This window comes from Brevibacillus sp. 1238 (assembly GCF_029892995.1).
GTDB classification, from domain to species: Bacteria; Bacillota; Bacilli; order Brevibacillales; family Brevibacillaceae; genus Brevibacillus; species Brevibacillus parabrevis.
In genome coordinates, this window is sequence record NZ_JARXWC010000003.1 from 226,267 (window position 1) to 456,952 (window position 230,686).

At 51.9% G+C, this 230,686-nt stretch carries 234 protein-coding genes, 1 pseudogene and 1 riboswitch (2 of these 236 running past the window's edge); of the genes and pseudogenes, 206 read left to right on the forward strand and 29 right to left on the reverse strand.

What is annotated here, in order from left to right; translation table 11 throughout:
• Both rsgA and rpe read left to right on the forward strand, forming a co-directional pair.
• A protein-coding gene (gene rsgA / locus M2298_RS08665) for a ribosome small subunit-dependent GTPase A (protein WP_122965083.1) crosses the window boundary here: on the forward strand, positions 1–438 show its end. It extends 453 nt beyond the left edge of the window; only the last 438 of its 891 coding nucleotides appear in the window; its start codon lies off the left edge, out of view; its stop codon occupies positions 436–438.
• Entirely contained in the window at positions 432–1,079 is a 648-nt protein-coding gene (gene rpe / locus M2298_RS08670) for a ribulose-phosphate 3-epimerase (protein WP_063229871.1), read from the forward strand. The genes rsgA and rpe overlap by 7 nt, the downstream gene beginning before the upstream one ends.
• Before the next feature lie 64 nt (positions 1,080–1,143).
• Here rpe and M2298_RS08675 read toward each other — a convergent pair whose 3' ends face one another.
• On the reverse strand, positions 1,144–1,569 hold the full coding sequence (locus tag M2298_RS08675; protein ID WP_122965084.1) for an RDD family protein: 426 nt from the start codon (positions 1,567–1,569) through the stop codon (positions 1,144–1,146).
• A gap of 113 nt (positions 1,570–1,682) precedes the next feature.
• Positions 1,683–2,813 carry a M20 family metallopeptidase gene (locus M2298_RS08680; protein ID WP_173599657.1) on the reverse strand — a complete coding sequence of 377 codons (1,131 nt, stop codon included), beginning with the start codon at positions 2,811–2,813 and terminating at the stop codon, positions 1,683–1,685.
• Between the two features lie 329 nt (positions 2,814–3,142).
• Between M2298_RS08680 and M2298_RS08685 the strand changes: the two genes are divergently transcribed.
• The 6 genes from M2298_RS08685 to spoVM all read left to right on the forward strand — a co-directional run bounded on the left by M2298_RS08685 (position 3,143) and on the right by spoVM (position 6,562).
• Positions 3,143–3,964 carry a transporter substrate-binding domain-containing protein gene (locus M2298_RS08685; RefSeq protein ID WP_122965086.1) on the forward strand — a complete coding sequence of 274 codons (822 nt, stop codon included), beginning with the start codon at positions 3,143–3,145 and terminating at the stop codon, positions 3,962–3,964.
• 55 nt (positions 3,965–4,019) lie between these two features.
• On the forward strand, positions 4,020–4,679 hold the full coding sequence (locus tag M2298_RS08690; protein ID WP_122965087.1) for an amino acid ABC transporter permease: 660 nt from the start codon (positions 4,020–4,022) through the stop codon (positions 4,677–4,679).
• Positions 4,672–5,394 (forward strand): amino acid ABC transporter ATP-binding protein, encoded by a 723-nt coding sequence (locus M2298_RS08695; RefSeq protein ID WP_173598040.1) that lies wholly within the window; start codon positions 4,672–4,674, stop codon positions 5,392–5,394. Before M2298_RS08690 ends, M2298_RS08695 begins: the two co-directional genes overlap by 8 nt.
• Positions 5,395–5,513: 119 nt before the next feature.
• A complete protein-coding gene (thiT, locus tag M2298_RS08700) occupies positions 5,514–6,074 on the forward strand; it encodes an energy-coupled thiamine transporter ThiT (protein WP_122965089.1) in 561 nt (186 codons plus the stop codon).
• A gap of 246 nt (positions 6,075–6,320) precedes the next feature.
• Positions 6,321–6,458, forward strand: coding sequence for a hypothetical protein (locus tag M2298_RS08705; RefSeq protein ID WP_173598027.1), 138 nt, complete (start codon positions 6,321–6,323; stop codon positions 6,456–6,458).
• A gap of 20 nt (positions 6,459–6,478) precedes the next feature.
• Positions 6,479–6,562, forward strand: a complete 84-nt coding sequence (spoVM, locus tag M2298_RS08710) for a stage V sporulation protein SpoVM (RefSeq protein WP_005831022.1) — start codon at positions 6,479–6,481, stop codon at positions 6,560–6,562.
• Positions 6,563–6,657: 95 nt separating this feature from the next.
• Here spoVM and rpmB read toward each other — a convergent pair whose 3' ends face one another.
• Positions 6,658–6,846, reverse strand: coding sequence for a 50S ribosomal protein L28 (rpmB, locus tag M2298_RS08715; RefSeq protein WP_005831020.1), 189 nt, complete (start codon positions 6,844–6,846; stop codon positions 6,658–6,660).
• 245 nt (positions 6,847–7,091) lie between these two features.
• Here rpmB and M2298_RS08720 point away from each other — a divergent pair, with 245 nt between their 5' ends.
• The 7 genes from M2298_RS08720 to M2298_RS08750 all read left to right on the forward strand — a co-directional run bounded on the left by M2298_RS08720 (position 7,092) and on the right by M2298_RS08750 (position 15,613).
• Positions 7,092–7,457, forward strand: coding sequence for an Asp23/Gls24 family envelope stress response protein (locus M2298_RS08720; protein WP_005831018.1), 366 nt, complete (start codon positions 7,092–7,094; stop codon positions 7,455–7,457).
• Between the two features lie 13 nt (positions 7,458–7,470).
• A complete protein-coding gene (locus M2298_RS08725; protein WP_122965090.1) occupies positions 7,471–9,180 on the forward strand; it encodes a DAK2 domain-containing protein in 1,710 nt (569 codons plus the stop codon).
• Between the two features lie 21 nt (positions 9,181–9,201).
• Positions 9,202–10,056, forward strand: coding sequence for a DegV family protein (locus M2298_RS08730; protein ID WP_122965091.1), 855 nt, complete (start codon positions 9,202–9,204; stop codon positions 10,054–10,056).
• 180 nt (positions 10,057–10,236) lie between these two features.
• A complete protein-coding gene (gene sdaAB / locus M2298_RS08735; RefSeq protein ID WP_122965092.1) occupies positions 10,237–10,899 on the forward strand; it encodes an L-serine ammonia-lyase, iron-sulfur-dependent subunit beta in 663 nt (220 codons plus the stop codon).
• A gap of 54 nt (positions 10,900–10,953) precedes the next feature.
• A complete protein-coding gene (sdaAA, locus tag M2298_RS08740) occupies positions 10,954–11,838 on the forward strand; it encodes an L-serine ammonia-lyase, iron-sulfur-dependent, subunit alpha (RefSeq protein WP_122965093.1) in 885 nt (294 codons plus the stop codon).
• 1 nt (position 11,839) lies between these two features.
• Entirely contained in the window at positions 11,840–13,894 is a 2,055-nt protein-coding gene (recG, locus tag M2298_RS08745) for an ATP-dependent DNA helicase RecG (protein ID WP_122965094.1), read from the forward strand.
• A gap of 159 nt (positions 13,895–14,053) precedes the next feature.
• Complete coding sequence (locus tag M2298_RS08750; RefSeq protein WP_229049702.1) at positions 14,054–15,613, forward strand: hypothetical protein; 1,560 nt, start codon at positions 14,054–14,056, stop codon at positions 15,611–15,613.
• Positions 15,614–15,623: 10 nt separating this feature from the next.
• Here the strand turns inward: M2298_RS08750 and M2298_RS08755 are convergent, their stop codons facing one another.
• Together M2298_RS08755 and M2298_RS08760 are read right to left on the reverse strand one after the other, a co-directional pair.
• Positions 15,624–16,109 carry a GNAT family N-acetyltransferase gene (locus tag M2298_RS08755; RefSeq protein ID WP_173598044.1) on the reverse strand — a complete coding sequence of 162 codons (486 nt, stop codon included), beginning with the start codon at positions 16,107–16,109 and terminating at the stop codon, positions 15,624–15,626.
• Positions 16,110–16,130: 21 nt separating this feature from the next.
• Complete coding sequence (locus tag M2298_RS08760; protein WP_370641080.1) at positions 16,131–16,502, reverse strand: VOC family protein; 372 nt, start codon at positions 16,500–16,502, stop codon at positions 16,131–16,133.
• A 135-nt stretch (positions 16,503–16,637) separates the two neighbouring features.
• Between M2298_RS08760 and M2298_RS08765 the strand changes: the two genes are divergently transcribed.
• From M2298_RS08765 to M2298_RS08815, 11 genes are all read left to right on the forward strand, one after another.
• Positions 16,638–17,516, forward strand: a complete 879-nt coding sequence (locus M2298_RS08765) for an AraC family transcriptional regulator (protein ID WP_280648438.1) — start codon at positions 16,638–16,640, stop codon at positions 17,514–17,516.
• Between the two features lie 162 nt (positions 17,517–17,678).
• Positions 17,679–18,920 (forward strand): DNA polymerase IV, encoded by a 1,242-nt coding sequence (locus tag M2298_RS08770; protein WP_122965096.1) that lies wholly within the window; start codon positions 17,679–17,681, stop codon positions 18,918–18,920.
• Positions 18,917–19,303, forward strand: coding sequence for a YhjD family protein (locus M2298_RS08775; RefSeq protein WP_122965097.1), 387 nt, complete (start codon positions 18,917–18,919; stop codon positions 19,301–19,303). The genes M2298_RS08770 and M2298_RS08775 overlap by 4 nt, the downstream gene beginning before the upstream one ends.
• Positions 19,300–19,650, forward strand: coding sequence for a YolD-like family protein (locus M2298_RS08780; protein ID WP_122965098.1), 351 nt, complete (start codon positions 19,300–19,302; stop codon positions 19,648–19,650). The genes M2298_RS08775 and M2298_RS08780 overlap by 4 nt, the downstream gene beginning before the upstream one ends.
• Before the next feature lie 272 nt (positions 19,651–19,922).
• Positions 19,923–20,204, forward strand: a complete 282-nt coding sequence (locus M2298_RS08785) for a hypothetical protein (protein ID WP_063229853.1) — start codon at positions 19,923–19,925, stop codon at positions 20,202–20,204.
• A gap of 172 nt (positions 20,205–20,376) precedes the next feature.
• Entirely contained in the window at positions 20,377–21,348 is a 972-nt protein-coding gene (locus M2298_RS08790; protein WP_167470323.1) for a helix-turn-helix transcriptional regulator, read from the forward strand.
• 244 nt (positions 21,349–21,592) lie between these two features.
• The gene (locus M2298_RS08795) at positions 21,593–22,192 is read left to right on the forward strand and encodes an ECF transporter S component (RefSeq protein ID WP_122965101.1); all 600 of its coding nucleotides are present in this window, start codon (positions 21,593–21,595) and stop codon (positions 22,190–22,192) included.
• Between the two features lie 3 nt (positions 22,193–22,195).
• Entirely contained in the window at positions 22,196–23,998 is a 1,803-nt protein-coding gene (locus tag M2298_RS08800; protein ID WP_280648439.1) for an ABC transporter ATP-binding protein, read from the forward strand.
• A gap of 3 nt (positions 23,999–24,001) precedes the next feature.
• Positions 24,002–24,811: an energy-coupling factor transporter transmembrane component T family protein gene (locus M2298_RS08805; RefSeq protein ID WP_122965103.1), complete on the forward strand. Its 810-nt coding sequence runs from the start codon at positions 24,002–24,004 to the stop codon at positions 24,809–24,811.
• 41 nt (positions 24,812–24,852) lie between these two features.
• Positions 24,853–26,721, forward strand: a complete 1,869-nt coding sequence (locus M2298_RS08810) for an ABC transporter ATP-binding protein (RefSeq protein ID WP_280648440.1) — start codon at positions 24,853–24,855, stop codon at positions 26,719–26,721.
• Positions 26,690–28,426 carry an ABC transporter ATP-binding protein gene (locus M2298_RS08815; RefSeq protein ID WP_122965105.1) on the forward strand — a complete coding sequence of 579 codons (1,737 nt, stop codon included), beginning with the start codon at positions 26,690–26,692 and terminating at the stop codon, positions 28,424–28,426. Before M2298_RS08810 ends, M2298_RS08815 begins: the two co-directional genes overlap by 32 nt.
• Before the next feature lie 51 nt (positions 28,427–28,477).
• Here M2298_RS08815 and M2298_RS08820 read toward each other — a convergent pair whose 3' ends face one another.
• Entirely contained in the window at positions 28,478–28,924 is a 447-nt protein-coding gene (locus M2298_RS08820; protein ID WP_217021429.1) for a NucA/NucB deoxyribonuclease domain-containing protein, read from the reverse strand.
• Between the two features lie 202 nt (positions 28,925–29,126).
• Positions 29,127–30,443: an MFS transporter gene (locus M2298_RS08825; RefSeq protein WP_122965107.1), complete on the reverse strand. Its 1,317-nt coding sequence runs from the start codon at positions 30,441–30,443 to the stop codon at positions 29,127–29,129.
• 215 nt (positions 30,444–30,658) lie between these two features.
• Here M2298_RS08825 and M2298_RS08830 point away from each other — a divergent pair, with 215 nt between their 5' ends.
• A complete protein-coding gene (locus tag M2298_RS08830; RefSeq protein ID WP_173599669.1) occupies positions 30,659–32,257 on the forward strand; it encodes an amidohydrolase in 1,599 nt (532 codons plus the stop codon).
• Between the two features lie 151 nt (positions 32,258–32,408).
• Here M2298_RS08830 and M2298_RS08835 read toward each other — a convergent pair whose 3' ends face one another.
• Positions 32,409–33,296: a DMT family transporter gene (locus tag M2298_RS08835; protein ID WP_173599670.1), complete on the reverse strand. Its 888-nt coding sequence runs from the start codon at positions 33,294–33,296 to the stop codon at positions 32,409–32,411.
• Between the two features lie 147 nt (positions 33,297–33,443).
• Here M2298_RS08835 and M2298_RS08840 point away from each other — a divergent pair, with 147 nt between their 5' ends.
• The gene (locus M2298_RS08840; protein ID WP_122965110.1) at positions 33,444–34,319 is read left to right on the forward strand and encodes a LysR family transcriptional regulator; all 876 of its coding nucleotides are present in this window, start codon (positions 33,444–33,446) and stop codon (positions 34,317–34,319) included.
• Positions 34,320–34,326: 7 nt separating this feature from the next.
• On the opposite strand, the gene M2298_RS08845 is transcribed toward M2298_RS08840, so the two are convergent.
• Positions 34,327–35,073, reverse strand: a complete 747-nt coding sequence (locus tag M2298_RS08845; protein WP_280648441.1) for a YwaF family protein — start codon at positions 35,071–35,073, stop codon at positions 34,327–34,329.
• Between the two features lie 198 nt (positions 35,074–35,271).
• Here M2298_RS08845 and M2298_RS08850 point away from each other — a divergent pair, with 198 nt between their 5' ends.
• Positions 35,272–35,397, forward strand: coding sequence for a hypothetical protein (locus M2298_RS08850; protein WP_255679085.1), 126 nt, complete (start codon positions 35,272–35,274; stop codon positions 35,395–35,397).
• 199 nt (positions 35,398–35,596) lie between these two features.
• Here the strand turns inward: M2298_RS08850 and M2298_RS08855 are convergent, their stop codons facing one another.
• Positions 35,597–36,037, reverse strand: coding sequence for an isochorismatase family protein (locus M2298_RS08855; protein WP_280648442.1), 441 nt, complete (start codon positions 36,035–36,037; stop codon positions 35,597–35,599).
• A 181-nt stretch (positions 36,038–36,218) separates the two neighbouring features.
• Positions 36,219–36,716 (reverse strand): Gmad2 immunoglobulin-like domain-containing protein, encoded by a 498-nt coding sequence (locus M2298_RS08860; RefSeq protein WP_280648443.1) that lies wholly within the window; start codon positions 36,714–36,716, stop codon positions 36,219–36,221.
• A 161-nt stretch (positions 36,717–36,877) separates the two neighbouring features.
• Between M2298_RS08860 and aspA the strand changes: the two genes are divergently transcribed.
• Positions 36,878–38,302: an aspartate ammonia-lyase gene (aspA, locus tag M2298_RS08865; RefSeq protein ID WP_217365361.1), complete on the forward strand. Its 1,425-nt coding sequence runs from the start codon at positions 36,878–36,880 to the stop codon at positions 38,300–38,302.
• A 128-nt stretch (positions 38,303–38,430) separates the two neighbouring features.
• Here the strand turns inward: aspA and pdaA are convergent, their stop codons facing one another.
• Positions 38,431–39,237, reverse strand: coding sequence for a delta-lactam-biosynthetic de-N-acetylase (gene pdaA / locus M2298_RS08870; protein ID WP_122965115.1), 807 nt, complete (start codon positions 39,235–39,237; stop codon positions 38,431–38,433).
• A gap of 274 nt (positions 39,238–39,511) precedes the next feature.
• On the opposite strand from pdaA, the gene M2298_RS08875 reads away from it, so the two are divergent.
• From M2298_RS08875 to M2298_RS08890, 4 genes are all read left to right on the forward strand, one after another.
• Complete coding sequence (locus M2298_RS08875; protein ID WP_167470324.1) at positions 39,512–39,682, forward strand: hypothetical protein; 171 nt, start codon at positions 39,512–39,514, stop codon at positions 39,680–39,682.
• Positions 39,683–39,781: 99 nt separating this feature from the next.
• Positions 39,782–43,060, forward strand: coding sequence for a DEAD/DEAH box helicase (locus M2298_RS08880; protein WP_280648444.1), 3,279 nt, complete (start codon positions 39,782–39,784; stop codon positions 43,058–43,060).
• A 159-nt stretch (positions 43,061–43,219) separates the two neighbouring features.
• Positions 43,220–45,172, forward strand: a complete 1,953-nt coding sequence (locus M2298_RS08885; RefSeq protein ID WP_280648445.1) for a CotS family spore coat protein — start codon at positions 43,220–43,222, stop codon at positions 45,170–45,172.
• Between the two features lie 25 nt (positions 45,173–45,197).
• Positions 45,198–46,352, forward strand: a complete 1,155-nt coding sequence (locus tag M2298_RS08890; protein WP_280648446.1) for a glycosyltransferase family 4 protein — start codon at positions 45,198–45,200, stop codon at positions 46,350–46,352.
• Between the two features lie 229 nt (positions 46,353–46,581).
• Here the strand turns inward: M2298_RS08890 and M2298_RS08895 are convergent, their stop codons facing one another.
• On the reverse strand, positions 46,582–47,190 hold the full coding sequence (locus tag M2298_RS08895) for a hypothetical protein (protein WP_280648447.1): 609 nt from the start codon (positions 47,188–47,190) through the stop codon (positions 46,582–46,584).
• A 188-nt stretch (positions 47,191–47,378) separates the two neighbouring features.
• Between M2298_RS08895 and M2298_RS08900 the strand changes: the two genes are divergently transcribed.
• From M2298_RS08900 to M2298_RS08920, 5 genes are read left to right on the forward strand one after another with little or no spacing between them, the layout of a single operon-like run.
• Positions 47,379–48,401 (forward strand): ABC transporter ATP-binding protein, encoded by a 1,023-nt coding sequence (locus tag M2298_RS08900; RefSeq protein ID WP_280648448.1) that lies wholly within the window; start codon positions 47,379–47,381, stop codon positions 48,399–48,401.
• Positions 48,394–49,020, forward strand: a complete 627-nt coding sequence (locus M2298_RS08905; protein WP_122965121.1) for a DUF4129 domain-containing protein — start codon at positions 48,394–48,396, stop codon at positions 49,018–49,020. The genes M2298_RS08900 and M2298_RS08905 overlap by 8 nt, the downstream gene beginning before the upstream one ends.
• Complete coding sequence (locus M2298_RS08910) at positions 49,013–50,137, forward strand: DUF4350 domain-containing protein (protein WP_280648449.1); 1,125 nt, start codon at positions 49,013–49,015, stop codon at positions 50,135–50,137. Before M2298_RS08905 ends, M2298_RS08910 begins: the two co-directional genes overlap by 8 nt.
• Positions 50,138–50,147: 10 nt before the next feature.
• Positions 50,148–51,068, forward strand: a complete 921-nt coding sequence (locus tag M2298_RS08915; protein WP_122965123.1) for an AAA family ATPase — start codon at positions 50,148–50,150, stop codon at positions 51,066–51,068.
• A complete protein-coding gene (locus tag M2298_RS08920) occupies positions 51,019–52,389 on the forward strand; it encodes a DUF58 domain-containing protein (protein WP_217021419.1) in 1,371 nt (456 codons plus the stop codon). Before M2298_RS08915 ends, M2298_RS08920 begins: the two co-directional genes overlap by 50 nt.
• On the opposite strand, the gene M2298_RS08925 is transcribed toward M2298_RS08920, so the two are convergent.
• Positions 52,356–53,336 carry a stage II sporulation protein M gene (locus tag M2298_RS08925; RefSeq protein WP_280648450.1) on the reverse strand — a complete coding sequence of 327 codons (981 nt, stop codon included), beginning with the start codon at positions 53,334–53,336 and terminating at the stop codon, positions 52,356–52,358. The two genes, M2298_RS08920 and M2298_RS08925, sit on opposite strands and share 34 nt — an antisense overlap.
• A gap of 48 nt (positions 53,337–53,384) precedes the next feature.
• Here M2298_RS08925 and M2298_RS08930 point away from each other — a divergent pair, with 48 nt between their 5' ends.
• From M2298_RS08930 to M2298_RS08955, 6 genes are all read left to right on the forward strand, one after another.
• On the forward strand, positions 53,385–54,209 hold the full coding sequence (locus M2298_RS08930; protein WP_122965126.1) for an RDD family protein: 825 nt from the start codon (positions 53,385–53,387) through the stop codon (positions 54,207–54,209).
• A 201-nt stretch (positions 54,210–54,410) separates the two neighbouring features.
• Positions 54,411–54,917: a coiled-coil domain-containing protein gene (locus M2298_RS08935; RefSeq protein WP_122965127.1), complete on the forward strand. Its 507-nt coding sequence runs from the start codon at positions 54,411–54,413 to the stop codon at positions 54,915–54,917.
• Complete coding sequence (locus M2298_RS08940; RefSeq protein WP_122965128.1) at positions 54,907–55,977, forward strand: phosphodiester glycosidase family protein; 1,071 nt, start codon at positions 54,907–54,909, stop codon at positions 55,975–55,977. Before M2298_RS08935 ends, M2298_RS08940 begins: the two co-directional genes overlap by 11 nt.
• 159 nt (positions 55,978–56,136) lie before the next feature.
• Positions 56,137–58,164, forward strand: a complete 2,028-nt coding sequence (gene ggt, locus M2298_RS08945; RefSeq protein WP_122965129.1) for a gamma-glutamyltransferase — start codon at positions 56,137–56,139, stop codon at positions 58,162–58,164.
• 29 nt (positions 58,165–58,193) lie between these two features.
• On the forward strand, positions 58,194–59,084 hold the full coding sequence (locus tag M2298_RS08950) for an NAD-dependent epimerase/dehydratase family protein (protein WP_122965130.1): 891 nt from the start codon (positions 58,194–58,196) through the stop codon (positions 59,082–59,084).
• Between the two features lie 82 nt (positions 59,085–59,166).
• Positions 59,167–60,006: a M15 family metallopeptidase gene (locus tag M2298_RS08955; RefSeq protein ID WP_122965131.1), complete on the forward strand. Its 840-nt coding sequence runs from the start codon at positions 59,167–59,169 to the stop codon at positions 60,004–60,006.
• A gap of 105 nt (positions 60,007–60,111) precedes the next feature.
• On the opposite strand, the gene lepB (M2298_RS08960) is transcribed toward M2298_RS08955, so the two are convergent.
• Entirely contained in the window at positions 60,112–60,672 is a 561-nt protein-coding gene (gene lepB, locus M2298_RS08960) for a signal peptidase I (protein ID WP_122965132.1), read from the reverse strand.
• Positions 60,673–61,064: 392 nt separating this feature from the next.
• Between lepB (M2298_RS08960) and M2298_RS08965 the strand changes: the two genes are divergently transcribed.
• From M2298_RS08965 to M2298_RS08980, 4 genes are all read left to right on the forward strand, one after another.
• On the forward strand, positions 61,065–61,493 hold the full coding sequence (locus M2298_RS08965) for a MarR family winged helix-turn-helix transcriptional regulator (RefSeq protein ID WP_122965133.1): 429 nt from the start codon (positions 61,065–61,067) through the stop codon (positions 61,491–61,493).
• 74 nt (positions 61,494–61,567) lie between these two features.
• Entirely contained in the window at positions 61,568–62,194 is a 627-nt protein-coding gene (locus M2298_RS08970) for a hypothetical protein (protein ID WP_122965134.1), read from the forward strand.
• A gap of 130 nt (positions 62,195–62,324) precedes the next feature.
• Positions 62,325–62,498 (forward strand): hypothetical protein, encoded by a 174-nt coding sequence (locus tag M2298_RS08975; RefSeq protein WP_167470326.1) that lies wholly within the window; start codon positions 62,325–62,327, stop codon positions 62,496–62,498.
• A 156-nt stretch (positions 62,499–62,654) separates the two neighbouring features.
• The gene (locus M2298_RS08980; protein ID WP_063229818.1) at positions 62,655–63,767 is read left to right on the forward strand and encodes an aminopeptidase; all 1,113 of its coding nucleotides are present in this window, start codon (positions 62,655–62,657) and stop codon (positions 63,765–63,767) included.
• A 16-nt stretch (positions 63,768–63,783) separates the two neighbouring features.
• Here M2298_RS08980 and M2298_RS08985 read toward each other — a convergent pair whose 3' ends face one another.
• The 4 genes from M2298_RS08985 to M2298_RS09000 form a co-directional block, all read right to left on the reverse strand.
• Positions 63,784–64,104: a hypothetical protein gene (locus M2298_RS08985; protein ID WP_122965135.1), complete on the reverse strand. Its 321-nt coding sequence runs from the start codon at positions 64,102–64,104 to the stop codon at positions 63,784–63,786.
• 119 nt (positions 64,105–64,223) lie between these two features.
• Positions 64,224–64,742 carry an isoprenylcysteine carboxyl methyltransferase family protein gene (locus M2298_RS08990; RefSeq protein WP_122965136.1) on the reverse strand — a complete coding sequence of 173 codons (519 nt, stop codon included), beginning with the start codon at positions 64,740–64,742 and terminating at the stop codon, positions 64,224–64,226.
• Positions 64,743–64,747: 5 nt separating this feature from the next.
• The gene (locus M2298_RS08995) at positions 64,748–65,818 is read right to left on the reverse strand and encodes a type III polyketide synthase (RefSeq protein ID WP_122965137.1); all 1,071 of its coding nucleotides are present in this window, start codon (positions 65,816–65,818) and stop codon (positions 64,748–64,750) included.
• Between the two features lie 248 nt (positions 65,819–66,066).
• The gene (locus M2298_RS09000) at positions 66,067–67,302 is read right to left on the reverse strand and encodes an MDR family MFS transporter (protein ID WP_122965138.1); all 1,236 of its coding nucleotides are present in this window, start codon (positions 67,300–67,302) and stop codon (positions 66,067–66,069) included.
• A 283-nt stretch (positions 67,303–67,585) separates the two neighbouring features.
• On the opposite strand from M2298_RS09000, the gene M2298_RS09005 reads away from it, so the two are divergent.
• The 3 genes from M2298_RS09005 (at position 67,586) to M2298_RS09015 (ending at position 70,073) form a co-directional block, all read left to right on the forward strand.
• Complete coding sequence (locus tag M2298_RS09005) at positions 67,586–68,230, forward strand: GGDEF domain-containing protein (protein WP_122965139.1); 645 nt, start codon at positions 67,586–67,588, stop codon at positions 68,228–68,230.
• Positions 68,231–68,443: 213 nt separating this feature from the next.
• Complete coding sequence (locus M2298_RS09010; protein ID WP_005836349.1) at positions 68,444–69,061, forward strand: DUF47 domain-containing protein; 618 nt, start codon at positions 68,444–68,446, stop codon at positions 69,059–69,061.
• Positions 69,054–70,073 (forward strand): inorganic phosphate transporter, encoded by a 1,020-nt coding sequence (locus M2298_RS09015; protein ID WP_122965140.1) that lies wholly within the window; start codon positions 69,054–69,056, stop codon positions 70,071–70,073. The genes M2298_RS09010 and M2298_RS09015 overlap by 8 nt, the downstream gene beginning before the upstream one ends.
• A 68-nt stretch (positions 70,074–70,141) precedes the next feature.
• Here the strand turns inward: M2298_RS09015 and M2298_RS09020 are convergent, their stop codons facing one another.
• The 3 genes from M2298_RS09020 to ligD form a co-directional block, all read right to left on the reverse strand.
• On the reverse strand, positions 70,142–70,381 hold the full coding sequence (locus M2298_RS09020) for a hypothetical protein (protein WP_173596468.1): 240 nt from the start codon (positions 70,379–70,381) through the stop codon (positions 70,142–70,144).
• Between the two features lie 117 nt (positions 70,382–70,498).
• The gene (gene lgt, locus M2298_RS09025; RefSeq protein ID WP_122965142.1) at positions 70,499–71,296 is read right to left on the reverse strand and encodes a prolipoprotein diacylglyceryl transferase; all 798 of its coding nucleotides are present in this window, start codon (positions 71,294–71,296) and stop codon (positions 70,499–70,501) included.
• A gap of 73 nt (positions 71,297–71,369) precedes the next feature.
• The gene (ligD, locus tag M2298_RS09030; RefSeq protein WP_173596469.1) at positions 71,370–72,272 is read right to left on the reverse strand and encodes a non-homologous end-joining DNA ligase; all 903 of its coding nucleotides are present in this window, start codon (positions 72,270–72,272) and stop codon (positions 71,370–71,372) included.
• Positions 72,273–72,411: 139 nt separating this feature from the next.
• Here ligD and M2298_RS09035 point away from each other — a divergent pair, with 139 nt between their 5' ends.
• Genes M2298_RS09035 through M2298_RS09050 form a run of 4 tightly spaced genes read left to right on the forward strand, consistent with a single transcriptional unit; the run spans position 72,412 to position 76,779 of the window.
• Positions 72,412–74,016, forward strand: a complete 1,605-nt coding sequence (locus M2298_RS09035; protein ID WP_173596470.1) for a spore germination protein — start codon at positions 72,412–72,414, stop codon at positions 74,014–74,016.
• On the forward strand, positions 74,013–75,179 hold the full coding sequence (locus tag M2298_RS09040) for a Ger(x)C family spore germination protein (RefSeq protein ID WP_122965145.1): 1,167 nt from the start codon (positions 74,013–74,015) through the stop codon (positions 75,177–75,179). The genes M2298_RS09035 and M2298_RS09040 overlap by 4 nt, the downstream gene beginning before the upstream one ends.
• The gene (locus M2298_RS09045; protein WP_173596471.1) at positions 75,172–75,408 is read left to right on the forward strand and encodes a hypothetical protein; all 237 of its coding nucleotides are present in this window, start codon (positions 75,172–75,174) and stop codon (positions 75,406–75,408) included. The genes M2298_RS09040 and M2298_RS09045 overlap by 8 nt, the downstream gene beginning before the upstream one ends.
• A 12-nt stretch (positions 75,409–75,420) precedes the next feature.
• On the forward strand, positions 75,421–76,779 hold the full coding sequence (locus M2298_RS09050; protein ID WP_122965147.1) for a GerAB/ArcD/ProY family transporter: 1,359 nt from the start codon (positions 75,421–75,423) through the stop codon (positions 76,777–76,779).
• An 18-nt stretch (positions 76,780–76,797) separates the two neighbouring features.
• On the opposite strand, the gene M2298_RS09055 is transcribed toward M2298_RS09050, so the two are convergent.
• On the reverse strand, positions 76,798–77,745 hold the full coding sequence (locus tag M2298_RS09055; protein WP_173598901.1) for an ATP-dependent DNA ligase: 948 nt from the start codon (positions 77,743–77,745) through the stop codon (positions 76,798–76,800).
• Positions 77,746–78,178: 433 nt separating this feature from the next.
• On the opposite strand from M2298_RS09055, the gene M2298_RS09060 reads away from it, so the two are divergent.
• Positions 78,179–78,508, forward strand: coding sequence for a DUF1904 family protein (locus M2298_RS09060; RefSeq protein ID WP_122965149.1), 330 nt, complete (start codon positions 78,179–78,181; stop codon positions 78,506–78,508).
• Between the two features lie 69 nt (positions 78,509–78,577).
• On the opposite strand, the gene M2298_RS09065 is transcribed toward M2298_RS09060, so the two are convergent.
• Positions 78,578–78,748 (reverse strand): hypothetical protein, encoded by a 171-nt coding sequence (locus M2298_RS09065; RefSeq protein ID WP_280648451.1) that lies wholly within the window; start codon positions 78,746–78,748, stop codon positions 78,578–78,580.
• 21 nt (positions 78,749–78,769) lie between these two features.
• Positions 78,770–80,521, reverse strand: coding sequence for a phosphomethylpyrimidine synthase ThiC (thiC, locus tag M2298_RS09070; protein ID WP_280648452.1), 1,752 nt, complete (start codon positions 80,519–80,521; stop codon positions 78,770–78,772).
• 151 nt (positions 80,522–80,672) lie between these two features.
• Positions 80,673–80,784: riboswitch (TPP riboswitch) on the reverse strand.
• Between the two features lie 250 nt (positions 80,785–81,034).
• Here thiC and M2298_RS09075 point away from each other — a divergent pair.
• The gene (locus M2298_RS09075; RefSeq protein ID WP_122965151.1) at positions 81,035–81,916 is read left to right on the forward strand and encodes a cation diffusion facilitator family transporter; all 882 of its coding nucleotides are present in this window, start codon (positions 81,035–81,037) and stop codon (positions 81,914–81,916) included.
• A gap of 42 nt (positions 81,917–81,958) precedes the next feature.
• Here M2298_RS09075 and ku read toward each other — a convergent pair whose 3' ends face one another.
• Together ku and M2298_RS09085 are read right to left on the reverse strand one after the other, a co-directional pair.
• Complete coding sequence (gene ku / locus M2298_RS09080) at positions 81,959–82,912, reverse strand: non-homologous end joining protein Ku (protein ID WP_173598898.1); 954 nt, start codon at positions 82,910–82,912, stop codon at positions 81,959–81,961.
• 224 nt (positions 82,913–83,136) lie between these two features.
• Positions 83,137–83,280 carry a hypothetical protein gene (locus tag M2298_RS09085; RefSeq protein ID WP_167470328.1) on the reverse strand — a complete coding sequence of 48 codons (144 nt, stop codon included), beginning with the start codon at positions 83,278–83,280 and terminating at the stop codon, positions 83,137–83,139.
• 431 nt (positions 83,281–83,711) lie between these two features.
• Here M2298_RS09085 and rsmD point away from each other — a divergent pair, with 431 nt between their 5' ends.
• Positions 83,712–84,278 carry a 16S rRNA (guanine(966)-N(2))-methyltransferase RsmD gene (gene rsmD / locus M2298_RS09090; protein WP_122965154.1) on the forward strand — a complete coding sequence of 189 codons (567 nt, stop codon included), beginning with the start codon at positions 83,712–83,714 and terminating at the stop codon, positions 84,276–84,278.
• Positions 84,279–84,358: 80 nt separating this feature from the next.
• Entirely contained in the window at positions 84,359–84,841 is a 483-nt protein-coding gene (gene coaD / locus M2298_RS09095; RefSeq protein WP_063227686.1) for a pantetheine-phosphate adenylyltransferase, read from the forward strand.
• 6 nt (positions 84,842–84,847) lie between these two features.
• Here coaD and ylbJ read toward each other — a convergent pair whose 3' ends face one another.
• On the reverse strand, positions 84,848–86,080 hold the full coding sequence (gene ylbJ, locus M2298_RS09100; protein WP_173598897.1) for a sporulation integral membrane protein YlbJ: 1,233 nt from the start codon (positions 86,078–86,080) through the stop codon (positions 84,848–84,850).
• 137 nt (positions 86,081–86,217) lie between these two features.
• Between ylbJ and M2298_RS09105 the strand changes: the two genes are divergently transcribed.
• From M2298_RS09105 to M2298_RS09290, 38 genes and pseudogenes are all read left to right on the forward strand, one after another.
• Positions 86,218–87,012 (forward strand): patatin-like phospholipase family protein, encoded by a 795-nt coding sequence (locus M2298_RS09105; RefSeq protein ID WP_173598896.1) that lies wholly within the window; start codon positions 86,218–86,220, stop codon positions 87,010–87,012.
• Entirely contained in the window at positions 87,009–88,076 is a 1,068-nt protein-coding gene (locus M2298_RS09110) for a SepM family pheromone-processing serine protease (protein WP_280648453.1), read from the forward strand. Before M2298_RS09105 ends, M2298_RS09110 begins: the two co-directional genes overlap by 4 nt.
• An 84-nt stretch (positions 88,077–88,160) precedes the next feature.
• A complete protein-coding gene (locus tag M2298_RS09115) occupies positions 88,161–88,679 on the forward strand; it encodes a YceD family protein (protein WP_063227682.1) in 519 nt (172 codons plus the stop codon).
• Positions 88,680–88,818: 139 nt separating this feature from the next.
• Positions 88,819–88,989 (forward strand): 50S ribosomal protein L32, encoded by a 171-nt coding sequence (rpmF, locus tag M2298_RS09120; protein WP_005834357.1) that lies wholly within the window; start codon positions 88,819–88,821, stop codon positions 88,987–88,989.
• A 153-nt stretch (positions 88,990–89,142) separates the two neighbouring features.
• Positions 89,143–89,919 (forward strand): DeoR/GlpR family DNA-binding transcription regulator, encoded by a 777-nt coding sequence (locus M2298_RS09125; protein ID WP_173598907.1) that lies wholly within the window; start codon positions 89,143–89,145, stop codon positions 89,917–89,919.
• Positions 89,920–90,088: 169 nt separating this feature from the next.
• A complete protein-coding gene (locus M2298_RS09130; RefSeq protein ID WP_173598894.1) occupies positions 90,089–90,868 on the forward strand; it encodes an ABC transporter permease in 780 nt (259 codons plus the stop codon).
• 10 nt (positions 90,869–90,878) lie between these two features.
• Positions 90,879–91,661, forward strand: coding sequence for an ABC transporter permease (locus M2298_RS09135; protein WP_217365686.1), 783 nt, complete (start codon positions 90,879–90,881; stop codon positions 91,659–91,661).
• A gap of 13 nt (positions 91,662–91,674) precedes the next feature.
• The gene (locus M2298_RS09140; protein WP_280648454.1) at positions 91,675–92,643 is read left to right on the forward strand and encodes an ABC transporter ATP-binding protein; all 969 of its coding nucleotides are present in this window, start codon (positions 91,675–91,677) and stop codon (positions 92,641–92,643) included.
• Positions 92,644–92,768: 125 nt separating this feature from the next.
• Complete coding sequence (gene fapR, locus M2298_RS09145; RefSeq protein ID WP_122965162.1) at positions 92,769–93,353, forward strand: transcription factor FapR; 585 nt, start codon at positions 92,769–92,771, stop codon at positions 93,351–93,353.
• A gap of 20 nt (positions 93,354–93,373) precedes the next feature.
• Positions 93,374–94,381, forward strand: a complete 1,008-nt coding sequence (gene plsX / locus M2298_RS09150; RefSeq protein WP_217021373.1) for a phosphate acyltransferase PlsX — start codon at positions 93,374–93,376, stop codon at positions 94,379–94,381.
• Positions 94,382–94,386: 5 nt separating this feature from the next.
• Entirely contained in the window at positions 94,387–95,406 is a 1,020-nt protein-coding gene (locus M2298_RS09155; RefSeq protein ID WP_122965479.1) for a beta-ketoacyl-ACP synthase III, read from the forward strand.
• Positions 95,406–96,356, forward strand: a complete 951-nt coding sequence (gene fabD, locus M2298_RS09160) for an ACP S-malonyltransferase (RefSeq protein WP_242771082.1) — start codon at positions 95,406–95,408, stop codon at positions 96,354–96,356. Before M2298_RS09155 ends, fabD begins: the two co-directional genes overlap by 1 nt.
• Complete coding sequence (gene fabG / locus M2298_RS09165) at positions 96,350–97,090, forward strand: 3-oxoacyl-[acyl-carrier-protein] reductase (protein WP_122965165.1); 741 nt, start codon at positions 96,350–96,352, stop codon at positions 97,088–97,090. Before fabD ends, fabG begins: the two co-directional genes overlap by 7 nt.
• A gap of 53 nt (positions 97,091–97,143) precedes the next feature.
• Positions 97,144–97,377 (forward strand): acyl carrier protein, encoded by a 234-nt coding sequence (acpP, locus tag M2298_RS09170; RefSeq protein WP_005834336.1) that lies wholly within the window; start codon positions 97,144–97,146, stop codon positions 97,375–97,377.
• Positions 97,378–97,509: 132 nt separating this feature from the next.
• Positions 97,510–98,751 (forward strand): beta-ketoacyl-ACP synthase II, encoded by a 1,242-nt coding sequence (fabF, locus tag M2298_RS09175; protein ID WP_063227674.1) that lies wholly within the window; start codon positions 97,510–97,512, stop codon positions 98,749–98,751.
• A gap of 54 nt (positions 98,752–98,805) precedes the next feature.
• Positions 98,806–99,492: a ribonuclease III gene (gene rnc / locus M2298_RS09180; protein WP_269747568.1), complete on the forward strand. Its 687-nt coding sequence runs from the start codon at positions 98,806–98,808 to the stop codon at positions 99,490–99,492.
• Between the two features lie 278 nt (positions 99,493–99,770).
• Entirely contained in the window at positions 99,771–103,343 is a 3,573-nt protein-coding gene (gene smc / locus M2298_RS09185) for a chromosome segregation protein SMC (protein WP_217021365.1), read from the forward strand.
• Positions 103,344–103,413: 70 nt separating this feature from the next.
• Positions 103,414–104,421, forward strand: coding sequence for a signal recognition particle-docking protein FtsY (ftsY, locus tag M2298_RS09190; protein ID WP_122965167.1), 1,008 nt, complete (start codon positions 103,414–103,416; stop codon positions 104,419–104,421).
• Positions 104,422–104,566: 145 nt separating this feature from the next.
• Complete coding sequence (locus M2298_RS09195; RefSeq protein ID WP_063227670.1) at positions 104,567–104,905, forward strand: putative DNA-binding protein; 339 nt, start codon at positions 104,567–104,569, stop codon at positions 104,903–104,905.
• 10 nt (positions 104,906–104,915) lie between these two features.
• On the forward strand, positions 104,916–106,331 hold the full coding sequence (gene ffh / locus M2298_RS09200) for a signal recognition particle protein (RefSeq protein WP_063227669.1): 1,416 nt from the start codon (positions 104,916–104,918) through the stop codon (positions 106,329–106,331).
• Positions 106,332–106,444: 113 nt separating this feature from the next.
• Positions 106,445–106,717, forward strand: a complete 273-nt coding sequence (gene rpsP / locus M2298_RS09205) for a 30S ribosomal protein S16 (protein WP_005834322.1) — start codon at positions 106,445–106,447, stop codon at positions 106,715–106,717.
• Between the two features lie 23 nt (positions 106,718–106,740).
• Positions 106,741–106,968, forward strand: a complete 228-nt coding sequence (locus M2298_RS09210; RefSeq protein ID WP_005834320.1) for a KH domain-containing protein — start codon at positions 106,741–106,743, stop codon at positions 106,966–106,968.
• A gap of 101 nt (positions 106,969–107,069) precedes the next feature.
• Positions 107,070–107,498, forward strand: coding sequence for a YlqD family protein (locus tag M2298_RS09215; RefSeq protein ID WP_063227668.1), 429 nt, complete (start codon positions 107,070–107,072; stop codon positions 107,496–107,498).
• A 14-nt stretch (positions 107,499–107,512) separates the two neighbouring features.
• Complete coding sequence (gene rimM / locus M2298_RS09220; protein ID WP_063227667.1) at positions 107,513–108,031, forward strand: ribosome maturation factor RimM; 519 nt, start codon at positions 107,513–107,515, stop codon at positions 108,029–108,031.
• 12 nt (positions 108,032–108,043) lie between these two features.
• On the forward strand, positions 108,044–108,802 hold the full coding sequence (gene trmD / locus M2298_RS09225; protein WP_280648455.1) for a tRNA (guanosine(37)-N1)-methyltransferase TrmD: 759 nt from the start codon (positions 108,044–108,046) through the stop codon (positions 108,800–108,802).
• Between the two features lie 159 nt (positions 108,803–108,961).
• The gene (gene rplS / locus M2298_RS09230) at positions 108,962–109,309 is read left to right on the forward strand and encodes a 50S ribosomal protein L19 (protein ID WP_049738740.1); all 348 of its coding nucleotides are present in this window, start codon (positions 108,962–108,964) and stop codon (positions 109,307–109,309) included.
• 91 nt (positions 109,310–109,400) lie between these two features.
• Positions 109,401–109,964: a signal peptidase I gene (lepB, locus tag M2298_RS09235; protein ID WP_217021355.1), complete on the forward strand. Its 564-nt coding sequence runs from the start codon at positions 109,401–109,403 to the stop codon at positions 109,962–109,964.
• 29 nt (positions 109,965–109,993) lie between these two features.
• Positions 109,994–110,893: a ribosome biogenesis GTPase YlqF gene (gene ylqF, locus M2298_RS09240; protein ID WP_063227664.1), complete on the forward strand. Its 900-nt coding sequence runs from the start codon at positions 109,994–109,996 to the stop codon at positions 110,891–110,893.
• Between the two features lie 67 nt (positions 110,894–110,960).
• A complete protein-coding gene (locus M2298_RS09245) occupies positions 110,961–111,737 on the forward strand; it encodes a ribonuclease HII (RefSeq protein WP_280648456.1) in 777 nt (258 codons plus the stop codon).
• A gap of 35 nt (positions 111,738–111,772) precedes the next feature.
• Positions 111,773–113,704: a hypothetical protein gene (locus tag M2298_RS09250; RefSeq protein WP_280648457.1), complete on the forward strand. Its 1,932-nt coding sequence runs from the start codon at positions 111,773–111,775 to the stop codon at positions 113,702–113,704.
• Positions 113,701–113,991 carry an EscU/YscU/HrcU family type III secretion system export apparatus switch protein gene (locus M2298_RS09255; protein ID WP_122965172.1) on the forward strand — a complete coding sequence of 97 codons (291 nt, stop codon included), beginning with the start codon at positions 113,701–113,703 and terminating at the stop codon, positions 113,989–113,991. The genes M2298_RS09250 and M2298_RS09255 overlap by 4 nt, the downstream gene beginning before the upstream one ends.
• Entirely contained in the window at positions 113,988–114,365 is a 378-nt protein-coding gene (locus M2298_RS09260; protein WP_122965173.1) for a YraN family protein, read from the forward strand. The genes M2298_RS09255 and M2298_RS09260 overlap by 4 nt, the downstream gene beginning before the upstream one ends.
• Positions 114,366–114,705: 340 nt before the next feature.
• Positions 114,706–116,061 carry an Ig-like domain-containing protein gene (locus M2298_RS09265; protein ID WP_173598886.1) on the forward strand — a complete coding sequence of 452 codons (1,356 nt, stop codon included), beginning with the start codon at positions 114,706–114,708 and terminating at the stop codon, positions 116,059–116,061.
• Between the two features lie 93 nt (positions 116,062–116,154).
• Complete coding sequence (locus tag M2298_RS09270; RefSeq protein WP_280648458.1) at positions 116,155–116,928, forward strand: nucleotidyltransferase domain-containing protein; 774 nt, start codon at positions 116,155–116,157, stop codon at positions 116,926–116,928.
• A 141-nt stretch (positions 116,929–117,069) separates the two neighbouring features.
• Positions 117,070–117,261 carry a hypothetical protein gene (locus M2298_RS09275; RefSeq protein ID WP_122965176.1) on the forward strand — a complete coding sequence of 64 codons (192 nt, stop codon included), beginning with the start codon at positions 117,070–117,072 and terminating at the stop codon, positions 117,259–117,261.
• Positions 117,262–117,505: 244 nt separating this feature from the next.
• Entirely contained in the window at positions 117,506–119,161 is a 1,656-nt protein-coding gene (locus tag M2298_RS09280) for a fibronectin type III domain-containing protein (RefSeq protein WP_173596483.1), read from the forward strand.
• Positions 119,162–119,374: 213 nt separating this feature from the next.
• A pseudogene (locus tag M2298_RS09285) lies at positions 119,375–119,815 on the forward strand (IS66 family transposase); the annotation flags it as partial.
• A 95-nt stretch (positions 119,816–119,910) separates the two neighbouring features.
• Positions 119,911–121,458: a YifB family Mg chelatase-like AAA ATPase gene (locus tag M2298_RS09290; protein WP_173596484.1), complete on the forward strand. Its 1,548-nt coding sequence runs from the start codon at positions 119,911–119,913 to the stop codon at positions 121,456–121,458.
• Positions 121,459–121,687: 229 nt separating this feature from the next.
• Here the strand turns inward: M2298_RS09290 and M2298_RS09295 are convergent, their stop codons facing one another.
• Positions 121,688–121,996 carry a protease inhibitor I42 family protein gene (locus M2298_RS09295; RefSeq protein ID WP_280648459.1) on the reverse strand — a complete coding sequence of 103 codons (309 nt, stop codon included), beginning with the start codon at positions 121,994–121,996 and terminating at the stop codon, positions 121,688–121,690.
• 449 nt (positions 121,997–122,445) lie between these two features.
• Here M2298_RS09295 and M2298_RS09300 point away from each other — a divergent pair, with 449 nt between their 5' ends.
• From M2298_RS09300 to M2298_RS09835, 108 genes are all read left to right on the forward strand, one after another.
• The gene (locus M2298_RS09300) at positions 122,446–123,168 is read left to right on the forward strand and encodes an EAL domain-containing protein (RefSeq protein ID WP_173598882.1); all 723 of its coding nucleotides are present in this window, start codon (positions 122,446–122,448) and stop codon (positions 123,166–123,168) included.
• Positions 123,169–123,183: 15 nt separating this feature from the next.
• Positions 123,184–123,555, forward strand: a complete 372-nt coding sequence (locus M2298_RS09305) for a hypothetical protein (protein ID WP_229049700.1) — start codon at positions 123,184–123,186, stop codon at positions 123,553–123,555.
• Positions 123,552–124,364, forward strand: a complete 813-nt coding sequence (locus M2298_RS09310) for a GGDEF domain-containing protein (protein ID WP_280648460.1) — start codon at positions 123,552–123,554, stop codon at positions 124,362–124,364. The genes M2298_RS09305 and M2298_RS09310 overlap by 4 nt, the downstream gene beginning before the upstream one ends.
• 116 nt (positions 124,365–124,480) lie before the next feature.
• Positions 124,481–124,795, forward strand: coding sequence for a YbjQ family protein (locus M2298_RS09315; protein WP_063227651.1), 315 nt, complete (start codon positions 124,481–124,483; stop codon positions 124,793–124,795).
• 135 nt (positions 124,796–124,930) lie between these two features.
• Entirely contained in the window at positions 124,931–125,287 is a 357-nt protein-coding gene (locus M2298_RS09320) for an SCP2 sterol-binding domain-containing protein (protein ID WP_173596485.1), read from the forward strand.
• Positions 125,288–125,425: 138 nt separating this feature from the next.
• Entirely contained in the window at positions 125,426–126,319 is an 894-nt protein-coding gene (locus M2298_RS09325; protein WP_122965183.1) for an AlbA family DNA-binding domain-containing protein, read from the forward strand.
• 38 nt (positions 126,320–126,357) lie between these two features.
• A complete protein-coding gene (locus tag M2298_RS09330; RefSeq protein ID WP_280648462.1) occupies positions 126,358–127,413 on the forward strand; it encodes a hypothetical protein in 1,056 nt (351 codons plus the stop codon).
• Positions 127,414–127,601: 188 nt separating this feature from the next.
• Positions 127,602–128,762 (forward strand): ADP-forming succinate--CoA ligase subunit beta, encoded by a 1,161-nt coding sequence (gene sucC, locus M2298_RS09335; protein ID WP_063227647.1) that lies wholly within the window; start codon positions 127,602–127,604, stop codon positions 128,760–128,762.
• A gap of 44 nt (positions 128,763–128,806) precedes the next feature.
• Positions 128,807–129,709, forward strand: a complete 903-nt coding sequence (sucD, locus tag M2298_RS09340) for a succinate--CoA ligase subunit alpha (protein WP_122965185.1) — start codon at positions 128,807–128,809, stop codon at positions 129,707–129,709.
• Between the two features lie 132 nt (positions 129,710–129,841).
• On the forward strand, positions 129,842–130,957 hold the full coding sequence (dprA, locus tag M2298_RS09345) for a DNA-processing protein DprA (protein ID WP_122965186.1): 1,116 nt from the start codon (positions 129,842–129,844) through the stop codon (positions 130,955–130,957).
• Between the two features lie 109 nt (positions 130,958–131,066).
• Complete coding sequence (topA, locus tag M2298_RS09350) at positions 131,067–133,145, forward strand: type I DNA topoisomerase (RefSeq protein WP_122965187.1); 2,079 nt, start codon at positions 131,067–131,069, stop codon at positions 133,143–133,145.
• A 39-nt stretch (positions 133,146–133,184) separates the two neighbouring features.
• Entirely contained in the window at positions 133,185–134,489 is a 1,305-nt protein-coding gene (gene trmFO, locus M2298_RS09355) for an FADH(2)-oxidizing methylenetetrahydrofolate--tRNA-(uracil(54)-C(5))-methyltransferase TrmFO (protein WP_242771101.1), read from the forward strand.
• Between the two features lie 73 nt (positions 134,490–134,562).
• Positions 134,563–135,504, forward strand: coding sequence for a tyrosine recombinase XerC (gene xerC / locus M2298_RS09360; RefSeq protein WP_173598879.1), 942 nt, complete (start codon positions 134,563–134,565; stop codon positions 135,502–135,504).
• Between the two features lie 15 nt (positions 135,505–135,519).
• The gene (gene hslV, locus M2298_RS09365; RefSeq protein WP_122965190.1) at positions 135,520–136,062 is read left to right on the forward strand and encodes an ATP-dependent protease subunit HslV; all 543 of its coding nucleotides are present in this window, start codon (positions 135,520–135,522) and stop codon (positions 136,060–136,062) included.
• Positions 136,063–136,081: 19 nt separating this feature from the next.
• Positions 136,082–137,479, forward strand: coding sequence for an ATP-dependent protease ATPase subunit HslU (gene hslU / locus M2298_RS09370; protein WP_063227640.1), 1,398 nt, complete (start codon positions 136,082–136,084; stop codon positions 137,477–137,479).
• 40 nt (positions 137,480–137,519) lie between these two features.
• The gene (codY, locus tag M2298_RS09375) at positions 137,520–138,299 is read left to right on the forward strand and encodes a GTP-sensing pleiotropic transcriptional regulator CodY (RefSeq protein ID WP_005834266.1); all 780 of its coding nucleotides are present in this window, start codon (positions 137,520–137,522) and stop codon (positions 138,297–138,299) included.
• A gap of 373 nt (positions 138,300–138,672) precedes the next feature.
• Positions 138,673–139,086 (forward strand): flagellar basal body rod protein FlgB, encoded by a 414-nt coding sequence (gene flgB / locus M2298_RS09380; protein ID WP_122965191.1) that lies wholly within the window; start codon positions 138,673–138,675, stop codon positions 139,084–139,086.
• 2 nt (positions 139,087–139,088) lie between these two features.
• Positions 139,089–139,547, forward strand: a complete 459-nt coding sequence (flgC, locus tag M2298_RS09385) for a flagellar basal body rod protein FlgC (protein ID WP_122965192.1) — start codon at positions 139,089–139,091, stop codon at positions 139,545–139,547.
• Between the two features lie 19 nt (positions 139,548–139,566).
• Positions 139,567–139,866, forward strand: a complete 300-nt coding sequence (gene fliE, locus M2298_RS09390) for a flagellar hook-basal body complex protein FliE (RefSeq protein ID WP_063227636.1) — start codon at positions 139,567–139,569, stop codon at positions 139,864–139,866.
• A gap of 29 nt (positions 139,867–139,895) precedes the next feature.
• A complete protein-coding gene (gene fliF, locus M2298_RS09395) occupies positions 139,896–141,482 on the forward strand; it encodes a flagellar basal-body MS-ring/collar protein FliF (RefSeq protein WP_122965193.1) in 1,587 nt (528 codons plus the stop codon).
• Positions 141,483–141,494: 12 nt separating this feature from the next.
• On the forward strand, positions 141,495–142,508 hold the full coding sequence (gene fliG / locus M2298_RS09400) for a flagellar motor switch protein FliG (RefSeq protein WP_122965194.1): 1,014 nt from the start codon (positions 141,495–141,497) through the stop codon (positions 142,506–142,508).
• The gene (locus M2298_RS09405) at positions 142,492–143,310 is read left to right on the forward strand and encodes a FliH/SctL family protein (protein ID WP_122965195.1); all 819 of its coding nucleotides are present in this window, start codon (positions 142,492–142,494) and stop codon (positions 143,308–143,310) included. Before fliG ends, M2298_RS09405 begins: the two co-directional genes overlap by 17 nt.
• Positions 143,307–144,626, forward strand: a complete 1,320-nt coding sequence (gene fliI, locus M2298_RS09410) for a flagellar protein export ATPase FliI (RefSeq protein ID WP_122965196.1) — start codon at positions 143,307–143,309, stop codon at positions 144,624–144,626. Before M2298_RS09405 ends, fliI begins: the two co-directional genes overlap by 4 nt.
• Position 144,627: 1 nt before the next feature.
• Complete coding sequence (gene fliJ, locus M2298_RS09415; RefSeq protein WP_122965197.1) at positions 144,628–145,074, forward strand: flagellar export protein FliJ; 447 nt, start codon at positions 144,628–144,630, stop codon at positions 145,072–145,074.
• Positions 145,075–145,086: 12 nt separating this feature from the next.
• A complete protein-coding gene (locus M2298_RS09420; RefSeq protein WP_063227630.1) occupies positions 145,087–145,995 on the forward strand; it encodes a MotE family protein in 909 nt (302 codons plus the stop codon).
• A 63-nt stretch (positions 145,996–146,058) separates the two neighbouring features.
• Positions 146,059–147,291 (forward strand): flagellar hook-length control protein FliK, encoded by a 1,233-nt coding sequence (locus M2298_RS09425; protein WP_122965199.1) that lies wholly within the window; start codon positions 146,059–146,061, stop codon positions 147,289–147,291.
• Positions 147,292–147,315: 24 nt separating this feature from the next.
• The gene (locus M2298_RS09430; RefSeq protein ID WP_063227628.1) at positions 147,316–147,711 is read left to right on the forward strand and encodes a TIGR02530 family flagellar biosynthesis protein; all 396 of its coding nucleotides are present in this window, start codon (positions 147,316–147,318) and stop codon (positions 147,709–147,711) included.
• Between the two features lie 98 nt (positions 147,712–147,809).
• The gene (gene flgG / locus M2298_RS09435) at positions 147,810–148,628 is read left to right on the forward strand and encodes a flagellar basal body rod protein FlgG (protein WP_122965200.1); all 819 of its coding nucleotides are present in this window, start codon (positions 147,810–147,812) and stop codon (positions 148,626–148,628) included.
• A gap of 70 nt (positions 148,629–148,698) precedes the next feature.
• Complete coding sequence (locus M2298_RS09440) at positions 148,699–148,920, forward strand: flagellar FlbD family protein (RefSeq protein ID WP_122965201.1); 222 nt, start codon at positions 148,699–148,701, stop codon at positions 148,918–148,920.
• A gap of 14 nt (positions 148,921–148,934) precedes the next feature.
• Complete coding sequence (locus M2298_RS09445; protein ID WP_122965202.1) at positions 148,935–149,390, forward strand: flagellar basal body-associated FliL family protein; 456 nt, start codon at positions 148,935–148,937, stop codon at positions 149,388–149,390.
• A 42-nt stretch (positions 149,391–149,432) separates the two neighbouring features.
• Positions 149,433–150,428 carry a flagellar motor switch protein FliM gene (gene fliM / locus M2298_RS09450; RefSeq protein WP_063227624.1) on the forward strand — a complete coding sequence of 332 codons (996 nt, stop codon included), beginning with the start codon at positions 149,433–149,435 and terminating at the stop codon, positions 150,426–150,428.
• Positions 150,421–151,782, forward strand: coding sequence for a flagellar motor switch phosphatase FliY (gene fliY, locus M2298_RS09455; RefSeq protein WP_173596489.1), 1,362 nt, complete (start codon positions 150,421–150,423; stop codon positions 151,780–151,782). The genes fliM and fliY overlap by 8 nt, the downstream gene beginning before the upstream one ends.
• Positions 151,783–151,820: 38 nt before the next feature.
• The gene (locus tag M2298_RS09460; protein WP_005834238.1) at positions 151,821–152,183 is read left to right on the forward strand and encodes a response regulator; all 363 of its coding nucleotides are present in this window, start codon (positions 151,821–151,823) and stop codon (positions 152,181–152,183) included.
• A gap of 23 nt (positions 152,184–152,206) precedes the next feature.
• Entirely contained in the window at positions 152,207–152,863 is a 657-nt protein-coding gene (locus M2298_RS09465; protein WP_229049699.1) for a flagellar biosynthetic protein FliO, read from the forward strand.
• Positions 152,860–153,621, forward strand: coding sequence for a flagellar type III secretion system pore protein FliP (fliP, locus tag M2298_RS09470; protein WP_122965205.1), 762 nt, complete (start codon positions 152,860–152,862; stop codon positions 153,619–153,621). Before M2298_RS09465 ends, fliP begins: the two co-directional genes overlap by 4 nt.
• A gap of 30 nt (positions 153,622–153,651) precedes the next feature.
• The gene (fliQ, locus tag M2298_RS09475; RefSeq protein ID WP_063227620.1) at positions 153,652–153,921 is read left to right on the forward strand and encodes a flagellar biosynthesis protein FliQ; all 270 of its coding nucleotides are present in this window, start codon (positions 153,652–153,654) and stop codon (positions 153,919–153,921) included.
• A gap of 3 nt (positions 153,922–153,924) precedes the next feature.
• Positions 153,925–154,707, forward strand: a complete 783-nt coding sequence (fliR, locus tag M2298_RS09480; protein ID WP_122965206.1) for a flagellar biosynthetic protein FliR — start codon at positions 153,925–153,927, stop codon at positions 154,705–154,707.
• On the forward strand, positions 154,704–155,801 hold the full coding sequence (flhB, locus tag M2298_RS09485) for a flagellar biosynthesis protein FlhB (RefSeq protein ID WP_122965207.1): 1,098 nt from the start codon (positions 154,704–154,706) through the stop codon (positions 155,799–155,801). The genes fliR and flhB overlap by 4 nt, the downstream gene beginning before the upstream one ends.
• 19 nt (positions 155,802–155,820) lie before the next feature.
• Positions 155,821–157,863 carry a flagellar biosynthesis protein FlhA gene (flhA, locus tag M2298_RS09490; protein ID WP_122965208.1) on the forward strand — a complete coding sequence of 681 codons (2,043 nt, stop codon included), beginning with the start codon at positions 155,821–155,823 and terminating at the stop codon, positions 157,861–157,863.
• On the forward strand, positions 157,860–159,209 hold the full coding sequence (flhF, locus tag M2298_RS09495; RefSeq protein WP_173598876.1) for a flagellar biosynthesis GTPase FlhF: 1,350 nt from the start codon (positions 157,860–157,862) through the stop codon (positions 159,207–159,209). Before flhA ends, flhF begins: the two co-directional genes overlap by 4 nt.
• Positions 159,210–159,213: 4 nt before the next feature.
• Positions 159,214–160,080 (forward strand): MinD/ParA family protein, encoded by an 867-nt coding sequence (locus M2298_RS09500; RefSeq protein WP_280648463.1) that lies wholly within the window; start codon positions 159,214–159,216, stop codon positions 160,078–160,080.
• Between the two features lie 31 nt (positions 160,081–160,111).
• On the forward strand, positions 160,112–161,224 hold the full coding sequence (locus tag M2298_RS09505; protein ID WP_122965211.1) for a protein-glutamate methylesterase/protein-glutamine glutaminase: 1,113 nt from the start codon (positions 160,112–160,114) through the stop codon (positions 161,222–161,224).
• Between the two features lie 20 nt (positions 161,225–161,244).
• The gene (locus M2298_RS09510; protein WP_122965212.1) at positions 161,245–163,287 is read left to right on the forward strand and encodes a chemotaxis protein CheA; all 2,043 of its coding nucleotides are present in this window, start codon (positions 161,245–161,247) and stop codon (positions 163,285–163,287) included.
• A gap of 16 nt (positions 163,288–163,303) precedes the next feature.
• Positions 163,304–163,780 carry a chemotaxis protein CheW gene (locus M2298_RS09515; protein ID WP_063227612.1) on the forward strand — a complete coding sequence of 159 codons (477 nt, stop codon included), beginning with the start codon at positions 163,304–163,306 and terminating at the stop codon, positions 163,778–163,780.
• Between the two features lie 5 nt (positions 163,781–163,785).
• Positions 163,786–164,412 carry a chemotaxis protein CheC gene (locus M2298_RS09520; RefSeq protein ID WP_122965213.1) on the forward strand — a complete coding sequence of 209 codons (627 nt, stop codon included), beginning with the start codon at positions 163,786–163,788 and terminating at the stop codon, positions 164,410–164,412.
• Positions 164,399–164,884: a chemotaxis protein CheD gene (locus tag M2298_RS09525; RefSeq protein ID WP_063227610.1), complete on the forward strand. Its 486-nt coding sequence runs from the start codon at positions 164,399–164,401 to the stop codon at positions 164,882–164,884. Before M2298_RS09520 ends, M2298_RS09525 begins: the two co-directional genes overlap by 14 nt.
• A gap of 2 nt (positions 164,885–164,886) precedes the next feature.
• On the forward strand, positions 164,887–165,276 hold the full coding sequence (locus M2298_RS09530) for a hypothetical protein (protein ID WP_122965214.1): 390 nt from the start codon (positions 164,887–164,889) through the stop codon (positions 165,274–165,276).
• A 16-nt stretch (positions 165,277–165,292) separates the two neighbouring features.
• Positions 165,293–166,081 (forward strand): FliA/WhiG family RNA polymerase sigma factor, encoded by a 789-nt coding sequence (locus tag M2298_RS09535; RefSeq protein ID WP_063227608.1) that lies wholly within the window; start codon positions 165,293–165,295, stop codon positions 166,079–166,081.
• Between the two features lie 36 nt (positions 166,082–166,117).
• Entirely contained in the window at positions 166,118–167,533 is a 1,416-nt protein-coding gene (locus M2298_RS09540; RefSeq protein ID WP_122965215.1) for a FapA family protein, read from the forward strand.
• A gap of 43 nt (positions 167,534–167,576) precedes the next feature.
• Positions 167,577–167,918 (forward strand): hypothetical protein, encoded by a 342-nt coding sequence (locus M2298_RS09545; protein ID WP_122965216.1) that lies wholly within the window; start codon positions 167,577–167,579, stop codon positions 167,916–167,918.
• Positions 167,919–167,959: 41 nt separating this feature from the next.
• Positions 167,960–168,481 (forward strand): DUF6115 domain-containing protein, encoded by a 522-nt coding sequence (locus M2298_RS09550; protein WP_122965217.1) that lies wholly within the window; start codon positions 167,960–167,962, stop codon positions 168,479–168,481.
• Complete coding sequence (locus M2298_RS09555; protein WP_173596492.1) at positions 168,474–169,121, forward strand: DNA polymerase III subunit gamma/tau; 648 nt, start codon at positions 168,474–168,476, stop codon at positions 169,119–169,121. The genes M2298_RS09550 and M2298_RS09555 overlap by 8 nt, the downstream gene beginning before the upstream one ends.
• 194 nt (positions 169,122–169,315) lie before the next feature.
• Positions 169,316–170,026 carry a 30S ribosomal protein S2 gene (gene rpsB / locus M2298_RS09560; protein ID WP_063227604.1) on the forward strand — a complete coding sequence of 237 codons (711 nt, stop codon included), beginning with the start codon at positions 169,316–169,318 and terminating at the stop codon, positions 170,024–170,026.
• Between the two features lie 132 nt (positions 170,027–170,158).
• Positions 170,159–171,046 (forward strand): translation elongation factor Ts, encoded by an 888-nt coding sequence (gene tsf, locus M2298_RS09565; protein WP_122965219.1) that lies wholly within the window; start codon positions 170,159–170,161, stop codon positions 171,044–171,046.
• 157 nt (positions 171,047–171,203) lie between these two features.
• Entirely contained in the window at positions 171,204–171,926 is a 723-nt protein-coding gene (pyrH, locus tag M2298_RS09570; protein ID WP_063227712.1) for a UMP kinase, read from the forward strand.
• Positions 171,927–171,929: 3 nt separating this feature from the next.
• Entirely contained in the window at positions 171,930–172,487 is a 558-nt protein-coding gene (frr, locus tag M2298_RS09575; RefSeq protein WP_280648464.1) for a ribosome recycling factor, read from the forward strand.
• A 68-nt stretch (positions 172,488–172,555) separates the two neighbouring features.
• A complete protein-coding gene (locus M2298_RS09580; protein WP_122965221.1) occupies positions 172,556–173,326 on the forward strand; it encodes an isoprenyl transferase in 771 nt (256 codons plus the stop codon).
• A 17-nt stretch (positions 173,327–173,343) separates the two neighbouring features.
• Positions 173,344–174,129 (forward strand): phosphatidate cytidylyltransferase, encoded by a 786-nt coding sequence (locus tag M2298_RS09585; protein ID WP_122965222.1) that lies wholly within the window; start codon positions 173,344–173,346, stop codon positions 174,127–174,129.
• A gap of 39 nt (positions 174,130–174,168) precedes the next feature.
• Positions 174,169–175,317, forward strand: a complete 1,149-nt coding sequence (locus tag M2298_RS09590; protein ID WP_280648500.1) for a 1-deoxy-D-xylulose-5-phosphate reductoisomerase — start codon at positions 174,169–174,171, stop codon at positions 175,315–175,317.
• A gap of 41 nt (positions 175,318–175,358) precedes the next feature.
• Positions 175,359–176,630, forward strand: coding sequence for an RIP metalloprotease RseP (rseP, locus tag M2298_RS09595; protein ID WP_280648465.1), 1,272 nt, complete (start codon positions 175,359–175,361; stop codon positions 176,628–176,630).
• A 50-nt stretch (positions 176,631–176,680) separates the two neighbouring features.
• On the forward strand, positions 176,681–177,763 hold the full coding sequence (ispG, locus tag M2298_RS09600; RefSeq protein WP_280648466.1) for a flavodoxin-dependent (E)-4-hydroxy-3-methylbut-2-enyl-diphosphate synthase: 1,083 nt from the start codon (positions 176,681–176,683) through the stop codon (positions 177,761–177,763).
• 43 nt (positions 177,764–177,806) lie between these two features.
• Positions 177,807–179,555: a proline--tRNA ligase gene (locus M2298_RS09605; protein ID WP_280648501.1), complete on the forward strand. Its 1,749-nt coding sequence runs from the start codon at positions 177,807–177,809 to the stop codon at positions 179,553–179,555.
• 99 nt (positions 179,556–179,654) lie between these two features.
• Positions 179,655–183,959, forward strand: coding sequence for a PolC-type DNA polymerase III (locus tag M2298_RS09610; RefSeq protein ID WP_122965225.1), 4,305 nt, complete (start codon positions 179,655–179,657; stop codon positions 183,957–183,959).
• A 164-nt stretch (positions 183,960–184,123) separates the two neighbouring features.
• A complete protein-coding gene (rimP, locus tag M2298_RS09615; protein ID WP_063227597.1) occupies positions 184,124–184,582 on the forward strand; it encodes a ribosome maturation factor RimP in 459 nt (152 codons plus the stop codon).
• Positions 184,583–184,628: 46 nt separating this feature from the next.
• On the forward strand, positions 184,629–185,720 hold the full coding sequence (gene nusA / locus M2298_RS09620; RefSeq protein WP_063227596.1) for a transcription termination factor NusA: 1,092 nt from the start codon (positions 184,629–184,631) through the stop codon (positions 185,718–185,720).
• A gap of 2 nt (positions 185,721–185,722) precedes the next feature.
• Positions 185,723–186,013, forward strand: coding sequence for an RNase P modulator RnpM (rnpM, locus tag M2298_RS09625; RefSeq protein ID WP_005834172.1), 291 nt, complete (start codon positions 185,723–185,725; stop codon positions 186,011–186,013).
• Positions 186,010–186,309, forward strand: a complete 300-nt coding sequence (locus M2298_RS09630; RefSeq protein WP_122965227.1) for a YlxQ family RNA-binding protein — start codon at positions 186,010–186,012, stop codon at positions 186,307–186,309. The genes rnpM and M2298_RS09630 overlap by 4 nt, the downstream gene beginning before the upstream one ends.
• 21 nt (positions 186,310–186,330) lie before the next feature.
• Positions 186,331–188,910: a translation initiation factor IF-2 gene (gene infB / locus M2298_RS09635; protein ID WP_173598871.1), complete on the forward strand. Its 2,580-nt coding sequence runs from the start codon at positions 186,331–186,333 to the stop codon at positions 188,908–188,910.
• On the forward strand, positions 188,910–189,191 hold the full coding sequence (locus M2298_RS09640) for a DUF503 domain-containing protein (protein ID WP_173596495.1): 282 nt from the start codon (positions 188,910–188,912) through the stop codon (positions 189,189–189,191). Before infB ends, M2298_RS09640 begins: the two co-directional genes overlap by 1 nt.
• A gap of 24 nt (positions 189,192–189,215) precedes the next feature.
• Positions 189,216–189,581, forward strand: a complete 366-nt coding sequence (rbfA, locus tag M2298_RS09645) for a 30S ribosome-binding factor RbfA (protein ID WP_063227592.1) — start codon at positions 189,216–189,218, stop codon at positions 189,579–189,581.
• Positions 189,571–190,566 (forward strand): DHH family phosphoesterase, encoded by a 996-nt coding sequence (locus M2298_RS09650; RefSeq protein WP_173596496.1) that lies wholly within the window; start codon positions 189,571–189,573, stop codon positions 190,564–190,566. The genes rbfA and M2298_RS09650 overlap by 11 nt, the downstream gene beginning before the upstream one ends.
• Entirely contained in the window at positions 190,559–191,485 is a 927-nt protein-coding gene (truB, locus tag M2298_RS09655) for a tRNA pseudouridine(55) synthase TruB (RefSeq protein ID WP_122965231.1), read from the forward strand. Before M2298_RS09650 ends, truB begins: the two co-directional genes overlap by 8 nt.
• A gap of 3 nt (positions 191,486–191,488) precedes the next feature.
• Entirely contained in the window at positions 191,489–192,430 is a 942-nt protein-coding gene (locus M2298_RS09660) for a bifunctional riboflavin kinase/FAD synthetase (RefSeq protein ID WP_063227589.1), read from the forward strand.
• Between the two features lie 134 nt (positions 192,431–192,564).
• Positions 192,565–192,834, forward strand: a complete 270-nt coding sequence (gene rpsO / locus M2298_RS09665) for a 30S ribosomal protein S15 (protein ID WP_063227708.1) — start codon at positions 192,565–192,567, stop codon at positions 192,832–192,834.
• Positions 192,835–193,095: 261 nt separating this feature from the next.
• The gene (gene pnp, locus M2298_RS09670) at positions 193,096–195,240 is read left to right on the forward strand and encodes a polyribonucleotide nucleotidyltransferase (protein WP_122965232.1); all 2,145 of its coding nucleotides are present in this window, start codon (positions 193,096–193,098) and stop codon (positions 195,238–195,240) included.
• A 143-nt stretch (positions 195,241–195,383) separates the two neighbouring features.
• Complete coding sequence (locus M2298_RS09675; protein ID WP_280648467.1) at positions 195,384–196,355, forward strand: polysaccharide deacetylase family protein; 972 nt, start codon at positions 195,384–195,386, stop codon at positions 196,353–196,355.
• A gap of 115 nt (positions 196,356–196,470) precedes the next feature.
• The gene (locus M2298_RS09680) at positions 196,471–197,724 is read left to right on the forward strand and encodes a M16 family metallopeptidase (RefSeq protein ID WP_122965234.1); all 1,254 of its coding nucleotides are present in this window, start codon (positions 196,471–196,473) and stop codon (positions 197,722–197,724) included.
• Positions 197,725–197,813: 89 nt separating this feature from the next.
• Positions 197,814–198,074, forward strand: a complete 261-nt coding sequence (locus tag M2298_RS09685; protein ID WP_122965235.1) for a YlmC/YmxH family sporulation protein — start codon at positions 197,814–197,816, stop codon at positions 198,072–198,074.
• Positions 198,075–198,211: 137 nt separating this feature from the next.
• A complete protein-coding gene (dpsA, locus tag M2298_RS09690; RefSeq protein ID WP_122965236.1) occupies positions 198,212–199,114 on the forward strand; it encodes a dipicolinate synthase subunit DpsA in 903 nt (300 codons plus the stop codon).
• Positions 199,111–199,707, forward strand: a complete 597-nt coding sequence (locus tag M2298_RS09695; protein WP_063227583.1) for a dipicolinate synthase subunit B — start codon at positions 199,111–199,113, stop codon at positions 199,705–199,707. Before dpsA ends, M2298_RS09695 begins: the two co-directional genes overlap by 4 nt.
• Positions 199,708–199,765: 58 nt before the next feature.
• Entirely contained in the window at positions 199,766–200,806 is a 1,041-nt protein-coding gene (locus tag M2298_RS09700) for an aspartate-semialdehyde dehydrogenase (protein ID WP_063227582.1), read from the forward strand.
• An 11-nt stretch (positions 200,807–200,817) separates the two neighbouring features.
• On the forward strand, positions 200,818–202,044 hold the full coding sequence (gene dapG / locus M2298_RS09705) for an aspartate kinase (RefSeq protein ID WP_122965237.1): 1,227 nt from the start codon (positions 200,818–200,820) through the stop codon (positions 202,042–202,044).
• Between the two features lie 58 nt (positions 202,045–202,102).
• Positions 202,103–202,969, forward strand: coding sequence for a 4-hydroxy-tetrahydrodipicolinate synthase (gene dapA / locus M2298_RS09710; RefSeq protein ID WP_122965238.1), 867 nt, complete (start codon positions 202,103–202,105; stop codon positions 202,967–202,969).
• Positions 202,970–203,122: 153 nt separating this feature from the next.
• Positions 203,123–204,799 (forward strand): ribonuclease J, encoded by a 1,677-nt coding sequence (locus M2298_RS09715; protein ID WP_122965239.1) that lies wholly within the window; start codon positions 203,123–203,125, stop codon positions 204,797–204,799.
• A gap of 122 nt (positions 204,800–204,921) precedes the next feature.
• Positions 204,922–205,752 (forward strand): ClpP family protease, encoded by an 831-nt coding sequence (locus tag M2298_RS09720; RefSeq protein WP_122965240.1) that lies wholly within the window; start codon positions 204,922–204,924, stop codon positions 205,750–205,752.
• Complete coding sequence (locus M2298_RS09725) at positions 205,749–205,979, forward strand: YlzJ-like family protein (RefSeq protein ID WP_063227577.1); 231 nt, start codon at positions 205,749–205,751, stop codon at positions 205,977–205,979. The genes M2298_RS09720 and M2298_RS09725 overlap by 4 nt, the downstream gene beginning before the upstream one ends.
• A gap of 121 nt (positions 205,980–206,100) precedes the next feature.
• The gene (locus tag M2298_RS09730; RefSeq protein WP_122965241.1) at positions 206,101–208,473 is read left to right on the forward strand and encodes an FtsK/SpoIIIE family DNA translocase; all 2,373 of its coding nucleotides are present in this window, start codon (positions 206,101–206,103) and stop codon (positions 208,471–208,473) included.
• A 234-nt stretch (positions 208,474–208,707) separates the two neighbouring features.
• Complete coding sequence (locus tag M2298_RS09735; RefSeq protein WP_173596501.1) at positions 208,708–209,433, forward strand: GntR family transcriptional regulator; 726 nt, start codon at positions 208,708–208,710, stop codon at positions 209,431–209,433.
• Between the two features lie 58 nt (positions 209,434–209,491).
• Entirely contained in the window at positions 209,492–210,538 is a 1,047-nt protein-coding gene (locus M2298_RS09740; protein ID WP_122965243.1) for a BMP family lipoprotein, read from the forward strand.
• 118 nt (positions 210,539–210,656) lie between these two features.
• Positions 210,657–212,171: an ABC transporter ATP-binding protein gene (locus M2298_RS09745; RefSeq protein WP_242775286.1), complete on the forward strand. Its 1,515-nt coding sequence runs from the start codon at positions 210,657–210,659 to the stop codon at positions 212,169–212,171.
• Entirely contained in the window at positions 212,164–213,237 is a 1,074-nt protein-coding gene (locus M2298_RS09750; RefSeq protein WP_173596502.1) for an ABC transporter permease, read from the forward strand. The genes M2298_RS09745 and M2298_RS09750 overlap by 8 nt, the downstream gene beginning before the upstream one ends.
• Entirely contained in the window at positions 213,237–214,196 is a 960-nt protein-coding gene (locus tag M2298_RS09755) for an ABC transporter permease (protein WP_122965246.1), read from the forward strand. Before M2298_RS09750 ends, M2298_RS09755 begins: the two co-directional genes overlap by 1 nt.
• Before the next feature lie 87 nt (positions 214,197–214,283).
• Positions 214,284–215,462 carry a stalk domain-containing protein gene (locus M2298_RS09760; protein ID WP_280648468.1) on the forward strand — a complete coding sequence of 393 codons (1,179 nt, stop codon included), beginning with the start codon at positions 214,284–214,286 and terminating at the stop codon, positions 215,460–215,462.
• A 52-nt stretch (positions 215,463–215,514) separates the two neighbouring features.
• Complete coding sequence (locus M2298_RS09765) at positions 215,515–215,670, forward strand: hypothetical protein (RefSeq protein WP_167470329.1); 156 nt, start codon at positions 215,515–215,517, stop codon at positions 215,668–215,670.
• Between the two features lie 218 nt (positions 215,671–215,888).
• The gene (gene yfmF, locus M2298_RS09770; protein ID WP_122965248.1) at positions 215,889–217,184 is read left to right on the forward strand and encodes an EF-P 5-aminopentanol modification-associated protein YfmF; all 1,296 of its coding nucleotides are present in this window, start codon (positions 215,889–215,891) and stop codon (positions 217,182–217,184) included.
• A 2-nt stretch (positions 217,185–217,186) separates the two neighbouring features.
• A complete protein-coding gene (gene yfmH / locus M2298_RS09775) occupies positions 217,187–218,479 on the forward strand; it encodes an EF-P 5-aminopentanol modification-associated protein YfmH (protein ID WP_122965249.1) in 1,293 nt (430 codons plus the stop codon).
• A 9-nt stretch (positions 218,480–218,488) separates the two neighbouring features.
• Positions 218,489–219,223: an elongation factor P 5-aminopentanone reductase gene (gene ymfI, locus M2298_RS09780; protein ID WP_173598866.1), complete on the forward strand. Its 735-nt coding sequence runs from the start codon at positions 218,489–218,491 to the stop codon at positions 219,221–219,223.
• A gap of 100 nt (positions 219,224–219,323) precedes the next feature.
• A complete protein-coding gene (locus M2298_RS09785; RefSeq protein ID WP_122965251.1) occupies positions 219,324–219,593 on the forward strand; it encodes a DUF3243 domain-containing protein in 270 nt (89 codons plus the stop codon).
• Between the two features lie 113 nt (positions 219,594–219,706).
• Positions 219,707–220,486 (forward strand): YmfK family protein, encoded by a 780-nt coding sequence (locus tag M2298_RS09790; protein ID WP_122965252.1) that lies wholly within the window; start codon positions 219,707–219,709, stop codon positions 220,484–220,486.
• Between the two features lie 12 nt (positions 220,487–220,498).
• Positions 220,499–221,404 (forward strand): helix-turn-helix domain-containing protein, encoded by a 906-nt coding sequence (locus M2298_RS09795; protein ID WP_122965253.1) that lies wholly within the window; start codon positions 220,499–220,501, stop codon positions 221,402–221,404.
• Positions 221,405–221,523: 119 nt separating this feature from the next.
• Positions 221,524–222,870 carry a 30S ribosomal protein S12 methylthiotransferase RimO gene (rimO, locus tag M2298_RS09800; RefSeq protein ID WP_173596504.1) on the forward strand — a complete coding sequence of 449 codons (1,347 nt, stop codon included), beginning with the start codon at positions 221,524–221,526 and terminating at the stop codon, positions 222,868–222,870.
• Positions 222,871–223,446 (forward strand): CDP-diacylglycerol--glycerol-3-phosphate 3-phosphatidyltransferase, encoded by a 576-nt coding sequence (pgsA, locus tag M2298_RS09805; protein WP_063227562.1) that lies wholly within the window; start codon positions 222,871–222,873, stop codon positions 223,444–223,446.
• Between the two features lie 108 nt (positions 223,447–223,554).
• Entirely contained in the window at positions 223,555–224,799 is a 1,245-nt protein-coding gene (locus M2298_RS09810; RefSeq protein WP_280648502.1) for a competence/damage-inducible protein A, read from the forward strand.
• A 7-nt stretch (positions 224,800–224,806) separates the two neighbouring features.
• Positions 224,807–226,396 carry a DEAD/DEAH box helicase gene (locus tag M2298_RS09815; RefSeq protein ID WP_122965255.1) on the forward strand — a complete coding sequence of 530 codons (1,590 nt, stop codon included), beginning with the start codon at positions 224,807–224,809 and terminating at the stop codon, positions 226,394–226,396.
• A gap of 166 nt (positions 226,397–226,562) precedes the next feature.
• The gene (gene recA / locus M2298_RS09820) at positions 226,563–227,621 is read left to right on the forward strand and encodes a recombinase RecA (protein ID WP_122965256.1); all 1,059 of its coding nucleotides are present in this window, start codon (positions 226,563–226,565) and stop codon (positions 227,619–227,621) included.
• 117 nt (positions 227,622–227,738) lie between these two features.
• A complete protein-coding gene (locus M2298_RS09825) occupies positions 227,739–228,386 on the forward strand; it encodes a regulatory protein RecX (RefSeq protein ID WP_173598865.1) in 648 nt (215 codons plus the stop codon).
• 277 nt (positions 228,387–228,663) lie between these two features.
• Positions 228,664–230,205: a ribonuclease Y gene (gene rny / locus M2298_RS09830; protein WP_122965258.1), complete on the forward strand. Its 1,542-nt coding sequence runs from the start codon at positions 228,664–228,666 to the stop codon at positions 230,203–230,205.
• Between the two features lie 73 nt (positions 230,206–230,278).
• Positions 230,279–230,686: the 5' portion of a TIGR00282 family metallophosphoesterase gene (locus M2298_RS09835; protein WP_173598864.1), read on the forward strand. The gene runs 387 nt beyond the window's last position; only the first 408 of its 795 coding nucleotides appear in the window; the start codon lies at positions 230,279–230,281; the stop codon falls past the right edge of the window.

Sequence of the window (230,686 nt, forward strand, 5' to 3'; positions counted from 1 at the left end):
GTTCGCGAGATTTTGCACGACCGGATTACCGTTTTCGCCGGGCAGTCAGGGGTAGGCAAATCATCGCTGATCAATACGCTGTTTCCCGGTGTCAGTCTCCAGACTGGAGACGTCAGCGAAAAGCTGGGCCGAGGAAAGCATACGACCCGCCACGTAGAGCTGATTCCGCTGGACGGGGGCGGATATGTAGCCGATACGCCAGGCTTCAGCTCGCTCGAGTTCATCGATTTTACCGAGCTGGATCTGGCAGAGTCGTTCCGCGATTTCGCCGAGCTTAGTGCGGATTGCAAGTTCCGCGGCTGTCTCCACGTGAGCGAGCCGTCTTGCGCCGTACAGGAGGCGCTGGCTGCGGGCGAGCTGTGCGAAGAGCGCTATGCCCACTACAAACAGTTCCGTGAAGAGCTGAAAGAATATCAACGGAGGAACAAACCATGGTAAAAATCGCACCTTCTATCCTGTCAGCGGATTTTGCCCGTCTGGGCGAGGAGATTCTCGATGTCGAGCGCGGGGGAGCAGACTGGATTCACGTCGATGTCATGGACGGACATTTTGTGCCAAACATTACGATCGGGCCATTGATCGTCGAGGCGATTCGCCCTGTGACCAAGCTGCCGCTGGATGTTCATTTGATGATTGAAGAACCGGACCGCTACATCCCGCAGTTTGCCAAAAGCGGTGCAGACTGGATCACGGTTCATCAGGAAGCGTGCCGCCACCTGCACAGATCGCTCTACCTGATCAAAGAGCAGGGCGTAAAAGCGGGTGTAGTCCTGAATCCGGCCACTCCGGTTTCGACGATCGAGCCTGTGCTTGCTGACTTGGACATGGTCTTGCTGATGACAGTCAATCCGGGTTTTGGCGGCCAGAAATTCATTCACAGCGTCGTTCCGAAAATCAAGGAGCTGCGCCAGTTGCTGAATGAACGCGGACTGGGCCATGTCGAGATCGAAATCGACGGCGGGGTCAACGTGGAAACGGCTCGCCTGTGCGAAGAAGCGGGGGCAACTGTGCTCGTCGCCGGAAGTGCCGTATTCAACCAGCAAGACCGGGCGAAAGCGATCTCTGCCATCCGCGGATAAAAAGCATAGCAAAAAGCCGACTGCCATTTTTCGAGCAGTCGGCTTTTTTCGTGGGAAGCGAGCGTCAGGGCTGATCAGAGGTTACGTACGTGCCAGCAACCAAGTCGTGAATGGCTCGCTTGTCTTTTCGCACACAGACCATGACCAGACTGACAAGCGCAGCGATGCCAAATGTGATGCCGTAAATGAGCATCATGCCGACCAGCACGCGCAAAAGCATCGTGCCGATTCCGACGCGTTCCCCGTCTACGCGGGCGATGCGCACGCCGACAATTCTTTTGCCGACCGTGTAGCCGTACCAGAACACCGGAACGAGCAGGCTGTATAAAGTCGAGATCAGATTGGTCACGATGTTGCCTTCTGTATCCCCAGTAATGAGGTAGCTGATGAGAGCAAGAGGCACGCCAATAATCAGGCCGTCCAGCAAGGATGCTCCGAGACGCCGCCAAAAACCGACGGGATTGCTTGGCACTGGTGCAACGTTTTCCATATGTACCCTTCCTTTCATTGTAGGCTAGGGAATATATATGTCTGATCTCTTGAAAGTATTTCACGAAACAAGCCTGCCGATTCTCCGGTGCCTGAGCAGGCAGGGGAGCGGCTTTACAGGGCCGTAAGCAGGCGAAGCAAGACCGCAACCCGTCCCGGAATCGCATCGAGGACGATGTGCTCGTGCGAAGCGTGTGCGCCATCCCCGACAGGACCAAGCCCATCGAGTGTCGGGCATCCGGCGTCTGCGGCAAAATTGCCGTCGCTGGTTCCGCCTACGCCCTGTTCTGTCAGCTCGAAGCCTTCCAGACGCGCTTGCTCCTGAGCCAGTAAAAACAGTTTCTCGGTGCCAGCGTTTCGCTCCATCGGAGGCTTGGCAATCCCGCCTTCGAGTTTCAGCCCCGCGCCGGGCAGAACAGGTGCAAGCTGATTCATCAATCGGGTAATTCGCTCTGCTTCCGCACGGCTCTCGATGCGAACATCGATTTCTGCCATCGCCCAGTCAGGTACGACGTTGGAGACGCTGCCTCCTTTGATCGTGCCGACAGACAACGTAGTGCCAGCCGCATAATCGGTAAACGACTGAATCGCCAGGACGTGATGCGCCAGTTCTTCGATAGCATTTACCCCGATAGCGTGGTCGTTGCCCGAATGAGCGGCTCGTCCTGTTGCCGTCAGGAAAAATTCCCCGCCGCCTTTGCGGCTTGTCTTCAAGGAACCGTCTCCTGCCGCTGGCTCCAGAACCAGCGTGTATTTGCTTCGCTTGGCTTCCGCTCTGATCAACTGTTCGGAGGAGACGCTGCCGATCTCTTCGTCCGTGTTCCAGAAAAAGACGAGCTTTTTGGACAGCGGCAGCCCATGCGAGATAATCGCGCGCAGAGCGAAGTAGGCGAAGACGATCCCCGACTTCATATCGTACGTGCCAGGCCCGTACAGACGCCCGTTTTCCTCGCGCAAAGGCTCTTTTTGCAACGTGCCGATCTCTTTCACAGTATCGAAATGACCGAGTATGAGCACTTGCTCCTCGCCTTCGCCGTATTCGATGCGGAGCTGATCGCCGTACGTTTGTTGCGGCAGGCGCTCGACGCGGCAGCCAAGCTCGCGGAAACGCTCTGCGATATACAGGCCCAGTCGATCAACAGCTTCCTTGTTGTGAGTCGGTGTCTCCATTTCCACGTAGGTGCGCAGCTCGTCGACCATGTCCGGGAGCTGCTCGCGAAAGTAGGACGTCCAATTCGTACTCATCTTATTTCCTCCTTTATGTACGAGCTTTTCATACTGCACTATAAATCTTCTCTCCTGTTTTCGCCAGAGAAAAATCCGCGAAGCCGTCACGATATTTGCCGAGGTTGGGCATACTAGGCGAAGCAGCAAGCACCGTGAGAAAAAGGGGGAGAGTGATTTGTGTGTAAAATTCTGTATTTTGCATAATTAGCAGATGGTGAAAAAATGATTGAAATTGTTTAGTAAATGATTAAAATAGTCATTATCCTGCATAAATATAAGTTGTTGTGCAAAATATTCAAGTCAAGCATGGCTGCTTTTGCAGTAAATCATTTTACCGGGGGTACACAATGAAAAAACGGACTTCAATTCTTTCTCTTGCAGTAACTTCTCTTTTGGCAGCGGCTATGATCGCAGGATGCGGTACGGGAAATCAGCCTCAGACGGGCGCAGGACAGGGGCAACCGGCTGGCCAAGGACAAGCAGGAGAGAAAAAGACGCTGATCATGGCGACGTCTGCTGACTACAAACCGTATGAATACCACGACCTGACAAGCGGAAAAGACGAAATTGTCGGCTTCGACATTGACATTGCCAAATACATCGCAAATGAGCTTGGCTACGAAGTGCAAGTGACAGACATGAACTTCGACGGACTGGTTCCGGCGCTGCAAACCAATCGCGCAGACTTCGTTATGGCAGGCATGACGCCGACACCGGAGCGCCAGAAAAACGCGGAGTTCTCCGATATTTACTACGATGCGAAAAACACGCTTGTCTCCAAAAAAGAAAGCAACATTACAAAGCCGGAGCAATTGGCTGGCAAAAAAATCGCGGTTCAGCTCGGTTCCATCCAGGAAGAAGCAGCCAAAGAGATGAGCAAAACGGTACAAGGCTTGCAAGTCACTTCCCTCAACAAGCTGGGTGAGATCGTGGAAGAAGTGAAAACAGGTCGTGTCGATGCGGCAATCATCGAGGACCATGTGGCAAAAAGCTTCGTCGAGAGCAATCCTGGCCTGCAATTCACGACGCTCGAAACAGACGAAACAAACGGCTCCGCCATCGCTTTTCCAAAAGGCTCTCCGCACGTAGCGAAGTTTAACGAAGTCATCAAGAAAATGAAGGAAAACGGAGAAATGGACAAGCTGATCCAAAAATGGTTCGCTCAATAATCTCTGGTCATAACGAAGTAACTACTACGCAACGTAGCAAGAGGTGAGAACGGGCATGAATTTGGATTTTGCGCAAATCGTGCCCTATATCCCTTTCATTTTGCAGGGGATAAAGGGCACGCTGCTTGTTACATTGATTTCCGTCGTACTGGGTTTCGTCTGGGGTTCGATCCTCGCACTCATCAAAATTTCTAAATTCGGACCGCTGAACTGGCTCGCTATCGCGTATACGTCCGTTTTTCGCGGCACGCCGCTGATTTTGCAGCTGACCTTTGTTTACTTTGCGACCCCGCAGCTTACCGGCTACAATATTTCGCAGCTGGAAGCGGCTGTCCTGACGTTTACGCTGAACTCGGGCGCGTACATATCAGAGACGATTCGCGGCGGAATCATGGCGGTCGACAAAGGCCAGTGGGAAGCGGCCAAAGCGCTCGGCATTCCGTACCGCCGCATGATGCTCGACATCATTTTGCCACAGGGCATCAAGAACATCCTGCCTGCGCTGGTGAATGAGACGATTGCGCTGCTGAAGGAATCGGCGCTGGTCTCCACGATTGGCTTGTCCGACATCATGCAAAATGCAAACGTGGTAAAAGGGGCCATCTTCCGCTACTTTGAGCCATACATTATCGCCGGCACCTTGTACTATGTCATGGTCATGATGTTGACATGGGTGGCGCGCGTTGTGGAACGGAGGATGAGACGCAGTGATTAAGATCGAGAACATTACCAAGTCTTTCGGGCAACTAAACGTACTCAAGGGCATCTCCACCGAGATCGGCAAAGGGGAAGTCGTGGCGATCATCGGGCCGTCCGGCTCGGGAAAATCCACGCTTTTGCGCTGCATGAATTTGCTGGAGGTGCCAACCAGCGGCAAAATCGCGATCAACGGTCAAGACATTACCGATCCAAAAGCGAATGTGATGGCGATTCGCCAGCAGATCGGGATGGTGTTCCAGCATTTTCACCTGTTCCCGCACATGACGGTGCTCAGCAACCTGACGTATGCGCCGATGAAGGTGAAAGGCATGGCAAAAAGCGAAGCAGAGAAGAAGGCAAGAGAGCTTTTGGCGCGTGTCGGTCTGGCTGACAAAGCCGACGTGTTCCCGTCCCGCTTGTCCGGTGGACAAAAGCAGCGGGTGGCGATTGCCCGCTCGCTCGTCATGGAGCCGCAAATCATGCTGTTTGACGAGCCGACTTCCGCGCTCGACCCGGAAATGGTCAAAGAGGTGCTGGAAGTTATGAAAGGGCTGGCTCATACCGGGATGACGATGGCGATTGTGACGCACGAGATGCGTTTTGCCGAAGAAGTTTCTGATCGCATTCTGTTCATCGATGATGGTCGACTCTTGGAAGAGACGCCTCCGAAAGAGTTTTTTCAAAATCCGAAAAGCGAACGGGCCAAGCAGTTTCTGGAGAAAGTTCGCTAGTGGAAAAAAAGTCGCGGTGCCGCTTTGGGGCCGCGGCTTTTCTCTTTGACAGAGGCATGCACTTGGGCTAGAATCAGGTTGATTTGGAATGTTCATTAGGTTATAAGGAGTGAAGATAGTTGGATCGACAACGCTTGATCATCTTGCTGGAAATGGCGATGATGGCTGCGCTCGCTTTCGTGTTTAGCCAGATTAAAGTTTTTGAAATGCCGCAGGGCGGTTCTGTCTCGCTGGTCATGGTGCCGATTGCGCTGATCGCTGTCCGCCGCGGTTTGACCGCAGGCGTCGTGACGGGCACGCTCGTCGGATTGCTGCAGCTCATGCTGGGAAGCACGCTGGTGAACCCTGTGCAGGTGCTGCTGGATTATCCGCTGGCATTCGCCTTCCTGGGGTTGACGGGACTGGTTCGCTTGTCCCGCTATGAAAAGAAACAGCAACGGGTTGCCGTGCTCTGGGGCGGCTTGCTCATCGGCGTGCTCGGCCGCCTGGCTTGCCATTTTACTTCCGGCGTCATCTGGTTTGGGCAGTACGCGCCTGAAGGCATGAATGTGGCGCTGTACTCGTTTGTTTACAACATCACTTACCTCATTCCCGAAATGATCATCGCGGGAGTGGTCTTGTCAGTCGTGCTGGGCAGCGCTTCCCAACTGTTGTTCCCTGCGCGAGACAGAGTAGCTTAGTTGGACCTGCATAAATGGCACAGCGGATTCATAATGTAATCAGGCAGCAATCATGTTGCCTGATTTTTCATTTTGTCGTGGCGCGATTCCACGGGAGTTTTTGGTGGACATCGACATTTTCGCGTGGCAGGATACATGTTTATCCGACAGCAGAATATGATGTAATATGCACGTTTGGGAGAACACCTAAAGGAGGTGCACAATGAAATGGGATTGCGCTCCTATCGCCTGCGACAGGGGGGCGCCTTGCGACGTGTTCTCGGGGTTGCGTTGGCTGTCGGGGGAATCACCATTTTCCTGTACATGGCACCTCCGTGGGTTTGGTATAGCCTGTTGGCGGCGGCACTCATGGGGGCAGGCTGGTTTTTGTATCGTGGGAAGTAATTTCGGTGAGGAGGGGTAGCATGCGGTTTTACACCATCAAGTTGCCGAAGTTCCTGGGTGGCATGATTCGCGGCATCATCGAGGCATTCAACAAGAAAAAATGAAGACGCGGCCTCCTTCATGAAAAGATGGAAAAGGAACGTCGGAGAAATGCAAAAAAGCACCTCGAGGGTGCTTTTTTTCGCGTTGTTTAGAAAAACTATACGCGAGTTACGAGACCGGATTTCAGTGCTCGAGTGCTTACATAAACGCGCTTCGGTTTACCGTTAACGAGAATGCGCACTTTTTGTACGTTGACACCCCAAGTGCGGCGAGTTGCGCGCATGGAGTGGGAGCGAGCGTTTCCAGCTTTTGCAGATTTACCTGTTACAAAACAACGACGTGCCATTACAATCCACCTCCCTTGTTGCATCTAAACGGGATTTCCTTGATGGGAAATACAAATACTCGATTATATTAGCACATGATTGCTGTCAATTGCAATACTTGACAAGATGATTTGCCAGCTCTTTCTCATAGGGTTGGTAGGATCGACAAAACGCTTCATTTCTCACATCCGTTAGTGTAGAATTGAGGGAAGCATGGGTACGCTTACCTATGAGGCAAGCTGTTTAACAGAGGAGGAGTCCTTCAATGACAGTGGAAATGAGCACATCATTAGGAAAAATTGATGTTACAGAGGACGTAATTGCACGAATTGCCGGAGGCGCAGCCATGGAAGTTTTCGGGCTGGTGGGCATGGCTTCCCGCAAGGCGTTGAAAGATGGAATTGCCGAGCTTCTTGGCCGCGACAACTTGAGCAAAGGTGTCGTCGTGCACAATACGAACGGCGAAGTGGTTTTGGACATGCATATTATCGTCAGCTATGGCGTGAAAATTTCCGAGGTGGCAGGCAACGTGCAACGCCGAGTGAGATATACCTTGGAGCAAACGGTAGGCATCGACGTCACTGCCGTAAACATCTTTGTGCAGGGAGTTCGTACAGACAGAGATTCGTAAGGAGGAACATCAGTTGGTACATACGCATCTAGATGGCGTGCTGTTTAGCCGGATGGTTTACCTGGGGGCGAACCTATTATCCGACAACGTCAGAGTAGTAGATGGCTTGAACGTTTTTCCGGTGCCGGATGGCGATACGGGGACAAACATGAATTTGACTTTCACATCCGGTGTGGATGAGCTGAGACGCAAGGAATCTCCCCGCATCTCGGACAGTGCTGCTGCTCTGGCAAAAGGTCTTTTGATGGGAGCGCGGGGGAACTCCGGTGTCATTTTATCGCAGCTTTTCCGTGGCCTGAGCAAATCAGTCAATGGAAAAGACGAGGTGAACGCCCGTCAATTTGCCGATGCCTTGAAAGCAGGTGTGGACGCTGCGTACCAAGCAGTGATGAAGCCTGTGGAAGGCACGATTTTGACTGTTGCCCGCGAAGCGGCGGAGATGGCTGTGCGTGCAGCGCGCACGTCAGATGATATTGTCTCTGTAATGGAAAAAACGTACGAGCAGGCGCAAGCTACGCTCTTGCGCACGCCAGAAATGCTGCCTGTACTCAAAGAAGTGGGCGTCGTCGATTCAGGCGGACAGGGCCTTCTGTTTATTTATGAAGGGTTCTTGCGCGCCTTGCGCGGCGAGGAATTTGCCGAGCGCGGAGAACAAGCCAAGCCGTCCGTGCGCCCGGAAGAGCTGGACAAGCTGATTTCCGAACAGCACAATGCACAAGTCCATCTGAAAACGGAGGACATCAAGCACGGTTACTGCACGGAATTTATGGTTCATGTCACACATAGCACAGAGCCGAACAAAAAGCCGTTTTCCGAGCTGTTGTTCCGCGGTCATCTGGATACGATGGGCGACTCGCTCCTGGTAGTTTCCGACGACGAAATCGTCAAAGTACATATTCATGCAGAGCATCCGGGCCAAGTGTTGCAATACGCGCAACAGTTCGGAAGCCTGCACCGGATCAAAATCGAAAACATGCGCGAGCAGCATGCGAACATACTCAAAGCGGAAGAGGGCAAAAGCGAGGCGAAGGCGGCAGAGCCAACTGTCCAGCCTGCGAGTGAACAGCTCCCTTACGGATTGATTGCAGTCGCTGCGGGCGAAGGCATCGCCAAAATTTTGCGCAGCATGGGTGTGCATGTCGTGGTCGAGGGCGGCCAGACGATGAACCCGAGCACAGAAGATTTCATGAAAGCTGTCGCAGGACTGTCTGCCCAGCACATCATCATATTGCCAAACAACAGCAACATTATTATGGCGGCACAACAGGCTGCTGCACTCGCAGAGGTTCCGGTTACTGTCGTGCCGACGAAGAGCGTTCCGCAAGGTTTGGCGGCGGCGCTCGCTTTCCACGCAGACGCCGAGCCGTCTGTGAACGCATCCGCGATGGAAAAAGCCATCTCCCAGGTAAAGACGGGAATGGTGACACATGCGGTTCGCGATACGCAAATGGGTGAAGTCACGATCAAGGAAGGCGACTTCATCGGCTTGGAAGAAAAAGAAATCGTCACGGCTGGGCCAGAGCTTTTGGAGTGCGCCAAGACGCTGCTTCTGGGGATGGTGGACGAAGAGACGGAAATCGTCACCGTGTTCCTGGGAGAAGGAGCGACAGAAGAGCATGCCGAAGCGTTGCAGGAAGCTGTGGCAGACGCATACCCGGATGCGGAAGTGGAGATTCAGCCTGGCGGACAGCCGCTGTATCCCTTCATTTTTTCCGTGGAGTAACGAGGAGAGGAGCACGCCAGAATGCCAGTTGTGATTCTTACTGACAGCGCGTCCGACATCGACGCGTCTGTAAGGCAGTCGCTCGGTATCGTGACCGTTCCGTTGAAGGTCATGTTTGGCTCGGAGACGTATTTGGACGGAGTGACGATCTCTTCATCCGAGTTTTTTGAAAAGCTGAAGCAGTCTCATGCTTTGCCGACTACTTCGCAGCCATCGCCGCTTGAGTTTGCCGAGGCGTACAAAGCCATCCGGGAAGAGTACGGAAGCGATGTACAAATCATTGCCATTCTTCTGTCCGGTTCCTTGTCCGGCACGTATCAGTCCGCGATGATCGCGAAGTCCATGCTCGACGAAAACATCGATATTACCGTAATCGATTCGCGCAAAGCGTCGTTCGTGCACGGAATGATTTGCGTGGAAGCGGCCAAGGATGCGAAAGCGGGAAAAGGCAAGGAACAAATCCTCGATGCGATCGACCGCTATCTCGATTCCGTGCAAGTGTACTTTATCGTAGATACGCTGGAGTTTTTGCAAAAAGGCGGCCGGATTGGCCGAGCTTCGGCTGTCATCGGCTCTTTGCTCAATATCAAACCGATTTTGACGCTCGACCCGGCAGGCTACGTGGCTGCTTTTGACAAAGTGCGCGGCACGAAAAAAGCGCTCAACCGCGTGCTGGAAGCCTTGCAAGAGTATGCGCAGGGCCAGCCTGTAAGAGTCGCGATTCTCCACAGCAGTGCCCACGAGCAAGCAAGCGAGCTGTTGGAGCGGGTGAAAAACGAGTTCCAGGTAAGCGAGTCACACCTGGAGCAAATCGGCCCGGTAATCGGCACACATACAGGCCCAGGGCTTCTGGGCGTCGTGATGGTCAAGCAATAAAAAGTCAAAGTGAATCAGATGAGAGAAAGCCTCCCGGTGGATGGGAGGCTTTTTACGCGAGTGAAGCGGCGAGGGCGATGACAGCACACGCTACACTTTCCCATGTGGCGCTTTGACAGCCTGTAGGATACAATGAGAGTGAATCTTGTTGAACCCCTTGTCATTCAGGAGGAGAACCGGTTGAAGTATAAAAGCGTATTTGATATCATCGGCCCCATCATGGTTGGACCATCGAGTTCCCATACAGCTGGCGCAGCCCGGATTGGCCGGGTGGCACGCAAGCTGTTCGGACGTCAGCCACAGCGGGCAGACATTACTTTTTACGGCTCATTCGCGAAAACCTATCAGGGACACGGCTCCGATGTGGCGACCGTTGCAGGGATTCTCGACTTCGATACATCCGATCTGCGCTTGAAAAATTCGCTCCTGCTTGCAGAAAAAGCCGGGATGGAAGTCGCGCTGACTACCTCCGACGTTTTGACGGAGCACCCGAACACGGCGCGGATCAAGCTGTCTGACGATCAGCACCAGGTTGAACTGGTAGGCGTATCGATTGGCGGCGGAAAAATCGAGGTGCTGGAACTGAACGGCTTTTCGTTTCAGCTCGGTTTCGACACGCCGACGTTGCTCGTTTTGCACGAAGACCGCTTCGGCATGATTGCCGCTGTAGCGAAAGTGCTCACGCAGCACCGGATCAATGTCGGATTCATGGAAGTGTCCCGACACGAACGCGGCTCCCGCGCCTTGATGGCGATTGAGACAGACTCGACGGTTTCCGCAGAAGTGCTGGAGGAAATTCGTCAGATTCCCCATATTTTTGATGTTTCCCTGCTCTCGCTCTAGCCAACATCCGAGCCAAAGCACGAATAGCAGGATCAGAGGAGTGAAATCAACCAGATGTTTCGTAATGTAGCTGAACTGGTAGAATTGGCCGAATCGCAAGGGAAACCGATCTCCCAGGTGATGATCGAAGCGGAAATGGAAGTTTCCCAGCGTACAAAAGAGGCGATCATGCAAGACATGTACGCCAATCTCGATGTGATGGAAAAAGCAGTGCGCCGCGGCCTTACGGAAGATATCCGCTCCCATAGCGGACTCACGGGCGGCGATGCGAAAAAACTGCAAGAATATATGAAGAACAAGCCTTTCTTGTCCGGCCCGACTCTGCTCAACGCCGTGTCGATGTCGGTAGCGGTCAACGAGGTGAACGCAGCGATGGGAACGATCGTAGCGACACCGACAGCGGGTGCCTGTGGGATTGTGCCGGGAACACTGTTTGCCGTCTCAGACAAGCTGCAACCAACCCGCGAGCAGATGGTCAACTACTTGTTCACGGCTGGAGCGATCGGCTATTGCATCGCCAACAATGCGTTTATTTCCGGTGCGGCTGGCGGCTGTCAGGCAGAAGTAGGCTCGGCGACCGCGATGGCAGCGGCTGCGATTGTGGAGATGGCAGGCGGCACCCCGGAAGAATCGGCGCAGGCAGTGGCGATTGCCTTGAAAAATATGCTCGGTCTGGTTTGTGACCCCGTAGCCGGACTGGTAGAAGTGCCGTGTGTCAAACGAAATGCGATGGGAGCGGCGATTGCGACAGTCGCAGCGGACATGGCGATGGCGGGAATCAAGAGCGTGATTCCGACAGATGAAGTCATTGATGCGATGTACCGGATCGGCTGCTCCATGCCGACTGCCTTGAAGGAAACCGCGCAGGGCGGATTGGCAGCAACCCAGACAGGCCGTATGATCGAAGCGAAAGTGTTCGGCGTACGGATGGAGAAGTAAAATGGCTGGGGCTTATCAGTCACCCGTCTCCCTTTTGCACGGGGTAGGGGAGGAACGGGCGAAGGCATTTGCGGGACTCGGGATTCACAGCATCGGCGATTTGCTGGAGTATTTCCCTTCCCGCTACGAAGATTACCGCGTGCGCGATTTGACAGAAGTAAAAGATGGAGAGAGGGTCACGCTGGCAGGTACGGTGTACGGCGAACCCTCTGTTCGTTTTTATGGAAAAAGAAAATCGCGCCTCTCTGTCAAGCTGGTGATGGATCGGGTGGTCGTGACGGCTGTCTGGTTCAACCAGACGTTTGTCAAAACGAGACTGTCGCCCGGGAAGGAAATTCTCGTGACGGGCAAATGGGACAAGCACAAGCTCCAGATTACGGTCAGCGAGATGACAGAGGTAGACTCGGAGCGAGCGGCGAAACGAGGCGAGCTGTCTCCGGTCTATCCGCTCGGCGGAGATATGACTACGACGCTGCTGCGTAAATCGATTCAGCAGGCGCTGCGGCAATACGGCAAGGAAATCCCGGAATTTTTGCCGCCAGACATCGTGGAGCGCTATCGGCTGATGCCGCGCGTCGAAGCGTTTCACTCGATCCACTTTCCGGAAAATGCGGAAGTAGGACGTCAGGCGCGCCGCCGGATCATGTTTGAAGAGCTGTTTTTGTTCCAGTTGAAAATACAGACGCTTCGCCGCATCAATCGGCAGCAGTCGGAAGGTGTGGCTCTTTCCATTCCGATGGACGAAGTGCGGCAGTTTGTCAAAGGGCTGCCTTTTCCGCTGACAGACGCGCAAAAGCGGGTTGTCAAAGAAATATTGGACGACATGCTCGCGCCTCACGCGATGAACCGACTGTTGCAAGGTGACGTAGGCTCGGGGAAAACGGTAGTGGCGGCCATCGCGCTGTTCGCTGCCGTGAAAGCTGGCTATCAGGGCGCCTTGATGGTGCCGACCGAGATTCTTGCCGAGCAGCATGTGCAGTCGCTGACGAAGCTGTTGTCAGACTTCGGCATCGAGGTGGCACTGCTGTCGGGATCGTTGACAGCCAAGCGCAGACGCGAAGTCATCGGCTCGCTGCAAATGGGGCTGATCGATGTCGTCGTCGGGACGCATGCGCTCATCCAGGAGGACGTGTTCTTCTCGCGCCTCGGCCTGGTCATTACGGACGAGCAGCACCGCTTCGGCGTAGAGCAGCGGCGCATTTTGCGCAACAAAGGACTGACTCCCGACGTCTTGTTCATGACGGCTACGCCGATTCCCCGGACGTTGGCGATTACGGCGTTTGGCGATATGGACGTTTCGACGATCGACCAGATGCCGGCAGGCCGCAAGCCGATTGAGACAACGTGGAAAAAGCACGACCAGTTTCCGGCCGTCCTGGAGCAGATGCGCGATGAGTTGCGAAAAGGACGCCAGGCGTACGTCATTTGTCCGCTCATTGAAGAGTCGGAAAAGCTCGATGTGCAAAATGCAATCGACGTCCACGCCCAGCTCACCCATGTTTTCCCAGAATTTGGCGTCGGGCTGATGCACGGTCGCTTGCCTGCCAAGGAAAAGGACGCGGTGATGCAAGCTTTTCTCGCAGCGGAGCACGCCGTTCTCGTTTCGACTACGGTCGTCGAGGTCGGAGTCAACGTGCCGAATGCGACGTACATGGTCATTTACGATGCCGAGCGCTTCGGGCTTGCCCAGCTGCACCAGCTGCGCGGTCGGGTCGGTCGCGGTTCGGAGCAATCGTACTGCGTCTTGATCGCCGATCCGAAATCCGAGATCGGCAAAGAGCGGATGCGCGTCATGTGCGAGACGACGGACGGCTTTGAGCTGTCGCAGCGCGATTTGGAATTGCGCGGACCGGGTGACTTTTTCGGCACGAAGCAGAGCGGATTGCCGGAATTTAAAGTCGCGGATTTGCTTGCCGACTACAAAGCGTTGGAAGTCGCCAGACAGGAAACCGCGAGACTCGTGGCCGAGGACGCTTTTTGGCGGGAGCCAGCTCATCAGTGGCTGCGCGATTACTTGCAGCGTGAAGGCGTGCTGGATGGCATCGTCTTTGATTAAAAATGGAAAGCAAGAGTCTTCTTTTGCACGTTTGTGTGCGGGGGAGGCTCTTTTTTTGGTGATAAAACGATTTTTTTCAGGAAAAAAATGTGACGAAATGGCAAGGATAAACGTCTTATCTTCACGGATAAAAATTTACTGGGGAGAGAGGCGAATTTTGTGTTTTTGCGAAATCTTCGGGGAATGAGCATCGCGTTGGGCTTCTCTTTGATCATCATGACGGGTTGCAGCATGGCCGCAGCCTCTTCGGCACAAAAACAAACGGGCACAAATCCAGCAACAGGCGCTTCGTCCGGCAAAGCCGCACCATCGGGCACGACACCGAAGGCAGCGGATGACTGGAAGCAAAAGGAGCGCCCTTACGATTATGCAAGCATGAAAGCAGATGTGGTTATTCAATTAGATGAGGACACGCGGTTGCAGTCGCCGCTGCGCACGGTAGTCGGACCGACTCCGCAGTCGTACACGCTCTTTTTCCGGGAGGAGATGGACCGGGGAAGCGTGGAGACGACGATTCGCAAGCACGCGAAAGAAGAGGCGGCGAGAGAAGGTTTGGGGTTCATTGAACCGACGTTTGCTTTTCAATGGTTGAACAACCGTCAGTTGCAAGTGCTGGTAACTCTTCCTGCTACCGCCGGAAAAGAGCGGGATTGGACGGAATACGTTCTGAGTGCCGGGGGAGCCAAATCGACAAAAGGCACGGTGATTGGTGCAGCGAATGCCTTTCACGCTGTTGTGCTTGCGCCTTCGCAAATTTGGCGAATCTCTGTCGATGGCAAAGTGCGCGAGAAGCTGACTGACTTTTCCGTCATGACCAATATGAAGTTTTTGGACCGCGAGCAACGGTACGTGCTGCAGAGCCGTTTCACGAAATATTGCGAGTGCGACGCCCGGTATCCGATGCTCTATTCGATTTACGATACAAAAACAAAGGAACGGACCCTTTACCCAGTGGAGCTTGCGGACAACTATCGTGGAGCGGGCGATTTCATCGCCGATCGCCGGGGCTTCTTCTATGCACAGCCGGATAAAGGAATCACTGTTCCGCCAAGCGACAGCGCCGTTCGCGTTCAGGTACAAGGGTACGTGCATGGTGCGAGCTTCAGCTACGATCAGAAACAATTGCTGATGGCAGTGGGGAAAGCCGAGCAGAAAAAAGACCTCGATCTCGTTGTGTTTGATCTGGAAAAGGGAACGGAAAAGCGCATTCCTGGAGCGATCAAGGGATGGGTGCCTACGAGCGAGTCCAACGGGGAGATTTTGCCTGTCGCCTTCCAGGACGATGGCCGCTACGCCACGTTCGCGATGAGAAGCGAAGAATCAGGCTTTGAGGAAATACGTCTGCGCTATGAGTGGAAGAGCGGCAAGGTCATCGCATGGACACCGCCTGTTCCGGCCGATTCCTGGTCCGGGTATGTGCAGTCGACGGATGGCGCGTATCAAATGTACTGGAACGCAGGTCTGTTCAAAGGCAACGTGCCGCTGATGGACATGCGCGGCGATGGTCTCTGGCTGCCGGGCACGCACCGTTTTTTGTTTACGGAATGGGAAAAAGCCGCGCAGGAAACCGACTTGAAGCAATCGCTGTACTTGTTTGACGCCGATACAAAAGCACAGTCCGTGCTCGTGTCGGGCCTTCCTGCGGGTCTTTCCATCCTGGGAGCAAGCGCGGATGGCAAATGGTTGTACGTGATGACGGACCGAACGCTTGCTCCTTAAATCGCGATCATCACGATTCGTATTCGTCGGCAAGCATGGACAGGACAAGCAAAGATTCGTACGTATCTCCGGTCTTCAGGCAGTCGCGCAACGTTCCTTCCACGCGAAAGCCTTCGGAAAGGTAGAGCGTGCGGGCGACGTCGTTTGTTTCCTTGACGTCCAGCCAAAGGCGGTGGGCTTTTCGTTCCTGAAAAGCCCATTGCTTGATTTGGCGCAAGATGCTGCGGCCGTAGCCTTGACCTTTGACTGCGATCGTAATGCGTTTCAGCTCAATTGAATCATGCGGATTGGCCAGCCCGGCGATGATGACGTAGCCTACGGGGTGGCCTGTTTCTGCTTTTTCAGCGATCATGTGCAAAACATCGGGATCGTCAAGAGCTTCCCGATGCCGTTCTTCGCTCCAGACGACGAGAAAAGGGGCGTTTTCGGGTGCTTGCTCCACATCGCAAACGAACGGGAGGTCTGTTGGCACGGTAAGGCGCAGGCGGATCGTCACAGTCGGTTTCCCCTTTCTTTGTCAGCATTTGGCTGCCATCAGCAGATTGCCATCCGGGTCTTTGAACGTGAACCAGTGTCCGTGCTGGATCGGGCCGACCAGCTCCACCCCCAACTCTTCCAGGTAACGATAGGAGGCTTCGATGTCCGTCGTGTTGAAGTGAAAGAGCGGAGCATCATCAGGGGTGCGTTTGGGAAAAATTTTGCTGTCCAGCACCAGGTTGGAGCCGTTGTTCATCGGGATGCAATAGAGGTGTCCAAACGAAATCTCGCCGTCTTTCGGCAGTCCCAACAGCTGGCAGTACCAGTCGCGCGCACGCTCAATATCGCTGACGGCGATGAAAATGGCTCCGATCTCGGAGTGCAACGGAGAAGGAGAAGTGGTCATGGGCATGATTCGCTTCCTTTCGGTACGGTATGGGAATCGGGATGCTACATGTAGCGAAGCCACCCTGCATCATCGGGCACGAAATGTCGGATCGCTTCGCGGTATGTCTGTTACTCTTTGGTGGAGAGGGAGGTCATGTTGATGGATATGCTGCAAAAATGGAACGAAGCTCTGGACTACATCGAGGAAAATCTGGCTGGCGAGATTGATGTCAAGCAGGCCGCACGCGTGGCTTGCTGCTCGGAATACCACTTCAAAAGGATGTTCTCCTCTCTGGCTGGCATTCCGCTTTCCGAGTACATCCGGCGCAGGCGCATCACACTGGCTGCTTTCGAGCTGAAAGACGAGCGGGTGAGAGTCATTGATGTCGCCATCAAGTACGGGTACAGCTCGCCGGATTCGTTTGCCCGGGCCTTCGTGCACATGCACGGGGTAACGCCCACCGAAGCGAGAGCCAGCGGCCAGTCGCTGAAAGCTTATCCGCGCATGACCTTCCATCTGTCTATCAAAGGAGGCAGTGTCATGAACTATCGTATAGAAGAGAAAGCGGGATTTCGCATCGTCGGCTTGCAGAAACGGGTTCCGTTGATGTACAACGGGGTGAATCCCGAGATTGCTGCGATGTGGGCCTCGCTGGATGCTGAAAAAATCGAGCAGCTCAAATCTTTGTCCAATGCCGAGCCTGTAGGATTGTTGAGCGCATCCACGAATTTTTCCGAAAAGCGGTTGAATCAGGGCGAGCACGGAGAGCTGGATCATTACATCGGCGTGGCCACGACAAAGGAATGTCCAGAGCACTTCGCGAAGCTCGAAGTGGCGGCCTCTACCTGGGCGGTATTTGAAGCCGTAGGACCTTTTCCCGATACGCTGCAAGACGTCTGGGGCCGCATTTATGCCGAGTGGTTTCTCTCTTCCGGCTACGAGCTGGCGGAAGGTCCCGAACTGCTGTGGAATGCCGACAAGGATACGACTTCGCCGACATTTCGCAGCGAGATTTGGATTCCTGTTGTCAAAAAATAACATCCTCGTATCAGATTCGCACACGCTTGCCGAAACACCTGCTGGCGTGTGCGTTTCTTTTGCAGAAATAATTACCAATGTTTTTTTCGGCGGGTCAGGTATAAAAACGAACATACGTTTGCTATAATAAGAACATAAGTTCTTGTTTAGGGGATGATGGTGATGCCCAATGCGAACAAACGGTGCGTCTTCTTGATCGACATGGAGAGCTTTTACGCCAGTATTGAAAAAGGGGCCAATCCGGCCTTGCGCAATCAGCCGATTGTGGTCGCAGGAGATCCGCAGCGGCGAAGCGGAGTAGTGCTGGCAGCCTGTCCGATTGCGAAGTCGTACGGCGTGATTACGGCAGAAGCACTGTGGCAGGCGCAGCAAAAATGCCGCAAGCTCGTAGTCGTGCGTCCGCGCATGGAGATGTACCTCCAGATTTCCATGCACATTACCGCGATATTCGAATCGTTTACCGACAAGGTGGAGCCGTATTCGGTTGATGAGCAGTTTCTCGATGTGACCGGGAGCCTTCACTTGTTCGGCGACCCGTTGCAGCTGGCAGCGCAGATTCAAAAACGGGTCTGGGCGGATACGGGCATCCGCTGCCGGGTAGGAATCGGGGAGAACAAGGTACTCGCGAAAATGGCCTGTGACAACTTCGCCAAAAAGCGGAAGGACGGCATTTTTTGGCTGAAACGCGAGGAGCTGGAAGAAACGCTCTGGAAGCTTCCGGTAGAGAAAATGTTCGGCGTAGGCTCGCGGATGAAGCGGCATTTTCACCGGATGGGCATTTACCAGATCGGTCAGCTCGCGAAGCTCTCGCCAGATGTGCTTACCCGCCACTGGGGAGTGAACGGCGAAGTGCTGTGGCGTACGGCGCATGGCCTCGACGATTCGCCTGTCTCCCTCGATGTGTACGGCACGCAAAAAGGGATCGGCCATCATATGACGCTGCCGCGCGATTATCATACGGCCAAAGACATCAAGGTCGTGCTGCTGGAGTTGTGCGAAGAAGTATGCAGGCGAGCCCGCAAAAAGGAGCTGATGGGTTCCGTCGTGTCGGTTGGCTGCCGCGGGGCGAACTTGTCGGCAGGAGAAGGCTTTGGCCGACAGATGAAGCTGGCAGAAGCGACGAATGATGCCATGGAGCTGTACGAGGCAGCCTGCCGGTTGTTTGATCGCCACTGGCAGCAGACGCCTGTGCGCAGTATCGGGGTCAACCTGGAGCAGCTGATTTCCGATCATGCCGTGCAGCTGAATTTGTTCACAGACAACCACAAACGCCGTTCGCTCGCCCGGACGATCGACGAGATTCGGACGCGGTTTGGCCCGGATGCGATTTTGCGGGCAGCCTCTGTCACGGAGGCTGGTCAGGCGAAAGAACGCGCGCGCAAGATCGGGGGGCACTACAAGTGACGACTCCGCTGGCAACAGAAGAAGAGTACGAGCTTGTCCGGCAGTACATTTTGTTCGGCATTTTGTTTCAGGCTGTCATGGTCGATTGGAGCCGACTTCAGCTTGTGCCGTTAAAGCTCTCTTACCAGGCCATGATCGATGGGGCTTTTCAGGAGCTGTCGCGCTGGGCTGAGCGGCAGCAGCAGCAAATGCGCCGCCTTTTGCAGCAGCGCGACTGCACAGTAGTCCGCGCCAGGCGCGAGGGGCACGTGTACATGGTGCATTACCAGCAGCGCGGATATGTACGGGAAGCCCGGTACACCATTGAAATGTTGCAGGCAGAGTGTCAGGAGCTGATCGATTGGTGGATGCGAAATCAGCAGCGAGGAGAGAAGAGAGCATGAGAGAAAAGCGCGTATCCAAAAAAGAGAATGTGTTTGTAGCCAGCCGATTTGTCCTCCCGGAACATCGGGAAATGTATTTGCGCGCCAAGGAAGAGGAGCAGAAGTACGTGCCGCCCGAGCTTGACCAGGAGCAGTTGGGAGCGATGAGCGAGCTGATCTGGCAAGGATTTCAGGCGAACAACCTCTTGAAGCTGACATACTTTGACGGACGCGAGCCGCGGCACTTGTCTGCCCACGTCATACATATCGATCAGGCGGCCCGGCGATTGAAGCTCAAGACAGGCGACGGGTTTCACTGGCTTTCTTTTGCGTGTTTGCTGCAAGTAGAGCTGGCTTCGGGTTTTTGAGCGGGAAATGCAGGAAGAACAGGGGCACGAGGATTCAGAAAATGGACAAAAATAGGCCCCTTTTTGCAAAGCAAGTGGCAAAAAACAGCGTGCCGCGCTGAAACGATGTGTGTAAAGAAGCAGTGAGATTCCTGAAACGAAAAGCGGTCAAAAACAACCGTTTTTCGTCTTTTTTTGGCTTAAACGCTTTTTGCCAGAACAGGATGTTTCCCTGTATTGTTAGGATATCATTTGAAGCAGATAACTGCTGGATAGAACAAAGGAGATTTTACATGCTAGCACAAGAAATGGGTGTCATGTTCACCAAGCACGCCGATCAAATTACTTCCAAGCGTTGGGGGGAATTTATTCAGCAATTGGAGGAAAAAGGCTTGTACGTGCTCATCGAGACGGACACGATCGGACGAGTAATGAGCCCTTTGGGCGGATTGATGCCCATGCCCTGCAAGAGCGAGACGCTCCACATTGTGACAGCAGAAGAGCTGGAGCAACGCGGTCTGCCGCTCGGTCACCACATCGTGACGAAACCAAAAGAAAAAGCAACCACTGCCTAAGCGCAATCGAACGGACAAAACCTTTTCAGCCTTGGAAACAAGAGGCAGAAAAGGTTTTTTTGTGTGATTATCAATTGATAATGAAAATCAAAATCAATATAATGAAGAAAAATGTGGCAGGCAATGCGTACCAATCGTTTGACATAGAAGAGGGGCAAAAAGGATGAGGAACATGCATATTCAAGCGGAGTTTTCCGAGTTTACCGAGTACAATCAAGTGATCACGGACCAGCTGGAATGGGCCCGCTCAGAGGAAATCGACGGGATGGAGCGGTTGCACGATCTGCCGCCGCACTATGGGGAAGGGTACCATCGGCATGTGGCGGTGCGCGAGGGACTGAGGCTCGATTACAGCAACATGTATTTGCACCAAACTTTTTCGATGGAGACGAAAATGAAGTACCCTCATCTGGAGCTGGCTTTCAATATCGAGAGCGGAGCGAACTGGACCGTGAATGGCGGGCAGCAGGAGTTTTGCTCACAGACAGGAAGCGCTCAGCTGATTTACATGAACGATCTGACGTGCCATGCCCAGATGCCGAAACATGAGCGAATTTCCCATCTGGAGCTGAGCTTTGACTACAAGCTGTGGAGCCAGCTGCTGGAAGCGATGAACGCGTGCCCCGAGCAGTCGTTTGCGAGGCTGGAAACGACGATCACCCCTGGGATGACGCACATTATCGAGCAGGTGATCAGCAATCCGTATCGGGGAACGATCAAGAAGCTGTTTATAGAAGGCAAGGCCATGGAGCTGTTGGCGCTGTTTCTGCAGGAGGCGGAGCTGGAAAAGGAACAGCGGATTTCGCTGAAGGCAGATGACGTCAAAAGCATCCATGAAGCGAAAAACATCCTGCTAAAGACGCTGGATCATCCGCCAAGCCTGATACATCTGGCGAGAAAAGTCGGGATCAACGACTACAAGCTGAAAATCGGGTTCAAGGAAGTGTTCGGAACGACAGTGTTCGGCTTCGTGCGGCAGCAGCGGCTGGAAAAAGCCAAGCTTTTGCTGGAGAGAGAGCGGGTCAGCGTCAGCGAGGCGGCATTGCTCGTAGGCTACAGCAACTTCAGCCACTTTGCTTCGCTGTTCCGCAAAACGTACGGGGTGAATCCTAGCTTGTACGGCAAGCGGCTGGAAAAACCGTAAAAGCAACAAAACAGTCACAACCGTTTTGTTGACCGCAAGCGGCCACATCCCATTTCATGAAAAACGGCGAGACATTTTTCATCGCAAAAAAGACGTTCAATCGCGAGCGTCTTTTTTTGTTGCGGGCATTTTCTCCCTCTAGGGGCAGTCTCTCTCCGCGAAATGGCGGTAAAGAGGCTGCCCCTCACTCTATGATAAAGAAGGAACAGCAAAAGAGAGAAGCAAACACAGGAGAGGTGAAAAAATGAAAGCAGGCTTGGAGAACGCTGGCCGAGTACAACGGGCTTGGAGAACGAAAGACTTGCTGATGGCCGGGCTTTTGGGAGTGGTTTTTGCCATCGTCATTATCGGGGTCAATTACGTGTATATGCTGGCCACTTCGCTTACGGGTCCGATTTATTCCCGTGTCCTTATCGGTTTTTACATGATGCCGGGCTTTATGGCGCTCTATCTTATCCGCAAACCGGGAGCAGGCGTGCTGGCTGAACTGGTAACGGGTCTGGTAATGATTCCGTTCACCTCCTACGGCTGGATGATGCTGATCGGGCAAGCGATCAACGGATTGTATTGCGAGCTGCCTTATGCCGTTGCACGCTATCGGACGTACAGCGGACGGTTTATGTTGACAGCCGCCGCCGTAACAGGCGCGCTGGCAGTCCTGAGCGAGTACCCGCTGACAGGCTATGCGAACCTGTCATTTGGATCACAGGTCGGCTTGTTCGCGGTGACGGCTGTCAGTTGCGCCTTGGTTGCATGGCTCTCCCGCGCTTTGTGCCATTCGCTGATGCAGGCAGGCTTGCTGACGGACTATCGTGTGAGCCTCGCGAACAAAGCAGGGCGATAGCTGATGGATAACGGTGTTTTGGATGTGCGGAATGTCTGTTTCGGCTACGATGCCGCCGAACAGCCTGTCCTGACTAACGTGACATTCCGTGTACAAACAGGCGAGCTGCTGCTCATCATGGGGGCATCCGGGGCGGGCAAAAGCACGCTCGCCCTCACCTTGAACGGATTAATCCCGCACGCCGTCCAGGGGAGCTATGAGGGCGATGTGCGGATAGCAGGGCGAAGCACGAGCGAGGCAACCGTAGGGGAACTGGCGATGCATGTCGGGATGGTGTTTCAAGACCCGGAAGCGCAACTGGTTGCTTTTACGGTGGAGGATGAGGTCGCTTTCGGTCTGGAAAATCTTTGTCTGGACCGCGAAGAGATGGAGCGGCGCATCACGCAATCGCTGGCAGAAGTAGGACTTTCTGATCAGCGCAAAAAGGCAGTGGAGCACCTGTCCGGCGGTCAAAAGCAGCGGCTCGCGATTGCCTCTGTGCTGGCGATGCAGCCGCAAGTGATCGTGCTGGATGAACCGACAGCGCTGCTCGATCCGGCAGGCCGCGCAGAAGTGTTCGCCGTCATTGAGCGATTGAAGCAAGGCGGGCGGCAGGCGCTCGTTCTCGTGGAGCACCATCTGGACGAATGCATCGGATTGGCCGATCGTGTGCTTGTGCTCGGCAAGACAGGAGAGGTAATCGCCGAAGGGGAACCGCGACGCGTCTTTTCCGAAAGCTATGAGCGGCTCTGCGAAGAGGGCGTCTTTTTGCCGGAGACGGTGCGGCTCAGCAAAGAGTTGGGGCTGTCGCCCGTCGCGCTCTGTGCGGATGAAGTGGCGGAACAGATCGGAAAAAGGCTGGGCAACGGCTTTGCTTTTGGCAGCCTGATCCAAGAGAAAAGCTGGTCGGAGGGCGCTCGTCCCGCTGCGTGCGCTGAGCAAAGGGCAGACGCTGGACGCTCCGCATCGTCCGAAGACGAAGCAGGCGTCCCGCTGCTTGCGATCAGGGAAGGAATGCTGTCCCGCGCCGCTTCGGGCGTGCTGCAAAAATCAGTGGGAGCGCTGACCATCTCCAGTGGCGAGCTGTTGGCCATCGCGGGAGCAAACGGCGCCGGGAAGACGACGTTGGCTTTGCACTTGATGGGGCTGTTGCCCGCCCACAAAGGAGCGCTCTTTTTGTCCGGCAAAGACATGACAGGGCTATCGATGGCCGAACTGGTGCGAAACATCGGGTTTGTTTTTCAAAACCCCGAGCATCAGTTTGTGGCGGAGACAGCAGAAAGGGAGCTTGTCGTCGGCATGCCGGAACGGGATGAAGAGCAAGCCCGTGTGCAGGCCCAGTCTCTGTTGCAGCGGTTTGGTCTTGCCTCTGCTGCCGGGCGCAGTCCGTACCAGTTGAGCCAGGGAGAGAAGCGGCGGCTCAGTGTTGCGACGATGCTGACAGAGGAGCGCAAAGTGTTGATCCTCGATGAGCCGACTTTTGGCCAGGATCAAAAAAATGCCAGAGAGATCATGCAGATGCTGCAAAGCCTGCAACGCGAAGGAGTGGCGATTGTCTTGATCACGCACGCGCTCTGGCTGCTTGCGGAGTATGCCGATCGGGTAGCTGTGCTGGCAAAAGGGAAGCTCGTCTTCCACGGCACGGCAGACCGTTTGTTTTCGCAGCCGGAGCTTTTGAAACAGGCGAGCTTGCGTCTGCCACCAGCAGCAGAAATGGCGCAAAAGCTGTCCGTGTACGATCCGAGCTTGGCCGGGATTGCGACTTACGAAAATGTGCGAGCAGGCTGCCTGCGATTGCTGGGCGAGCGGACGGGGGTGGAGGCGTAAAAGATGAGCGAGAATCAGTGTGTCCCGGGAGCTTCCGCTTCGTATTTGCATCGTCTCAATCCACTGTCCAAGCTGGTAGCGACGCTGCCTGTGACTGTTTTTTTAACGCTGGTGACAAATGTGTGGACGCCCGTCGCCTTTATCGTGGCAAGCGCCTTGCTGACGGTTTGGCTCGGGCGCGTCCAGCTGTTTTCCTACATGAAAAAAATCGTCGTGCTGCTCCCGTTTCTGATCGGTTTTCTCCTCACGTATCCATTCATGATCGACAGCGCAGCCGGGGGCAACCAGCCAGGCTCGCAGGCAGGCGTGTTGCTCGGATTGACTACGGGACTTCGGCTGCTTTCGCTGTATGCAGTCATGCTGTTGTTTGCACTGACGACCGAGACGCCTGATTTCGTGCGGGCGCTGGTGCAAAATTGGCGAGTGAATGACCGGATCGGATACGCCGTGCTGGCGATTTTGCGGTTTGTGCCGGATATGCAGCGGCAGCATCGGACGATTCGCTGGGCGCGTCAAGTGAGAGGTTTGAATGAAAAAGCGAGAAAAAGTCGGTTGTCTTACGGGGAGAGAGTGAGAGGGACGACGCTTCCGCTGTTGGTCACGGCGATCCGGCAGGCAGAGCGAATGGCTTTGTCCATGGATGCGCGCGGGTTTGCAGTCCATCCGCGGCGCACTTACTATCGGGCAAGCGTGTTCCAGCGGGAAGACTGGCAGTTTGTCCTGCTGTTCTGGCTTTTGTCGGGGCTGTTGGTTGCAGGCTTGGCTTTTGCTGGTCTGCTTGGGGAAATCTCGTTTCTCAAAATGTTTGCCTAACGCTTGGTGGTCTAGAAAGCATGGAAAGGGAGGGAAGAGGAATGAGCGAGAAAAAAGGCGTGCTTCGACTGCTGGAGATTGCGGATGAGAAGCGGAGCTTGCTGATCGTTTCGGCCATTTTGTCGTCGTTGAGCGCCATCTGCATGCTTGTGCCTTACGCATCTGTCTATTTTATTTTGCAGGAGCTGCTGCTGCATGCCTCGTCTGTGGCCGATGCAGACGGGGCGTACATGATTCGCTGGGGCGTGATTGCCCTGTTCGGACTGGTGGGAAGCCTCATTCTGATGTACGCGGGAGGGATGGTATCGCACATTGCCGCTTTTCGGATTTTGTACGGCTTGCGTGTGAAGCTGGCTTCCCATATCGGCCGTTTGCCGCTTGGCTGGCTGAGTGGCACGTCGACGGGGGCAGTCAAGAAAACGCTGGAGCAAAACGTGGAAAAAGTCGAGACGTTCATCGCCCACCAATTGCCCGATCTGGTTCAGGTGGTCGTGACGATTGTCGTCATGGTCGGCGTCATGTTTTACTTGAACGTGTGGCTGGCGCTCGCCTGCGTAGTGCCGATCGTGCTGGCTCTTTTGGTGCAGGTGCTGTCGTTTCAAGGGACGCGGACAAAAGAGAACATCAAAAAATATTACGACTCGCTGGAGCGGATGAACGGTTCCGCCGTGCAGTACGTACGCGGCATGCCCGCGATCAAAGTATTTGGGCAAACCGTCCACTCTTTTCGCCAGTTTTACGCGGACATGATTTCGTACCGCGATTATTGTGTCAAGCATACGCGTGATTTTCAAAACGGATATTTGACGTTCAAGGTCATTTTAGGCTCGTTCGTCGCTTTCATCCTCCCTGTGGGGGTTTTTCTGTTGAGCAGCGATCCGCACAGTGTGGCGTTCGCGTCTGTCCTGCTGTTTTTCCTCGTGATGGCGCCGGGGGTGTCCGCCCCGATGTTCAAAATTATGTTTTTGACTTCGACGCTGCGCGACATTGGAGAAGGGGTAGAGCGGATGGATCGGATTTTTGCCGAACAGCCTGTTGCCGAGCCGCTCGCTTCCAAACAGCCGCAGCATTTTGACGTCGCGTTTGACGACGTTTCGTTCGCCTATGCGAGCGCAACCGCAACAGAAGGCACAGAGGGCGCACAGGCACAGCAAGGAAAAGAAGCCCTTTCGCATGTGTCTTTCCTGGCGCGGCACGGGCAGGTGACCGCACTCGTCGGCCCGTCGGGAGCAGGCAAGTCGACGGTAGCCAATCTCATTCCCCGCTTCTGGGATGTGCAGGAAGGCGCCATTCGCATTGGCGACGTGGACATTCGCGATCTGTCCAGCACCGATTTGATGAACACAGTGGCCTTTGTGTTCCAGGAGACGTTTTTGTTCTATGACACGGTGTACAACAACATCGCGGTAGGATTGCCCGATGCTGCGCCCGAAGCGGTCTATGCGGCAGCGAAGGCCGCGCAGTGCCACCAGTTTATTCTAAACCTTCCGCAAGGCTACGATACGCTGATCGGCGAAGGCGGGGTCTATTTGTCAGGGGGAGAGGAGCAGCGCGTGGCCGTGGCGCGGGCGATTTTGAAAAATGCTCCGATTCTCGTCCTCGATGAAGCGACAGCTTTTGCCGATCCCGAGAATGAATACGAAATGCAGCTGGCCTTGGCCGAACTGGTGAAAGGCAAGACCGTGATCGTCATTGCCCATCGCCTGTCCACGATCCGGGAAGCCGACCAGATTCTCGTCATGCAAGGCGGCAAATTGGTCGAGCAGGGAAAACACGAGGCGCTGCTACAGCAAAACGGCTTGTACGCCCGGATGTGGTCGGCGTACACCGATGCGCAAAACTGGCAGATCGGAAAAGAGAGAGGGAGGTTGGCTGCCGATGAGCACGTTAAGCAATATAACAGCCGGTAAACCCCGCGCATTGCTAAAGCCTGTCTTTTACACGACGATTGCGAACCTTGCCAGCATTGTGCCGTTTGTCTTGCTGGTAGAGGCGGCGCGCTTGATTTTTGAACCGTTTGTGCACCCGGACGCACCGCTGAACACAGGGCGTTTATGGTGGATATGCGCATGGCTGATCGCGTCTCTGGTGCTGCTGTTTCTGACGGAAATGCCCGCCTACCGGGCGCAGTTCGGCGGCGCATACAGCGTGGCAGCAGAAGGGCGGGCCAGACTTGCGGAGCATTTGCGCAAGCTGTCGCTCGGTTATTTGAACAAGCGGGACCCCGGCGACTTGGCGAATATGATGATGGGCGATTTTGCGATGGTCGAGCACGGGATATCCCACCTCGTCCCGCAAATGATCGGGGCGCTGATCATGCCGGTCATTGCCATCGTCGGGCTGTCTTTCATCGATTGGCGGATGGCGCTCGCCTTGTTTGCCGCATTTCCTGTCGCGATCATGCTCGTTTTGCTCACGTCTGGCATTCAGCGCAAGCTCGGCGCCCAGCATATGCGGGCCAAAATTGATGCCGCGAACCGCTTGCAGGAATATTTGAACGGCATTCGCGTCATCAAAGCGTACAATTTGACAGGCGAGCGTTTCGTGCGGCTGGAGAAGTCTTTTCGCGAGTTCATGAGGCAGAGCATCCGCATCGAAGGCTTGCTCGGGCCGATCGTGCTGGCGGCCATCGCCTGCATTCGGGCGGGTCTGACGCTCATGGTAATCGCTGGCACGTATTTGCTGGCTGGGGGCAACCTCGATCTGATCACGTTTGTCATGTTTCTTTTGGTAGGAACAAGAATTTTCGATCCGCTGACCACGGCGCTCGTCAATTACGCAGAATTTCGTTATCACGAGCAGGCCGGCGAGCGGATCGTCGATTTGCTGGCTGAACCGACGATGCCGGGCGAGCTGCATCCGCCGGACGAAAACGATGTGACGCTCGATCACGTATCATTCGGATACAACGAAAAGCTGGCGCTCGACAACGTCAGCATGCACATGCCGACAGGATCGTTCACCGCTTTGGTCGGGCCGTCCGGCAGCGGAAAAAGCACCGTGCTCCGCCTGATTGCCAGATTTTACGACCCGACCAGCGGGCAAGTGCTGCTCGGACAACAGCCGCTTGCAAAAATGGACCCGGAAGCGTTGTTGTCCCGCATCTCGATGGTCTTTCAAGATGTGTATCTGTTTCAGGACACGATCGCCAACAACATTCGCTTCGGCAAAAGAGACGCGACACAAAAAGAAATCGAAACGGCAGCCAGACAGGCGTGCTGCCACGAGTTTATCATGCAGCTGCCAAACGGCTACGAGACGATGGTGGGAGAGGGAGGAAGCACGTTGTCCGGCGGGGAGAAGCAGCGCATATCCATCGCCCGGGCCATGCTGAAAAATGCGCCGATCGTCCTTTTGGATGAGGCGACCGCTTCCCTCGATCCGGAAAACGAAGCGCACATTCAGCAAGCGATCGACAGGCTGATTCAAGGCCGGACGGTCATCGCAATTGCCCATCGCTTGAAAACGATCCGCCACGCTGACCAGATTTATGTGCTGGATCAAGGCCGTGTCGTGGAAGCAGGCAAGCACGACGAGCTGATTGCCCGCCACGGACTGTATGCGAAGCTGTGGGGATTGCAGCAGCAAACAAGCGGCTGGCACATTTCCTCGTAACGCGTTGTGACGAAAAACCCCGTCTGGCCGATGCGCCAAGCGGGGTTTTTTCTAGCGGGCAGGCTGATCGCCGATGACGATTTGCACGCGCGTGCCATCCGGGTACTTTTCGAGCTGGTTGGCGATCCACGAACCTGCCCCGCGGTTGTCGGAAGGGGAAATATAAGCGATATCTGCTCCTTTGCCGCCTTCCTTGCACATTGCCATCGGCCATTCGTCGCGATCGTAGCCGCGTTTGGTCGGGATGCCGCGCAAGGAATCTTCGCGGTGCTTGTCCGCCGATTTGCGGTCGATGGTGCAGACAGCAGACTGGCCTTTTTCGATGGCGGAGCGAATGTGCTCTGCCGTCTCGGGATAGCGCTCGCGGGGAAAGGTCAGAACGACATCGGCTTGCACAGACGTGTTTGTGGTCTGGCTGTTCTGTTGCTCGGTTAACAGACTGAACAATCCGATCCCGATCAAAAAAGCGAGGGTGAATAAAATTCGTTTGATTCGCACGTTGCTCTCCTTGGTCCGTTTTTGCGACAATCGCTGGTTCGCCGCATGGGAAAAGGGCAGTTCATCCACGGGCGATAACCGCGGAGATCAACTGCCCTTTGGTTCATTATACCAATCTAGGACAAGCGTGCTAAGAAAAAACTTTTGCGAAACAATCCCGCCGCATGCGTCTCTGCTGTCCGGCTGCCCCCGACCTGGCCTGCTAAGTTCGGCTTTGTTTGGCATCGTCTGTGCCCGGCCCGGGAAACAGGCTTTTCATGCACAGCCAGGCGAGCACAGGCCCGGTTCCAATCGCGAACACCAGCCAGTTTAACGTCGAGGCCGAGACGCTGATCGCGGTGACGAGCAGGAACAGCGAAATGCCGACCAGCCGACCGACATCCAGGGCAAATTCGCGCAGGACGACGTACTCCACCCGGTTTTTCGCGCTCTGTTCATTCGTGCCGATCAAATCAAAAACAGTCGAGATCATCGGCATCGAAAAAAGCGGATAGGCGAGCGAGACGACGATCCCGAAAGCGAGCAGTGTCGTATAGCTGACCTGCCAGAAAAACAGGAGCAAGATGCCGGACATCATGACCGCGCCAGTGAGCATGCCCCATTTGCGGTAGCGCGGGGCGTACCATTTGGCCGCCACATAGTAGCTGAGCAGCCCGACGGCCGAGGTAATCAGCCAGAAATTCCCCAGCGTCATTTCGCTTTTCGTGGCGATGTAGACAAACAGCCCGATGATGAAGCCGAACACGCCTTCGCGCATGCCTTGTGCGGCGAGAGCGGCGGCAGCGAGACGCCACTTAGGTTCCTCGCGCAGACAGCGGAAGGAAAAGCCCCAGGAGTACGTTCCTTCCGACTGGCGCTTTTTCAGAAAAAAGCTGATGATGCCGCCGACGACGAACAGAGCGAGCGAGAGGGCGAAGATCAGTCTGTAGCCATTGTTTCCGGGGAGACGGGAGATCAGCCAGCCTGACAGCCAGGGAGCGAGCATGCCGCCTACGGAAGCCAACAGTCCTGCCCAGCCATTGAAGCGGTCGCGGTTGTCTGGCCCGGTAATTTCAAAGTAAACGACGTTGAACGCAAGCCAAAAAAAGCCGACCGCCATCCCCTGAACCAGCCCGAGCCAGACGGCGTACGACACAGCCTGCGGGCCAGCGAGGAGCACAAGCAAGTAAAAAAGCGCCGACCCGGCCATCCCCGCGCGCAGGATGTTCATTTTGTTGAACTGCTTGACGTACGCGCCAGCGAGCCAAAAGGTCAGGGCGCCAGCCAAATGGGTAGCAAATGTAAACCAGGCGATGGGCGCAAACTGACTTTTCACCTTCCACAAATAAACGTTCACGAACGTACCGGAGAGAGCGCCGGCAGCGATGAACAATCCATTCACCAACAGCAAAAGCCGAGCCTGGTTGTCCAGTTCGCCGGGCTTGGGAGATTTAGGAGCAGCGGAGCCAGGCGCTTTTGAAGAGGTGCTGTTCATCGCCGGAAAAAAGGCAGGAAGGCGGTTCTTCGTTTTTTGCTGCATACGATCACCCCGCTTCAAAAATAAGAGTTGAACATAACGTACCCTTCCTGGCGGGCTTTCAACAGGAATCGGCGAAAGTACCGTTTTTTTCCTTGCGTTTCCGTCATCGGCGAAGTTTTTTTCAGAATAGGAAGGAAAAAGGTGAGCGGCAAACAAATAAGGAGAGGGGAAGGCGAGCAAGAATACGGATCGTACATCCACGAGGAGGAGCATACATGGCGACGACCATTTTCAAAAACGGACGCATCTATACAGGGGATTCGCGGCATTTGTTTGTGGAGGCTCTCGTTGTTCGTGACGGGATCGTCCACGATTTGGGCAGCGATGCGGATATGCTGCTGCAATACGGACGCAGCGATGCGCAAGTGATCGATTTGCAAGGCTGCACGGCAACACCGGGGCTGATCGACAGTCATCTGCACTTGGGCTGGCTGGGGCTGACCTTTTTGCAGCTCGACTTGCGCGAGGCGAAATCGAAGGATGAAATGCTGTACCTCATCCGGCAAAAGGCGAATGAGACAAAAGCGAATGAATGGATACAAGGCTTTGGCTGGGACGAGAATCTGTTTGTCGACGGCGGAGGAATCCCGAGCATCGAGGAGCTTGATGCCGCTGCGCCGCATTGCCCGATCTTTTTGCCGCGCATTTGCGGACATGCGAATCTGGTCAATACAAAAGCGCTGGAGCTTGCCGGATATCATCCTGACATCGAGGTGCCCGCTGGCGGAGTGATCGTGCGCGATTCGCTCACCGGAAAGCCGACAGGGATGCTCCTCGAAACGGCTTCCAATCTGATCACCAAACATATTCCGCGCCCTGATTACGATACATTGAAAAAAAGCTTGCGCAGCTCCATCCGCTACGCGATGCAGCACGGCTTGACCGGAGCGCATACAGAAGACTTGCGCGAACTGAACGGACTGGCGCAGACGTATCGTCTCTACGATGAGCTGATCAACGGGGAAGAGCTTGCGCTGCGCTCCCATCTGCTCGTTTACTACCCGCACATGCATGAACTGCGCGACCTGAACATGACCGCCGGCTATGGAAACAGCCACGTACAGATTGGCGCGGTGAAAATTTTCGCAGACGGGGCTTTGGGGCGCAGAACCGCTTACTTGTCCGCACCGTACGCAGACGATCCGTCGACGAGCGGGTACCCGGTACACGAACAGGAAGAGCTGACCGAGCTTGTCCGGCAGGCGCGTCAGCTCGGCATGCCGATTGCGGTGCATACGATTGGCGACAAGGCCCTGGAAATGGTGCTCGACAGTCTGGATCAGTTTCCGACCGTCGCGTATCGGGACAGATTGATCCATACGCAAATTTTGCGCCCGGATTTGCTGGAGAGACTGAATCAGCCAAGCCGGATTGCCGACATTCAGCCGCGCTTCCTCGCAGGCGACTTCCCGTGGGTGATCGACCGTGTGGGAGAAGAGCGCATCCAGGACTCGTACATTTGGAAGACGATGATGAACAAGGGAATTATTTGCGCGGCAGGATCAGATACGCCAGTGGAACCGATCGATCCGTTGCTGGGCATTCACGCGGCCGTGACGCGCAAGGCTCCGGGCGAAACACACGGCGGCTACCTCCCGGAGGAAAAATTGACGATGGAAGAAGCGCTCCATTTGTTTACACTGGGAGGCGCGCAGGTGACAAACGAGGAGCAAGTAAAAGGAACGCTGTCTCGCGGAAAATATGCGGATATGACGGTTTATTCCAAGGACTTGTTCACGATCGATCCGGATGAATTGCTCACGACGAAAGCCGTCATGACGGTCATTGGCGGAAAAGTTTGCTATAGCAGCTAACGAAAAGCTCAGATGCTCAGGAAGCATCAACGAAAAACCGGCTCTTCGAAAATGCGCTGCACCTCCCGGTTGTACGTAACAACACTTGGGGGCAGGGCACACAAGGAGCCGGTTTTTGTATGGGCAAATTCGCGAACAACGAACAACCTCGTCAGGCTGACAAACGGGTTTGCCGCTTGCTGCGCAGCCATTTGCCCAGATCGATTTCCGCAATCAGCACGCTGGCAAGTACAAGTGCTGCGCCAATATACCCGCGCGTGGTCAAAATCTCGCCAGCGAACAAAAAGGCAAACAGGGCAGCGAATACAGGCTCCAGCGAAAAAATCAGTCCGGTATGAGTCGCAGTCGTATATTTTTGAGCCACCGTCTGGACGACAAAGCCGATGGCACTGCACAAAATACTGAGAGCGAGCACAGCGACCCAGCCTTCTGTCGAATGCGGCAACACAGGCGATTCGAACAAACAGGAAAAAACGAAACCGAGCAAGGCGGTGAAGCCAAGCTGATAAATGCCGAGTTGAATCGTGTCCGAAAAGGAGGCAAATCTGCCTGTCACGGTAATGTGCATGGCGTAACAGAGCGCTCCGGCGATACACAGCAGATCGCCTTGGCTGATCCGCAGTTCGGTGTTGAGCGTCATTAGACCGATGCCGACCATGGCGAGTCCCGCCCCGACAAACACGCGCTTTTCCGGGCGGTGGCGAAACAAAATCGACAGCAGCGGGACGAAAATGACCGTCAGGCTGACCAAAAACCCGGCTTGGGAAGCCGTCGTCGATTTGACCCCGTTTGTAATCGTGGCAAACACGCCAAACAGGAGCGTGCCGAGAATCGAGGCGTGCAGCAATGTTTTACGGCTGGTGCTGCGCAACCGCTTGTGAAAAATCGCTGCCGCCAAAACAAAAGCAATGCCAAAGCGGATGGCGATCAGGTTAAACGTCTCCAAATCTTGCAAGCCCATTTGCATAAACAAATAAGACGATCCCCAAAACAGGGTAACCAGCAGCATTGCCAGATCGGCTTTTACTTGCGGTTTCATTTGTGCCTCCTTGCCCGGTTGACCAGGCGCGACCATGAAGTATTCGTATTGCGCAATACTCAGTATACGAGTAATGTTTGAATAAGAAAAATGAATGTTTATCATGCTTTTCATGAAAAGTTTTAATGCAAAAGGTGGGAGAGCAAGATGAGCCTGAGCAAGTACGAAGTGTTTGTCACCGTGATCGAATCGGGGAGTTTGACCAGGGCGGGCGAAATTCTCGGCTTGACGCAATCCGCGATCAGTCACGCCCTGGCAAGTCTGGAGCGGGAATTTGGGTTTTCCATTTTGACGCGAGGTCGTTCCGGCATCAGTCTGACGAGCAACGGCGAGCGGCTGCTCCCTTATATGCGCGAGATGCTGCGCGCCCAAGAGCGGATGAAGCAAGAAGTTCATGCGATCAACGGCATGGAAGTGGGGACAGTCAGAATCGGGACGTTCACTAGCGTGTCCACCCAATGGCTGCCGGGCATTTTGAAACGGTTTCAGGACCAGTATCCCGCCATCGAAGTCAAGCTGCTGGAAGGCTATTACGACGGGATCGAAAGCTGGATTCAGGCGGGGGAGGTCGACATGGGCTTCGTCTCGTTGCCGACGACTGAGGAATTGGAATCCATCCCGTTGAAAAAGGACCAGCTGTACTTGCTCGTAACGAAGGAGCACCCGCTCTACGAGGAAGAGCGGGTGCACGTCAGCCGTCTGGCGGAAGAAACGTTTATCATGCCAAAAGCAGGCTGCGACAACGATATTCAGAGGCTGCTCGCCATGTATAAGCTACAGCCGCGCGTGAAGTACGAAGTGGGCGACGACCACGCCATTATCGCCATGGTGCAAAACGGCCTGGGAATCAGCATTCTCCCGGAGATGATCCTGTTTCGCCTCCCGCCCAACATCCGCATGATTCCGCTGGAAGGGGAGCATTATCGTTCTCTCGGCGTGGCAGCGACATCGTTTGAGAAGCAGTCGCCCGCAGCGAAGCGCTTTTTGCAGGTCGTAACCGAGTGGGTGCGCGAACAAGGATAAGTTGGCATTACGACGGCAAATCGCGCGTGGCGGGCACCGCCGCTTGTTTTTTTCGCAGAAACGGCAAGTACATGAGCGAAAAAATCGCGAAGGCAACTCCTTCAAGCGAGAGAATGTACCACGGATACGGGCCAAGGAAGTCGATCAGGCTGGGATTTTCAGGTTTGTGCGAGACAAACAAGTAATTGCCCCCTGTCCAGCTGTTCACGGCGAGTGCCGCGACCAACAGCCCGTTCAGCAAGCCCATCGTCTTCCAGACGGAGCGGTAAGTCGGGCGATAGCCTTCGACCCACGTCATGTACAGGCAGGCGAGAACGATCCCTGCGTGAGCGAGAAAAAAATGCCAAAAGCGGAAGTGCGGGAACGGGTAAAACAGTTCTGGCGTAATCAATGCCTGCGCTGCACCGCCAATGCCCGCAAAAAATGTGACTTCAAACAAGCTGTAGCTTCTCGAAAGCAGCATGACGATCGCAAGCAACAAAGTGACGCTGCACAATTGCAACGGTAAAGTGTAGGCAGCCGACCAGCTTCCCGTATAGACATGCCAGAGCTGAAAGCCCACTTCCGTCAGCAGCAGCAGCCCAGCCAGCGAAAAGCGGATCGTCCGCTTGGCAGCAGGTGCTTGCAGGCGGTGACGAAGAAAGTAAAGCAGGAGCGCTGTGCCAAAAGTGGCAAGCAAGGCGATGAGGTGCGACAGCGAAAAGAGTTGAAAAGGCGCACCGGAGATGAAGAGCGAAAAGTAAGGCGAGTTCATGAAAGCCTCCCAGGCGGTGTCTGTTTATCTGTTTATGTAAAAGGAAAAGCTGGGCAAGCCAGTTGCAAGGCGAGTGCAAGCTTTTCCCTTTGTAATTGAAAGAATTCACGAAATTTTAACACAAAGCTGCTTATTCCATATCAATCTTCGGTTATAATCTAAATAGACTAACGTACATCATTGAGAGGAGATATAGTCTTGAACTTGGTGCTCACAGAAAAACAATGCAAATCCTGCCAGGCTCGCTTGACAGAGTACGAAATCGAGAACAATGGTGCCCTCTGCATGGAGTGCTACAAAGAAGAACAAAGCGAGCAAAAGTAGCAGCACGACGCAAGTCAGCATGTTGCCACACGAATAAATAGATGTCTGACAGTCAAGGCCCTCTCCAAGCGGGGGGGTTTTTGAATTTCGGGGGAAACTTCATAAAAAAGGATACCACACATTCGAGCGAATTGGAAAATATGGAAAAAACCATTGGCGCATGGCGTCCAATGGTTTTTGGCGTGGGCGTGCAAGCAAACTAGGCTTCCCAAAGCGAGGCTGATTGTTTGACTGTGATGGCATGTTTAGGGCTGCCAAAGCCACTCAATGTATTGTTGTGGTGGGCGACGATGTCTGATGCCTTGAGGACGGAAGTGTCAGTGGTAGAGTGGCAATCTCCGACGAGAATCACGTCATAGTCGTGAGAGATGGCACTTCTGCTCGTTGTATCGATACAATAGTTCGTCTGGAACCCGGCAATGATCAACTTTTCAATGGCGAGTGACTGCAACTTTTCATGCAAGCCTGTTTCATAAAACGAGTCGGGCGCCATTTTATGAAACACCGGATCGGTTTCTTCCGGCTTGATGGAAGTGGGAATTTCCCACCCTGGCGATCCGAGAGCCAGTTCATCCGTTTCTCCGGTATTATGTTGCACGTAGAGAACAGGAAGCTCGCGAGTTCGCGCCTCGGCGATCAATGTTTGATCCGTTCAACGATTTCCTCGCCTTGGTGACAGTATTCCACGAGCAGGTTTTGCACATCGACAACGAGCAAGGCAGTCTTTTTCATCCGACAGTCATCCTCCCCACATATCATGAATCTCTCCCATTATAATCCAGATGGCAGGACAAGGGGAGAACGAAATCACGCCGAGCGAACTACTTTTCCGGCAGAGGAATGATCAGTTCACTCCGGCGGCTGCCGTCCTTGGCGCTCGCTTCGAACAGGATGAGCATGAGCGTGCTGTTCGGCTCGGCTTTTTTCACCTTGACCGTCTGGGTGAAGTCGCCCCATTCGGGAGCGCCGGAGGAGGTTTGGAAAAAGCCTTGGGTCAACTCATTGTGCCCATCCTCCACGACGTAATTGACGACTGCTTCAAACACTTGCGCCTGCCCTTTGACTTCAAACGTGTCTTCCCCCGTTTTTTTCACGGTGACATTGCGAAAAATATCATTGGCATATACCGTTTCTTTTGTTTCAGGCTGCTCGGCAGGCGGTTTTTCAGCCGGAGTTTGCGGGTTAGAGGGAGCAGGCGTCTCAGGCTGTGCCGGAGTCTCGGGCTGCGTGGTTGCAGGCGGAGCTTCCGGGGCAGGGGGAGAGCTGGTGCAGCCTTGCAACAGGCCGACGGTCAACAAGACAAAAAGAAGTTTTTTCATAAACGTACCCCTCGATTCTGTAGAGATATGGCGAGTCTTGCTCTTAGTATGACGTAAAAAAGCCAAATTGTGTTTCAAACTACTGGTCATACCACTCCGATTCTGTGCTAGAATGGGGAGGTAGCATTAACCACTATTCCTAGAAAGCTGGTCTGATAAGAATGGTACAACAAACATTTCGCACGGAAAAAGACTTTCTTGGTGAAAAAGAAATTCCTGTAGATGCCTATTATGGTGTCCAAACCATGCGGGCAACAGAGAACTTCCCGATTACCGGATACCGTCTTCATTCTTCCCTGATCATCGCAATGGCTATGGTAAAAAAAGCAGCAGCCCTTGCGAATATGGAGGTTTCCCGTCTGAATCCGCGACTGGGCAATGCGATTGTGACTGCCGCGCAGGAGATCATTGAAGGGAAATGGCACGATCAATTTATCGTGGACCCGATCCAGGGTGGTGCGGGAACATCTATTAACATGAACGCCAATGAAGTGATCGCCAACCGCGGTCTTGAGCTTATCGGAGAGAAAAAAGGAGATTACTTCCATCTCAGTCCAAATACACATGTCAACATGTCGCAGTCGACCAACGACGCATTCCCGACTGCGATTCATATCGCGACGCTCGACTTGCTGGAAAAACTGCTCGTAACGATGGAGTCCATGCACGATGCATTTGGCCAGAAAGCAAAAGAGTTTGACGACGTCATCAAAATGGGGCGCACGCACTTGCAAGACGCGGTTCCGATCCGTCTCGGCCAGGAATTTGAAGCGTATCGCCGCGTGCTGGAACGCGACATCAAGCGGATCAAGCAATCTCGCCAGCATTTGTACGAAGTGAACATGGGCGCGACCGCTGTAGGGACAGGCTTGAATGCCGATCCGCGCTACATTACAACCGTTGTCGAGCATTTGGCAACCATCAGCGGCTTCCCGCTCGTAGGGGCGGAGCACCTGGTAGATGCGACGCAAAACACAGACGCGTACACAGAAGTGTCTGCTGCATTGAAAGTTTGCATGATGAACATGTCAAAAATCGCCAACGACTTGCGTCTGATGGCATCCGGACCGCGTGCCGGACTGGGCGAAATCTCGCTGCCAGCACGTCAGCCAGGATCTTCTATCATGCCAGGCAAAGTCAATCCGGTTATGGCCGAGGTGCTCAATCAAGTAGCCTTCCAAGTAATCGGAAACGACCACACCATCTGCTTGGCTTCCGAAGCGGGCCAACTGGAACTGAACGTGATGGAGCCAGTGCTTGTCTTCAACCTGCTGCAATCGATCAGCATCATGGACAACGCGTTCCGCGCGTTCACCCGCTACTGCCTGGAAGGCATCGAAGCAAACCGCGAGCGCATGAAAGAATACGTGGAAAAAAGCGTAGGCGTCATCACGGCGGTCAACCCGCATTTGGGCTATGAAACGGCTGCCCGCATCGCGCGCGAGGCGATCCTCACCGGAAAATCGGTGCGCGAGCTGTGCTTGCAGTACAACGTCCTGACAGAAGAAGAACTCGATCTCATTTTGGACCCGTTCGAGATGACCCACCCGGGCATCGCCGGCGCTTCCCTGTTGGATCGCCAGTAGAAGCAGCAAACGCAAGAAAACTCCCGCCCTTGTGCAAAACGAGGCAGCGGGAGTTTTTTGTTGCCGACAGAAGCAACAGGCTATCGCGCATGCGAGCGGTGCAGCCTGTTGATCTCGTCCAAAGCTTTTTATGGGGAGCTTTGCTGATGTTGCGGCAGTTGGTCGAGACTTTTGAACTCGTAGCCGCGCTTGCGAGCTTCATCAATGATCGAGCCGAGCGCGTCGGCATTGTCCTTGGAGACGGAGTGCAAAAGAATCACCGCTCCCGGATGCAGCTGTCCCATTACGCTGTCGAAGGCGAAGCGGGAACCGCGCTGTACTTTTGTATCCCAGTCCTTGTAGGCAACTGACCAAAAGACGTTGGTGTAGCCGAGTTCTTTGCTGACCGCGAGAGTCCGGTCGCTAAAAATTCCCCGCGGGGGGCGGAGATAGCGCATGGTCGCCTGTCCGGTCACTTGGCTGACGGCTTCTTTGACCCGATTCAGCTCTTCCTTGATCTTTTCGTTCGGTACGGTGGTCATGTCAGGGTGACTCCAGGAGTGATTGCCAATCAGGTGCCCTTCCTTTGTCATCCGTTTCAACAGCTCAGGCTGCTCCTTCACGTAATGTCCGGTCACGAAAAAGATCGCAGGGACCTTTTTCGCCTGAAGCGTGTCAAGAATGGCCGGGGTAAAGCCGTTTTCATATCCGTTGTCAAACGTCAAGTACAGCTCTTTTTTGCTGGTGTCGCCCAAAAAAACCGCGCCGTGCCGATCCACGATTCCTTTAAAGCCTTCCTCGTTAATAGAAGGAAGCTGTCCATTTTTGCTCTTTTTGAAGCCGAAATGGTACGGGTGATCCTGATAGGCGACCGCCGCGGAAAGCGGCAAGGTGAACGCCAACGCAAGCATGAGAATGACACCCGTTCTGAGGAGCCTTGTGCAGTGTGCTTTCATGATGCGATACTCCCTTCTTTGTCCATATCGTCATGACGGTCTCGCAGACGTTTCCATCCAAAGTTTGTCCAGTCCACCTGCAAATATGTAACAGCTGCGAAGCGCATGGCGACATCGATCAGCCAGAGCGAGGTGGCAAGATGTGTAAAAATCTACGCGCACAAAAGGGACAATCAACCATACATGCAAGCGGCAGCCGTCATATAGTATCAATGTCGACGGGAAAGCCGCTGACGAGGCTGTATGAAATCATCCGGTACCAGGAGGTGTAGTCATGGATTGGTTGCGGTATTTGCGTGACGCCGTTGGTGAGGACGAGGACATTGAAGAAATCGAAGTAAAAGTGGAATACGAAGATGGCACGAAGAAAAAATGGATCTTCTCGCGGAATCAAGATCCGGTCTTGGAAGACAACGACGACGAAGATGACGAGGACGAAGATTAATCATTCGATATAGCGAAAAAAGATACGCTCGCCAAGGCGTATCTTTTTTCTTTCGAAATCTGCTATCATGAAACATATTTTAGGAAGCAGGTACAGGCCATGAGCTTTTCAATCAGCCATCAAAAAATCAAAGAATGGTGCGGTCGCCTCTCCTACGAGCGGGGCAAAGCCTTTTATCGCTCGCAAAAGGTGAGCGTCGATACGTTTCAGCCTGAGCCGATGATCGTTCGGGCAACCGTTCAGGCAGGCAAACACGACTACCAGGTACATATGGAAGGGGATGAGGCAGGGATCGTGGCGACGTGCAGCTGTCCTGCGCTGCGTTCCTATGAACAGTATTGCCAGCATATTGCGGCTGTGCTGTTGACTGTGCGTGATCTGCCGCAGGATGAGTTTTCGCCAAAAGGGAACCGCGTGAACACGCCAGCTTCCAGGGAAAGCGCGACGGCAGACCGGGACGATCAATTGACACAGGGCATCCTCGACTTGTTTGGCGGAGCAAGACGGCAGGGGACAAGCATGAGGAAGGTACTGCTTGACGAGCGGGCGGTACTGGAAGCGGAAATCATTTGCAAAATCGTGCCGTACGGCTATCGCAAAGCGGTGATCGGAATCGAGCTGAAGCTGGGGCCAAAACGGCTGTACGTCGTCAAAAACATTCGGGACTTCCTGGCGAAAATGGAAAAAGGGGAGCCGTACGCCTTTTCCGCCCATTTTACTTACGATCCGAAGTGTCATCGCTTTTTGCAGGCGCATGAACCGATCATGGAAGAGCTTGTTCACGTCTATCATCATGAAAAGCTGTACCGCGAGACAGCAGGATACAGCTATCAGGAGGCAAAAGCGGCAGGCTCGGAGCGAACGCTGATTGTCCCGCCTTTTGCCTGGGACAGCTTGTTTGCTCACCTGCTCAAAGCTCCTGGCGTGCGCGTCGTACAGGGCGAGCAGACGTATGAAACGTTTCAGGCGCAAACCGGGAAGGTGCCGTTGCAGTTTGCATTCGATGCGGGTGACAGCGAAGCCGAATACCGTTTGACAGTCGAGGGCTTGTCCGGTTTGACCGTGCTTCGTGAATACGGATGTATTTTGCATGACGGCGTGTGGATGAAGCAGTCAACAGATGCCTGCAACAACCTGCAGCAGTTGAAACAGATGCTGGAAGCGCATCAAAGACAGGACATCGTCGTCCCCAAGGAGCAAATGGAGCCATTCATGACCAAGGTCGTTCCGGGCTTGATGAAGCTTGGCAGCGTCCGCATTGCCCAGCCTGTTGCCGACCGGATCGTGCAGACCCAGTTGAAGGCGAGGCTCTATCTCGACCGGATACGCGATCGGCTGCTGGCCGGACTGGAATTTCAGTACGGCGATATCGTCATCAATCCGCTTGTCACAGACACGAATGGACAGAACAGAGACAACGATCTGATCTTGATGCGCGACGGAGAGAAGGAGCAGCGGATTTTGGAGCTGATGGAGCAGAGTGCCTTCGTCCAGACGGAAGCGGGCTATTTTCTCGATGACGAGGAAGCCGAATACGAATTTTTGCACACGGTCGTGCCCGAGCTGGAAAAATGGTGCAAAGTGTACGCGACCACGGCGGTCAAGCTGAGGCTGGCTTCCATGCACGTTCCGCCAAAGGTCAAGGTAGAGATCAATGAGCGGACGAATTGGCTGGAAGTCCGCTTTGACGTGGAAGGCTTCCCGCCTACTGAAATCAAGCAATTGCTGCTCGCTTTGGAAGAAAAGCGCAAATATTACCGCCTGCCTACAGGGGCGCTCTTGCCTTTGGAGACGAAAGAATTTGAGCGGATCAACCAGCTTGTCGACGAAATCGGAGTGCGCCACGCCAACTGGATCGCCAGCGGCTTTGCGCTGCCGATGCTGCACGGCTTGCGCTTGCTGGACACGCCGCAGGACAAGACGGTGCAGTTCGGGAAAACGTTGCGCAGCTTTCTGGAAAATATGCGCAACCCGGACAACCTCGACTTCCGCGTACCGGACAGGATGGAACCAGTTCTGCGCGACTACCAGAAGTTCGGCTTCCAATGGCTCATGACGCTCGCCCATTACGGTTTTGGCGGCATTTTGGCGGACGATATGGGGCTTGGCAAAACGGTGCAAAGCATCGCGTACATGGTAGCCAAGCTCCCCGACATTCGCAGCCGCAAACAACCGATCCTGATCGTTTCGCCTGCCTCGCTTCTGTACAACTGGCGCAACGAGTTGAACAAGTTCGCTCCGGAGCTTGTAGTCCGCATCGTGGACGGGAGTCGGCAGGAACGGAATACGGCGCGCGAGGAAGCGGAAGCGGTGGATGTGCTGATCACGTCTTACCCGCTTTTGCGCAGGGATTACGCCGAATATGCCGAGCGCACGTTTCACACGCTGTTTTTGGATGAGGCGCAGGCGTTTAAAAACCATACTACCCAGACGGCGCAGGCTGTGAAGAGCATTCAGGCCGGGCAGCGCTTTGCCTTGACCGGAACGCCGATCGAAAACAGGCTGGAGGAACTGTGGTCGATCTACGACGTTGTGTTTCCCGAGCTGTTTCCCCAGCGCAAAGCTTTTCAGGACTTGCCAAGAGAAGTCATCGCCAAGCGGGCCAGACCGTTTTTGCTGCGCAGGCTGAAATCAGAGGTCTTGCAGGAGCTGCCGGAAAAAATCGAAACCTTGCAAGCGACGGCGCTTCTGCCGGAGCAGCAAAAGCTGTACATCGCCTATTTGGCCAAGCTGCAACAAGACGCTGTGAAGCATTTGAACGAACGAACGTTTGACAAAAACCGGATCAAGATTTTGGCGGGCTTGACCAGACTTCGCCAGCTGTGCTGTCATCCAGCCCTGTTTGTTGAAGGCTATGAAGGCAGCTCCGCCAAATTCGAGCAATTGCTTGAGGTGTTGGAAGAATGTCTCGGCGCAGGCAAGCGCGTCCTGCTCTTTTCGCAGTTCACGGAGATGCTCGCCATCATTGGTCGGGAGCTTGGCGATCACGGCATTCCGTTTTTTTACCTGGATGGCAACACGCCAGCCGCCGAACGGATTGAACTGTGCAACCGATTCAACGACGGAGAATGCGACTTGTTCCTCATGTCGTTGAAGGCAGGGGGGACGGGTCTGAATTTGACGGGAGCGGACACGGTCATTATGTACGATCTGTGGTGGAATCCGGCTGTTGAGGAGCAGGCAGCAGACCGGGCGCACCGGATCGGCCAGAAAAGGGTCGTCCAGGTCATCAGACTGGTGGCTCAAGGGACGGTCGAAGAAAAGATGTACGAGTTGCAGCAAAAGAAAAAGCATTTGATCGAGGAAGTCATCGCCCCCGGAGAAGCAGCGATTTCGACGATGAGCGAAGAAGACCTGCGGGAAATTTTGATGATATGACCAAAAAGCGGCCAGTCTGCCAAGTTGCGCAGAACGGGTCGCTTTTTCGTTGGAGGAATTGGCAAACTGCCAAGGATATTTGTCCGTTTCGTCAACCTGTATACACGAATATTTTATGAAGAAGGTGAGCGCTTGAATTAGGAACACGGGGGGAATGGAATGGAACAGTATGTGATCAAACCATGGGACACTAGAGATGGAAGCGAGCCCACTCCTGTCGATTGGGATATGCAAGTACCTCCGGAAGTAGATGCAGTCGCTGAGCTTGTCATAAAGGAATACGATATGACCGTTCACAACAGGACATTGATTACCTCGAAGCCTGACAAAGGCGGTGCCATCTGGCGAATCGAGACGAACAAAGGTCCGCGCAGTTTGAAAGTGCTCCACCGGACGCCAGAGAGAAGCCTCTACAGCGTAGGTTTGCAGGAATACGTAGTCAGGCAGGGAGCAAGGGTGCCAGCGCTGATTCCGGCCAGGGACGGGAAGCTGTTTGTGGAGAAGGGCGGAAAGCTGTGGATTGTCACCGACTGGATTTCCCTTGAACCAGCGGCCAAAGTCGACCTGACAGGGGCGCAGGAGCTGTGCTACGGCTTGGGCGAATTTCATCGGCACACCAAAGGGTACGTGCCGCCAGCAGGGGCCAAAAACTCTTCCCGTCTGTATCGCTGGCCCAACTACTATCAAAAGATCGCCAAAAAAATCGGCTGGATGCGTGAAATGGCCAAAGCGTATCGGGAAACGGCGGCAAGCGGTCCGATCTTGGCGGTCGTCGACAAATACGAACAGCAAGCAATCGCAGCACTGGAGCGGCTGAAAGCATCTTCCTATCCGAAAATGGTGCAAATGGGCGAGCCGCACTGGGGATTGGTTCACCAGGACTACGGCTGGTCCAATGGACAGAACGGACCTGGCGGACTGTGGGTTATCGACCTGGACGGCGTGGCGTACGACTTGCCGTTTCGCGACCTGCGGAAGCTGATTACCAGCACGATGGACGACATGGGTGTCTGGGACGTGACATGGATGAGAGGGATGATCGAAGCGTATCACCGGGCGAACCCGCTCGATCGTGAGTCCTTCGAAATCTTGCTGCTCGATATGTCCGTGCCAAACGAATTTTACAAGCATTTAAAAGAAATGTTTTACGATCCGGTCACCTTCCTGAACACCGAGGCAGAGGGTATTTTGCAGCGGGTTGTGGCAACCGATCAGACAAAAGACCAGGCACTTGCGGAGTTGGCCAAAGACAGCAGTCAATACCAGCCAGGCGATTACACGCAAGTGGTTGTACCGCGTTCACCGGAACGGCAATCGCTTGCGAGTACAGAGAATCAGGCCAACTGGCAGCTTGCTGACCAAATGCAGCTTCCTGCTCAAAGTCACGTTCCAGAGCAAAGTCAAGTTCCAGAGCAAAGTCAAGTGCTTGTGCCTGTCGCGGAAGAAAAAGCGGTACTGGCAGCAGACGCCCGCCGACCAAAAGCGAAGGTCGAGAACAAGCCAGACGAAGTCAAGGCGAAAAAGGCGCTGCGCATTCCTGAGCCTGAGCCGATCCGCGCCGCTACAGTGAAGAAGCCGCAGGAGCCGAAGGAGCGAGAAAAGGCGCGGCCGGAAACGCGCAAAGAGCCGGTCAAGCAAGAAAAAGAACGCACCCCGGTTGCTGTCCAAACAACCACTCCTCCGGCAAGCTGGTTCATCAAGGCCCCGGTTGTTGCACCCGTTGAAAAAGCGGAGCCTGCCAAGAAACAAGGCCCGCGCCTGAAAGCAAAAGTAGCACCCGCAAAGCGTGCAAGGACGGGAGATAAGCCAGTCAAGAAGAAAGCGTCCAGTCAGGGAAGCAAACAAAGCGCAACGAACAAAAAAGCGGTTGCCAAAAAAGCAATTACAAAGCTGCAAGCAAAAAAACCGCTCAACAAGTCTCCCAAAACGAGCGAAAAAGCAAAAGCAGGGAACCAAGTGGTAGCAAAGTCCGGTTCTCCCCGGAAAACTCAGCATGCAGCCGTCACGCATCCATACAAAAAAACGGCAGCTCCAAGCCGGAAATCAGCCAGCAGCCAAGCAAAAAAGCCGCGTTCGGCAAAAGCGCAAAAAACAGGCAGAAACATGCTGTGAGTCGCAATAGGAAAGGAGAATTCGGATGAAGGTAGTCATGATCTGTACGGAAAAGCTGCCCGTTCCTCCGGTGCGGGGCGGTGCGATCCAGACGTATATAGCGGGAATCGCGGACACGCTGGGACAGCACCATGATTTGACCATTCTCGGGACGTCTGACCCGACTCTCGCCATGGACGAAAGGGTGCGGAACGTCCGTTATGCGCGTGTGCACGGACTCGGCGTGTTCGAAATCTACGCGCAGGAAGTGCTCGCGTTTTTGCGGGCGAATGCGTACGATGTCATCCACGTGTTCAATCGGCCGCGGCTCGTGCCGATGATTCGGGAAGTGTGCCCGAATGCGCGAATCGTGTTGAGCATGCACAACGACATGTTTGATGCCGCCAAAATCTCTCCGGAGGACGCGGCGCAAGCCATTGCCAGCACATCAAAAATCATCACGATCAGCGATTATGTCGGCCGCGTCATCGCGTCGCTCTACCCGCAAGCCCAAGGCAAGCTGCGCACGATCTATTCAGGCGTCGATTTGCAGACGTTCGTACCGTGGGAAAGCTCGCAGACCGCGCGAAAAATTCGTCAGGAACTGCGGACTGCGCACAATTTGGGAAGCAAGCAAGTCATTTTGTTCGTCGGCAGGCTCACCCCGAAAAAAGGGGCGGACATTCTGGTGCGGGCGATGAATGAGCTTGGTGCCCATCATGACAATCTGGCGCTGGTGCTCGTAGGCGGTTCGTGGTACAGCGTCGACAAGATCAGCGATTACGTAGCGTATGTACGCGCGCTCGCCGACCGTTTGCCGATTCCGGTCATTACGACTGGATATGTGGCAGCAGAAAACATTCACCACTGGTTTTGGGCGGGAGATATTTTCGTCTGTCCTTCGCAGTGGGAGGAGCCGCTTGCTCGCGTCCATTACGAAGCGATGGCCGCAGGGTTGCCGTTTGTGACGACGAAGCGCGGTGGAAACGCAGAAGTCATCATCGGAGGAAACGGGCTTTTGGTGGAAGAACCGGAGAATCCGCAGTCGTTTGCCACCCAGTTGAAACAGTTGCTCGCCAGTCGTGAGTTGCAGCGCAAAATGGGCAACAGCGGCAGAAAACTGGCAGAGCAACGCTTTACGTGGAATCGGGTGGCCGAGGAAGTGCTGGATGTATGGAGGAGCTTGTCGTTTGAAAACTGACGGGAGACAAATGCCCACTTTCACGAGACGGGATCGGAGAAGTGGGCTATGGCTCGTTTTTTTTCCGCAGAAAAGACAAGCCTACGGTTGCTTATTCAAGCCTTCGAGAGCTTGTCCAAAACAACAAAAGCTGTCGCTGCAAAAAGCAGCTCCCACTCCTGGGGTGTTTTTGCATAAAGAGGACGTCGCATGAGGCAAAGGAGTGGGAGAACGGGGGAAGGCGCGTACCTTACAAAGCTTTTGCCGATCCTTCGATCACTTTCAATACGACGGGTTCAGCCTCGTCTTCTTCGTGCGTGGCAAATGCCTCGGCCGGAGGTGGAGCATCCGGGATGATCGCGGCAATGCGGTTCAGCGGGATGAGAATACAAGTTCCGTGGTTGGCGTCCAGCGCAAGCTCGATGATTCCATCGTCTACTCTCTTTAGTTGTCCGACCCGATAAGGTCGGCTGTCCGGCCCCCAGTCGGAAGTAAGGATCACTTCGATGGTCCGGTTTTGCCGCATGCATTTTTGCAGTTCCTTGCGCAGTCCAGCCACGCTTTCCTGCTCGGGAGTATCCTCTGCTTCTACGTCCACTTTGACAATCGGAGCGGGAATGACCAACGGCTTGGGCGCTTCGAACTGGACGATTGGCGCTTCTACTTGAACGGTCGGGGTGGCGCTGGTGACGGATACATGAGGAGCAGGCGTCGTCACTTTCACCTGGGGTGCGCGCACGTGGAGGCGGACGATTCGGTGTAGCCTGTCTAGCAAGCGGTTGGCAATCCGGCTACCGGGCTGACGGCGCCTGCTGCTCGCGGCTGACTTCGCTCTGGCCTTCTTTTTGGCTGATTTCAAGAGAATACACCTCCTACTGTCTTGCTTTATCCTATTCAGCACAAAAACGGACCGAAATGGACAAATACCCGCAGAGAACGAAAATCAGGCAGGAAAACATCGGTAAATTTAGCGGAAATTTTTAAAATCAAATGGAAAATCGTGTATACTATTCAGGTAATCTCAAAAAGAGAGATGGAGGATTTACCATGAATCAAATGCCAATGACCCCAATGGGAGTGGGGAAATTATTGGACAAAAGCTTTAACGTTTACCGTCAGCACTTCGGAGCGTTCTTTCTCCTGGCTCTTATTTGGTTTGGCCCTTTTCTGCTGGTGCAACAGTTGCTCCTGATCGATGTCAGCAGCATTCCGCTGCTCATGCAGGATACGGAAGGGCTGGAATTTTGGGAAGCAATGGGTGAAAAGTTTGGTGGTCAGGAAGATTTGCTCACCCAAAACGTAGCCATGATGCTTCTGTATGCGTTTGTCGTTGCGCCGTTGATGATGGTTGTTGCCTATCCGCAATTGATCGCGGGTGCCACGTTCATGACGAAGTCTGCGTTGGAGGAACAGCCTGTTGATTTGAAGGCGGGATTGAAGCAAGCATTGGGCAGATTTTGGCCGCTTGTGGGGAGCACGATTGTTTACGGCTTGCTGGCGGTCGCCTTGACGATCGGTTTTCTGCTCGTCTTTATGCTCATCGGCTTCTTGCTGGTGCTGGCTACCGGAAATTCGATCGAAACGTTCTTCGATTCCGACAGCACGTTGAGTCCGTTTATTTTTATCGTTGTCTTTTTGTTCGGCTACATCTTGTTTTTGGCCGGAATCGTTCTCGTCCCGGGTTATTTCCTGCTCAGATGGAGCTTTTACCTGCCGCTCGTCCTGTTTGAAAGAAACGGCATCGGGATCGACAAAAGCTGGAATTTGACAAAAGGAAATTTTTGGCGATTGTTTGCGATCTACCTCGTGCTCAGCATTCTGTATTCGATCTTTTCCGGCGGCATCCAGGTGGCTGTCATGGGCATTATGGGAACGTCTGTCATCTCCCAAATCATCATGGTCGTGCTCAGTTGCCTGCTGATGCCGTGGATGGCGATTGTTTATGCGCTCGCCTACTTCGATTTGCGCGTCCGCAAAGACGGCACGGACCTGGAAGCCCTCATGAGCAAACAACTGGATCAAGATATCGACCGCCTTTTGGCAAAAGATTCAGGAGCTACCCATGAGTAACGCAAACCCTTGGACAGCGGACAAGGAGCATTTGCAGGAAATTTTGCAAAGGGACGAATTTCACGCTCTTCAGGACAACGGGCCAAGCCTCTGGGAGAGAGTGATCGATTTTTTGATCGACTTGATTTCCAAACTTTTTTCGTGGTCAGAAGTTCCGGCGGGGGCTGCCACGACGGCATCCACCGTTGTCCTGATCGTCGGAGCATGCTTGCTGATCGCGGTCATTTTTTGGCTGTTCCGCAGAATGGTATGGGAACAAAAGCGGCAGTCGCCCCTGTTCGTTCACGGTGAAAAAATTCGCACGCACGCCGATTACTTGCGGGAAGCAAAAGAATGCGCTGCCCGCGGTGATTGGCGTGCAGGGGAGCGCTCGCTGTTTTTGGCGCTGCTTGTCTACATGCAAAAGCAGTCGTGGATTCGGATCGAGCAATGGAAGACGAACTGGGAATACGCAGCGGAAATCGAACTCAACCAGCCGCAGGCAGAAGGGCAGTTTCGCCGTTTTGCGCGCGCCTTCGAGCAGGCTTGGTACGGGCAAGTAGAAGTAGATCAATCCGGCTATGCAGAGCGGATTCGCGAGCTGGAGCAGATTTTTGGCAAGGAGGGACAGCATGAATAGCCTGAGAACGTATCGGATCGGCATCATCGTGGCGATCGTGCTGCTCATCGTCGTCGGCTGGTTTGTGGTCAAGCCGGCAGCGACCCACTTGCCGCCTTACCTGGCGTCTTCCGCTCAGCCGGACGGAATCAAGGCTGTACTGCTTTTGCTGGAAGAGAAAGGCGGACGGGTCAAGGAATGGCGTCAGCCCACTCACATGCTGCCGACAGCGTCTGGACAGGCGCTTCTGGTCGTGGAGCCGCAAAGCTTGACGGACAAGGAACAGGAGTCCTGGCTTGATTGGGTCGAGAACGGAAACGACCTGCTTCTGTTTTCCGAGCATCCAATCGATTGGGAAGATTTGCCCTTTGAGCCGAAATTCAGCGAAGGTGCAAGCAAAGAACGCAATATTCAAGGCCAGGGACTGCCAGAAGGACAGAGCGGAAAAGCCAGGACGCTTGTCAGATGGCAGGAAGCAGATGGGCTGGAGCCGCTGTTTTATGACGAGCAAGGGATTCTTGCAGGCAGAGTCGAGCTGGGGGCTGGAAGCGTCTCGTATTTTCTCGTCCCGGATTGGTTGACGAATCGCAAAATAAACGAATTGTCCCATTTTGAGGCGGTATGGCCGCATTTGCAAGAAAACTGGTCGGTGATCTGGGTGGACGAATATCACCACGGGTTGCAGGAGACGCCGGGTTTGCTGGCGATTTATCCCGGCTGGCTGGTCGCGACCATCATTCAGCTGTCGCTTGTGTTGCTGTTGTTCGTCTGGTGGAAAGGGAAACGGTTTGGCCCTGTCTACACTTTGCGCGAATGGACGGTGCGACGCGGGGACGAAACGCTTCTCGCCGTGGCGAGCTGGTATGAGCGGCGAAGCCTTGCGCGTGATGCGCTCGCGCACAGGGAGGCGTACTTGCGCCAGTTGCTGCACGACCGCTGGGGGATTCACCAAAAAGCGGACCGCGCACAAATTTTGCACAGTGCCAAGCAGCGGTGGAGCGAACCGCGCGTCCAGAAGCTCGCTGATGTGCTGGAGCGTCTGGAACGAGTGCGCAGCCAGGAGAAATACTCGGCGAAGCAGCTTTTGGCAGACAGTCTTTTGCTGGATGAAATGATTACGGAATTAATGAAGGAGTGACGTATACATCGTGGAGCCATTGTTGCAACAGATGGAAAAAGAATTGGTTGGACAACGCCAAAACATCCGGCTGCTCGTGACCGCCTTGCTCGCTGGCGGCCATGTTTTGCTGGAAGGAGTGCCGGGAATCGGAAAGACGAAAATGGTTCGTGCTTTGTCGGGACTGATCGGCGGGGAGAGCAGACGAATCCAGTTTACGCCGGACATGATGCCTTCTGACATCATCGGCCATGTCGTATTCAACATGCAGGACAATCGCTTCGAGACGATCAAAGGCCCTGTCTTTGCCAATTTGCTCCTGGCAGACGAGATTAACCGCACGCCGCCGAAAACCCAGGCAGCTTTGCTGGAAGCGATGGAAGAAGGACAAGTGACGATTCACGGCGTCACGTACCCTTTGCCCGATCCGTTTTTCGTCGTCGCGACACAAAACCCGGTGGAGTACGAAGGAACTTACGTGCTGCCAGAGGCGCAGCTCGACCGCTTTTTGTTCAAGCTGACGATGCAGTATCCGTCGCACGAAAGCGAGAAGCAAATCCTGATTCAACACGCGCCGTTTACGCGAAAGCAAGAAGAAAAACAAGCGCCAGTCTACAGTCTGGACGATATTTTGGCACAGCGCCGCAAGTTGCAAGACGTTGTGGTCGACGATTCGATTTTCGAGTACATTACCACCTTGATTCGCAAGACGCGAGAAACGAAGCGGCTGCTGCTCGGAGCCAGCTCGCGCGCGGGGATTGCCGTTTTGATGGCCAGCAAGGCTTGGGCGCTTCTGGACGGCAGAGAGTATGTGACGCCGGATGATGTGAAGATGGTTGCCCGGCCTGCCTTGAGGCACCGTCTCATCCTGTCACCCCAGGTAGAATTGGAGGGGGGTACCAGTGACCACATCATCGAAGAAACGTTGGCCGCTATCCCGGTTCCTCGCTGATTTGTTGGCAGACCGCTTCGTTTTGCCGACGAAGCGGCTGCTCGTGCTGTTGCTGCTCGGCGCGCCGATTGCTATCGTCGGCTTTGTGCTTCAGGCGGGCTTTACGGCATTTTGGCTGTACAACGCCTTGATCTTGCTGGCGAGCCTGTTTGATTGGCTGACGCTGCCCAAGCGCAAGGACCTGGAGATTCGCCGCGTGCTTCCTGAGCAAAGCGATATGGGACAGTCGTTCATGGTCGAGGTGGAGCTGGCAAACAAAAGCGGTCAGTCCGTGTCTTTTGTTCTCCAGGATGACCTGCCGCTGTCTTTTGCGGAAACAGGGCCGATCCATGGCATCATGAAAAGCGGCGAATCGCGTATCAGCTACCAGACGCGTGGCACGGAGCGGGGGCGTTATGATTTTCGCTGGCTGTACTTGCGCTGGAGCGGAAAGATCGGGTTGTGGCATCGGCAAAGCCGTTTTGCTGCTCCCCAGGCGATCAAAATTTACCCGGACTTGTCACAAGTTCGCGGCTATTTGAACTCGTTGCAGGAAAGCTTGATTGTCGACGGCAAAAAAATTGTGCGGCGGGCGAGGGCGGGCTCTGAATTTCATGCGATCCGCGAATACGTGCCGGACGATGATCCGCGCACGATCAACTGGTCGGCGTCTGCGCGCTCCAGGCGTCTGATGACGAACCAGTATCGGCCGGAGCACGGGAAAGTCATTACGATTCTCGTCGACTGTGGCAGGCTGATGGGAGTGGAGCTGAACAACCAGAGCAGGCTTGACCAGTCGCTGGAAGCGGCAATCACGCTCGCCGCTGTCGCACTGCGTCAGGGAGATCAGGTAGCGTTTCTGGCTTACTCGCATGAGATCAAGAAGTACATACCGCCAGGGCGAGGCATGGGGCATTTGCACACGATTTTGGAAGCGAGCTACGACTTGTCCCACGATTTTGTCGAGGCAGACCCGGCCAAGGCGCTGGAGTTTATGCATCGCCAGCAAAAGCGGCGCAGCTTGATGGTGCTTTTTTCCGACATGGAAAATTACCTGGTGGAAGATTTGCTCGTCGGCTATTTGTGGAAAATGCGCCGATCGCACTTGTTTTTGCTGCTCTCGCAAGCCGATCCGGTGCTGCACGAGTGGAGTCGCGTCCCGGTGGAAAACAGCCGATTGGCGTACGTCAAGGCAGTCGCACAGCGTTTTCAGCTCGACCGCAAAGCTTTTCAACAAAAAATGACCGGCGCGGGCATCCAGGTACTCGATGTTCCGGCCGATCAGTTGACGCTCGCGGTGATCAATGCTTATTTGGATATAAAAGCGCGCGAGGCATTGTGAGCCTGGCGTCTTCGCCCGAAAAAGTACCAGAGGGCGAGCAACAGCATGGTGGCAGCCGCGACGAGGTATTTGACCTCCAGGGACAGCGAGGAAGGTGTGATATAGCCTTCAATGATCCCCGCCACAAACAGCAGCGGCAAAGTGGCGAGCAACAGCTGGGCTGATTCCTTGGCTGCCTCCAAAAACTGATGTTTGCGGTCGTAGCGGCCTGGCACAAGCAGACGATAACCCATGTGCAAGCCTGCTCCTCCGGCGATGAAGATCGCAGTCAGCTCGATGACGCCGTGCGGCAAGATGTACGCCCAGAAAGCGTAGCTGCTGTCGGCTTGAAAATAGACGGCAGCCAATGCTCCGACCAACAGTCCGTTGAACAGCAGCAAATAGATCGGAACGAGTCCGAACGTAATCCCGCTCACAAAAGCGAGAATGGCGACTTTCATGTTATTGGTCATGATCATCGTAGAAATAACGGGACTGTTGATGGCGTCGTGCCCCTCGCCGAGTCTGGACGGATCGATCTGCTCGGCCATTCCCTGCGGCAGCACGTAGTACAGGTTGAGCGGATCAGCCAGCACCGCGACGAATCCCGATACGCCGCCGATCACAAAAAGCAGGGCGGCCATCCCGATGAAGCTGATCCGATTGTGCATCAGCGCAATCAGATGGACGCCGAAAAAATGTCTGAGCTGCTGCCAGCTCCCGGACTGCTGCTTGTACGTCAAGTTGTGGGCGCGGGAGACGAGCTGATTGAGGTAAAGCGTGATTTCGTCTGCTGGATGATACGAGCGAACCAGCGCCAGATGAGCGGAAGCTTTTTTGTACAAATGGGTCAGACGATCTATGTCTGCGGCTGTGATGTGCCGTTGCTTGCGGGTGAATCGTTCGACCAGTTGTTCCAGTTCGGCCCAAGCTGCTTTATGCTTGTGCCAAAACGAGGTAATATCCATGGATATGGCCTCCTTATCTAGTAAAATGAGAGGGAGAAGCGAACCGGCATGAATGAAAATCCATCCATGAACCAGGCGAGCCGAGAAGCGTCTGTTGTCACACCTGAGCATGTCATGCTGCGATTCCAGACAGCGGGATTGGGCAGTCGTGCCGCCGCTCAGCTCATCGACACCGTCATTTTGTTCCTGGTTAATCTTACTGTATTTATTGTGATCGGTATAGTCATTTTTGGGAGGAAAGATAATTTTTTCCTGGATGCGGACAACTATGCATTCGCGATCGGGCTCTTCCTGATTTTTGTCCTCAACTTCGGCTATTTCTTGTTTCTGGAGGCGCTCTGGTCGGGACAAACCGTGGGGAAAAGATGGATGGGGATTCGCGTCATCCGCGACAACGGCCAGCCAGCGACGTTTTTGTCTTCGACGATTCGCAATCTGTTCCGCATCATTGACGGCCTCCCATCCGGCTATTTTCTCGGGGCACTGGTCTCGTTTTTTCATCCGCGAGACAAGCGCATCGGCGATCTGGTCGCAGGTACGATCGTCGTGGTAGAGGGTGGCGGACGCACTGGCCTTTTCCAAAAAAACAAGCGCAAAAAAGCGGAGAGCCTGGCGTCGTTCCAAGAGCCGCTACTTCTGACCGAAAGCCAAAAGCAGTCGTTCACACGGGAGGACTGGGTGCTCCTTTCTACCTTTATGACGAGACAAGCGACGCTGTCAGAAGACAAGAAGCTGGAGCTGGGAAGACAGCTCGCAAGCATGCTGCAAAAGAAGCTGGACTACAAGGAAGAGCACGCCGTTTCCGGGGAGCCGCTCCTGTTTTTGCAGCAGCTGTACCGTACGCTGGAAAGAGAGTGGACTCTGGGAAAATAGCGATAACCAGGCGGGCCCACGCACTTTGATGAATACGTGGAGAGACTTGCAACCGAAAAGAGCAGATATCGTCGCAACGAATCGCGATGGTATCTGCTTTTTTTGACCAAAAATTCCACTTTTTTCGCAAACGGTTTGTCGAAAAATAATCTATGTTATAATAAAACCTCATTCTATGTCACAGAAAGGAGGAGGGGGCCGATGAACGACAAATACATGGGAACTTCATCGACTTCGTCAACTACGTTGCCACTCCCGGCGAACGGGAAGCAGGCGGGAAGACGCAAACGAGGCAGCCTGCTGCAGGCATTGTTTCCCTCCAGAACAGAAGGCAAGCGACCACTGCTGCCAATCGCACTCGCTGTACTGGTTTGGGTAGGACTTGCTTATGCAGGTTACGCCTTTGCTGCCCATACGCTGGACAAGCAGCAGCAATTTGTGAACCTGCGGATCAATCAGATACAAGAAGAGAACCAGAAGCAGATGCAAGCTTTGGGAGAGCAGCTGGTGACGGTGCAGGACGAGATGAAAGCGGTGCAGGCTGGTCTTGGCAATCTGGAGGAAGACCTGCAATTGACAGGTGAAACAATCGGCGGAACGAACAAAACAAAAGAAGCCTTGCAGGATCGGATTGACCAGCTGAACAAGCAACTGGTTGATTTGAAGGCGTCGCTGAAAAAACTGGAGGATGCCGCTCGTGCTTGGTAAAGTCAACCGCTTTTTCCTGTTCCTGCTGGCACCAGCTCTCGGCTTCCTCGTTGCCTTTTCCACGATCCAGCCTGCGGAAACGTTGCAGGCAGAAGGTTTGGCGCTCTCGGCACACGAATCGAAAAAGCTGGCGGATGACTTGGGGCAGCAATTGGATGACACGAAGACAAAGCTGCGCAACGTCGAGATTGTCGTGGAAGATATTCGCGATCGCGCCAAGGCGGAGCAAAAAGATTACGAAGAGCAAAACAAGCACATCAACAACTTGCTTGTGACGAGCAGATCGCAGACACAAAAGTCGGCGGATGTGCTGGACACGATTTTGTCGAACATGCTCGGCAATCCAATCGGGCAGTCTTTCGGGAAAAAGTCGACCGTCAAAGTATATTCGCTGCAAGAAGCGGGCTATCGCGGATATATGGCGAAAGTTCGCCTCCAGGACCCGAGCGCCTTGAAGATGGTCCTGGCGAACAACTCGGTCAAAAGCAAAGGCGAGACGACAAGCCATGCCGGCAAGCGCACGGGAGCTGTTCTGGCGATCAATGCCGGAGGCTTCATGAGCGACAGCAAAGGCTATCTCCAGCCGCTCGGCATTACCGTTGTTGACGGCAAGATTCGCACGTTTTCCAACAATTCGAATCTGAGCTTCGTCGGCTTCAACAACAAAGGCCACCTGGTGGGAGCGAACATCAAGACCCAGGCGCAAATTACCCAGCAGGGCATTTTGCAAGGGGCGAGCTTCTTGCCAAGGCTGCTCCAGGACGGAAAACGCTTGCCGATTCCCCGCGCCTGGGCGAACGCTCGCCAGCCGCGCACGCTCATCGGTCACTTCGATAACGGCGACTTGCTCGTCATCGTGATCGACGGCAGAAGAGAAGGCTGGAGCAATGGGGTTACGCTCGAAGAAGCACAGCGCAAATTGCAAGAATTTCACGTTGTCGATGCATACAATCTCGATGGCGGCGGTTCCAGCGCGTTTTATTACAACGGCAAACTGTTGAACAAGCCTTCTGGCGGGAAGGAACGGCCTGTTGTCAGCAATCTGGTGATCATGCCGTAAATCAAAAAACGATTGGAATGATGCACACTCTTCCGACGAGGCACAGCACTCGCGTTCGGGAGAGTGTTTTTTTCTTGGCAAGAGAGCGGACGGGTTGACCGGAAAAAATGCTGAAAATTATAATAATAGCAAAAGGAAGCAATAACCAGGGGGGATCGTATGAAAAAAAGGACAGTGCTAGCCCTCTCGTTCGTTGTCGTTTGTTCGCTTGCGCAGTTTGCCATTGCCAAAGTTCCCGGCGTTCCGGAAGGCGTAGATGGCGCCACAAAAGGAATCGTAGCGGTCTCCCACCCTGCGGCCGCACAGGTTGGCCGCGACATTTTGGCCAAGGGCGGAAATGCCATCGATGCCGCTGCCGGAATCCAGCTGGCGCTCAATGTGGCAGAGCCGTACATGTCAGGAATCGGCGGCGGTGGTTTTATGCTGATTTACTTGAAGGATCAGAATAAAATTACGATCATCGACAGCCGCGAAGTCGCTCCGGCCAAGGTGACCGCTGACATGTTTCTGCAAGCGGACGGAAAGCCGATCCCGTTTGAACAGCGGCACACTAGCGGCAAGGCAGTCGGTGTGCCCGGGACTTTGCTTGGCGTGGCAGAAGCGCTGGACGATTACGGTACGTGGGATTTGCCGCAAGTGCTTGCACCTGCCATCGAGCTGGCGGAAAAAGGCGTGCGCGTCAACTGGGTGACGGCAGACTACATCGCCAAGTCGCGCGACAAGCTCGAAAAGTATGCGACTGCGGCGAAGGTGTTCCTTCCACAAGGACAACCGCTTGCGGAAGGGCAAATTCTCGTGCAGCCCGATCTGGCAAAAACGTTGAAACTGATTCGCGACAAAGGACCGGACGCCCTGTACGCAGGGGAAATTGGGCAAGCGCTTGTCCAAGAAGTGCAGCGCACAGGCGGCACGATGACGATGGATGACCTCAAGGCTTACCAGGTCAAGGAACGGGAGCCGATCCGCGGCATGTTTCGCGGCTATGAGGTGATCTCCATGGCTCCGCCCAGCTCGGGTGGCTTGACCATGATCCAGATTTTGAAGCTGATGGAAGGGTACAACAACCAGCAGGACGGCTTCGGGTCCGTGACCTATTTGCATCATCTGATAGAAGCGAACCATCTCGCATACGCTGACCGGGCGGCGTACATGGCAGACGAGGATGTGTATCCCGTGCCCAAGCAGGGACTGCTCCACGACGATTACATAAAAGAACGGCGCAAGCTGATTGGAGAAGAAAAAGCCAATTCGCAAGTAACGGCTGGCGATCCGTGGCGGTTCGATCCTGGTCGCAAGCCTGAGGTTGCCTTCAAGCTGATCGACAATTCGCCAGTCAAGCAGACGACTCATTTTTCCGTTATGGACAAATGGGGCAATCTCGTCTCGTACACGACAACGATTGAGGACGTCTTTGGCAGCGGTGTGATGGTGCCAGGCTACGGCTTTATGCTCAACAATGAGCTGACCGACTTTGACGCGGTACCTGGAGGTGTCAATCAGGTGGAGCCTGGCAAGCGCCCGCGCTCCAGCATGACACCGACGATCGTGCTGAAAGACGGGAAGCCGTTCCTCGCTATCGGTTCGCCAGGCGGATCGACGATTATCGCTTCCGTGTCACAGACGATTCTGAATGTGATTGACCACGGCATGAGTATTGAGGAGGCAATCCGTGCGCCACGCCTTTTTTCCAGCGAATATCCGCATGTCTCCTGGGAAGCGGGGATTGACCAGGATGTCATTTTGCAGTTGATGGCAAAAGGTCATGTTTTCGCCGAGGAGCCGACGGATATCGGCAATGTGCAGGCGATCGTCTACGATTTTGAGACAGGCAAAATGTACGGGGGAGCGGACAATACGCGAGAAGGGACTGTGCTGGGCGTCGACGCCATCGCCTATACAGCCGCTGAACCGCCGGAAGTTTCGTATGAAGCGGGAGGGCCGTTTGCCATCTCGGTAAATGGGCAGACGTACCCTTTTTTGGCCGAGCAAAAGCTGGTCGCAAAAGGCATCGCGTATGTGCAAGCGGACAAATTGCTGCTCGGTTTGGGCGCGGGCTCAGAAGACTTCCGTTCAGACGCCCTCACCGTAAACGGCACGGAGTATCTCCCGGTCAAAAAAGTCGCGGAAAAGCTCGGATATGCCGTTAGCTGGGATGAGCGCGCGCGAGTGATCGCCTTGAACAAATAAATTCGCATGAGCGAAAGGTGGAAGCGACATTGAAAAAAGTATTGGTACTCGGGGGAACCCGCTTTTTTGGCAAGCGTCTTGTGCATCTGCTGATTGAATCGGGAGCAGATGTGACTGTGGCGACGAGAGGCTTGACCGAGGTAGACTTGCCGCCGCAGGTGAAGCGGCTTGTAGTTGACCGCGACGATAAAGCTTCGCTGGCAATCGCGGGGGAAGAGCAGTGGGATATCGTGTACGACAACATTTGTTATTCCTACCAAAATGCGCTGGACGCATGTGAAGTTTTTCGCGGCAAGGTCGGCAAATACGTGTTGACCTCTACCTTGTCCGTCTATGATTATGCGGAGCAGGCGCTGAAAGAGGAGGAGTTTGATCCGTATACGTATCCGCTGCGCCCGGGAACTCGCGAGGGCGTCAGCTATCAGGAAGGCAAGCGCCAGGCCGAAGCGGTATTTTTCCAGACGGATGCCTTTCCTGTTGTCGCCGTGCGTTTTCCGATCGTGCTTGCGGAAGAGGACTACACGCGCCGACTGCATTTTCACGTTGAACATGTCCACGAGGAACAGCCGATCGGGCTGGAAAATCCGCAAGCGACCATGTGCTTTATTCACGCTGGCGAAGCCGCGAGATTTTTGCAATGGGCGGGAACGGGCTCTGTGACAGGGCCAGTCAATGCCAACTCGCACGGCACGGTGACGTTGCAAGCTTTGCTCGACAACATTGCGCAAGCCGTGGGGAAACCGGCGCGCATTCAGCCAGAAACCGCTCCTTCCGACCAGTCGCCTTTTGGATTTCCCCATTCCTTTTTCATGGACAACAGCAAGGCAGCTGCCGCAGGATTTGCCTTTTTGACCCTCGAATCTTGGCTGCCAGCGCTTATTCAGACGATTGCAAAAGAAACAATGCATGCAAAAGCGTGACAATCCGTCCTTTTTTTTCGTCTAACTCCATGGTAAGGTAAAGCAGAACATATGTGTCTGTATGGAACCAGGAGGACAGGTCATGAACAAGAATCGCACCAATGGTCTTGCCATCGTCGCCGCATTATCCGTAGCGCTGCTCAGTGGATGTGAGGCACCATCGCTGGATGGATTGCTCTCGACAAACAATCCGTCCCAGCCAGCAGGGAATACAGCGACAACGGCAGATGGTACACAAACAAACACAGCGGAGCCAACCGCGGGAGATTCCTCTCGCAGCAAATGGGCATCACTGGCGGAGACAATCCAGGACGTCAATGGAGTCCCGACGGTTACGAACCCGACTGATCTCGCCGTTGTCGTAAACAAGAAGCGGGCCTTGCCTGCTGACTATATTCCACCTGATCTGGTGGAGCCGAACGTCCCGTTTCCTTTTGATGAAAAAGTGGAAAAACGCATGATGCGCCAAGAAGCCGCCCAGGCGCTGGAGGAACTGTTTGCAGCTGCCAAGCAGGATGGCATCGAGCTGTACGCGGTTTCCGGCTATCGTTCGTACAAGACGCAAAAATCGTTGTACGAGACGTATGTACAGACACAAGGAGCGGAGCACGCCGCGGCGTACAGCGCTGTGCCAGGAAAAAGCGAGCATCAGACAGGGCTTGCGATGGACGTCTCTGGCGCCGATGTGAAAACGAGGCTGGAGGAATCGTTTGGAGAAATGCCGGAAGGGAAATGGCTGGCCGAGCATTGTGGTGAGTACGGCTTCGTCATCCGCTATTTGAAAGGCAAGGAAGACACGACAGGATACGCCTATGAGCCATGGCATTTGCGCTATGTAGGAAAAGACATGGCGAAAGACATCATGGCAGCGGGCCTGACGCTGGAAGATTACTTGTCTGCAAAGGCAACGGCTCAAAAGTAACCACCTCCCTTTCAGCGAAAATGTCTCGCCGCTTTCACAGAAAAAAGCCGCTCTACAAGGAGCGGCTTTTCCTATTCCTGCATATGCTTGTGAGACAGCAGGTCGTTATTTCGGCAGTCGGATATCCGTCAGCGGCCAATAGACGGCCTCTGCACGACCTACTACGTGGTCGAGCTTGACGGGGCCGATGACGCGGCTGTCCATGCTGTTGTTGCGATTGTCTCCCATCACGAACACACTGCCTTCCGGGATCGTAATCGGAGCGAAGTCTTCCGTCAACACCACTCCGGCAGCTGATGCTTGCAGCTTGTTGTTGGTCAAATACTCTTCGCTGAGCGGTTGCCCGTTGATGTACACCTGATCGTTTTTGGCCTCGACGGTATCTCCGGCTACGGCAATGACACGTTTGATCCAGTTATCGCCGCTCGCATCCGGATGGATGATGACGATATCGCCTGGCTTAGGCTCCTTGAGATAATAGATCGCCTTGTTGACGATGACACGTTCACGGTCGTGCAGCGTGCTCTCCATCGAGCGTCCTTGAACGACGTAGGGAGCCATGACAAACACGTAGATGAAGGCAGTCAAACCACCAATCAAGGCAAACGATTTTAACCAGTCGAGCAATTCTGTTTTCCATTTCGCTGAGCTTTTGGCTTGTTCCATCGACTTGATCTCCTATGTACATGGTTTCTTGGCAACGGATTGCCGTGGACAAAAGGGCGTCCAGTAGACGAGACTGCTCCTTTATTATACATGCAATACGAATGGATACGAAATAAGATTCAAGGAAATAAATGCCTGCTTGCCAGGAGAAAAGTTGCTGTCACGATTTTGCCATCTTCGCCTATTGTCAGTTTTTCCTGTTTGAGGTAAGATGATGTTGCAGATAAGTTTTACAGTAAAAATATTAAATAGTAAACACTTTGTCTCGGCTCATACATATCTTTCGCGGAAAGAAATAATTTTGGAAGGTCTATTGATCTTCATGTACTTTGCCTATATAGTTTTATAGTAAAAGTACTTATATTATTTACTTTCTGAAAATAGGTGATGTTGTGAGCGACATGTCCCGCGCCAGTAAAATCGAGGAACTGGATCGAGCATTTGTCGAGATGGCCCGCTTCTTTATCAGCCATTGGCTGGAAGAGGAAGGGTTGATTAGTCCCAAGCAGTTTATCTTGCTACGCGTGCTTCATCAAAAAGGGCGAAGTACGGTTTCTGAACTGGCGACCATACTCAAGCAGTCCAACAGTGCAACCACGATTGCTCTCAATCGGCTGGTGAAAGTCGGTTACATCGATCGGGTTCGTGACGAGCTGGATCGAAGAGTCGTCTGGGTGACGCTGTCGCAAAAAGCGATTCCGATGCTGGAAGGACTTTTGTGCCAGAGAAGGGCACTGGTTGCGAAACTGCTAGAAAACCTGAGCGATGAAGAAGTCGAGCAATTCACGTACTTCTTGCGCAAAATGAAGCAATGCATGTAGCACTGTCAAGCGGGTAGCAGGTCAGGGGCATTTCGGGAGACAATGTGTGTACTAGGAGAATGGAGTGTACACATATGAGAAAAAGCAGCACACTGATGATGGGTACTTTGGTTTTGGGAGCAGCATTGTTTGCACAAGGAGCTTGTGCCGAGGAAGCTTCCGTGAATACAACAGAAGCTTCTACTACGACTGCGGCACCAGCAGCTGAAACAACAGCGGCACCAACTACGACAGCACCAGTGGTTAACCAGACGCAAGCAGGAGCACCTGTTCAAGGCGCATGGGTTAAGCTTCCAGGTGAAGACGAGTATGTTTTTGTGAGCGGAACATTCGTTCCTTCGGCAAACTCCGCATCCGGCTGGGTACTCATGCCGAACGAAGATCAATTTGTTGCGACAAACAATTACCAAATCGTGCAATCGCCTAACAGCGGCTGGGCTTTCATGCCAGTAGAAGACCAGTTCGTTACAAAAAACAGCTTCCAAGTCGTGCAAGCACCAAACTCCGGCTGGGCTGCGCTGCCGAATGAAGATCAATTCGTCATTCTCGGTGACAAAACACCAGTATTCTCTCCTTCAGCTGGCTGGGCTGCTGCTCCAAAAGAAGATGAGAGTGTTACAATCGGACGCAACGCAACACAAGATATCACAAACAGAACTGGCTGGAGCCCAATGGTTCCTGCATCTGACAGCGACAAGTAAATCACTCGATAAAAAGACGCTTCGCCTACTTGGGCAAGGCGTCTTTTCTCATCTTTTTCCCGCGATGGCTAAATCAGGCGGGGCTCGCGCACACTATACCGATGAAAAAAGCGGAAGGAGCAGATGAAAGATGAGAGAAGAACGCAAGCAAGCACCGAGCGGGCAAATCACGCAGGCAGGGAACATGGACGCAACGCTGTATCAGGTGGACGAAGAGGACGCAGAGGGATTGGCGACTACGCAAGAATTGCTGAGCGACATTTACAAAATGGGGACGATCGAGGACAGAGGCACAGCGCAATAATAAGGAAGAGTGATGACAGCAACAAGCCAGCATGCTCGGTAGACGAAGGCTGGCTTGTTGTTGTGTGTATTTGATAAAATAAATTTTATTGACTTGTCGAGATTTATCAGCAAAAATACAATTGGAATCAGAAAATTTAAAAAGGGTGTGTCACGCATGAGAGACTCTCGCTTGGAGCAATTGGCCTACAACTTGGTTAACTATTCCGTTCGTGTACAACCAGGAGAAAATGTCCTGATCAATGCCAAAGGAAAAACGCCTGAACTGGTAGCGGCCCTGGTTCGTGAGATTTACAAGGCAGGAGGCAGCCCGCACGTTCAGCTGATCGATCCGGCTGTCAGCCGTGAGATCGCCATGAATTGCAACGAAGAGCAATTAAAAGCAATGGCGGCACACGAAGTAGCTCTGATGGAAAAAATGCAAGGCTACATCGGCATCCGCGCAGCCGACAACATCAACGAAATGGCAGATGTGCCGGGCGACAAGCTGGGCATGTACTCCCGCCTGTACGAGCTGCCGGTGATGAACGTTCGCGTACCAAAGACAAAATGGGTCGTGCTTCGCTATCCGAACCCGTCTATGGCCCAATTGGCGAACATGTCTACGGCTGCATTTGAAGACTTTTACTTCCAGGTGTGCAATCTGGACTACGCAAAAATGGACAAGGCGATGGACAGCCTCGTTGACTTGATGAACCGGACAGATGAAGTTCGTCTGGTAGGACCGGAAACAGACCTGACTTTCTCCATCAAAGACATCCCTGCGGTCAAATGTGCAGGACTGCGCAACATTCCTGACGGCGAAGTGTATACGGCTCCGGTGAAAAACTCGGTGAACGGAACCATTACCCACAATGCGCCTACACCGTACCACGGCTTCACTTTTGAAAATGTTCGCCTGACCTTCCGGGATGGCAAAATCGTGGAAGCAACCGCAAACGACAGCCAAAGACTGAACGAAATTCTCGATACAGACGAAGGCGCTCGTTATATCGGCGAGTTTGCCATCGGGGTCAATCCTTTCATTCGCAATCCGATGAAAGACATCTTGTTTGACGAAAAAATCGACGGAAGCTTCCACTTCACGCCAGGGCAATGTTACGACGAGGCGTACAACGGAAACAAGTCTTCTGTACACTGGGACATGGTTTCCATCCAACGCCCGGAATGGGGCGGGGGAGAAATCTGGTTTGATGGCGTCCTGATCCGTAAAGATGGCCGATTCGTCATCCCGGAACTGGAGTGCCTCAATCCGGAGAACTTGAAGTAAGCCTGGACGCTATCTTTTACTTGTCATATTGGCGCAATCTCTCTTGCGCCAACTGCATGTCCATCTCAAGCTGGAAGAGCATGTGCAGATTGCTGGTAGGCATGATCGTGCGCCGGGCCGAATGATAGAGAGTAGGCTTTAGCGATTTGATAATCGTCATGATCTCCACCATGGGCGGGATGACTTGCTTGATTCGGAGCAGGCTCTGCAAGTAACGGAGAAACTTTTGGATGCTGGCAGCGTCATCCTGATTGGGCAAAGTCTCAATCAAGGTACAGAAGTCGCGAACAATCATTCGTTTTGTGTCCAGAGGCTCCACTATATTAGTACGATTCACGATGGCTCCACCTCTCGGGTATGGGTAACGTTTTTCTTTTCTATTCCTCGATTTGCCCATAAGTAAACATGAAAATAGGAAAAAAGTCTGTGGTTTTTGCCATAGACTTTTTTTCATAGTTATTTTTCACTTTCATAAACGACCTTTTCTTCCAGCGGTATTCTTACGCGCAACAGCAGCCAGGCGTTGAATATCGTGAAGACAATGGCTGTGGTCGCGGCAGAAAACGTCAGCGGCAGGGTGATCAGCTCAACTGCGACTACGAGGTAGTTCGTATGGCGCATGACACGGTAAGGGCCTCGCCGGATCGGCTGTTCACCCGGTATGACGAGGATTCGCGTGTTCCAGCGTTTGCCCAGACTGCGTATGCACCAGTAGCGCAGCAGCTGAGCGGCCAAGAACAAGCCGAAACTATACGCCCACCAAGCGGGAAGGACAGCGGTAGGATTCGTGGAGGCGACTTCGGCTATGAGACTTGCGAAAAACAGCACATGGAAAAGCACGATGTACTTGTAATGTCCGGCTCCGATCTCCACGCCGCCGATGGAGCGAACGTAGCGGGCGTTGCGCGCGGCGAGCAGCAGTTCGCCCATGCGTTGCAGACAGACAGCAGCGATCACCAACGAAAAGAACAGCATCTCATCTACCTCGCTTCCAACAGGAGCAGTTCGGAGCTGAACCCAGGCCCAAGCGCAGCTACCAAGCCGCGATCGCCACGGTTCCACGGCTGCTCCATGCTTTTTTCCAGAACAAACAGCACAGTCGGGGATGACATGTTGCCAAAATGGCTCAGCACCTCCTCGGAGTGGCGGGTTGCAGCAGCGTCGATGCCAAGGGAGGATTGATAGGCGTCGATCACTTTTGCACCGCCTGGGTGAAAAATAAAATGGCGCAAGTGCTCCACTGTCGTTTGATGCGGCGTCAGGAAACGGTCGACATTTTCGCGCATGTACGTCTGAATCAGCGTGGGAATGTCGCGGGAAAAGATCACCTTCAGCCCCGGCTCGGTCAGCTCCCAGCCCATGACGTCAAGGGTGTCCGGCCACGTTGTCGTGCGAGCGTCGCAAAACTGTATGCTCGGTGCAGAAGCGCCTTTTGAGACAGGGACGCTGTCGCCGCTAACCACGACAGCGGCTGCTCCATCACCGAACAGGCAAGTGGCAACGAGGTTGCTTTTGGACAAATCTTGCCGGATAAAGGTCAGCCCGCACAGCTCCACGCTGATGAGCAGCACTCTGCGCCGAGGATAGGCGCCTGTGTATTCGCAGGAACGGGACAAGCCCATCGCTCCTCCGGCACAGCCCAATCCCCACAGGGGAATCCTGGTAATGTCGGAGCGCAGCCCCAGGCTGTTGACCAAGCGCGAATCGATGCTGGGCGTAGAAATCCCTGTGCTCGATACGAATACGAGGCAATCGATATCGGTCGGTTCCAGCCCGGCTTTTTGCAAGCATTTTCGTGCTGCTTCAAGCGACAAAGCTTCTGCATGCTGGATGTACAGCTGATTTTTTTCCGCGAAAGGCCGATCGTCGGAAAACCAATCCATTGGCATGCAAAAATGCCGTTTCTGGATGTTGCTATGGGCAAATACGTGAAGCAGCCGATCGATATCAGGAAAAGCATCCTGGAAAAAATGCCGGGCCAGCTGCATGGAATCTTCCTGGGTAATCTCATGAGGGGGAACGGCTGTCGAAACCGCATCGATACGGGGCATACGCTTTTCTCACTCCCGTTTGTCAGTTTGTGGCAATACAAATAGGCTTCCCCTTCCAATTGATCCCAATTCATCGTTTTCGAAACGATGCAGCCGATAGCATTTGCCAGAAATGAAACGAGGAACGCTGGTTTGTTTTCGCAATCATAATTCACCTGAACACACAACTGGGCAAAGGAAAAAGCCAGCATGCTGACGAGTGACACCTCGCCTTTCGCATCTGGCTTTTTGCGTAATCAGATTCGATGTTATTGGGATAGCGACTGCCCGCTTTCCGCATGCTCGGCAAGCGTCGCTTTTTTGACAAAACGGTATTGAAAAAGTCCGCCGATGAACAGGAGCAGCCCGAGAATCGAGAACCAGAACGCACCGCCGATTCCTCTGAAAGCGACGGCTCCGACAGAAGGGCCGATCGTTCCGGTAATCCCCCAGTTTGCCCCGAAGATGGCGAAGTAACGGCCGCGGTACTCCTCGGGGGCCATCACGGAAATCGCTTTCTGAATTTGCGGCCCGTACAGCATCTCGCCGATGGTGAACAAAATTTCCGCGAGCACGAGGATGAGGAAGCCAGGTGCCCAGCCATAGCCAAACCCGACACAGGCCAAAAACAGGTAAGCCACGAGAATGACCCGATGCGCAGGGAAGCGCTCCGCGAACTTGGCAATCGCGATTTGGCAACAGACGACCAGCACGCCATTGATCGTCATCAGGGTGGCAAAGACATTGAGAAAGTCCGTGTACTGTGTCCGCAAATGCTGAGGCAAAATGATTTCTACCTGAGAGTACAGAAGCGAGACAGGGATGGCGGCAAGCGTCATCCAGAAGAGCGCCGGATGCTCGGAAAGCTTGAGGCGAGGGCCTTGAGCGGTTTTGGCGGACTGTTTCGCCTGCGCTCTGATGTGATCTGGCAGTGTCTCAGGAATCTTCAAGAAGATGAGCAGACTGTAGACGAACAGCGTACAGGAACAGAGGCCAAAGGCGATGGCCGGATTGATTTTGTAAATGGCGACGCCGATGAGCGGGCCAGCCGCAGCGCCGAGATTGAGGGCTGTGTGCAAAAGGGCGAAAACTTCGCTGCGCTTTTCCTCAGGGACGACATCCGTAATTTGCGCGCTGGCAGCAGGCCAAAACAGCGAAGCGCCGACTCCGTTCAGGACGGTCAGGGCGGCAAACGTAAAAATCGACTCGGCCCAGATGTATCCAGCCATCGAGATCGCTTCGATCAGCAAAGCGGCGATCATCAGCGGCTTTCGGCCGTAGCGGTCGGAGAGACTCCCGGCGAAATAACCGGAGACGATGCTCGTCAACGGCTGCAGACTGGTGACCATAGCAGCCACGAGCAGATTCCCGTCCATCTTGTCATACAGATAGAAGGCGAGGAATGGGCGAAGCATAAAGCCTGCAAAAGTCGTAAGAATGGTCCCGATGACACGAATCCAGATGGTGGTGTCGTAGCGGGCAAGAATGTGATGAAACCAGGCCATGCAATTCATTCCCCCTGATCGATCAAGTTTATTTTGTAAGTATAGCGTACCCGTTAAGCGAAAAAAAAGAGGGTTGAGATAAATAGGAAAATTCCGACAAAACAAGTATAATTCACTTAATTCAGATAGATGAACATGAGATTTAGCAGATTGGTTCTTGAACAGTGACATAAACATAGGTAAAATATTCCTAACAATAAGGACAAAGGACCCATTTCTGATTGTTTCGGTGGGTCTTATGTAACGTATTGCTACATTGGATGGACCGGAGGTGGAGTGTGCCTTGGACTCACGCTGGATTGGCATGGGTGTGTCCTGTCTGATTATCATGATTTGGCTCTTTGTATGTGGGTTGCCTACCGAACTGTCGACGGTGTCATTCGTCGCCTTGGCCGCTATGATCCAGATCGCAGCTGGGTACAGGTTGGGAACATACGTAAATCGTCTGCGCCAAATGGCCTATCACGACTCGCTTACAGGCGTGTTGGTCAATCGCAGGTTTTTGGACAAGTTGATCCGCGAGATCAAGCTGGCGAAAATCCAGCAATATCCCGTTACGCTCTTATTCATCGATTTGGATAACTTTAAAAAATTCAATGATTGCCATGGTCATATGGAAGGGGATCGGTTGCTCTGCCAGTTCGCTGCGATTTTGCAAGCGAGTGTCCGCAGCCAGGACACGGTCGGGCGCTGGGGCGGCGAAGAGTTTGTCGTATTGCTGAAGCATGCGGATACACAGCAAGCGCTGGCAATCGGCGAGCGGATTCAAAACCAGGTCAGACAATCGCTGTCCGGCGTAACGGCAAGCATCGGCGTCGCTTCCTACCCGCATCATGCTGCAACAGCTGAGGAGTTGACACACAAGGCAGACACGTTGATGTACGAGGCCAAAAAACAGAAAGATTGCATGATCGTGGCCACTCATTAAAGATAAAAAAACAATAGATGGCAAGACTAACACCTGTATCCTTTTTGGGGGGACAGGTGTTTTTATGAGCAATTGTAAAGGAGGTTTACAAAAACTTAATATTATTTTAAAGAAAAATCTACACACTTGCCCTTGAATTTAAATTTACGTCAACAATAACTTTCGATATAATCGTTTAGGTGTGATTTATCCAAAGGAGTGAAGAAGGACCGTATGTTGAAATCTAACAAGTATATCTTCTTTGATCTGTTTGAACAGCAGATTGCCACGGTGCACAAAGGGACTCATCTTTTTTATGAAATGATAGGCAACTATCAGGATGTAGAAGCCAAGGTTAAGGCAATCAAAGCTGTTGAAAAAGAAGGGGATGAAATCGTTCGCCGAATCATGAACGAGTTGAATTCTACCTTTATCACTCCACTTGAGCGGGAAGACATTCACCAGCTCGCTCATACAATGGACTCGATGATCGATTACATTGACGGGGTTGCCGATCGCATGTACCTCTATCAGGTTCGCCAGCCAGAGCCTCGCGTTTTGGCGCAAGCAAACATCTTGGTGAAATGCTCCGCGAAGCTGATCGAACTCATCCGCACCTTGCGCAAGCTCGATCATCAAGTCGTCTCGAAAATTGCTAGAGAAATCAAAGACCTGGAGCACGAATCCGACTCGAATTACCGCAAAATGGTGTCCGATCTGCTGAACTCGCCAGATGCGAATCCGATCGAAGCAATCAAGCTCAAGGAAATTTACGACAAGCTGGAAGACTGTGCCGATTTTGCCGAGGACGTTTCGAACCTGGTGGAAGGGATCGTGTTAAAGAATGCTTGATCTTTCGCCAGAGGTGATCATTCTCGTTCTTGTCGTCATCATGGCGCTTAGCTTTGACTTCATCAACGGTTTTCACGACACGGCCAACGCTATTGCAACCTCTGTATCGACCCGAGCTTTGAGTCCGCGTACAGCGATTGTGATCGCCTCGCTATTCAACCTGCTCGGCGCCTTGACGTATACGGGTGTAGCGAAGACGATCGGGGGAAAAATTACGGACCCGTTCAAGCTGGAAAATGGACTGGTTGTCGTTTTGGCCGCTTTGACAGCAGCGATCTTGTGGAATCTGATCACCTGGTGGTTCGGTATCCCAAGCTCGTCCTCGCATGCCATCATCGGTGGCGTTGCTGGTGCTGCGGTTGGCGCATCCGGCTTTGGCTCCATCAACATGGAAGGCTTCATTGAGATCGTCAAAGCGTTGATCATTTCGCCAATCGTCGCTTTTGTTATCGGTTTTATTGTGATCAAAATCGTATCTGCTCTCGTGGCAAATACGGCCTATCATAAAACAAATCGCAGCTTCCGAATGCTGCAAGTCTTGTCCGCTTCCTGGCAGTCATTCAGCCATGGAGCCAACGATGCCCAGAAAACAATGGGTGTCATTACACTGGCATTGCTCTCTGGCGGCTTCCTCGTGCAGGAGCCGGGCGAGTTTACCATTCCGTTGTGGGTGAAGCTGTCTGCTGCGCTTGCCATGGCTTTGGGAACATCTTTTGGCGGCTGGCGGATCATCAAGACGATGGGTGGTAAGATTATGAAAATCAAGCCAATCAGTGGCTTTTCCGCCGACCTGTCTTCTGCCTTGATTATCACAATCTTTACTACTTTGAAACTGCCTGTCAGTACGACGCACGTAATCACTTCCTCCATTTTGGGGGTAGGGGCGTCACAAAAGCTGAACGCAGTGAAATGGGGCTTGGCTGGCCGAATCATCGTTACCTGGATCATTACGCTTCCGGTGACGGGTCTTCTCGCAGCTGCCTGTTACGTTGTCTTGGACGTTTTCCTGTAAAGGGAACGATACATGTCAAAAAAGACACCTTTCCTACGATGCCATTTCGTAGCGAGGTGTCTTTTTGCTTATCCAGACCCGGTCAACCGCTCCCACAAGCTGGCTTTCGGCTTGATTTGCACGAGCCGCACAGCCGAAAAAGGGATGTAGTCGAGCGAGCCGTCCCTTTCCTCGATCAAGATGCCGTTCACGCTGTAATCGTACAGCTTTCCGTCCACATACGAGGCAAGCCCGGGTCCAACCTTGTCCGGTGAAAAATGGATGCGGACGGGCCGATCCAAATACTCTTCCAATAGATTGTCATCCATCTGAAAACCCCTCCTGTTCTCTTAGTTATTTCCTGCATTGCGACAATTCAGACGAGGGAGACGAAAAAAACCACTCTGCCAGCGAGGCGAGAGTGGTTTTTACAATTGGTTTGATTGCTATTCCATTGAATTTTGAGAAGGTCTGGACTGCTTGCTTTTGCGAGCGAAGACCAGCATCAGGATGGCGCCGAGAGCGATCAGGCTCAGACTGACCAGCTGGGCGACCCGGAGCGTGTCGGCAATCAGCAGGCTGTCTGTGCGCATTCCTTCAATGAAGAAGCGTCCGATTGAATAAAGGATCATGTAGCTGAACAGCACTTGACCATCGAATTTTTTCAAACGGTAGAGCAACAGCATCAAAATGCCGAAGACGACCAGATTCCACAGCGATTCATACAAAAAGGTCGGGTGATAATACTGTCCGCCGATAAACATCTGATCGCGGATAAATGCCGGAAATTTCGCCATGAACTCAGCAGAGACCGTCTCTCCGTGTGCTTCCTGGTTGATGAAATTTCCCCAGCGGCCGATAGCTTGCCCCAGAATGACACTGGGCATGAAAATATCAGCCAGGCGAAGGAAGGGCAGATTGTGCTTGCGAATGTAGTACGTCCCCGCCAGAACTCCCCCGATCAGCCCGCCATGGATGGCGAGTCCGCCTTTCCAGACGGCGAAAATATCCATCAGGTTGTCTTTGTACTGCGCCCACTCAAATACAACATAATACAGACGGGCGCACACAATCGCTGCCGGGATGATCAGAACGACCATGTTCAGGACGTGGTCAGGATCGATGCCGGAACGTTTGGAATTGTGCCTCGCGAGGTATGTCCCGAGAAAGAAAGCCAATCCCATAATAATGCCATACCAGTGAATTTTAAGGGGTCCGAGCGATATTGCGATCGGATCAATCATGAAAATGCCTCCTTGCCTGAAAACGTCTGTGCACAGTATAGCACATCTGGGCGGCATGATTCCAACTAGAAGACTAGCGAGCGTGCAAAAAGTCAAGGATGGGATCGAGGGATGCTGGCTTGTCCGGTTGGGAGACGGCGGAAAAGAGATCTCCCAGCTCGCGTAGCCGCTCCGGGACGGTGTGCACGGTGTAAGCGGAGGGATGAGCCTGCGGCAGCTCTTCCCAGCGCAGCGGAGCAGAGACGGTCGCAAGTTTTTTTGCCCGTGTGGAATAAGGCGCAGGAAGTGTCTTGCCCCGCCAATGCTGGAGGTAGTCGATGTACAGCTTGGTGCCGCGGTTTTTGACCATGCGCTCGATAGTCAAAAAAGCGGGATGCTTGCTGACGAGATAGGAAGCGATAAAGTGCCCGACCTGTCTCGTTTGTTCAAACGCATAGCGGCGTTCAATCGGAACGTACACTTGCAGGCCGCTTGCACCGGACGTCTTGACGTAAGCGGGCAGCTTCAGCTCATCGAGCAGTTCTTTTAATAGAAGAGCTGACTCAATCACCACCGAGAAGTCGTCTGTGGATGGATCGAGATCAAACACCAGCTCTGTCGGTGTTTCGTCGGCAGCCAGGTGAAAGGAAACATGCCACTCCAAAGCGGCCTGATTCGCCATCCAGAGCAGCGTGGCTTCATCGTTGCACAACACATAGCGAACGTTTTCCCACGTATGAGTCTTGATCCAGTCAGGCGCATAGTCCGGGATGTTTTTTTGATAAAAATGCTTGTCGTGAATCCCGTGCGGGTAGCGGATTACGGTGAGCAGTCGATCATGGGCGTAGCGGAGCATGTAGGGAGCAACGGTCAGCAAGTAACGCAAGTAATCGAGCTTGGTCACGTTTGCTTCCGGCCAGAGCGGTTTTTCAGGGTTGCTGATGCTGATTGTACGTTCGGCGATGGTCAGCTCGTATTCTTTGGTTGCATAAGCCACGGCGGCACCTTCCTTTGGACGGCAGATGTGCTCCTACTTTCTCCTGATGGTCGATCAGCTATGCAAGCAGCAGGCGCACTGCATATCTTTCCAGCAAATCACCCATAATACGGTTAGCTTTCCAGTGGCTGGTGATGAGATGGAGTTCAAGAAAAAGAGCAAGACAAAAGAATTGTTGGAGACGATTGACACTTGCAGCTTGCTTGAGCTGGAAGGCATTCCGCTTTTTCCAAGCCTTGACGACAACATCGAAGTGCTGGAAAAGCTTTTTTCCGACTGCTCGGACTTTGTCATACGGGAGTTCCGGCAAAGGAACAGCGAGCGCGCGGCAGCGATCTTTGTTGATGGACTGATTGACACCAAAGAAGTGAACCAGGCGCTGCAATCTCTGATGGTGCTCGAAGACGGGGATGAGGATATTCGCGTTATCGAGGAACGGCTTCTGCCTGTTTCACAAATTGACAGGGTCAGCGACTACAAAGAGCTTTTGCAGGCGGTACTGTCTGGAGATACAGGAATTTTGGTCGATGGAAACGTGGAAGCGCTCACGCTCGGCATCCGCGGGGCAGAAAAGCGATCGGTCAACGAGCCGGAGGGGGAAGCGGTCGTCCGTGGACCTCGCGAGGGCTTTATTGAAAACATCCGCACAAATACGTCGATGCTTCGCCGCAAGTTGCGCACGCCCAGATTGAAAATGAAATCGTTGGTAGTGGGCCGCGAGACAAACACGAACATCGTGGTGGCTTTTTTGGAAGGAATCGCAGACCCGCAAGTCGTGGATGAAGTTTCCCGGCGAATCAGCAATATCGACATAGATGCGGTTTTGGAGAGCGGCTATATCGAGGAGCTGATCCAGGACAACGTGTACTCGCCTTTTCCGCAGCTGATGTACTCGGAGCGGCCGGATACGGTAGCGGCTTCGCTGCTGGAGGGACGGGTCGCGATTTTTGTGGACGGCACGCCGATGGTCTTGCTCGCCCCGGCTACGTTCTGGATGATGCTGCAAGCGAGCGAGGATTACTTCGAGCGCTTCCAGATGACGACGCTGCTTCGCTGGCTGCGCTATTTGTTTATGGTGATTGCGCTCGTGACTCCTGCCTTGTACGTGGCGATTACGACCTACCACCAGCAAATGCTGCCGACCACGCTCTTGCTTAGCGTAGCCGCTGCGCGCGAAGCGATTCCTTTTCCGGCGATTGTCGAGGCGCTCATCATGGAGATCGCTTTCGAAGCATTGCGCGAAGCGGGGATTCGCCTCCCGAAAACGGTCGGGCAGGCCGTGAGTATTTTGGGCGCGCTGGTAGTTGGGCAAGCTGCCGTACAGGCGGGGATTGTTTCGGCGCCGATGGTGATTGTCGTTTCGCTTACGGGGATCGCGTCTTTTACGATTCCGCATTTCAATGTAGCGATTTCGCTGCGCATGCTTCGGTTTCCGCTGATGATCGCAGCCTCGATTCTCGGCATCTACGGGATTTTGGTGGGTGTCTTGCTGATTTTGGGTCATATGGCCAACCTGCGTTCGTTTGGAGTGCCTTATTTGTCTCCGCTTGCGCCTATGTCGATTGGAGACATGAAAGACGTCCTGGTACGAGTGCCCTGGTCATTCATGGAAAAACGCCCCAGCTTTCTAGGAATCCAAAATGCGCGAAAGATGAACGCGGGTTTTGCCAATAAAGTCCAGCAAAGAGGAGGGCAGGCAGGGACTACGAGCGGCGGGAAATCTGACGGGGAGGGAAAAGCGTGAGACGTCTTACTCCGATAGTCGTGTTGCTTTTATGTCTCTTGCCTGTGGCAGGCTGCTGGGATCGGCGTGAAGTCAACGACATGGCACTCGTGATTGCGATGGCTATGGACAAGGAGCCAAACGGGCAATACCGCTTGTCCGTCCAGGTGCCGCTTGTCAGCAGTCTCGGCTCGACGTCGGGGGGAGGCGGCGGGACGAGCGGTGACAAGTCTTACTATGTTGATTCCGCTGTGGGCAAGACGATCCGGGAAGCGAACAATATTATTCAGTCGCGGATGTCGCGTCAACTGTACTACTCCCACCATCGCATGATTGTCATCGGAGAACAGCTCGCCAAGGAGGGAATGAGCGACGTATTGGATATCGTAGCGCGATTTCCCGAGAATCGTTTAACGGCCTATTTGGTCATGACCAAAGGAAAAGGGATTGAGCTGTTGAACGCCCAGCCGCAGTTTGAGCGCTTTTCGGGAGAGGCGATGCGTGAACTGGTCAAGATGGAGGCGATTGCCGTATCGCTCAAGGATGTAGCCCAGATGCTGACGACACCGGGGGTCGATGCCTTTCTGCCCATCATTGATGCTGTTGATTCTCATCCGAAGGGCAAGTCAAAAGAAGTGGAGTTTATGGGGATTGGCTTGTTTCGCGGGGACAAGCTTGTTTATATGGCAAAATCTCAGGCGATCAAAGGTCTTCGCTGGTTCCAACGAACGTTCACCCCTTTTTCGGTGGTCGTTTCCCTGAATGACAAAGAGCGGCTGACGGTCTACTTTTCCAAAGGGAAAGCGGACTTGAAGCCTGTCATTAAAAAAGGGCGCATTCATTACGATATTACGGTTTTTGCGACGAGTGTCGTGGTTGAAAACATGACGAGTCTTGATCTGGATCAGAAAAAAAATATTGCCTTAATCGAGAACAAGCTAAAAAAAGAAGTCGAGGTCAGCGTCAAGGACACGTTGAATTTGATGCAAAAGTATCGGACGGACACGATCGGACTCGGGATCATTTTAGCCAGACAGTTCCCGAAAGAATGGCGGGATACGTATCGAAAAAACTGGAATGATCACCTGCCGGACATAACGTTCCAAATCCACAGCAAAGTCGTCGTGCAAGACGTTGGGCAAACGACCAAAAACATAACGAAGGAAGAAGGCGGACGTGAATAGACTGTTCCTGCTTTTGTTTGGGCTGATGCTAGTTTGTTCCTTTTGGGATTTTATACTGAAGCGCAAGCATATGGAGAGAAAACAGCAAATCGTCATCTACTCCCTCTACGCGCTTTCCGTCATCGGGATATACGCTGTGCAATATCAGCACGACAAAATGCTCTCGACCGGATTTTTTCTGAACATCTTCACGCCTCAGGTGAAAACATGGATCGAACATATGTTGTAGAGGAGGGAGAGCATGATACATAAGCAAGTCGTCAATCACCGGCAAATTGCCTGGTTGGTCGGCAGTTTGTTGATGACAGGGATGATGATCAGCTTTTTGCGGACAGTCGTGCAGGTCGCCAAAATGGATGCATGGTTCTCGCAAATTCTCCCAGCCTGCTACGCTTTGTTGGTAGCGTATGTCTTGTCGGAGCTGGTGCGCGCCTACCCCGGCAAAAATTTGTTTGAGATAGTGTTCATCATCTGCGGCAAATGGATCGGTGGATTCATCAATCTGTTGATCCTCTTTTACATTTGGATCATTCTCGCTCTCGATATAAAAGGCGCCGCGGACTTTTTGCACGTCTCCCTGCTGCCGCAGACGCCTTTGGAAATCATTCTGCTCGTGTTCGTTTTGCTGTTGATGTATTACGGCAAGACGAGTCTGGAAGTGGCAGCGCGGGTAAACGAGATTTACTTTCCCGCCTACTTTATCATGTGCCTGATGCTGTACTTTCTCTTAATGAACGAGTACAGCATCGAGCGGCTGGAACCGATCCTCAGTACGACTTTCGAACGGATTGCAGTGAGCAATCTGCTCCCGCTCGGCGTCTATGGGGATATATTGCTATTCGGGGCGTTCTTGCACGCCAGCAGCGAGCCAAGGCTTCTGTTTGCGGCGATGAAGCACGGGATCATGATTGTGTGCTTCACGACGACGATCATGATCTTGATTTTGCTTGGAGTGATGGGATACGTCATCGCGAGCAGGCTTAATTTTCCGATCTATATTCTCGTCCAGCAAATTCATCTGACCGATTTTCTTGACCGGGTGGAAATGATTTTGTTCAGCCTGTGGTTCCCCGCGTTCAGCATTAAAGTAATCGTCGCGTATTTGGCTTTTCTCGTAGGGGTTGGATCGTTTGGCGGACAGCTGCATTACAATACGTACAATGCGCCGTGCGGCTGTTTTCTGGTTGTGTCAACCTTGCTTGCTTTTCCGAAGGTCGCTGATATCGACCAGTTTATCAGCTACAGCTTTCCTTTTATCGTCATCTTGTTTCAGGTGCCGCTGCTTCTGTTTTTGTTTATCGTCGCCCGCAGGAAAAAGCGGGAGGAAGGCCAGACCTTGATCCCCAGAGGAACGAAGCTGCATCGGTTTTACCGCATGATGGTGTGGGGAGGAGCGATCAGCTTCGCAGGCTGTATTCTGACGATCTTGCTTGGAGACATGCTCAGCGACAAATCTCCCGCAGCCGGAATTGCCACCGCGATCGCCTACATTATTTTCATGGTCATTGCGCTCCTTGCCAGTTACGGAGAAATGCAGGCCCTTAATCACGGGAAACAAAGGCTGGGCCGTCCCAAACAACAAGGAAACTTTCGGCAGTAGCAGGCGGGGAGTCGGCGATCAATTGATTTGCTTCCACGTACAGTCAGCCAAACTGCCATCGACAAACGCTTGAATACTCGGCTGGCGCATCGTCAATCCGGAGGTCCATTCCATGAACTGGACTTTGGCGATCAGCTCCGGTTTTAGCCAGAGAGTGTCTTTTTTTCGTTCCGGTTGATTGGCAAAAGGCATGCTGTCTAGGAGCAGCGGTTTGATCCGTTCGGTCAGGTCGCGCCAATCGCGCTGGGTCAGCTTCCCGGTGCCTGCATGACCGATGTACACAAGTCTTCCGGCGTCGTCAAACAAGCCAAGCAGGACGGCATTCACGACGCCATCGCGCAGCGTGACACCGCCGATTGCGGCATACAGATCGTGAAAAATCTTGAGTTTTTGCCAACGCGCATCTTTTCCGCTCGGGAGGTAGGTGCTCGTCAAGTCTTTGCAGACGATTCCTTCCATGTGATGTTGCTTCATCACATCGTACAAGCTGTGCGGGTCACTGACATTTTGTACGATCTGCACATTTGGCTCGGGAAGCATGATCTGCGCTAGAATCTCTTGTCTCTCGCCGAGCGGTTTGTCGGTTACCCAGCTGCCATTCCAATACAGGACGTCAAACACCATGTAGGTGACGGGAGTTTGCTCGATGGCGAGCTGGATGCTCAGTTCCTTGCGCAGGCTGTCTCTTTTCATGATTTCGTGGAAAGACGGTTTTTGGCTGTCAAAAGCGATCATCTCTCCGTCGAGAATGACAGATGAGGCGGAACAGTAGCGTTCGAGCCGGGCAAATTCGGGGTATTGCCTCGTGCGATCATTCTTTTTGCGATTGATGAGCTGTGTCTTGTTGCCGTCGTGGTAGGTGAGCATTCTGACCCCGTCCCACTTCACCTGGGCAATCCAGTTGCTTCCGGCTGGTATCGTTTCGGTTTGGATCGGTTCAAAAGGGGTGATCGGTTCAAGTGGCATAGGGCCTCCGTAATTGCTTTGCTTGAAGTTCCGCTGGAGCGGTCGCTCGCATTCGTACAGTCCCACGATTGTTTGCGGTCTATGCAAAGAGTCTTGAACAGCAGTTGTGATCGAATTTTACGAAACTTCTTAGTTGATTAAGTATTGAATATAAGGTATACTAGAGAAAATTTCATATGAATCGACATTCATATGAAGAGAGCATGAACAAGTATGGATGGGCTATATCCGCCGGATGGCTTGAAACCTCCTAATCGTGGTACGTCCACCACAGTGCGTAAGGGGAGAGTCGTTCTTTGGATATAGCCCTTTTTTTCATTGATCTAGAAATAGACTGTAGTTTATAATTACTATGGTAATGATTTTGAGGAACAGCCTGGACTTGCTTGCTGGAAGCTGGCGAGCCGCATGTTTACGGAAAGAAGGAATTGACTTGCCATTTCTTCGGTTTAAAGGTTTTGAAAAAGCAAAGCTGCAATCGGTTGCGCCCCTTATTATAGAAGAGTTTGCCCGCATCGCTGAAGTGAGCGAGGAAAAAGTCAAGCTGGAGCTTCTGCTGGTCGAGCAGTTGACGAACAGCCCGTTGTCTCTGGAAATCATGATGTTCCCGCGAGAACAGAACAAGCACGATGAGATTGCCAGCACGATGAATCGCATCTTGCAGAAGCAAGGCTTCGAGAACGTCCATCTCTTTTTTATCCTGCTGTCGCCTGAGCTGTACTATAAGGAAGGGTTGCCGCTACAGGTCAAGGCTTCCCGCTGAATCCGGCAGGCAAAAAAGGTCGAAATCCCATGACGAGGGATTCCGACCTTTTTTTGTGTCATACGCGCTCTAATAATAGAGGCTTTCTGTTTGCAAGCATTTGGAGCAGGTGCGCGCCAGCGATGTTTCGACGAACTCGTGCGCGCATTCTTTTTGCAGACGGAACAGCTGGCGTTTCAGACTTTCCAAATCCACCTCCAGGCGAGCGATTTCAGCGCGCAAACGCAAGGCTTCATTCAATGTCTTGCCACCTCCAGGCGTTTATTGGTACAACTGGCTTCCTTGCTCGCGGAACTCGCGGGCTTTTTCCTGCATGCCTGCCGCGATGGCCGCAGGCTCGTTTTGTTCCTGCTCCTGCGCTTGCTGACGGATGTCGTGCGAGATTTTCATGCTGCAAAATTTCGGGCCGCACATCGAGCAAAAGTGCGCGGACTTGGCTGCTTCCGCAGGCAGTGTCTCATCGTGATATTCGCGGGCGCGCTCAGGATCGAGAGACAGGTTGAATTGATCGTTCCAGCGAAATTCAAAGCGGGCTTTGGACAGCGCGTCGTCACGCTGTTTGGCTCGCGGATGTCCCTTGGCCAGGTCGGCTGCATGAGCGGCGATTTTGTAGGCGATCAGGCCGTTGCGCACATCTTCCTTGTTCGGCAGTCCCAGGTGCTCTTTGGGCGTCACGTAGCAGAGCATCGCTGTCCCGAACCAGCCAATCATCGCTGCGCCAATCGCAGAGGTGATGTGGTCGTAACCGGGAGCGATATCAGTGGTTAATGGTCCGAGCGTGTAAAAAGGAGCTTCGTGGCACATCTCCAGCTGTTTGTCCATGTTCTCGCGAATCAGGTGCATCGGAACGTGACCAGGCCCTTCAATCATCACCTGCACGTCGTGCTTCCAGGCGATTTTCGTCAGCTCCCCGAGTGTTTCCAGCTCGGCAAACTGCGCTTCGTCATTGGCATCCGCAATCGAGCCGGGGCGCAGACCGTCTCCAAGCGAGATGCTGATGTCGTACGCTTTGAGAATGTGGCAAATTTCTTCAAAGTGGGTGTACAAAAAGTTTTCTTCATGGTGGGCGAGACACCAAGCCGCCAAAATGGAGCCGCCACGCGAGACGATCCCGGTAACGCGTTTTGCCGTCAATGGAATGTAGCGCAGCAGAACGCCAGCGTGGATGGTGAAGTAATCGACTCCTTGTTCGGCCTGCTCGATCAATGTATCCCGATACACTTCCCAGGTCAGGTCTTCCGCTTTGCCATTAACCTTTTCCAGCGCCTGGTAAATCGGCACGGTACCGATTGGCACGGGGCTGTTGCGGATGATCCATTCACGGGTCGTATGAATGTGCTTTCCGGTCGACAAATCCATGATCGTATCGGCGCCCCAGCGCACGGACCAAATCATTTTCTCCACTTCCTCTTCCATCGAGGAGCTTACGGCCGACGTGCCGATATTGGCGTTGACTTTGACGTGAAAATTCCGCCCGATAATCATCGGCTCCGCTTCCGGATGATTGATGTTGGCCGGAATAATCGCGCGCCCGGCAGCTACTTCGGCTCTGACAAATTCGGGGGTCACTCCTTCGCGAATCGCGATGTATTCCATCTCTGGCGTAATGATCTGCTGGCGGGCGTAGTGAAGCTGGGTGACATTTTTTCCTGGCAAAGCGCGTTTGGGCCGATAGCCTTCGCGCGGAAAAGCTGGCATCGTCACCGCTTTTTCGCTGCTTCTGATTCCGTCGTCAACAAGTTGTGGCTCCCGGCCGACATAGCTTTCCGTATCGCCGCGTTCCTCGATCCACGCTTTGCGCACTAGCGGCAAGCCTTTTTCGATGTCCGCGACATATCCGTCAGCGGTGTATTCGCCGCTCGTGTCGTAGACGCGCAAAGGCGGATTGGGGGTAGAGCCGAACAACCCTTCGCTTGCTTGAAGGGTGATTTCGCGCATCGGCACGCGGATGTCAGGGCGACTGCCGACCTCGTATACTTTGCGGCTACCGGGAAAAGATGAAATGGATGACATGAAAAAACCTCCTTGGCGTGGTTGCACGAAGCGCGAACCTTGTAGGGAGGCGAAAGAGGCCCGTCGCGAAAAAACGCCGCATGGGAGCATGCGACGCCAGACGCGAGAGTAGAGAAGCAACGGGTATTTTGCAAAAAGATACACGTCACTTGTCGTGTCATATGGACATTCCTCCGCTGGCATTACCCAGTTCAGGTTCAACGGTCGATGGCACAGTACCATCCTCTCAGCCTGGTGATTTCCAAGCTCCCGTGCTTGTTTGTAGTTGTGATTGCAAGATTAGGATACCGGAGAACGCCCATCGTTGGCAAGAAAAAGTTTCCAACAAAAATTGCCACAGGGCAACACATTTTCCCCCCCTCTATACTCATGAATCGGACTAAAACTGTTTCTGTAGACCCACACGAATCGCGTCTGTTACGATGTAATTCGATCAAAAAGAAACTGCTTTATGACGCTTCGTTCTTGTCTTTTGAGCGAACGGAGTGATTGAGATTTTTGAGGTGATGGAGTGTGGATGTATATTCGGATCTGAAGCAAGGGGAACGGGGCGCGTGGGTCAGTATTATTGCCTATATCTTTTGCTCGGCGTTAAAAATAGGAGTTGCTGTGCTGACGGGATCGGAAGCGTTGATGGCAGATGGCTTGAACAACTCGACAGACGTGGTGGCATCGATTGCGGTCCTGATCGGCCTGCGCATTGCCCGCAAGCCGCCTGACCACGATCACCCGTACGGCCATTTTCGCGCGGAGACGATTTCGGCCTTGGTCGCGTCATTCATCATGCTGTTTGTCGGCTTGCAAGTCGTGACGGAAGCGGTTCCTTCGCTGTTTGATCAAAAAACGACGGCACCGGATTTGCTCGCAGGCTGGACGGCATTGGCGACAGCGGCGATCATGCTGGGCGTGTACCGCTACAACCGTCAGCTCGCTTTGCGAACAAACAGTCAGGCGTTGCTGGCTGCGGCCGCTGACAATCGCTCGGACGCCTTCGTCAGCATCGGGACGTTTGTGGGCGTTGCGGGGGCGCAGTTCCAGCTTTACTGGCTTGACCCGCTGGCTGCTTTGGTAGTCGGAGTCATCATCCTGAAAACAGCGTGGGATATTTTCCGGGAAGCGACCCATCGCTTGACCGACGGCTTTGACGTAGAAGAGTTGGGGGAACTGAAAGAGACGATCTCGTCCATCGCCGGAGTAAAAGATATTAGCGATATTAAAGCGCGTTACCACGGCAGCAGCGTGCTGGTTGACGTCGTGATCCATGTGGAGCCGCACCTTAATGTGGTAGAAAGCCACACCATCACCGAACACATCGAAGAACGCATGAGACGTGTGCACAAAATCAATACCGTTCATATTCATATCGAGCCAGAGCAGCAACTGGTCGAAAAATAAGCAAAAAACCTGTCCGTATCGGGCAGGTTTTTTTGCATGGCGTTACACGGGAGTCGCTTTTTTGCGACGCAGCTTTTTGGTTGTGGTCATCGCCTCGCTTTGCGCTGGCATTTGCTTGGGAGCTGCTGCGGTCGGCTCTGCGGGAGTTGCGCGCTTGCGGCTTGGCTTCGGTTTCGCTGCTGCTGGCGTAGGCTCAGGCTCGATTTTTACCGGACCAGGCGAAGTGCCTGCGGTAGAAGCGAGACTTTCCTTCAACGCTTGCATCAGGTCGATGACATTCGTCCGAGCGACGGTCGGTGCCGTGGCAATCTCCTGGCCTTCCAGCTTTTTCTCGATCATTTTTTGCAGCTCGCTGCGGTATTCATCGGTGTATTTGGCTGGGTCAAACGGAACGGTCATATTGCCGATCAGCTCGGTTGCCATTTTCAGCTCGTTTTCCGCCAAGGGGATGGTCGCCTCTGGCAAGGCAGGCACTTGATTGACTGGCCGTACTTCGTCAGGATAAAAAATCGTTTCCAGCATCATGCAATGCTCATACAGCCGAATGACGGCGAGACTTTGCCGATTGCGCATCGTCACCTGGGCAATCGCGATTTTTCCGGTTTGGCCCATCGCGGCGCGAAGCAGGGCGTACGCTTTTTCTCCTGTGTCCTGAGGAGACAGAAAGTAGCTTTTGTCAAAGTAAACCGGATCGATCTCCGACAAGTCCACAAAATCGAGAATCTCAATAGCTCGGCGGGTTTCGGGGGTGATCGCCTCCAGGTCCTCGTCGTTGATCATGACGAAGTGGCCTTTTTCATACTCGTAGCCGCGAACGATCTCGCTGGCGTCCACTTCCCGCTGACAATGCGGGCACATTTTCGTGTATTTGATGGGGGTGTTGCATTCCTTGTGCAGCTGGCGGAAGCGAATATCCCGTTCTTCTGTCGCCGTAAACATGCGAACCGGGATGTTGACCAGGCCGAAGCTGATTGATCCTTTCCAGACGGTGTGCATACGATTCCTCCCGATTCGGTAGTGGCATAAGGCTGGGGCTGGATGCTGCTACGAGGTAAGTGATGAGATGGGTGCGGCCGTTTTGCTTATTGTTTGTAGGCAGCCAGACGAAGCTGCGAGGGAAATGCAGGCGGGAAACATTGACACAGACGAGCTTGCTTTCCATTCCATGAAAAAACCAGCCGATCGCATGGGACGGCTGGTTGCGTTCTTTTTGCCCGATTTTACTGCCCGTGTTTGACGATGTCGGACTGGTCCGCCCGCGATTGCATTTCGCGTGCCGCTTCGCTGCCAATGCCTGTACGATCCGCGATGGACTGGGCTTTGGCTGCTTTCAGCTTTTGCTCGGACGGTTGTTTTGCTGCCATGTCAATTCCCCCTTTTGGAACATGTGCAAGTAGTATGCGCATGCCGGGAACAAAAAAATACCCCCTCGTCAAATGACGATGGGGCAGCTGTTCAACTCCTCCCGCGAAGGGAGCGATGGCACGGAATGCTCCTATCAGACACGCCGCGCGCCTAAGTGAACTGCCTTTCAATTATGGGAGAGGAGAAACCGGAGGAAGAGCTTATGGGGAAACGTAAGTCTTCTCCGCGGTTGTCAGCGACACCGTTGCGTCGCTATCCATCATGTTTTCCAAACTTTGCGTCTCGTATACCTGAAGCCGGCATAAATTTTCCAGTTGCCAATTTTACGGGGGTAGGCAGTTGTGATAGTATGATATCAGCCTGAAGGCAGAACGGCCTTGGTACAGGCGGCATTTATCTTCTACAAACTTCTTTGAACAGGTGAACAATTATGCGCGTCATCGCAGGAGAACACAGAGGTAGAAAACTTGCGGCCGTCCCTGGAAGCGGAACGCGTCCGACGACCGACAAAGTGAAAGAATCGATTTTCAACATGATCGGCCCGTACTTTGATGGGGGCTGGGCATTGGATTTGTATGCCGGCACAGGCAGCTTGGGCATTGAGGCGTTAAGCAGGGGAGCGGACAAAGCTGTCTTCGTCGAGCGCGATGCCAAAGCGTTTTCTGTCGTCAAGCAAAATGTCAGCGCCTGCCGCCTTGATGCATACGCAGAAATGTACCGCATGGATGCGGATCGAGCCATCCGGCAATTGGCAAAGCGGGAGCAGCCGTTTGATCTCGTTTTTTTGGACCCGCCGTATGCGAAGCAAAACATCGTGGAAGAAATCACTCAGCTACAACAGCTTGGTCTGCTCGCAGCAGGTGCCTGGATCGTCGCCGAACACGACAGCAAGGACTCGTTTCCCGCTGCCATCGGCGATTGCGTCAAAGATCGCGAGGCTACGTACGGCGAGACAGCGGTCACTTTGTACTATTACGAGCCGCAGCAAGAAGCATAGGAACGCCTCGCTTTTTGCGGTCGCATTCCATTTCATGAAAAACGTCGAGACGTTTTTCACAGAAAAAAGGGGGAGGCAACATGGCGATTGCCGTTTGCTCGGGAAGCTTTGATCCGGTTACATATGGACACCTCGACATTATCAGTCGGGGGGCAAAAGTGTTTGACAAAGTCATCGTGGCAGTTCTGATCAACTCCAAAAAAAATTCCCTGTTCAGCGTAGAGGAGCGCGTCGAGATGCTTCGTCAGGCGACAGCGGACATGAGCAATGTGGAGATCGACTCTTTTGACGGCTTGCTGATCGATTACATGAACAAGCGCGGAGCCAAAGTGATCATTCGCGGTCTTCGCGCTGTGTCCGACTTCGAGTACGAAATGCAGGTTGCTTCCATCAACAAAAAGCTCGACGATCAGATCGAGACCTTTTTCATGATGACCAACAATCAGTATTCGTATCTCAGCTCCAGCATCGTAAAAGAAGTGGCAAGGTACAAGGCAAGTGTCGCCGATCTGGTGCCGCCAGCGATTGAAGAAGCGCTCAAGCGCAAATTGGCCAGCGAGTAACCGAGTTTACCTCGGCTTGCTGCTGCGAAAGTAACGGGTGAGCAAGCTGATGCCGAAAAGCAGAACAGCCACCCCTGCCGCGAGCGTGCCAGAAAAAGCGATCGTCTCCCACCAGCTTGTAACGGGGATTCCGGAAGTGGTCGGCACGAAGACGGGAACGCTTTTTTCCAAAAACCAGTTGCTCGCTTTGACCAGCGGCTGCCAGAAAACAAAGGTCAAAATGGCCGCCAATAAAGCGTGGAGAGCACGCGCAATCAAATAAGGCGCTACCCGGATGTCTGTTTCGCTGAGAATGCTGGCGACTTGCGCATGGACGCTCAGTCCGCCCCAGGACAGTATGGCGCTGGCGATCGCAGCTTTCCAGACCATGGATACGGCATCGGGAACGACACTGGCTGCCTGCGCGCCCAACGTGACTTCAAACAGCCCGGCGACGATGGCTTTGGAAAAGGCGGGAGGAAAGCCAAAGGGACCGAGGAAAATAGCGAGAAACGTACTGATCAATTGGGTCAGGTGAATCGCTTGAAACAACTGAATCAACACAGAGAACACGATGATAAAGCCACCGATCATGAGCAAGGTGTTGAGCGCTGACTGCACGGCATCCCCCATGAGTTTGCCAAACGGCCGACCGTCGCGGATTCGCGCCCGGTGCATGGCTTGCAGCGCGCGGAGCGGGAGGGGCAAATTCGTTTTTTCCAAAGGCTTGGTTATGGCAGCAAACGGCGCGTGGAAACGGTAAATCAGCCCCATGATGACTGCCGACAAATAGTGGGTCAAGGCGAGGACGACTCCCATTTGCTCGCTGTGGAAAAAGCCGATTGCCACCGCGCCCATGACAAACAGCGGATCTCCCGTCGTCGTAAAAGATACGAGCCGTTCCCCTTCCGCTTTGGAGATATTGCTCTGCTGGCGCAAGCGGGTAGTCAGCTTGGCTGCCACCGGATATCCCGATGAAAAGCCCATGGCGAGCACAAATCCGCCTGTTCCCGGAACATTGAACAAAGGGCGCATCAACGGTTCCAACAGCACGCCAACAAAGTGAACGACTCCGAGTCCCATCAATATTTCCGAGAGGACGATAAACGGGAGCGTGGACGGGAATACGACCTCCCACCAGATTTTGAGTCCACGGACGGCGGCTTCAAAAGAAATTTGCGAGTAAATGACAAGGGTCAAGACGAGCGCGACTGTCGAGAGGGCAAGCAACAAGGTGAAAAACGGTGAGTGGCGTGACATGGAATCCTCCTGTGTCGACGAAAAGATCATAGTACATGTCTACGTGACAGGCTGATGATCTATGCGTGAGGCTTGTATCTTTCAAGTGTGAAAGGAACAGGGAATGGTCACATAGGCTGTTTACAGGAGGTGTTTGCATGACGGCGAAGCGAAAGCCAACCGTGGGGGTAGCGCTAGGCTCAGGCGGGGCCCGCGGTTTTGCGCATATTGGTGTCTTGAAAGCATTCGAGGCGCAAGGAATCGAGATCGACATGCTTGCGGGCAGCAGTATGGGGAGTTTGATTGCGGCGGTGTATGCAAACGGAATCGAGCCGCACATGATGGCGAAGCTCGCGCTCAATCTGAAGCGCAAGCACTGGCTTGATCTGACCGTACCGAGCATGGGGTTTGTCGCGGGAGAGAAAATCAAGCAGTTGATCAAGCTGCTCACTCACGGGAAGCGGATGGAAGAACTGGGCAAGCCTTTGGCGATTGTGGCGACTGACATCGAATCCGGCGAACGGGTTGTATTCCGCGATGGGCCGATTGATCAGGCAGTCAGGGCGAGCATTTCCATTCCAGGCATATTTGTCCCGGAAAAGGTTGGCGGGCGTCTGCTGGTCGATGGCGGTGTCATTGACCGCGTGCCTGTGACGGTGCTGAAAGACATGGGAGCGGATATCGTCATTGCAGTCGATGTGGCCCAGGTCGATACGCCAATGAAGGTGAACAGCATCTTCGACGTCATTGCTCAGACGATTGATGTGATGGAACGGGAAATTCTCCGCCACAGGATCATTGCTGCGGATATCGTAATCCGCCCGGATGTTGGACATTATAGCAGTATTGCCTACTCTGGCGTGGAGGAAATCATCGAACTCGGGGAACGCGAGGGTGCAGCACAAGCAGAGCGCATCCAGCAACTGATTGCGAACTGGGAGGAAAACGGATGAACGAGGACCAACTTTATAGACAAACGCGCAGATCGCGAGGAGCCAGAGGCTTTAGTTGGGTTTTGGCCTTGATTGTGCTTGTGGCTGGACTGTCTTTTTTTATCCCGACCAATTACTATGTGACAAGGCCAGGCTCGGCTATCGCGCTAGGCCCGATGATCGACGTAGAAGGCGGCAAAAAGGACGAAACAGGCGCGTTCATGCTTACGACTGTGCGCATGGGCGAGGCGAATCTCGCTTGGTACGTCTACGCGAACATGTCGCCTGATGCCGAGCTGATGCCGAAAGAGCTGGTGGTCAGCAAAGGGGAGGACAACGAAGACTTCGTCCGCCGCGAGCAAGCCGTGATGGACAATTCGCAAAAGATTGCCGAAGCGGTCGCTTTTCGCCTGGCTGGCTACGATGTCAAGATCGAAAAAGAAGGCGTCTGGGTCATGGGCACAATCGAAGGACTTCCCGCCAAAAAAGTGCTGAAAATCGGCGACGTCATCACTGCCGTCGATGGAGTGCGCACCGCCGAAGCCAAAGATTTGCTGCAAGCTCTCGCCAGCAAAAAGGCAGGCGATCAGGTCGAGATTACATATACAAGAGATGGACAAGAAGGGAAAACGATGGTAACCTTGGAACCACTGCCAGAGTCGAAGTCCGTCGGCATCGGGGTGCGTCCGGACAACAAGCAAGAGATCGTGATTCCGAAAAAAGTAACGATCGCGTCGCAAGGGATCGGTGGACCATCTGCCGGGCTGATGATGACGCTGGAGATTTTGGATCAGCTCGATGTGGCGAAAGATTTGACAAAAGGCTATAAAATCGCCGGTACAGGCACGATTTCACTGGATGGGACAGTCGGCCGGATCGGCGGGATCAACCACAAGGTCATCGCGGCTGACAAAGCAGGGGCGGAAATTTTCTTTGCACCCGAGGATACGCCTGATGCAACCTCCAATTATCAGGAAGCGCTGGCTACCGCAAAACGGATTGGAACTTCCATGCAGATCGTTCCCATCAAGACAGTAAAGGATGCGATTGCGTATCTGGATGGACAAAAACCGAAATCTTCCTGAGCAAACAAGCTGTCAAGGAAAAATGGTTGACAAAGCTTTTTGCACGGGCTATAATCATCCTTGTTGTGCATGAGGTGAAGTGCTATGAACATTAAGTTAGCAGAGTTGGAACACCGAAAAGGAGAGGCACTGCCGTTTCAGTTGACGCTCGATGCAGCAGAACTGAAAGGTCGCCATAACGAGATTCGCGGGATCACTCCTGTGAATGCCGAGGGCGAAGCTGTACAGCTCGGTAACCTCTACTATGTAAAAGGCAGCATGAAGGCCGATGTCGATTTCGTCTGCGCCCGATGCTTGAATCCTTTTACCCATCACGCGGCAATAGACTTCTCCGAAACCTTTGCTTTGGCAGATGATCCTATCATAAGCGAGGACGAAGACAGCGACATCCTTCCACTGGAAGGAGACGAGATCGAGCTTACTGCGCTGTTGCAAGAGGACTTTTTGCTCGCGATGCCAACCTTCCCGCTGTGCGAGGAAGATTGCAAAGGATTGTGCCCGAGTTGTGGCGTAAACCGCAACGAAGTGGCATGCAGCTGCAAGAATGAGCGGATTGACCCGCGCTTGGCCGGGTTGGCTGACTTTTTCAAGGACAGCAAGTAGTATTCTCTTGTTTTCAAGGTGAGGCGCCGATCTTCGGATGCAGCGTCTCATTTTTGAAGGACGGCATAAGCTTTTGGGCCTATACTGTCCACCCAATAGAGCATCTTAGCATTTGTCAGTTGAAGGAGGTGTAAGGAAGATGGCAGTACCTCAACGGAGAACTTCCAAAACCCGTAAAAGAATGCGTCGTACGCACTTCAAATTAGAGATTCCAGGCATGATCAAATGCGATAATTGCAGCGAATACAAGCTTGCGCATCGTGTTTGCCCAAGCTGCGGTCACTACAAAGGTGTGAAAGTAGCAAAGTAAGCTTTGCTGCGTAAAAAGTGAGGTGAGCAATCACCTTGCTTTTTTTGTGCCTTCATTTTACTTATTAATGCTTATGAATACTTAAATGATATTGCTTAAAATGCGTAAATGACTTACAATGAGGAAGAAAGGCAAGGATGGAGTGAAACCGTGATGTACCAGGAAGAGCGATTGACCGCGATCCTGCAATATTTGCAGCAGCACCACCGAATCAGTGTACAGGAAGTCGTGGAGCAATTCGGCGTCTCCCGTGATACGGCCCGGCGAGATATCGTCAAGCTGGAGGAGCAGGGAGAAATCTTGCGGACTCGCGGTGGAGCGATTTTGCCTAGCTTGAGCAAAAAAAGCTTTTCTCATCAGGAGCGCATGCAGCTCGATTTGACAGGGAAGCGGCGGATTGCGCAGGCTGCCGCGCGTTTGATCAAACACGGCGACTATTTGCTGCTTGACGCATCCACGACGGTTCAACTGACGGTAGAATCGTTGCAGACAAAAGACCATGTCATCATTACAAACTCCTTGGCTACAGCAGCCAGTGTTTCGCGCAAGGAAGGCGTGCTTGTGAAAATGCTCGGCGGGGATGTGAACCCGCAAGATCAGTGTGTGCACGGCACCCGAACCGTAGAAAATCTGGCGAATTACCACGTCGACAAGTTGCTGGTCGGAGCTTGCGGGCTGACGACGGGCGGACTTGTTTCCCCGGATGAAGATCACGGCTATGTGATCAGGGAGATGATGAAGCGGGCGGATCAGGTGATTATTCTCGCTGACCACTCCAAATTCGGAAAAAGCATGTTGTACCGGGTAGCCAGTCTGGATCAGATCGACTTGATCGTGACGGACTGCGCACCAGGGCGGGAAATGGCCGAAGCCTTCGACAAGAGCGAGGTAGACGTATTGGTAGCCGCTGAAAACGGCAAAGACGCATGAAATAGCGGGTAGATTTCATCTGGCTGGCGTGAAGGGAGACCCCGCGTGACAGCAGATGGATTTATCAGAGAAGGTTCTTCTTTTTGAAGAGCCTTCTCTTTTTTTTGCTTGCAATCATATAGGAGCCCTGCTATCCTGTTATTCCTGACTTTTCCACGAGGAGGTTCTTATGGTTTACTGGCGGATTATCCGCAAAAGCTATCGACGCAATCTTCAGTATCGTCTCTCTCATCTGATCAACAATGTGGCGAGCTCGATTTTTGGGCTTGTTTTTATTGCCATTTGGATGGGAGTCCTGCGAGGCAAAGCCGTTCACGGCCCGTACGACGCGGAAACGATGGCCTGCTACATCGCGATTTGCCAAAGCGTGCTTTGGGTGACGACGTTCATGTCACCGGGGCTGAATGTGCAGGTCGGGGTGCGCAGCGGAGCGGTCAGCCTCGACATGATCAAGCCTGTCCATTACTTGTGGTACACCTTGAGCCAGGAGTTTGGCCGCCTGCTCTATAACGCCTGTTACCGCAGTCTGCCGATCGGCCTTTTGCTTGGGCTTGCGGTAGGCTTTTCTTTCCCCTCCGATCCGCTTGCGTACCTCTTGTTTTTGCTCTCGCTTCTGCTGGCTGCCTACGTAGGCATGCTCCTTTTTTATTTGGTCGGCATTTCTTCTTTCTGGACGACCGAGGTGCGCTGGCTGCACCTCATTTTGCTCTCGCTAGTTTTCGGCTTTGGCGGGCAGATGATCCCTGTTGATCTGATGCCGGGGGTACTCGGGCAGCTGGCTCCGTTTTTGCCTTTTGCCGCCATGATTTACTATCCGGTCATGAACTGGCTGGAGCTTGCTCCGGTCTACAGCATCGGGGTTCAGCTGCTGTGGGCTGTCATTTTGACAGTAGTCGCTCTCGCTGTGACGAAGCAAGCAAGAAGAAAGCTGGAAATACAAGGGGGGTAGCGACGTGCTCATGCTTTATCGAAAGCTGATCGCAGCCAGTCTCCGCTCGCAAATGCAGTACAAAATGAATTTCATTACGAGCGCGGCTACGACCGGCATGATTATGGTTCTCGATTTTGTGATTCTTTCCGCCATTTTGCACCGCTTCAACGATGTGGCTGGCTGGAATATTTACGAGGTCGGCATGCTTTACGGCATTTCTTCGGCATCTGTCTCCTTGTATCGGCTGTTTGCTCCGGAAGTGAACGATTTTGAGAAGTATGTCGTGCACGGAGAATTTGACCAGATGCTGATTCGCCCGGTATCGCCGCTCTTGCTTTTGCTTACGCGCAATCTCGACCTTTCGCGGATTGGCGGCATCGTGCAAGGCGTGGCAGTGCTGGTGCTCTCGCTTGCGGGACTTGCCCGGGAAGGGGCAGATTTGCTCTGGTTGATCGTCTTTTCCCCGATCGCGATTTTTTCGGGCGGGGTCATTTATTTTTCCATGGCGTTGTCTTCGGCGGCTCTCTCTTTTTGGACGCATCAAATGAGAGACATCCTGACTTTTACGATCTACGCGCCGGCGAATGCCTCCAACTATCCGATTTCGCTCTATCCAGGCTGGCTGAAATGGCTGTTCTTTACCGCCTTGCCGATCGCGTACATGAATTACTTGCCGATGCTGGCCTTGCTCGGAAAAGGGGGAGGCTGGTACTACCCGCTGCTGGCGCCTGTTGCGGCGGCGACCGCATTGTTTTTGGCACTCACCTTTTGGAAGATAGGCATACGACATTATCACTCTACGGGAAGCTGAGGAGGTTTTCATCATGATAGAAGCTGTACATATCGGCAAGTCGTTCTATTTGTCTCCGGAGAACAAAGGCCGCTTCGCTTCGGTGCGCACCTTGTTTTCCCGGGAGCAGCGTGAGGTCAAGGCTGTAGACGACATCTCCTTTTCCATCGGGGAAGGGGAGTTCGTCGGCTACATCGGCCCGAACGGAGCGGGGAAGTCGACCACGATCAAGATGCTGTCCGGCATTTTGCACCCCAGTCGGGGAGAAATCCGCATCGGCGGCTACAGTCCGCAAAAAGACCGGATACAGGTCGCTTCGCGCATCGGCGTCGTCTTCGGGCAGCGAACACAGCTGTGGTGGGACTTGCCCGTCAAAGATTCGTTCGAGATTTTGCAGGCGATGTACAAAATCGATTCGCGCACGTATCGGCGCTCGATGGAGCTTTACCAGGAGCTTCTGGATATGCGCGAATTTCTGGATACACCTGTGCGCAAACTGTCGCTCGGACAGCGGATGAGAGCGGATTTGGCAGCAGCGCTTTTGCACGATCCGCCTGTGCTGTTTTTGGATGAGCCGACAATCGGGCTGGATGTGGTCGCCAAGACGCGCATCCGCGCCTTTTTAAAAGAAGTGAACGAGACGCAGAAAAAGACGATCCTGCTGACGACGCATGACATGGACGATATCGAGCAATTGTGCAAGCGGATTATCGTCATCAATCACGGCAAAAAGATGATGGACACGACATTGGATGACATGCGCCGCCAAATCGGTTTGCCCAGTCTGATTCAGGTTGAATATCGCCAGCTGCCAAACCTGGGTGCCGAGTTGGCAGGGATTGAACGGCTGGAGTTGTCCGGCAATGTTTTGTCCGTTCATTTTGACAAAGGAAAAATTTCTTCGCCGCGCATCCTGGCAGAAGTGGCTGGCTGGGGTGAGCCTTTGGACATCCAGATGAAAGAACCCGGGATTGAGGAGATCATTCGGCTAATGTACCGCTAGGGAGAGCTACCCATTTTCAAGAACTTTACTTGTAATTGCCAACGTTCTCCCTTATACTGTTTTGGTACCTGGTATTAAAAACAGCTCGCAATCATACATATCCGAAACAAGAATCTTGCTAGGGGGTGTTTCGCATCGCCCGCTTGCCAAAAAAAGACCGCCAGACCCGCTTGGTGCAGTCGCTGGCGGATAATCCATTTGCGACGGACGAAGATCTGGCTGAGTTATTTCATGTCAGCATTCAAACAATACGACTAGATCGATTGGAGCTTGGGATTCCGGAGCTTCGGGAGCGGATCAAATCGGTTGCGGAGAAAAGCCTCGATCCCGTGAAGTCGTTGGGGATTGAGGAAGTAATCGGGGAGATCATCGACTTGCAGCTCGATTCCCAAGCTATTTCCGTATTGGAAATAAAAGAAGAGCACGTTTTTTCCAAAACACAAATTGCCCGGGGCCATTATATTTTTGCCCAGGCTAACTCTTTGGCAGTAGCAGTCATTAATGCCGATGTGGCGCTGACAGCTACAGCCCGGATTCGCTTTGTGCGCCCCGTGCGCATTGGCGAAAAGCTGGTCGCGAAGGCAGTAGTACGCAGCCGAGACGGCGACGAGTGCAAAGTGCGCGTGGAGACGAAAGTTCAAGGTGAATTGGTCTTTACAGCGACATTCCGGGTTGTGGAAATGACTGTCGCACAAAATCGGCATGAATGAGAGGTAAGGAGGAGACACGGTTGCGAATTGCAGTTGATGCGATGGGCGGCGACAACGCACCAAAAAGTACAGTATTAGGAGCACTTGCTGCCATCAAGGAAAACCCGGCCATTACGGTTGTACTGGTGGGAGATGAACAAGCCATTCGGAACCACTTGCCGCAAGACGCGCCGGCAAACATCGAGATTGTTCCTACGACAGAAGTGATTTTGCCAGATGATGAGCCGGTTCGAGCTGTACGTCGCAAGAAAAATTCCTCGCTGGTTGTTGCAGTTGAGATGGCACGTGAAAAGATCGTGGATGCAGCGATTTCGGCGGGAAACACGGGTGCGCTCATGACGGCAGGTCTGCTGTACGCAGGCCGCATGGAAGGCATCGAGCGCCCGGCGCTGGCCGCTTATATCCCGAATAAAAAAGGTCGCGTAACACTCACACTTGATGTGGGGGCCAACATGGATGCGAAGCCGCATCACCTGCTGCAATACGCGGTGATGGGCAGCCTGTACGCAGAAAAAGTGCTTGGATTCGAAAATCCAAAAGTAGGACTGCTCAACGTAGGGACAGAAGAAGGCAAAGGGAATGAGCTGACCAAAGCGGTGTTCCCGCTGCTGTCCCAGGCAGACCTGAATTTCGTCGGCAATGTGGAAGCGCGCGACGTCATGGAAGGGGCATGTGACGTGCTAGTTTGTGACGGCTTCGTCGGCAACGTGCTGCTGAAAGCGGTAGAGGGCGCTGCTTCCACAATCTTTTCGCAGTTGAAGCAGGAGTTTACTTCGAGTCTGATTAATAAAGTAGGAGCGGCCATCTTAAAGCCGGGACTCATGCGCTTCAAGAAGAAAATGGACTACGCGGAATACGGGGGAGCGCCGTTATTGGGCTTGAAAAGTCCTGTGATCAAGGCTCATGGCTCCTCTGACGAGAGAGCGATGAAAAACGCGATTGCCAGCGCAGCTCGCTTTGTGCGGCAAGATGTCAATGAAGTCATTGCGCAGGCACTACAGAAAAATATAACGGGAGAAAGCGAGTGAGGCAGATGGATAAAAAGCGTTCAGTAGGCATTTTGGCTACAGGTTCTTACACCCCTGACAGGGTGCTTAGCAACTTCGATCTGGAAAAAATGGTGGAAACATCTGATGAGTGGATTGTTTCCCGTACTGGAATCCGGGAACGCCGGATCTGCTCGACTGAGCAAGCATCTTCTGATCTCGCTTACGAAGCTGCGAAAAAAGCGTTGGCAAAAGCCAACATCAGCGCAGAGCAACTGGACATGATTATCGTCGCTACGGTGACGCCGGACACGATGTTCCCATCCACTGCCTGCATTTTGCAGGAAAAGCTGGGAGCAAAGCGTGCGGCTGCGGTAGATTTGTCTGCTGCCTGCACCGGCTTTTTGTACGGCATTACGACAGCGACCCAGTTCATCGCCAATGGGTTTTACAAGCACATTTTGGTGGTAGGGGTTGAAACGCTGTCCAAAATTACGAACTATAAAGACCGCAATACTTGCGTGCTGTTTGGCGACGGAGCGGGTGCTGCTGTCATCGGCGAAGTGAAAGAAGGCTTCGGCTTCCAGTCGTTTGAATTGGGTGCAGACGGATCGGGCGGACCTTTGCTGTGTCTGCCAGCGGGCGGCTCGCGCATCCCTGCTTCCAGCGAATCGGTGGAAAACGATCTGCACTATTTGGCCATGGCGGGCGGCGAGGTGTTCAAATTCGCTGTGCGCGTGATGAACTCTGCCACAGAAGCGGTTCTTGCCAAAGCGGGCGTAGACCGCGAAAATATCGATCTGCTCGTGCCGCACCAGGCGAACAAGCGAATTATCGATTCGGCTGTGCAACGCTTCGGCTTGTCCGAAGAAAAGGTGGCGATCAACCTCGACCGTTACGGCAACATGTCTTCTGCATCGATTCCGGTTGCACTCGATGAAGCGGTCGAAGCTGGACGCATCAAAGAAGGCGACAATGTGATTCTCGTAGGCTTTGGCGGCGGATTGACTTGGGGAGCGACACTCTTGAAATGGTCGACCACGCCAGCAGAAGGGAGCGGACAGTAGTGGGGAAAGTAGCATTTGTTTTTCCGGGGCAGGGCTCGCAATTCGTAGGAATGGGCCAAGCGCTCAGTGAACAGTCGGAGGCAGCCCGCCACATTTTTCAGCAGGCAGATGAAGCGCTCGGCTTTTCGCTGTCCGGCTTGTGCTTCAACGGCCCGGAAGAAGAACTGAAGCTGACGGCTAACACGCAGCCGGCGATTTTGACGGCGAGCGTCGCGGTATTGGCAGCTTTGCAAGAACAGCGTCCTGACTTCACTCCGGCATTCGTGGCTGGACACAGTCTGGGTGAATATTCGGCACTGGTTGCAGCAGGAGCGTTGTCTTTTGCTGACGCGGTAAAAACGGTCCGTGCACGCGGTCAATTCATGGAAGAAGCGGTTCCGGCAGGGCAGGGCGCGATGGCAGCTGTCCTGAACATGGAGCGCTCCGCTTTGCAAGCGATTTGCGAAGACGTGACTGCTTCCGGACACCCGGTACAACCGGCGAACATGAACTGTCCGGGCCAAATTGTCATCTCCGGTTCCGCCGAAGGTGTCAAACTGGCTGGCGAGCAGGCGAAGGCAGCGGGGGCGAAGCGTGTTCTGCCGCTGAACGTAAGCGGACCGTTCCACTCCAGCCTCATGCAGCCTGCTGCGGATAAATTGCAGGCCGTGCTTGCAGGCGTATCTGTCCGGGAAGCAACCGTTCCGGTCGTGGCAAACGTAACGGCGCGACCTGTTACCGAAGCGGCGGCGATTGTGGAACAACTGGTTTCGCAAGTATCGGCTCCAGTTCTGTGGGAGGATTCCGTACAGTGGATGGTGGAAGCGGGCGTGACCACTTTTGTGGAGATCGGGCCAGGAAAAGTGCTTGCTGGACTGATCAAAAAAATCGCTCCGGCAGACACGACGATTATTTCTGTACAGGATATGGAGTCCTTGACTGAGCTTTTGAACGGAGGGGTATTATGCTAACAGGAAAAACAGCACTCGTCACAGGCGCTTCCCGCGGAATCGGCCGCGCGATCGCACTCAAGCTGGCCGCAGCAGGAGCGAATGTGGTCGTTAACTACGCAGGAAGCGAAGCGGCAGCCAGTGAAACAGTCGCGATGATCAAGGAGCTCGGCCGCGACGCCATCATGGTTCGCGCCAATGTGTCCTCGACAGAAGAAGTGGGCGACATGTTCAAAGCGGCGCTCGACCACTTCGGGACCATCGACATTCTCGTCAACAACGCAGGGATTACCCGCGACAACTTGTTGATGCGCATGAAAGAAGAAGAGTGGGATGACGTCATCGCCACGAATCTCAAAGGCGTGTTCAACTGCCTGAAAGCAGCTACTCGTCCGATGATGAAGCAGCGTTCGGGAAAAATCATCAACATCACGTCCGTTGTAGGTGTACTCGGCAATGCAGGACAAGCAAACTACGTAGCGGCCAAAGCAGGCGTCATCGGTCTGACCAAGACTGCTGCACGCGAGCTGGCGAGCCGTGGCATCACCGTGAACGCGGTAGCGCCAGGTTTCATCGCTACAGAAATGACAGACGTCCTGCCGGAAGACATCAAAGCGGGCCTGATCAGCCAGATTCCGCTCGCCCGTCTCGGTCAAACCGAAGACATCGCGTCTGTTGTTTTGTTCCTTGCTTCTGATGCAGCCAACTACATGACAGGCCAAACCTTGCATGTAGACGGCGGCATGTATATGTAAACTGGTTTTTTGAAAGCTCATCCACTATAATACGGGAGAGGGGGTGAAGCAAGATGGCAGATACATTGGAACGCGTGAAGAAAATCATCGTCGATCGTCTGGGTGTAGATGAGTCCAAGATTACTTTGGAAGCTTCTTTCAAAGAAGACCTGGGCGCTGACTCCCTGGATGTAGTGGAACTCGTAATGGAACTCGAAGACGAGTTTGATTTAGAGATTTCTGACGAAGATGCTGAAAAGATCACTTCTGTTGGTGAGGTTGTTAAATACATAGAATCTCACAAGTAGATCCATCAGTTGGAAGTCCCGTACCATACGGGACTTCTCCTTCAATTGCAGAGAATACATACGGGGAAGCTATGTTGGGCATGAAGTGTAAGTAACAGGCTGACTGCTGACTTTCATATAGAGGTGATCGCAATGAAACGAAGAGTGGTGATTACGGGCGTCGGTGTTATTTCTCCGGTGGGAAATGACGCGCAGACCTTCTGGAACAGTTTGCTGGAAGGAAAATCAGGCATTGACCGCCTGACTGCTTTTGACGCTACTGATTATCCGACACAGATTGCGGGAGAAGTAAAAGACTTCAATCCCGAGCTGTATATGGACAAAAAAGAAATACGACGTACAGACCGATTCGTTCAGTTTGGATTGGCTGCTGCCAAAATGGCGGTAGAGGATGCGAAACTGGAAATCACGCCAGAAAATGCGGAACGAGTGGGTGTATACATCGGGTCCGGTATTGGCGGGCTGTCTACATGGGAAGAGCAGCATTCCGTGCTGTTGGAAAAAGGACCGCGCCGCGTGAGTCCGTTCTTTATTCCGATGCTGATTGCGAACATGGCGTCTGGAGCAGTATCGATCCAATACGGTGCAAAAGGGCCAACATCCAGTGCGATTACCGCATGTGCAACGGGGACGAACGCAATCGGCGACGCTCTGCGTTTGATCCAGTTTGATCATGCCGATGTGATGATCGCAGGTGGAGCGGAAGCGACCGTTCGCCCGATGGCGTTTGCCGGCTTTTGTTCCGCAAAAGCGATGTCCACGCGCAACGACGAGCCGCAAAAAGCATCCCGTCCTTTTGACAAGGATCGCGATGGTTTTGTCATGGGAGAAGGGGCAGGCGTCCTGATCCTGGAAGAACTCGAGCATGCGAAAAAGCGCGGCGCGAACATCATCGCCGAAGTGATCGGCTATGGCATGAGTGCTGACGCCCATCACATCACTTCTCCATCTCCAGGGGGAGAAGGGGCTGCGCGCTGCATGAAAAACGCCCTGCGTGACGCGGGAATCGACCCGACAGAAGTAGGCTATATCAACGCACACGGAACTTCCACTGACCAAGGGGATATCGCAGAAACGCAGGCGATCAAAGACGTCTTTGGCGAACACGCTTACAAGCTGGCTGTCAGCTCCACCAAGTCGATGACAGGCCATTTGCTCGGCGCCACAGGCGGTATTGAAGCGATCGCGACTGCTTTCGCTCTGCGCGATCAGGTGCTTCCTCCTACCATCAATCTGGAAAATCCTGATCCGGAATGTGATCTCGACTATGTTCCTAACCATGCGCGCAAGGCGACCGTCCATGTGGCTGTGTCCAATACATTTGGATTCGGCGGTCATAATGCTACGGTGATCCTGAAGCGATACGAAGCATAAATGAGCCCTACTGAGAGAAAAAGTAGGCAGTCTCCTGGAATGGTGGTGAGGGTGATGAATTTTGCGCAGCTGCAAGAGAAGATCGGCTTTCGCTTTCATGATGAAAGCGTTCTGCGGCAGGCATTCACCCATTCTTCCTACGTGAACGAGCAACGCGGCAAACGGATATCAGACAATGAACGGCTGGAATTTTTGGGAGATGCGGTGCTCGAATTGACGGTTTCCCAGTTTTTGTACAAAACTTTTCCCAAGATGAGCGAGGGAGAGATGACAAAACTGCGGGCAGCGATTGTCTGTGAGCCTTCTCTGGTTAAATTTGCTGAGCTACTGAATTTTGGCGATCTCGTTTTGCTGGGAAAAGGGGAAGAGCTGACGGGCGGCCGTCAGCGACCTGCCTTGCTAGCGGACGTATTTGAAGCTTTTGTTGGCGCCCTCTATTTGGATCAGGGCCTGGATGCCGTGTTTTCTTTTATGGAAAAATACGTTTATCCGAGAATCGACAAGGGAGAGTTTGCCCAGGTTACAGACTTCAAGAGCCAGTTGCAGGAATTTGTTCAACAGGACAATCTGGGAGACATCCAGTATCGCATTGTAGAAGAAAAAGGACCAGCTCACAATCGAGAGTTCGTATCTGAGGTGCTTTTGAACAATCGTTCGCTTGGCATCGGCTCGGGCCGCTCCAAAAAGGAAGCGGAACAGCAGGCCGCCGCGCGGGCATTGGTAAAGCTGGGGGATAAATAAAAGCTCGGAAAAGGGAGCTGCATCATCTGCGAAAGGCAGGTGGTGTAGCTTTCTTTGTTCCGACTTGGAAAAGCTGGGAAAATACTGCGTGATGACGGCTTTCTATGATACACTTAACGGGGAAAGACCCAAGAAACCTCGCAGTGGAGTAGCTCCTGTCTCATGCAGGGGCTCTTTTCGGGTACCCATCCAATCTGGGCCGCGTGTTTTGCCGGACTCGGCAAATAACAGCAGGTGGCGAGCAAACAGGGTGGGGTTTGGTAAGGAGGATCGTACGTATGTATTTGAAACGTCTGGAGCTGGCAGGATTCAAATCTTTTGCCGACAGGACGGAATTGGAGTTCGTACCGGGAGTGACAGCAGTAGTCGGCCCGAACGGAAGCGGCAAAAGCAACGTTTCCGACTCGATTCGCTGGGTGCTCGGGGAACAAAGCGCCAAATCGCTGCGCGGGGCGAAGATGGAAGATATCATTTTCGCGGGCAGCGACAAGCGCAAGCCAGTGAATTTTGCTGAAGTGACATTAACCTTGGATAATACCGATCGCTCGCTTGATGTGGAATATTCGGAGGTTTCCGTTACGCGCAGAGTGTACCGCTCTGGCGACAGTGAGTATTACATAAACAACCGATCGTGCCGCTTGAAAGATATTATGGAGCTGTTTATGGATACGGGTCTGGGAAAAGAAGCGTATTCCATTATCGGTCAGGGAAAAATCGAAGAAATCCTCAGTACCAAATCGGAAGATCGCCGGGGAATTTTTGAAGAGGCAGCGGGAATCGTCAAGTACAAGACCCGCAAGCGAGAGGCCGAGAAGAAGCTGGACGACACCGAGCAAAACCTGATTCGCATCCACGATATCGTCAGCGAGATCACGGAGCAGATTGGACCGCTGCAGGAGCAGGCCGAGACGGCGAAAACCTACAAGGAGCTGCACCGCAAGCTGGTCGAACATGAAGTGGCTCTGTACGTGCAACAAATCGAGGCGGCCCATACGAAGTGGGAGGCTGCCTCGCAGCGTGTGCAGGAACTGCGCGAGCAACTGATTACGCAAACGACGGAAGCGAGCAAGCACGAAGCGGATTTGGAGCAAGCCCGCTTTTCTGTCACGCAAATCGACCAGTCGATTGAGGAGTTGCAGCAAGTTCTTTTGACCGTGAGCGAGGAAACCGAAAAAGTAGAAGGCCAGCGCGAAGTATTGCGCGAGCGGATGCGCAACTTGAGTGCCAATCGCCAGCAGACGATGGAGCAAATGCACAAGCTGACGGAAAAGCAGCATGCGCTCGAAGCAGAGCTTGCGGAAGAAAAGCAGCGCGTGCAGGAAGCGGAGCAGCGCATGACAGAGGCCCATGCCGCTTTGCAGGAAGCCGAAGGCCAGTTTTTCGCCATGGTGCAGTCGTTGACGGATGACGTGGAGCGCTTGAAAGGCGACTATTTTGAAAAGCTCAACGAAATGGCGAACCTGCGCAACGAAATTCGCCACCAGCAGCAATTGGTGCAAACTTCCCAGGCGCGTGTCGACCGTCAGCTGTCTGGAAAAGAGCAGTTGGATCTCGAAGAAGTGCAGCGTCAGGTCAAAATCGCCGAGTTGCAAGAGCAGTTGGCCAAAATCGAGCAAACGATACAAGATACGGTGGCGAGGTACAAGCAATTGCTGGACGGTCTGCGCGACGGACAAGCCCGGATGGAGCAGGTTCGCCGGGAGCTTCGCCAGTCCGAACAGCGCAGGGAAGCGGCCAAGTCGCGACTCGATCTGATCAAGGAAATGCAGTCCGAATTTGCCGGATTCCAGCAAGGGGTAAAAGAAATTCTCAAAGCCCGTGAGCGAGGCTTCAAAGGAATCCACGGTGCGGTAGCCGAGCTGGTTGTCGTGCCGCAGCAATACGAGACAGCTATTGAAGTTGCGCTCGGCGGGGCATTGCAAAATGTCGTCGTGGACGACGAGGCAGCCGGGCGCGCAGCGATTGCTTATTTGAAGCAGCACAATGCAGGCCGTGCAACCTTTTTGCCGCTGGATGTCATTCGGCCGCGCACCTTGCAGGCACAAGATAAGCAGCAGCTGGCAAAAGAAAGCGGCGTTGTCGGGATCGCCAGCGAGCTTGTTTCGTTTGAGGAAACGTACCGCCCGATTTTGGAGAGCATGCTCGGCAATGTCATCATTACGGAAAAATTGGAGCAGGCCAACCGTGTCGCTCGCACACTCGGCTATCGGTATCGCGTCGTTACGCTCGAAGGGGATATTGTCAACGCAGGCGGTTCGATGACAGGGGGAGCGCTGAAGAAAAACAGCACCAACCTTCTCGGCCGCAATCGGCAGGCAGATGAGCTGGAAGCGCAGATGCGTGAAATCGAAGAGGCAATTTCTGGACATACTACGCTAATGGAGCAACTGACCAGTGAGCTTGGCCGTATGGAAGAAGAGCAAGAAACGCTTCGCTCGGAAGGGGAAGCCTTGCGGTTGAAGGAGCAGGAAGTCAAAGGTCTGTTGCAGCAGGCGGAAGCAGAAGGGCGTTCGCTGGGCGAGCGGGCCAAGCTGGTTGAGCAGGACATCGCCGCTTACCAGCGGGAAAGAGAAGAAGCTTCCGAGAAGCAGGAACAATTGCAAGCCTCCCTCGTTGTGCTGGAACAAGAGGAACAGCAGCTGAATGCGCTGATTGCCGAGGCGGAAGCCAAGCGTCAGGAGCAGCTGGAATCAAAAGAAGAGATGAACCAGAAAATTACCAGCCTCAAAGTATTGAACGCCCAGGTGAAGCAGGAGCATCAATCCCGACTGGAGCAAACGGAGCGCTTGTTGGAACAAAAAAGCTTGCTTCAGCGCGAGTGGGAGGAGCAAAATGCGAATCTGGCTGCTCTAGACGAGCTGGAACAGACGAATGAATCGTCTGGACTGGAACTGGACCAGCGCATCGCGGAATTGCGCCAGGACAAAGAGCGGGTAGCCGGGCTGATTTCCGAGCGGCGCAACGAGCGGGCGACCCTTTTCCACAAACAAGAGCAGGTTGAAGTACATGTAAAAGAAATTCGCAGAGAAGTCAAAAGTCTGGAAGAGAAGCTTCACCAGGAAGAAGTGAAAGTCAACCGGGGTGAGGTGGAACTCGACCATCTGTTGAATAAACTCTCCGAAGAATACGAAATGAGCTACGATCTGGCGAAGCAGAAATACCCGCCACGCGGAGACTTGCAAGAGGAAACGCAAATCGTCGCCAAAATCAAAAAGCAAATCGCTGCGCTCGGCACCGTAAACCTCGGAGCCATCGAGGAGTACGAGCGTCTCTCGGAGCGCCAGCAGTTTTTGAGCGCCCAGGAAGCCGATTTGAATGAAGCAAAAGATATGCTCTACCAGGTGATTCAGGAGATGGACGCGGAGATGTCGCGCCGCTTCAAGGAGACGTTTGAAGCGATTTCCGAGCAGTTCCGCGATGTGTTCGTGCAATTGTTCGGCGGAGGTCGCGCCGACTTGCTTCTGTCCAACCCGGACAACCTGCTCGAAACGGGGATCGACATCGTAGCGCAGCCGCCGGGCAAAAAGCTGCAAAATCTGGCTCTGCTCTCCGGGGGCGAGCGCGCGCTGACGGCGATGGCTCTGTTGTTTGCCATCCTGCGTGTCAAACCTGTGCCATTTTGCGTACTGGACGAAGTGGAAGCCGCGCTGGATGAAGCCAATGTCAACCGATTTGCCGAGTACATGCAGCATTTCAGCCGCCAGACGCAGTTTATTTGCGTGACACACCGCAAAGGCACGATGGAGAGCGCTGACGTCCTGTACGGAATCACGATGCAGGAAGGCGGCGTGTCCAAGCTGGTTTCCGTCAAGCTGGAGGACAGCGACAAATTCGTGGAGTCGGCCTCGTAACGGGGCGTGACATTTCTTGCGCCCAAGCGCAATATGGATGAGAAAACAATAGCCGCAAAGGAAGATGATCATGAGTTTTTTCAAGCGCCTTCGTGACGCGATCGTGCAAAAATCCGAAGAGGTAACGCAAAAGTTTACCGACGGATTGGCGAAAACGAGAGATTTGCTGGTGGAAAAAGTGGAGGACCTCGTCCGCCGCTACAAAAAAATCGACGACGATTTCTTTGATGAACTGGAAGAAATCTTGATCACGTCCGATGTCGGGGTCAACACCGTAATGGAGCTGATCGACGATTTGCGGTCGGAAGTGCGTAAACAAAAAATCGAAAACGCCCTGGACCTGCAACCGATCCTTTCCGAGAAGCTCGTCAACTTGTTGAAAAACGACGAAGCAGCAGACAGCTCTCTCAACATCGAGGACGGACGTCTGAACGTTGTGCTGTTTGTCGGCGTTAACGGCGTGGGCAAAACCACGACCATCGGAAAAATGGCGCACATGTTCAAGCAGCAAGGGAAAAACGTGCTGCTCGCAGCAGGCGATACGTTCCGGGCGGCAGCGATCGAGCAGCTGGAAGTATGGGGAGAGCGCGTCGGTGTCGACGTCATCAAGCAACAGCAAGGCTCCGATCCGGCTGCCGTCATCTACGATGCGATCCAGGCTGCCAAATCGCGCAAAGTCGATGTGCTTTTGTGCGATACGGCTGGACGTCTGCAAAACAAAGTCAATCTTATGGAAGAACTGGCGAAGGTGCACCGCGTTTTGCAGCGCGAACTGCCAGGCGCTCCGCACGAAGTCTTGCTCGTCCTCGACGCGACGACAGGCCAAAACGCGCTGTCCCAGGCGAAAACATTCGGGCAGTCTGCCGGAGTGACCGGACTCGTTCTGACCAAGCTTGACGGAACGGCGAAGGGCGGTATCGTCATCGCGATCCGCAACGAGCTGAACATCCCGGTCAAATACGTCGGTCTGGGCGAGAAGATGGATGACTTGCAAGCATTCGATCCGGAACAGTTTGTACACGCCTTGTTTGCCGGATTGATTCAAAAAGATGAAGCCGAAGAGCAAGAAAACGCGTAATATCATAAATGTCTGGAACGTCAAAAAAAGATGTCAACAAAAATGCTTGACACTAGGTGTGGAATTAGGTACTATAATCTACGTGCTGTAAAGAAAAAGCCTTTACAGTTTCGAAACGAGTACCTCACAGCAAAGGATTGGTTTCATGTTAGAAAAGACCAATCAAGTCAATCTCTTGTTTGACTTTTATGCACCGTTACTCAAAGGCAAGCAGCGAGAATATCTGGAGCTGTATTATCTGGATGACTTGTCGCTCGGAGAAATCGCGGAAATGCACGAGGTCAGTCGACAAGCTGTTTACGACCACATCAAGCGGGCGGAAAAGCAGTTGTTCGAATACGACCAGAAGCTTAATCTGGCACATCGCCACGAGAAGCGGATGGAAGTGCTGGCACGAATGAATGAGCTTGTAAATGGGCTTGCAGAGAGCGAGACAAGAGACGAGCTGAATACTTTGCTCCACCAACTGTCAGAGATGGATTAGGAGGGCTCGCATGGCGTTTGAAAGCTTGGCCAATCGGCTGCAAAACGCATTTGACAAACTGCGCGGCAGAGGAAAAATTGACGAAACAGTCGTCAACGAAGCAATGCGGGAAGTTCGCCTTGCCCTGCTGGAAGCAGATGTTAACTTCAAAGTAGTAAAAGACTTCGTCGCTCGCGTCAAAGAGCGCGCAGTCGGCCAGGAAGTCATGAAAAGCCTGACACCAGGTCAAATGGTTATCAAAATCGTGAATGAAGAGCTGGTCGCCCTGATGGGTGGCAATGTCGCTCAATTGACGATGGCGCACCGCCCGCCGACTGTCATCATGATGGCAGGTTTGCAAGGGGCAGGGAAAACGACCACAACTGGTAAGCTGGCCAAGTATTTGCAAAAGCAAAACAAGAAGCCGCTTCTGGTGGCAGCGGACATTTACCGTCCGGCTGCGATCAAGCAGCTGCAAGTTTTGGGGGAGCAGTTGAATGTTCCCGTCTTCTCTCTCGGAGATCAAGTCAGTCCTGTTGATATCGCCCGGCAAGCGATCGAACATGCGAAAACAAACCATCTGGATGTCGTGATTCTCGATACGGCAGGTCGCCTGCACATCGATGAAGCGCTGATGGATGAGTTGAAGCAAATTCGCGAAGTTGCCAAGCCCGATGAGATTTTGCTCGTCGTGGACTCGATGACAGGTCAAGATGCCGTCAATGTAGCGGAGAGCTTCAACAGCCAGCTCGAACTGACTGGCGTGGTTCTCACCAAGCTCGACGGTGATACCCGAGGCGGTGCGGCACTGTCCGTCAAAGCTGTCACTGGAAAGCCGATCAAGTTTGCGGCGATGGGTGAAAAGCTGGATGCGCTCGAACCGTTCCATCCGGATCGCATGGCTTCCCGCATTTTGGGAATGGGCGATGTGCTCAGCCTGATCGAAAAGGCGCAAGCATCTGTGGATGAAGAGAAAGCGCGCGACATGGAGCGCCAGATGCGTCAAGGGGAATTTACCTTCGACATGTTCTTGGATTCCATGCAGCAGTTACGCAACTTGGGGCCTTTCGAAGACATTCTCGGCATGTTGCCAGGAATGAACAAGATGAAAGGCAAAATGAACGTGGACGAGAAGCAGATTGCCCGCGTGGAAGCAATCGCCAAATCCATGACCAAAGCGGAGCGCGCCAATCCTGATCTGTTGAACGCCAACCGCCGCAAGCGCATTGCAAACGGCAGCGGCACAAGCATTCAGGAAGTGAATCGGTTCATCAAACAATTCGAGGAAATGAAGAAGATGATGAAGCAATTCTCTGGTGCCGCAGACAAAATGGTCAAGAAGTCGAAGAAAAAAGGCGGCTTCGGACTACCGTTCATGGGCAAGGGCGGAGGAAACAACCAAGGCGGCATGAACTTCCCCTTCAATTTCAAACCACCGTTCAAGTAAGCATTGCATGATCTCTTCGCGCCGCTGACTTGTCAGACAGCGCGATGGTTCAGATATAGTAGCACCAACGCAGATGTTCATCTTGCGTTGATCCATACAGGAGGTGACACAACATGGCAGTTAAAATTCGTCTGAAACGCATGGGTTCCAAGAAAGCTCCTTTCTACCGTGTAGTAGTAGCTGACTCCCGTTCCCCTCGCGATGGCCGTTTCATTGAAGAAATCGGTTACTACAACCCGGTTGCTCAACCGGCAGTGGTGAAAATTGATACCGAAAAAGCGGTACAATGGATCCTGAATGGTGCAGCTCCAACTGATACCGTTCGTAACCTTCTCTCCAAAGAAGGCGTGCTCGCAAAAGTACACGAAACCAAATACGGCAAATAAGTCGGTCATCTGGAGGTCTGATGATGAAAGCGCTGGTCGAAACGATCGCTAAAGCTCTCGTCGATCATCCGAATGAGGTTCGTGTGAATGCAGTGGACAAAGAGCGCACTCTCGTCTTTGAATTGTCGGTGCACCCGGATGATATGGGGAAGATTATCGGCAAGCAAGGACGGATCGCTAAAGCCCTGCGCACTGTCGTGATGGCGGCATCCGTGGAAACGGACAAGCGTGTCACGGTTGAGATTGTCTGAGAAAAAGGCTGGGAGCTTTCCCAGTCTTTTTTGGTTGAATAAGAATAGCGAGATGTTTGAATCGAGATGGTGGACTGATACGTCGAAAGGAGTGGCAGGGCATGCTCACGATTTTTCGGTCGGTACAAGTCAAACTCATTATGACAGAAGCTTCCCGTGCTGTGTTGATCGACAAGTACAGCAGACAACTGCGCAAGCAGCGAGACGAATGGGAGCAATGGCAATTTCAATCGAAAAAAATATTGGCCGAGGCGAAGAAAAAGTCTGCGGATACATATGCGCTCGCGCAACAAAAGATCGCCCAGGAAGAGCGGCGACGCAAGGAAAAAATCGCCCAAATCTCTTTTTCCCTGCAACAGGCCGAGAGCCTTCCCGAGGGAAGCGAGATGGACTATCAGACCGTGGAAAGTCCTGTTACCATTCAGGAAGGCGATATTTGGGATGAAATCATGGCAGGAACGGAAATCATGATAAAAGACGGACGTGTGCATGAAATTCGGCGGACGCCAGGCCATCGGGCTGAAGAATAGAAGGAGTGGATACGGTGAGCAACCAAAAGTTTTATACGGTGGGCAAGCTGGTCAATACGCACGGGCTCAAGGGAGAAGTACGTGTCACCTCAACAACTGATTTCCCTGATCAACGGTTTCGCAAAGGAAACGAGCTGTTTTTGTTCCATGCCTCTCTCTCTGCGCCGTTGAAACTGAAAATCGAGACCCGTCGCGCCCATAAAGACTTTGAGATTTTGAGTTTCCAAGGCTATTCCCACATTAACGATATCGAAAAATACAAGGGCGGAGAGCTGAAGATCCCGGAAGAAGCTTTGATGGAGCTGGAAGATGACGAGTTTTACATCCATCAGCTGATCGGTTGCGAGGTTGTCACGGACGAAGGGGAAGCGCTCGGCAAAATCGTCGATGTGATGCAGCCGGGAGCCAACGATGTGTGGGTCGTAAAAGGGCAGCGTGGCGAGATTTTGCTGCCGTTTATCGATGAGTGCATCAAAGAAGTGGACATTGCAAACAAACGCGTGGTCTGCCATCTGATGGAAGGCTTGTTGTAGGAGGTACTTCGGATGCGGATCGACATTTTTACGCTGTTTCCCGAAATGTTTGCGGGCGTCTTGTCCAGCAGCATTTTGGGAAAAGCTCGCGAGAAGGAACTGGTTGACTTTCAGGTCACCAACTTTCGCGATTTTTCCGAGAGCAAGCACGGTACAGTCGACGATACGCCGTACGGCGGCGGCGGGGGAATGGTGCTCAAGCCTGAGCCGTTGTTTCGGGCGGTAGAGGCTCTGCCAGGGGGCAAGAAGCCGCGCGTCATCCTCATGTGCCCGCAAGGTGTGACGTACAACCAGAGCCTCGCTGAGGAGCTGGCGCAGGAGGAGCATCTTGTGTTCATTTGCGGTCATTACGAAGGATATGATGAACGCATTCGCGAGCATCTGGTCACGGATGAGATTTCGATTGGCGATTATGTGCTGACAGGCGGCGAGCTGGCAGCAATGGTGGTGATCGACAGTGTCGTTCGCTTGCAGCCGGGCGCTCTCGGCAACCAGACGTCTGCTGTCGAGGATTCGTTTTCCACCGGGCTGCTCGAATATCCGCACTACACGCGGCCAGCCGAGTTTCGCGGCTGGAAGGTGCCAGATATATTGCTGTCCGGTCATCACGCCAACATCGAGCGCTGGCGCTTGAAGGAATCACTGCGCAGAACGAAGGCGCGCCGACCCGACTTGCTTTCGAAGCTTGAGCTGACTGGTGAAATGAAAAAGCTTTTGGCCGAACTGGAGCAGGAACAGAGGCAGGAGAAAAGCGCAGAGGAAAAAAGTTAGAACGGGCCTTGTAGTTTAGCGCCTACTGTGTTAATATACTTCTTGTGGCAATTTTGCCCGCTGACTAAGGCGGTCCGCTACTCGTGACTCGGCTCCACTGGATGACCGAGACCATTTGGCAAGACGAGTAAGAACGTCTATCGGAAGGAGGGAATTTAAATGAACCAAGTTATCCGTGAATTGGAAAAAGAGCAATTGAAACAGGATATTCCTGCGTTCCGACCTGGTGACACTGTTCGTGTACACGTTAAGGTTATCGAGGGTCAGCGTGAGCGTATTCAGCTGTTCGAAGGCGTAGTTATTCGCCGTCGCGGTACAGGTGTCAGCGAAACATTTACTGCTCGTAAGATTTCTTACGGCGTAGGTGTTGAGCGTACGTTCCCAGTACACACGCCTAAGATCGACAAGATCGAAATCGTGCGTCATGGTAAAGTACGTCGTGCGAAACTGTACTATCTGCGCGATCGCGTAGGTAAAGCAGCTCGTATTAAAGAAATTCGTCGATAAGCGAAACGCTTAAAAAGGGGACTGGTCTGCTTGCCAGGCCTCTTTTTTCCATTTACAGGGTTGGACGAGCTATCTTGGGAGGGCGTAAGTGATGAGCGAAGAAGTAGCCTCCAGTCGCACGAAGAAAAATGAGCTATGGGAATGGACGAAGGCGCTCGGCATTGCCTTGATTCTCGCCTTTCTCATTCGTACCTTTTTGTTCGCTCCGTTTATTGTCGAGGGCGAGTCCATGGAAACGACGTTACATAACAGCGAGAAACTGGTCGTAAACAAGGCCATCTACTATTTGCAAGAGCCGAAGCCGGGAGATATTATCGTGTTTCATGCAGAGAAGACGCGCGATTACATCAAACGCGTCATCGCTGTAGCGGGCGATACCGTCGAAGTGAAAGGCGATCAGCTGTACATAAACGGCAAATTGGTTGAAGAACCATATCTTGCACAACATAAAGAACAAGCGAAACAACAGGGCGAGCCGTTTTTCACAAACGATTTTCCCCCTGTCGCGATACCTGCGGGGCACATTTTTGTGATGGGCGACAATCGGCTCAACAGCCATGACAGCAGGGCGATTGGTCCTGTCGCTGTCAGCACGGTAGTGGGCAGAGCGGAGTTTACGTTTTGGCCGTTCGCAAGTATTCGCATGACGAGATAAAAGCATAGCTTCAAGGTAGGTGAGACAACATGACGATCCAATGGTTTCCCGGGCATATGGCGAAGGCTCGCCGGCAAGTTACGGAAAAGCTGAAATTGATTGATGTGGTTATCGAGCTTCTGGATGCGCGGCTGCCTCTTTCCAGTCGGAATCCGATGATTGATGAGATTGTCAGTGACAAGCCGCGATTGATTTTGCTGAACAAGGCCGATTTGGCGGATGAAAAAGCTACAGACGAATGGATTTCTTACTTCCGCAAGCAAGGCATTCGCACGTTGCCGATCGACGCTTTGAGCGGAAAAGGCGTGAACAAGCTGCCAGAGCTGTGCAAGGAGCTGGCGGCCGAGATGCTGGCGAAGCGCAGTGAACGCGGCATGCAGGGACGCGCGATTCGCATCATGATTTTAGGAATCCCCAACGTAGGAAAATCTTCGTTGATCAACCGACTGTCCAAGCGTTCTGTAGCGGCGACCGGCGATCGTCCGGCTGTCACGAAGGCGCAGCAGTGGGTGAAGATGGGCGACACGCTGGAACTTCTCGATACACCGGGAATTTTGTGGCCCAAGTTCGAAGATCAGATGGTCGGACTGCGGTTGGCAGCAAGTGGCGCGATCAAGGACGAGCTGATCGACTTCACAGAAGTGGCTCTGTTCGTCATCGCCTATATGATGCATTATTATCCAGAGCGTTTGCTTGAGCGCTTCAAGCTGAAGGAACTGCCGGAAGACCGCGTCTCCATGCTGGAGGAAGTCGGAAAAAAACGCGGTTGCCTTATCTCTGGCGGCAACATCGACTACGATAAAGCAGCCGAAATCTTTTTGCGAGAGCTGCGCTCAGGGAAGCTCGGCCCGATTTCCGTGGAACGTCCGATCGATTGGGAGATGGACGAGCCGATCGGAAAGCCGCTGTCACTGACGGATCACGATTGACGTACACGAAAACCTGTCTATCCATAGATGATAGACGGTTTTTTTCGTAAGAAGGAGAAATGAGTCAATGAACCTGGCAGATATGTCGATAAAAGAAATACGAATGGCGATCGAAAAGTTGGACGAGATATCCAATGATTTTTTACAATGTTTACAAGCAGATAAACGGGCAGGTGTTCAGGCGCTGGCCAAGCAGGCAGAAGCGGCGATGGCGCGTCGGGCCAAGCTCGCGCAAATGTGGACAGAGATGACGGCATACGAGCGTGCGCTGCACGAAAAAGGATATTCACACGTGTTTGGAGTGGATGAGGTGGGCAGAGGGCCGCTGGCAGGACCTGTAGTCGCAAGCTGCGTTTGCTTGCCGCCCGATTTTTATTTGCCAGGCTTGAACGATTCCAAAAAAGTTCCGGTAGCTGCGCGCGAAGCTTTTTACGAAGTGATCATGCGGGATGCCGTTGCGGTCGGAATCGGTATTGTCGATGCCGCCCGCATTGATGCCATCAATATTTTGGCCGCTACGAAGGAAGCGATGAAGGCCGCAATCGAGGATGCCGGAGTACCTGCTGACGTGCTGTTGATCGATGCTGTACAACTGAATGATGTCGCGTGCAAGCAAATTCCGATCATTGGCGGAGATGCGAAAAGCGTCTCGATTGCAGCAGCCTCCATCGTGGCGAAAGTGACCAGAGACAGAATGATGGCGGAATACGCCAAACAGTATCCGCAGTATGGCTTCGACAAAAATGCCGGCTACGGCACAGCGGAGCATTTGGCTGCGATTGCTACATACGGGCCAACCCCTCTTCACCGCGTGACATTTACCGGGGTGAAAGAGCACGCCTAACGACTACCGAGCGCTTTCCAGAGGAGGAGAAGTGTATGTTTTCCCCGTCGCAACTTATATCATCCCTTGTGCAAAAGACTCCTTCCGCCACAGTCAAGCCGGTGGAGCTGACGCCAGGACAAGTATTCAAAGGAACCGTCGTCAAGCATTATCCCGATCAAATGGCGCTGGTTCAGATCGGTGGAATGCAGGTCCAGGCAAAGCTGGAAGCGAATCTCGAAGCGGGTCAAAAGGCATGGCTGCAAGTACAGCCTTCGACAGGAGTCGTAACCTTGAAGGTACTGGATACGCCTGTCGAGGCACCTGGCAAGGAAGCTTCTCTGGAGAACTTGATGCGGTCGCTCGGGATTACGGAGACAAAAGAGAGCAAAGCGATTGTCCAAGCGCTGGTAAATGCCAATTTGCCTGTCACCAAGGAAGTCGTTCAGGCATTTTCGCAAGTGACGCAGCGCATCGGGATGGATGACAGTACAGTAGATGCGTTTCTTTTGGCAATGAAACGAAATTTGCCGCTCACACCAGATTCGGTTGCGGGTTTGAAGGCTTTTATGTCCGGCAAACCGCTGGGGCAGACGATCCAAAATTTCTTGCAGCAAGCCGCGATGTTTTTGGGCGAGGAGGCAAGTGGCGAGCACAAACTGCCGGGCCAGACGGCTCCTATGGGGCAGGCTCACTCAGCAGGAGTGACGAGTGCGGATATTCGTCAAGTGGTCAGCCAGTTGAAGGAAAAGCTGACGGCGCTGCCTTTGCTGGTAGCAGCTGGAGAGAACGGAGAGGCTGGGACTGGCTCCAAACCAGTGACGCAGGGTGGAGTAGCAAGTCAGGGCGGACAGCAGGCTGCCGGAAGCAATGCCAGTCAAAATGCGCCACAGACCATTATCGCGAATCCGCAGACAAAAGCGCCCACTGGCGGCTCTGCTCCAGCTGCAGGCGCACTGAATACAGCGACAGGACAAGCTTTGACAGGGCAAGGGGCTGATCGTGCCGTTGCCCAAACCAATTTGCCCGGTGCTACGCAAGCTCTCGTGGCAGGGGAGAAGACGGTTGCTCCCGACGGTTCTCCTGCTGTTCGACAAACGACTGCTGCTGTAGCCCCATCCGTACAGCCGGGAACGCCGAACACTGGAGGCACGGCACTGGCTGGAGCGACTGGCAACAGTCAGATGTCTGGTGCGCCACATGTACAAGCGGCGAATCCGGGACAAACGGCCGGGCTTTCTCCTGTTGACAAGCAAGCCGTTGCGACGGCAAGCGGTCAGTCGACCTCTGCGCTTGTCCAGCCAGCCGTGGCGGCAAATGCATCCGGTGCATCATCCTCCAATCCGCTCGTGGAACTGTTCCGACACCTCGGGATTAACCACGAACGCGGGCTGATGGGTCAGGCACTGGGCCAACAGCAGACAGATGCAGGGACGCACAAGCAGATCGAGACAGTGAAATCGTTGCTTTTGCAGATCAACCAGGCTCCCGCACAGTCAGTGCCCGCTGCGCTTCGCGAGGCAGCTGATCAATTGCTGCAACAAGTAACCGGACAACAACTGATGATGGTTCAGCCAAGCAACCAGGCACTGTCCCAGATCGTGCTGCAAATTCCGATTCGCCAGGCAGAAGGGGAGGAGACCGCTTTTGTCCAAATCGAATCGAAGAAGCAGGGAAGTGGAAAGCTGGACCCGGAAAATTGCCGACTGTTTTTCCACCTGGAGCTGAAAGGTATGGGAACGACGATGATTGACGTCGGGATCGTCAATCGGATTGTGAACCTGCAAATCTTCAATGACTCCCCTTGGCTGGAGGCACTGGCTCAAGGCACAAAGGATCGGTTTGCCCAACAGTTGAACGATGTAGGCTATCACCTGTCCGCCATGCGAATCCAGCCTGTTCCTGACAGGCAAAGCAAGCCAGCAGGAAGCAGTCAGGCGAAAGGGACCCTATTTGCCGACTACAGAGGGATGGATGTGCGCGTATGAACCAATCCCCCAACCATGAAAACAAACGGAAACAGGCCGTCGCTCTCAAATACCAGGCAGGTGTAATGGAAGCGCCTAAAGTAGTGGCAAAAGGAAAGGGCTTCGTTGCCGAAAACATCCTGAAAACAGCCAAAGAGAACGACATCCCGATCCAGGAGGACCCTTCCCTGGTAGAAGTGCTGGGAAAGCTTGATCTCGATCAGCAAATCCCTCCCGAGCTGTATCAGGTTGTAGCGGAGATTCTAGCCTTTGTGTATCGGCTTGACAAGGGAGGCGCAAAAGGATGAGCGATCGCCGCAGGCTTCTCGGACAAAAAGGCGAGCAGCTGGCGATGCGTTATCTGGCGCAAAAAGGGTATCGGATCGTCGAGCAAAATACCCGGACGAAACAAGGCGAGATCGACCTGATTGTCCAAGACGACAAGACGCTCGTCTTTGTAGAGGTGCGCACGCGGAGCAGCTGGGCCTTTGGAACTGCGGCTGAGTCCGTGACGTGGAAAAAGAAGCAAAAGCTGCGACAGCTGGCGATGGCGTACATACAGGCCCAGCAGCAGCCGATCGCTTCTTTCCGCTTTGATGTCGTCGCCATTTTTCACCCTGGCGGCAACGACCGAAGCGAGCCGTCAGAGCCGGTAATTGAGCATTTTATGAATGCCTTTTAAAAAACGGGCTCCGGGCCACCTTGTTTTATGGGGATATGTCTACAGCAACCGTTGCATTGCCAGCGTACTATGTACTGTACTCGACGCGATGAAACTCCTCCAAGCATCATCATTCGCCTTCCAGGCATAGGCTGGAAGGCATTTTTTCTTTTCGCGGGCAAATGGCTCATCGAAAATGTGCCGATACATATAGGGAGCAACGACTTCTCCACAGACCCCTCGTCAAAGAAAAGTTTTTTTGAAAAACAAATGTTTTTCTAAAAAACGTATGATTTTGATGTGACATTTTTCCAACTCGTGCGTCTTATTTGATGAAGGAAACAAAGTGGAGGGTAAAAAGATGAAAATGAAAACAATGAAAAACATTTCTCTCGCTGTAGCGACCATTTTTACGGTTCAGCTGTCTGTGACAGGCATCGCTTCCGCACAAGTATCGGCTCCGCAAGCTGTGAACAGCAGCTATGTGGCAAAAGCATCGGAAAAAGGCTTTGAGGCAAGCTCGTATTATGCAGAAGTGACTATCGGTCAACCATACAAGCTGAAGCTGACTTACAATGGACAACCACTGGACGGAGCGCTTGTTGCTTGGACAACTTCGAACAGCAAGCTTGCGACAGTCCATAATGGCATCGTGTCCGGCTACAAAGAAGGAACGGTTATCATTACAGGACGATACAATGGCGAATCCATTCGTATCCGTGCGTCGGTATCCAAAGAGCCAACATTGGATGCTTCCAGCTCATCTGTCAGCATTCGTAAAGGACAACAACAAACCATCACTTTAAAATACAACAACAAAACCATTGACGGAATCGATGCAAGCTGGTCTTCTTCCAACGAATCTGTGGCAACCGTAAAAAGAGGCGTTGTTACCGCAAAAGCAAGCGGAACGACAGTCATCACTGCCACCTATAAAGGAAAAAGCGTCGACATTAGCGTAAAAGTAACGGCGAATCAATCTGGCAAGCTGGAAGCCAGCGAGTCCAAAATTTCATTGAAAAAAGGCGAGCGTCAATCGATCAAGCTTACTTATGAGGATGAAAAGCTGGCTGGCTCCAAAGCGGAATGGAAGTCTTCCAAGACCTCTGTAGCTACGGTTGACGACGATGGCGTAATCACAGCCAAAGGCAAAGGAACAGCAACGGTTACAGCAGAATACAAGGGCTATAAAATCGAGATTGAAGTAAAAGTTGACAGTGGTGACGAGTCTGGCGACCTGGAAGCTAGCGAAACCAAGCTCAAAATGAAAAAAGGCGAAGAGGAAACCATTACTCTCCGCTATGACGGCGAAAAAATCAAAGGAAACAAAGCTGAGTGGAAATCTTCCAAATCCTCTGTAGCTTCTGTTGATGATGATGGCACGATCACTGCTAAAAACAAAGGAACAGCGACTATCACTGCGAGCTACAAAGGCGAAGAAGTGAAAATCGAGGTTACTGTTGGCACAAAAAGCGGCAGCGATTTGCTGGAGGCAGACGACACCAGCTTGAGCCTGAAAAAAGGCGACAAAGAAACGATTACGCTGAAATATGACGGCAAAAAGCTCGTTGGTTCGAAAGCTAGCTGGAGCACTTCCAAGTCTTCGGTAGCTACTGTATCCAATAGCGGAAAAGTAACAGCGAAAGCAAAAGGAACAGCAACCATTACTGCTTCGTACAAAGGCGAAGAAGTTGAAATTAAAGTAACTGTAAAATAACAGCCAAAAAAAGCTCGCTGGATCAAAGCTTGACGATTCAGCGGGCTTTTTGCATCATCATATCTAAATGAAGAGCAGTAGGGGGGAAGGACGATGAAGGAAGTCATCCAGCAAAAGCTGGCGGAGATGGAAAGAGAACATGCGCTGAAAATATTGTTTGCTGTCGAGTCCGGGAGCCGGGCCTGGGGTTTCCCGTCGCAGGATAGCGACTATGACGTGCGCTTTGTCTATATTCACAGGCCGGAGTGGTATTTATCGATCGACGACAAACGAGATGTTCTGGAGCTGCCGATTGATGAAGTCTTGGATATAAACGGCTGGGACATTCGAAAAGCGCTCAAGCTGTTTCGCAAATCGAATCCGGCGCTGCAAGAATGGCTCGCTTCCGAAATCGTTTATCAGGATGACCTCGGTTTCCGTGATGAGCTTATTCGTCTGAGCAGCGATTTGTTTTCACCGAAGACAGCCATGCACCATTACTTGAGCATGGCGAGCGGGAATTACCGAAAAGATTTGCAAGGCGATCATGTAAAAAGTAAAAAATATTTTTATGTGCTGCGTCCGCTCCTCGCTTGCGAATGGATCAAACAAAACAAAACGAATCCGCCGCTCCTGTTTCAACAGTTGGTATCCGAGATGGTGAGCGATTCGGCCTTGAAGCGGGAAATCGATGAGTTATTGCGCAGAAAAATGGCGGGAGATGAGCTTCGGATGGAACCGCGAATCGACGTCATTCACGAGTATATTGAGGACAGCCTGGAGAGACTGACGAAAGATGCCAAGGAGTTTACAGACTGTCAGCAAGACTATACGCCTGTGCTCGATAGTGTGTTTCGGCGCTATTTGCAAACAGCTTGGCAAACGTAGTGAGAACGTCCAATGACGTCAGGGGAACAGCACGTTCCATCCATTGTCGCTGTCGATACTCCGCCATTTATTTGGTATAATGCCGTTGTATATACGTTCTTGGCGCTACTATCATTTTTATCGTAAAGTGAGGATTTTCACATGAAGAAAAAGCTTGTACTTGTATTGGACGTGGAGAAAGCGGAAAAAATCGATATGCAACAGCTTGCCGACTCGATGTCGCAAGCGATTCAAAACGTGGACGGCATTGTGCTGCACGATCTCGTGATGTTTGACAACGACGAGAACAACGCGGACAAGCTGATTGCCAACATGAAAAAAGAGCTTTCCTGAGAGGCGCGGTCAGCCCTCGCAGCGCCGATGCGTTCCAACGGTAATGAATCGAATTTGCAATTATGGGTTAGCCAAAAAGACTTGCCGATCAGGGGCAGGTCTTTTTTTGGTCTGTTTCAAGTTTCCTCACGTGAGCACGGCTCCTCGTGCCTTCCAAGTAAGCGTCAAATCTACCCCACCTGTTCCTGAAAAACAGAGTCTGTCACAATGAATTAATCATCATTCAGGAGAGGATCGATTCAGCATGGAAGAAACCCTACAGCAAATATGGGTCAAACGAACCGTGTCTGATCATGAAAGCTTGGTGTGCCGAGCAGTGGAGAACATGCAACAAACAAGACATTCCTCCATAAAATGGGAGTCTTTTGTTAATCAGCTGCAAGTTTTACAAGAATTTCACAAATTTTTTAGTGGATATTACCAATATATCCTACATTATGCATTATTTGTTTTGTTTTTTCCTTTTTTCTCCGTTATAGTAACTATTAGTATTTGGGCCTATGTACTTACTCTTTTTATAATTTTGGAGGGACTTATGAAATTGGTTACTAAGTTTCTAACTTTTGTTTTTGCTTTTGCCCTATTCTTTACTGGGCAGAATCTTGCATTCGCTGAAGATCAATATACGGACAATTTAATTCCTAAAATGACTTCCGAATCTACACCAGAAGGAAAAGTAGAGGTAAGTTCAACCTATAGTAGAGATAATGGTGCTGTAACTGCTCATGGCTTTTATGCATTTGATAGAGAATTAAGTAGTGGGTGGCAAAGTGTTAATGGTCAACCTATGCCACAATGGATTTCATACGAATTTACAACACCTAAAAAAATTAGTACGTACACCATTCAATTACGTTATACTGTAGGGAGACCTAAAAGTTGGATTTTCCAAGGATGGGATGGACAAAATTGGGTAGATTTAGATTCTGTTTCAAAAAGCACAGATGATTGGAGTTCAAACCTTACAAAACAATCATTTGCATTTTCTAATGACAATGAATATAAAAAATATAGATTGTATATTACGGAAACTTTTCTGAATAAGACATTTGTAGATATTATGAATATAGAAATGATGGCGAAAATCTCCACTCCTACTCTTCCAGGCATACCGAGTAATTTAACTGGTACAGCAGGCAATGCTAAAAACATCGTATCTTGGAATGCAGCCAACGGAGCAACGATCTACAATCTGAAACGTGCAACGACAGCCGGAGGACCTTACAATACGATAAGCACTAATCTCACGGATACAACATATACGGATACAGGAGTTACAAATGGAACTACCTACTACTATGTGGTATCTGCTGTGAATGGAGATGGTGAAAGTGGCAACTCTAATGAGGTTGCATTAACGCCACAAGAAGACATTGTTCTTCCGGATACTCCAACTTTGACAGGAACTGCCGGAAATCTTAAAAACAATCTTTCCTGGTCTTCTGTTAGCGGAGCAGACAGCTATAATCTCAAACGCTCTACAACTCCAGGTGGTCCCTATACGACCATTGCCAACAATCTAACCTCGAAAGATTATACAGATACAGCAGTTACAAACGGAACCACTTATTATTATGTAGTGACCTTAGTCAACAAAGACGGAGAAAGTGGAAATTCAAATGAAGTAGCTCTGACACCGAAAGATGGAACAGACCCACATCCAACAGGTGACCGAGCTCTCCTCGTCATTACCATGTTAGATGGCAACATCAAGGAATATGACCTCACTATCAACCAAGTAAATGATTTCATTAGTTGGTTTGAGGATCAGGCTGATAGAAACGGAAACAGAGCATACATTTTTACAAAGAATTTCAATATGGGTCCATTCACAAGCATAAAGGAATACATTGCCTTCAGTAAAATTCAGTCCTTCGAAGTGAAACAGTATAGTAAATAAAAATAGGCCCTCCCCGGATTAATGATCCGTCAGGAGGGCTGTTTTCATTCGTATTTCTGAAATCCCTTTGTATCCTTCCACATATTATCGAACTGCTCCGCAAATGCCTTTGCTATCTTTTCATCGGATAACATGACTCACTCGAACAGCTACGTCTCGTTTTTTTGCATCCTAGATTGCCTGCACAATGTCCGGGTACGTAAGGCTGTAGATAGCAATCCCGTGTTAGATGCTTACCACGCATGGCTGTACCAGCAGAGGGTCCGGACCATGCCCAAAAGTCTGATTGGTTAGGCAATCGCCTATAGCCTGAACCAGTGAGAAAAACTAACGGCTTTTTTGAAGGACGGACGTCTGGAATTAGACAACAACCGCAGTGAACGTTCGATCGAGCCATTTGTGATCGGGCGCAAAAACTGGCTGTTTGCGAATACTCCACGGGGAGCAGTGGCAAGCGCTACTATTTACAGTGTAATCGAGACGGCGAAAGAAAATGGACTGCATCTGTTCCGATACCTTCAGTACCTGTTCGAACAATTGCCGCAGCTTTCGGATATTCATGAGGTGAAGGAGCAGGATGCCGTGATCAACTTCGTTGCCGGATACCTGCCGTGTTCCTTAATCTTCATCTATCATGCTCTGGCTCCCATCTGACTACTAGGTGGGGTCTATTTGACGTTCACACTTCCAATAAACTTGCCCACCCCCACTTTCTTTTCCTACTCTTAAAAGGGAAGGGGGAGAGAAACATGTACGCATGCAGTTATTCTGGAACGGTTTTCGGAATTGATGGAATGGTGGTAACGGTAGAAACGGATATCGCCAACGGATTGCCGCAGTTCGATCTGGTCGGGCTTGGCGGATCAGCGGTTAAGGAAGCGCGCGATCGTGTGCGCGCTGCTTTGCGAAATGCAGGCTATGAGTATCCGATGCAGCGAATTACCGTCAATCTGGCACCAGCGGATCAGCGCAAGGAAGGCTCAGGCTTCGATCTTGCCATTGCGCTGGGAATTTTGCTTGCATCGAAACAACTCGCATCCAGACCAGAACGTATTCTCGTCCTCGGAGAGCTGGCACTCGACGGCTCTTTGCGCTCTGTCTCCGGCGTTCTTCCTATCCTGCTGGAAGCGAAAAAGACAGGCTTTACCCACGTCATCCTGCCGCAGACCAACGCAGCAGAAGCACGGCTTGTCGATATGATCGTCTTGCCAGCTGGCAATTTAACGGAAGCCGTCCATTACTGGAAAGAAGGACTCCAGCCGCAAAATCGGCAAGAAACAGCAGAACAACCAGCAACCTTCCGCAACATTTCCCATTCCAATCACGCTCCCGATTTATCCCATGTTTATGGTCAGCAATTCGTCAAACGCGGCTTGGAAATTGCGGCAGCAGGCTTTCATAACGTGATTTTGGTCGGTCCACCTGGCTGTGGCAAGACACTGCTGGCCAACTGCTTGCCGGGCATCATGCCCAAGATGACGATGGATGAATCGTACGAGGTGACGAAAATATACAGTATCGCAGGCCATCTTACGCGCGAGGGCGGACTGATTGAAGAACGGCCGTTTCGCGCTCCCCACCATACGATTACAGCAACAGCTTTGATTGGCGGCGGGGCGCAAATCCCCCGACCCGGTGAATGCAGCCTGTCTCACGGCGGAATCTTGTTTCTGGATGAAATGCCGGAGTTCTCCCGGCATGTCCTCGAAGTGCTGCGCCAGCCATTGGAAGCGGGCAAGGTTACGATTGGACGAGCCAAGCAGGTGTTTACGTTTCCAGCCCAATTTTTGTTGATCGGCTCATGCAATCCTTGTCCATGCGGATTTTTTGCTGTCAGGGAAAAACAAGTATGCTCTTGTTCGCCCCAGCAAATACAGAAGTACCGTTCCAAGCTGTCAGGGCCGTTGCTCGACCGGATTGATTTGCACATAGAGGTGCCGCGTGTACCTGTTCAACTGCTGCACAATCGAAAAGCCGAAGAAACGTCGAAAGATATTCGGGCCAGAGTTGAACAGGCGCGCGCCATTCAGTGCGAAAGGTATCGGCAGCGACCGGGAAATCCTTTTAACAGCATGATGAATGCAGAAGAACTGCGGATTTTTGCCAGACTGGACAAAGAAGGCCAAGAGATGTTGCAGCTCGCTTTTGAGACATTGGGATTAAGTGCGAGAGCCTACGACAGAATCGTCAAAGTAGCGCGAACGATCGCTGACCTGGATGGTTCCTCACACATTGATGCAGCGCATGTCGCGGAGGCGATCCGGTACAGGGCGCTGGACAGGGGAGTGCCGCTTTAACCTGCTAGAGCGGACTGTTTGACTGGCATGGCTGTTTTTAAAAAAAGAGGCAAGAGCAGAAACCGAAGCTGAAACTGTAACCCTAACCCTAACTCTAACTGTAACGCAGGAAGCAGGAAGCGAGACTATTCAACATGCTAATAACACCAGTCCTATAGAACCCGAGTGCGTGTTTATCAAGTGTCAGTTTCGGCCCCAGTGCCCAGACCTAGCCCCAGCCCCAGACACTCTAAACAATCGTCACGATATAAAAGACAAAGCTCGCGCAATCTGACTGATCCCAAGGCCGGCAATATTTAAAGGAAAGAGTAGTCACGCCGCGGTTGATTGCCTGAAACGCAAAGCGTTGATGACCGCCTTGCCCGATTCGTGCCGCTTGGGCAGGAGGGACAAATTCAGTGGATTGGAAAACGAGAAAACGCTCGTCTACAGGATTGGATAGCGTCCACTGGTAACCAGTCGTAGGATTCGCCTCAAGCGCTATGGGAAACACATGCCCACTTTGGACTTGCAAAGTGAAGGTAGAGCTTAATGCCATGATCCATCGTCCTTTCCGGAAGAAAAAGTCTCCTGATACTGTATGTAAAAAGGAAGCAAATGCCCACATGTGCAAAGCATAGTATGAGTGAAAAATAATTGATACATATAGAAAAAAACGAAGGAAAGCATTGTGAAAAAAGGAACACGTCATACCGGAGCACATTTTTTTCGGCCGAATTAGTATGATTTGGAAAGGGATTTGCAAAATAATGGCGAATGTATAGGAATAAAGACACATAATGTCGAATGTTTTAGGGATTTTGTAATCTCTTTTGCCTAGTTTTTTCGTCAAAGGATTTCCAGAGTGTCGAGAGGCATTTTTACTGTCCAGACTGTTTGTTGAACTTCCCAGCACTTCCAAATGGTTTGGGCGTACATCCTATGCACCTCACACTTGGAAAGCTTTTCTCTATGTACATATTTGCTAGGAAAGGGAAAGGAAAATTGATGGAGAGCATTGCGGAACTATTTGAGAAAAGAGAGTATTACCACGCCTTTCAACCGATATGCCAATTTCCGGAAAAAAACCGGATAGGGTATGAAGTGCTCTTGCGCAGCAAAGCGGGGCAGAACCCGGAGTTGTTGTTTTCCACGGCAAAGGAAAAAAGAAAGCTGCCGGAATTGGACACCCAATCATTTCGGCATGCGCTCTCGACTTTTTTTCGTGCTTCCATGGAGCACAATCATGAACTCCTGTTTGTGAACATTTTTCCCACCACAATTGTGGAGGACTCGTTTCCAGCGTTCATCGAGGAGATCAGACAAGCTTTTTTTCCGTATTTGACGCGAATCGTGCTGGAGATCAACGAGTCCATCATGGAGGGAGAATGCTGGCACGAACCTGTTTTTACGCGACGCATCAGTGAATTGAAAGCAATGGGTTTTTTGATCGCTTTGGATGATGTAGGCGATGCAGCAAATATTTTTCACAAGATTACCGATCTTTCGCCAGATTTCATCAAAATCGATCGCTTTTATTCCAAGGAGCTTTCGACTTCGCAAGAAAAACAAAAAGTCGTAAAGCTGTTTGTCGAATTTTGCAAGCATGAACCTCAACTCATTCTCGAAGGAGTTGAAGAAGAAGAAGATTTTGCTTGCGCCTCTTCATTGGGAATTGCAATGGGTCAGGGATACCTTTTTGGCAAGCCCGGCCGTTTGCAGGAGGATTAAGAGGGGGGAGCAGAATTGGAGGAATTACTAATGTTTGGTGATAGTAGTGTATATTCGAGGAAAGCGACCCTTTCCTTAAAAATATCTGAATTTGAAGTCCCTCCCATGCAGGATTTGCTGATTATCGGGAGGAAAGCGCCAATCGGGCCGGAAGCAGTGCGGAGAATGGCAGAAGCCTTGTCGCCGGAGCAATTTACTTTGCTGAAGATCGATCATCCCAAGATCGAAGCTGTCTTGTTGAGAAACTCGCTCTTGCAAATGATGGACGAAAAATTGCTAATGAAAATTATTTTGGAAGAATCAGAGCGGATGATCAGTGAATCCATGGTTTTGCGATCTGAGCTGAAAATTGCATTGTCGGTACAACGCGAGGTGGATTTGCTATGAACATCTCAGAGATCATGATTCCAACGATTCATTCCATTTCCTCTGACAAATCCGTCTCCCACGCAGCAAGGCTTATGAGCCAGTACCAGATGGATTCGCTCGTCGTCATTGACCATGGAGAGCTCGTAGGATTAGTGACTTCCAGAGATGTCCTCACTGCTCATCCGAATCGAATTGTCGCTGATGCTATGTGTAATCAAATGCATTATTTGCTGGCAGACCAAAATATTTGGGAAGCCCATCATTATTTTCTCAATGAAAATGTCAAATTGGCGATTGTCCTCGACGAAGAGCAGGTAAGCGGGATGATTACCAAGGAAACAGTAGAAATGAAAATAGCGGAATACAAGGACCCGCTCTCTGGCTTGTATCGGGCACCTTATATCCAGTTTATCGGGGAAAGCTATTTGCGTAAGCAGATTCCGTTTCATTTGCTGTTTATCGATTTGAACGACTTTGGCAGAATCAATAAGCAATACGGTCATCCGTTCGGTGATGATGTCATCCGGACCTATTCCGCTGTGCTTTCCTCGATTGCCGAGGATCAGGGAGACCATTTGTGCCGTTACGCAGGGGATGAATTTGTCCTGATCTCCACTGCACCAATCGCGCTGATCGAGCAGTATATCGATTTGATCTCCCGGCCGACAAACGTGCTGGACATCACGGTTTCCGCAGCCGTTGGGCATGTGAATGGATGTGAAGATCCTGAGTTTTTCAAACGATCCTGGAGAGAACTGATCGCCCAGGCAAGCCTTGAGTCTTCTGCTATCAAAGCACAGAAGACTGCTTCGGCGCTTCCTTCGTAACAGAAGCGCCGGATAAGAGAACAGGATTGTGCATACACTTGGTGAAACCAACTCTGTTTTTATTCGTATTTCTTAATGACATAACGAGACGAGTTCGGTCAGGGGAGGCTATTTACATGATTGTTACTACAACCAACACTGTGCAAGGAAGAGAAATCGAAGCGTATCTGGACATTGTCAGCGGAGAGGTCATTATGGGAGCGAACGTAGTCCGCGACTTTTTGGCAGGGATTACGGACATCATCGGTGGCAGAAGCGGATCGTACGAGAGCAAGCTGGCGGAAGGCCGGGAAATGGCTTTGAAAGAAATGAAGGACAAAGCTCGCGCACTGGGCGCAAACGCAGTAGTAGGCGTCGATCTCGATTTTGAAACACTCCGTGAAGGCATGATGATGGTCATAGCGACCGGAACAGCAGTACGTGTAAAATAAGCCGGCAGATGCCCGGCTTTCTTTTTTTGCGTTGTATGTGGTAAAAAGGCAGAAGCTGCTGGCCTGAGCCATGCTACGGACTGTTTAAAATGGCAGAGATGAGGTAAGCTGGACTAAGAGACTGAGGTGATAAATGTGTCTGTAGAAGCGATACTGGTCGAGCTTGCGCAAAAAATCAAGGCGAATCCCAAACCGATTCGCGGCTTTTTCGCCGTGTATCATTTTGTGCTTGGCGGGGAAGAGAACGGGACGTATGAAATCAAATTCGGCAACGATGAAGCGACCTATCGGCTAGGGATTACCGAGCAGGCAGGCTGCACGCTGGAGTTGTCCGACGAAAATTTCATCAAGCTGGTACAGGGAACGCTTAATCCGGCTGCGGCCCTCGTCACGGGCAAATTGAAAATCAAAGGGGACATGGGGCTGTCTTTAAAGCTGCAGACTTTGCTGTACAGCTACCAGACATCCTCTCTAAGAGCAGGAAACGAGTGAACAGACAACCGATCCGGCGGTGCTGTTAGCCGCCCGTCACAAGTCAGTCACGGAAAAAAACTGGTCAAATTCCGAATAGTTGCGTTAAAATATGACCAAACAATGACAAGTATTCCAAAGAAAAGAACGAGGGAAACCATGCGCCATATTTGTTCCTTAATTGCAATCGTACACGGACTGGATGGACAATCTGTGCGTTTTGACTTGTATCAGGAGATGAGAAGAGGGACAACCGAACGAGAGCTGCTCAGACAGCATGCCAAGCTCCCTCGGCACTATTTCGACTATTTGTTTCACTCCGGTGTGCTGGAGGTCGAGAACGATCCTCCTTACCAGCCCAGCGTGACAAAGCCTGCTTCCATCGGAATGAACATACGATCTTTGGGTGGAAATGTATTGTTTGACATGTGCTTCGCTCCCCAGACGTATAAATTATGGCAGAATACAGATGCGAGTCTGGAAGACCTGTCTTTGCCTGCTGATATCTTCGAAGAATACGTATACCGTTTGGGAGCGATCAGCCGATTTCGTTATCTTGGACGCATCGATGATCCGGTTGTAGCAACTTCTCTTGGCGAAAACGACATGATCGAGTTCAAGCGCGACTTTTTGCTGTCCAAAGGCGGAATTATTAAAACAGTTGTGGCATTTGCCAATTCGAACAACGGCAATCTTTTTTTGGGAATTACCGATGAAGGCAGCATTTGCGGCATTGATCACGAGATTGAGCAATACGGAGACCCGGATAAATACCTTTTGGCCATTACTCAGTACATTCAGGACAAGACGTCGCCATTTTTAACACCTTTCCCTAAAATCTCCCTGAAAAAAGTCGACGGAAAGCATGTTGTCGCTATTTTTGTGGAGGTTTCCTCCGAGCTGATTTGCGGGCTGGACAAAAACAGCGAGAAATACGTTGTGATCCGCACGAACAATCGCTCGGTTGTGGTAAAAGACCCGCATCAGATTGGCGAAATTTACGTCAAACGAAAACTTGGCAGTGAGATCAGCCGACGACTGGGACTTCTCTAGATTCATCGGGCAGGGCTGATACTCGAAGGAGGTTGCTGATGGTATCGTCTTTGCGTGCTTATTTGTTAGTCGTGATGGTTGCAAGCATGTTTGTTTCCGGTTGTGCGCAGTCTGACAAAGTTCCAGCTGACATGAACGATCGCATCGAGACGGAGCTAGGCGCCGTAGAAAAGGCGACAGTCATGTCCACAGACGGCCAGGAAGTCATGCTGGATTTGCCTACCTTCATGAAAGAACTGTCTAATCAAGGCAAGGATTTGCAGCTCTCAGAAGAAGCTTTGAAGCAGGAAGACGTGCGTTTTACGCTTGTATTGTACCGGAAGCAGTTAGCTCCGCTAGTGGTGGCGGTAGGAGAAGGAGCCAGCCAGTTTGGCGAAAATACATATCGGGGAGCAGGCGCTGTCGCTTTTTATCAATGGATTCAGAAGCTGACAGGAAAAGGCTTGCTGTCGCAAAAAATTGATACCGTGTTGCTCTCGGCTGACGATTTGGGCAAGACGAGGGCGCTTGGCGAAGCAGAAGCGGACCTGATCCGCAAGGTGCTGGCAACGGCCACGCCTGAGCCGGGGGCAGCGAACAAGCAATACGCGCTCTATCCGAATTACCAGATGCGAATCAACGCAACAGACAGGCCGCTCGAAGTGACGGTGCTCACGCCGACATTGATCAGTGTGCCTTTTGGAAAAGAAACCCATACGTTTCGCGTGGATGGAGGACTTTTCTCCAAGCTGACGGAGTGGATTCCTCCTGCGGATACAGGCGACAAAACGTTTGAGCAGCTGTTCAAGGCCAGCCAAATCCAAATTTCGGCTACGGGTGCTGCCGCCGCGGACAACATCGAAGTGGAAGTAAGAAAAACGACAGTGGAGCAAGGGATCGCACACCAGGCCGTGCGGCTTTTACAAGCAGCCGATTTGTTAAAAGAAGTACCGAAAGATCCGGGGCACGAACAGTATCGCCTCTCCTTTTTTGTGAATGGAAAAGAGCGCGAAGTCGTCCTGTACGCCAATTATTTTCAACTGGACGCAAAATGGTATATTCACAGTGAAATCGCGGAAAATCAGTGGAAATTGTTTCAAAGTCTTAGAAAATGATGGTTGTTCCTCATGAAGTTTCGAAGTTATGGTCACGATAAGGACAACATATTACTACCACTTTTGCATTTTTTGTCGTAGAATAGTTACGTTGCACTGATAGTGGAGGCTTCGACCGGAGGAAGACGCAGATGTCTTTAGCCGGTCTAAAAGCCTGCCGATCTTTATCTGCCATAGGAGGATGGAGAATGAACATTCATGAGTATCAAGGTAAAGAGATACTTAAGCAGTACGGTGTAAAAGTTCCTGAAGGTCGCGTAGCGTTCACAGTGGATGAAGCTGTTGAAGCAGCGAAAGAACTGGGCACCCAAGTAGTTGTGGTAAAAGCGCAAATCCACGCTGGTGGCCGCGGTAAAGCTGGCGGTGTAAAAGTGGCAAAAAACCTGGATGAAGTTCGTACATATGCCAACGAAATTCTTGGCAAAGTGTTGGTAACTCATCAAACAGGACCAGAAGGCAAAGAAGTAAAACGCCTTTTGATCGAGCAAGGCTGCGATATCAAAAAAGAATACTACGTTGGTGTCGTTGTTGACCGTGCGACTGGCAGCGTTGTTATGATGGCTTCCGAAGAGGGCGGTACGGAGATCGAGGAAGTAGCTGCTCACTCTCCAGAAAAAATCTTCAAAGAAGTAATCGATCCGGTAACAGGTCTGAATGCGTTCCAAGCACGTCGCCTGGCTTACGCAATCAACATTCCAAAAGAACTGATCAACAAAGCAGCGAAGTTCATGCTGAGCTTGTACCAAGCATTTGTTGACAAAGATTGCTCTATCGCTGAAATCAACCCGCTCGTTGTTACTGGCGACGGTGAAGTAATGGCACTCGATGCCAAACTGAACTTCGACAGCAACGCTCTCTATCGTCATGCTGACATCGTAGCTCTGCGCGATCTGGATGAAGAAGACGAGAAAGAAATCGAAGCGTCCAAATTCGATCTGTCCTACATCGCACTCGATGGTAACATCGGTTGCATGGTAAACGGTGCAGGTCTGGCAATGGCAACGATGGACATCGTGAAATTTTACGGTGGAGACCCTGCCAACTTCCTCGATGTAGGCGGCGGTGCTACAGAAGAGAAAGTAACCGAAGCGTTCAAAATCATTCTGCGCGATGAAAAAGTTAAAGGTATTTTCGTTAACATTTTCGGTGGCATCATGAAATGTGATGTCATTGCAAACGGCGTAGTAAATGCAGCAAAACAAATTCAACTGGACAAACCGCTCGTTGTGCGCCTCGAAGGTACCAACGTGGATCTCGGTAAGAAAATCCTCAATGAGTCCGGTCTGAACATCGTTGCAGCTGAATCCATGGCTGATGGCGCTGAGAAAATCGTATCCTTGGTAAAGTAAGCAATTGCGAGTAGATACGTTAAAAAAGGTGGGAAAAATACGCGATGAGTATTCTCGTTAACAAAAATACAAAAGTAATTACACAAGGGATTACCGGTGCAACAGGTTTGTTCCACACTCGCGGAGCCGTTGAGTACGGTACACAAATGGTTGGCGGTGTAACACCTGGTAAAGGCGGCACTGAAGTTGACGGTATTCCAATTTTCAACACAGTAGCAGAAGCAGTAGAAAAAACTGGTGCAAACGCATCCGTTATCTACGTTGCTCCTCCATTCGCTGCTGACGCGATCATGGAAGCGGTTGACGCTGAGCTGGATCTCGTAATCTGCATCACCGAAGGTATTCCTGTCCTCGACATGGTAAAAGTAAAACGTTACATGGAAGGCAAGAAAACCAAGCTGATCGGACCTAACTGCCCTGGCGTTATCACTCCAGGCGAGTGCAAAATCGGTATCATGCCTGGCTACATCCATACTCCTGGTAAAGTGGGTATCGTATCCCGCTCCGGTACCTTGACGTATGAAGCGGTTCACCAAACATCTACTCGCGGCATTGGTCAATCCACTGCTGTTGGTATCGGTGGAGACCCTGTAAAAGGTATGGAATTTATCGATGTACTGAAAATGTTCAACGAAGATCCAGACACAGAAGCAGTGATCATGATTGGTGAAATCGGTGGTACTGCGGAAGAAGAAGCAGCTGAATGGATCGCTGCGAACATGAAAAAACCAGTTGTAGGTTTCATTGGCGGACAAACTGCGCCTCCAGGAAAACGCATGGGCCACGCTGGTGCGATCATTTCCGGCGGTAAAGGTACTGCGGCTGAGAAAATCGCCAAGCTCGAAGAGTGCGGTGTTCGCGTAGCGAAAACGCCAGCAGTTATCGGTGAAACACTGGTAGAACTGTTGACAGAGCGCGGTATGCTCGACAAAGTTCTCAACAAATAAGAACGAAGATAGCAGAAGTGGACAGGCACAGGCTTGTCCACTTTTTCTTTTTTTGAAGGAGGCCGCTGTCTTTCGGTACAATGACTCTCGAAACCGTTACACCAAACGGCGTTCCGCGGGAGGGAGTTTTGCATGCGTAAACCGAAAATCAGCGAGCGAGACTGGTTGTTCATCCTGACGATGATCTCTGGCCTGGGTCGCAAAAAAATTAGACAAATTCATGAGCTGGCAGGCTCTTTGCAGAATGCTGTCGATGAATGGCGTTTGGTCGGAGAAGAATTGCGGCTGTCGATCGAGCTAATTCAACAAGTTGATGCGCAAACCAATCCAGCTGTAGTCGAGCGGATGCTCGGCGAACGGGAAGCGAAAAAAGTCGGTTTCTTGTGCGTGTGGGACGAAGCGTATCCTGCTTCGCTCCGCCATATTCCTGATCAGCCATTGACCTTGTTCTACCGTGGGGATAGCAAGCTGCTTGAAGTGCCGTCTATCGGCGTTGTGGGCTCGCGGAAGCCTACGCCATACGGGCGGGCCAGCAGTGCGTTTTTGGTGAAGGAGCTGGTGCGTGCAGGTCTTGCCGTTGTCTCCGGCTTGGCGCACGGGATCGATGGGGAAGCGCATCAGGCTGCTCTTGCGGCAGGAGGAAAAACGATTGCCGTGCTCGGATGTGGACTCGATCATGTTTATCCGCCGAGACATCAAGCGCTCTATCAAAAAATTGAATCTTTCGGACTACTTTTGTCTGAGTATCCGCCGCATACGCCTCCTTTTCCCGGGTTGTTTCCGGAAAGAAACCGAATGATTAGCGGACTTAGCTTAGGTGTTTTGGTTGTAGAAGCGGCAGAGAAAAGCGGATCGCTGATTACAGCTGACTGTGCTTTGGAGCAAGGACGCGACGTTTTTGCCGTTCCCGGACCTATTTTTTCATCGTTGAGCGCTGGCCCGCATAACTTGATCAAACAAGGTGCAAAGCTAGTAACAAGTGCAAGCGACATTTTGGAGGAATTGCCGATTGTATTGCCACCAGATGTGCCGTCTGGAACAGCAGATGCCAAAAAGAGCCATGACAGCGAGCTGTCTCCAGAAGAAAAGGCAATCGTAGAATCGATAACGTACGATGGCGTTCATGTAGACGAGATTGTTCAGCAATTGGAACCGGATCGACGCAAAAGCATCCATCAGTTGATGCTCAGACTGGAGGCAAAAGGGGCGCTGACTGCCCTGCCAGGGGGGTATTTTGCACGGCGTTGAGGCTTGTGTCACATGTGCTGCGAACTCCCTACCCCTTGCAAGTGTTTGACAAATCGGATAAGCATATTTAATAATAGGGAAGATTCCTTACTAAAAGGGGAGGAAAAAAATGGCTGATACGCTCGTAATCGTAGAATCCCCTGCGAAAGCGAAAACCATTGGAAAATATCTGGGAAGCAAATATATCGTGAAAGCGTCCATGGGTCATGTGCGCGACCTCCCGAAAAGCCAGATGGGGGTAGATGTCAATCATGACTTTGAACCCAAATACATAACGATTCGCGGCAAGGGCGATGTACTCAAGAGCTTGAAGGATGCCGCCAAAAAAGTGAAAAAAGTTTATCTGGCTGCCGACCCGGATCGCGAAGGGGAAGCAATTGCCTGGCATCTGGCGCAGTATCTGAATCTGGATTTGAACCAGCCGCTTCGGGTTGTGTTCAACGAAATCACGAAAGACGCGATCAAAGAAGCGTTCAAGCATCCGCGACACATCAATATGGATTTGGTCAACGCCCAGCAAGCCCGCCGCATTCTGGATCGGCTTGTCGGTTACAACATCAGTCCGATTTTGTGGAAAAAAGTGCGCAAAGGCTTGAGTGCAGGGCGCGTTCAATCAGTTACGGTCAAGCTGATCATGGATCGGGAACGCGAAATTCAGTCGTTCATTCCTGAAGAGTATTGGACGATTGCCACCAAGCTCGCAAGCAATGGCAAAGAGTTTGAAGCGAAGTTTTACGGCTATGGGGACGAAAAGGTAGAGCTGAAATCCGAAGAAGATGTCAAACAAGTGTTGGACAGAATGAAGGACCAGCCGTTTGTCGTGCAAAAGGTGACCAAGCGCGAACGCAAACGCAATCCGGCTCCGCCGTTCATCACCAGCTCCTTGCAACAGGAAGCAGCCCGCAAACTGAATTTCCGCACGGCCAAGACCATGCGCATCGCCCAGGAGCTGTACGAGGGGATCGATGTTGGCAACAAGGAAGGCGCAGTCGGTTTGATTACGTATATGCGTACAGACTCGACACGCTTATCCGAAACCGCACAAAATGAAGCGAAAGAGTACATACAGGAAAAATTCGGCGCTGATTACATACCGGCTGAACCTCGCGTCCAGGCCAAAAAGGAAAACGCTCAGGATGCGCACGAAGCGATTCGTCCTACGTCTGTGTCTCGCACACCGGATGAAATCAAAGAATTTTTGTCGCGGGATCAGTTGCGTTTGTATCGCCTGATATGGGAACGGTTTCTCGCCAGCCAAATGTCTTCGGCTGTACTCGATACGATGAGTGTGGATATAGATGCAGGGGGCATCATGTTCCGGGCGACTGGCTCGAAAGTGAAATTCCCTGGATTTATGAAGGTTTATATAGAAGGAAACGATGACGGGACAGAAGAAGAAAGCTTCCTGCCGCCGATTGATGAAGGGCAGACCCTTGAACATCAAGAAATCACCCCGGCTCAGCACTTTACGCAACCGCCGCCGCGATACTCCGAGGCACGTCTTATCAAGACGCTGGAAGAAGGCGGCATCGGACGGCCTTCCACCTATGCGCCTACCTTGGAAACAATCCAAAAGCGCGGCTACGTCGCTTTGGAGGAAAAACGCTTTATTCCGACGGAGTTGGGTGAGATCGTCATTACTTTGATTGAGGAGTTTTTCCCGGAGATTCTCAATGCGGAATTTACGGCTCACATGGAGTCCGATCTGGATGAGATCGAGGAAGGTACTGCCAACTGGGTCAACATTCTCGATGCGTTCTATGGAGGCTTTGCCAAGCGGGTAGCCGTAGCCGAGGAAGAGATGAAGGAAGTCGAGCTGAAAGACGAAGAGTCTGATGAAACCTGCGAGCTTTGTGGTCGCGTGATGGTCTACAAGCTCGGACGTTTTGGCAAGTTCCTCGCTTGTTCCGGCTTCCCGGATTGCCGGAATACGAAACCGATCGTCAAAGAAACGGGAGTAAAATGCCCACAATGTGAAACCGGACACATTATTGAACGTAAATCTAAAAAGAGCCGTATTTTTTACGGTTGCAACCAATACCCGGAATGCGATTTTGTATCGTGGGACAAACCGATTGCCCGTCCTTGCCCGAAATGCTCAAGCCTGATGGTAGAGAAAAAGCGCAAGAAGCAAGGGGTCAGCGTCGTCTGCACCAAATGCGATTACCAGGAAGAAGCAGACTCCTGATTGGACGAGGTACAATTTGTAGCTTGGAGGAAAAACAGCATGACAACACCAACTATCACAGTCGTAGGCGCAGGGTTGGCAGGAAGTGAAGCTGCCTGGCAAATCGCCAAGGCAGGGATTCCTGTCAAGCTGTACGAAATGCGGCCGAAAACCCAAACGCCTGCCCATCATACAGACAAATTCGCGGAACTGGTTTGCAGCAACTCCTTGCGAGCGAACACTTTGACCAATGCAGTCGGCGTATTAAAAGAAGAAATGCGTCGGCTGGACTCGGTCATTATCCGGGCTGCTGACCGTTGCGCCGTTCCGGCGGGTGGAGCACTCGCGGTAGACCGACATGAGTTTGCCGGCTACGTTACCGATGCGGTGAAAAATCATCCGCTGATTGAAGTGATCACCGACGAGATCACGGACATCCCGGCTGACGGGATTGTCGTCATTGCGACTGGCCCGCTGACATCGCCAGCCTTGTCCCAAAAGCTGAAAGAGCTGACTGGGGAAGAATACCTATATTTCTATGATGCTGCAGCCCCAATTATCGAAAAAGACTCGATCGACATGAACAAAGTGTTTGTCGCTTCCCGTTACGATAAAGGGGAGGCTGCCTACCTGAACTGCCCGATGACAGAGGAAGAATTTAATCGCTTCTACGATGAGCTGATCGCAGCCGAAGCTGTTCCGCTGAAGGAATTTGAAAAAGAAATTTTCTTCGAGGGCTGCATGCCGATCGAAGTAATGGCAAAGCGCGGACGCCAAACGATGGTTTTCGGACCGATGAAGCCAGTCGGTTTGACCGATCCCCGCACAGGCAGAAAGCCGTATGCAGTCGTTCAGCTTCGCCAGGACAACGGAGCGGCTACTTTGTACAACATCGTCGGCTTCCAAACCCATTTGAAGTGGCCTGAGCAAAAGCGTGTCTTCTCGCTCATCCCGGGACTGGAAAACTGCGAAATCGTGCGCTACGGCGTCATGCACCGCAACACCTTTATCAATTCTCCCAAGCTGCTTCGCCCGACCTATCAGTACAAGGAACGGGATACATTGTTCTTTGCAGGGCAAATGACCGGAGTGGAAGGCTATGTGGAATCGGCTGCATCCGGACTGCTCGCAGGCATCAACGCTGCGCGACTGGCAAAAGGGGAAGAGCTGATCGTCCTCCCGCCTGAAACGGTAATGGGCAGCATGGCGCGGTATATTACGACGGCTGATCCGAAACATTTCCAGCCGATGAATGCGAATTTCGGACTGGTTCCTGAGTGGCCAGAACGCATCCGAAACAAGCGTGAGAAAAACGAAAAGCTCGCTGAGCGGGCGCTAGATACAATTCAGAATTTTACACAATAACGACACAATTAACGTTGATATCCGAATTTCGTCTGTGTTACTATATAGGTGCTTCGAGGAGGGTGCATCCCATATGGACATTTCGCAACAAATTTCTGTGGATCTTGCGATGTTTACCCGTTATTTGCGAGTAGAAAAAAACGCCTCTCCTCATACGGTAAAGCAGTATATGGCAGATATCAGCGAATTTGTCTCCTTTATGGAACAGCACCAAATCTCCGTATTTGCTGCTGTTTCTTATTTGCATGGTCGATCCTTTCTCGCACACTTGGCGGGCAGGGGGTTATCCCGGCGAAGTGTTGCGCGTAAGCTCTCCAGCTTGCGAAGCTTGTATCGATTTTTGTTGCGTGAGGGTCAGCTGGAACAAAATCCATTTCAACTCGTCTCCACTCCGAAAATGGAGAAGAAACTCCCCTCCTTTTTGTATCCGCAAGAGGTTCAAGAGTTTTTTGATCTGCCAGATACATCAACGCCTTTAGGAATACGTGATCGGCTGATATTTGAACTGTTGTACGCGAGCGGCATGCGCGTTTCGGAACTGGTGACCTTGTCAGTTGACGACATCAATCCGAGCATGGGCGTCGCGCTTGTATATGGAAAAGGGGCAAAAGAGCGGTATGTGCCTGTGGGAAGTTATGCCTGCGATGTTCTTAGGCAATACCTAGAGTATGGAAGAGAAAAACTGTTGGCCGGAAGAGTAGATCACGGCAACCTGCTGGTCAATTATCGCGGAGAACCGCTATCTGACCGCAGTGTTCGCCGGATTGTAGACAAATACGTAGATATGTGCGCTTCTCATTTGCGTGTCTCACCGCACACCTTTCGTCATACGTTTGCGACCCATATGTTAAATGGAGGGGCTGACCTCCGTACGGTCCAAGAACTGCTGGGACATGTCAATGTCTCCACGACACAGGTATACACGCATGTGACCAAGGAGCGACTTCGCCATGTATATGACACCGCTCACCCGCGGGCTAACCCGAATAGTACAGGTTCCGCCAAACGGACATAACGGGAGGAATCAGTAATGGAACAGTTTCACGCAACAACCATATTCGCTATTTCGCACAATGGGGCAATCGCAATGGCCGGAGACGGTCAGGTTACCTTTGGAAACAGCATGGTCATGAAAAATGGTGCTAAAAAAGTAAGAAGGCTCTATCGTGGAGAAGTTTTAGCAGGTTTTGCTGGCTCAGTTGCTGACGCAATCACGCTGTTTGAAAAGTTTGAAGGCAAGCTTGAGGAATACCACGGCAACCTTCAGCGAGCGGCTGTCGAGCTGGCGAAGGAGTGGCGGCTGGATAAAGTGTTGCACCGCCTGGAAGCCATGATGATTGTGGGCAACAGAGAGCATCTTTTGCTCATCTCCGGGAACGGGGAAATCATCGAACCGGATGACGGCATTCTCGCGATTGGCTCTGGCGGCAGCTTTGCCCTTGCTGCCGGGCGCGCGCTGAAAACATATGCGCCGCATCTTGGTGCCCGAGAAATTGCAGAAGCATCACTTCGAACTGCTGCCGAGATTTGCGTGTTCACGAACAACAATCTTGTGGTGGATGAGTTGAATTGAGCGAAAGGGAGGAACTTCTGTGCTGAATCTTGAGCAATTAACTCCGCGTAAGATCGTAGAGCATCTGGACAAATACATCGTCGGGCAGGCACAAGCGAAAAAAGCGATAGCTGTAGCCCTTCGCAACCGTTACCGGCGCAGCCTTTTGCCGGAACAGATGATTGACGAGGTCGTTCCTAAAAATATTTTGATGATCGGGCCAACCGGGGTGGGTAAAACCGAGATTGCCCGCCGCATTGCCAAATTAACCGGCGCGCCGTTCATCAAGGTAGAGGCGACCAAGTTTACTGAAGTTGGCTACGTAGGACGCGATGTAGAGTCGATGGTGCGAGATCTGGTGGAAGCCTCCATCCGAACTGTGAAGCAGGAAAAAATGGAGTCAGTGAAAGAAAAAGCAGAAAAGCTCGCGAATGAAGCGATCGTCAATGTGCTGGTTCCATCCCGCAAACCGCAAAGCTCGTTCAAAAATCCGCTGGAGATGCTGTTCGGCGGACAACAGCAGCAACAACAAGAGTCGCATGACCAGGAAGAGGCTTCCGTCCTGCAACAACGCAGACAGGTGGCTTGGCAACTGGCGAATGGACAGCTGGAAGAACAAATGATCGAGATAGATGTAGAAGATCAGTCGCCAAACATGTTTGACATGTTCCAAGTTCCGGGTACAGAACAAATGGGGATGCAAATGCAGGATATGCTCGGCAGCCTGATGCCTAAACGGACGAAGAAGCGAAAATTGCGAATTAAAGATGCCCGAAAGGTATTAATTCAGCAGGAAGCGCAAAAACTGGTGGATATGGACGAAGTTACGCAGGAGTCGATTCGTCGGGCTGAACAGCATGGCATTATCTTTATCGACGAAATCGACAAGATTGCGGGCAAGGACGGACGTGGTCCGGACGTATCCCGCGAAGGCGTGCAACGGGATATTTTGCCGATTGTGGAAGGCTCTACGGTCATGACGAAGTACGGACCTGTGAAAACAGATTACGTCCTGTTCATCGCAGCCGGAGCATTCCATATGGCCAAACCGTCCGACCTGATTCCTGAGCTTCAGGGACGTTTTCCGATTCGGGTCGAGCTGACGAGCTTGCGCATCGAAGATTTTGTGCGAATTTTGACAGAACCGAAAAATGCGCTGCTCAAACAGTACGTCGCCCTGTTGGAAACAGAGGGAGTTCAAGTGGAATTTACGCCGGAAGCCATCCAGGAGATCGCCAAAATGGCTGCTGAAGTGAACCAGAGTACAGACAATATCGGCGCGAGACGCTTGCACACCATACTGGAAAAGCTGCTGGAGGATCTCTCGTTTGAAGCCCCGGAAATTCATCTGGAAGTTGTACAGATCACCCCGGATTACGTCCGTCAAAAGCTGGGAACAATCGCGGGGAACAAAGACTTGAGTCAATACATTTTGTAAGCATTGGATAGGTAGTAACATACATTGGGAGGAAATACAGATGGATCTACTGTCGAAAACTAGAAGAATTAACCGCATGTTGCAAAAATCTGCGGGTCATGCCGTTAATTTTAATGAAATGGCACAAGTATTGAGCGATGTGATTGAAGCAAATACGTTTGTTGTAAGCCGCAAAGGGAAGCTGCTTGGCTTTGCGATCCACCAAGAGATGGATAACGGACGTATGCGCAAAATGCTGGAAGAGCGCCGTTTTCCGGAAGAGTATAGCCAAGGCCTTTTGAAAGTGGAAGAAACGTCTGCAAACCTGGACGTAGAAAGCCCATACACCATTTTCCCTGTGGAAATGAAAGATGTATTCCGCTCCGGTTGGACGACTCTCGTTCCGATCATGGGTGGTGGCGATCGCCTCGGTACGCTGATTCTCGGCCGCATCAACGATCAATTCGTGGACGATGACCTGATCTTGGCAGAAGTGGGCGCAACCGTAGTAGGAATGGAGATTTTGCGCGAGCGTTCTGAAGCGATTGAAGAAGAAGCGCGCAGCAAGGCTGTCGTTCAAATGGCGATCGGTTCCCTGTCCTACAGTGAATTGGAAGCTGTCGAGCACATCTTTGAAGAGCTGGAAGGCAAGGAAGGCTTGCTCGTAGCGTCGAAAATTGCGGATCGTGTCGGCATTACCCGCTCCGTTATCGTGAACGCGCTGCGCAAGCTGGAGAGTGCGGGCGTAATCGAATCCCGCTCCCTGGGGATGAAAGGAACATTCATTAAAGTATTGAATGAAAAGCTGCTTCCTGAACTGGAAAAGCTGAAAACCTCGTAAGATTTTCTAGAATAAAAGTTTAGCCAAAGTGAACTTCAAGGTATAGCAACAGCCGTTGCTGTACCTTTTTTCATGGGTAATTATACCTAGTTGCAACACTGTCCGACAATCTTTTACCAGAAATTATGCATTGATTTTTCGGGATAAGTGCAATCACAGCGCATTGAATATGGTTTGCATGTAAAAACAAGTAAAAAAACAGGAAAGTTCAGGGATTTAGTGCCATTGAATCATTTTGAAAATCGCCATCAATAGGGGCTTTTTTCACTATTACGATTTTGCTATGATTGAATCGTATCTTGGCTGTCGAAAATACAGGAATTATAGGCAGATTTGCGAAAACGAATTGACACATATTGGGGGAGAAGGCTACATGCTGGATAGTTATCATCTGCAGGTCCTTGAGAGATCGATGAACGCCGCTACACTGCGCCATCGGACGATCACAAACAATCTTGCCAATATCGATACCCCTCAATTCAAAAGTCAACAGGTAATTTTTGAGGGCTATCTGCAAGAGGAACTAAATGGGAAAATAGGAACTGGAAAGCTTGCGGCCTATCGAACCAATGAACGCCACATTCCATTTAGCAACGCTGGCGGGTTCGCGATGCCACAGGTCGTTTCCAATCCGAATAGCTACGTTCAAAACAGCGGGAATGATGTGGACTTGGAGTCGGAGACAACGGAGCTGGCGAAAAACCAAATCTGGTATAGCGGCCTGACGCAGCTGACTGCGGGCCATTTCCAGAAACTGCGCAGTGTCATTGAGGGTGGAGGGAAATAACGATGAGCTTGTTTCAAGGAATTAATACAAGTGCTTCAGCCTTGACTGCAAATCGGTTGCGCCTGGATACGATTGCGTCGAATATTGCGAATGCAGAAACGACGCGCGCAACTTTTGTCGATGGCAAGTGGCAACCGTACCGTCGAAAAATGATCGAAATGTCACCGCGCTCAAGCGAGTCATTCGACAGCTTTCTGCAAGCGGCGGTTGGGACGGTGTCTGGCAGAGGAGGAGAACAAGGGGTGCGAGTCACAGCGATTCAAGAAGACAACACTCCGTTCAAGCGCGTATACGATCCTTCCCATCCGGATGCAGATCAAGACGGCTACGTGCTCATGCCAAACGTTGATCCGATGAAGGAAATGGTGGACCTGATTTCCGCTTCGCGATCCTACGAGGCGAACGTCACTGCTTTAAACGCAACGAAAGCGATGATGTTGAAGGCATTGGAAATCAAATAAAGCGGGTGAACAGTAAAAGATGGACATAAACGCACTTTCACAAGCGGTTCCGGTCAAGATGCCTGTCGCAAACAAAATGCCAACCACCGCAGAAGTCACAAAAGAATTTGGCGCCTTTTTGACAGACGCCATGAACCAGGTGAATCAGGCGCAGGTAGAGTCGGCCAATCTGGCAGACAAATTCGCGGCTGGCGAAATTACGGATCTGCACCAACTGACTGTTGCAGGCCAAAAAGCTTCCGTGATGCTGCAAATGACGATGCAAGTCCGGAATAAAGTGATTGAGTCTTACCAAGAAATCATGCGCATGCCGATTTGATTGTCGTTTTATCCAGTGAGAGGTGAAACATGAACGAACGTTTAGCTTTATACAGAAATCAGCTTACGTCTAAATGGAACCAGTTTTCCAAAAAGCAAAAATGGATGATTGTCGGAATCTCGCTTTTTCTGTTAATTTCGCTGGGCTTATACATATACATCGCTTCTCAGCCGGTCTACAAGCCACTCTACGATCAGAGACTTAGTGAACAGGAAATCGGCGCGATCAAGAAAGAGTTGGAAGGTCAGCAAATTCCATACAGGATTACTGGAAATGGGACAAGCATTGAAGTACCGGAAAAAATGGCCCAAGACGTCATTGTCGATCTTGCCGCACAAGGAATCCCCAGCCAAGCAGGCATCAACTCCGAAGTTTTTTCCAATACGTTGGGTGTTACGGACAGACAGTTCGATGTGATGAAAAAAGAAGCCTTGCAACAAGAGCTGCGCAAGATGCTTGAAAGAGTAAAAGGCGTTCGCTCGGCACAGGTAATGATTACACTGCCACAGGAAAGCGTTTGGGTAACAGAGACACCGGATACGGCAACTGCTTCCGTCATCGTCGATGTAGAACCAGGCACGACCCTGGAGCAAAAGCAAATTAACTCGCTCTACCTGCTCGTTTCCCGAAGCGTTCCGAAGTTGCCGATCGATGCGATTGCCATTACGGACCAATATTCGAATCCGCTGGAGCGCGCAGAAGGCGAAGAAGCAGAAGGAAGCTTGAGCAGCTTTAAACAACAAGAAGCGATCAAGTCCGAGGTTGAAAAGAAGATTCAACAAAATCTGTACAACCTGCTTGGTACAATCATGGGTCGCGATAAAGTGATTGTTCACGCTTTTATCAAAATGAACTTTGATAAAGAAACTCGCGTGGAAAATCTCGTGGAAGCGCCTGACAAAGAGAACAACGAAGGACTTATCATCTCTTCTCAAAAATTATCAAAAGCTTTCTCGGGTCAAGGCCAACCGCCAGGGGGCATCGCAGGTACAGGCGCGAATGCCGTTCCAAACTACCCGGGGAACAATCCTCAAGGAAGCAACAGCCAGTATGAAGAGTTGAATGATACAATCAATCGCGAAGTCAATCGGTTTACTCGGAATATTACGTTGAGCCCGTACAAAATCGAAGACTTGACGATCAACGTCGGGGTTGAGCCTCCGAATGGCACAGAATTGGATGCGGCTACACTTGAAAGCATCAAGCAAGTGCTGCGCAATGTTGTGCGTGTAACGTTAAGCGACAAGGCTGTCGATTTGAGCGAAGAAGAACTGGACAAGCATATTTCCGTTCTTCCGCGTCAGTTCTCTGGAAAAGTGGCTGTCGAAGAATCCAGCGCACTCAGTCCAGCTGTATTGTGGACCGTTGGTGGTATTGCCGTTTTGGCACTCGCCGCTGTTGCCTTCCTCATCATCCGCCGACGCAATCAAGCGAAGCTGGAGCAGGAAGAAGAAATGTCCGATTTGCTGGCACCTGGTCAACCTACCGAAATTCCGGATCTGATTTATCAGGAAGACGGAGATCAGGTTGTGGTCAGAAAACAGCTTGAAAAATTGGCGCGAAGCAAGCCGGATGAATTTGTTGTTCTGCTTCGTACTTGGTTAGCAGAAGATTAAGGAGTGAAAGATATGGCTCGCGGCGCTAAAGAGTTGTCTGGACGACAGAAGGCGGCTATCCTCCTCATCTCACTAGGGCCGGAAATCTCTGCCCAGGTGTTCAAGCACTTGCGTGAGGATGAGATCGAGCAACTGACGTTGGAAATTGCCAACGTTCGAAAAGTCGATACAGAAGAAAAAGATAAAATCTTGGCCGAATTTCATCAAATCGCCGTAGCAAAAGAAGTAATCTCGCAAGGCGGGATCACCTACGCGAAAGAAATCTTGCAAAAAGCTTTGGGCGAGACGAAAGCGATGGATATTATCAATCGCTTGACTGCCAACCTGCAAGTACGGCCATTCGATTTTGCCCGGAAGGCTGATCCAGGCCAGATTTTGAACTTTATCCAAAACGAGCACCCGCAAACGATTGCCCTGGTTCTTTCTTATCTCGAACCGCAGCAAGCAGCGATGATTTTGTCCGCGCTTCCGCAAGAGCGGCAAGCTGAGGTAGCGAAGCGGATTGCCATGATGGACAGCACTTCTCCGGAAGTAATTGCACAGGTAGAACAAGTCCTCGAACAGAAGCTCTCGGCCACTGTCACGCAGGATTATACGCAAGCAGGCGGGATCGAAGCAATCGTGGCTGTACTCAATGGTGTCGATCGTGGGACGGAGCGCACGATTCTGGATTCTCTCGAAATTCAGGACCCCGAATTGGCCGAAGAAATCAAGAAACGCATGTTTGTATTCGAAGATATCGCTACACTGGACAACCGTTCGATTCAGCGCGTAATCCGCGATGTAGAAAATGCGGATCTGCAACTTTCTCTCAAAGTGTCCAGCGAAGAAGTTCGGGAAGTTATTTTCCGCAATATGTCCAAACGGATGGCGGACACTTTCAAAGAAGAAATGGAATTTATGGGACCAGTTCGTCTGCGCGACGTAGAAGAAGCACAATCTCGTATCGTTGCCATTATCCGTCGCTTAGAGGAGGCTGGTGAGATCATCATCGCCCGCGGTGGAGGAGATGATATCATTGTCTAGGATTATCAAAGTGGCTAATTATCGGCCTTCGGAGGACGCTGTTCTCCTCTCGGTGACGCCTGTACCACTAAAGACGGAAAATGATCCCGAAAGGTTGCAAGAAAATCTACAAATTTTACAACAAGCTGAAATTGAGGCCAAAACGATCCTCGCAGATGCCGAAGAAACCGCGCAAAACATCCTTCAACAAGCATCCGAGCAGGCTGAGCAACTGAAGCAGGAAGCACTCCTGGAGATCCAGCAATGGTGGGAACAAAAGCAGCAGGAAGCTTCCGAATTGTTCAGCTCTGTGCAGGAGCAAGCGGTTGTTGAAGGACAGGAAAAAGGTTTCGAGGAAGGGAAGCGCCAAGCGTATGAAGAGGAGATAAAAGCACTCTCTGACGCGCGCGCAATTCTGGAGCAGGCGTACAGCAGCAAGCAGCAGATTATAGCCGAAGGGGAACCTTTTTTAGTGGAACTTGCCCTTGATGTTGCCAAAAAAATTATTGGGCAAGAATTGCAGCAAAATCCGGAACAAGTCATGGAGATTGCCAAAAAAGCGCTGCGACGCTCCCGGGTTCACGGGGAGATAACGATATGCGTCAATCACAACTACTTTGATTACGTTTCTGACCACCGAGCCCAATTGCTTGCCCTGCTGGACGGTCAGGCGGAGCTTTCCGTCTATCCTGACTACACGATTTCCGATGGCGGGTGTGTGATTCGGACGCCGCTCGGAAGTGTGGATGCAAGAGTGGATACACAGCTGGAAGAGATCAAACAAGCATTGCTTGCGATTGCCGGAGGAAGTGAGTCCCGATGAGTTTCCTAGACATAACGAAGTACAAGCAGGCGCTGGGTGAGATTGATCCGATGCGCGTGAATGGAAAAGTGACGCAAGTTGTGGGGCTCACCATCGAGTCCCAGGGACCAGAAGTAAAGCTCGGCGAAATTTGCCATCTGTATCCGGCAAACAGCAAAGAGCCGATTATCGCTGAAGTAGTTGGCTTTCGCGAAAATAAAGTGCTGCTCATGCCGCTGGGCGAGCTGACAGCAATCGGACCGGGCTGTGATGTAGTGGCTACGGGGCGATCGCTGGAAGTGAAGGTAGGCCCGGAAATTTTGGGATCTGTCCTCGACGGCCTAGGTAGACCGTATCAAGGAGCGTTGCCGTTTGGCTTGAGTTCCTATCCGACGAACAACCTGCCGCCCAATCCGATTTTGCGGCCGCGCATTAAAGAGCCGCTAAGCGTGGGCGTACGTGCCATCGATGGATTGTTGACTGTCGGAAAAGGACAGCGGGTCGGAATTTTTGCCGGATCAGGGGTAGGGAAAAGTACCTTGATGGGAATGATTGCCCGCAATACTACGGCGGACATCAACGTCATCGGACTGATCGGGGAGCGCGGCCGCGAGGTCATGGAGTTTATCGAGCGCGATCTGGGGGAAGAAGGTCTAAAGAGGTCTGTCGTAGTCGTTGCGACCTCCGACCAGCCTGCGATGATCCGCATCAAGGGAGCCTTGATTGCCACATCGATCGCCGAATACTTCCGTGATCGCGGGTTGAATGTGATGCTCATGATGGACTCGGTAACCCGTTTTGCCATGGCGCAGCGGGAAGTAGGACTTGCTATCGGAGAACCGCCGGCAACACGCGGCTATACACCGTCTGTGTTCGCGCTGATGCCGAAGCTGATGGAGCGGGCAGGGACAGCCGACAAAGGCAGCATTACGGCGTTTTACACGGTGCTCGTCGACTCCGACGACATGAATGACCCGATTGCGGATGCGGCGCGAGGAATTTTGGACGGACATATTGTGCTCGACCGGAAAATCGCGCAAAAAGGCCACTTTCCTGCCATTGATGTGATGGCGAGCGTCAGCCGTGTCATGTCAGAGATCGTTACAGACGATCACAAGGAAGCGGCAAGACAGTTGAAAAAACATTTGGCCACTTTTCGCGAGGCGGAAGATTTGATCAATATCGGAGCGTACAAGCCTGGCTCGAACCGCGATATTGATGCTGCCGTCCGCTACAAAGACATCATTACCGAGTTTACGGCTCAAGGTACACATGAGCCCTCGACATTACAAAGCGCGGTCAAGGCGCTGTTAGCCCATTTCGGAGGAGTGAACTAATGTGAAAGTGTTTCAGTTTCATCTCCAAAAAGTTCTCGATCTGAAGGAAAAAGAGAAAGAGCAGGCAGAGTGGGCATTTGGGAAATCGGTTCAACGCAAGAACGAAGAAGAGTGGAAGCTCGCGCAATTGACAGTGCAGCATGATGAGATGACCCATATGCTTGAGGAAACGCAAATGCAGACATGCAGTGCCGCCCAACTGATTTCAATCACGCAGTATCAACAGTCGGTTGCCAGATCGATAACGAGACAGCAGCGAACGTTGCGCGGATGTGAGCAGGATGTGGAACGATGTCAGTCCCATTTGACGGAGAGAATGAAGGAATCAAAGCTATGGCATCGATTGCGTGAAAAATCTCTCTACCAATTTCTCGACGAACAGCGTCAGCGCGAACAAAAAGAATTGGATGAAATCGGCACTCAGCTCTATCTTCGCCGCAGCAACTAAGGGAGGTACCAGATGGAAGAAATCCAAGAAGAACGGGAATACGGCAGGTGGGAATGGTTTTTCTACATGATTGTCATTCCTGCACTGTTTGCCAGCCTCCTTGGCGGCGTACTCCTGAGCTTGCTGGGAGTAAACGTGCTAGGGAATGTTCTCCACTGGGCTAACTCCATACCGTACGTGGAAAAGCTCGTCCCGGACGAATACGCGGCTACACCCGGTGAAGAAAAGAAACCCGACACCGAGAAACAGGTTGCGACTTTGCAGCAGGATCAGGCGAAAAACCAGCAGCAAATTTCCGTGCTGAAAGAAGAAGCAGCCAAAAAGGATGCAACGATCCAAGCGTTGGAAAAGCAAGTGCAAGACTTGAACAAGCTTATGGAAGATCGCAGGGCCACCGAGGAGGAGCGTCAAAAGCAATTTGCTGATCTCGCCAAGGTGTACACGACCATGTCAGCGAAAAATGCAGCAGCCATCATCGAAAATCTTAGCCTGGATGAGTCTGTCACGGTCATGACCAAAATGAAGCCAAACCAGCGCGCTGACATTTTGGCCAAAATGGACCCGAAAAAAGCGGCTGACATTTCCATTCTGCTAAAAGACTCTGTGGTCAACAAAGATGATGACATCGCTGCTCTCCAGGAGCGCGTTCAAGTGTTGACGAAAGCACTCAGCGAAACGCGCAGCGGTACTTCCGCGAGCGCTAACGATCAAGTGTTGAGTGACACGTTTGCTCAGATGCCTGCGGAAGATTCCGCGGCGGTCATTCGCTCGCTGATGGCGACGAACAAGAGCAGAGCCTTGTCACTGATCAAAGAAATGCCTGCGGACAAACGGGCGCAAACTCTCTCAGCGATCGCCAAAGAGGACAAGAAAGAAAAAGACAATTTGGCGGCTCGCATTACGGAAGAGTTGCTTCGATAACAAAAGCTTCGCTTCTCGTTATCGTTAAAATAAGCAACAAATCAACCATAAGGAGGTGACGAGATGAATGTAGCCAATCTGACTCCGCCGGTAGGCTCGGCTGGTAGTGTAACATCTGCCACCGGTACTGCGGGCAATGGAGAAGCTGGCTTGGGACAACTGTTTTCGTTGCAAATGCTGCAATCTTTTGAAGCGATGCTCGATTCCAAAGGCGCCGTTGCGGCTCCAGAAGGCTTGTCAGAAGACGACCAGAAATTGCTGGATGAACTGATGGCGCTGATCGCTCAACTGCTTGCCGCCAGTCAACAAGGCAATCAAGAATTGAATGGACAAGTAGAAGAGAAAGCAGCAGCCGTTGAACAGCTTTTGGGAAAAGCGTCTGGGCTTAGCCAGGAACTTCAGGCACAGTCTGGAATGGATCTGAAACAGCTTTTGTCCAAGCTTTCGCAAAGCGAGACTTCTTCCGAGGAACTGAACAAGTTGGCCGCACTTCTCGAGTCCCTGAAGAACCAGAAAGGCAATGAAAGCAAGCAAAAGAATGGGGTTTTGCAACTGCGTTCCGAAGCGGTTCCCGTTCTGAATGCTTCGCAGCAAGAAGGGTTCAAGACAATTTCGCCTTTGCGAATGAATCAGGGCTTGGCTGCCTACAAGCTGGAGGCGGGAGTAGCCACGCAAACGGTTCAACCTGCACTTTCCGGCAGCCTGTTGAACCAAGAAGGAAATCAGGAAGACGGCGGCTTGACGATGGCCAACCAAAACCCGGTTGTCGCCCAGCAAACGACGCAAACGCAAAACGCTTCCTTCCAACAGTCACAAGCACAGCCGCATCATGTGAATGCGAACCAATTGCCGCAGCAGCTCACACAGCTGTTTGTCTCGAAGTTGCAACTCGGCGGGCAAAACGGTGTGCATGAAGCTAAGCTGATCTTGAACCCGCAATCACTTGGACAAGTAGACGTGACAATTACGTCGCACAATGGCGTGATCACTGCTCAGTTCCACGCTGAAACGCAGGCAGGCAAAGATTTGCTCGACAATCAGCTTCCGCAATTGCGGATGGCATTGACGCAGCAAGGCTTGCAGGTGGATCGACTGGAAGTCAACCAGCAGCAGGACACCGCATTCAACTTCCAGCAGCAGCGTGAGCAAGCTGGACAACAACGAGAAAACCAGCAGCAACAGAAAGAGGAAGAGCAAGAGTTTGCTCTTGACGCACTCGTAGACAGCAGTGAAACGAGCGAGTCGCTCTGGAATCGCCTGCGGGAATCGGCCCGCGGAGTGAACGATCTCGTCTAGGATTGGAATGAAGGAGGAAGCAGCATGAACCAATTTCGTGTCGCGCAGCCCTATTTCCCTCCGAAAACGAATCACGTCACCAAAACGGCTGCCCAAACAGCTCAGGGGACTGGCAAATCGTTTCAACAGTATTTGACGGAAGCGACATCGCCAACTGCCAAGACACAGCCACTATCGTTCAGTCAGCACGCTATTAGCCGCTTGCAGCAGCGTGGAATTGCCCTTGGCGGACAGCAGATGGAGCGTTTGGAGTCAGCGGTTCAAAAGGCAGCCTCCAAAGGCGCCAGAGAATCTCTTATCATCATGGATAACGTGGCTTATGTCGTGAGTATCGTAAATCGGAAGATCATTACCGCTGTGGACGATGGCAGCATGAAAGACAACGTATTTACAAACATAGACAGCGCCATCTTCGTATAAATGGCCTGTACGGGCTGGACCTCCCAGGAGGAAGCCTGATGGTTACCGAACGACAGAGGTAATCTAGACAAGCGAGAAAGCAGAGGAGGAAACAGATCATGCTTCGTTCCATGTATTCAGGTATCTCAGGTATGCGTGGCTTTCAAACAAAGCTCGATGTCATTGGTAACAACATTGCGAACGTAAACACAGTGGGCTTCAAAAAGGGCCGCGTGATGTTCCAAGACATTTTGAGCCAAAACGTGCAAGGCGCCGGTGCTCCTACTGACGGAGGAAAAGGTGGTACCAACCCGACTCAAATCGGTCTTGGTTCATCGATTGCATCGATTGATACCGTGTTTTCTGCGGGAAGCCCGATGACGACCAACTTGCCAACGGACCTTTCCATCGAGGGTGACGCCTTCTTCATGGTGACTCCGGATGATGGCGCAACGATCTACTATACACGCGCTGGTAACTTCACCCGCGATTCCCAAGGGTTCCTGGTAAACCCGCAAGGACTCAAGCTGTTGAACTCGGACGCTGCTCCGATTCAAATCAACCAGGCTGACGGGATTGTCTCTTACTCGATCGGCAAGGACGGCGTAATCACTACCGTAGATGAAGCCGGAACGCTCGCTTCCGACAATACGGTCGGTGTCATGACCTTCAACAACCCAGGCGGTTTGAAAAAGGTCGGCAACTCCCTGTATGAGAACACAGTGAACGCGGGAGCGCGCGATGAAGATCCAATGACACCTGTTACCCCAGGTACAGCAAAAGTGAGCGTCATTGCCGGACAACTGGAAATGTCCAACGTTGACCTTTCCGAAGAGTTTACGGAAATGATCGTCGCGCAGCGCGGCTTCCAGGCCAACTCGCGGATCATTACCACTTCCGATTCCGTTCTCGAAGAATTGGTGAACCTGAAACGATAACTTCTTGCAGTGGGTTAGGGAGGGGAAGCGATTGACTCCTTCCCCTGCTTGATCCCAGGAGGAGCACACGATGATCAAACTGACCCGTTTTAACGGCACTGCTTTTTATCTGAACATTACTCACATTGAAACTGTTGAAGCGACACCAGACACTGTGATTACGTTGTTCAACGACAGGAAGTACATCGTGAAGGATTCTATCGAATCGATCGCTGAACGTGTTCAGGCTTTTTATCAAAATGCTCATCCGATAGCGACTGCACCCAAGCTGCCGGACGACTTAAATGAATAGCGGGAGGCATTGCGATGTTTCAAAATCGTTTGTTTAACATGGCTCTAATTATCATCATCGCGATTTCGCTACTGGGAGTAATCTCGTTTGTCCTTTGGCAAACATACCTCTCTCCGGCCGCTCAGACGGCCAGCACGGAACAAACAGAAATGAAGCCTTTGTCCGCGAAGGAAATGAAAGAGTACTCCGTTGACACAGGCGAAATTACGACCAATCTGCTGACGAACAACTACATGATCGTGCGCTTTAGCATCACAGCGGACAGCTCGGATGCGAAAGCGGAGCTGGAGCAACGTTTGCCCCAGGTCAATCAGGTCATTATCAAAACGTTGGCTGGCCTGACGCCAGAAGACATAAAAGGAACAGAAGGCGTAAACAAGCTGGAAGCAAAAATTATGAATGAAATCAGCTCCCTGATGCAAGAGGGCAAGATCGTGCAAGTTGTGACGACCAAGCGCGTCTTGTCATAAAGGAAGCGATCACACGGATACATAGCAAGGAGGTGACGACATATGGCCGAGGTTCTCTCACAAAGTGAGATTGATGCGTTGTTGGCCGCTCTATCATCTGGCGAGATGGATGCCAACGAGCTGAAAAAAGAAGAGACTGAGCGCAAAGTCAAAGTGTATGATTTCAAACGCGCGTTGCGGTTCTCCAAAGATCAGATCCGTGGCTTGACGCGAATCCACGAGAACTATGCGAGGCTGTTGACTACTTATTTTTCAGCTCAGCTCCGTACCTTCGTGCAAATTACGGTTGCCTCCGTCGATCAATTGCCGTATGACGAATTTATCCGCTCCATTCCCAAGATGACCATCTTGAACATCTTCGAAGCTCCACCTTTGGAAGGACGAATGGTCTTGGAAGTCAATCCAAACATCGCCTATACCATGCTGGATCGGCTTCTTGGTGGCCAGGGTGCAATCCCGGAAAAAATGGGTGCACTTACGGAAATTGAAACAACGGTGATGGAGCGAGTATTCGGCAAAGCGCTGGATACTTTCCACGAGGCATGGAAGCAAATTATTGAGCTTGATCCGTACCAGGAAGGACTGGAGATGAATCCCCAGTTCATGCAGATTGTCTCGCCAAACGAGATTGTCGTCGTAATCTCGTTCAGTACCAAAATTGGAGATACGACAGGAATGATCAACCTCTGTCTGCCTCACGTTGTACTGGAGCCAATCATGACCAAGCTCTCCGGGCAATACTGGTTCTCCAAGCAGAAAAAGACGCGGGATGAGGATGAGCGCCTGCGGGTCGAAGAGCGAGTCAAGGTTGCCAAACTGCCGATTATTGCAGAAATGGGAACCGCTACAATTACAGTCGGCGATTTCTTGCAACTGCAAAAAGGAGACGTCATTCAATTGGATCAGTCGCTTGATACCAAGCTGAAAATCAAGATTGGCGATCAGCTGAAATTCCTGGGACAACCAGGGACACTCAAAGGCAGAATGGCTGTGCAGATTGATGAAGTCATAGAGGAGGGGGAGGAACAAAATGAGTAGAGATATGCTTTCTCAAGACGAGATTGACGCGCTGCTTCGCGCGAACAACTTGGTTGAGGACGAAGAGGAAGCAGGACCCATGGAGAGTCAGGATGTGGCCGATTTTCTTTCCCCATTTGAACAGGATGCGCTTGGCGAAATCGGAAATATCTCCTTCGGTAGTGCAGCGACTGCGTTATCGACTTTGTTAAGCCAAAAAGTAGATATCACCACGCCGACGGTTTCCGTTGTCAATGTGGATGAATTGGAAAGTGAGTTTCCGATTCCCCATGTAGCGGTCCACGTTGAGTACACCGACGGTTTCAAAGGGATTAACCTGCTGGTTATTCGGATGGAAGATGCGGCTGTCATCGCAGACTTGATGATGGGCGGCGACGGCAGACCTGCCAATACAGAAATGTCCGAGCTGCACATCAGTGCGGTACAGGAAGCGATGAATCAGATGATGGGTTCTGCGGCGACGTCCATGTCGACGATTTTTAACCAGTTCATCAATATTACGCCTCCAGGCATCGATGTCATGGATTTGGCCCAAGGCAAGGGCGGAGACAGCTTCTCGGACGATGACAGTCCGTTGGTCAAAGTCTCCTTCCGTCTGAAGGTCGGGGAACAGGGAGAATTGATTGACTCCAATATCATGCAGCTTTTGCCGCTTTCGTTCGCGAAGAAGATGATCGATCGACTGGTTGGCGGATCAGAAGGCGAAGCAGCAGCAGCGCTTGTAGCGGAGACAGAAATGCCTTCTATACCGGCAATTACCCAGTCGGCTCCACCAGCCCAACCCGTGCATCAGGAGCCTGTACAGAGCCACGTACCGCCTGTAGCGCCGCCTCCTGTGCAGCAGCCACAGGTGCAGCAACAACCGCCTGGAGGCTATGCTCCACCGCCTGCATACCCAGGCCAACCGATGTACCCAGATCCTTATGCGCAGTATGCGATGCCACCGGGCTATGCGCCGTATCCAGGTGCTTATCAGCAACCGCCAATGGCACCGCCACCGCCTCAGCATTTTGGCAGTCCTGCGGTTAACCAGGCAAACGTCGTTCCTGCACAGTTTGCGCCGCTTGGAACAACGCCTATGTATGCAGGAGACAATCAAAACTTGAACCTTTTGCATGACATTCCGCTGCAAGTAACCGTTGAATTGGGACGGACCAAGAAGCTGATCAGAGAAATTCTTGACTTGTCTGCTGGTTCCATCATACAGTTGGACAAGCTGGCAGGTGAACACGTGGATATCTTGGTAAACAACAAGCTGATTGCCAGGGGCGAGGTTGTCGTTATCGACGAGAATTTCGGGGTTCGCGTAACAGATATCATCAGCCAGTTTGATCGTGTTCAAAAATTGCAATAAAAACAAATCAAGAGTCAAGTATTGGGGAGGATCTATCCATGTCGAACAAAGTATTAATCGTTGATGATGCAGCATTCATGCGTATGATGATCAAGGAGATTTTGTCCAAAAACGGATACAGCGTCGTAGGGGAAGCTAGTGATGGCGCACAAGCAGTAGAAAAATACAAAGAATTGGGTCCGGATTTGGTTACGATGGATATTACCATGCCGGAAATGGACGGAATTTCCGCTCTGAAGGAAATCAAAAAACTCGATCCAAACGCACGTGTGATCATGTGCTCTGCGATGGGACAACAGGCAATGGTTATTGACGCCATTCAGGCGGGGGCAAAAGACTTCATCGTGAAGCCATTCCAAGCGGATCGCGTATTGGAAGCGATCAAAAAGACTTTGAGCTAATGATGAAGATCCGGAATGCAGGGATGAGACTATCCTGGGTCTTCTGTCTGATCCTGTTGCTGTCTGTCTTAGCCCTGCCCATTGCCGTCCATGCGGAAGGTACTGTTGCCGATGCGTACAACCAGAAGAACACAGAACAGAGCAATGCGCCCGCCGGCGGCGAACAGCCGGCGGCCATTCCGGGCAGCGGAACAGGAAGTATGATCGGCTATCTGGTTCAAGTCGTTTTTTCACTAGGCTTTATCGCTGTTCTGATCTTTTTCCTGCTCCGTTTCCTCGGACGGCGTCAAGTCGGACAAAGTCAAGGGCCGATCAAGATCATCAGCGCAGCCGCTCTCGGCAACGGGAAGACGCTGCAAGTCGTCATGATCGGAGAGTCCTTGTACATTGTAGGTGTGGGTGATAACGTCCAGCTGCTTAGACGAATCGAACCGGGTGAAGAAGTGGATCTGATCTTGTCTGATGCCGAGATCGGGCCCATAAAAAATCCGCTTTCGCTAAGCTGGCTGCCCTTTGGCAAAAAAAAGCAGGCTGACGAAGAGTTGCTGTTCTCATCCGATGTGGATGGAAAAACGTTTCAAGACCTGCTGAAAGGCCAATGGGACAACGTGAAAAAACGGCCACTCCACTCCGAATCGTGGGACAAAGAGGAAGCTTCCGACAGAGGGGACCGAAAATGAAACATTTTTTGCAGGTGCTCGTGCTTGTCGCTGTGATGCTCCTGGTACCAGAGATAGCGCTTGCTGCGCCAGCGGGATCACCGCTTATTCCGAGCATTGATTTGCAAATTGGCGGCGGCAATGGGACACCACAGGAGACATCTTCAGCGATCCAGATTTTGCTAATTTTGACGGTGCTCTCTGTTGCGCCAGCTATATTGCTCCTGATGACAAGCTTTACCCGAATCGTCATTGTCTTGTCTTTTGTGCGAAATGCCTTGGCGACACAGCAAATGCCGCCCAACCAGGTACTGGTGGCACTCGCGCTGTTCCTGACGTTTTTCATCATGGCACCGACCTTCGGGAAGGTGAACGAAACGGCTGTACAACCGTTTATGCAGGGCAAGCTGACACAGGAACAGGCATTCAACGCGGCTGTCATTCCTTTTAAAGAATTTATGGCCAAGCAAACACGCGAGAAAGATTTGGCGCTGTTTTTGGAATTTACCAAAGCGGAGAGACCGAAGACGATTCAAGATATTCCGCTGACTGCTCTCGTACCTGCTTATGCGATCAGTGAATTGAAGACAGCTTTTCAGATCGGGTTTATGATCTTCATTCCATTCCTCGTGATCGACATGATCATATCCAGTATTTTGATGGGGATGGGGATGATGATGCTGCCGCCCGTCATGATTTCATTGCCGTTCAAAATTTTGCTATTCATTATGGTGGACGGCTGGTATTTAGTTGTGAAGTCGCTCTTGACCAGTTTTTAGCGGCATTCCGAAGGGACCAGGAGGGTAGACATGACACAGGAATTATTAATGCAAATTGCCCAAAACGCTGTTTATACCATCCTGCTGATATCCGCACCCGCACTCGGGATTGCCTTGCTGGTCGGATTGATGGTCAGTGTTTTTCAGGCAACGACACAAATCCAGGAGCAGACCCTTGCATTCATCCCTAAAATTGTTGCCGTGTTCATTACCATCTTGGCAGTGGGACCGTGGATGCTGCGCGTCATGCTTGATTTTACGATGGGGATTTTTGGCAACCTTCATCGTTTTGTCGGATAGCTTATGAATCTTTATCTCGTATATTTGCCCGTTTTCTTGCTCGTGTTTGTCAGGATGAGTGCCTTTTTCGTCGCAGCTCCCTTTTTCTCGATCAAGGGTGTGCCAGCCCACTTTAAAATTGGCTTGGCATTCATCGTTGCCCTGATCAGCTTTCAAACGTTGCCTGTACAAGGACAAATTCCTCTGGACCTGACGTTTGTACTGTATGTGATGAAGGAAGCGCTGATTGGCGTCATACTCGGTTACATTTGTGAGTTGATGTTCATCGCCATCCAAGTTGCCGGAGGACTGATGGACATGCAGATGGGTCTGGCCATGGCAAACGTGATCGACCCGAAAACAGGCGCGTATGTCCCGATTACGGGTAACTTCAAAAACATGCTCGCTGTCTTGTATTTTTTCAGTATCAACGGACATCACATGCTGCTGCGCGGCATCATGAGCAGCTATCAGGTAATCCCGGTTGATAAGATGTGGGCTGCTTTTGGCAGCGAGGCTGTGATGATGACGGCGGTAAAAGTGTTTCAGAACATGTTTCTGAGCGCCTTTATGATGGCGGCACCCATCGTGGTCGCACTGTTTCTCGTAGACCTCTCTCTTGGTATTATCGCCAAATCCGTCCCGCAGTTTAATATCTTTGTTGTCGGATTGCCCATCAAACTGCTTGCAGGCTTCCTGCTCCTGATTGTCGTCATGCCCGCCTTTTTATTGACGCTAAGCGGATTGTTCGACCACATGTTCCGGGCACTCGCGGAAATGATGAAATCGCTCGGAGGATCACCATGACGCAGAAGAGGTTCCTTTTACCCGTAGACCTGCAATTTTTTAGCGGAGAAAAAACGGAGAAGGCGACTCCCAAGAAAAAAGAAGATGCACGAAAAAAGGGGCAGGTGGCCAAAAGCCAGGATCTGTCGCCCTCCATCGCGCTAACAGGATTCTTTTTTTTGCTGATGATGCTCGGTTCATCCATGCTCGGTACGTTTCAGAACCTCATGCGTGAAGCGCTGATTACTTTCACGAGCTGGCAGTTGAACGAAGAGAATCTCAAAGTGATCGTCATGACAATGACCTTCGAGGCGATAAAAATTGTGGGACCTGTCCTGGGGCTGTCTTTTTTGCTTGCCTTTGCTGTCAACTACATGCAGGTGGGATGGATGATCAGTACAGAGCCGCTCCAGATGAAACTGGAGAAGTTGGACCCGATCAAAGGAGCCAAACGCATTTTTTCCATGCGATCAGTCGTTGAGCTTCTGAAGTCGCTGTTAAAAATCAGTGCTTGTATGTACGTCGCCTATGTTATTTTGTGGAATTCAAAGGAACAAGTAACCCAGCTTTCTTTGCTCTCACTGGGGAGCGTCCTGTCGTTTACGGCAAACGAAGTAGCCAAGCTCGGGATTTACATCGGTTTGCTGCTGTTCATCCTGGCGATTATGGATTACGCCTACCAGAAATATGAACATGAAAAGAATTTGCGGATGTCCAAACAGGATCTTAAAGACGAGCACAAGCAGGCGGAAGGGGACCCGTTAATCAAAGGGAAAATTCGTGAAAGGCAAAGGAGCATGGCGCTTCGCCGGATGATGCAGGAACTGCCCAAGGCAGACGTGATCATCACGAACCCGACCCACTTTGCCGTCGCAATCCGCTACGATGCCAGTGCAATGAGCGCGCCTACTGTATTGGCCAAAGGCCAGGATTACATGGCGCTGAAAATCAGAGAAGTGGCCAAGAAGCACCGGATTGTTACGATGGAAAACAAGCCCCTGGCCCGGGCTCTCTATAGTCAAGTTGAAATTGGACAACAAATTCCCGAAGAGATGTTTAAAGCGGTCGCGGAAGTTCTCGCGTACGTCTACAAGCTGCAAGGGAAAGTGAAATAACGAGGAAGGAGGATGAACAGTGGGATTTCGAATCAAGGAAGTAGGTACGATTTTATTTGTAATAAGCATTGTTGTCATGATGGTAATCCCACTCCCTTCTGGGCTGCTTGATCTGTTGCTGATATTGAACATCTCCCTTGCGTTGACGATCTTGCTTGTGTCGATGTACACAAAAGAAACACTGGAGTTTTCCATCTTTCCGACAGTTCTGCTGATTACGACGTTGTTTCGTCTCGCCCTGAACGTATCCACTACACGGAACATCTTGTCGCACGGGGAAGGCGGACAAGTCATTGAAACCTTCGGAAGCTTTGTTGTCGGAGGCAACCAGGTCGTCGGATTTGTCGTGTTTCTGATTCTGATCATCATTCAGTTCATCGTCATTACAAAAGGTTCAGAGCGTGTCGCAGAGGTAGCTGCACGTTTTACGCTGGATGCGATGCCAGGTAAGCAAATGAGTATCGACGCAGATTTGAATGCCGGGATGATTACGGAAGCAGAAGCGCGAGTGCGGAGAAAAAAGATCGAAAACGAAGCAGACTTTTACGGAGCCATGGATGGTGCGAGTAAATTCGTAAAAGGGGATGCAATCGCGGGAATTATCATTTTTATTGTAAACATCATCGGCGGCTTTATTATCGGGATGCTCGTGCATGGCTTCAGCTTCCAAGAATCCGCTTCCCGTTTCACTACCATGTCGGTCGGGGACGCGCTGGTCAGCCAGATTCCTGCCTTGCTTATCTCGACTGCTGCAGGTATTATTGTCACTCGCTCTACTTCCGGAGAAGGTCTGGGAGAGGACATCGCTCGGCAAATGTTCTCCTTCCCGCGTCTGTTGTACATCGTGGGAGGCTGCATGCTCTTGCTCGGCCTTTTCACGCCAATCGGTCTTCTGCCAGTTTTGCCCGTGTCGGGGATTATGGGATTTGCCGCATGGCGCATGGACAAAAAGCAAAAAATCGAGATTCAGGAATCGGCGGACAAGGTGGAGGAGCAACAAATCGAAGAAGTGCGCAGCCCGGAAAGCGTGGTCAACCTGTTGCAAGTCGACCCGATCGAGTTCGAGTTCGGCTACGGTCTGATTCCGCTGGCAGATGTGAAACAGGGGGGAGACTTGCTGGATCGCGTGATCATGATCCGCAGGCAGATTGCGTTGGAGATGGGGATTGTCGTTCCCGTCATCCGCATCCGCGACAACATTCAGTTGCGGCCTAATGAGTACATGATCAAGATCAAGGGCAACCAGGTGGCAAAAGGGGAAATTTTACTCGATCACTACCTTGCCATGAGTCCGGGAATAGAAGATGATTCCATTGTCGGGATCGAAACAGTAGAACCTGCGTTTGGATTGCCCGCATTATGGGTAACAGAAGAAAATAAGGAGATTGCAGAGCTTTCCGGCTACACGGTAGTCGATCCGCCGTCTGTGGTGGCGACACACCTTACCGAAATCGTCAAGCGCCATGCGCATGAGCTGCTTGGCCGCCAAGAAACGCGAGCGCTTATCGACAACGTTCGAGAAGTGGCGCCGGTTTTGGTGGACGAGCTCATTCCGGGACTGCTGTCGATTGGCGATGTGCAGAAGGTGCTCCAGAAGCTTTTGCGGGAGAAAGTGTCCGTGCGCAATCTTCAAGTCATTCTCGAAGCTTTGGCGGATCATGCCTTGTTTACCAAAGACCCGGATGTGCTCACCGAGTACGTGAGACAGGCGATGTCCAGGCAGATTACGTTACAGTTTACAGAGCCAGGGCAGCCTTTGCGGGTAGTGACAGCAGGCGCTGGTCTGGAAAAAGCAATCTCCGAGCGGGTGGAGCAGTCGGAGCAAGGAAGTTATCTGGCGATGGACCCTGATACATCGCAACGAATCTTCCAGGGTATGTCGGCAGAAGTGAGCAAAATGATCAACTCCGGTCAACAGCCGATTCTCCTTTGTTCTCCGGCGATCCGCATGTATCTGCGTCAGCTGGTTGATCGAATGATGCCCGACGTTCCTGTATTGTCATACAGCGAGCTTGAGCCACATGTTGAAGTGCAAAGCGTAGGGATGGTGAACATTTCGTGAGAGTAAAACGTTACATTGTCGATTCGATGCCAGAAGCGATGGAAAAAATCAGACTCGATCTGGGGATAGACGCAGTCATCCTGAACTCCAAATCGATCAAGACGGGCGGATTGTTCGGTATGTTTGGCAAACAAAAAATCGAAGTGATCGCTGCCGTCGATGAAAAGGTGCCCGAGCGCGGGAACACCTTGGTCGCGGATGAACATCGGTCGAAGGACGTTTTCTCCTCTAAAGGACAGGCCGGCACCTACACGGCTCAACAGGCTTACCGGAAGGCGAATCTGGCGAAGGAGCCTGCCGAGAAGACCGCGACTTTGCCCAATGAGCAAAGAGCAGAAGCTGCTTCGAAAGCAGCTCCACCGATGGTAGCTCCTCGAACGGAAGCGAGAGAACAGTCATCGGTGCAACAGGCGGAAATTCCGGCGCAAGTGCCCCATGTATCACCGGAATCAACAGGTGCTGCCGGAAACAAAGCGGCAAATGACGCCCTTGCCAATGAAGTGCGCGATATGCGGCAAATGTTCCAAAAGCTTTTGGTCAATGACCTGAGCCAACAGCTCCCGCCTGCTGTTCAAGAAGTGCGCAGCCGACTGGTGAGCCAGGAAGTAGGGGAAGAGGTTACCGCGGAAATCATCCGCAAGCTGCTGGAAGCGAAGAAGCTTGAGGAAACGTGGGATCAGGAGACGGCTTTCGGCGAGGCGCGAAGCATCATTTCTTCCATCGTTGCCTCGTATGCGCCAAAAACATCAGGGATTAGCAGGGATGTGCAGTACGCTTTCTTTTTTGGCCCTACAGGCGTTGGCAAAACAACGACGATCGCCAAACTGGCAGCGAGCAGCATGTTGAAGGAAAAGCGCAAAATCGGCTTTATCACCGCGGACACGTACCGGATGGCTGCGGTGGAACAACTGAAGACGTACGCGAACATCTTGAATGTGCCGCTCGAAGTGGTGTTTTCCCCGAAGGAAATGGTTCCGGCCATGGAGCGTTTAAGCGACTGCGACCTGATTTTTGTCGACACCGCAGGCCGTAACTTCCGCAACGATGAGTACGTGCAAGGCATCCGGGAACTGGTGGAGCATGGGAAGAACAGCATGAATTACCTCGTGCTGAGCCTCAGCTCGAAGTACAACGATATGAAGACGATCGTGGAAAACTTTGCAGAGGTGCCTGACAAGCAAGTCATTTTTACCAAGGCAGATGAGACAAACAGCTACGGTTCCGTTTTGAACATTTGTCACGAGAGCAAGCTTGCACTCTCCTACTTCACGACGGGACAAAACGTCCCAGATGATATCGTAGTGGCTACACCAGAGCTGGTAGCAACGATGATTATGGGAGATTGACTGGATGAGAGACCAAGCAGAACAACTTCGGATGCGCATGCAGCAGTCAGGTGCGAAAGAAAAAACGACGCGGCTGGTGACCGTAACGAGTGGAAAAGGCGGGGTCGGCAAATCCAATTTCAGTTTGAATTTTGGACTTGGATTGCTCGAACGGGGCCATAAAGCCGTATTGTTCGACGTCGATCTCGGGCTTGCCAACCTCGATGTATTGATGGGGATTACCCCGAAAAAGCACTTGTTTCACTTGCTTGAGCCGGACACGGATGTGTGGGAGATCATCGAGCATGGGCCAGGCGGACTGGAATTTATTGCCGGAGGTTCGGGTTTCACTCAGATCATGCAGCTGGACGAAGCCAAGCTGGATCGCCTGTTTACTAGGCTTGAGCCGTTGCAGGGCTATGCGGATACGATCATCTTTGATACGGGAGCAGGCTTTTCCAAAGAATCGTTGCGCTTCATGCTCTCGTCTGACGAAGTCATTCTGGTGACGACGCCAGAACCGCCAGCGATTACGGATGCCTATGCCGTCATTAAGATGCTTCACGCGCGAAACCCTGTGATTGTGATTCGTCTGGTCATTAACCGGGCTTCCTCGGAAAGAGAAGGCAGAATGACAGCGGACAAGCTTGCGATGGTAGCCAAACGTTTTCTGGATATGGACATCCAGTCGCTCGGATATGTTTCAGACGACCCGCACGTATCAAAAGCTGTCAAGCAGCAGCGTCCTTTTCTACTTACATATCCGCAATCGCAAGCCGCAAAGAGCATTCGGAACCTGGTTGACCGATACTTGGACAGCCCGACCGGACAGGATGCGAAAACAAATGGACTGAAAGGCTTTCTTGCGAGGCTGAAACACTTCATACGTTGAGACACATAGGTAGGAAGGGAGTGACATTCGATTGAGCAAAATTCGAGTTCTGGTCACAGATGATTCTGCATTCATGCGTAAAGTTATTAGCGACATTTTATCAGGTGATCCTGAAATTGAAGTGATTGATCGAGCAAAGAACGGACTCGAATGCGTGGAGAAATGCAAGCAACTCAGTCCGGATGTCCTCACCCTGGACATCGAGATGCCGGTGATGAACGGCTTGGAAGCGTTGGAAAAGCTCATGGTTGACTGTCCGGTTCCAGTGGTCATGCTGAGCAGCCTGACACGCGAGGGAGCTGAGGCGACGATTCAGGCTCTGGAGCTTGGAGCATTTGACTTTATTACCAAACCTTCCGGACCGATCTCACTCGATATCCACAAAGTGGCGGATCGGCTGATCGAAAGAGTCAAAGCGGCAGCTGCTGTAAAAGGCCGCATGCGCAGGACGCTCAGACCGAGTCGACCTGCCGCGCCGGAACCAACGCGCCAAAGTCCAATTCCTGCCCCCGCTCCGTTGCGCCCTGCGCAGCCGGTGATCAATGCTTTGCCTCGCATCCAAAACAACGGGAAAGCAAGGTTGGTCGTGCTGGGAACATCGACAGGCGGACCGAAAGCGCTGCAAAATGTGCTGACGGCAATTCCGGCCGGGTTCCCTGCACCGATCGCGATTGTCCAGCACATGCCGGCCGGGTTTACGAAGTCGCTGGCGCAAAGGCTCGACTCTCTGTGCCAGATTCGGGTGACAGAGGTAACCGACGGGGAATGGCTGGAGCCGGGCACGGCCTATATTGCACCGGGCGGATATCACTTTGAGGTACAGCAGGTGAGTGGAAAGCTGCAAGCGCTCCTGCACCAGCAAGAGCCACGAGGAGGCCATCGTCCTTCCGTAGATGTCCTTTTTGAATCTGTGAGTCGATTGACAAATGTAGACAAATGGGCAATTATCATGACAGGCATGGGAAATGATGGGACCAAAGGTCTGAAGCAAATGAAGGAGTTTGGACCTGTTACCAGTATTATCGAAGACGAGTCGAGTTGTGTCGTATTCGGGATGCCACGAGCGGCGATCCAGGCAGGACTGGCAGATCATGTGGCCCCATTAGAAAAAATTCCAGAGCTGTTGTGCAAGCTCTTGCACTGATTTTGGGAGGTGGATCACCGATGGATATGAATCAGTATTTGGACATGTTTATTGAGGAATCAAAAGAACACCTGCAAGCAATCAACGCCAACTTGTTGCTGCTGGAAAGTGATCCGGGAAACATTGGGCACGTGAAGGAGATTTTTCGTTCGGCGCACACGTTGAAGGGAATGTCGGCGACCATGGGTTTTGAAGACATGGCCAGCCTGACGCACGAAGCGGAAAATGTGCTCGATCTGATCCGCAACCAAAAACTGACGATTACCAGTGACATTATGGATGTGATCTTTCATAGCGTGGATTTGATTGAGAGCATGGTAATCGACATTACGGAGGGCGGGGATGGTTCCGCTGACGTATCCGCTCCGGTGAAAAAATTGAGAGCGATTGTGGCTGGCGACTATACGGCTGACCAGGAAGTAGCGGCGGCGACAGCGGTAGCCGAGGCAGAAGCAGTGGAAGCTGCCGAAGAGGAAGGAACGCCAGCCGAGGATCACGAGCTGGACGATTACGCTTTGATGGTGCTCAAGCAGTCCAAGGAGCTGGGCAACAACCTGATGTGGATCACGGTGACGCTCAATGAGAACTGCCTGCTGAAAGCGGCGCGCTCCTACATGGTGTTCGACCAGCTCGAATCCATGGGTGAAGTGATCAAGACGAAGCCATCGGTAGAGGATATCGAGAACGAGCGTTTCGAGCAATCTTTTGAGATCGCCTACGTCACCATGCAGTCGGTCGAAAAAGTGCGCAGCACGATTCTCAACATTTCGGAAATCCAGGATGTTGTCATTGAACCGATTCAATTGAAAAGTGAAGCGCCACCTGCTCCGGTAGTCACAGAAGTTGCCGCGCCTGTAGAGAAAAAGCCGGCAGACAACGCCCAGACAGCTGCTGCGAAGAAAGCGACGGCTGGCGGAAAAACAATTCGCGTCGACATTGATCGCCTGGACATTTTGATGAACCTGTTCAGTGAGCTGGTCATCGATCGTGGTCGTCTGGAACAGCTTGCACGCGAGATCGGAAAAAGCGAGCTGCAAGAGACTGTGGAGCATATGAGTCGCATCAGCGGCGATTTGCAAAACATCATTCTGACCATGCGCATGGTTCCGGTCGAGCAAGTGTTTAACCGCTTCCCGCGTATGATTCGCGATTTGCAAAAAGATCTACATAAAAAAGTGAATCTGGAAATCATCGGGGCGGAAACCGAGCTGGATCGCACCGTTATCGATGAAATCGGCGACCCGCTCAACCACTTGCTGCGCAACTCGCTCGACCACGGAATCGAATCGCCTGCCGATCGGAAAAAAGCAGGGAAGCCGGAGGAAGGAACTATCGTACTGCGTGCGTTCCACAGCGGCAACCACGTCTTTATCGAAGTCAAAGACGACGGCGCAGGCATCAACAAGGAAAAGGTGCTGAAAAAAGCGCTTGAGCGCGGCATCGTCAATCCGGCGAACGCTGACAGCATGTCGGACAAGCAGATTCATGAACTGCTGTTCGCAGCAGGCTTCAGTACCGCTGAAGTGGTTTCGGATATTTCTGGCCGCGGTGTTGGTCTGGATGTCGTCAAATCGAAAATCGAATCGCTTGGCGGAAGCGTAGGTGTTGAATCCGTTCGCGGACAAGGCACGACCTTCCTGATTCAGTTGCCGCTGACGCTCTCGATTATTTCCGCCATGCTCGTACAAGTCAAAGACGAGAAATATGCGGTGCCGCTTTCCTCTATTATTGAAACAGCCGTGTTCAAGAAAGATCAGATCATGATGGCCCACCGTCAAAAAGTAATCGACTTCCGGGGACGTGTCGTTCCACTCGTTTCGTTGCAAGACATTTTCCAAGTGCCGGACAACGGAGCGGATAAAGAAGATGAAGTGGCGGTTGTCATTGTGCGCAAAGGCGAGAAGATGGCCGGACTGGTCGTTGACTCCTTCATCGGGCAACAAGAGATCGTCCTCAAATCGCTTGGCAAGTACATGGTCAACGTCTTCGCGATCTCAGGCGCTACGATCCTGGGTGACGGACAGGTCGCACTCATCATTGATTGCAATGCACTGATTAAGTAGAGGGAGGGGCAGTCACATGCTCGATCAAAAAGAAATCGTAAGCGAAGTCAAAGTGATTGTGTTCCGTTTGAAAGATGAAGAGTACGGAGTAGAAGTCAACCAGGTGAAATCCATCGAAAAATTGGAGCACATCACTCGCGTTCCACGCACGCCTCCATTTGTCAAAGGCGTAATCAACCTGCGTGGAGTGGTGACGCCGATCATCGATCTGCGCAATCGCTTCGGATTGGAAGAAAGCCTCTATTCCGAATCGACGCGCATCATCATCGTAGCGGTAGGCGAGCTGGAAGTCGGGCTGATCGTCGATGCAGCCAACGACGTTATCGATATTCCGGTCAACGCGATCGAGCCGCCGCCTGAGGTTGTAGGCGGCGTGGAAGCGGCTTACTTGCGAGGAGTAGCAAAACTGGACAAGCGGCTTTTGATTTTGTTGAATCTCGATAAAGTATTGAGCACAGAGGAAATTAAACAGCTGGACTCAATTGAGGGGTAAGAAAGATGGCCTATTTCACAAAGTTTGGAGATTTCCAATTTGACGTGCTGCGGGAAATCGGGAATATCGGTGCAGGACATGCTGCAACGGCGCTCTCCAAGCTGATGCAAAAAGAGATCGACATGAAAGTGCCCCAGGTCAACATCATCCCGTTTGACAAAGTGGCAGATTGTGTCGGCGGAGCCGAAGCAGTTGTCCTTGCCGTATTTTTTCGTGTGGAAGGCGATTGTCCGGGAAACATGTTCTTCATTCTCGATCTGGATTCCGCGAGATACCTGCTTGAACAAATTACGGGAATCAGCAAGGATGTCTATGAATGGGAAGAGCTAGAGATTTCTGCGCTTCACGAGATCGGCAATATTTTGACAGGTTCCTATCTCTCCTCGCTGGCGGATTTTACACAGCTTAATTTGCAGCCTTCCGTGCCTGCACTCGCTGTGGATATGGCTGGAGCTATTCTTAGCTACGGACTGATAGCGTTGGGTCAAGCGGGTGACTTTGCCCTCACGATTGACACAGCATTTTTTGAAGGCAACGAGAAAGTCAAAGGGAATTTTTTCCTTATACCTGATCCTGAATCGCTTCCTATTCTATTTCGTTCATTAGGGGTTCCGTTCGATGGAGATTATTAAGATAGGTATGGCCGACCTCGGTGTGGCAAAGCCGCCGAGTAAATTACGAACTACTGGTCTAGGTTCTTGCGTAGGGGTTGTCCTCTACGACCAGACCCATAAAATTGCAGGAATGGCACATGTTATGCTTCCAGAGTCTTCGCTGGCCAAAAGCGGAGAACTGACGATTGGAAAGTACGCAGATACAGCTATTCCCCATCTGATCAATCTGATGGAAAAGGCAGGGGCGCAAACCCGAAACATCGTTGCCAAAATCGCGGGTGGAGCACAAATGTTCGCTTTCTTGGGAAACAGTGATACGATGCGGATTGGGCCGAGAAACGTCGAGGCTTGCAAGCAGGCTTTGAAGGACGCACACATTAAAATCGTGGCAGAAGATACAGGGGGAAACTGCGGTCGGACGATAGAGATGGATGCCACAAATGGAGTTCTTCAAATCCGTACGGTAAATCAAGGTGTGAAGGAAGTATAAGAATGTTGGGAACCATTTGGATAAATACAGGCATGGGGTTGCTCGCTTTTGTCATTACATTGTGCACGGCGCTTGCGAGTAATGTCTGGTTGGTCTCCTTGGAGCGAGCCGGCATTGCTCTGGTGATATTCTTCCTTGCCGCTTTCCCGATTCGCTTTGTGCTGGCGCTCGTCACGCAAACACCAGCCCAGTCTGCAGAAGCAGGCGGCCAAGAGGAGTTGAATGCTCCTCTGGCCGATGGCGGGGATGAGGCGAATCCGCCAGGTCAAACGGGAGAGCAAGCGGCAGCAGAAGCATTTTCTCCGCTGTCCTTCACCAAGCTGGAAACGATCCATCCGTCAGAGGACCCAGCCACCGTTGCAGAGGTCGTTAGGCGCTTAACAGATGAGTAAAGGTTGGTGACTATTCGTGGCACGGCTAACCAGTCAAGAAAAAGCAAAAGAGTTCGATAAATGGGTCATGTGGAAGCAAGAGGGCAGTCGCGAGGCGGAAGTTGACCTGATCACTAAATTTTTGCCGCTGGTGGACAAAGTGGCGAATCGTCTGGCGATCAATTTGCCAGCGAATGTGGACAAGGACGACTTGATTAGCTACGGACGATTTGGGCTGTTGGATGCTTTGGCCAAATTCGATCATACGCGGGGACTGCAATTCGAGACGTATGCCATGTGGCGCATTCGTGGAGCCATGATTGATGGCCTGCGCGAAAATGACTGGATTCCTCGCACCGTTCGAGACAAAGCCAAAAAAATCGAAGAAGCGTACACCACTTTGGAACAGCAGATGCTGCGAATGCCAACCGATCAGGAAGTGTCCGAATATCTCGGAATAAGCGAAAAAGATCTGCAGCAGGTGTTTTTGGAAACCTCTTTGGCTAGCATGGTCTCCATTGACGAGGCAGTAGGGGAAGAGGACGAGCAAAAAACCGCAAGACATTCCTACATCGTGGACGAGCTGACTCCTCGCCCGGAATCGGTAGCAGAAGTCAGCAGCCTGAAAGAAGTGTTGGTCGGTGTGATTGACAAGCTTCCTGAAAAAGAAAGACTCGTCGTCTCCCTGTTTTATTTCGAGGAGCTGACGCTGTCGGAAATTGCTGAGATCATGAGCTTGTCGCCTTCACGCATTTCCCAGCTTCATTCAAAGGCGCTTTTCCGACTTCGTTCCGCATTGTCAAGATGGAAGTCGCAATTACTGTAAACAGAAATTTACCCAAGCTTGAGAGGGGTAGAATGTATGGAAGGGATCGGGAATTATAGACTAGAGGTCAAGTTATCCGCAGACAAATTAGAAGCAGATATCATTTTGCGCGTAGATGAAGAAGACATCGACAACATTGTCGTCGTGGAATCGGATATTTACAACGCATTGCAACAGCAAAAAGTGAAGGCTGGCATTTTGGAAGACGTCGTGCAGGGGCTATGTACTTTTCCGGCGAAGTATGCCAATGCCAAGGTTACCATTGCACGCGGAGTGGCTCCAGTCCCAGGCGCAGACGCCATCATCGAGTACCCGTACTTGGCGACTGTTTCAGACAATGAAGGGCCGAAAGAGCTGGAAGACGGCCGCGTCGATTATTACAACATAACCAGTATTCCGAATGTCGCCAAAGGACAGCTTTTGGCCCGCAAGACTCCAGCTAGCTCTGGAACTCCAGGGACAGCAGTTACCGGAGAGCCCATCGCTCCCAAAGCAGGCAAGGAAATCAACCTCAAGCCAGGCAAAAATGTCGTGCACAATCAGGAGCGCACGATGCTTTACGCCGCTATTGATGGACAGGTTTCCTTTACCGACCACGACAAGCTGAATGTTTTTCCCGTCTTTGAAGTAAAAGGGGATGTCGATTTTGGTGTAGGCAACATCGATTTTGTGGGAACGGTGGTCATTCGCGGGAACGTACTAAACGGTTTTCGGGTGAAGGCGTCTGGTGACATCCGTGTACTGGGAAGCGTGGAAGGCGCCGAGTTGTACGCGGAGGGCTCTATCGAGATCAAAAGTGGCATTGTTGCCCAAGACAAAGGGGCGATTGTTGCCGGCAAGGACATTCGCACATCCTTTATTCAAAACGCGAACGTCACCGCTGGCAATCAGGTGATTGTGTCTCAAAGCATCATGTTTTCCAATGTGCGTGCAGGGAAGCAAATTATTTGCAAAGGCCCGAAAGGAATTATCATCGGGGGCGTCCTGCAAGCGGGAGAGAAAATTGCTGCGAGAGTTTTCGGCAACACCAGTGCTACACCTACACTCTTGGAAGTAGGCGTGAAGCCAGAACTGCGTCAGGAACTTTCGAACATCCAGAAAGATTTGCAAAATGTGTATGAAAATTTACGCAAAACGGATCAAGGCCTGGGTGTGCTCAATCAAATTTTGCAAACAGGCAAGGAGCTTACCACCGAGAAAAGAATCATGCAAATCAAGCTGACCAACACGCGGCTTGTTCTCGAAAAAGAGTGCAAGCAGCTGGAAGCGCGCAGAAAAGATTTGGAGAGCGAGCTGAAAGGGGAAGGCCCTGCGGCAGTCGAAGCGTACCACGTCATGTACCCCGGGATCAAAATGACATTCGGCAAGCTTGTGCATTTTATCAAACACGAGTATGCACGTACGCGATTTATCGTTCTCGATGGGGAGATCAGTACAGCAACACTCATCTAATAGCCGAATGTGATTTCGAGAGGCGAGGAAGGGGCTGGGCTGCATGAGCTTGAAAGCAGTGGAATTGCAGGTGGCATTGCCACGCACCTTGGAAGTCGGCCGAATCCAAGAGCACCAGATGCAACGGTCCATGCATGAAACGCAATCGATGATCGATCAGCGCAAAGAACTGGACGCGCACATGCGCCATCGTGCGACGGATATTGATGAAACGCAAAAAAATCAGATTCGCGATAGGGAGCAGGGGCAACAGCGAGAGCATGATGAGTCAGGTGACAGCTCTTCCGCAGGACAGAAGAATGCCGCAGCAAAAGACCAAAATGCCCCTTCCTCGGTCTCCATGAGAGATCCGATGCGCGGACGCTTCATTGATATTTCCTTATAAAAGGAACAGAAATTGACAAGCCAGAAGTAAAGGTGGCCAACATGGATCAAGTGTACATCATCCTGATTGGCGCAGGAATCATCACCATGCTGCTTGCTTTGTTCATCCAAAGAAAGTCGCCTGCTGATCATACTGCCGCCATCCAGACATCACGATCAACTGACAAGGCAGATATTGAAAAAAACCTGCAACGCTTGAACAAGCAGTTCAAGCAGGAGACCGCCCTTCTTTCTGCCGAATGGCAAGAAACAAGGGCTGATTTGCTTCGTGAAATCGAATTTTTGCAAAAGCGCGTGGAGCAACTGGAACAACAGTTGGATGAAAGAGTAGTCGTTCGCGAAACCGCCGCTGCTGTAGAGGCTCCGCCAGTCAAAAGCGCAGAGCCTGTATCGGAGCAAGTCGACATGCTTGCCTTGCGGGAACGCTATCGGCGTGTCTTTGAGTTAAGCAAGGAAGGGCTCGCTCCAGACGAGATTGCGAAACGGCTGGGGGCGGGCCGGGGAGAAATCGACCTGATTTTCTCATTGGCGCAAAGAAACGAGCGAGGTTTTGCCGATGCGTAAACGCGAATTGTTATTTGGATTCGGCGCGGGCTTGATCGTGGCTGCTTCGGCTCTCGGGCTGATGGCTCCGAAAAGCGGGGCGCCCAGTCCTGCGCTAACCGAGGCTGAAATCAAGCAGGCTGCCACCGAGCTGCAAATGGTCGTGCTTACGCCTGAAGAATACAAGCAGTGGCAGGAAGAAAAGAAAGTGAACGTGCAGCCTGCTCCAAACGCGCCAAAAGCTCCGGCGGCACCAAACGTCGAGCAGACGAAGACACCTGCGGCTGCCAAGCCCCAAACTCCTGGAGTTAATGAAGGGACACCGCCAAGCGTGAATAGCGTCCAGGAGACGTCGTCAGCCGCTGAGAGCAAGGTAGAGTCTGTTGCAGCTCCGGCACAGACAGGGACGCCACAAGCACCTGCGGTCGAGACTCCCGTCGTGAAAAAGACCGCTTCCTTTACCGTGCCATACAAGGCGACGGCAGAGGGTGTTGCGGCTACGCTCGTCAAGGAAGGTATTTTGCCTGCAAACAATCATTTTGTCGACCAGCTGCGTACGATGGACAAGCTGAATCGGATTCGCGTAGGGACGTATCAGGTTTCCCTGCCCGCTTCTGAGGAAGAGATCGTCAAGCTGATTACTACGCCGCCGAAAAAATAGGGCGGTATTTTTTTGCAAAAATAATGGGATTCGTTTGTTGCAATTGAAAGACCCATATGATATATTCATTTACGGTGTTGAAATCGCACGTCCACCAATTCCGGCAACGGTGCTGCCACTGGCAGAATTGCTTGGAACATGCGGTGAGGCGGAGGTAGGCATCACAAAAACCATTTTTGAAGGAGGTGTGAAATATGGCAGTAATTTCGATGAAACAATTGCTCGAGGCTGGTGTACACTTCGGTCACCAAACTCGCCGTTGGAACCCGAAAATGGCTCGCTATATCTTCACCGAACGTAACGGAATCTACATTATCGACCTGCAAAAAACCGTTAAAAAAGTAGAGGAAGCGTACAACTTCGTGCGTGAACTCGCTCAAGACGGCGGAAAAGTGCTCTTCGTTGGTACGAAGAAACAAGCACAAGAATCCGTAAAAGAAGAAGCTGAGCGCACAGGTCACTACTTCATCAACCAACGTTGGTTGGGTGGTACCTTGACTAACTTCACTACCATCAAAAAACGTACTGCTCGCCTTGCTGAGCTGAAACGTATGGAAAACGATGGCACTTTCGCAGTATTGCCTAAGAAAGAAGTTATCGTACTGCGCAAAGAAATGGATCGCCTGGAGAAATTCCTCGGCGGTATCGCTCACATGGATAAATTGCCAGACGCACTGTTTGTCATCGATCCTCGTAAAGAGCGCATCGCTGTAGCAGAAGCTCGCAAATTGGGTATCCCAATCGTTGCTATCGTAGATACTAACTGCGATCCAGATGAGATCGACTACGTGATCCCAGGTAACGACGACGCAATTCGCGCTGTTAAACTGCTCACTGCAAAAATGGCAGACGCTCTGCTGGAAGGCAACCAAGGCACAGAGCAACAAGCCACAACAACTGCGTAAGCAAGTGTGTAAAAGGGTGGACTGAGGGTGTCAGAGCCCCCGGCCACCCTTTTTTTCTTAGCAAGCATTTGTAACAGTTGACTTGCATTTCCCCTATACTAGGATCGTAACTTTCCAAGGAGGTTTCACTCAATGGCAATTAGTGCACAAGCGGTTAAAGAACTGCGCGAGCGTACAGGCGCAGGTATGATGGATTGCAAACGCGCGCTGGAAGAAACAGCAGGCGACATGGAAAAAGCAATTGACTTGCTCCGTGAGCGCGGTATCGCGAAAGCGGCGAAAAAATCCGGCCGTATCGCAGCAGAAGGTTTGACAGCTACAGCAGTTGCTGGTAACGTAGCAGCAGTTGTAGAAGTAAACTGCGAAACAGACTTCGTAGCGAAAAACCCTGAGTTCCAAGCACTCGTGAAAGACATTGCAGAACACGTTGTATCCCAACGCCCTGCATCCGTTGAAGCAGCTCTGGAGCAACCGTTCAAAGGTGCTGGCGAGTCTTTGGCTCACGTCATCAACGAAAAAATCGCGACTATCGGAGAAAACATCTCCTTCCGTCGTTTCGCTCTGTCCGAGAAATCCGATAGCGGCGTATTCGGTACTTACCTGCACATGGGTGGACGAATCGGCGTTCTGGTAACTTTGGAAGGTACACAAGACGAAGCGCTGGCTAAAGACCTGGGCATGCACGCAGCAGCGTCCAACCCACGTTTCGCTAACCGCGAAGAAGTTTCTCAAGACGAGATCGAACGCGAGCGCGAAGTTCTGAAAAACCAAGCGCTGGCTGAAGGCAAGCCTGCTAACATCGTTGAGAAAATGGTGGAAGGCCGCCTCTCCAAATTCTTCGAAGAATACGTACTGGTTGAGCAACCATTCGTAAAAGATCCAGACAAGAAAGTAGCTGCTTTGTTGAAAGAAGCAGGAGCTACCTTGAAAGGCTTCGCTCGCTTCCAAGTAGGCGAAGGTATCGAGAAGAAACAAGAAGACTTCGCAGCTGAAGTAATGGCTCAAGTGAATAAGCAGTAATAAAGGTATAGGGAACACCTTCGTGTTCCCTATTTTCAAAGCGAGAGTTTCACTTCATGTGAAACTCTCCTGCACGTAAAAAGCAATGTGTGCCGCAGCTTGCAGAAGGAATGCAGGAGGCGCACAGAGAATGATTCATGAATGGAGGCCGTTTCACATGCCACTTCCTGCCTATAAACGGGTTGTGTTAAAGTTGAGTGGGGAAGCACTGGCGGGAGACCTCGGGTACGGAATCGACCCGAAGGTGATTCTCTCCGTAGCGAACCAGATCAAGGAAATCGTAGAATTGGGAGTACAAGTCGCCGTAGTCGTCGGAGGAGGTAACATCTGGCGCGGACTTTCCGGAAGCTCAAAAGGAATGGATCGGGCTACTGCCGACTATATGGGGATGTTGGCCACGATTATGAACTCACTCGCCTTGCAGGATGGGTTGGAAAAAGTGAACGTCCCGACTCGTGTTCAAACCTCGATTGAGATGAGACAGGTAGCCGAGCCATACATACGCCGACGCGCCATTCGCCATCTGGAGAAAATGCGCGTGGTCATTTTCGCTGCGGGAACGGGTAATCCTTACTTTTCTACAGATACAACGGCTGCCCTGCGCGCTGCTGAAATCGAAGCAGAGGTCATTTTGATGGCGAAAAACAAGGTCGATGGGGTCTACTCCGCTGACCCAAGCCTGGACCCAAATGCAGAGAAGTACGATAAGCTGACATTCCTGGAGGTCCTCAACAAAGGATTGGGAGTAATGGATTCGACCGCATCGAGCTTGTGCATGGATAACAGCATCCCACTCATCGTATTTAACATTTCCGAAGAAGGTAATATTCGTCGGGCAGTAATGGGCGATAAAATCGGTACTCTAGTGAAGGGGGAATAAACGATGCCACAAACAGTGCTAAAAGACATGGAAGATCGTATGAGCAAAGCGATCCTCGCTTTGAAAAGAGACTTGTCCAGCCTCCGCGCTGGCCGTGCTAACCCTGCGATGCTGGACCGCGTCATGGTTGACTACTACGGTTCGCCAACGCCAATCAGCCAATTGGCTAACATCAGCGTTCCGGAGCCGCGCATGCTGACCATCCAGCCTTGGGACAAAACAGCGCTGAAAGAAATTGACCGCGCGCTGCAACAGTCCGATTTGGGCATTTCTCCATCCAACGACGGGGTAATCATTCGCCTGATCATTCCTCCGCTTACAGAAGAACGCCGCAAAGAATTGGTGAAGCTGGCTGGAAAAGGCGGAGAAGAAGCGAAAGTTGCCATCCGCAACATCCGTCGTGATGCGAACGATGACATCAAAAAGCTGGAAAAGGCTGCGACCATTTCCGAGGATGAATCCCATCGTCATCAAGAAACGATCCAAAAAACGACAGATAAGTTCATCGCTGAAGTCGACAAGATCGTAAAAGACAAAGAAAAAGACATCTTGGAAGTATAAATTTTAGGGCGATCCCCCTCATTTGAGGGGGATGCACGTCTATATCTCTCATTACGGGGGAACACTTTATGTTAGAACATCTGGCGCGCAAATGGAGCCGCAAGGAAAAACAAACGGTACCAGCCGAGTTGGATCGTTCCGGGAAAATCCCGCAGCATGTTGCGGTGATTATGGACGGCAACGGTCGTTGGGCCAAAATGCGCAATTTACCCCGGGTCGCCGGGCATCGAGCAGGCATGAAAACGGTCAAGGAAGTCGTAAAAGCTGCTGACGAGATCGGCGTGCGCTACATGACCATGTACGCTTTTTCTACTGAAAACTGGAAGCGACCGCGGGACGAAGTGGATTTTCTCATGAAGCTTCCGCAGGAATTTTTGTCGACAGAATTGGATGAATTGATCGAACGGGACGTGCGTATCCGCATGCTCGGCAGCAAAGACGAGCTGCCGTCGCATACACTAGATGCTCTCTTGGAAGCAGAAGCACGTACGCAAAACAATCAAGGGCTTCAATTGTGCTTTGCCATGAATTACGGTGGCCGCGACGAAATCGTCAAAGCTGTTTCCGTATTGGCTTCGAAAGTAAAAGCGGGCGAACTCGATCCACAAGACCTGGATGAAGAGGCGATTTCCCGCTATCTGTATACAAGCGATATTCCAGACCCTGATCTTTTGATCCGCACCAGTGGAGAAATTCGCTTGAGTAATTTTATGCTTTGGCAATTGGCTTACACAGAATTGTGGTTTACGGATGTGCTCTGGCCTGATTTTACCCGTGAACACTTTTATCAAGCGATTGTGGAATACCAAGGCCGAGCTCGTCGCTACGGGGCGGTATAGCCGAGAGGTGGAATCAGTTGAAGCAACGAATCATAACAGGCTTGATTGGTGGAGCGGCATTTCTGTTTTTTATCTACCAAGGTGGAGCCTGGTACTCACTTTTGGTGTTATTACTGGCCGTCATAGGCCATTTTGAATTTATGCGGATGGCTGGCATTCAGCCATTCAATGTGGCAGGGATACTCGGATACGTGCTCATGGCCAGTTTGCTGTGGCCATCGCTCGCGTTTTCTGACTGGCTTCGCATCAGCATGCCGGATCTGATGCTGCCTGTCCTTTTGCTTTTGTTGATTTACTCCGTTCTGCGGAAAAATCAGTTTCACATTGAACACGTCGCCCTTACACTGGTGGGGGCGTTATACATAGGCTTCGGTTTTACATACATGGCCGCAGCCCGCAATCTTCCAGACGGATTGATGCTCACTGCGCTTGTGATTGCTGCGATCTGGTCCACAGATTCGGGGGCCTATTTTGTCGGGAAAGCAATCGGAAAGCGAAAGCTCTGGCCCGAGATCAGTCCGAACAAAACGGTCGAGGGCGCGCTTGGCGGGCTGGCAGCGGCCGTTCTGATCGTGATCGTCATCAATGCTTGCTTCGGCAGCATAGCATTTGACAAGGCACTAACGATTGCCCTGGTTGCCGGCATCATTGGACAAATGGGCGACCTGGTAGAATCGGCATTCAAACGTCATTTTCAGGTAAAAGATTCAGGACAGCTCATTCCCGGACACGGTGGCGTGCTGGATCGCTTTGACAGTTTTCTGCTTGTCTTTCCGGTTTTGCATCTACTAGGTATCGTCTGAAACCTGGTGCATATAGAAGAGATATAGAGGGTGAAATCAGTGAAAAAAATAGCGCTCTTGGGTTCGACTGGCTCGATTGGAACAAGCACCTTGGAAGTGGTTGAACAGCACCCGGAAGATTTTGCTGTCGTCGCAATGGCAGCAGGGACGAATGTGGAGCTGTTTGCCAAGCAGGTCGAAAAGTTTCGGCCTGAGCTTGTTTCGGTGGGGAGCGAGCAAGCGGCTGTCCAGCTTCGCGAACAGTTGGGAAGCGGACATAAACCCGAGATTGTTTTCGGATCAGCGGGGCTTGAACTGGTTGCCTGCCACGATGCCGCCAGCTTTGTCATGACAGCGGTGGTCGGCAGCGTAGGCGTGGCGCCTACCCTTGCCGCTATCGAAGCGGGCAAGACGATTGGACTAGCAAATAAGGAAACGCTGGTGAGCGCAGGTCCCGTTGTGATGAAGCGGGCGAAAGAAAAAGGGGTTTCCATCATCCCTGTCGACAGCGAGCACTCTGCTGTCTTTCAATGTCTGCAAGGAGAAAGAGCAGAAGATGTAGCCCGTATCATCTTGACTGCTTCCGGAGGCTCGTTCCGCCATTTGAGCCGCGAGGAACTGCAACAGGTGACGGTAGAGCAAGCACTGGCGCACCCGAACTGGAGTATGGGCGCAAAAATCACCATTGATTCGGCTACCATGATGAACAAAGGCTTCGAAGTAATCGAGGCCCATTGGCTGTTTGATATGCCGTACGAGCACATTGACTGTGTGCTGCATTCTGAAAGTATCGTTCACTCTATGGTAGAATACAAAGACCGGGCCGTTATGGCGCAGTTGGGCACACCTGACATGAAGGTGCCAATCCAGTACGCCATGGGGTATCCCGGCAGACAAAATTTGAGTACAGAACCTCTTGATCTGGTCAAAATCGGCTCGCTTCATTTTGCTGCCATGGATTTTGAACGCTATCCTCTGCTACAATTGGCGTATGAATGCGGGAGAGCGGGCGGTACGCATACCGCTGTCCTGAATGCAGCCAATGAAGTCGCTGTCGACCTTTTCCTGAAAGGCGCCATTGCGTTCCTCGACATCGAAAAGGTTGTCAGACAGACGTGTGAGGCCCATGAGGGAGTACATAATCCCGAGCTGGACGAGATTTTTGCGGCTGATCAGTGGGCGCGCGCTCATGCGCTTGCGTCCGTTTAAGAGACTGGATCTAGACACTCCAACGAAAGGTGGCTGTTCACTTGCCTTTTCCCAACATGGATTCCGTTGAATCAATTCTCGCGATTGTCGTCGTTTTTGGTGCGCTCGTTTTCGTGCATGAGCTGGGGCACTTTCTCTTGGCTAAAAGAGCCGGGATTCTGTGCCGCGAATTTGCACTGGGAATGGGGCCGAAAATCTTTCGCGTGAAGCGGGGAGAAACGGAATACACGCTTCGCCTCCTCCCCATTGGAGGTATGGTCCGCATGGCGGGCGAAGACCCCGAAATGGATATGTTGAAACCGCACATGGAAGTAAGTTTGGAGCGGGATGCGTTAGGAAAGGTAACCCATATTTTGCTGGACGGACCGGGTACTGCTTCCCCTCGTGCGATCACGGGGACAGTGGTTCGTTTTGACTTGGAAAACGATTTGCATATCGTAGTGGATGTGGCAGGAGAAGAGCGCCAGTTTTCCATTCATCCGCAGGCGCAGTTGGTCAAGGATGGACAAGAGGTGCAGATCGCGCCATTGAACAGACAGTTTAAAGGAAAGACGATCTCGCAGCGCTTCTGGGCGATTTTCGCCGGGCCTTTTGCCAACTTCTTGCTGGCGTTTCTGTTGTTCATCGCTATCGGTCTGCTGTACGGCGTGCCGAAAGACATCCCGTATCTGGGCGAAGTCAGGGCAAATGGACCAGCGGCTGAAGCTGGCTTGATGCAAGGAGACAAAATTATTTCGATTCAGGGACAGCCTGTGGCTTCCTGGAAAGAAATCGTCCAGATTATCAGTACGTCGCCGGGCAAGGAAATGAAGTTTGAGTACGAGCGCAATGGACAGCGCAACTCGGTTTTGGTCAAGGTCGGAAAAGACGAAAATAACGTGGGCAAAATCATGGTGACGAACCCGTTGACGTACGCCCCGGGAGAAGTGTTGAAGTACGGCGCGTCCTCGACTTACGAGTTCACGGCGATGATTTTGAAAAGTTTAGGGATGCTCTTTACGGGTTCAGTCGGGCTTAACGATCTGAGCGGGCCAGTAGGCATCTTCAAGATGACCGGAGAGTTTGCTCAGCAAGGCATGGCCATTTTGATGAAATGGGCAGCCGTGCTCTCCATCAACCTCGGACTGTTCAATCTGTTGCCGCTTCCGGCACTGGACGGAGGAAGACTCGCCTTCCTCGCGGTAGAAGCGCTGCGTGGACGTCCGGTTGATCCGCATAAAGAAGGAATGGTTCATTTTCTGGGCTTTGCTTTCTTGATGTTGCTGATTCTTGTTGTAACCTGGAACGATCTGCAACGGTTGTTCTTCCAATAACGTACTATCATGATGAGTAGAATACAGACAAATTTAAAGGATGGTGCAAAATGTACAAGCGCGAGGAGACGAAACCGGTTTTTGTGGGAGGCGTGCAAATCGGTGGCCAAAAAAGCGTAGTAATTCAATCGATGACGACAGCAGACACGCGTGATGTAGAAAAAACACTGGCCGAGATTCAAAGACTTCACGATGCTGGTTGCCAAATTGTCCGCCTAGCCGTCATCAATAAAGACGCAGCGCTCGCCATCAAAAAAATCAAGGAGCGTTCCCCGCTGCCGCTTGTTGCCGACATCCATTTTGACTATAGGCTGGCGTTGACTGCGCTGGAAAGCGGCATCGACAAAATCCGGATCAATCCGGGAAATATCGGGTCCATTGAAAGAACAAAGCGCGTTGTGGAGGCTTGCCGCGAGCGGAACGTTCCGATCCGCATCGGGGTAAACTCCGGTTCGGTCGAGAGACGACTGCTGGAGAAGTACGGATATCCTTCGCCAGAAGCGATTGTTGAAAGTGCGCTTGACCACGTGGAAATTTTGGAAGACCTGAACTACGACAATATCGTCATTTCCTTGAAGTCGTCCGATGTGCCGACGATGATCCAGACGTATTCGCTGATGGCGCAAAAACGCAACTATCCGCTGCACGTTGGGGTGACAGAAGCAGGAACACAGTTCTCCGGCACGGTCAAGTCTTCCGTCGGCATCGGTACAGTTCTGTCGATGGGAATCGGCGACACGATCCGCGTATCCTTGACGGCTGATCCGGTAGAAGAAATCAAGGTTGCCAAGCAGATTTTGCGCAGCCTCGATATCGTGAACAACGATCCTGTCGTGATTGCCTGCCCGTCTTGCGGCCGTTGTGCGATCGATCTGATCGGCTTGGCTACAAAGGTCGAGGATGCGATTTCCACTTTGAAAGTGCCGTTGAAAGTAGCCGTCATGGGATGTGCTGTAAACGGGCCGGGGGAAGCGCGCGAAGCGGATGTCGGCGTTGCGGGCGGAAACGGTGAAGGTCTGATTTTCCGCAATGGTAGAATTGTTCGCAAAGTGAAAGAAGATGAATTGTTCGAAGAGTTGATGAAAGAAATTAACGAAATGGTCAACGAGAAAAAGCCGACTGAAGTAGGCTGATCATTGTTGATTGCTGACGAGGCATAAGGAGGACACGCACGTGTTGAAGCAAAGTCAAATGTTGATTCCTACCTTGCGGGAAGTGCCTGCGGATGCGGAGATTGCCAGCCATAAGCTGCTTCTCCGCGCCGGTATGGCCCGCCAACTGGCTTCCGGTATTTATACATACCTGCCATTGGCGCTTCGGACCCTGCATAAAATCCAGGCCATTGTGCGTGAAGAGATGAACAACGCAGGCGCCCAGGAGCTGTTGATGCCAGCGATGCAGCCGGCTGAGCTGTGGCATCAGACAGGCCGTTGGGACGTGTACGGGCCAGAACTCGTACGTCTGCGCGACCGCCACGACCGCTCCTTTGCGCTCGGACCGACGCATGAAGAAGTCATTACCAGTCTGGTTCGTGACGAGATTAACTCTTACAAAAAACTCCCGATCAACCTGTATCAAATTCAAACGAAGTTCCGCGATGAAGTGCGTCCGCGCTTCGGTTTGATTCGTTGCCGCGAGTTTATCATGAAGGATGCGTATTCCTTTGATACGACCCAAGAAGGACTGGATCGCAACTTCCAGGCGATGTACGACGCCTATACGAACATTTTCACCCGCGTTGGCCTGAATTTCCGTGCAGTAGAAGCGGATGCAGGCGCGATCGGCGGAAAAGGCACGTATGAGTTCATGGCTCTGTGCGACATCGGCGAAGATACGATTGCTTATTCCGAAGAAGGCGATTTTGCCGCCAACCTGGAAAAAGCAGAAGTCGTGTACAAGCCAGCAACAAAACCAGCTTCAGAAGCGGCAGCAAAAGAAAAAGTGCACACGCCAGGCAGCAAAACGATTGATCAACTCGTACAAGCTTTGCAAGTCGAAGCGAAGCAAATCATCAAGAGCCTCATCTACCGCGTAGACGACAAGCTGGTGATGGTGCTCGTTCGCGGCGATCATGAGCTGAATGAAGTGAAGCTGAAAAACATGTACGATGCAACCTTCGTTGGATTGGCGACAGAAGCGGACATCGTTTCCGTGACGGGAGTACCTGCCGGATTTGTCGGCCCTGTCGGTATCGATGCCGAAAAAGTGGAAATCGTTGCGGACAACTTCGTGCAGGACGTGCACGATGGCATCGTCGGCGCCAACGAGACGGACTACCATCTGGTGCATGTCGTCCCAGGCCGCGATTTTGCCGTTTCCCGCTATGCTGATTTGCGCAACATCACAGAAGGCGATGAATGCCCGCGCACGGGTGGCGCGATCAAGTTTGCGCGCGGCGTAGAGGTTGGACACGTGTTCAAGCTCGGAACGAAATACTCTACGGCCATGGGCGCTACCTTCCTGGATGAGAACGGCCGCAGCCAGCCGATGATCATGGGTTGCTACGGTATCGGCGTATCGCGGACGATTGCCGCGGTCATCGAGCAAAACAACGATGAGAATGGGATTATTTGGCCGGTAGCTGTCGCGCCTTTCCATGTACATGTGATCCCGGTCAATGTTAAAGTAGAGGAGCAGCGCCAAATCAGCGAACAAGTTACGGAAGCCCTGCAAAAAGCAGGCGTGGAAGTATTGTTCGATGACCGCCCTGAGCGTGCTGGCGTGAAGTTCAAGGATGCAGACCTGATCGGACTGCCGCTGCGCATTACCGTATCGGACAAAGCGGCGCAGGAAGGCACGATCGAAGTACGCGTCCGCAAAAATGGAGAAACCGTAAACGTGAAGCTGGAAGACCTCGTATCCGAAGTGAAAGCGATGCTTGCTCGCGTGGATCATACGGGAGCCGCCCTGTTTGGCATCGAGTAGCTTGCAGGATTGAAGGAAGATTTTGTCGAATTTTACGGGGTACTCCCCTAGTCACAATGGGAGTACCTCTTTTTCTTGTTTTTGGGAGGGTGGAATACCGTGGACCGTATACAAGAGCAAAAACAGCGTTTCTCTCTGTTACTCAAGCAAATGGAAGTACCTGAAGAATGGGTCAACCGCTATTTTCTTGACGGGCAGATCGACAAGCTGGAGCTGTACAAACAAAACAAAGAGTGGGTTTTCCATTTTACCTTGCCCAAGCTTTTGCCCGTCGAAGCTTATGCAGCTTTCACGAAGCGATTGACGCAGTCCTTCTCCCATCTGGCGAAAGTCGATGCCAGGTTTTGCTACAGGCAGAAGCCTGCGCTTGATTTTGTCGTGGAGCAGTATTGGGACTTGCTCGTCGGGGGACTGGAGCCGACGCTCAATTCCTTGGCTGCAACGTTGCGTACCGCGAGAAAACAGGTGGAACAGCAAGAAGTAAAAGTGTACTTGCCGACCGAGATGACAGTCGAAGTAGCCAAGCGAAAGCGCGCTGACAACGAATTGCTTGCCGCTTTCCAAAAAGCGACGGATACTTCCATGCGGTTTTCCTTTCATGGTGAGGAGAGCGATGAAGCGTACCAGGCTTTTGTCGAGCAGCGGAATGAAGAAGAGCGGGCACTGGTTGAAGTCGTCATGACGGCGGCAGCCCAGGAAAGCAAAGGCTCCGACAAAACAGAAGCCATCACGACATTGATGATGGGCTACGAGATCAAAGACGCCCCGATCCCGATCTGCGAGATTCAGGAGGAAGAGCGCCGAATCGTGATTCAAGGTGCCGTGTTCAACGTGGAAGTAAAAGAGCTGCGCAGCGGCCGTCACTTGCTGACGTTCAACGTGTCAGACTATACGGATTCATTGACGGTCAAAATGTTTTCGCGTGACAAAGAAGACGTCAAGATGCTGGAAGCACTCAAAGACGGCATGTGGGTCAAGGTGCGCGGGAGCGTTCAGCATGACACCTTTATCCGCGAGCTGGTGATGAATGCCAATGACTTGAACCAGATCGAGCAGGTCATTCGCCGCGATCAGGCGGAAGAAAAGCGGGTGGAGCTGCATTGCCACACGCCGATGAGCGCGCTGGACGCAGTAGCTTCCGTCAAGTCGCTTGTTTCCACAGCGGCCAAATGGGGTCATAAGGCGATCGCGATTACCGACCACGGGGTTGTGCAGGCGTTCCCGGAGGCGTATTCGATCGCGAAGAAAAACAACATCAAGTGCATTCTCGGCATGGAAGCCTACGTGGTGGAAGATGGCATCGACATCGTCTACAACTTGAATGCAGACAACAACTTGCCAATCGACGAGACGACAGAATACGTCGTGTTCGATACGGAGACGACGGGGCTGAATGCTGCCGAGCACACGATTATCGAGATCGCTGCGGTAAAAATGAAAGGGTCGGAAATTGTCGATCAATGGACAGAGCTGATCGATCCGCAACTGGAGATCGGGCCAAAGACGACGGAGATCACGGGGATTACGAACGAGATGCTGCGCGGTCAAGACACGCTCGACGTCGTGCTTCGCAAGTTCAAGGATTTTACCGGCGATGCCGTGCTGGTTGCGCATAACGCCGAGTTTGACAAGGCGTTTATTAACGCGTGTGCCAAGCGCATCGGGATGGAGCCGTGGAACAACCCGTTTTTGGATACATTGCCCCTGGCGCGGATGATGTACAAAGGCATGCGCAACTACCGTCTCGGTTCACTCGCCAAGAAGTTTAATGTCGAGCTGATCAACGCTCACCGGGCGTTGGACGATACAGTCGCACTCGCACACGTCTTCCAGCAAATGCTTAAAGATATCAAGGAAGCGCAGATCAAGTCGCTCGCCGAGCTGAACGAAAAAAGCAACGAAGAAGCCGATTACAAGAGCGGACGTCCTTTCCATGCCACGATTTTGGTGAAAAACAAGGAAGGTCTCAAAAACTTGTACAAGCTCGTCAGCCGCTCCCACGTGGAGACGTTCTTCCGTTGGCCTCGCATCCAGCGCAGCCAGCTGAGCAAATACCGCGAAGGCTTGCTGATCGGGACGGCGTGCAAAGACGGAGAGCTGATGCAGTCGATTTTGCGCGGGAAGTCGCCCGAAGAATTGAAGGAAGTCGCTGCTTTTTACGATTTCCTGGAGATTCAGCCTATCGCTCATTACTCGCCGCTGCTCCGCAACGAAGAGATTCCTTCGCTGGAGACGATGAAAAACTATCACAAAATGATCGTGGACATGGGAAAAGAGATGGGCAAGCTGGTCGCTGCGACAGGCGACGTTCATTTTCTCAATCCACAGGATGAAATTTTCCGCGATGTGTTCCTGTTGTCAAAAGGCGATCCGACAGCAGGGAATCAACCGCCTTTGTATTTGCACACGACAGATGAAATGCTGGAGTCCTTTTCCTACCTCGGCGAAGAGCTGGCCAAAGAAATCGTCGTGACGAACACCAATGCCATAGCCGACATGATCGAGGACGTCAGCCCGATTCCAGACAAGCTGTACACCCCGATTATCGAGGGAGCAGATGATGAACTGCGGGAAATGTGCTACAACAAGGCGAAGCTGCTCTACGGCGATCCATTGCCGGAGCTGGTGGAAAAGCGTCTGGAAAAGGAACTGAACAGTATCATCACGCACGGCTTCGGGGTTATTTACTTGATTTCGCAGCGTCTGGTGACCAAGTCGCTTCAGGATGGTTACTTGGTCGGATCGCGTGGATCGGTCGGGTCGTCCTTCGTGGCGACGATGTCGGAAATTACCGAGGTAAATCCGCTGCCGCCGCACTATCGCTGCCCGAATTGCAAGCATAGCGAATTTATTACGGACGGTTCCATCGCTTCCGGTTTCGACTTGCCTGACAAAGAGTGCCCGCAGTGCGGAACCAGCTTTGCAAAAGACGGACAGGACATTCCGTTCGAGACGTTCCTTGGCTTCAAGGGAGACAAAGTTCCCGATATTGACTTGAACTTCTCGGGTGACTATCAGCCGCGAGCCCATAAATACACGCAGGAGCTTTTCGGCGCAGACTACGTATATCGCGCAGGAACGATCGGTACTGTCGCGGAGAAGACAGCGTACGGCTATGTGAGAAAGTACGCTGATGAGCGGGGCATGACTTTGCGCAATGCAGAGATATCCCGGATCGTGAACGGATGCACGGGCGTCAAACGGACGACTGGGCAGCACCCGGGCGGAATTATTGTTGTTCCTGACTACATGGAAATTGAAGATTTTTGTCCGATCCAGTTCCCGGCAGATGATAATGAATCCGAGTGGCGCACGACTCATTTCGACTTCCACTCGATCCATGACAACTTGCTGAAACTCGATATTCTCGGACACGACGACCCGACCGTCATTCGCATGCTGCAAGACTTGACAGGCATGGACCCGAAAACGATCCCGCTCGACGACAAGAAGACGATGTCCATTTTCAGCTCGACAGAAGCATTGGGTGTGACACCGGAGCAGATTGGGACGAATATGGGAACGCTTGGAATCCCCGAGTTTGGAACCAAGTTCGTTCGCCAGATGCTTGAGGATACGAAGCCGACGACATTCGCCGAGCTTGTCCAGATTTCCGGGTTGTCTCACGGTACGGATGTATGGTTGAACAACGCCCAGGATTTGATCCGCAACGGCATATGCAAACTGCCTGAAGTTATCGGTTGTCGTGACGACATCATGGTTTATTTGATCTATAAAGGTTTGGAACCGTCCCGCGCATTCAAAATCATGGAGTCTGTGCGGAAAGGGAAAGGTGTACCGGAAGAGGATCAGGAAGAAATGCGCAAAAACAACGTACCGGATTGGTACATCCAGTCTTGCCAGCGCATCAAGTACATGTTCCCGAAAGCCCACGCCACGGCTTACGTGATGATGGCTGTGCGGATTGCCTACTTCAAGGTGCATCGTCCGCTTGAATTTTACGCGACTTACTTCACTGTGCGGGCAGATGACTTCGATATCCCGTTGATGGTCAAAGGCTCCGCTGCCATCCGGCAAAAAATCGACGAAATCGAAGGCAAGGGCCACGACGCGCAGCCGAAAGAGAAAGCGCTGTTGACCGTGCTGGAGATGGCGCTGGAGATGGTGGAGCGCGGCTTCCGGTTTGCCAACGTCGACCTGTATGAATCGGACGCGACACGCTTCCTGATCAAAGGCGACTCGCTGATTGCTCCGTTCAACGCTTTGCCAGGCTTGGGCACGAACGCTGCGATCAGCATCGTGGAGGCGAGAGAACAAGGAGAGTTTTTGTCGAAGGAAGACCTGCTGTCCCGTTCCCGCATCTCCAAGACGATTTTGGAGTATCTGGAGGAACAAGGCGCTCTGAAAGGACTGCCGGAATCGAACCAGCTGTCGCTGTTCTAGTCCGGCCTAGCGGGCCCGCGTATCCAAAGGTTGTCAGCGAAGGGCTGTTATGCTATAATTTTTTTGGAAATACTGGTTTTATACGCATGGCAGATCGAGAGTGGGGAAACCCACTCTTTCTTTCTGGTTACACCTCATGGTTCAAACGTAAAGGAGGTACTTGCTTGAGCAAGGTAACGGGCATCGTCACCGAACTGGTCACGCCCATTGTTGACGAATTGGGTTTGGAACTGGTTGACATCGAGTACAAAAAGGAAGGCAGCAACTGGTTTCTGCGCGTGTTTATCGACAATGAAACTGGCAACATCGACATCGATGACTGCAGCCTTGTCAGCGAGAAGCTGAGTCAAAAACTTGACGAAGTAGATCCGATTCCGACTGCATATTTTTTGGAAGTATCTTCGCCGGGTGCTGAGCGTCCGTTGCGCAAGGATAAGGATTTTACCAAAGCTGTCGGCAGGCATGTGCACATTACAACCAAAGAGCCGATAGAAGGAGCAAGCCAGTTCGAGGGCGAACTGATATCGTACGAGGACGGCAAACTGACTGTTAAAGAAGCGAAAAAAACGTACGTGATTTCCCAAGAGCAAATTGACACGGCACGAATGGCAATCGTTTTCTAGATTGCTGGTGGCCGGTGGGTAAGTAAAGGAGGAGGCAACGAAAGTCATGAACGGCGATTTTATCGAGGCTCTAGAAGCCATTGAGAGAGAGAAAGGCATCACCAAAGACGTGCTGATCGAGGCCATCGAAGCGGCTCTTATCTCTGGATACAAACGTAACTTCAACTCGGCCCAAAATGTACGGGTGGATGTAAATCGTCATTCAGGTATGGTTCGCGTGTATGCACGCAAAGAAGTGGTGGAAGAAGTTTTTGACCCGCGCCTGGAGATTTCCCAGGAAGCTGCCCAAGAAATCGATCCGAATTTTAGACTGGAAGATATCGTGGAAATCGAGGTTACGCCTCGTGACTTCGGACGAATTGCTGCACAAACCGCGAAGCAAGTGGTGACACAGCGCATTCGCGAAGCGGAGCGCGGCCTCATTTACAGCGAGTTTATCGAGCGCGAAGACGATATCGTTACAGGGGTTGTCCAACGCATGGACGCCCGCAATTATTACATCGATCTTGGCAAAGCGGAAGCTGTTATGCCGATCACCGAGAAAATGCCGTCCGAAGATTTCAAGTCGCAAGATCGCGTGAAGGCATACATCATTAAAGTAGAAAAAACCACCAAGGGTCCGCAAATCGTCGTTTCCCGTACTCATCCGGGACTTTTGAAGCGCCTCTTTGAATTGGAAGTGCCAGAGATTTACGATGGTGTGGTTGAAATCAAGTCCGTTGCTCGCGAAGCAGGCGACCGTTCCAAAATCGCTGTTCATTCCATCAACCCGGATGTAGATCCTGTAGGGGCATGTGTTGGTCCAAAAGGCATGCGCGTACAGACGATCGTCACCGAGCTGAAGGGCGAGAAAATCGACATCGTCCGCTGGTCTGAAGATCCGGCCGAGTACGTAGCCAACGCGCTCAGCCCGGCGAAAGTGCTTCACGTTGAAGTCAACCTCGCGGAAAAAGTAACCCGTGTCATCGTGCCGGATTACCAATTGTCGCTTGCGATCGGTAAACGTGGACAAAACGCTCGTCTCGCTGCCAAGCTGACTGGCTGGAAGATCGACATCAAGAGCGAATCCCAGGCAGATCAAGAAGGCATCGTCTACCCGAAAGAAGTAGAGGGCGATGAAGGAGTCGACAACGAATAGTCATGAAGCAAAAAAAGATCCCTTTGCGTAAATGCATTGTTTGCCAAGGAATGTTTCCGAAAAAGGAATTGATCCGCGTGGTCCGAACGCCGGCTGAAGAGATCGTCATCGATCTGACGGGAAAGGCGGCAGGACGCGGTACCTATGTGTGTCGGCAGGAAAGCTGTCTGAAGCCGGATGCGTTCGCATCGGGAAAATGGAAAAAAGTGCTGGAACGTGCCCTCAACATGTCCATCTCGGAAGAAAAGTACGACGCTTTTCGCGAGAAGTGGCTGGAGATGATGGGACGATGATCCCGAAGGCAGCTCAGCTGCTCGGAATTGCGATGCGCGCGAGAAAAATCGTGACAGGAGAGGAATTGGTCATTACGTCTATCCGCAATGGCCAGGCTCGTCTGGTTTTGCTCGCATCAGATGCATCAGACAATACCGCCAAAAAAGTCAAGGATAAATGTTCCTATTACGGGGTCTCATGTATAACCACAGGCGACCGACATTCATTGGGACACGCAATCGGAAAAGATGGGCGCGTTACCGTGGCGGTGACCGATGGGAAGTTGGCTGAAAGCATTCAGCGTCTGCTCACCTAACTTAGAAAGGGTGAAGTTTATTTGAAGACACGTGTGTATGAATATGCCAAACAGCACAACATGAGCAGTAAGGAAATCCTCAATTTGCTAAAGCGATTGAACATAGAAGTAGCAAATCATATGAGTATCATGGAAGAAGGGACGATTAAGCGGATCGAGGATCACATGGCCAAATTGCGCGCCGGTTCCAAGCCGGAAGGACGCAATACGCCAAGTGATGCAAGACCAAAGCCAATGGACGAACAACGACGCCCCAACGAATCCAGAGGACAGCAGACCCCATCCCAGCAACAGCCGGGGCAAGGTCAGCAGTCACAAGCTGCCAAAAGCGATAGACAAAACGATCGCGGCGGTTTTGCTACCAGCAACAATCGTCCAGTCAACACCACAGCAAGTGGAAAACAGCCCGATCAGCAAAGTCCTCAACATGGAAAAAATCAGGGGAAGAATCAGGAGAGAAGACCAAACCATATGAGAAGTCAACCTGCGAAACCGAGTGACCGCAAACCGCAAAACCAACAACGACCACAAGGCCAAGGCCAACAAAGACCACAGAACCAACAGCAAAGACCGCAAAACCAACAGCGTCCTCCGCAACAGGCTGCTGCGACCAGCCAAACCGAGACGCGCACAGGTGATGAGTTTGAAGACAAAGTAAAACTCCCATCCAACGTCGGTATGGAAAAGCGAGAGAAAATCAAAAAAGCGCCGCAAACGCAAAAGACGTTTGAAGACAATAAAAAGAGCCAGCCTTTCCGTGGCGGCAATAACCGCAACAACCAAAACAACCGTCGTGGCGGCAATCACAACCAGCGCGGTGCCCAAAAAGCGCAGCGCCCTGTGATTGAACCACCAACAAAAATCACTTTTACCGATTCCTTGACAGTGAACGAGTTGGCTGTGAAACTGCGCAGAGAACCGGCGGAAATCATCAAAAAGTTGTTTAATTTGGGGATCATGGCAACGATCAACCAATATTTGGAACGCGAAGCGATTGAGTTGATCTGCGCTGACTACGGCGTAGAAGTGGAAGAAAAAATCATCATCGACGAGACAAACTTCGAAACGCTGGAAGAAGTAGATGCGCCAGAAACCCTTTTGGAGCGTCCTCCGGTTGTTACCATCATGGGTCACGTTGACCACGGAAAAACGACTTTGCTCGACGCCATCCGCTCTACCAACGTAGTAGCAGGCGAAGCAGGCGGTATCACCCAGCACATCGGTGCTTACCAGGTAGAGATCAAAGGCAAGAAGATCACGTTCCTCGATACGCCTGGTCACGCGGCGTTCACAACGATGCGTGCGCGCGGTGCGCAAATTACGGACATCACGATTCTCGTGGTTGCAGCCGATGACGGTGTTATGCCACAAACCATTGAAGCGATCAGCCATGCGAAAGCAGCGAACGTTCCGATCATCGTAGCTGTGAACAAGGTCGACAAACCGGAAGCCAACATCGACCGGATCAAGCAAGAACTGACCGAGTATGAACTGGTTGCAGAAGAATGGGGCGGCGAAACCATTTTCTCTCCTCTGTCTGCCAAACAGCGTACAGGTATCGAAGAATTGCTGGAGTACATTTTGCTCGTCGCAGAAGTTCAGGAGCTGAAAGCAAACCCTGACAAGCGCGCGCGTGGTACCGTAGTAGAAGCCGAGCTGGACAAAGGCCGCGGTCCTGTAGCGACCATCCTGGTACAGCAAGGAACACTGCGTGTCGGCGATCCGATCGTAGTCGGTTCTGCTTATGGCCGTGTTCGTGCGATGGTGAACGACAAAGGCCGTCGTCTGAAAGAAGCAGGCCCATCTACGCCAGTGGAAATCACAGGTTTGAACGATGTGCCGCAAGCTGGCGACCAGTTCCGCGTATTTGAAGACGAGAAAAAAGCTCGTGCGATCGGGGAAGCCCGCGCAGTCAAACAGCGCGAATCCGAGCGCCGCGAAAGCTCTCGCGTATCGCTGGACGATCTGTTCCAACACATTCAGGAAGGCGATATCAAAGAGCTGAACCTGATCGTAAAAGGCGACGTGCAAGGTTCTGTAGAAGCTCTGCGCGGCTCCCTGGAAAAGATCGACGTCAACGGTACCCGCGTGAAGATCATTCACACTGGTGTCGGAGCGATTACCGAGTCCGACGTAACCTTGGCGAACGCATCGAATGCCATCATCATCGGTTTCAACGTGCGTCCTGAGCCAAACGCTCGCAGCATGGCTGAACAAGAGAAGATCGACATTCGCCTGCACCGCGTTATCTACACCGTCATCGAAGAGATCGAGCAAGCCCTGAAAGGCATGCTGGACCCTGTTTACAAAGAAAACATCATCGGTCAGGCAGAAATCCGCGAAGTATTCAAAGTATCCAAAGTCGGAAACATCGCTGGTTGCTATGTAACCGAAGGCAAGCTGAGCCGTGATGCAGGTGCCCGTCTGATTCGCGAAGGCATCGTCATTTACGAAGGCAAGCTGGACACCTTGAAACGCTTCAAGGATGACGCTAAAGACGTAAACGCAGGTTACGAGTGCGGTCTGACCTTGGAACGCTTCCAAGACCTGAAAGTTGGCGACGTTGTCGAAGCTTTCGTCATGGTTGAAGTGAAGCAATAATGATAGCAGGGGTGCAGATCGAACTGTTTCTGCCCGCTTGCCAAAACTTGAAAGAAAAACGGGCCATCGTCAAAAGTCTGATTGCCAAGCTGCGAAGCCGTTTCAATGTCTCCGCAGCTGAGGTGGCTTATTACGAGCAGTGGCAGCGTACCGTGTTGGGTATCGCTGCCGTTGCTAATGAAATGTCATTTTTACAACAAGAAATGCAGGCTGTGGTGCGATTTGTGGAAAACCATCCCGATGCCGAGTTGATTCGGGTCGATACGGAATACTACGAATAGGACAGCCAGCGGAGGTGAGAGTAAATGAACAAAACACGGATTAGCCGCGTCGGTGAAGAAATCAAAAAAGAACTGAGCCTCGTTTTGCAGCGTGGATTGAAAGATCCTCGCGTCGGCTTTGTCACAGTAACGGATGTAGAAGTAAGCAGCGATCTTCAGCTTGCCAAAGTATTCGTCAGCATTTTTGGGTCTGAGGAAGAGCGCAAAGCCTCTCTGGCAGGACTGACAAAAGCAAAAGGCTACCTGCGTACCGAAATTGGCAAACGCGTGAAGCTGCGCCATATCCCTGATTTCGTCTTCAAGCTGGACGAGTCGATTGACTACGGTACCAAAATTGAGTCGATCCTGCGGGAAATCTCCACAGAAGGAGAGAAACAGGATGAATCGTAATCAAGCAACAGTAGAGGAAGCGGCCCGTTTTTTGCGGGAGCATAACCGCTTCCTGGTTCTTTCCCATATCAGTCCAGATGGCGATGCTACCGGCTCCGCACTGGGAGTCGTGCTCATGCTAGAGCAGCTGGGAAAAGAATACGTGGTGGTAAACGAAGGGGAAACGCCGCTCAAGTTCAACTTTTTGCCGCGTTTTGACCGCTTGCGGGACCTTCGCAAACAACCGCTTGCTGAAACATTTGAGGCCGTAATCGCCGTAGACTGTGCCGATGAGTCACGGATGGGCGATGTACGGTCTTTATTTGCTTCTGGAGCCGCTTTGTTGAATATTGATCATCATCCGACAAATGACGATTTCGGAACCGTCAATCTCGTTCGTCCGGAAGCGGCAGCTACGGCGGAGATTTTGTTCGATGTGGCAGAGCAGGCGGGGATTGCTTTTAACGAAGAACTCGCTCTGTGCATCTACACAGGGCTTTTGACGGACACAGGCGGTTTTCGCTATTCCAACACGACGCCGCGCGTCATGGAAATTGCCGCACGCTTGCTCAGCTATGGCGTGAAGCCGGGCGAGGTTGCGGAGCGCTGCCTGGAAGAGATCACTTTTGCCCATGTCAAAGTGTTGCGGCGTGCGCTGCAGACGCTGGAGCTGTCTCATGGAAGTCTCGTCGCTTCGATTGCCGTATCTGTCGGCGATTTTTCGGAAGCAAATGCCCAACGCGAGGATGCGGGTGGTCTGGTGAACTACTGCCGCAATATCGAGGGCGTCGAGGTAGGCGTTTCTTTTGTCGAGGCAGAGCCGGGAGTCGTCAAGGTGAGTATGCGCGCCCGCGATCGCGTCGACGTGTCTGCCATCGCCAAGCAGCTTGGCGGCGGAGGGCATGCCAAAGCATCCGGCTGCACGGTCAAGGGAACGATTGCAGAAGCGAAGCAAAAGGTATGGGACGTATTGGAACCAGCATTAGGAGTGAAACACGATGAGTAGCAACCATGGCGTGCTGGTAATCGACAAGCCGGCGGGTATGACCTCCCACGACTGCGTGGCGCGTATCCGTCGGCTGTATGGTACAAAAAAAGTCGGGCATACGGGAACACTCGATCCGGATGTGACCGGAGTGCTCCCGATATGTGTCGGGAACGCTACCCGGCTGGTGGAGTATTTGCAAGAACTGCCCAAGCGCTATTCGGTGGTCATGCGCCTCGGCTCCGCGACTACGACGGAGGACGCTTCGGGAGAGCTGCTGGAACAGGCGCAAGTAGACGCTGCGTCCATTACGCAGGAGCGCATCGAAAGCTTGTTTGCCTCCTTTTTGGGTGAAATCGAACAAGTGCCGCCGATGTTTTCAGCCGTCAAAGTAAACGGAAAGCGTCTTTACGACTTGGCGCGAGAAGGCACTGTGATTGAGAGACAGGCGCGCAAAGTTACGCTTTACGAGTTGACGCTTCACGAGATCAAGACAGACCAAGACTATGTCGACATCTCTTTCTCCTGCACGTGCTCGAAAGGTACATACATGCGCACCTTATGTGTTGACCTCGGACGCTCTCTGGGGTATCCTGCCCATATGAAGCTGCTTCGGCGAATCAAGAGCGGTCCGTTCATGGAAGGGGAGGCGATTCCTCTTCAGGAACTGGAGGAGCGGGCTGCCAATGGGGAGGATCTCTCCCGTTATCTTGTCTCCATCCCACAGGCGATTTCATTTTTGCCGTCTTATCAGGTCAAGCCGGAGCGAACCCGCGCGGTACGCAACGGACTGGCGACTGCACTGCCGGGTGTAACGGCCGAGGTTGGCAGCTTGATCTGCCTGTTTGCAGGGGAAGAGCTGCTTGGCATTCATCGCGTGTGCCGTGGGGACAAAGGTCTTTTCGCCAAAGCAGAAAAAGTCTTTCCAGCCGAGGTGTAAACCGTGAAAACGATCTCCCTGACCTATCCACTACCGAATGAATTGCAAGCGAAGCCGTGTGCAATTGCACTTGGCTACTTCGATGGTGTACATATTGGACATCGCCGAGTCATTCAAAAGGCGATTGATACAGCAAAAGCGAACGGATGGGAAAGTACCGTTCTGACTTTTGACCCTCATCCGCGCGAGGTTCTTGGGCAGAGCGGCTATACGAGCTACCTGACTCCTCTGTCGGACAAACTGGAACAATTCGAGAAGATGGGGGTAGACACGACGTATGTCATGAAGTTCGATATCGGGTTTGCTGCGGTTTACCCGGAGGACTTCATTACCGAGTGCATGCTCCCGCTCGCTTGCCAGCATGTTGTGGTCGGATTTGATTACACTTTTGGATACAGAGGAATGGGAACGGCCCACACGCTGCAGGAGATGAGCAAAGGCCGCTATGGCCTCGACATCATCAGCCCGGTTAACCGCTTGGGCGAAAAAGTGAGCAGCACGATCATTCGCGAGTATCTCCACCACGGCAACGTAGAGCAAGTGCGTCACCTGCTTGGCCGTCCGTACAAGGTTCGCGGCAAAGTCGTGCACGGCGACAAGCGCGGGCGCACAATCGGCTTCCCTACAGCAAACGTTCGGGTCAACGCTCCGTATTTGATCGGCAAAAACGGCGTGTACGGAGTGCGGTTTACAGTCGATGCGAAAAGCTACTACGGGGTCATGAATGTGGGAATCAAGCCTACGTTTGAACTGGAGAAAAAAGAAAAATCGCTAGAAGTACACATTTTCGAGTTCTCTGGTGAGATTTACGACAAAGAGGTAGAAGTAGAGTTCCTCTTCTATATCCGCGAAGAGCAAAAATTCGCTGGTGTGGAAGCTCTGATTGCGCAAATTGGCCGGGATGTAGACGCGGCGAAGCAAAAGTTTGCGAGCGGAGTCTCGTAAAACGAATCTCTTTGCTTTTTCAAAAATGGTATGCTATAATTCAAAACGTTGTACAGATAACCGCAGCTTGGCTGTCCGATGCTCACCGACGGCAGACTCGGCTAACGGGATATAAAAAAAGGAGGTGAGTCATGATGGCATTGTCTCAAGAGCGTAAAACTCAACTGATTCAAGAGTTCCGTACTCATGACAACGACACCGGTTCTCCGGAAGTTCAAATCGCTATCTTGACCGAAAACATTAACAACCTGAACGGACACTTGCGTACGCACAAAAAAGATCACCACAGCCGTCGTGGTCTGTTGAAAATGGTAGGTCAACGCCGTAACCTGTTGACATACTTGCGTGAAGCAGATGTTCAACGCTATCGTTCGGTTGTAGACCGTCTGGGTCTGCGCCGCTAGTCAGCGTTTTGCAAAAAGCGGGTTCTTCCCGCTTTTTCTATCGTGTAGGGGAGCTTGGCACATCTGTTGTCAGGCTCTCTGAAACGATACAAATAAAGTGATTCAAGCGTGATGAAAATGGCTTCAAAAGAAGCTTTTTTTATTATCCAAAATGACTGCCAAAGCTCACCATTTAATTTTCATGGTGGCAGGAAATAATACATACAGGTAGAAAACAAAGTGTAGATATGCACATTGTCGTGAAGGAGGACTGCTAGCATCATGGAGCAACAATACCGTACATACGATTTTGAACTGGCAGGCCGCAAGCTGACCCTGGAATTTGGCAAAATGGCCAAACAGGCTCACGGATCGGTTCTGGTTCGGTACGGCGATACGGCAATCCTGTCTGCAGTTACAGTCTCGAAAGAGCCAAAAGCTCTTGATTTTTTCCCGTTGACTGTTAACTATGAGGAACGTCTCTATGCAGTCGGAAAAATTCCCGGCGGCTTTATTAAAAGAGAAGGTCGTCCAAGCGAAAAAGCGATTTTGGCAAGCCGCTTGATTGACCGCCCAATTCGTCCCCTTTTCGCAGAAGGATTCCGTAACGACGTACAAATTGTCAATACTGTTCTGTCGGTTGATCAGGACTGCTCACCGGAAATCGCCGCTATGATCGGTACGTCTGCCGCTCTTTGCGTTTCCGAAATTCCGTTTGAAGGTCCGATTGCCGGTGTCATCGTTGGGCGCATTGATGGCGAGTTCATCATCAACCCGACTGTGGAGCAGGCAGAAAAAAGCGATATTCACCTCGTAGTCGCAGGTACACACAAAGCGATCAACATGGTCGAGGCTGCCGCAAATCAAGTGCCGGAGTCTGTCATGCTCGAAGCAATCATGACAGGTCACGAGGTTATCAAGAAGCTGGTTGAGTTCCAAAACCAGATCGTGGCAGAAATCGGCAAAGAAAAAATGGAAGTCATCCTGCATGAAGTCGATCCGGAAATCGATCAGGCTGTGCGCGCATTTGCAGAAGCACGTCTGAAAGAAGCGGTTCGGATTGAAGAAAAGCAGGCTCGTTACGACGCGATTGACGCGATCAAGGACGAGACGAAAGAGCATTTCGCTGCCAAAGATCCGGAAAACTATCCGGAGCAGGAAAAGATGATTGGCGAAGTGTTGGGCAACATCGTCAAAGACGAAGTTCGCCGCCTCATTACCGAAGAAAAAGTTCGTCCGGATGGACGGGCTCTTGGCGAAATTCGCCCGCTTTCCAGCGAGACAAGCATCTTGTCCCGTACGCACGGTTCCGCGATGTTCACCCGTGGTCAAACACAAGCTTTGAGCGTGTGCACGCTTGGGGCGCTGGGTGATGTGCAAATCCTGGACGGACTCGGTCTGGAAGAGTCGAAGCGATTCATGCACCATTACAACTTCCCGCCATACAGCGTAGGTGAAGCTCGTCCACTGCGTCCTCCAGGCCGTCGTGAAATCGGGCACGGGGCGTTGGGTGAGCGCGCGATTGAGCCGATCATTCCATCTGAACACGAGTTCCCGTACACGATCCGACTGGTTTCCGAAGTCATCGAGTCCAACGGTTCGACGTCGCAAGCTTCCATTTGCGCGAGCGTATTGGCTCTGATGGATGCAGGGGTACCGATTAAAGCACCTGTAGCAGGTATCGCAATGGGCTTGATCATGAGCAAGGACGAACAGTCTTTCTCGATCTTGACAGACATCCAAGGCATGGAAGACCACTTGGGCGATATGGACTTCAAAGTGGCTGGCACCGAAGCGGGTGTAACCGCGATCCAGATGGATATCAAAATTTCCGGGATCAACCGCGAAATCTTGGAGCAAGCTTTGGAGCAAGCGCGTGAAGGTCGTTTGCACATCCTGAAGCATATGATGAGCACCATTTCCAAACCGCGTGAAGAGCTGTCTCCTTATGCGCCTAAGATATTGACCATGTCGATCAATCCGGAGAAAATCCGCGATGTCATCGGCCCACAAGGTCGCGTCATCAACAAGATTATCGAAGAAACCGGCGTGAAAATCGACATCGAGCAAGATGGACGAGTTTTCATCGCTTCGATCAATCACGAAGCGAATCTGCGTGCGAAACAAATCATCGAGGACCTGGTTCGCGAGGTTGCTGTCGGCCAGATTTATCTGGGAACCGTCAAGCGCGTAGAGAAGTACGGAGCGTTCATCGAACTGTTTGCAGGCAAAGAAGGCTTGTGCCACATCTCCCAATTGGCAGAAGAACGCGTAGCCAAGACGGAAGACGTAGTTGCTGTTGGCGACAAGGTGCAAGTGAAGGTGACAGAGATTGACGATCAAGGTCGCATCAATCTGTCCCGCAAAGCTGTACTCAAAGAGCAAGCTGCGGCTCAGGCCGAAAATGCTCCGACCCAAGCAGAATAATCAACAAACAAAAGGCTTCGTCACTCGAAGAAATTCGTGTACGGAAGCTTTTTTCTTTTGGCCAAAAATGTCTAAGTCACTCGGTATGCTCATACATTGGACAAAGAGAGACTTGTACGTACATAAGGAGGGCTGGCTCCACGATGGCGGAAAGAAAGAGCAGGCTTTGGGTTACGGTCTTTGTCGCAGTCGGAATGATCATGCTGCTGCAATACCAGCCAATTCACGAATATATCAGCTTTGTGAAAAAGGAACAGACCGTAACGGCGGAAAAAATTTTGGATGAAAAAGAACGGTTGCGCGCCCAGGTGGAGAAGTGGAAAGCCGAGCGGGATGAAGCGCCGATCGACGCGGTCATTGATCCGACATGGAAAGCCATTCCCGGCTACAACGGGCGAATCGTCGATGTGGACGCTTCCGTCGAGAAAATGTTGGCAACGGGAGTAGCAGGACCGGAAATGTTGGTATATAAAGAAGTACCTCCCGCGATTTCACTTGACCAGCTTGGCGCACAGCCGATCTATCGCGGAAATCCGAAAAAGCCGACGATCTCCTTCATGATAAACGTGGCCTGGGGCAACGAATACTTGGACTCCATGCTGGATACGTTGGATAAGCATCAAGTGAAGACGACGTTTTTTCTGGATGGCTCGTGGGTCAAACGCTATCCGGAAGAGGCGAAAAAAATTGCAGAGCGTGGACACGAGATTGGCAACCATGCCTACTCGCATCCTGACATGAGCACCCTGGGCACGCAGCGCATTCATCAAGAGATCAGTCGGACACAGGAGATCATCAGCAAGACGCTGGGGATCAAGCCCATCTTGTTCGCCCCTCCTTCGGGTGCATTCAACAAGCAGGTGGTTCAAATTGCCCACTCCTCGTACCAGATGAAGACGATTATGTGGACGGCGGATACGGTAGACTGGAAAAAGCCTTCTCCCAGCTTCGTGATTAAAAAGATCAGCGGTTTGATGAGCAACGGAACATTGGTGCTGATGCACCCGACAGCCGCGTCACAGGCGAGTCTCGACCAGTTGCTGACAATCGCCAAGAAAAAGGGGTTTCAGCCCGTCACCGTCTCGGAAGTTTTGTCCAGCCGCCGACTCCCGTGATGGGAAAACAAGCTCATTTATTGTGGAGACAAAAGAAGTTTGCTATAGTTAGACGTGTTTACAGCCATTTCCCGGAAGTTGCGGATAGAGAGATGATCAACCGAGGAGGATTTGCGTGATACAACGTCATACATGTGAAAACGGTCTTCGAATTGTGACGGAAAAAATTCCGTCCGTTCGCTCTGTTGCTTTGGGCATCTGGGTGGGGACCGGTTCGAAATATGAACAGGAGAAAAACAACGGGATTTCCCATTTTCTTGAGCATATGTTTTTTAAAGGTACAAGTACCCGGTCTGCGAAAGAAATCGCGGAGACTTTTGATGAGATCGGCGGAAACGTAAACGCATTCACATCGAAAGAGTACACCTGCTATTATGCGCGAGTGCTCGACCAGCACGCACCGATCGCGTTAGACGTGCTTTCCGATATGTATTTCCACTCTGTCTTCGACGCAGAGGAACTGGAAAAAGAAAAAAATGTCGTCATTGAAGAAATCAGCATGTACGAGGATACGCCTGACGATCTTGTGCACGATTTGATTGCCAGGGCTACTTACAGCAAACACCCGCTCGGCTACTCGATTTTGGGTACGGAAGACGTCCTGCGCAGTCTGAAACGCGACGATTTGCTGAGCTACATCGACGCCCACTACCTTCCGTCCAATACAGTGGTGACGGTAGCGGGGAACTTTGATGACAACCTCATTGAAGAGATCAAGAAGCGCTTCAGCGGCTTTTCGCGCCAAGGCAAGCTGGCGCCTCTGTCAGAACCCGAGTTTGCTGCGAATGTGATCGCCCACAACAAAGCGACTGAGCAGGCGCACTTGTGCCTGTCCCTGCCAGGGTTTAAAGTCGGTCACCCGGATGTGTACTCGCTCATTTTGCTGAACAACGTATTGGGAGGCAGCATGAGCTCGCGTCTCTTCCAGGAAATTCGCGAAGAGCGGGGATTGGCATACTCGGTCTATTCGTACCATTCTTCCTACAAGGAAGCGGGAACTTTCACTGTGTATACGGGCACAGCGCCTGAGCACGTGGGTCAAGTGTTCGATATCGTGACAAACGTCCTGCGCGATGTGGCTGACCGCGGCATCTCCGACAAAGAGCTGAACAAAGGAAAAGAGCAGCTGAAAGGCAGCCTGATGCTCAGCCTGGAAAGCACCAACAGCCGGATGAGCCGCCTTGGCAAAAACGAGCTGCTCCTGGAACGCCACCTCAACCTGGACGAGATCATCGCCAAAATCGACCGCGTCTCGCACGAATCTGTCCTGGCTGTCGCGCAGGAACTGTTCCGCTCGAAGCTGGCGATGGCGATGGTAAGCCCGCTTGAGGGATACCCTGCCAACGTGAAAAACGACATTTTGTTATAGCTTTTCCCTTTGCGAAAAATCCGGCATAGCCCGGATTTTTTTGCGTATATCAACAGTAACGCAAACAAGGACAAAGGGGGGCTTGGCCAATGCGGCTTAGCGAACTGGGCGGCAAAGAAATCATCGGCTTGGACAACGGGGAAAAAATGGGGGTGATCAGCGACTCCGACCTCGTCATCCAGCCGGAAAACGGCGCGATTCAGTCGATCATTTTGCCAGGCAGCAGCTTTTTTGGCTTCGGCAAAAAACGCGAAGACCTGGTGATCCCGTGGAGCTCCATCGTGAAAATCGGTCCGGACATGGTCATCGTCTCGCTCGGACAAGAAGAGACACAGGCTTCGCAAAAGTAGGCTCTGCTGTCACCGAAGTAGCGCAAGCCGAATAGGATGGGGGTAGAGCGCACGGACTTCCGACAACTTTTTCAAAAGGAAAACCTTTGCGTTCCGATCATTTAATGCAGTAAAATGTGTGGAAAGGGGAACGCAGCATGCTAACGGGCATACATGTTGCCTTCATTGGCGGAGACGCTCGCCAGCTGGAAGTCATCAAGCGATGCATTCAGCTGGACGCCAGTGTCACGTTAGTTGGCTTCGACAACCTGGAAAGCAATTTTACAGGGGCAACGAAGAGACCATTAACATGCGATGTGTTGAAAGACGTGGACGCCCTCATCCTGCCCATCGTAGGAACCGATGACCAAGGCTTTGTGGAAAGCATTTTTTGCTCCAAACAAATGCAGCTTCTGGATCAACACGTGGAGAGCTTGCCTAAGCATTGTGTGGTATATACGGGAATGGCTAAACCTTACCTGAAAAAACTGTTGGCATCCAAGCAAGTTCCGCTTGTGGAACTGCTGGATCGAGATGACGTAGCCATATACAACTCCATCCCTACTGTGGAGGGAGCGCTGATGATGGCGATTCAAAATACGGATATCACGATTCATGGATCTTCGTCAATTGTTTTGGGATTGGGACGAACAGGTTTGTCTATGGCCCGGGCCCTGCATGCACTGGGAGCCCGTGTAAGAGTGGGGGCTAGGCGTCAGGAACACTTGGCACGCATCTATGAGATGGGATTGACTCCCTTCCCGATCAGTGAGCTAAAGCAACAAGTCACGAATGCTGATTTCATTTTTAATACCATCCCGCAGCTACTACTCACGGCAGAGGTAATCGCTCAAATGCCGCAGTCGGCGTTTATTCTCGATCTTGCCTCCAAACCGGGAGGGACAGATTTTCGATACGCCGAAAGAAGAGGCATTAAAGCGCTTCTCGCTCCCGGATTGCCTGGAATCGTTGCACCGAAAACCGCAGGGCAGATTTTGGCCCAGACTTTGTCTCGTCTCATTGCGGAGCAGAGGAAAACCAGGGGGGAGTCATCATCATGAGCAGTCTGCAGGGGAAGACCATTGGTTTCGGATTGTCTGGATCGCATTGCACGTTTGAAGAGACGATGCCGCAGATCAAGCGATTTGTGGATGCTGGAGCAAGAGTCATCCCGATTGTTTCGAATACAATCATGACGACGGATACGCGTTTTGGCACCTCGCAAAGCTGGCAGCAGCAAATCAAGGATTTGACAGGGGAGGAACTGATTTCAACGATTCCCCAGGCAGAACCTTTGGGCCCTTCAAAATTGTTGGACGTTATGTTGATTGCACCATGCACAGGCAGCTCGACCAGCCGCCTGGCAAACGCGATTACCGACAGCGCCGTCCTCATGGCGGCCAAAGCGACCATGCGCAATTTGCGACCGCTTGTCATCGCAATCTCCACGAACGATGGTTTGGGATTAAATGCTGCCAATATTGCCAAGCTGTTGGCGGCGAAGAATATCTATTTCGTGCCATTCGGGCAGGATGCTCCGGATAAAAAGCCAAACTCGCTCGTAGCCCGCATGGATCTGTTACTGGAAACATGCGAGGCAGCATTGGAAGGTAGGCAATTGCAACCCTTGCTCATCGAAAGGTTCAACTACTAAACAAAACGACAGAAAAAACAATTTACCTGCTTTTTTGCGATTAGGAGGAGAGTAAGAGATGGCTAACCAACTGACTTACAATGTAGCAGTAGTCGGTGCGACTGGCGCAGTCGGACAACAAATGATTCGCTTGCTGGAAGAGCGCAACTTCCCCATTAAACAGCTCAAGCTGCTTGCTTCTGGACGTTCTGCCGGCAAGACGGTCACGTTCAAGGGACAAGAAGTTGTCCTGGAAGAAGCAACTCCTGATAGCTTTGCGGGAATCGATTTTGCCTTGTTTAGCGCGGGTGGCTCCGTGAGCAAGGAACTGGCTCATCATGCAGTGCGCCACGGTGCTGTCGTCATTGACAATACCAGCGCGTTCCGGATGGACCCGGATGTTCCTCTGGTGGTGCCTGAAGTAAACATGGATGCCGCTCTCGCCCATAATGGAATCATTGCGAATCCGAACTGCTCCACCATTCAGATGGTAGCCGCTCTGAAACCCTTGTATGATCGTTTTGGAATAGACCGCATTATCGTTTCTACTTACCAGGCAGTTTCTGGCGCAGGCCAATCGGCAATCAATGAGTTGCACGAACAGAGCCGCGACGTGCTTGACGGCAAAGAGGCACAATGTCAGGTTCTGCCTGTTGGCAAGCTGCCTGTTCACCATCAAATTGCCTTTAACGCGATTCCGCAAATTGATGTGTTTACCGACAACGGTTTTACTTACGAAGAGATGAAAATGGTGAATGAAACCAAAAAAATCTTCGGTGATGACACGGTGCTGGTTTCTGCCACATGCGTACGCATTCCGGTCGTTTACGGACACAGTGAGTCGGTATACGTCGAATTGAAACAGGATTACGACCTGAACGAAGTAAAAGCACTCTTGGAAAACGCCCCTGGCGTAGTGGTGGTAGACGCGCCGCAAGAACAGCAGTATCCTCTGGCTACGGATGCTACTGGCAAGCTGGATATTTTTGTCGGCCGCTTGCGTCGTGATCTCCATCACCCTCGAGGACTGCATATGTGGATCGTATCTGACAACCTTCTCAAAGGTGCAGCATGGAATACAGTACAAATCGCTGAAGAACTCATCAAAGCAAGAGCATAGGGGAGAGGTTTGTGAAGATTCTCGTCCAGAAGTTCGGTGGTTCTTCCTTGACGACGGAAGATTGCCGGATGCGGGCAATCTACCATATAGAAAAGGCGATCGACGAAGGCTATGCCCTCGTCGTTGTCGTATCGGCCATGGGGCGCAAGGGTGACCCATATGCAACCGATACTCTTTTGCAGTTGGTTCGCTCCAATGGGAACCAACTGCCTCGTCGTGAAATGGATATGCTGATGCATACGGGGGAAATCATCTCCGCTACAGTCATGTGCAGCATGTTGAACGCGCGTGGAATCAAAGCGACGATTTTGACAGGCGGTCAGGCCAACATCGTGACCAGCGACGATTTTACCAACGCGCAAATTACGACCATTGACCCGAGCCGCATTTTGCAAGACTTGCAAGCGGGTCAAGTGGTGATCGTTCCCGGGTTTCAGGGAAGGACGGTCGATTGGGAAATTACGACGCTCGGCCGCGGCGGCAGCGACACGACAGCAACAGCGCTCGGCGTTGCCCTGCAAGCGGAAATGGTGGACATTTTTACCGATGTGGAAGGCATCATGACAGCGGACCCGCGGATCGTCGAAGAAGCGCAGCCGCTGGAAATGGTGACTTACACGGAAATTTGCAACATGGCTCACCTCGGAGCAAAAGTCATCCATCCACGAGCGGTAGAAATCGCGATGCAGGCCAACGTGCCGATTCGTGTCCGCTCTACGTTTTCGGACGACCCTGGTACACTTGTGACGACCATGCTGGAGATCGGCAAAAAAGGCTACTCGGTTCAGGACAGAGTCGTCATGGGGATCGCCCACGTGCCGAATATTACGCAGATCAAGGTAGCCAACAAGGAAGGGTACTACGATACACAGCTGCAAGTTTTCAAAACCATGGCAACCAATAATATCAGTGTCGATTTCATCAACGTGAATCCGTTAGGGGTTGCTTACACGGTTCACGATGAGATGGGAGCCAAAGCAGCCGAGCTGCTGACGGACATGGGATATGAGCCGCAGCTCTTGCCGCATTGCGCGAAAGTGTCGGTAATCGGGGCAGGAATGACGGGAGTGCCGGGCGTCATGGCACAAATCGTAGAGGCATTGACGCAGGAAGACATCCAGATTCTTCAGTCAGCTGACTCCCATACGACCATCTGGGTTTTGGTGCATGAGATGGATATGGTGCGGGCCGTACGCGCCTTGCATCAGCAGTTCAATCTCCATGCCCACCATATGTGAGCGATCTTATCTTCATTTTTGATGCCTACTGATCACAACAAGAGGAGTTGGAAAGCTAGTGGCACGTTTTGGTCGGCTTGTTACCGCGATGGTAACGCCTTTTAATGAACAATTACAGATCGATTTCGATAAAACGGAACGCCTGATCGATCACCTGATCGCAAACGGAACGACAGGGATCGTGCTGAGCGGCACAACTGGCGAATCGCCGACGCTCTCCCGTGCGGAGAAGCTGGAGCTGTTTCGCCACGCAGTCGCTTATGCAAAAGGGAAGTGCCATATTATCGCTGGAACAGGCAGCAATGACACCGCAGCGAGCATCGAGTTCACCGAGGCTGTTCAATCGATTGGCGTAGATGCCGTGATGGTCGTTGCTCCTTACTACAGCAAGCCGTCTCAGGAGGGCCTGTACGCTCATTTCAAAGCGCTGGCAGAGTCCACAGAGCTTCCGGTCATGCTGTACAACGTGCCGGGCCGTTCTGTCGTGAATATGACTGCGGAGACGACCTTGCGCTTGGCCCAGCTGCCCAATGTGGTCTGCATCAAAGAAGCATCCGGCAATTTGAGCCAAATGGCGCAAATTATCGAGCATGCTCCGGAAGGCTTTGAGCTGTACAGCGGTGATGACGGACTGACTTTGCCGATTTTGTCCATTGGCGGAGTGGGGATTGTCAGTGTAGCCAGTCACGTTGTCGGCCGGCAAATGACGGAGATGATGGACGCTTTTTTCCAGGGCAACCATGCGGAAGCGGCGAGCATTCATCGCAAGCTCGTGCCTGTGTTCGACGGACTGTTCGCTTATCCAAGTCCTGGGCCGACAAAAGTCGCTCTGGAAAAGCTCGGGGTAGCCACTGGTGGAGTTCGTCTGCCATTGGTCGAGCTGAACGAACAGGAAAAAGCGTTTGTCCACTCCTTGTTCGCCTAAGAAGCCCAATAACAAGAAGACCAAGAGCCATTCCATAAACGGGATGGCTCTTTTTCCTTGTGTTCAGGTTTTCACTTCGGGTATAATGAAAACAAGTGATTTGGGGCGGTTTTTTTGAGTGGACATGACAACTAAATATAGGAGGTTACACGTTTGGCAAAGTCGAATCACTCTGTTCTCATTTTCGCCCTGGGCGGAGTCGGCGAAATTGGGAAGAATATGTACGTGGTACAAAGCGGGGACGACATCGTAGTGATTGATGCCGGATTGAAATTCCCGGAAGAGGAAATGCTGGGAATTGACATGGTGATTCCGGATATCACCTACTTGGAAGAGAACCGTGATAAAGTTCGGGGTATTATTATTACGCATGGACACGAAGACCACATCGGCGGCCTCAGCTACGTGCTGAAGCATTTGAAAGTCCCGGTTTATGCGACAAAACTTACCCTCGGTCTGATTGATGCAAAATTGAAAGAAGCGGGTATTCTAAACGAAACGAAACGAGTATTGATCAACAGTGATTCAGAGGTTGTCCTCGGGAAAATGAAAGCGACCTTTTTCCGGGTGAATCACAGTATCCCGGATTGCGTGGGAGTATGCCTGGACACACCGGAAGGCTACGTCGTCCACACCGGGGACTTCAAGTTCGATCAAACACCAATCAATAACCAGGCAGCCGACTTGGCCAAAATGGCGATGATTGGCGATCGTGGAGTGCTGTGCCTGTTGTCGGACAGTACCAATGCAGAACGTCCAGGATTTACCGGATCGGAGCGCTCTGTTGGCATCGCGATCAAGGATGTTTTCAGCAAGGCGACGGGACGCATCGTCGTTTCTACCTTCGCATCCAACGTTCACCGCATTCAGCAGGTCGTGGATGCAGCGGTGCAGTTCAACCGCAAGCTGACGGTTGTTGGCCGAAGCATGCAAAATGTCATGAATATCAGCAGAGAGCTGGGTTATTTGTTCGTTCCGGACGGCTTGATTGTCGAGAGCGACGAAATCAACAAGCTGCCTGCTGAGCAAGTCGTTATTTTATCTACTGGAAGCCAAGGAGAGCCAATGTCTGCGCTCACACGCATGGCCCGATCCGCCCATCGGAAAATTGACATCCTTCCAGGAGATACGGTCATCATCGCAGCGACCCCGATTCCGGGGAATGAAAAGTATGTTGCACGCACGATTGACCAGCTTTCGAGAATTGGCGCTGACGTCATTTATGGCGGCCATGGACCAAACGGAACCGTCCACGTCTCCGGTCATGGCAGCCAGGAAGAGTTGCGCCTGATGTTGAATTTAATGAAGCCTAAGTACTTTATTCCTGTTCACGGCGAATACCGGATGCTCAAAACGCACTCGCTCCTCGCTGAACAGGTTGGCATCCCGGAGGAGAACATCTTTTTGCTGGATAACGGCGACACGGTGGAAATCTCCGGTGGACGGGCGCGTTACGGCCCGAAAGTCCACGCGGGCAATGTCCTGATCGACGGCCTCGGTGTCGGCGATGTAGGAAACATCGTACTTAGAGATCGCAAATTACTGTCACAAGATGGCATACTGGTAGTTGTCGTTACACTCAGCAAACAAAATGGCACGATTCTTTCTGGTCCAGACATCATCTCTCGCGGTTTCGTCTATGTGCGTGAATCCGAGGAATTGCTGGATGAAGCGAATCGCATAGTGACCCAAACACTTGTCAAGTGCATGGAAGAAAACGTAAATGAATGGTCATCCCTCAAAAACAATGTAAAAGAATCGTTGGGACGTTACCTGTACGAACAAACTCGTCGCCGTCCGATGATCTTGCCGATTATCATGGAAGTGTAAGCAAGCAAAGAGTCAGGAATCCTCTGTAACCACAGGGGTTCCTGGCTTTTTTTGGCTTGCCCGGGCGCATGATTTTCCCACCTGCTATCCATACTACAGAGGAAAGGGAGGGAGTATCATCCATGTCGAAGCAACCATACAACCAATTTTTAAATAAGCCCCCATTTGCAAGCACAGCACTGAACAATAACAAAGGCCCAGCGCCACAAAGCTCACCTCCGGAAGAGCAGGAGCCTGCCGTTGCTCCGCCTGAAGCGCCTGCGCAGGAAGATCCGAAGAAAAAGCTCTTGGACTCCATCACCCAGCTGGGGCAAACGAATGTTCCGCAACTGGAAAGCAATATTTATTGTATGACCATTATCGGGCAAGTAGAAGGGCATATTCAGCTGCCTCCGCAAAACAAGACGACCAAGTACGAACACCTCATTCCGCAGCTCGTGGCAGCCGAGCAGAACAACAAAATCGAAGGCGTACTCGTCATTTTGAACACGGTCGGGGGAGACGTTGAAGCAGGGCTGGCGATCGCCGAGATGGTGTCGTCGATGTCCAAGCCGGTCGTGACGCTCGTTCTTGGCGGCGGACACAGCATTGGCGTGCCGATTGCAGTTGCCGGCTCGTATTCTTTTATCGCGGAGACAGCCACGATGACGATTCATCCGATCCGCTTGACTGGCCTTGTGATCGGCGTGCCGCAAACGTTTGAATACCTGGACAAAATGCAGGATCGCGTCGTCAGCTTTATCGCTCGCCACTCCAACATCTCCGAAGAAAAGTTTCGCGAGTTGATGACGCGCACAGGCGAGTTGACTCGCGACATCGGAACAAACGTCATCGGTGTCGATGCCGTCAAGTATGGCTTGATCGATGAGGTCGGAGGCTTGGGCAAGGCGTTGAAAAAGCTGAATGAGCTGATCGAGAAAGCACGCAGCGGGGAGGAGCGCGTTCTCCAATGATTTTGTACTCGATTATCCCGACGGAAACGGTATTTGCCAATATGGAGCAGGTCGAAAAGCAGGAGCTGGAAGAAATTACGAACGGTCACGCGACGATGCTGGTAGAGCGCACCGGACCGTATGAAGGAAGAATTGTCCGTTTGATCAGTCCAGACCCGCAAGATTATTTGAAACCGCACTATGCCCCTGGACAAAAAGTTCAATTTCGCCCCGAATGGCTCGTCTAAGAAGTCCTGTATTTCTATGAATTTCCTGTGTTATACTAATTGTGTACGAACAGCAGCCGAACAAAATACGGCTGCCTTTTTACCATTTTGTACATATCTGGAAAAAGCACAAGAAGGAGGCGTGCCATTGAGTAGAAGAAAAAAAGAGCGGTCGCAAGCGGCATTGGCCTCAGTTGTCAAAATAGAGCTGCTGGGACTGCTCATTATTGTGCTGTCCTTGATCGGACTGCTCGAAAGCGGGTGGCTGGGCAAAAACGTTCTGGCTTTTCTGTTCCGCTTTATTGCGGGCTCCTGGGATTTCTTGCTCCCGGTGCTGATGATTGTCATGGCTGTGTTCATGATGTTTACCCGCCAGGCACCGCGCTTGACGTATCGCGTGCTTGGCATCGTGCTGATCATGGTGGCGATTTTGACGTGGGACCACATGATTTTGTACAAGCAGATCACGGCAGACGGCAAGTTCGCGGAGCAGAGCATCATCCGCGTGACCTGGGACCGGGTCTGGCTGGATCACAGTCAAAAAGTATCCACAACCGGAGTAGGCGGAGGCATGGTAGGCGCTCTGTTCTTTGCCGTCACGAACGGTCTGGTCGGGACGATCGGGACGGGCTTGATGATCGTCTTCTTGTTCCTCGTCGGCCTCATGTTTCTGTTCAATCTGTCTTATGTGAACATTGTGATGTTTCTCCGCGACAAAATGGCGCTTTTTTACGGAAAAGCAAAGGAGACCGTCAAAGACTCCGTGCAGCTTTTGCAGGAAGAGAGCGAGCGCAGAAAACAAGCGACGAAGGAAGCCGACGAACAACGCAAGCAAAAGCTGGCAGAGACCGCCGATCAAGAGGCGACTCCGCTGCCTGTTAGAGAGATCAGGACAGCGCACGATGAGCAGGCAAATGAACAGCTCGTCATCCCGGTGATTCGCGACTTTGCCGACCGGATTGCTCTGGAGGATGAAGAGACTGTAGAGCCAGCCGCAGCAGCACGTCCGGCGAAGACTGCCACAGCGCAAGCGACACAGGAAATTACGTTTGCCCTGGAGGGAGACGAAGAGATTTTCGGGACGCTGGAGACAGCAGAAGAACAGCCAGCCGCACCTTATGAGCTGCCGAGCTTGCAGATGCTCGCCAGACCGCGCCAAGCAGGTACAGCCAAAGACGTCGATCACACCTCAAATGCGGCCAAGCTTGTGCAGACGTTGAAAAGCTTCGGCGTCAGCGCGACGGTTTCCGAAGTGCACCGCGGGCCAGCAGTCACCCGGTACGAGGTTCAGCCTGCCACCGGGGTAAAAGTGAGCAGAATTGTCAGTTTGACAGACGATTTGGCCTTGGCTCTGGCTGCCAAAGACATTCGCATCGAGGCTCCAATTCCAGGGAAGTCGGCAATCGGGATTGAGGTACCGAACTCCGAGGTAGCGGTCGTATCGCTGAGAGAAGTGCTGGAAGCGCCGCAATACCAGGATGCGCCTGGCAAGCTCACCGTAGCTTTGGGCCGTGATATTTCTGGCGAGCCGATTGTCGCTGACCTGACGAAAATGCCGCACTTGCTTGTGGCCGGAGCCACGGGAAGCGGGAAGTCTGTCTGCATCAACGGGTTGATCATGAGCATTTTGTTCAAGGCAAGACCGGACGAAGTCAAGCTGATGATGGTCGACCCGAAAATGGTCGAGCTGAACATTTACAACGGAATCCCGCATTTGCTGGCTCCGGTAGTGACCGACCCGAAACGGGCGTCTGTCGCCCTGAAAAAAGTCGTGGCCGAAATGGAGCGGCGCTACAACCTGTTTGCGAAAACGGGCAGCCGCAACATCGAAATGTACAACGCCCAGGTGCAAGGCACACCTTTGCCGTACATCGTCGTCATCGTCGACGAGCTTGCCGACCTGATGATGGTAGCTCCTGGTGAAGTGGAGGACGCCATCTGCCGCTTGGCGCAGATGGCGCGTGCATCGGGGATTCACTTGATCATTGCCACACAGCGCCCGTCTGTCGATGTCATCACGGGTGTCATCAAGGCGAACATCCCTTCCCGCATTGCCTTCGGCGTGTCTTCCATGGCGGACTCCCGCACGATTTTGGATATGGGAGGAGCCGAGAAGCTGCTCGGCCGAGGAGATATGCTGTCGTTGCCGATGGGAGCATCTAAGCCGATTCGCGTTCAGGGCGCTTTTGTATCGGACAAAGAGGTGGAGGAAGTCGTCCGCTTTGTCAAAGAGCAGCAGGAAGTTCGCTATAACGAAGAAATGATTCCTGGCGAAGTGCAAGAGGAACAGCAGGCTGTCGTGGATGACGATCTGTACGATCAGGCTGTACAGATCGTGTCCGAAGCACAGACTGCTTCCGCATCGCTGTTGCAGCGCCGTTTGCGTGTCGGTTATACGAGAGCCGCACGGTTGATCGACATGATGGAAGCGCAAGGGATCGTAGGGCCGTATGAAGGCTCCAAACCGCGAGAGGTTCGCGTTCCGCGTCCTTCTATCGAATCCAATATATCCTAGGGATGGACTTTGCTGGAAAAACATAGCCAGCAAAGTCTTTTTTTCGCTGACGAGAGGGATATTTTTTTTCGTTTCCACCCGTTGTTCAAAAAGATTTGACTTGCATGATACACGCCCCTCATGTAAAATTTTTAACAGATTGAGGGAAATTGTTGCTATCACGTCTCATGAGAATCAGAGGTCTGACGTCCTACCTGTTGGGATGGCTCGAAGGACAACAGGAGTGAATTGACGATGAGCATTAAAGGAAACGTTCGATCACTTTTCCTCTTGGTTATGGATAAAATCAAGAGCGATATTGAAAGCGGACAGCTGCGTGCTGGTGAACGCCTCCCGTCCGAAGCCGAACTATCCAAACAGTTAGGTGTAAGCAGGGCAACACTTCGCGAGGCGCTTCGTCTTCTGGAAGAAGAGAAAATTGTCATTCGTAGGCACGGAGTCGGTACTTTTATCAATTCAAAACCTGTTTTTTCAGGGGGAATTGGGGAACTCTTTAGTGTGACGGATGCAATTGAGCGTCAAGGGTACACGGCAGGAACGATGATCCTGAAGACATCCTTTGGCGAATCTGGGGAAGACGAGCGTAAGAGCTTGGCCTTGAATCCAGGCGAAGGCGTGCTGATGGTAGAACGCATTCGGACAGCTGACGGCGAACCTGTGGTCTATTGCATAGACCGTATTCCCGCGCGCTTGGTGCCAGAAGGCTATACGGCTGGCGGAGAGTCCATTTTCAAATGGCTGGAGAGCGCTACTGGGGTGCGGATCGCTTATGCGGTGGCTCACATTGTACCCATGGGCTACAATGAAAAGGTTTCCAATCTGCTGCATTGCGACAAATCCACACCGCTGCTCTTGCTCAAGCAGATTCATTACGACGAAAGTGAAAAGCCTGTTTTATACTCCCATAACTACTTCAGAGCTGACAAAATTCACTTTCACGTCGTGCGGAGACGGTTGTAACCGTGAGGGAAACCTCACTCAACAATTTTCATCAACTAAAAACAGGGGGTAATCTCAGATGAAGAAAGTTCTATCCGTGCTTTCTGTGGCAACACTCAGCCTGTCGCTGGTTCTTGCCGGATGCGGAAGCAAACCAGAAGCACAACCTCAAGGTCAAACTGGAGGCGCTGAAGGCGGTGCCAAAACAGCTGTCAAAATTGGTATGGTTACTGACGTTGGCGGCGTAAACGACAACTCCTTCAACCAAAGTGCTTGGGAAGGTCTGCAAAAATTCCAAGCCGACATGAATCTGCCGAAAGACAGCGTTAACTACCTGCAATCTACAAGTGATGCTGAGTATGTACCTAACCTGACTCAATTTGTAAAAGACAAATGGGATCTGACTTGGGGTATCGGTTTCCTGATGGGCGACCACCTGAAAAAAGTTGCTGACGAAAACAAAGATGCAAAACTGGCGATCATCGATGCTGAAGTAGACGCGCCAAACGTAGAATCCGTACTCTTCAAAGAGCACGAAGGTTCTTTCCTCGCTGGGGTAGTTGCAGCGAAAATGTCCAAAACGAAAACAGTTGGTTTCGTGGGCGGCGTTGAAATTCCAGTTATCAAACGCTTCGAAGTTGGTTTCGAAGCAGGTGTGAAAGCTGCTGATCCTAGCGTAAAAGTAATCAAAGTATACACAGGTGCATTTGACAAGCCTGACCTTGGCAAATCCACTGCTTCCCAAATGTACGGTCAAGGCGCTGACATCATCTTCCACGCTTCCGGCGGTACAGGTGATGGCGTATTTAACGAAGCAAAAGACCGCAAAGCTAAAGGCGAAAACGTTTGGGTAATCGGTGTAGACAAAGACCAATCCCTGACTTTCGGCGATGAGATCACTCTCACTTCCATGGTAAAACGCGTTGACGAAGCTGTATATCGTGTATCCAAAGACCTGTCCGAAGGTAAATTCGAGGGCGGCAAAATCAAATGGCTCGGTCTTGCTGAAGACGGTGTAGGCTTGGCTTCCACATCCACGAAGAACGTTCCAGAAGACGTACTGAAGCTGGTTGATGAGTACAAGCAAAAAATCGTTAAAGGCGAAATCCAAGTGCCAGACAAGTAAAACGATGAAGCGGCAAAGGGACAAGGCTGGTTCGAGGAACTGGCCTTGTTCTTTACCTTCACATTAACCCAAAAAAATGGGGTGAGCATGGTTGAGTTCGGTAAAAAAAGTAGTTGAGATGCGAGGGATTACCAAGCGGTTCCCAGGGATTGTGGCAAACGATAACATCACGCTTTCTGTCAAGCAAGGCGAAATTCATGCGCTTCTCGGCGAGAATGGCGCAGGCAAGTCGACGTTAATGAACATTTTGTTTGGCCTGTATCAACCGGATGAGGGCGAAATCCTCATCAACGAAAAAGCAGTGAAAATTACAAGTCCGAACGTTGCCAACGAACTTGGCATCGGGATGGTACACCAGCACTTTATGCTTGTGGAGACGTTTACGGTAACAGAAAACATTGTATTGGGAAACGAACCGAAAAACGGGTTGCAAATAGATATCCAGAGCGCGGAAAAAGCGGTGGAAAAGCTTTCGAATCAATACGGACTAAAGGTTGATCCTAGAGCAAAGATTCAGGATATCTCCGTAGGTATGCAACAACGCGTAGAGATCTTGAAAACGCTTTATCGCGGGGCCGACATCCTGATTTTCGACGAGCCGACTGCTGTTCTGACCCCTCAAGAAATTCATGAACTCATTGAAATCATGCATAACTTGGTCAAAGAGGGCAAGACCATTATTTTGATTACCCACAAGCTGAAAGAGATTATGGCGGTATGTAATGCCTGCACCATCATCCGACGCGGAAAAGTGATTGACTCTGTATTGATTAAGGATACCAATCCGGATGAGCTTGCTGCGAAAATGGTCGGACGTGAAGTCAGCTTCCACGTGGACAAGATAGCAGCAAAACCGAAGGAAACGATCCTGGCTGTCGAAAACGTGACAGCGATGGGCAACCGGGGGGTCAACGCACTGAACAATCTCAGCCTCGAAGTTCGCGCAGGCGAAATTCTCGGGATTGCAGGCGTAGACGGCAACGGACAGAGCGAACTGATTGAAGTATTGACCGGGTTGCGCAAAGCGACCAGCGGCCGTGTCCTTCTCAATGGTAAAGAAATCACCAACGAATCTCCGCGCAGCATTTCCGAATCGGGCTTGTCCCATATTCCGGAAGACCGTCACAAGCGCGGGTTGGTTCTCGATTTCACCATGAGCGAGAATATGGTATTGGAAACGTATTTCCATCCAACGTTTAACAAAAACGGTTTTCTCGATTATGGCGCGATTGACAAGCATGCGGCCAAACTTATCGAAGAATTTGACGTGCGCACGCCTTCGATCTACACGCCAGCGCGCGCTTTGTCCGGTGGTAACCAGCAGAAGGCGATTATTGCCCGCGAAGTGGACAAGAACCCTGATCTGTTGATTGCGGCGCAGCCTACTCGCGGTTTGGACGTCGGAGCGATCGAGTTCATCCATCGACGTCTGATTGAACAGCGCGACAACGGAAAAGCGGTTCTCCTGCTCTCGCTTGAGCTGGATGAAATCATTAACGTATCCGACCGGATTGCCGTTATTTACGAAGGCAGCATTGTAGGAATCGTCGATGCCAAAGCGACAAGTGAACAAGAGCTGGGCTTGATGATGTCCGGTGGAAAACGAATGCATGGAGGAGGAAACGATGAATAAAGTGATAGCCGTCTTTACAAAAGAATCGTTCCTCGTCCCTGTAGTGGCAATCATTCTCGGCTTGTTGACGGGTGCGATTGCGATGCTGGCAGGGGGCTTCAACCCGATTCAGGCTTACATGGCCCTGATTGAAAAAGTATTCGGAAGCGCGTACAACTTCGGGGAAACGATTCGCCAAATTACGCCGCTGATTTTTACGGGTCTTGCAGTGGCGTTTGCCTTTCGGACAGGCCTTTTCAACATCGGGGCTGAGGGGCAGTTCATCGTAGGGATGATCGCTGCTACAAGCGTTGGGGTTTCTTTTGACCTGCCTGCCTACATCCACGCTCCGCTCGCTGTTATTGCGGGTGCGGTAGCAGGTGGCTTATGGGGTTCCATTGCCGGTTACTTGAAAGCCGCTCGCGGCGTGAACGAAGTAATCACGAGCATCATGTTGAACTGGGTTGCTCTGTATTTGGCTAACTGGGTGATGAATGCTTTCTTCATTCCAACTGGCCAACAACGTTCGGAAATGATCAAGGAATCATCGATGATCACGATCACATGGCTTTCGCAAATGTTTGACAGTGCCCGTCTGCACTGGGGAACACTGATTGCTGTCCTTGCCGCTATTTTCTTCTACGTCATTCTTTGGAAAACAAAGTCGGGCTATGAATTGCGCGCAGTAGGTCTGAATCCGCACGCATCCGAATACGCCGGGATGAACGTCAACCGCAATGTCGTAAAAGCGATGTTCATTGGTGGAATGTTTGCGGGAATCGGTGGAGCTTGCGAGATTTTGGGAGTCTTCCATTATCAAGCGATCATGACGGCGCAGCCTGGCTATGGTTTTGATGGAATTGCGGTTGCCCTGATCGGCGGAAATACGCCATTGGGTGTCGTGCTTGCCGCGATTTTGTTCGGTATCCTCACGTTTGGGGCGGCTGGAATGAAATTCGGCGCGGGCGTTCCTGTTGAATTGATCCGTGTCGTAATCGCCTCGGTTATTTTCTTCGTGGCGGCACACGGCATCGTGAAGATTTTTGTTAAACCAATCTTGCAGAAGAAAAAGGAAGGTGGGCACTGATGGATTGGGGATTAATTATTAGCAACCTCGTTCATGATACCATCGTGTTTTCCACTGCCTTGATTTTTGCCTCTTTGGGCGGGCTCTACTCGGAGCGCTCTGGTGTCGTGAATATTGCCCTGGAAGGCATGATGATCATCGGTGCTTTTACAGGTGCCGTGCTGACCTACGCGTTTCAGGATTCGCTGGGGCCTTTGGCTCCTTGGATTGGCTTTATCTTGGCCGGGGTTGCCGGAGCGATTTTCGCGCTTCCGCATGCGGTGGCTTCTGTCACCTTTAAAGCGGATCAAACGGTCAGCGGCGTGGCCCTGAACTTTTTGGCGGCGGGCTTGTCTGTCTACTTGACGAAAATTATCTTCAACGGCGCAGGCCAGACAACGACCTTGTCGAGCGTCTTTACAAAATGGAGCATTCCGGTTCTCCATGACATTCCGTATTTGGGACATGCCATCTTTGAGGCGTACCCAACCAGCTTCCTTGCGTTTATTGCCGTGTTCTTTACCTGGTATTTGATCTTCAAGACGCCATTCGGTCTGCGTCTGCGCGCAGTTGGTGAGCATCCACGCGCTGCTGATACAGTGGGGATCAACGTGAAAAAAATGCGTTACACAGCTGTCATGATCAGTGGCGCGCTGGCTGCATTGGGCGGTGCGACGATCTCTTTGACCACGACGAGCAACTTTTCCCATAATACCGTATCGGGACAAGGGTTTATCGCCATTGCGGCGCTGATTTTCGGAAAATGGCATCCGGCTGGAGCCATGGGAGCAGCTTTGTTCTTCGGGGTTGCCCAGGCGATCAAGTCTTTGGTGCAGATTTTCGGTTTGACCAAGTACATTCCGACTGAATTTATTTTCATGCTTCCGTACGTGCTGACCATCTTGGTCATGGCCGGTCTGGTTGGACGCTCCAGCGCTCCAGCTGCCTTGGGCAAGCCGTACGATACAGGCTCTCGTTAAGTAAAAGTTGACATAATTTGCGTCTGGAACCGGTTCCATCCCCTGTGCGATAATTTTTGATGTGAGATTGCACGGGGAGGGAATAGAATGAACCGCTGGCTACAAAAGCACAGCCGTTTACGTTCTGCCGGGATTCTGGGCGCATTTTTTGTTTGTCTTTGTTTCGTGGCAATCGGTACAGCGCAAGCAACAGAACCAGGTCCGGTGATATCGATTGTGGTGGACGGACGGGGAGTGGACTCGGATGTGCTGCCGCTGAAGCAGAACGGACGGATGCTGGTGCCGATTCGCGTGATCGGGGAAGCGACTGGCGCGCAGGTTACATATGATGCCACCAACCGAAGAGTAGCGTTCAATCAAAAAGGCGAACACGTGTCTTTGGATATAAACAGTCGACTCGCCTATGTGAACGGGAAGCGCGTCACGCTGGAGACGGCGCCGATCATTGTCAACAAGCGCACACTGGTGCCGCTCCGGTTTGTCAGCGAGGCGCTCGGCTATCAGGTCGAATGGGATGCACTCGCTTCCGTGGCCCATGTGCAAACAAAGCCTGTCGAAGATCGCGCCGCAAGCGTACCGGAAGCGGGGAATCCGTACGTGGTTCAGCAAAAGGATACGCTGGGAGCGATTGCGCTTCGGCACGGGACGACGATGAGTGCGATCAAGCAAAACAACTACTTGTCAGGCGATCAGTTGACAGTAGGGCAAATTTTGTTTTTGCCGCACGCTGCGAAAAAAGCGGAGCACCCGCTGTCGAGCAAAGTGGGAGATCAGCGTCTGCTAGGAAAAGGCTATTCGTTTCCTTTTGACGATGCGAGCTGGTACGAGCCTTACGGCGACAGCTTCGGATCGGATCGCGAATGGACGGAAAGCAATAGCGGAAGCGTCCGCAGGCACGAAGGCATCGATATCATGGCCCCGAAAGGAACGCCTGTCTACTCGGTTTCCGATGGGACGATTAATCGGGTGGGCTGGAACACTTACGGCGGCTGGCGAGTCAATATTACGGATAAAAATGGGCAGTTTCGCATGTATTACGCTCACTTGAGCGCCTACGCACCGGGATTGCGAATCGGCGGCGAGGTCAAGGCAGGACAGCTGATCGGCTTTGTCGGGGATACGGGCTACGGAGGAACGGGCACCGTGGGGATGTTCGCTCCGCATCTGCACTTTGGGCTGTATCGCAACGACAACGGACGGGCTGTCGATCCGTATGACTATTTGCGTTTCTGGGAGCAAAAGAAAGTAGTAAGCTTGTTTGCTTAATGGGACAGACTATACGATAGGGAATCCTGATCAATGAAAAGGAGGACTTCGTATGTGGATTTGTCCGTACTGTGGCGGAAATCACGGTTTGCCTTTTCACGACGAGCAGTTGGACGGGGTGCTTTGCCTTTCTTCCGATTGCGGCCGATTCGTGGAGGAAGACGCTGTTTCTGATAACACCCGTGACTGGGATTATATGGATTTGTAGCAAAAAGAGCGAGTGCGCCGGAAAAGGGCGGCTTGCTCTTTTTGCTTGTAAACAGGGAGAAAACAAAGCACAAGACGGCGAGGAAGAGAGTCGTACGGAAAGCCAGGGGAGCATACGATGGAAGACGGGGCAATTATAATGGAAGATTCTGATGAAAGATGGCCTGCCAATTGGTTACAATAGAGAAGTATACGCAGATGGAGAAGGGAGAAGTTGCAATGAAAGCACAGACGTCTGATATCGCGTTTCAAAGCTCCCAAATTAACGGGATGAACGTACATATCCTTCCGACCGCCAAATTCAAAACAACGACAATTGTGACGATGATTGAGCAGGCTTTGTCGGAGGAACACGTGACCAAGACGGCGCTTTTGGCCATGGTCATGAAACGGGCAAGCGAGCGTTTTCCGGAAACGAAGCTCCTGCGCGCGCACCTCGATTTTTTGTATGGCGCCATTTTTGATGTGGATGTCATGAAAAAAGGCGAACGGCAAATCCTGCAAATCTACATGGAGGTGCCGAATGAAAAGTACCTGTCCGAAGGCGATGCCCTTCTGGAACAGGCGATTCAGTTCGTAGGCGACATGCTGGTGCGCCCTTATGTACAAGACAATGCTTTTGCGCAGAAGTATGTGTCGCAGGAAAAAGAAACATTGAAAAAACGGGTCGAAAGCCTGATTGATGACAAGATGAAGTACGCCAACCAGCGGGTAACGGAAGAGATGTGCAAAGGCGAGCCTTTTGCCCTGTTGGTTCAAGGACGGGTGCAAGACTTGTCTGCCATCACGGGACAAGAGCTGTACCGCTATTTTAAAGAAATCACAACGTCCAACCCGATCAACGTGTTCGTAGTGGGGGACGTGGAGCCAGACGCAGTGGCCGCAGCGATCCGCACTCATATCCCGCTGGAGCGCAAAGAAGTTGGCGAGCTGCAAATTGGTGGCGCAGCCAAGACGGTTTCGGAGGAAAAAGAAGTCGTCGATCGACTCGACGTGAATCAGGCCAAGCTGAATATCGGCTGCCGGACACAAGTCACGTACAAGGATGACGATTATCCGGCGCTGCTCTTGTACAACGGCATTTTGGGCGGATTCCCGCACTCCAAGCTGTTTGTCAATGTGCGGGAAAAAGAGAGCCTCGCTTACTACGCTGTATCGCGTCTGGAAAGCCACAAAGGCATCATGATGATCATGTCCGGAATCGAGGTGGGCAAATACTCGCGCGCGGTGGAAATCATCAAGGAACAGCTGGAGCAGATGCGCGCAGGCAACATTTCCGAAGAAGAACTGTCGCAGACGAGAGCTACGTTGTCCAACCAGTTCCGTGAGCTGCTGGACAGTGCCCGCGGCATGATCGATTTTACCTACAATGGCGTCATCAGCGGCCGCAAGCGGAAGCTGGACGAATTGCTCGCCGGGATTGAACAGGCCAGCATCGAAGATATCAAACGGGTGGCGAACAAGGTAGCGATCGATACGATCTACTTGCTGCGCGACAAGAAGGGAGAGGCGTAATCATGCAGACGACCGTTTTTGACCAAGTAAATGAAACCGTCTACCACGAAACATTGGACAATGGGCTGCAAGTCTACCTTGTTCCCAAGCAAGGGTTCAGCAAGACGTACGCCGTTTTTACTACGCGTTACGGCTCGATCGACAGCCATTTCAAAACGCGCAGCGGGGAAGAAATCAATGTGCCGGACGGGATCGCCCATTTTCTCGAACACAAAATGTTTGAGAAAAAAGACCGGGATGTCATGCACGAGTTCAGCAAGAACGGCGCATCGTGCAACGCCTTCACGAGCTTTAACCGCACAGCTTATCTGTTTTCGTGCACAGACAAGCTGGATGACAACCTGAATCTGCTGCTGGACTACGTGCAAGACCCGTACTTCACAGATGCCAGCGTGGAGAAAGAAAAAGGAATCATCGGCCAGGAAATTACGATGTACGACGACAATCCGGACTGGAAAGTCTACATGAACCTGCTCAAGGCCATGTACCAAAAATATCCGATCAACATCGAGATTGCCGGCACGATTGAGACGATCTCGCATATCACAAAAGAGTACCTTTACCAGTGCTACGAGACGTTTTACCATCCGTCGAACATGCTGCTTTTGGTGGTGGGCTCGTTCGAACCGGAGTCGATCATGAAGCTGATCCGCGAGAACCAGACGAAGAAGGAGTTTCCTCCTGCTCCGCAGATTACCCGCGTGTTCCCGGATGAGCCTGCCGCTGTGGCGCAGGCCAAAGTCGAAGCGTTTCTCACGGTCGGTCTTCCGAAGTGCATGATCGGCATCAAGGAAAAAGAAACGGGACTGTCGAAGGAAGCGCTGCTGAAAAGGGACTTGACGACAAAGCTCATTTTGGACATCGCGTTTGGAACCAGCTCCGCTATCTACGAGCGGCTGTACGAAAGCGAACTGATTACGGAGAGCTTTGATTTTGACTACAGCAGCGAAAAAGACTACGCCTATACGATTATCGGGGGAGATACGCCAGACCCGGACCGTTTGGTGGCGACTATCAAAGCGGAAATCGCACAACTCAAGCAAACAGGCATCAACCAGGAAGAGTTCGAGCGGGCCAAGCGGAAAAAGATCGGAAATTTCTTGCGCTCGCTCAATTCCGTGGAGTTTATCGCGAACCAGTTTACAAGCTTCAAGTTCAACGGCAACGATTTGTTCTCCGTCGTGCCGACGCTGGAGTCGATTACATTGGAAGAAGTGGGTCAACGTCTGAACGAGCATTTTCTGGAGGAACAGATGGCAGTTTCTATCGTGCGTTCCGCTTCGCCGCAAGAGTAAGGAGTGGGCATGATGGAAAAGACGCCATGGGCGTTTATTTCGGGAGCCTCTGGAGAAATCGGCCAGGCGATCGGCACCTATCTGGCTGAGGCAGGGGTTCCCCTTTACCTGCATTACAACCGTTCGGAAAGCAAGCTGGATCGTTTGGTGCAGCTGTGCCAGGAAAGAAATGTACCTTTTTGCAAGCTGCAGGCGGATTTGCGGGAGCCGGCGCAAATTGCCGCGATGTTTGCCCAGATGCCGTCACCGCCGCTGTTGATTGTCAACAACGCTTCGGCCGATCACGTCGGACTGTTTACCGACGTGTCGGTCGAGATGTTTGACGAGCTGGTCGCGCTGAATGTTCGCTCTGCTTTTTTGGTCTGTCAGGCTGCGTTGCCGGCCATGCTCCGTGAGCGATATGGACGGATCGTCAATGTTTCTTCGATCTGGGGGCTTACGGGCGGTTCCTGCGAAGTGCTGTATTCGTTGACGAAGGGCGCGATCAACACGTTTACCAAAGCGTTGGCCAAGGAAATGGCGCCCAATGGCATCACGGTGAACGCCGTAGCCCCCGGCGCGATTGCTGGCGGAATGATGGCGCGGTTTTCCCCTGACGAAGTGGAGATGATCGCAGAGGAAATTCCGGCGAACCGGCTTGGCGATCCGCGCGAGGTGGCGGCTGTTGTGCGGTTTCTGTTATCGGCAGATGCCAGCTATGTGACGGGGCAGATCATTAGCCCGAACGGCGGCTGGTATACATAAGCTTGGGCGTGCATAATTTCCGAGAAATAGTGGAAATCTACCTCCTGTGTGGGCAGCAGAAGACTCTATTGCCCCAACGAAAAAAGGAGGGAATTTCCTTATGTCGATTCTGGATAACTTTCGCGACTGGAAAGAATTTCTCGGAGACCGAGTAGAACAGGCAAGACAGGCTGGGATGGAAAGCCAGACGCTGGAAAACGTAGCGTATCAGATTGGAGGCTATCTCGCCGAGCAGGTTGATCCGAAAAATGATCAGGAGCGCTTGCTGAAACAGCTTTGGGACGCGGGCGATCAACAGCAACAACAAGCGCTGGCTTCCCTCATGGTGAAGCTCGTGCAAAATCCAGATAGCCTGAACAAAGGCAATTAGTCTTTTAAATCCCCTATTCACGGGGATTTTTCTTTTCGCGTTTGTTTGTCGAACGATACGAACGTGATATACTACAGAGGAAGATTATTCTGTCTTGGCGGAGAGGATTCTATATGGAAGCGAAAAAAGAATGGTACATGGAGTACGAAATTGCCCGTAACCGTCCTGGTTTGTTGGGTGACGTGTCTTCTATTCTGGGGATGTTGAACATTAATATCGTCACGATCAACGGTGTCGATACGATGCGCCGCGGCATGTTGCTTTTGACAGATGACGATGAAAAAATGGAGGTTTTGCGCAACGTTGTGCAAAAAATGGACAACATAACCATAACGAGGTTACGTCCCCCTACCATGCTGGATCGTCTCGCTGTTCGCCATGGACGCTACATCGAGCGTGACAGCGAGGACAAAAAAACGTTCCGCTTCGTCCGTGACGAGCTGGGGCTGTTGGTAGACTTCATGGCTGAGATTTTGAAAAAAGAGGGCCATCAGCTAATTGGAATCCGGGGAATGCCTCGTGTCGGGAAGACAGAATCGATGATTGCAGCCAGCGTGTCTGCGAACAAGCGCTGGACGTTTATTTCATCTACTTTGCTGCGGCAGACAGTGCGCAATTCCTTAGCCATTGATGAATTGTCTACTGATCATGTATATTTGATAGATGGAATTGTTTCAACGCTGCGATCGACAGAGAAGCATTACACCTTGCTTCGGGAGATTATGAACTTTCCTGCCGCGAAGATCATCGAGCATCCGGACATTTTTGTAAGAGAATCAGAGTACGAAATATCTGATTTTCATTACATTATCGAGCTTCGTCACTATCCGGATGAGGAAATTACATACGAGCTGATCAACAATCGCGGCTTCGATAATTTTGACATGAATTAAGGAGGGGCAGCTGTGTCTGAGCTAGGTCAAGTCCTGCAAAGGGCCCGCGAAGAAAAAGGAATCACGCTCGACGACATCCAACGAATCACCAAGATACAGCGGCGATATTTGGAAGCCATTGAAAGAGGTCATTTTCATGTACTTCCCGGCCACTTTTACGCGCGTGCGTTCATTAAGAGTTATGCGGAAGCCGTTGGTCTCGACCCGAATCACATCCTGACGCATTTTCAGGCCGATTTGCCAGCCCAGCCACCTACGGAGCAAGTGGAAAGACTGCGTCGCAGGAGAGTTGCTTCCGCGAACAACCCGCTACAGGCAGGAAGATGGGTTACCAAGACGTTGCTGGTGCTTTTCATTGCCTTGATTATTGGCGTTATTTACATCGCAGCGGTAAATAACAACGGCAATACAATCACCCAGCCTGTACCAAGCGGAACGGTCAATCCTGGAGCGGAAATCGTCACTCCGGGCAATGGTGGAGGGGCTACTACTTCTCCGATTGCGCAGCAGCCGCAACCGCCATCTACTGTCACACCTACTCCTGATCCGGGAACGACAACGCCGGAGCCGGGAGAGGTAGCCTCTTCAGCGACGATCACATTCGAGTCGCAGCAAGGCTCCATGTACAATTACTCTTTGCAAGGCGGAGAGAAAATTACGGTTCATTTGAAAGTGAAGGAAGACAGAAGCTGGTTCGGTGTATCGGAAGGAAAAGGCAAGAAGTATGTGGAGGAAGGCGAACTGCGAAAAGGCGCCAAGGAAGAGATCACGATTGAATTGAAGAAATCGGCGTATGTCCGCCTCGGAAAGCCGACGGCCTTGGAGCTGACCGTGAACGGAGCTGCGGTCGATACATCCAAAATGAAGTTCATGCCGTCGAACCTTACCATCAAAATGAAAGAGGCAACAGCACAGTAGGCAAGCATTATGCTTGCCTTTCGTACTTTCGTCTCTTTTGACACTTCCTTTAGGCTTATATTATACTGGATAGGTGTAATATGGGCTGGTATGACCAATTGGAGGAAAGAGGAAAAAAGATGGCAGAGAAGGTAGGCACGCGTGAAAAAGTAGCGATTGTTACGCTGGGCTGTGAGAAGAATTTGGTCGATTCCGACATGATGGCCCATCTGATAGATGAAAAAGGCTATGAACTGGTTGACAATCCGGAAGAAGCAACCGTGGTCATCGTCAATACCTGTGGCTTCATTGATGCCGCCAAGGAAGAATCTGTGAACAAGATTCTGGAGATGGGCGAGCTGAAGGAAGCCGGCAAGCTGAAATCGCTTGTGGTGGCAGGCTGTCTCACACAACGCTACAAAGAGGATATCTTGAACGAGATCCCTGAAGTGGACGGCATTGTCGGAACAGGCGATTTTATGTCGATTACAGGGATCATTGAAGAATCGCTGGAAGGCAAGCGTCCGATTTTTGTGGGCAACCCAATCTTTGCGTACGAAGATGTCGTCAAGCGAAAAGTGAAAGAAGGCACGTATTCGGCATACATTAAAATTGCCGAGGGATGCGACAATGCCTGTACCTTCTGTAGTATCCCCCTGATGCGCGGCGGATTCCGCAGCCGGACGATCGAGTCCATTCTGGAGGAAGCCCGCCATCTGGCGCAGCAGGGGATTGTGGAGATCAGCTTGATTGCCCAGGACTCCACGAACTACGGTACAGATATTTACGATGGCAAGTTGATGCTTCCCGAGCTGCTCAACCGGCTCGCCGAAGTGGAGGGAATCGAGTGGATTCGTCTGCATTACGCATACCCGGGCTTTTTTACAGACGAATTGATTCAAACGTTTGCTACGAATCCAAAGGTATGCAAATACATCGACATGCCATTGCAGCATTCAGAAGACCACATTCTGAAAAGAATGCGTCGTCCGGGTCGCCAAACGGATATTCGCGAGCTTGTCGGTAAAATCCGCGCGCAAGTACCGGATGTTGCCCTGCGAACTTCCTTGATTGTAGGCTTCCCTGGCGAAAACGAAGAGGACTTTGCCAAGTTGTCCGACTTCGTGAAAGACATCCGTTTTGACCGTTTGGGTGTGTTCACTTATTCGAATGAAGAGGACACCCCGGCTTCCCGTCTGCCTGATCATGTGGACGAAGAGGTCAAGGAAAAGCGGGCGAACATGCTGATGGAAATTCAGCGTGAGATTGCAAGCGAGCGCAATGGCCGCTTTGTCGGCCAGGAGCTGGACGTCCTGATTGAGCGTTACGAAGGGCGCAACGACATTTATGTAGGCCGGACGCAATACGATGCCCCGGAAATTGACGGGGAAGTATTCGTAACCGGATTCAAAGGCAAATTAGGCTCAATCGTAAAGGTAAAGATCACACACTCCTATGAATACGATTTGGCCGGGGAGGTAGTCTAGGTGAATCTCGCCAACCGCATCACCCTCGCCAGGATTTTCCTGGTGCCGGTAGTTATGTTTTTTCTGCTGGTGCGTTACAACATCGGGACATTTTCCATTGGCAGCCTGACGATGACGTATAACGAGCTGATTGCGGCTTTGGTGTTTATCCTAGCAGCCAGTACGGACGGACTCGACGGTTACATTGCACGCAAACGCAAGATCGTGACCAATCTCGGAAAATTTTTGGACCCGCTTGCCGACAAGCTGCTCATCTCTGCTGCCTTGATTTCCTTGGTGGAGATGCAGCGGCTGGAGGCGTGGATTGCGATTGTGATTATCAGCAGGGAGTTTGCTGTAACGGGTTTGCGCCTTGTTGCTGCGGCTGAAGGACAGGTAATTGCTGCCAGTGCTTTGGGTAAACTGAAAACATGGGTGCAGATCGTGGCGATTACAGCCGTCATGATCCGCAATTTCCCATTCGGCTTTTTCGGGATTCCCTTCGATGAGGTAGCCACTTGGGCCATGGTTGTGATTACGCTTTATTCCGGGTACGACTACTTTGCGAAAAATCGCAACGTCATCCAATACTCGTAGTTACGGGTATTGGTCTCTTTTTTCACAAGACTCTTCTCTTGCGCCACTATCGGTGATAAACTGTTTGGTTAGAGGCTTTTCTACTCTCAAAGAGAATGGATGAGGAAAGTGAGAGCGGAGATTATCGCAGTAGGTACCGAGCTTTTGCTAGGCCAGATTGCCAACACCAATGCTCAGTTTCTCTCGCAAAAACTGGCGGAAATTGGTGTCGGAGTGTATTTTCATTCCGTTGTCGGCGATAACACGCAGCGGTTGCAGCAGGTGATCGCCCTCGCAGCCGACCGTTCCGATCTTGTCATTTTTACGGGTGGGCTTGGACCGACTCAGGATGACCTGACAAAAGAAACAGTGGCAGGGCACGTGGGCGTCGGACTGGAGACAAATCCGGAAGCCATGGAAAGAATTGAACAATTCTTTTTGCAACGTGGGATTGTCATGACGGAAAACAATCGGAAGCAGGCGCTGGTTCTCTCAGGCAGCCATGTCTTCCCCAATGACTTCGGGATGGCGCCTGGGATGGCGATCCGTCATGACAGTTGCACGTTCGTGCTTCTCCCTGGACCGCCTAGCGAGCTGTACCCGATGGTGGAGCATTACGTCATGCCGTACTTGACGGATCTGTTGCCGGAGAAGCGAGTATTTCATTCTCATGTGCTGCGCTTCTACGGGATCGGTGAGTCTGCTCTGGAGGAGCGGTTGCTGGATCTGATTGAAAAACAGGACAACCCGACGATTGCTCCGTATGCAAAAGAATTTGAAGTAACGCTGCGGATTACGGCGAGGGCCTCAACGGCAGAAGAAGGAGAAGCCTTGATTTTGCCGGTCGAGGAGGAGATTCGCAAGCGCGTTGGCGAGTACGTGTACGGGATGGGTGAGGATTCTTCCCTGCACGATGTATTGGTAAGCGAACTGAAAAAGCGAAACGAGACCATCGCATGTGCAGAGAGCTGTACAGGCGGCACGCTCGCTTCGCTCATTACTTCCGTTCCTGGCAGTTCGTCTGTTTTCCAAGGAGGCATCGTTTGCTATACAAACGATGTGAAAAACCAGCTGCTCGACGTGCCTGAAGAAGTGTTGTCCACAGACGGCGCAGTCAGCCGCCAGACAGCGCAGCTGCTTGCGGAGAATGTACGAGCCAAGCTGGGAGCCACATACGGAGTTTCCGTGACGGGTGTGGCTGGTCCCGATCCATCGGAAGGCAAGCCTGTAGGTCTTGTCTACGTAGGGATTGCGGGTGAAGGGATGCCAACAGTAGTCAAAGAGCTTCGCCTTGCAGGCAGAAGAAAGGCGATTGTTGGGCGTGCCGCCAAATTTGCGCTATTTTATGCGCTGCAAATGCAAAAAGAAAGGTGACGTTTTCATGACGATGTTTTCTGATTTTCCTTTACATAAATCCATTTTGCAGGCGATCCACGATATGGGCTTCGAAGAGCCATCGCCGATTCAGGCAGCCTGCATTCCGAAAGTGCTGGACGGAGGAGACTTGATCGGTCAAGCACAGACCGGAACGGGAAAAACAGCGGCTTTCGGGATTCCGCTTGTAGAAAAAATTACACCAGCCAATCGCGTACAAGCGATTGTGTTGACCCCGACTCGCGAGTTGGCCATCCAGGTTGCCGGAGAGCTTTTGCGCATCTCCAAGTACAACAAAGTGCGCACACTGCCAATCTACGGCGGACAGTCCATCGGTCACCAGATTCGCGCTCTGCGCCAAGGCGTACAGATCGTGGTGGGAACCCCTGGACGCGTCATGGACCATTTGCGTCGCAAAACGCTGAAGCTGGAGAATGTACATACGCTCATTCTCGATGAAGCGGACGAAATGCTGGACATGGGCTTCATCGAAGATATCGAAACAATCATCAATCATATGCCGGAAGAGCGCCAGACGTTGCTCTTCTCTGCAACGATGCCGCCTGAAATCAAGCGTTTGGCTACCCGTTACATGAAACAGCCGCAAACGATCGCTGTCAGCCGCGAAGAAGTGACAGCGCCGTTGATCGAGCAAGTGTACTACAAAGTGTTCGACCGAAACAAAGTAGAGAGCCTGTGTCGCATTCTCGACAGCGAAGATGTAGAGCTTGGCATCATCTTTTGCCGTACCAAACGCGGCGTAGATGAGCTGTCCGAAGTGCTGCAATCCCGCGGATACTTGGCAGATGGCTTGCACGGTGACCTGTCCCAGGCACAGCGCGACAAAGTGATGAACTCTTTCCGTGAAGGCTCGATTGAATTTTTGATCGCAACAGACGTAGCAGCGCGCGGGATCGACGTAGGCAACGTCTCGCACGTAATCAACTACGACATTCCGCAAGACTCCGAAAGCTACGTGCACCGGATCGGCCGTACAGGCCGTGCAGGACGCAAAGGAATCGCCATGACATTGGTGACGCCGCGCGAAGTCAGACAGATGATGTTCATCCAGAAGCAGACAAAAGCGCAAGTGCTGTCCCGCAACGTACCGTCGCTTGAGGAAGTGGCGGAGCGCAAGCAAGAACAGCTTCGCGAGCAGCTGACAAGCCTTTTGGAGAGCGATGCGATCGCGGATATGTACCAAAAGGTTGCGGAATCGCTCGTCGCCCAATACCCGGCTGAGAAAGTCGCGGCTGCTGCCCTGCATCTGGCTTTCCATTCCGAAGCAGGCCAAATGCAGGAGGCAGAAGCGTACAACTTCGGAGAGACGGGTGCTGCAAAAGGCATGGTTCGCTTCTTCCTGAACGTAGGCCGCAATGCGAACATGAAGCCGCAAGATTTGGTGCGCGAGATTTCCGAGTCGGTAGGCATTCCTGGCAAATCGGTTGGCCGCATCGACATTTTCGAGAACTTCACGTTCGTGGAAGTGCCGGAAGAAGTGGCGGCATTCGTTTACGAGTCGCTGCGCCAAACCCGCATCAACGGCAAACGCATCAACCTGGAGCCGGCAAAGCCGCGCGGTGCAAAACGCTCCTAATTGCTCAGGTGAAAAACAGACAGCCATTTCTCTGGAACTATCCAGAAAATGGCTGTTTTTTACAATGCGAATATTTGTTCGCAAAAAACACTTGGCAAACGGTTCTATCTCGATGTATGATGAAGACAAGCAAAAGAGATGCGAAAAGTGAAAGGGTGTGTACCATTTGTCAGATCGTCGCGCAGCTTTGGAGAGTGCATTGCGTCAAATAGAAAAGCAGTTCGGAAAAGGTTCCATCATGAAGTTGGGAGAGGTGTCCAACGTTCAGATTTCGACCGTTTCCAGTGGTGCGTTAGCGTTGGATATCGCATTGGGTGTAGGTGGATTCCCACGTGGCCGTATCGTCGAGATTTATGGTCCTGAGTCTTCCGGTAAAACAACCGTAGCGCTCCATGCGATCGCAGAAGTACAACGTCAAGGTGGACAAGCGGCTTTCATCGACGCCGAGCATGCACTGGACCCTGTCTATGCAGCGAAGCTGGGCGTGAACATCGATGAGTTGCTGCTTTCCCAGCCGGATACAGGGGAGCAAGCATTGGAAATTGCCGAAGCGCTGGTGCGCTCCGGTGCAGTAGATATCATCGTCGTGGACTCTGTAGCAGCACTGGTTCCAAAAGCAGAGATTGAAGGCGAGATGGGGGATTCCCACGTAGGTTTGCAAGCCCGCCTGATGTCGCAAGCTTTGCGCAAACTGTCCGGTGCGATCAACAAGTCCAAGACAATCGCGATCTTCATCAACCAGCTGCGTGAAAAAGTAGGCGTGATGTTCGGTAACCCAGAGACAACTCCAGGTGGACGCGCTCTGAAATTCTACGCCAGCGTGCGTCTGGATGTTCGTAAAGCAGAATCGATCAAAGTCGGTAACGACATCCTTGGCAGCAAGACCAAGATCAAGGTCGTGAAAAACAAAGTAGCGCCACCGTTCAAAGTCGCTGAAGTGGACATCATGTACGGGGAAGGGATCTCCAAAGAGGGCAGCATCCTCGATATCGGTTCCGAAATCGATGTGGTACAAAAAAGTGGTGCTTGGTACTCCTTCAACGAGGAGCGCCTCGGCCAAGGACGGGAAAACTCGAAAGTCTTCCTCAAAGAAAACCCGCATATTGCTTCCCAAATCGAGACAAAGGTTCGCGAGTATTTCAGCCTCAATCCAGGCTCTGTTCCTGAAGCAGAACCAGTCGTCGATCCTGAGCAAGACGAAGAGCCAGCATTTGACCTTGAGTAATGGAGCATAAGTGAACAGCCTGTCGATGAGACAGGCTGTTTTCTGTGACAGACGTCCCGAGGCTTTTCTATGTTCTATTAGATTGAACAACAAAGCCGAAGAAAGGAGTGGGCCAAAATGAAGAGCGGCCAAATCACTGCCGTTCACCGCGACAACAAGCAAAAGCAGCGGTATCACATTGATTTGGATGGGGAGTATGCGTTTACGGTACATGAAGACATACTGGTAAAGTACAACCTATTTAAAGGCACCGATGTGGACGAGTCGTTTTATTGTGAAGTGCTGGTGGCGGAAGAGCGGCACAAGGCGTATTTGGGCGCCCTGAAATACTTGGGGATGCGCCCGCGCACCCGCAGTCAGCTGCAAGCGTATTTGCTGGACAAAGGCTTTGATGCAAAAGTTGCCGATGAGATTTGCCAGCGTTGCGAGGATCACGGATACATAGACGATGAAGCATTTGCCAAGCAGTGGGTGGAAGAACGGCTGCGCCTGAAGCCGCGAAGCTCCTACATGCTGCGCATGGAGCTGGCGCAGCGCGGGGTAGACAAGGCGATTGCCGAAGATGCCGTGCAAGGCGTTTCAAGAGAGGCTGAACTGGAAGCTGCCCGCGCTTTGATAGAGAAGAAAGCGCGGCGGATCACAGGAGCGCCGAATCCTGACGAGGAGCGAAAACTACTCGCCATGCTGATGCGCAAGGGCTTCTCGCATTCCATCATCCAGCAAGTTCGCACAGAATTGCGTCAGAGAAGGGACGAAGAGCGCTGACTCTATTTGCATGATCTTGACAATTCTTGTTCACAAATAATAAAATAGGTTTGTATTTACTTGGTGTATCATAACTTTTGACGCTTTGCTCACTCGTTGCCTGTGAAACAACTGAACAACCGTGCGATAGCAGTACGGATTCAGCGGACCGAGTAAAATCGGTCTTGTTTTTTAGCGAATGCTCTATGTGAGAGCAAAACGAAAGCGGCACTCCATGAAAAACGAATGCTTGGAAAGCGGGGAGATCTTACAATAAGGAGGTGAAACGAAAAAGTCTATGGAGCCTATACTAACAGTTGTCATCGTGCTCGTCGCCCTGCTCATCGGCTTGGGTGCTGGCTACTTCATTCGAAAATCGATTGCGGAAGCAAAGATCTCCAGTGCGGAGGAAGCTGCACGCCAGATCGTCGAGGAAGCGAAACGGGACGCCGAAGCCGTTAAAAAGGAAAAGGTGCTGGAAGCCAAGGATGAAGTGTTCAAACTTCGTTCCGAAGCAGAAACCGAGTTGCGCGAAAGACGCAACGAGATCCAGCGTCAGGAACGGCGCATTCTTCAAAAAGAAGAAACGCTGGACCGCAAGATGGAACAGTTGGAGCGCAAAGAGGAAGAATTGGCTGAGCGCGACCGCGCCATCGCAGAACTGCAAAGCAAGGTAGAGCACTTATATAAAGAACAAGTTTCCGAGTTGGAACGCATTTCCGGATTGACGCAGGATGAGGCGAAAAATATCATTCTGACTGACGTGGAAAATACCGTTCGCCACGAAATGGCCGTGATGATCAAAGAGATAGAGACGCAGGCCAAAGAAGAGGCGGACAAGCGCGCTCGCGAAATTATTACCACCTCCATTCAGCGCTGTGCAGCTGATCACGTAGCAGAGACAACCGTTTCTGTGGTGACGTTGCCAAACGATGAGATGAAGGGACGGATTATCGGACGGGAAGGACGAAACATCCGTGCTTTGGAGACGTTGACGGGGATCGATCTGATTATCGACGACACTCCGGAAGCAGTCATCCTGTCTGGCTTTGATCCGATCCGTCGGGAAATCGCCAAGACGGCGCTCGACAAGCTCGTTGCAGACGGACGCATCCACCCGGCCCGCATTGAGGAAATGGTGGAAAAAGCGCGCCGCGAAGTAGACGAGCGTATCCGTGAATACGGAGAACAAGCAACATTTGAAACTGGCGTACATGGCCTGCATCCGGATCTGATCAAGATTTTGGGACGACTGCGTTATCGTACCAGCTATGGTCAGAACGTGCTGAAGCACTCGATGGAAGTGGCTCATCTCGCTGGCTTGATGGCAGCAGAACTGAAAGAAGACGTGAAGCTGGCCAAACGTGCAGGTCTTCTGCACGATATCGGAAAAGCGATTGACCATGAAGTGGAAGGCTCACACGTGGAAATCGGTGTGGAGCTGGCCAAGAAGTACAACGAGCATCATGTTGTTGTCAACAGTATTGCTTCTCATCACGGTGATACCGAACCAACTTCCGTCATTGCCATGCTCGTGGGAGCGGCAGATGCTCTGTCTGCTGCACGTCCAGGCGCACGCCGTGAGACATTGGAAACTTATATCAGACGTTTGGAGAAACTCGAAGAAATCTCTGAGTCGTTCGATGGCGTAGAAAAGTCTTATGCGATTCAAGCGGGACGCGAAATTCGCGTAATGGTTCAACCTGACAAGATTGATGATGCGGAAGCTACCCGTCTGGCACGGGAGATCACAAAACGAATTGAAAATGAACTGGACTACCCGGGACATATCAAAGTAACAGTCATCCGTGAAACACGGGCAGTCGAGTATGCAAAGTAAAGTGGCTAATGGCCACTTTACTTTTTTTCTAAACGCTTGCAGTTGTGTATACTAGCAATGAGGTGAATGTCAGATGAAGCTGTTGTTTATCGGAGATATTATGGGATCGCCCGGCAGAGAAATCGTGAAAACGTACCTGCCGCTTTTGAAAAGAAAATACGGACCAACCTTTATCGTCGCCAATGGCGAAAATGCGGCACACGGTCGCGGGATTACAGAAAAAATTACGAAAGAGCTGTTCGAATGGGGAGTCCAGGCGATTACGCTCGGAAACCATACGTGGGATCAACGAGAAATTTTTGACTTTATCGATGATGAGCCGCGAATGATTCGTCCGGCGAATTTTCCGGCAGGAACGCCTGGAAAAGGCATTACATACATCAAGCAGCCAGAAGGAGAGCTGGCGGTAATCAATTTGATGGGCAGGACGTTCCTTCCTCCGCTCGATTGCCCGTTTCAGATGGCAGACAAACTGGTTGAG

What these genes read in the sequence shown, in the direction of transcription:
- rpe (WP_063229871.1), top strand. Translation starts at nt 432, where the DNA reads ATGGTAAAAATCGCACCTTCTATCCTGTCAGCGGATTTTGCCCGTCTG.
- M2298_RS08675 (WP_122965084.1), bottom strand. Translation starts at nt 1,569, where the DNA reads ATGGAAAACGTTGCACCAGTGCCAAGCAATCCCGTCGGTTTTTGGCGG.
- M2298_RS08680 (WP_173599657.1), bottom strand. Translation starts at nt 2,813, where the DNA reads ATGAGTACGAATTGGACGTCCTACTTTCGCGAGCAGCTCCCGGACATG.
- M2298_RS08685 (WP_122965086.1), top strand. Translation starts at nt 3,143, where the DNA reads ATGAAAAAACGGACTTCAATTCTTTCTCTTGCAGTAACTTCTCTTTTG.
- M2298_RS08690 (WP_122965087.1), top strand. Translation starts at nt 4,020, where the DNA reads ATGAATTTGGATTTTGCGCAAATCGTGCCCTATATCCCTTTCATTTTG.
- spoVM (WP_005831022.1), top strand. Translation starts at nt 6,479, where the DNA reads ATGCGGTTTTACACCATCAAGTTGCCGAAGTTCCTGGGTGGCATGATT.
- rpmB (WP_005831020.1), bottom strand. Translation starts at nt 6,846, where the DNA reads ATGGCACGTCGTTGTTTTGTAACAGGTAAATCTGCAAAAGCTGGAAAC.
- M2298_RS08720 (WP_005831018.1), top strand. Translation starts at nt 7,092, where the DNA reads ATGACAGTGGAAATGAGCACATCATTAGGAAAAATTGATGTTACAGAG.
- M2298_RS08730 (WP_122965091.1), top strand. Translation starts at nt 9,202, where the DNA reads ATGCCAGTTGTGATTCTTACTGACAGCGCGTCCGACATCGACGCGTCT.
- sdaAA (WP_122965093.1), top strand. Translation starts at nt 10,954, where the DNA reads ATGTTTCGTAATGTAGCTGAACTGGTAGAATTGGCCGAATCGCAAGGG.
- recG (WP_122965094.1), top strand. Translation starts at nt 11,840, where the DNA reads ATGGCTGGGGCTTATCAGTCACCCGTCTCCCTTTTGCACGGGGTAGGG.
- M2298_RS08760 (WP_370641080.1), bottom strand. Translation starts at nt 16,502, where the DNA reads ATGCCCATGACCACTTCTCCTTCTCCGTTGCACTCCGAGATCGGAGCC.
- M2298_RS08765 (WP_280648438.1), top strand. Translation starts at nt 16,638, where the DNA reads ATGGATATGCTGCAAAAATGGAACGAAGCTCTGGACTACATCGAGGAA.
- M2298_RS08770 (WP_122965096.1), top strand. Translation starts at nt 17,679, where the DNA reads ATGCCCAATGCGAACAAACGGTGCGTCTTCTTGATCGACATGGAGAGC.
- M2298_RS08780 (WP_122965098.1), top strand. Translation starts at nt 19,300, where the DNA reads ATGAGAGAAAAGCGCGTATCCAAAAAAGAGAATGTGTTTGTAGCCAGC.
- M2298_RS08785 (WP_063229853.1), top strand. Translation starts at nt 19,923, where the DNA reads ATGCTAGCACAAGAAATGGGTGTCATGTTCACCAAGCACGCCGATCAA.
- M2298_RS08790 (WP_167470323.1), top strand. Translation starts at nt 20,377, where the DNA reads ATGCATATTCAAGCGGAGTTTTCCGAGTTTACCGAGTACAATCAAGTG.
- M2298_RS08795 (WP_122965101.1), top strand. Translation starts at nt 21,593, where the DNA reads ATGAAAGCAGGCTTGGAGAACGCTGGCCGAGTACAACGGGCTTGGAGA.
- M2298_RS08800 (WP_280648439.1), top strand. Translation starts at nt 22,196, where the DNA reads ATGGATAACGGTGTTTTGGATGTGCGGAATGTCTGTTTCGGCTACGAT.
- M2298_RS08805 (WP_122965103.1), top strand. Translation starts at nt 24,002, where the DNA reads ATGAGCGAGAATCAGTGTGTCCCGGGAGCTTCCGCTTCGTATTTGCAT.
- M2298_RS08810 (WP_280648440.1), top strand. Translation starts at nt 24,853, where the DNA reads ATGAGCGAGAAAAAAGGCGTGCTTCGACTGCTGGAGATTGCGGATGAG.
- M2298_RS08815 (WP_122965105.1), top strand. Translation starts at nt 26,690, where the DNA reads ATGAGCACGTTAAGCAATATAACAGCCGGTAAACCCCGCGCATTGCTA.
- M2298_RS08825 (WP_122965107.1), bottom strand. Translation starts at nt 30,443, where the DNA reads ATGCAGCAAAAAACGAAGAACCGCCTTCCTGCCTTTTTTCCGGCGATG.
- M2298_RS08830 (WP_173599669.1), top strand. Translation starts at nt 30,659, where the DNA reads ATGGCGACGACCATTTTCAAAAACGGACGCATCTATACAGGGGATTCG.
- M2298_RS08835 (WP_173599670.1), bottom strand. Translation starts at nt 33,296, where the DNA reads ATGAAACCGCAAGTAAAAGCCGATCTGGCAATGCTGCTGGTTACCCTG.
- M2298_RS08840 (WP_122965110.1), top strand. Translation starts at nt 33,444, where the DNA reads ATGAGCCTGAGCAAGTACGAAGTGTTTGTCACCGTGATCGAATCGGGG.
- M2298_RS08845 (WP_280648441.1), bottom strand. Translation starts at nt 35,073, where the DNA reads ATGAACTCGCCTTACTTTTCGCTCTTCATCTCCGGTGCGCCTTTTCAA.
- M2298_RS08860 (WP_280648443.1), bottom strand. Translation starts at nt 36,716, where the DNA reads ATGAAAAAACTTCTTTTTGTCTTGTTGACCGTCGGCCTGTTGCAAGGC.
- aspA (WP_217365361.1), top strand. Translation starts at nt 36,878, where the DNA reads ATGGTACAACAAACATTTCGCACGGAAAAAGACTTTCTTGGTGAAAAA.
- pdaA (WP_122965115.1), bottom strand. Translation starts at nt 39,237, where the DNA reads ATGAAAGCACACTGCACAAGGCTCCTCAGAACGGGTGTCATTCTCATG.
- M2298_RS08875 (WP_167470324.1), top strand. Translation starts at nt 39,512, where the DNA reads ATGGATTGGTTGCGGTATTTGCGTGACGCCGTTGGTGAGGACGAGGAC.
- M2298_RS08880 (WP_280648444.1), top strand. Translation starts at nt 39,782, where the DNA reads ATGAGCTTTTCAATCAGCCATCAAAAAATCAAAGAATGGTGCGGTCGC.
- M2298_RS08885 (WP_280648445.1), top strand. Translation starts at nt 43,220, where the DNA reads ATGGAACAGTATGTGATCAAACCATGGGACACTAGAGATGGAAGCGAG.
- M2298_RS08890 (WP_280648446.1), top strand. Translation starts at nt 45,198, where the DNA reads ATGAAGGTAGTCATGATCTGTACGGAAAAGCTGCCCGTTCCTCCGGTG.
- M2298_RS08900 (WP_280648448.1), top strand. Translation starts at nt 47,379, where the DNA reads ATGAATCAAATGCCAATGACCCCAATGGGAGTGGGGAAATTATTGGAC.
- M2298_RS08905 (WP_122965121.1), top strand. Translation starts at nt 48,394, where the DNA reads ATGAGTAACGCAAACCCTTGGACAGCGGACAAGGAGCATTTGCAGGAA.
- M2298_RS08910 (WP_280648449.1), top strand. Translation starts at nt 49,013, where the DNA reads ATGAATAGCCTGAGAACGTATCGGATCGGCATCATCGTGGCGATCGTG.
- M2298_RS08925 (WP_280648450.1), bottom strand. Translation starts at nt 53,336, where the DNA reads ATGGATATTACCTCGTTTTGGCACAAGCATAAAGCAGCTTGGGCCGAA.
- M2298_RS08930 (WP_122965126.1), top strand. Translation starts at nt 53,385, where the DNA reads ATGAATGAAAATCCATCCATGAACCAGGCGAGCCGAGAAGCGTCTGTT.
- M2298_RS08935 (WP_122965127.1), top strand. Translation starts at nt 54,411, where the DNA reads ATGAACGACAAATACATGGGAACTTCATCGACTTCGTCAACTACGTTG.
- ggt (WP_122965129.1), top strand. Translation starts at nt 56,137, where the DNA reads ATGAAAAAAAGGACAGTGCTAGCCCTCTCGTTCGTTGTCGTTTGTTCG.
- M2298_RS08955 (WP_122965131.1), top strand. Translation starts at nt 59,167, where the DNA reads ATGAACAAGAATCGCACCAATGGTCTTGCCATCGTCGCCGCATTATCC.
- lepB (WP_122965132.1), bottom strand. Translation starts at nt 60,672, where the DNA reads ATGGAACAAGCCAAAAGCTCAGCGAAATGGAAAACAGAATTGCTCGAC.
- M2298_RS08970 (WP_122965134.1), top strand. Translation starts at nt 61,568, where the DNA reads ATGAGAAAAAGCAGCACACTGATGATGGGTACTTTGGTTTTGGGAGCA.
- M2298_RS08975 (WP_167470326.1), top strand. Translation starts at nt 62,325, where the DNA reads ATGAGAGAAGAACGCAAGCAAGCACCGAGCGGGCAAATCACGCAGGCA.
- M2298_RS08980 (WP_063229818.1), top strand. Translation starts at nt 62,655, where the DNA reads ATGAGAGACTCTCGCTTGGAGCAATTGGCCTACAACTTGGTTAACTAT.
- M2298_RS08990 (WP_122965136.1), bottom strand. Translation starts at nt 64,742, where the DNA reads ATGCTGTTCTTTTCGTTGGTGATCGCTGCTGTCTGTCTGCAACGCATG.
- M2298_RS08995 (WP_122965137.1), bottom strand. Translation starts at nt 65,818, where the DNA reads ATGCCCCGTATCGATGCGGTTTCGACAGCCGTTCCCCCTCATGAGATT.
- M2298_RS09000 (WP_122965138.1), bottom strand. Translation starts at nt 67,302, where the DNA reads ATGGCCTGGTTTCATCACATTCTTGCCCGCTACGACACCACCATCTGG.
- M2298_RS09010 (WP_005836349.1), top strand. Translation starts at nt 68,444, where the DNA reads ATGTTGAAATCTAACAAGTATATCTTCTTTGATCTGTTTGAACAGCAG.
- M2298_RS09015 (WP_122965140.1), top strand. Translation starts at nt 69,054, where the DNA reads ATGCTTGATCTTTCGCCAGAGGTGATCATTCTCGTTCTTGTCGTCATC.
- M2298_RS09020 (WP_173596468.1), bottom strand. Translation starts at nt 70,381, where the DNA reads ATGGATGACAATCTATTGGAAGAGTATTTGGATCGGCCCGTCCGCATC.
- lgt (WP_122965142.1), bottom strand. Translation starts at nt 71,296, where the DNA reads ATGATTGATCCGATCGCAATATCGCTCGGACCCCTTAAAATTCACTGG.
- M2298_RS09035 (WP_173596470.1), top strand. Translation starts at nt 72,412, where the DNA reads ATGGAGTTCAAGAAAAAGAGCAAGACAAAAGAATTGTTGGAGACGATT.
- M2298_RS09050 (WP_122965147.1), top strand. Translation starts at nt 75,421, where the DNA reads ATGATACATAAGCAAGTCGTCAATCACCGGCAAATTGCCTGGTTGGTC.
- M2298_RS09055 (WP_173598901.1), bottom strand. Translation starts at nt 77,745, where the DNA reads ATGCCACTTGAACCGATCACCCCTTTTGAACCGATCCAAACCGAAACG.
- thiC (WP_280648452.1), bottom strand. Translation starts at nt 80,521, where the DNA reads ATGTCATCCATTTCATCTTTTCCCGGTAGCCGCAAAGTATACGAGGTC.
- ku (WP_173598898.1), bottom strand. Translation starts at nt 82,912, where the DNA reads ATGCACACCGTCTGGAAAGGATCAATCAGCTTCGGCCTGGTCAACATC.
- M2298_RS09085 (WP_167470328.1), bottom strand. Translation starts at nt 83,280, where the DNA reads ATGGCAGCAAAACAACCGTCCGAGCAAAAGCTGAAAGCAGCCAAAGCC.
- rsmD (WP_122965154.1), top strand. Translation starts at nt 83,712, where the DNA reads ATGCGCGTCATCGCAGGAGAACACAGAGGTAGAAAACTTGCGGCCGTC.
- coaD (WP_063227686.1), top strand. Translation starts at nt 84,359, where the DNA reads ATGGCGATTGCCGTTTGCTCGGGAAGCTTTGATCCGGTTACATATGGA.
- ylbJ (WP_173598897.1), bottom strand. Translation starts at nt 86,080, where the DNA reads ATGTCACGCCACTCACCGTTTTTCACCTTGTTGCTTGCCCTCTCGACA.
- M2298_RS09105 (WP_173598896.1), top strand. Translation starts at nt 86,218, where the DNA reads ATGACGGCGAAGCGAAAGCCAACCGTGGGGGTAGCGCTAGGCTCAGGC.
- M2298_RS09110 (WP_280648453.1), top strand. Translation starts at nt 87,009, where the DNA reads ATGAACGAGGACCAACTTTATAGACAAACGCGCAGATCGCGAGGAGCC.
- M2298_RS09115 (WP_063227682.1), top strand. Translation starts at nt 88,161, where the DNA reads ATGAACATTAAGTTAGCAGAGTTGGAACACCGAAAAGGAGAGGCACTG.
- rpmF (WP_005834357.1), top strand. Translation starts at nt 88,819, where the DNA reads ATGGCAGTACCTCAACGGAGAACTTCCAAAACCCGTAAAAGAATGCGT.
- M2298_RS09125 (WP_173598907.1), top strand. Translation starts at nt 89,143, where the DNA reads ATGTACCAGGAAGAGCGATTGACCGCGATCCTGCAATATTTGCAGCAG.
- M2298_RS09130 (WP_173598894.1), top strand. Translation starts at nt 90,089, where the DNA reads ATGGTTTACTGGCGGATTATCCGCAAAAGCTATCGACGCAATCTTCAG.
- M2298_RS09135 (WP_217365686.1), top strand. Translation starts at nt 90,879, where the DNA reads ATGCTTTATCGAAAGCTGATCGCAGCCAGTCTCCGCTCGCAAATGCAG.
- M2298_RS09140 (WP_280648454.1), top strand. Translation starts at nt 91,675, where the DNA reads ATGATAGAAGCTGTACATATCGGCAAGTCGTTCTATTTGTCTCCGGAG.
- M2298_RS09155 (WP_122965479.1), top strand. Translation starts at nt 94,387, where the DNA reads ATGGATAAAAAGCGTTCAGTAGGCATTTTGGCTACAGGTTCTTACACC.
- fabG (WP_122965165.1), top strand. Translation starts at nt 96,350, where the DNA reads ATGCTAACAGGAAAAACAGCACTCGTCACAGGCGCTTCCCGCGGAATC.
- acpP (WP_005834336.1), top strand. Translation starts at nt 97,144, where the DNA reads ATGGCAGATACATTGGAACGCGTGAAGAAAATCATCGTCGATCGTCTG.
- fabF (WP_063227674.1), top strand. Translation starts at nt 97,510, where the DNA reads ATGAAACGAAGAGTGGTGATTACGGGCGTCGGTGTTATTTCTCCGGTG.
- rnc (WP_269747568.1), top strand. Translation starts at nt 98,806, where the DNA reads ATGAATTTTGCGCAGCTGCAAGAGAAGATCGGCTTTCGCTTTCATGAT.
- smc (WP_217021365.1), top strand. Translation starts at nt 99,771, where the DNA reads ATGTATTTGAAACGTCTGGAGCTGGCAGGATTCAAATCTTTTGCCGAC.
- ftsY (WP_122965167.1), top strand. Translation starts at nt 103,414, where the DNA reads ATGAGTTTTTTCAAGCGCCTTCGTGACGCGATCGTGCAAAAATCCGAA.
- M2298_RS09195 (WP_063227670.1), top strand. Translation starts at nt 104,567, where the DNA reads ATGTTAGAAAAGACCAATCAAGTCAATCTCTTGTTTGACTTTTATGCA.
- ffh (WP_063227669.1), top strand. Translation starts at nt 104,916, where the DNA reads ATGGCGTTTGAAAGCTTGGCCAATCGGCTGCAAAACGCATTTGACAAA.
- rpsP (WP_005834322.1), top strand. Translation starts at nt 106,445, where the DNA reads ATGGCAGTTAAAATTCGTCTGAAACGCATGGGTTCCAAGAAAGCTCCT.
- M2298_RS09210 (WP_005834320.1), top strand. Translation starts at nt 106,741, where the DNA reads ATGAAAGCGCTGGTCGAAACGATCGCTAAAGCTCTCGTCGATCATCCG.
- M2298_RS09215 (WP_063227668.1), top strand. Translation starts at nt 107,070, where the DNA reads ATGCTCACGATTTTTCGGTCGGTACAAGTCAAACTCATTATGACAGAA.
- trmD (WP_280648455.1), top strand. Translation starts at nt 108,044, where the DNA reads ATGCGGATCGACATTTTTACGCTGTTTCCCGAAATGTTTGCGGGCGTC.
- rplS (WP_049738740.1), top strand. Translation starts at nt 108,962, where the DNA reads ATGAACCAAGTTATCCGTGAATTGGAAAAAGAGCAATTGAAACAGGAT.
- lepB (WP_217021355.1), top strand. Translation starts at nt 109,401, where the DNA reads ATGAGCGAAGAAGTAGCCTCCAGTCGCACGAAGAAAAATGAGCTATGG.
- ylqF (WP_063227664.1), top strand. Translation starts at nt 109,994, where the DNA reads ATGACGATCCAATGGTTTCCCGGGCATATGGCGAAGGCTCGCCGGCAA.
- M2298_RS09245 (WP_280648456.1), top strand. Translation starts at nt 110,961, where the DNA reads ATGAACCTGGCAGATATGTCGATAAAAGAAATACGAATGGCGATCGAA.
- M2298_RS09250 (WP_280648457.1), top strand. Translation starts at nt 111,773, where the DNA reads ATGTTTTCCCCGTCGCAACTTATATCATCCCTTGTGCAAAAGACTCCT.
- M2298_RS09255 (WP_122965172.1), top strand. Translation starts at nt 113,701, where the DNA reads ATGAACCAATCCCCCAACCATGAAAACAAACGGAAACAGGCCGTCGCT.
- M2298_RS09260 (WP_122965173.1), top strand. Translation starts at nt 113,988, where the DNA reads ATGAGCGATCGCCGCAGGCTTCTCGGACAAAAAGGCGAGCAGCTGGCG.
- M2298_RS09265 (WP_173598886.1), top strand. Translation starts at nt 114,706, where the DNA reads ATGAAAATGAAAACAATGAAAAACATTTCTCTCGCTGTAGCGACCATT.
- M2298_RS09270 (WP_280648458.1), top strand. Translation starts at nt 116,155, where the DNA reads ATGAAGGAAGTCATCCAGCAAAAGCTGGCGGAGATGGAAAGAGAACAT.
- M2298_RS09275 (WP_122965176.1), top strand. Translation starts at nt 117,070, where the DNA reads ATGAAGAAAAAGCTTGTACTTGTATTGGACGTGGAGAAAGCGGAAAAA.
- M2298_RS09280 (WP_173596483.1), top strand. Translation starts at nt 117,506, where the DNA reads ATGGAAGAAACCCTACAGCAAATATGGGTCAAACGAACCGTGTCTGAT.
- M2298_RS09290 (WP_173596484.1), top strand. Translation starts at nt 119,911, where the DNA reads ATGTACGCATGCAGTTATTCTGGAACGGTTTTCGGAATTGATGGAATG.
- M2298_RS09295 (WP_280648459.1), bottom strand. Translation starts at nt 121,996, where the DNA reads ATGGCATTAAGCTCTACCTTCACTTTGCAAGTCCAAAGTGGGCATGTG.
- M2298_RS09300 (WP_173598882.1), top strand. Translation starts at nt 122,446, where the DNA reads ATGGAGAGCATTGCGGAACTATTTGAGAAAAGAGAGTATTACCACGCC.
- M2298_RS09310 (WP_280648460.1), top strand. Translation starts at nt 123,552, where the DNA reads ATGAACATCTCAGAGATCATGATTCCAACGATTCATTCCATTTCCTCT.
- M2298_RS09315 (WP_063227651.1), top strand. Translation starts at nt 124,481, where the DNA reads ATGATTGTTACTACAACCAACACTGTGCAAGGAAGAGAAATCGAAGCG.
- M2298_RS09325 (WP_122965183.1), top strand. Translation starts at nt 125,426, where the DNA reads ATGCGCCATATTTGTTCCTTAATTGCAATCGTACACGGACTGGATGGA.
- M2298_RS09330 (WP_280648462.1), top strand. Translation starts at nt 126,358, where the DNA reads ATGGTATCGTCTTTGCGTGCTTATTTGTTAGTCGTGATGGTTGCAAGC.
- sucC (WP_063227647.1), top strand. Translation starts at nt 127,602, where the DNA reads ATGAACATTCATGAGTATCAAGGTAAAGAGATACTTAAGCAGTACGGT.
- sucD (WP_122965185.1), top strand. Translation starts at nt 128,807, where the DNA reads ATGAGTATTCTCGTTAACAAAAATACAAAAGTAATTACACAAGGGATT.
- dprA (WP_122965186.1), top strand. Translation starts at nt 129,842, where the DNA reads ATGCGTAAACCGAAAATCAGCGAGCGAGACTGGTTGTTCATCCTGACG.
- topA (WP_122965187.1), top strand. Translation starts at nt 131,067, where the DNA reads ATGGCTGATACGCTCGTAATCGTAGAATCCCCTGCGAAAGCGAAAACC.
- trmFO (WP_242771101.1), top strand. Translation starts at nt 133,185, where the DNA reads ATGACAACACCAACTATCACAGTCGTAGGCGCAGGGTTGGCAGGAAGT.
- xerC (WP_173598879.1), top strand. Translation starts at nt 134,563, where the DNA reads ATGGACATTTCGCAACAAATTTCTGTGGATCTTGCGATGTTTACCCGT.
- hslV (WP_122965190.1), top strand. Translation starts at nt 135,520, where the DNA reads ATGGAACAGTTTCACGCAACAACCATATTCGCTATTTCGCACAATGGG.
- codY (WP_005834266.1), top strand. Translation starts at nt 137,520, where the DNA reads ATGGATCTACTGTCGAAAACTAGAAGAATTAACCGCATGTTGCAAAAA.
- flgB (WP_122965191.1), top strand. Translation starts at nt 138,673, where the DNA reads ATGCTGGATAGTTATCATCTGCAGGTCCTTGAGAGATCGATGAACGCC.
- flgC (WP_122965192.1), top strand. Translation starts at nt 139,089, where the DNA reads ATGAGCTTGTTTCAAGGAATTAATACAAGTGCTTCAGCCTTGACTGCA.
- fliE (WP_063227636.1), top strand. Translation starts at nt 139,567, where the DNA reads ATGGACATAAACGCACTTTCACAAGCGGTTCCGGTCAAGATGCCTGTC.
- fliF (WP_122965193.1), top strand. Translation starts at nt 139,896, where the DNA reads ATGAACGAACGTTTAGCTTTATACAGAAATCAGCTTACGTCTAAATGG.
- fliG (WP_122965194.1), top strand. Translation starts at nt 141,495, where the DNA reads ATGGCTCGCGGCGCTAAAGAGTTGTCTGGACGACAGAAGGCGGCTATC.
- M2298_RS09405 (WP_122965195.1), top strand. Translation starts at nt 142,492, where the DNA reads ATGATATCATTGTCTAGGATTATCAAAGTGGCTAATTATCGGCCTTCG.
- fliI (WP_122965196.1), top strand. Translation starts at nt 143,307, where the DNA reads ATGAGTTTCCTAGACATAACGAAGTACAAGCAGGCGCTGGGTGAGATT.
- M2298_RS09420 (WP_063227630.1), top strand. Translation starts at nt 145,087, where the DNA reads ATGGAAGAAATCCAAGAAGAACGGGAATACGGCAGGTGGGAATGGTTT.
- M2298_RS09425 (WP_122965199.1), top strand. Translation starts at nt 146,059, where the DNA reads ATGAATGTAGCCAATCTGACTCCGCCGGTAGGCTCGGCTGGTAGTGTA.
- M2298_RS09430 (WP_063227628.1), top strand. Translation starts at nt 147,316, where the DNA reads ATGAACCAATTTCGTGTCGCGCAGCCCTATTTCCCTCCGAAAACGAAT.
- flgG (WP_122965200.1), top strand. Translation starts at nt 147,810, where the DNA reads ATGCTTCGTTCCATGTATTCAGGTATCTCAGGTATGCGTGGCTTTCAA.
- M2298_RS09440 (WP_122965201.1), top strand. Translation starts at nt 148,699, where the DNA reads ATGATCAAACTGACCCGTTTTAACGGCACTGCTTTTTATCTGAACATT.
- M2298_RS09445 (WP_122965202.1), top strand. Translation starts at nt 148,935, where the DNA reads ATGTTTCAAAATCGTTTGTTTAACATGGCTCTAATTATCATCATCGCG.
- fliM (WP_063227624.1), top strand. Translation starts at nt 149,433, where the DNA reads ATGGCCGAGGTTCTCTCACAAAGTGAGATTGATGCGTTGTTGGCCGCT.
- fliY (WP_173596489.1), top strand. Translation starts at nt 150,421, where the DNA reads ATGAGTAGAGATATGCTTTCTCAAGACGAGATTGACGCGCTGCTTCGC.
- M2298_RS09460 (WP_005834238.1), top strand. Translation starts at nt 151,821, where the DNA reads ATGTCGAACAAAGTATTAATCGTTGATGATGCAGCATTCATGCGTATG.
- M2298_RS09465 (WP_229049699.1), top strand. Translation starts at nt 152,207, where the DNA reads ATGAGACTATCCTGGGTCTTCTGTCTGATCCTGTTGCTGTCTGTCTTA.
- fliP (WP_122965205.1), top strand. Translation starts at nt 152,860, where the DNA reads ATGAAACATTTTTTGCAGGTGCTCGTGCTTGTCGCTGTGATGCTCCTG.
- fliQ (WP_063227620.1), top strand. Translation starts at nt 153,652, where the DNA reads ATGACACAGGAATTATTAATGCAAATTGCCCAAAACGCTGTTTATACC.
- fliR (WP_122965206.1), top strand. Translation starts at nt 153,925, where the DNA reads ATGAATCTTTATCTCGTATATTTGCCCGTTTTCTTGCTCGTGTTTGTC.
- flhB (WP_122965207.1), top strand. Translation starts at nt 154,704, where the DNA reads ATGACGCAGAAGAGGTTCCTTTTACCCGTAGACCTGCAATTTTTTAGC.
- M2298_RS09500 (WP_280648463.1), top strand. Translation starts at nt 159,214, where the DNA reads ATGAGAGACCAAGCAGAACAACTTCGGATGCGCATGCAGCAGTCAGGT.
- M2298_RS09510 (WP_122965212.1), top strand. Translation starts at nt 161,245, where the DNA reads ATGGATATGAATCAGTATTTGGACATGTTTATTGAGGAATCAAAAGAA.
- M2298_RS09515 (WP_063227612.1), top strand. Translation starts at nt 163,304, where the DNA reads ATGCTCGATCAAAAAGAAATCGTAAGCGAAGTCAAAGTGATTGTGTTC.
- M2298_RS09520 (WP_122965213.1), top strand. Translation starts at nt 163,786, where the DNA reads ATGGCCTATTTCACAAAGTTTGGAGATTTCCAATTTGACGTGCTGCGG.
- M2298_RS09525 (WP_063227610.1), top strand. Translation starts at nt 164,399, where the DNA reads ATGGAGATTATTAAGATAGGTATGGCCGACCTCGGTGTGGCAAAGCCG.
- M2298_RS09530 (WP_122965214.1), top strand. Translation starts at nt 164,887, where the DNA reads ATGTTGGGAACCATTTGGATAAATACAGGCATGGGGTTGCTCGCTTTT.
- M2298_RS09540 (WP_122965215.1), top strand. Translation starts at nt 166,118, where the DNA reads ATGGAAGGGATCGGGAATTATAGACTAGAGGTCAAGTTATCCGCAGAC.
- M2298_RS09545 (WP_122965216.1), top strand. Translation starts at nt 167,577, where the DNA reads ATGAGCTTGAAAGCAGTGGAATTGCAGGTGGCATTGCCACGCACCTTG.
- M2298_RS09550 (WP_122965217.1), top strand. Translation starts at nt 167,960, where the DNA reads ATGGATCAAGTGTACATCATCCTGATTGGCGCAGGAATCATCACCATG.
- M2298_RS09555 (WP_173596492.1), top strand. Translation starts at nt 168,474, where the DNA reads ATGCGTAAACGCGAATTGTTATTTGGATTCGGCGCGGGCTTGATCGTG.
- rpsB (WP_063227604.1), top strand. Translation starts at nt 169,316, where the DNA reads ATGGCAGTAATTTCGATGAAACAATTGCTCGAGGCTGGTGTACACTTC.
- tsf (WP_122965219.1), top strand. Translation starts at nt 170,159, where the DNA reads ATGGCAATTAGTGCACAAGCGGTTAAAGAACTGCGCGAGCGTACAGGC.
- pyrH (WP_063227712.1), top strand. Translation starts at nt 171,204, where the DNA reads ATGCCACTTCCTGCCTATAAACGGGTTGTGTTAAAGTTGAGTGGGGAA.
- frr (WP_280648464.1), top strand. Translation starts at nt 171,930, where the DNA reads ATGCCACAAACAGTGCTAAAAGACATGGAAGATCGTATGAGCAAAGCG.
- M2298_RS09580 (WP_122965221.1), top strand. Translation starts at nt 172,556, where the DNA reads ATGTTAGAACATCTGGCGCGCAAATGGAGCCGCAAGGAAAAACAAACG.
- ispG (WP_280648466.1), top strand. Translation starts at nt 176,681, where the DNA reads ATGTACAAGCGCGAGGAGACGAAACCGGTTTTTGTGGGAGGCGTGCAA.
- nusA (WP_063227596.1), top strand. Translation starts at nt 184,629, where the DNA reads ATGAACGGCGATTTTATCGAGGCTCTAGAAGCCATTGAGAGAGAGAAA.
- rnpM (WP_005834172.1), top strand. Translation starts at nt 185,723, where the DNA reads ATGAAGCAAAAAAAGATCCCTTTGCGTAAATGCATTGTTTGCCAAGGA.
- M2298_RS09630 (WP_122965227.1), top strand. Translation starts at nt 186,010, where the DNA reads ATGATCCCGAAGGCAGCTCAGCTGCTCGGAATTGCGATGCGCGCGAGA.
- M2298_RS09640 (WP_173596495.1), top strand. Translation starts at nt 188,910, where the DNA reads ATGATAGCAGGGGTGCAGATCGAACTGTTTCTGCCCGCTTGCCAAAAC.
- rbfA (WP_063227592.1), top strand. Translation starts at nt 189,216, where the DNA reads ATGAACAAAACACGGATTAGCCGCGTCGGTGAAGAAATCAAAAAAGAA.
- M2298_RS09650 (WP_173596496.1), top strand. Translation starts at nt 189,571, where the DNA reads ATGAATCGTAATCAAGCAACAGTAGAGGAAGCGGCCCGTTTTTTGCGG.
- truB (WP_122965231.1), top strand. Translation starts at nt 190,559, where the DNA reads ATGAGTAGCAACCATGGCGTGCTGGTAATCGACAAGCCGGCGGGTATG.
- rpsO (WP_063227708.1), top strand. Translation starts at nt 192,565, where the DNA reads ATGGCATTGTCTCAAGAGCGTAAAACTCAACTGATTCAAGAGTTCCGT.
- pnp (WP_122965232.1), top strand. Translation starts at nt 193,096, where the DNA reads ATGGAGCAACAATACCGTACATACGATTTTGAACTGGCAGGCCGCAAG.
- M2298_RS09675 (WP_280648467.1), top strand. Translation starts at nt 195,384, where the DNA reads ATGGCGGAAAGAAAGAGCAGGCTTTGGGTTACGGTCTTTGTCGCAGTC.
- M2298_RS09685 (WP_122965235.1), top strand. Translation starts at nt 197,814, where the DNA reads ATGCGGCTTAGCGAACTGGGCGGCAAAGAAATCATCGGCTTGGACAAC.
- dpsA (WP_122965236.1), top strand. Translation starts at nt 198,212, where the DNA reads ATGCTAACGGGCATACATGTTGCCTTCATTGGCGGAGACGCTCGCCAG.
- M2298_RS09695 (WP_063227583.1), top strand. Translation starts at nt 199,111, where the DNA reads ATGAGCAGTCTGCAGGGGAAGACCATTGGTTTCGGATTGTCTGGATCG.
- M2298_RS09700 (WP_063227582.1), top strand. Translation starts at nt 199,766, where the DNA reads ATGGCTAACCAACTGACTTACAATGTAGCAGTAGTCGGTGCGACTGGC.
- M2298_RS09720 (WP_122965240.1), top strand. Translation starts at nt 204,922, where the DNA reads ATGTCGAAGCAACCATACAACCAATTTTTAAATAAGCCCCCATTTGCA.
- M2298_RS09725 (WP_063227577.1), top strand. Translation starts at nt 205,749, where the DNA reads ATGATTTTGTACTCGATTATCCCGACGGAAACGGTATTTGCCAATATG.
- M2298_RS09735 (WP_173596501.1), top strand. Translation starts at nt 208,708, where the DNA reads ATGAGCATTAAAGGAAACGTTCGATCACTTTTCCTCTTGGTTATGGAT.
- M2298_RS09740 (WP_122965243.1), top strand. Translation starts at nt 209,492, where the DNA reads ATGAAGAAAGTTCTATCCGTGCTTTCTGTGGCAACACTCAGCCTGTCG.
- M2298_RS09745 (WP_242775286.1), top strand. Translation starts at nt 210,657, where the DNA reads ATGCGAGGGATTACCAAGCGGTTCCCAGGGATTGTGGCAAACGATAAC.
- M2298_RS09750 (WP_173596502.1), top strand. Translation starts at nt 212,164, where the DNA reads ATGAATAAAGTGATAGCCGTCTTTACAAAAGAATCGTTCCTCGTCCCT.
- M2298_RS09755 (WP_122965246.1), top strand. Translation starts at nt 213,237, where the DNA reads ATGGATTGGGGATTAATTATTAGCAACCTCGTTCATGATACCATCGTG.
- M2298_RS09760 (WP_280648468.1), top strand. Translation starts at nt 214,284, where the DNA reads ATGAACCGCTGGCTACAAAAGCACAGCCGTTTACGTTCTGCCGGGATT.
- M2298_RS09765 (WP_167470329.1), top strand. Translation starts at nt 215,515, where the DNA reads ATGTGGATTTGTCCGTACTGTGGCGGAAATCACGGTTTGCCTTTTCAC.
- yfmF (WP_122965248.1), top strand. Translation starts at nt 215,889, where the DNA reads ATGAAAGCACAGACGTCTGATATCGCGTTTCAAAGCTCCCAAATTAAC.
- yfmH (WP_122965249.1), top strand. Translation starts at nt 217,187, where the DNA reads ATGCAGACGACCGTTTTTGACCAAGTAAATGAAACCGTCTACCACGAA.
- ymfI (WP_173598866.1), top strand. Translation starts at nt 218,489, where the DNA reads ATGATGGAAAAGACGCCATGGGCGTTTATTTCGGGAGCCTCTGGAGAA.
- M2298_RS09785 (WP_122965251.1), top strand. Translation starts at nt 219,324, where the DNA reads ATGTCGATTCTGGATAACTTTCGCGACTGGAAAGAATTTCTCGGAGAC.
- M2298_RS09790 (WP_122965252.1), top strand. Translation starts at nt 219,707, where the DNA reads ATGGAAGCGAAAAAAGAATGGTACATGGAGTACGAAATTGCCCGTAAC.
- rimO (WP_173596504.1), top strand. Translation starts at nt 221,524, where the DNA reads ATGGCAGAGAAGGTAGGCACGCGTGAAAAAGTAGCGATTGTTACGCTG.
- M2298_RS09815 (WP_122965255.1), top strand. Translation starts at nt 224,807, where the DNA reads ATGACGATGTTTTCTGATTTTCCTTTACATAAATCCATTTTGCAGGCG.
- M2298_RS09825 (WP_173598865.1), top strand. Translation starts at nt 227,739, where the DNA reads ATGAAGAGCGGCCAAATCACTGCCGTTCACCGCGACAACAAGCAAAAG.
- rny (WP_122965258.1), top strand. Translation starts at nt 228,664, where the DNA reads ATGGAGCCTATACTAACAGTTGTCATCGTGCTCGTCGCCCTGCTCATC.